This is a genomic window from Salinibacterium sp. 10G20-15 (assembly GCF_057365065.1).
Genome location: NZ_CP195118.1, coordinates 1 through 230686 on the forward strand (window position 1 = coordinate 1; position 230686 = coordinate 230686).

A 230686-nucleotide genomic window follows, 5' to 3' on the forward strand; every position below is an offset into this window, starting at 1 on the left:
TTTAAGTCCGGCGGTGTCCTACTCTCCCACAAGGTCCCCCTTGCAGTACCATCGGCGCAGAGAGTCTTAGCTTCCGGGTTCGGAATGTAACCGGGCGTTTCCCTCTCGCTATGGCCGCCGAAACACTATTGATTTATGTATCAGTCTGGGCCAGTTCACATCACAGAGCATTCCACCGAAGTGGGTGCTCAGCAGTGTGTGCTGGGCGCAGTTCCCGACCGTAAATCGGGAACCACAAAGTGGACGCGAGAATTCTTCTCAGTCACCATTCACATCCGAAGATGTCAGTGAGGTGGGGTGTTATCAATTTGTCGACATATTAGTACTGGTCAGCTCCACAGGTCGTTAGTCCCTGCTTCCACATCCAGCCTATCAACGCAGTAGTCTAGCTGCGAGTCTCTCAGCCTAAAAGGCCATGGAAATCTCATCTTGAAGCTGGCTTCCCGCTTAGATGCTTTCAGCGGTTATCCATTCCGAACGTAGCTAATCAGCGGTGCTCCTGGCGGAACAACTGACACACCAGAGGTTCGTCCATCCCGGTCCTCTCGTACTAGGGATAGATCTTCTCAAATTTCCTGCGCGCGCAGAGGATAGGGACCGAACTGTCTCACGACGTTCTAAACCCAGCTCGCGTACCGCTTTAATGGGCGAACAGCCCAACCCTTGGGACCTACTCCAGCCCCAGGATGCGACGAGCCGACATCGAGGTGCCAAACCATGCCGTCGATATGGACTCTTGGGCAAGATCAGCCTGTTATCCCCGAGGTACCTTTTATCCGTTGAGCGACAGCGCTTCCACAAGCCACTGCCGGATCACTAGTCCCGACTTTCGTCCCTGCTCGACTTGTCAGTCTCACAGTCAAGCTCCCTTGTGCACTTACACTCGACACCTGATTACCAACCAGGTTGAGGGAACCTTTGGGCGCCTCCGTTACTTTTTGGGAGGCAACCGCCCCAGTTAAACTACCCACCATGCACTGTCCCTGAACCGGATCACGGTCCGAAGTTAGATATCCAATATGACCAGAGTGGTATTTCAACAATGACTCCACCTGAACTAGCGTCCAAGCTTCACAGTCTCCCACCTATCCTACACAGGCCACACCGAACACCAATACAAAGCTATAGTAAAGGTCACGGGGTCTTTCCGTCCTTCTGCGCGTAACGAGCATCTTTACTCGTAGTGCAATTTCGCCGAGTTCGCGGTTGAGACAGCTGGGAAGTCGTTACGCCATTCGTGCAGGTCGGAACTTACCCGACAAGGAATTTCGCTACCTTAGGATGGTTATAGTTACCACCGCCGTTTACTGGGGCTTAAATTCACAGCTTCGCCTTACGGCTAACCGTTCCTCTTAACCTTCCAGCACCGGGCAGGCGTCAGTCCGTATACATCGTCTTGCGACTTAGCACGGACCTGTGTTTTTAGTAAACAGTCGCTTCCCACTGGTCTCTGCGGCCCTGCAGCGCTCCCGGAGCAAGTCCGTTCACGCCTTAGGCCCCCCTTATCCCGAAGTTACGGGGGCATTTTGCCGAGTTCCTTAACCACGATTCTCTCGATCTCCTTAGTATTCTCTACCTGATCACCTGAGTCGGTTTGGGGTACGGGTAACTTGAACCTCGCGTCGATGCTTTTCTTGGCAGCATAGGATCACTGATTTCGTCCGTGAGGACTACCCATCGAGTCTCAGCCGTCATGAGAGACGGATTTGCCTATCTCTCGGCCTACATTCTTAGACCGGGACAACCATCGCCCGGCTCAGCTACCTTCCTGCGTCACACCTGTTAATACGCTAACCGCACCAGCATAGGGTCGTACGCTAGGCCTTGACTCTCACCCCGAAGGGATCGATATCAAGGATTCAGATACTTAGCATTACTGGATTAGTTGGGGCGGTTCTTCGTCAGTACGGGAATATCAACCCGTTGTCCATCGACTACGCCTGTCGGCCTCGCCTTAGGTCCCGACTTACCCAGGGCGGATTAGCCTGGCCCTGGAACCCTTGATCATTCGGAGGACGGGTTTCTCGCCCGTCTTTCGCTACTCATGCCTGCATTCTCACTCGTGTAGGCTCCACGGCTGGTTTACACCGCCGCTTCACTGCCCACACGACGCTCTCCTACCACTCCGTACGGCTGAACCACGAAGGCTTACCTAAAATACGAAATCTACAACTTCGGTGGTGTGCTTGAGCCCCGTTACATTGTCGGCGCGGAATCACTTGACCAGTGAGCTATTACGCACTCTTTCAAGGGTGGCTGCTTCTAAGCCAACCTCCTGGTTGTCTATGCAACTCCACATCCTTTCCCACTTAGCACACGCTTGGGGACCTTAGTTGGTAGTCTGGGTTGTTTCCCTCTCGACGATGAAGCTTATCCCCCACCGTCTCACTGCTGCGCTCTGACTTACCGGCATTCGGAGTTTGGCTAACGTCAGTAACCTTTTGGGGCCCATCAGCTATCCAGTAGCTCTACCTCCGGCAAGAAACACGCAACGCTGCACCTAAATGCATTTCGGAGAGAACCAGCTATCACGAAGTTTGATTGGCCTTTCACCCCTATCCACAGCTCATCCCCTCAGTTTTCAACCTAAGTGGGTTCGGTCCTCCACGCGCTCTTACACGCGCTTCAACCTGGCCATGGATAGATCACTTCGCTTCGGGTCTAGAACCAGCGACTATTTCGCCCTATTAAGACTCGCTTTCGCTACGGCTGCCCCACACGGGTTAACCTCGCCACTGATCACTAACTCGCAGGCTCATTCTTCAAAAGGCACGCTGTCACAGCTACTAAGGCTGCTCCAACGGTTTGTAAGCAAACGGTTTCAGGTACTATTTCACTCCCCTCCCGGGGTACTTTTCACCTTTCCCTCACGGTACTTGTCCGCTATCGGTCATCTGGAAGTATTTAGGCTTATCAGGTGGTCCTGACAGATTCACACGGGATTTCTCGGGCCCCGTGCTACTTGGGATACTCTTCGGACCATTGACACATTTCGACTACCGGGCTGGCACCGTCTATGGCTGGGCTTTCAATCCCATTCGTCTATATATCGTTGTAATCCTTGCTGTACGGCAGTAACAGCTGAAAAGTCCCACTACCCCGACCATGCAACGCCTGCCGGCTATCACACATGATCGGTTTGGCCTGATCCGGTTTCGCTCGCCACTACTAACGGAATCACGGTTGTTTTCTCTTCCTGTGGGTACTGAGATGTTTCACTTCCCCACGTTCCCTCTACCCGCCCTATATATTCAGGCGGGAGTCACTGAGTCGTCTTGCAACGCCCAGCGGGGTTTCCCCATTCGGAAATCCTCGGATCACAGCTCTATTATCAGCTCCCCGAGGCTTATCGCAGATTTATACGTCCTTCTTCGGCTCCAGATGCCAAGGCATCCACCGTTTGCTCTTAGAAAATTGATATCACATGAGTATAAGAATCGATCGCAACACCTTTCGATGTTGAGATTGACCAATGAGTGACCCAACAACTAAAAGTTGTTGGATGTCATCGTTTTGTTCTTGTGACTCGACCTTTCGGTCGAATCTAAGATGCTCGCGTCCACTGTGTAGTTCTCAAAATACGGGCGGTATCCTCCACCATCCCCAACCAAAGTCAGAAACAGCACCAGGATCCATCAGACCCAAACACTCTTACGAGTGCCCCGGCCCTAAGGTACGAACACGAATCCAAAAGATCCGTAGCCCGGTCCCTCAGGACCCAACAACGTGCACAGACCAGCACCCCTGAAACCTCCCGTTCCAACCAGCAAGCTGGCGTACTAAAGAAACAACAGTTCCTCTGATCACAATGTCAATGTTCCACCCATGAGCGCCGTCCAACCCGAACAGGCTGGTACGACTCATGCAACATAAATTCGGTCATCCTTGACTCTGTGTATACCGCAGAGACGACAACCGAGTTGCACATGCTCCTTAGAAAGGAGGTGATCCAGCCGCACCTTCCGGTACGGCTACCTTGTTACGACTTAGTCCTAATCACCAATCCCACCTTCGACAGCTCCCTCCTTGCGGTTGGGCCACTGGCTTCGGGTGTTACCGACTTTCATGACTTGACGGGCGGTGTGTACAAGGCCCGGGAACGTATTCACCGCAGCGTTGCTGATCTGCGATTACTAGCGACTCCGACTTCATGAGGTCGAGTTGCAGACCTCAATCCGAACTGAGACCGACTTTTTGGGATTCGCTCCACCTCGCGGTATTGCAGCCCTTTGTATCGGCCATTGTAGCATGCGTGAAGCCCAAGACATAAGGGGCATGATGATTTGACGTCATCCCCACCTTCCTCCGAGTTGACCCCGGCAGTCTCCTTTGAGTTCCCACCATTACGTGCTGGCAACAAAGAACGAGGGTTGCGCTCGTTGCGGGACTTAACCCAACATCTCACGACACGAGCTGACGACAACCATGCACCACCTGTTTACGAGTGTCCAAAGAGTGAACTATTTCTAGCCCGTTCTCGTATATGTCAAGTCTTGGTAAGGTTCTTCGCGTTGCATCGAATTAATCCGCATGCTCCGCCGCTTGTGCGGGCCCCCGTCAATTCCTTTGAGTTTTAGCCTTGCGGCCGTACTCCCCAGGCGGGGAACTTAATGCGTTAGCTGCGACACAGAAACCGTGGAATGGCCCCTACATCTAGTTCCCAACGTTTACGGCATGGACTACCAGGGTATCTAATCCTGTTCGCTCCCCATGCTTTCGCTCCTCAGCGTCAGTTACGGCCCAGAGATCTGCCTTCGCCATCGGTGTTCCTCCTGATATCTGCGCATTCCACCGCTACACCAGGAATTCCAATCTCCCCTACCGCACTCTAGTCTGCCCGTACCCACTGCAGGCTGGGGGTTGAGCCCCCAGTTTTCACAGCAGACGCGACAAACCGCCTACGAGCTCTTTACGCCCAATAATTCCGGATAACGCTTGCACCCTACGTATTACCGCGGCTGCTGGCACGTAGTTAGCCGGTGCTTTTTCTGCAGGTACCGTCATGATGTGACAAGCACATCGCTTCTTCCCTACTAAAAGAGGTTTACAACCCGAAGGCCGTCATCCCTCACGCGGCGTTGCTGCATCAGGCTTGCGCCCATTGTGCAATATTCCCCACTGCTGCCTCCCGTAGGAGTCTGGACCGTGTCTCAGTTCCAGTGTGGCCGGTCACCCTCTCAGGCCGGCTACCCGTCGTAGGCTTGGTGAGCCATTACCTCACCAACTACCTGATAGGCCGCGAGTCCATCCTTGACCGAAATTCTTTCCAGCTCCTCACCATGCGGCGGAAGCTCGTATCCGGTATTAGACGTCGTTTCCAACGCTTATTCCAGAGTCAAGGGCAGGTTACTCACGTGTTACTCACCCGTTCGCCACTAATCCACCAGAGCAAGCTCCGGCTTCATCGTTCGACTTGCATGTGTTAAGCACGCCGCCAGCGTTCATCCTGAGCCAGGATCAAACTCTCCATAAATGTTTGATTGAACGGCTACAAGTAACCGAACACATCTTGCGTCACCCGCATCCGGAATAGGATGTCGAGGCGACAAGTTTGAAACTGACAGAACAAATCAATACTGACTTGCTTTGTTGTTTATATCTTTTCCAAAGGAATCCGCTGCACTCACAATCACGACCCGAATGGGACGATCCTGATAAGCACAGTCGGGTTTTTGGCATTTGACATTGTGCACGCTGTTGAGTTCTCAAGGATCGGACGCTCCTGACCTCCACCGAAAACGGCTTCACCCCAGGGCTTACAAACCTGTGTTGGTAACCTTCACATAACTGCGAAAGGCAACCTGTCTAACTTACCAGCTTCAGCCTGCATGTCAAACCAGCAATCCCGGACTGAAACAGCCCGAAACAACCAACCGACACACGCATAAAGCGGGTACTCATCCTAAGATCTGATACCGCCACCCACAAGGGGTAAACCAGCATTTGACTCGACCAAAACCATAAAAGAATCTGGAGGATGTTCGCCCCCACTTGAGGCCGGAAACTCAGCAGCGAAAGCTGACTTCGTTTTCCGCACCTTTGGGGTGACTAGAAAGAACAATACGTGCATTTTCAGCACCCCACCAACACGGTGTGTATCCCGGGCGTGTCGCGCTCAGATGGGCCAATTGGTGAAGGCTGGTCACGACCCGCGCGCGTCAGTGGGTGCGGATTCTGCAGCACTCGCAGGCGGGCATCCGCCCGAACTCCGTACTCGGCGCTCGGCGCTCGGCGCTCGGCGCTCGGCGCTCGGCGCTCGGCGCTCGGCGCTCGGCACAGGATCATGCTGCGGGGCTTGCGGGCAACACGTCGTAGACAAGATGAGCGAACTGGTCTGCTGCTTTTGCTGAAACCAGGCGAAGACGCTCGGACCCCAAGGCGCGAGGGAATACAGGTGATCCCCCGACGACCGCGGCTGGAGCGAAAGAGATCGAGATCTGGTCGAGGGCGCCGGCGTCGAGGAATTGCGCGGCGAGTTCTCCCCCACCCACAATCCAGATGTCGCCATCGCCGGCCGCATCCCGAATCGCGGGCGGAGCATCCGCAACACTTCCCTGCAGAAAGCGCACATCGGCACCGTCAGGAACGGGGAGATCGCGGCTGGTGAAGACGAAAGTGGGCTTGTCGCCGAAATACTCGGCCCACTTGTGTGGCTGAGCGATCAAGTCCTCGTGTCTCAGCACCCACTCGTAAGTCGTTGAGCCTTCAACCATCACGGTCGCTGTCGGAGCAACGGCGGGGGCCTCGTCGGACTCGACGGCGAATAGCCACTCGAGCGAGTTGCTCTCATCCGCAATGAATCCATTGAACGTGGATGCGGTTTCGTAAAGGATGCGCGACATAGTGTCAGGCTACGCGCGGCGGACGACATCACCATCGCAGCCGTCAACACTCCGTAGCGCGAGGGCGCTCAATGCGAGCAGCAAGCACAGAGGCGAGTACACCAGAAGATCCCAACGATGGAAGGCGGCATCCGCGGGATTAGTACCCCACAGCCCTGAGCTGATGAGGAACCCGAGGGCGCTACGCACTGCGAAAAGAACCGCCAAGGCGTAGCTCGCCGAATACGACCTGCCCATGGCACTCCCCGCACCAAGCGACTAACTCCCAAGCGTTGGGCCGAAGAAGCCCTCGCGCTCGAGCTGCGAAAGAAGTGTGCGACTCAGGATCTGCTCGATCAACCCAGCGATCTGGAATCACCACACGAATGACGTGCTGCCCTTCTGGGCCCCTCGATCGGTCGCAATCAGCGCGACGAGTTTGAATACGACATCCTCACCTCGAGAGCCCCGGTCGCAACGCTCCTCAGCAACGAAATGGTGCAGCAACTCACGCCACCCGAAGCCAGCAGCGCCTCGGCGCAGTAGCACGCCAGGCACCTAAGCCGCTCGTGCGCTAAGACATGACGAAGATTCCCGCAAGCGTCTTCTTGCCGCGACGGAGAACCGCTACGTTTCCGGGGAGAAGATCGCTGCCAACGGTGGCCTGGTCATCCGCTACCGCAACGTTGTTGAGGTACACGCCGCCCTGCGAAATAGCGCGACGCGCTTCACTCGCGCTCGACACCAGCTTGGTGTCGACGAGCAGTTGAACGATCGTAGCCTCCGCTGACGTCGCGACGTGAGCAAGCTCGTGCAGCGCCGCAGCGAGAGTATCGGCATCCAGAGATGCCAACTCACCCTGACCAAAGAGAGCAGCGGAAGCAGCGATCGCCGCCTCCGTAGCCGCGCGACCGTGCACGAGAGACGTCACCTCGTAGGCGAGTGTCTTCTGCGCCTCGCGCCGAAACGGCGCCTCGGCCACAGCAGTTTCGAGAGCGGTGATCTGCTCGCGCGACAAAAACGTGAAGATACGCAGTCGCTGAATGACATCTGCATCATCGGTGTTGAGCCAGAACTGGTAGAACGCGTAGGGGCTCGTCATGTTCGAGTCGAGCCAGATGGCGTTGCCCTCGCTCTTGCCGAACTTGGTGCCGTCGGAGTTGGTGATGAGCGGGGTGCCGATGGCGTGAACGCTCGCACCCTCAGCCTTGTGGATGAGGTCGCTCCCGCTCGTGAGATTGCCCCACTGATCGCTGCCACCGGTCTGCAATACGCAGTCGTAGTTGCGGTAGAGCTCCAAGAAGTCCATGCCCTGCATGACCTGGTAGCTGAACTCGGTGTAGCTGATGCCGGCGTCGCTGTTGAGGCGCGCGCTCACGGCATCCTTCTTGATCATGGTGCCGACGCGGAAGTACTTTCCGACATCGCGCAAGAAGTCGATCGCGCTCATGGGCGCTGTCCAGTCGAGGTTGTTGACCATGCGCACCGCATTGTCACCCTCGGTGCTCAAGAACTTCGAAACCTGACCCTGCAAGTAACTGACCCACTCAGCCACGGTTTCGCTGTCGTTCAGAGTGCGCTCGGCAGTGGGGCGGGGATCACCAATAAGACCGGTCGCTCCCCCCACGAGTCCGAGAGGCTTGTGGCCGGCCAGCTGAAGGCGGCGCAACAACAGCAGCTGTACAAGGTTTCCCAAGTGAAGACTGGGAGCCGTGGGATCGAATCCGCAATAGTAGGTGATCGGGTCACCATCGAGAAGCTTCTCGAGGGCATCCGCATCGGTGGAGACATGCACGAGGCCACGCCACGTGAGTTCTTGCCACAGGCTCTCGAAAGAGTCGTCGTTGCTTTGAGTGCTGAGGGATTCTGATGCTGTCGCTGACACGTCATTAACCGTAGTGCCTTTCGGAGGGGTGCTGAGAGCAACGACGGCCGCGCGAGCCTCAGTGCTGGGGCGCTGATTTGGGGGAATCAGGCTTGTGGGCCTGATGTTGGTGAATCAATGCTGTAGCCTTTAGGGATGTTCGTGATTACCGCAGACCAACGCAATAGCCGCAGCAGCGCGGATGCCGTAGCCGAGACCCTGAAGCGCATCAACCGGGAGCGCGCAGACGACCTCGCCCTCCCCGCAGAGCGCACGGCCGGAGACGAAGCCCAAATGCTGCTGACCTCTGCTCACGCCGCCCTCGACATCACCCTCGAACTGACGCGCACCGAACAGTGGAGCGTGGGAATCGGCATTGGCACCGTGCCCCTGCCCTACGGGTCCACCGTGCGCGCCACGAGCGGCCCGGCATTTCTCGCGGCCCGCGATGCCATCGACCGCGCCAAGAAAAGCCCGGCCAAATGCGCTGTGCAGTCTGACCCCGACAGTGAACTAGCGCGAGACCTCGAACCATTGCTCGAACTATTGATTGTGCTGCGCGGCCGGCGCACCGCCAACGGCTGGGAACTCTACGACCTCCTCAGCACCGGCATCACTCAGGCCGATGCCGCCGAACGCCTCGGCATCTCGCCGCAGTCGGCAAGCCAACGTGCACTCGTGGCCGGATTGCGCACCGAAGAAGAGGCCGTTCGCGCTCTTGCGAACCTGCTCGACAGAGCACACAGTGGAGTAGTAACCGACAACGCGCTCAGCGCAGAGGAAGGCACGTCATGATCGGCTGGTGGATCGCGGTACTCGTTTTCACAATCGGAGCGATTGGCGCATCCATGGTTGCAGCCCGCACCGACAAGTACTGGCTCGCCACCGTTTCGCTGCTGCCCGTCGGCCTTGCCCTCATTCTGGGATCCACCGGAAACCCTCTACCGGGTGATGTCTCGGGCCTCGTCATCGTGCTCAGCGCAGCCTTCATCGCACTCGCCACAATCGCGGGGAGCCCCCTTGTTGCACTCGTGCTCTCGCTCGCCTCGTACCCAGCACCTCGCGGTGAACACGGCGGTATCCTCGTCATCGACGCAGACTCTCCGCTGCCCGAGCGCGAGATTTTGCGCGGCGGAACGACCATCGGCTACCTCGAGCGCTTCGCCTTCATCGCCTCATTTATGGTGTGGCAGCCCGGCGCCATCGCCATCATCGTGGCCATCAAAGGACTCGGCCGCTTCTCTGAACTGGAGAACGCAGCGGCGCGCGAGCGGTTCATCATTGGCACCCTCGTGAGCCTCGTCTGGGCTGGACTCTGCACCGCAGCGCTGCTCGTCGGGCGCTAGACAGCCCCCGACGCCCTTGCGTTGCCGGCGCTGCGTTACCGGCGCTGCGTCACGGATGCTCTGTTACGACCTAAGCGCTTCGCTCTCGCTAAGCGACTCGGGAGGCCGCGGTTTCTCGACCCACGTGACGAGCACCACCGACACGATTATCAGCAGCAGCCACGAACCGAGCTTCGCGATCGAGACCAGCTCCCAGCCGTCCGACTGATTCGGGTAAACCCACGCATTCGACCAGGTCGCTACGTTTTCAGCGATCCAGATGAAAATCGACACGAGCACGAAGGCGACGAGCACGGGCATCCGGAACCGCGCCCGGGACACCCTGACGTGCATGACCGTGCGCCACCAGACCACCGCGATGGCCGCGAAGAGGAACCACCGAACGTCGACGATGAAATGGTGGCTGAAGAAGTTGATGTAGATCAACGAGGCCACGATCGCGGTGATCCAGCGCCGCGGATAGTGATCAAAACGCAGTTCGAAAAGGCGGAAGACGCGCACCATGTACGAGCCGACCGCCGCGTACATGAAGCCGCTATAGAGCGGGACGCCGAAGATGTGCAGCACACCGTCGCCCTCGTACGCCCAGGATCCCGCATCCGTTTTGAAAATTTCCATCACGGTACCCACGATGTGGAAAAGGATGATCACACGCAGCTCGCGCAGAGTCTCTAGCTTGAAGACAACCATAAGAACTTGGATGGCGAGAGCCGCGAGCACCAAAAAGTCATTGCGGGCGAGGGATGCCGACTCGGGATACCAGAGGCGCGTGAGTACGAGAACGGCGAGTAGCGCTCCCCCAAACACGCAGGCCCACGCCTGCTTGAGCACGAACACCGTGAACTCGATGGTCCACGTGCGGATTCGTTGCGACGCGGAGCTGTTGTTTAGGGCAGGGCTCGACTTCGCGGACGTGCCGGCGGATTGCGGGTTCGCGGACGTGCCGCGCACCCGGTCGAGACGCCGATGGGCCCACTCGTCAATCCGCTGCTCGAGCGGAGTAAAGCGGGCCATCAGGGGCGCTTTCGTTTCACTGCGGCACGATACGGGGAGACGCTCGGCTCCCCCGGAATCCAAAAGCGCCACGGATACTCATCAGTGCCACCCTCGCCGGCGACGCCCGTGCGCGGCCCCGCGCTGAACGACGACGGCGACTCGGGCAGTTTTAGGCGAACGCGGCCGGTCTGTAGGTTGGTGCCAGCGTCATCCAAACGAATTCCGAGCGCCACCGCGAGACGAGCGGGGCCCATCGCGAGATCCGCTGGCTTCTTAGATGTCGCGCGACGTTCGGCCGCGATATCCACGCCTTCGATTACTTCGCCCGCCCGCAGCAAGATTCCGGAGGCAACACCCTCGGGCATGCACACCACGTTCGCGCACGTGTGCATGCCGTAGGTGAAGTACGTATAGAGGTGACCGGGCGGGCCATACATGACGGCGTTGCGTTTGCCCGGCCCACGGAAAGCATGCGAACCGGGATCGGCCTCGCCCATATAGGCCTCGACCTCGGTAAGCCGCACGGCGACCTCGCCAACGCGCACGACAGCCCCCAGCAACAGCGGAGCAACCTCAGTTGCCGGCCTGCTGAGCAGATCGAACACGTCTAGCTAAGAACCTGCGGGTCAAGAGCGGCGGCGAGAACGCGAACACGCTCAGTCAGTTCGGCACGCTGCTCGGCAACGCGCACGGGAGCCGTTCCGCCCACGCCGGCACGGCTCGAAACCGAGCCCTCCACCGTGAGGACCGCACGAACATCACCCGTGAGGTGCGGTGAAATCGCGGCGTAGTCGGCATCCGTCGGTTCGTGAAGTTCAAGCGAGTTCTCCTCGCAGAAACGAACCAACGAACCACTGATCTCGTGAGCCTCACGGAACGGAACATGCTGGCGCACCAGCCAATCCGCGACATCGGTAGCCAGAGAGAAGCCTTGCGGCGCGAGCTCCGCCATGCGCTCGGTCTTGAACCGGAGCGTGGCAATCATGCCGGTGAAGGCGGGAAGCAAAACTTCAAGCGTCTCGACCGAATCGAAAACGGGCTCTTTATCTTCCTGCAGGTCGCGATTGTAGGCGAGCGGCAACGCCTTCAACGTGGCGAGCAGACCCGTGAGGTTACCGATCAGGCGCCCGGACTTGCCGCGAGCAAGCTCAGCGATGTCAGGGTTCTTCTTCTGCGGCATGATCGATGACCCCGTGGAATACGCGTCATCGAGCTGCACGAAGTCGAACTCGCGAGTGTTCCACAGAATGATCTCTTCGCTGAGTCGCGAAATGTCGATACCGAGCTGCGCGGTGATGAAGGCAAACTCCGCGACAAAATCACGGCTCGCGGTGGCATCGATTGAGTTTTCGGTGGGCCGAGAAAGGCCAAGCTCCCGCGCAACCAGCGCCGGGTCGAGCCCGAGGGTGCTGCCGGCAAGAGCACCAGAGCCATACGGCGAAGTGGATGCCCGAGCCTTCCAGTCACGGAAGCGCTCAAGCGTGCGCACAAGAGGCCACGCGTGGGCGAGCAAGTGATGGGCAAGCAGCACCGGCTGCGCATGCTGGAGGTGCGTGCGGCCCGGCATGATCGCCGTCTCGTGCTTCTCAGCCTGCGCCACGATCGCGTCGATCAGGTCAACGACCATCGCGGAAATAGCACCAGCGTGGTCGAGGAGGTACAGGCGCACGAGAGTGGCGATCTGGTCATTACGGCTGCGACCGGCGCGGAGTTTGCCTCCGACGTCGGCGCCAGCGCGTTCTATCAGTCCGCGCTCGAGAGCGGCGTGAACGTCTTCTTCCGATTCCAAGGCCGTGAAGCTGCCATCGGCAACCGCTGCGCTCAACGAGCGCAGCGCATCCTGCATGGTCTCCAGCTCGGAATCATCGAGGTAGCCCGCGGCCGCGAGCGCAACGGCGTGCGCCCGCGAACCGGCGAGGTCATACTGCGCAAGCTGCCAATCGAAGTGAGTCGATTTGCTCAACCGGGCAAGCTCGGGTGAGGGTCCGCTTGCGAAGCGGGCTCCCCAGAGTTGTCCCTCACCAGTTTCGGCAGACTGCGCCATGATTAGCCCTGCTTTGCGTCGCGACGAGCCGAGATCTTGCTCGGCAATGACCAGAGATCGATGAAGCCCTTAGCCAAGGACTGGTCGAAGGTGTCACCGGTGTCATAGGTGGCGAGGCTGAAGTCGTAGAGGCTCTGCTCTGACTTGCGGCCGGTGGGCACTGCGCGACCGGCGTGCAACGTCATGCGGATCTCTCCGCTGACGTAGCGCTGAGTGTCTTCAACGAAGGCATCGAGCGAACGCTTGAGACCGGAGAACCAGAGTCCGTCGTACACGAGGTTCGACCATTCGGCTTCAACTCCGCGCTTGTAGCGACCGAGGTCCCGCTCGATTGTGAGCGACTCAAGCTCTTCGTGCGCGGCGATCAAAGCCATCGCGCCGGGGGCTTCGTAAACCTCACGGCTCTTGATGCCGACGAGACGGTCTTCAACCATGTCGATGCGGCCAACGCCGTGCTTGCCGGCGAGCGCGTTCATGTGCTCAACGATGGCGAGAGCCGACATTGCGACTCCGTCGATCGCAACCGGAACACCCGCTTCGAAGGTGATGGTGACTTCGTCAGCGGGAAGCCCTGCTTCGGGATCAGAGGTGTACTCGTAGAGTTCCTCGATCGGAGCGTTCCACGGGTCCTCGAGGAAACCGGTTTCGACCGCACGGCCCCACACGTTCTTATCGATCGAGTAGGGGCTTGCTGCCGACTGGCGAATGGGGAGGTTGTGCTCTTCGGCGTACACGATGGCCTTGTCGCGAGTAAGCGCGAGGTCACGGACTGGCGCGATACTTGTAAGGTCAGGAGCGAGAGCAGCAACCGCGGCTTCGAAGCGCACCTGGTCGTTTCCCTTGCCAGTGCAGCCGTGGGCAACGCTGTCTGCGCCAAGGGCCTTCGCCGTGAGAGCAAGGTGACGAGAGATCAGTGGGCGACTCAGTGCCGATACGAGCGGGTAACGCTTCTGGTAGAGCGCGTTGGTCTTGAGCGCGGGCATGAGGAAGTCATCCGCAAACTCCTCCTTCGCGTCGACTACGACCGACTCAACAGCTCCACAGTCAAGAGCGCGCTGGCGGATGTCCTCCATGTCTTCGCCGCCCTGGCCGACGTCGATCGCGAGCGCGACCACCTCTTTGCCGGTGGCGTCCTTGAGCCAGCCAATACCTACGGATGTGTCGAGTCCGCCCGAGTAGGCGAGAACTACGCGTTCTGACATGTGTTTATCTCCTTGACGTCGTGAATCAGTTTAGGGAACTACGGCGGCGCTTAACCGCCCAAGAAACTAGGCGGCTTGGTCGAGCAGCCAAATCATGAGGGCTTTTTGGGCGTGGAGGCGGTTCTCTGCCTCATCCCAGATGACACTCTGCGGGCCATCAATGACCTCGGCTTCTACCTCGTAGCCGCGGTCGGCGGGGAGGCAGTGTAAGAAAATGGCGTCGGGCTTAGCGAGGGCCATCATGGCGGCATCCACTTTGTACGCACCGAGAGCCGCGACGCGTGCGGCCTTCTCGTCTTCCTTGCCCATTGAGACCCACGTGTCGGTCACGACGACATCAGCACCGGTGACGGCTTCAGCCGGGTCGGTGATGATGGAGATCGAACCACCGGTGGATGCTGCGATCGTCTCGGCGTCGGCTACGACGTCCGCCAGCGGCAGGTAGTCCTGGGGGCAGGCAATGCGCACGTGCATACCGGCGGTCGCGCCGGCGAGTAGGTACGAGTGCACCATGTTGTCGGCGCCGTCACCGAGGAACGCAACCGTCAGTCCCTTGAGTTCACCCTTGTGTTCGCGGATCGTGAGCAGGTCGGCGAGCAACTGGCACGGGTGGAACTCATCGCTCAGTGCATTGATGACGGGAACCTGCGTGCCGTGAGCCATCTCGATCAGGCCCTCTTGCCCGTAGGTGCGCCAAATAATGGCAGCAACTTGACGCTCGAGAACACGAGCCGTGTCGGATGCCGTCTCCTTGCCACCCAATTGGCTGTTGGCCGTGGAGATGATGAGTGGCGAACCGCCGAGATCGGCGATACCCACCGCAAAAGATACGCGAGTGCGCGTCGAGGACTTGTCGAAGATCACCGCGACCGTCTGAGGACCTTCGAGGGGCTTGCGACCCCACCGGTCAGCCTTGACCTTCTCGGCGAGATCGAGAATCTCGAGTTGTTCCGCTGGGCTGAGGTCATCATCGCGAAGAAAATGCCTGGTCATGATGCCTCCGTAGGTGCGTCGTTGAGTACGGCGTTCAGCACTGCGCTGAACGTGTCGATGAATTCGGTGATCTCGGCATCGCCAACGATCAGGGGCGGTGCAAGTCGAACAGTCGATTCGTTGGGGGCGTTGACGATGAGCCCGTGATCGAGCGCCACAGCCACCACCTGCTGAGCGACGGGCTGCGAAAGACCGATACCGATGAGGAGCCCGCGACCACGCAATTCACTCACCAGCGGTGATCCGATTGCGTCGATTGCCGTGCGCAGCTGGGCGCCCCGCGCAGCGGAATTCGCCACAAGGTCGTCGCTTTCGATCTGCGTGAGCACGGCATTGCTGACGGCACACACGAGTGGGTTTCCGCCGAACGTGGTGCCGTGCTGCCCCGGCTGCAAGAGAGCGGATGCCGCACCAAAGGTCACGAGGGCGCCAATCGGCACTCCCCCGCCAATTCCCTTCGCGAGGGTGATCGCGTCGGGAACAATGCCACTCTCGTGGAAGCCAAACCAGCGCCCGGTGCGTCCGGCCCCGGTCTGGATCTCGTCGACGATGAGCAGCACACCGTGTTGCGTCGTGAGTTCTCGTGCTGCCTCGAGGTAACCCTCGGGTAGCGGCTGCACGCCGGCCTCACCCTTGATGGGCTCGACGAAGAGTGCTGCGACATCCGGTCCGATCGCGGCGTTGAGCGCCTCGATGGTGGTGTCGATGATGTCGACGTTCGGCATCAACGGCTCGAACGGCTCGCGGAGCGCTGCCTTGCCCGTGAGCGACAGGGCACCGATCGAACGACCGTGAAAGGAATCTTTCAACGAGAGGATGCGCGGCCGACCAGTGCGGCGTGCCAGTTTCACGGCTGCCTCGTTTGCTTCGGTGCCCGAGTTCGCGAAGAACACGCGCCCCTCTTCGCCTGCTCCCGAGATACGTAGGAGGCGTTCGGCGAGCGCGAGTTGCGGTTCGGTCGCGAAGAAGTTCGAGACATGGAGCAGGTTCGCTTGGCTCGTGAGCGCTCCGACGACGGCCGGGTGGTTGTGGCCGAGCGAGTTCACGGCGATTCCGCCGAGGAAGTCAAGGTAGCGCTTGCCGTCGGAATCAAAGACAGTGCAGCCCTCACCGCGTACGAGTTCAACCTTCGGCGTACCGAAGGTATTCATCATGCGGTGGTTGTAGTCGTCTTGCCAGCTCATGCAGGGACCACCTCGGTGCCAATTCCATCTTGCGTGAACACTTCGAGGAGGATCGAGTGCGGGGCACGCCCATCGATAATGGCGGCCTTGGGTACACCGGCATCCACGGCTTCAAGGCACGCGGTCATCTTGGGGATCATGCCCGACTCAAGACTCGGCAGCAGTTCGCGGAGTTCATCGGTGTTGATGATCGAAACGAGCGACTCACGGTTGGGCCAGTCGCTATAGAGACCAGCAACATCGGTGAGGATGACGAGCTTGGCTGCATCCAGGGCGATCGCGAGCGCCGCCGCGGCAGAGTCAGCGTTCACATTGAGCAAGCCCGAAGCGTCATCCGCGATTTCGCCAGCTTCTTGAGCCAGTGTGGAGACCACGGGAATGTTGTCACTCGCGAGCACATCGAGTACCCGCTGAGGGTCAACCTCGGTGACGTTGCCGACAAGCCCAAGATCGACACGCTTTCCTTCGATCTCCTTGATCATGCGCTCACCGATAAACAGCGAATGTTCGTGTCCGGCAATGCCATTGGCAAGGTCGCCGTGCTCGTTGATCAGGTCGACAAGCTCAGCGCCCACCTGGTCGGTGAGAACATCGCGCACAACGTCAATCGACTCTTCGGTCGTCACCCGGTAGCCCGCACGGAACTCCGACTCGATACCGCGAATCTTGAGCTCCTTGGTGATCTGGGGCCCACCGCCGTGAACGATAACGGGACGAACGCCAGCAAGACGCAGATACACCATGTCCTGCACAAAGGCACGCTTGAGTTCGTCGTTGATCATGGCGTTGCCGCCAAACTTCACCACAATGATGCGGTTGCGAAAACGCTTCAACCACGGAAGTGCCTCAATAAGCACTCCCGCCTTAGTCATGGCCTGCTCGTGGTCAGCGCCGTGTGTGAATGCCGGCATCAGCTGGAGTACGCGCTGTTCTCATGCACGTAATCGTGCGTGAGGTCATTGGTCAGAATAGTTGCTTCGGCATCGCCCGTAGCGAGATCGATCAGCACGTGCACAGCACGGCCCGTGAGATCCACTTCGTCGCGCGAACGGTCGGGGGCACCCGCGTGGCAGACCCGCACACCGTTCATCGAAACGTCGACCGCGTAGGGGTCGAAAGCGGCATCCGTGGTTCCGATTGCCGCCAATACGCGGCCCCAGTTGGGGTCGTTGCCGAAGATGGCTGCCTTGAAGAGATTGTTGCGGGCAACCGAGCGGCCGACGATAACAGCGTCGTCTTCGCTCGCAGCACCCACAACTTCGATGCGGATGTCGTGGCTTGCGCCCTCAGCATCGCCCTGCAGCTGTTCAGCCAGGTCGTTGCACACGCGCGTGACGAGCGCGGCGAACTCTGCAGCGTCGGGAGTCACGCCCGAGGCACCGGAGGCCATGAGCGTTACTTGGTCGTTGGTCGACATGCAGCCGTCGGAGTCGAGACGGTCGAAGGTGAGGCGAGTCGCCTCGCGCAGCGCCGCGTCGAGGTCGGCGGAGGCGACAGCGGCGTCAGTGGTGATGACCACGAGCATTGTCGCGAGGCCTGGTGCGAGCATCCCGGCGCCCTTCGCCATGCCACCGACGGTGTAGCCGGTTCCCGCAGCGACGGCAGTTTTGGGCTTGCTGTCGGTCGTCATGATGGCGAGCGACGCATTAGTGCCGCCCTCGGGGCTGAGTGCGGTGGCCGCGGCAGACATTCCGGCGAGAACCTTGTCTTGCGGAAGCTGTTCGCCGATGAGGCCGGTCGAACAGACGAGGATGTCCCCGGCCGATGCGCCCAAGGTCTCAGCGACGTGCTCGGCAGTGGCGTGCGTCACCTGGAAACCCTGCGGCCCGGTAAAGCAGTTAGCCCCGCCGGAGTTGAGAGCAATCGCCGTGACCACTCCATCGTCGATGACCTGCTTCGACCAGATAATCGGATGCGCTTGGGCCCGGTTGCTCGTGAACACCGCGGCCGCATCGAAGCGGGGCCCGCGGTTGACGACGAGGGCGACATCGAGGCCGCCACTCGCTTTGAGGCCGGCTTCGACACCGGCGGCTTCGAATCCTGCGGCTGCTGTGACACTCATGGTGCTACTCCGTCCAGCGCCAGACCGAGGGTTTCCTCGAGGCCCAACGCAATATTTGTCGATTGAATGGCGGCGCCTGCGGTTCCCTTAACGAGATTGTCGATCGCACTCACAACGACGACGCGACGAGCGGCCTCGTCGATAGCAAGACCGATGAGGGCAGTGTTGGCGCCGAGGGTGTCTGCCGTGCGCGGGAACTGTCCCTCCGGCAACACGTGAACGAAGGGTTCGTCGGCGTACGCGGTCTCCCACGCTTCGCGCACCTGAGCGGCAGTGACGCCCTCAGCAAGCTTGGCCGTTGTCGTAGCGAGGATTCCCCGCGACATCGGCACCAGCATCGGCGTGAACGAGACCGTGACACTCGCGGCGCCCGCGACCTTCAAGTTCTGAGCGATCTCGGGAGTGTGACGATGCGTACCGCCCACGGCATACGCCGAGGCGGAGCCCATCATTTCACTCGCCAAGAGGTTCACCTTGAGACTCTTGCCCGCACCGGATGGCCCGACAGCAAGCACCGCCACGATATCCTCTGCCTCGATAAGAGACGAACGGATGCCGGGGGCGAGAGCCAGCGTGATTGCCGTGACGTTACAGCCGGGCACCGCAATACGCTTCGACCCGGCGAGCACTTGCCGTTGCGTGCCACCAGCGGCATGCAGCAGTTCGGGCATCCCGTAGTCCCAGGCGCCGAAGTACTCGCCGCCGTAAAACGCGGCCCAGTCATCGGGGCTCGTGAGGCGGTGGTCAGCACCGCAGTCAACGACGAGAGTGTCGGGGCTGAGCTCAGCCGTCAACTCCCCCGACTTGCCGTGGGGCAGAGCAAAGAAAACAACATCGTGGCCGGCGAGCACTGACGGCTCAGTCGGCTGGAGTTCAAGGTGGGCCAGCGAGCGCAAATGCGGCTGGACATCGATCAACCGTTGGCCAGCGTTACTAAACGCCGTCACGGTTCGAACATCGAACTCAGGGTGGGTGGACAACAGGCGAAGAAGCTCGCCACCGGCATAACCGCTGGCACCGGCCACAGCGACCGAAATTGACATGGAATTACCTTCAGTGGGGTTCGGAAACGAGAACACTTGCGGCGGCGTTTCACACAACCTCGTGGGTCGTGGCGAAACTCCGCCTATCGTCGCTCGTCAGCCCCGCGCAGTACCGGCGAAGACGGCGCAACAAAGCGCAGCGAGAGTCGCTGGCAGCAGGCGCGGAGGTCGGTCACATTTCTAGAATAGTCCCCTCACTGCGCGGCAGGCTAATCGACAAGCATAAAAGCCGGTCGTCACCGCAATGGTGACGACCGGCTTTCGTTGTTGCGAGGTTCTGTTCTACTCGCGCAGCTCGGCGCCGACACGCTCGCCGGCGAGGGCGACAGCGGCGTTCTTCGCGTCAGTGGCTTCAGCCTGCGTGAGCGTGCGGTCGACGGCGCGGAAGCGCAGCGCGAACGTCAGCGACTTGTGCGTCTCGGGAATACCCGTTCCGCGGTAATCGTCGACAAGACGCACGTGCTCTAAGAGCTCACCGGCACCCTCGCGGATGAGAGCCGAGAGCTCACCCGCCCGGACCTCGGCCGGCACTACCAGAGACAGATCCTGAGTTGCCGCTGGGTAGGAGACGATCGGCGTTGCCGCGACGTCTGCTGCCGCACTCTGAATCAGCACGCTGAGGTCAAGTTCGAGCACCGCAACGACGCGCGGCAGGTCAAGCTCCTGGGCGAGTGCAGGAAGCAGTTCTCCGGCGTAGCCCACGGTGGTGTCGCCAACGCGAAGCTCCGCGGTGCGGCCGGGGTGCATCGAGTGATGGCTGCCGGTGACAATGTCGATCTCGACCGAGAGCGTCGCCGCCACGTGCTGAACAGTGGCTAGAGCATCCGCGAGTCCACGGGAGACGGGCTGCTGGCCCGGCTGACGCGTCACGGCATCGCCGAGGAACAGTGCGGCGACGTGCCACGGTTGCTGCGGGATGCTCGAGCGCAAGTCGGCGAGAACCGCGTCACTCGGCAATTCGTAGCCGAGCGGCAGCGACGTGCTTCCATAGCTGCGTCCAGCTTCGGGCAGGAAGACTGTTCCGACCTCGAAGAGCGCAAGATCGGTCAGCCCGCGAGAAACGTTGCGGTGAGCGATGGCTGCGAGGCCAGGGATCAACGAACGACGCATCGTGGCGGCATCCGGGTCCAGAGCGTTCGCAAGCTTAATCGTGGTCGCTCCCCCTGCCTCGGACGCCCCAAAGAGGTCGTTCGAGTGCTGCGAGATGAACGGGTAGGCCAAGACCTCGGTGAGGCCGGATGCCGCGAGGCTGTTCGACACCGTACGTCGCAGTCGCTGGGCGCGAGTGAGCCCGCGGCCCGGAGGCGCAATGGGAAGCACCGCGGGAATGCGGTCGTAGCCCACAATGCGAGCGACTTCTTCGACGAGCGTTGTCTTGTCGCCAAGGTCGGGGCGCCAGCTCGGAGGAGTAACGCTCCAGCCGGTGTCGGTCGACTCGACCGTTGCCCCAATCGCCTGCAGCGAATCGGTGATCTCATCAGCAGAGTAGTTCACCCCGATGAGGCCCTGAGGGTAGCCCTCGGGCAGGTCGACGGTATCCGCGACGTGGTCGGCCAGCAGGTCGCTGCCGAGCTCGTCGACAGTTCCGCCCCCCAGTTCAACCAGCAACTCAACGACGCGCGCTGCAGCGGCCGGAGCCACCAGCGGGTCGACGCCGCGCTCGAAGCGACGCGACGCTTCACTGCCGAGCTTGTGGCGACGAGCGGTGCGCGCGATTGAAACGGGCTCGAAGTTGGCGGCTTCGATTAAGACGTTGGTGGAGGCATCCGTAATTTCGGTGCTCGCTCCACCCATAACGCCAGCAAGACCGATCGGGCCCGACTCATCAGTGATCAGCAGGTCTTCGGGGTCGAGCTTGCGCGACTTATCGTCGAGCGTTGTGAGGGTCTCCCCTGCCTGAGCCCGACGGACCGTGAGGCCGCCTGCTACACGGTCAAGGTCGTACGCGTGAATCGGCTGCCCGAGCTCGAGCATCACGTAGTTCGTTACGTCGACCGTGAGGGAGATCGAGCGGATGCCGGCCAGCGCCAGACGCGTGATCATCCACGTGGGCGTTGGCTTGGTGACATCCACGTTCCGTACGACGCGGGTGACGAAGGCTCGCACCCCGGCGCGACCGCGAATGGGCGCGTCGTCAGCGATGACCACGGGGAAACCGCTGGCGTCGGTGATCGTGGGCGCGTCGGCGGGGTCAGTGAACGTAGCGCCCGTCGAGAGCGCGTATTCGCGAGCAACGCCGCGCAGCGACATCGCGTAGCCGCGGTCAGGCGTGACGTTGATCTCTACCGCAAAGTCATCGAGACCGAGCAGCTCGATCGCGCTCGTTCCGACCTCGGGATCAAGACCCAGCGTGGACAGTACGAGGATGCCGTCGTGCTCATCGCCGAGGCCGAGCTCGCGAGTAGACGCGATCATTCCATCGGAGACATGACCGTAGGTCTTACGCGCAGCAATCGGGAACGGGCCAGGAAGGACTGAACCGGGCAGCGTGACGACGACCTTGTCGCCGACAACGAAGTTGTGGGCTCCACAGACGATGCCGCGAGGCTCGGCTTCGCCGACATCGACCTGGCACCAGTTGATGGTCTTGCCATTGGACTGGGGTTCGCCAACGAATTCGAGCACCTGGCCGACAACAACGGGGCCAGAGATGTCGAAGCCGTGAACGTCTTCTTCTTCAAAGCCGACCTTGACGAGGGCAGCATGAACTTGCTCGTGGGTGATATCTGCGGGGATCTCGACGAATTCCCGCAACCAACTCATGGGAACTTTCATCAGACCACCATTCCGAACTGCTGGGAGAAGCGAATATCGCCCTCGACCATGTCTCGCATGTCATTCATTTCGTTGCGGAACTGGAGCGTGCGCTCAATTCCCATACCGAAGGCGAAGCCCTGGTATTCGTCGGGGTCAATGCCGGCGGCGCGAAGAACGTTGGGGTTGACCATTCCGCAGCCACCCCACTCAACCCAGCGTGCGCCACCCTTGGCGTTGGGCTGCCAGACATCCATCTCGGCGCTGGGTTCAGTGAAGGGGAAGTAGTTGGGACGCAGGCGAATCTGAGCGCCCTCGCCGAACATCGCGCGAGCAAGGTGCTCGAGCGTTCCACGCAGGTGCGCCATGGTGAGGCCCTTGTCGATCGCGATGCCCTCCAGCTGGTGGAACACCGGCGTGTGGGTCGCATCAAGTTCATCGGTGCGGAACACGCGTCCGGGCGCCACAACGTACACCGGCAGCGGGCGCTCGAGCAGGGAGCGGATCTGAACCGGGCTCGTGTGCGTGCGCAGCAGCAAGTGCGAGTCGACGGGGTCGATGAAGAAGGTGTCTTGCATGGCGCGTGCCGGGTGGTCTTCGTCGAAGTTGAGCGCGTCGAAGTTGAACCACTCGTTCTCGAGTTCGGGGCCTTCCGCGACTTCCCAGCCCATGCCGACGAAGATGTCGCTCATGTGCTCCATGAGCAGGCTCAGCGGATGCCGGGCGCCCTTCACGTAGCGAGTGGCGACGGCCGTGACATCCACGGCTTCTGCCGCAAGCTTGGCTTGCTCTTCGGCGACGGCCAACTCGGCTTCGCGGGCACTATACGCCCCGTTGACGCGACCCCGGGCGGCACCGATGAGCTTGCCGGTGGCAGCTCGGTCGGCGGGCGCCACGTTCTTCATCTGGGCGTTGAGCGCTGCCAGTGGCGAGCCCTCTGCAAGATGGGCGCCGCGCACCGTTTTGAGGTCGGCCATTGTCGCTGCGGACTCGATGGCAGCAAGAGCTGCTTCGACCGCTGCGGTTACCGCTGGTTCTGTGATCGGGGTGGGTTCAGACACAAGAACCGAGTTTAGCGGACACCGCTCTCGCGGGCCGCCCCTCAAGCAGCTCTACAACCCTTGATTGCCCGCTTCGCCATACTGCCGACTTCCGCGCGGCGGCATCGTGATGGCACGCGTACCATCTACACCCGGCTGCTTAGGAGCATCCGGAGTGGTCGCACCATCCTTCGGTCCGCTCTTCTTTGCCACGTAGCGTGCGATGTAGGAGAGGCTCACGTTCATGACGAGGTAAATCACCAGACCGATAGCGAACAGCGTGAAGACGTAGCGGCTGCCGTAGAAGTTCTGGAGTTCCTTGATCGTGCGGGAGAGCTCCGGGTAGGCAACCACATAGGCGAGCGAGGTGTCCTTCAAGAGCACGACGAGCTGCGCCAAAATGATCGGCAACATCTGGCGAAAGGCCTGCGGGAACTCGACGATGAAACGGGTCTGGAGCGAAGTGAGGCCGATCGATAGGCCACCCTCGCGTTGCCCCTTCGGCAGCGAACTAATGCCCGCTCGCAATGCTTCACCGATGATCGCGCCGTTATAGATCGCGAGACCAAGCACACCGGCCCAGTAACTACCGACCGAAAAAAGGAGAAAAACAAAGAAAATCAGAAGGAGAAGCGGCATGCCGCGGAAGATCTCAAGCAAAACCGAAACCGGAATTCGCACCCATTTGGATGTTGCAGTGCGGCCGAATGAGAAAAGGATACCGACAACGATCGCAAGCACTGCAGCCACAGCAGCCATGCGCAAGGTGTTGAGGACTCCGCGCCCGAACGCTCCCCAGATCTCGGGGTCTGCCAGAATGTCCGTGCGAGACGGATCGAATAAGCCCGGTTGCACCGCGCCATTAGCGCTCACCCTTGGCGCAGCAAGAACGAAGTAAGCCCATACAAGTACTGCCAAGATGGCAATCGCGCCAATCACCGAGGCGATCGTCGAATTTCTCCGAGTCTTAGGACCCGGCGCGTCATACAGCACGCTCGCGCTCATCTCAGCACCATAACCTTCTTCTCGATCGTTCCAGCCAACAGCCCAAGCGGGATTGTGATTGCGAGGTAAAGCGCCACCGCGTACAGCAGGGTGAGAAGCACGACATCACCGTGATCTCGGGCCGCGGACCCGGTTGCCTTGAAAAGTTCATTGACAAAAAAAGCGCCCGCTACAGAAGTGTTCTTCGTAAGCGCGATGAAGACGTTGATGAGCGGTGGAACCACCATGCGGCTGGCCTGCGGCAGAATCACGAGACCAACTGTCTGGGTGAATCCCATCCCAACGCTTCGTGCCGCTTCTGCCTGACCGACCGGAACACCGTTGAAACCGGATCGCACTGCTTCCGCGATGAATGGAGAGGTGTACAGCGTCAAGCCAAGAGCAGCCAAAAGAAAGAAGTCGAGGTCTACGCCCAAGATGGGAAGCACGGTCGCGCAAAAAAAGAGAACGAGAAGCAGCGGTATGTTCCGTAGTAGCTCCGTGTAAACCGTCGCAAAGAGACGCAGCGAAGGAACCGGCGAGATACGCATCGCCGCGATAAGAACCCCAAGAATAAACGCCCCGACACCGGCAATGCCCAACAGGGCCAACGTCAGAAGAAAGCCCTCCATGTAGAGCGGCGTTATGTCGACAAGGGCGTCGATCGCGTTAGTGATGACGTCCATCCGGGCCTCCTGGAAAGTAAATGAATAGGGCGTGGAAGGTGCCCGCCCGCGTTAGCCGCGGACGGGCACCGAGCACACTAGTTGCTGTAGCGGTCTACAGCGGGCGGGGTCGGAAGCTTCAGGACGGTGCCTGCAGTCTCGTTCCAAGCCGCATCCCACGAACCGTCAGAGTAGGAGGTCTCGAGAACGTCGTTGATGTAGTCGCGGAATGCGTCGTCATCGCGCTCAAGACCGATACCGTAAGGCTCTTCGGTGAACGGGTTGCTGAGAACTTCGAACTCGCCAGCGTTCTGGTCGGCGAGGCCAGCCAGAATCACGTTGTCGGTGGTAACAGCGACAACCTTGCCGCTACGGAGCGGCTCCAAGCAGGCAGTGTAGGTGTCGGTAGTGATGAGGTTGACGTCGTACTCCGCAATGTTCTTCTCGGACGTCGAGCCAGACACGCTGCAGACGTCCTTGCCCTCGAGGTCCTCGGGGCCCGTGATGCCCTCGGGGTTGCCCGCGAGAACCAAGATGTCCTGGCCCGCGTTGTAGTAAGGACCAGCAAAGGAGATAACTTCCTTACGCTTGTCGTTAATAGTGTAGGTCGCGATCACAATGTCAACGGTGCCGTTCTCGATGAACGACTCACGGTTGGCCGAGATTGTCTCTTTCCACTCGATGTTGTCTTCACTAATCCCCAGCGAAGCAGCAATGATCTTGCCAATTTCGACGTCGAAGCCGACGGGGTCGCCCGACGGTCCCTTGAGACCGAACAGCGGCTGGTCGAACTTGGTACCGATCGTGATCTTGCCGGCATCGGCAAGCTCAGCCATCGTGGTGCCTGCTTCGAACTCCGGAACGACTACGTCAGGATCAGTTGTTCCTGAGTCTGCTGCACATGCGCTGAGGCCAAGAAGACCTACGACGGCGATGGCAGAAATCATCAGACCTTTTTTGAGTCTCATGTGTTTCTCCTTGCTGCTGTGGGGATTACCCGCTGAGTTAGTGGGTAAGGATTTTCGAGAGGAAGTCTTGCGCTCTCGGAGATTGAGGGTTGGTGAAGAACTGCTCAGGCTCGGCCTCTTCAACAATTTCGCCATCCGCCATGAAAATCACGCGGTCAGCGGCCTTACGAGCGAAGCCCATTTCGTGCGTAACCACGAGCATGGTCATGCCGTCTTTGGCGAGCTGCACCATGACATCGAGAACTTCGTTGATCATCTCGGGGTCGAGAGCCGACGTGGGCTCATCGAGAAGAATGATCTTGGGGTCCATGGCCAGTGAACGAGCGATGGCAACACGCTGTTGCTGTCCACCAGAAAGCTGAGCCGGCATCTTGGATGCCTGGTTGCCGATACCAACGCGGTCGAGCAGTTCCATCGCGTGCTTGTCAGCTTCGACCTTGGAGACCTTGCGCACGCGGCGCGGGCCGAGCGTGACGTTCTCCAGAATCGTCTTGTGAGCGAAGAGGTTGAACGACTGGAATACCATGCCGACGTCTGCACGCAGCTTGGCGAGACCAGCGCCCTCTTCGGGCAACAACTTGCCATCGATAGTGATGGTGCCATCGTCGATGGTCTCGAGGCGGTTAATCGCACGACAGAGCGTGGACTTTCCCGAACCACTCGGCCCAATCACGACAACTACCTCACCACGTTTAATCGTGGTGGAGATGTCTTTGAGCACGTGAAGCTCACCGTAATGTTTGTTGACATGGTCGATTACGACCAGAGGTTCACCGCTCTGCGCTGCCATTCTCCAAGATAAACACACGCCGATAACGGGGGTCAATCAACGCGCCTAGTCGTAACACGCTCGTGACACTAAATCACGATTGGCGGTACGCGCTAGTTGCTGCGCTGAGCGAATGCACTTTCGTACAAACAGACTGAAGCCGCGGTGGCCAAATTCATGGATTCTGCGTGCCCGTAAATCGGTACCGAAATGACCCAGTCAGCCAGTTTGTAGTGCTCGTCAGTAAGGCCCCGAGCCTCATTGCCGAACAACCACGCGGAGGGCTGATTCAAGGCGCCCTCGTTGCGTGCGGCCAGCAAGTCGCCGCCCTTGATATCGGCAGCAAGAACGCGCAGCCCAGCACCCTTGACCCGTTCCAGCACAGCTTCGAGCTCCGCCCCCACTGCGACTGGAACGTGAAAGAGCGATCCCGTGGTGGCCCGAACAACCTTGGGGTTGTACAGATCGACGCTGCGACCGGTCAGTATGACTGCATCGGCACCAGCGGCATCCGCGGCACGGATGATCGTGCCCGCGTTACCGGGGTCCCGAACTTCTTCAAGGATCGCGATGAGCGTGGGGGCATCCGCAAGAATGTCCTTCAACGATGTGGGAAATTGACGGCACACCGCGAGCACGCCCTGAGGGGTAACGGTGTCGGCCATGGTCTCAAGAACCTGCTCCGAAACGAACTCGACATCGATGCCCGCATCTTCCGCCGCGCGGGCAATAGCGCTGTGGCGCTCGAGCGCCGTTGGAGTTGCGTAGAGCTCAACGAGTAGATCTGGCCGAAACTGAAGCGCCTCAGAGACAGACTGTGGACCTTCGAGGAGAAAGAGCCCCGTCTCAGAGCGGGCGCTCTTCTTAGCGAGCTTGGCCACTGCACGTACGCGTGGAGAACGCGGGTTATCGATCACGACTTCAACCCTAAGCTCGCGCCGGAGTTAACCGAGAATCGGCACGCTGCGGCGACCAGATTGGTCACTACAGCGTGCCGATTGCACGAATCGTTGTGCGGCTCGTTATGCAGCCGAACGGGGTGCCGACGTGTCAGCGGGCAGCGCAGCCTTAGCGGTTGCAACCAGCGACGCGAACGTGGCGGGCTCGGTGACAGCGAGGTCAGCGAGGATGCGACGGTCAACCTGTACTCCAGCCAGGTTCAAGCCCTGGATGAGACGGTTGTAGGTGAGGCCGTTGGCACGCGATGCAGCGTTGATGCGCTGGATCCACAGGCGACGGAATTCACCCTTGCGGGCACGACGGTCGCGGTACGCGTAGACGAGCGAGTGGGTAACCTGCTCCTTGGCCTTACGGTACAGACGCGAACGCTGTCCGCGGTAACCCTTTGCGCGCTCGAGAATAACCCGACGCTTCTTGTGAGCGTTTACGGCTCTTTTTACTCTTGCCATTTGTGTGTCCTAAACCCTTACTTACCGAGAAGCTTCTTGATGACCTTGGCGTCCTGCGATGCAAGAACCTGGTCCTGGTTGAGCGAGCGCTTGCGCTTTCCGCTCTTGACCTCGAGGTTGTGTCGCATACCAGCCTGCTGCTTCATGACCTTGCCGCTGCCGGTGACCTTGAAACGCTTCTTGGTGCCTGAGTGCGTCTTCTGCTTAGGCATCTTTCTCCTCTTTCTCTGGAACTTCTGCCACACGAGGTGCTTTGTTAGCTACCTTGCGGGCCTCGGCTTCAGCTTTCGCTGCGGCCTTGGTCTTGTGGGGGCCAATGATCATGACCATGTTGCGACCGTCGATAGTCGGGGTCGATTCCACCGAACCGAACTCCGACACATCTTCGGCGAATTTTTGAAGCAAGCGCACGCCCTGGTCGGGACGAGACTGCTCACGACCACGGAACAAGATCATTGCTTTGACTTTGTCGCCGCCCGAAAGGAATCCTTCGGCACGCTTGCGCTTGGTTTCGTAGTCGTGCTTGTCGATCTTCAGGCGAAAACGAACCTCTTTTAGGATCGTGTTTGCCTGATTGCGACGAGCTTCTTTAGCCTTCTGCGCCTCTTCGTACTTGAACTTGCCGTGATCCATGATCTTGGCAACGGGAGGCTTGGAATTGGGAGCAACCTCGACCAAATCTAGATCTGCCTCTTGGGCGAGTCGGAGGGCGACGTCAATAGAGACGACACCGACTTGTTCACCGCCGGGTCCGACAAGTCGGACCTCAGGAACTCGGATTCGGTCGTTGGTACGGGGATCGCTGATGCGTGTTCTCCTCACAGTTCGTGATGCGCAGAGAAACGGATGTAAACACTGCGCAGTGTGGCGGATGCCATGGCACGAAAGAGGATCAAACGCAGCGATGCTGCATCACCCTTTAAAGCTGCGCAGCCAGCATCCGGAACAATTCGCACGATCGCGTAGATCATGCGTACTGCACCGCCAGCGGACTGTGCGGGGTGTAACTACCCGGTAACCTTGTATGCGGTTGACAGGTGGGAGAATCTCCACTTTCGTAACCGGGGCGAGCCCCGGGCCTGCATAAGGATAGCAGAGCGAACCCCAATTAGCGAAGGACATCATGAGCGAGCCCACCAATGAGGATTACAACGAACTTCGCGACATCTCTGAAGTGCCCGCGGTCGAGGTAATTAACACCGTCGCCGTACACATGCTCAGTGCCGCCGCCGTCAAACTGGGACTTTCCGACGGCCCCAATGCCGAGGCCGAAAAGGACCTTGACGAAGCGCGAAAACTGATCAACGCCCTCGCCGGCTTTGTGACCGCTGCCGCCCCAGAAATCGGAAACCACCACGCTCGCCCGCTGCGCGACGGCCTGCGTTCGGTGCAGCTCGCGTTCCGCGAAGCATCGACATTCCCGGATGCGCCCGGCCAGGGTCCCGGCGAGAAGTACACCGGCCCGGTCAACTAGTCACGTTCTCCAGCGGTCCTTGGGTCCCTGAGCACGAGGGCTCGGTTACCGCCACGTGTGCTGCGCTAGTCGGCAGCGGGAGCCCGCACGACTTGAATTGCGAGAGAATCGACCGACTCTGCGATGAGCTCTGAAGCACTCCAACTCGTGCGGAGGCGATCCATGATGGCGTCGAGAGTCTCGCGATCAAGCCCCTCGCGCATTGCGATCTGCACAACCAATTCAGGACCCTGCAGGCGGGCTCCGGGGTCGCCGGCGAGAAGCTGAACGTCAACGACGTTCGATTCGTCAGCAGCGGATGCCGCGAACTCATCTCGCACGTCAGCACGCAAGAAGCTCGGGGTCCAGTCAACGGACTGAGCAATCGCCCACACCGCGGGACGGCGGATGATGAACTCGCTGTCACTCAGCGGGTCAATAATGACAAGGTCAGTATTTTCGCTCGCGGCCGCCAGCGCGACACGGGTGCCTGCTGCAGGCACCGGCCGAGCATCCGGGTTCCACGTCTTCATCGCGTCAACAGAGCTGAACACCGGCAGCACTGCGCGGCCATCGGGCCCGGTAACGGTCACGATCGACAGCTCTTGAGTCTTATCGACTGTGAGCCCCTCGGCGGTGGTGCCGGTCTCCCCTGCCTTCGCGAGAAGCGGGATCAGCAGGCGCGAAGTGCGTACTTGATCGACAACTTCGGACTCGGAAGCATCACCGGCGTGAAAGCGGGTGATTGCCGCCATGAGCTCTTCTGGGGCGCGACCATCGTCATCCGGAGCAGGATTCGGCTCGAACGAGCGCCCGGCCCAGGGCACCCCGGCCGAGTCTGCTGCGTTCGATTCCGCGGCCATGATTAGTGCGAGGAGACGTCGAGCGCTTCAGCGAGTGTGAAGGCCTTGGCGTACAGCGCCTTACCGACGATTGCGCCCTCGAGCCCCTGAGGAACGAGTTCGCGCAGTTCGATGAGGTCGTCCAAGCTCGATACTCCGCCCGAGGCGATGACCGGACGGTGGGTGCGGTCCATGACCTGGCGAAGAAGTTCGATGTTCGGGCCCTGCAGCGTGCCGTCTTTCGTGACGTCAGTCACCACGTAGCGGCAGCAACCGGCGGACTCGAGGCGGTCGAGGACGGTCCAGATGTCGCCGCCCTCTTGAGTCCAACCGCGGGCAGCGAGCGTCGTGCCACGGACGTCGAGACCGACAGCGATTGCCTCACCGTACTCGGCGATAACGTGGGCAGCCCACTCGGGGTTCTCCAACGCGGCCGTGCCGAGGTTGATGCGCTTGGCGCCGGTGGCGAGAGCAGCTTCGAGCGACTCGTCATCGCGGATGCCGCCCGAGAGTTCGATGTTCACGCGCTTTGGCGTGGACTTGATGACCTTCTTGATCATCGCGTGGTTGTTGCCCCGGCCGAAAGCCGCGTCGAGGTCAACGAGGTGAATCCACTCGGCGCCCTGGTCAACCCAGTCATGCGCAGCAGCGCATGGATCGCCGTAGCTCTTCTCGGTGCCGGCTTCGCCCTGCGTGAGACGCACAGCCTTACCGTCTGCTACATCCACCGCGGGAAGCAGTGTAAGACCGGGGGTTTTGTTGAACTCGCTCATAGATACGCTCTCTAAAGACCTGACCGCGGAACGCCGCGCACAAGCATCCGATACTAGTGCACGACGAACAGGCGCAAAATCAGAGTGTCTTCAACCAGTTGCTTAGAAGTTTGATTCCGGCTTCGCCCGACTTCTCCGGGTGAAATTGAGTGGCAGTTAAGGGTCCGTTTTCGACCGCTGCCAAGAAACGCCCGCCATGGTCGGCCCAGGTGAGCTTCGGCTGCGGGAAAGGGGGCTGAACGTCAAGCGTCCACTGCTGTGCAGCGTACGAGTGAACGAAGTAGAAACGCTCGTCGCGGATGGAATCGAACAGTGTCGTGTCGTCAGGAGTCTCGACAGTATTCCAGCCCATGTGCGGCAAAACCGGCGCGGGTAACTTTTCTACAACACCCGGCCACTCGTCGAGCCCGTCGGTCTGAATACCGTGTTCGTCGCCAGAGGCGAAGAGCACTTGCATGCCGACGCAGATACCCATAACCGGACGACTACCGGTGAGGCGTTTTTCGATGATTGCGCCACCGCGAACCGACTCGAGAGCCGACATGACGGCCGCAAAGGCACCGACGCCGGGCACGAGGAGACCGTCTGCTGCCTCAGCAACCGACCGATCCGCGCTCAACCGAACGTTCGCACCCGCGGCCTCGAGAGCTTTCGCCGCCGAGTGGATGTTGCCGGAACCGTAGTCAAGGATGACAACTGAAGGAGCAGCCACTCTAGAGCGCGCCCTTCGTAGACGGGATACCCGAGACACGGGCATCCGGCTCGACCGCAGCACGCATCGCGCGAGCGAAAGCTTTGAACTCGGCCTCCGCGATGTGGTGCGGGTCGCGGCCACCCAATACCGTCACGTGCACCGTGATTCCCGCGTTGTAACTGATTGCCTCGAAGACGTGACGCACCATCGAGCCCGTGAAGTGCCCACCGATGAGGTGCATTTCGAAGCCCGCAGGCTCCCCCGTGTGCACGAGGTAGGGACGCCCAGAGACATCAACAACCGCCCGCACGAGAGCTTCATCGAGAGGTACGAGAGCATCACCGTAGCGCGAGATACCCGCCTTGGTTCCCAGAGCCTGCTTGATGGCGAGTCCCAGAGCAATACCGATGTCTTCCACCGTGTGGTGCACGTCGATGTGGGTGTCACCGCTCGCTTTGACCGTGAGGTCGATGAGCGAGTGCTTAGAGAATGCCGTCAGCATGTGGTCGTAGAAAGGAACCGAGGTCTCAATGGATGAGGTGCCGGTGCCGTCGAGGTTGATCGAAAGTTCGATGCTCGACTCGCTAGTTTCGCGCTTAATCGTCGCGGTGCGATCTGAAGTCATTACTCAACCCTACCGAGCGCTTGAAGGTCTGCCATCGCATCCAAGAACGCCGTCGTCTCTTCCGCCGTACCGGCGGTGACCCGCAAGTGGTGCGGGATGCCCACGTCGCGGATCAAAATGTCTTGAATGAGGAGCTTGTGGAACAGCGCCTGCGGGTCGTCCACTCCCCCGAACAGCACGAAGTTTGCCTCGCTGGGCACTGGCGTGAAGCCCAGAGCCGACAGCCCGGCGCTCATTCGGTCACGCTGAGTCTTGATCTCGTCGACCATCGCAAGCATTTCCGGTGCGTGGGCAAGCGCCGCAACAGCCGCCGCTTGAGTGAGCGCGGACAAGTGATAGGGCAAGCGAACGAGTCGAAGCGCATCAGCGATGGCGGGATCAGCCGCGAGGTAGCCCACGCGGGCTCCCGCGAAAGCGAATGCCTTGCTCATGGTGCGAGAAACGATGAGGCGAGGGCGACCGTCGAGCAATGCCAGAGCTGATTCGCGGTCGGAGAACTCGGCGTAGGCCTCATCGACGAGAACGATTCCGTCAGTCGCGTCGTACGCGGCGGCGATGGTGTCGTTACTCACGGGAGTGCCGGTCGGGTTATTAGGTGAGCACAGGAACACGACGTCTGGGGTGTGCTCGGCGATCGCCGCCACCACACTCTCGGGAGTGATGTCATAAGCAGGATCCCGAGGTGCGGTTACCCACTCAGTTCCTGTGCCAGAAGCGATGATCGAGTGCATCGAGTACGTGGGAGGGAAACCGAGGACACGACGCCCGGGGCCTCCAAACGCTTGCAGCGTCTGCTGGAGAACTTCGTTCGAACCATTGGCGGCCCAGATGTGGTCGGCCGTCAGACCGTGCCCCAAGTAGGCCGCGAGTGACTCGCGAAGCTCGGTGAACTCGCGGTCCGGGTACCGATTGGCATTCATGACCGCGCCTGCGAGGGCCATCACGATGTCGGTAGCGACTGCTTCCGGAATCGGATGCGTGTTCTCGTTGACATTGAGTTGAATGCGTACGGGGTCAGTCGGCGCACCGTAGGGAGTGAGACCGCGAAGGTCATCACGAATGGGGAGATCAGAAAGCGAAGTCACTCATCAATGCTAGAGGAACGCGGCTGGACTCTGCGCCTCATGACGCTTGCCTAGGACCGCGCGGTGGAAGCTCAGCGTGGCTTGCTTTAGCGCGAGAAGCTTGCGGGAATCGCGAGCTCTTGGCCAGCGAAGATATCTGCTGACGGAAGCTGGTTGAGCTGCACGAGCTGAGCGACTACCTCACGCGGGTCTTGGCCAGGAGCGTGCTGCTCAGCGATGTTCCAGAGAGACTGGCCCGCCGCAACATCCACATAGACGAAAGCGTTCTCATCGGCGTCGAGCGTTGCGACTGCTCCACCGCTGTTAAGCGAGAACACGAGCGCGGCGATAACCAACGGCGCGGCCGCGAGCGTCGTGAAGACGACACGGCCACGCGTGGTGAGGCGAAGACGTGGTGCGGACTGCCGAGCACGGACAGCCGCGTTAGGTGCAATCACTGCAGTGGACATCATTCACTCCTCTAGGGGTTATCGCACCCGACTCTCGGCCGGGAGAGCCGGGTGCGAAGCTGTGTTCCGAACATACATTCGAATAGTTCGAATATCAAGTACATATTCGAAGAAGCCACTGACATTTGTTTCAGACACTCGAACAAATGTTTGGTTTTGGCCTCTCCTGCGGATACAGTTTCGAATGAGCCACTGACATTGGAATCGTCACTGGCAGAAATAGAGGACTCGTGACTGACTCAACAGCCCGCCCCGATGACGCTTCTGAGCAGGGAACGCGGCGGCGAACCAACCTGAGCGCCAAACAGCAGGCGATCCTCGAAATGATCCAGCGTTCTGTAGCTACTCAGGGCTACCCGCCGAGCATGCGTGAGATTGGCGACGCCGTCGGACTCTCTTCGCTGTCGAGCGTGACGCACCAGCTCAATCAGCTTGAGCTGAGTGGCTACGTGCGCCGAGACCCCAATCGCCCACGTGCGATCGAAGTACTCATTGACGTTCCGAGCGCGGTCGATGAATCCAGCACCATCAGCCCATCTATGGGCGATGCAGCGATGGTTCCTCTCGTCGGACGAATCGCTGCCGGTATCCCCATCACCGCCGAACAGCACGTCGAAGAAGTATTCCCCCTCCCCCGCCAACTTGTAGGAAAGGGCGAGCTCTTCATGCTCAAGGTCGTCGGAGATTCCATGATCGACGCAGCGATTTGCGACGGCGACTGGGTAGTGGTTCGCCAGCAACAAACTGCGGAAAATGGCGACATCGTGGCAGCAATGCTCGATGACGAAGCCACCGTCAAGGTCTTCCGTCAGCGGGACGGCCACACGTGGCTACTCCCCCGCAACTCCAACTTCGAGCCGATCCTGGGCGACTACGCGCAAGTGCTCGGCAAAGTCGTTACGGTACTGCGCGCGCTCTAATCGCAAACCGAGTCGGCGTAGCCCCGTTTAGTCGGGGCTACGCCGCGGCAAGCTACTTCACCTGAGCGGTGACGAACTCTTCGATCTCCGGCACACGCGCAGGGTGCACAAGCGCCGTCACAAGCGTGCCCTCTTCGCGATAGTCCGTTGACATGACGCGGCCCTGCACATGCAAGCGCGAGATCACCTCACCACGGTCGTAGGGCACGAGCAGGGTGACTTCGACCTCGGGCTTGGGCAGCAGCTCCGCGATGCGGGCGTTGAGTTCATCAATGCCCTCGCCAGAGCGCGCCGACACAAAGATGCCCGTCGGTTCAAGGCCTCGGATTACCAAACGCTGGTCGTCATCCGCAAGATCACTCTTGTTGAAGACGACGATCTCTGGGATGCCGCGGGCACCCAACTCGCCGATCACGTCGCGAACGGTAGCGAGTTGCGCTCCCGGGTCGGGATGCGAAGCGTCAACAACGTGCACGATGACGTCGGCCTGCCCCACCTCCTCTAGCGTCGAACGAAACGCCTCCACGAGCTGGTGAGGCAGGTTTCGAACGAATCCGACGGTGTCGCTCAGAGTGAACAGGCGCCCGTCTGCCGTCGTCGACTTGCGAACAGTGGCATCAAGCGTCGCGAACAGAGCGTTCTCGACGAGCACGCCGGCCTTAGTCATGCGGTTGAGCAAACTCGACTTACCGGCGTTCGTATAGCCCGCGATGGCGACACTCGGTACTTCGAACCGGTCGCGGTTAGCCCGCTTCGCTTCGCGAGCCGGTGCGAAACTCTTGATCTGCTTACGCAGGCGAGCCATGCGAGTGTGGATGTGACGACGATCAAGTTCGATCTTCGTCTCACCCGGTCCGCGGCTACCCATACCGGCGCCGGCGCCACCGACCTGACCACCGGCCTGGCGAGACATCGATTCACCCCAACCACGCAGTCGGGGCAACAGGTACTCGAGCTGAGCAAGCTCAACTTGCGCCTTGCCCTCACGACTTGTGGCGTGCTGGCTGAAAATGTCGAGGATGACGGCCGTGCGGTCGATGACCTTGACGCCGACAACGTCTTCCAGCGCACGTCGCTGGCTCGGTGCGAGCTCGGTATCGGCAATGACGGTATCGGCACCGGTTGCGGCCACGACATCCTTCAGCTCGCGAGCTTTACCCTTCCCCAGATACGTACTCGGGTCGGGGTGACTGCGGCGCTGCAGGAGGCCGTCGAGCACCACAGCACCCGCGGTCTCAGCAAGAGCCGAGAGTTCGCGAATGGAGTTCTCGGCGTCGCGCAGGTTGCCCTGCCCGTAGATACCAATGAGAACAACGTTCTCGATGCGCAGCTGGCGGTATTCAACCTCGGTGACGTCATCGAGCTCGGTCGAGAGACCCACGACACGTTTGAGCGCATGTCGATCGTCGCGATCGAACTGGTCGCCGTCGCGATCCGCTTCGTAGTGAGCATCCGACTGCAACGCTTGCGCGCCTGAATTGCCGAGCCCCGCCGCCCCGAACCGCTTCACCGCGGCATGATCGGAGCCTTCGCTCGCTAGAACACGGTCGACGGAACGCTCGGCGTCGTCGCCGTTAGTGGCCTCGATACTGGTTTCTGTCGTGTTTCGCGTCATTTGGGTTAACCCTACTTGTCTAGTTTTCGGTAAGTTCTGTGCATGGCCAACGAGCATTACTTCTCGTCATCACCCGAGAGTGATCTCAAGTTGCGGACGATTCACGCGACCATTGCCGGTGTTGAACGCGAACTTGTCACGTCAAATGGGATCTTTAGCCCCGAACGCATCGATGCCGGAACGAAAGTTCTGCTGTCGAACGTGCCGGCGCCTCCCCCGGGAGGAAACCTGCTTGACCTCGGTTGCGGCTGGGGACCTATGGCGCTCACCCTTGCCCTCGAGTCACCTCATGCAACGGTGTGGGCGGTGGACGTCAACGAGCGCGCACTGGATCTTGTGCGGGCTAACGCCGAAAAATTGTCCATACCCAATATTAACGCGGTTCTGCCCGCAGATGTTCCCGAAGACATAACATTTATGTCTATTTGGTCGAACCCGCCCATTCGCGTGGGCAAGAACGAACTCCACAACATTCTGCAGACCTGGCTGCCCCGCCTTGAGCTCGATGCCGACGCGTGGCTCGTCGTGCAAAAGAATCTGGGATCAGATTCCCTCCAGCGGTGGATGGAAGCAACCTTCCCCGACAACTTCAGCTTCACGCGCGCCGCCACCAACAAGGGCTACCGAGTGTTGCGGGCACGCCACCACGCCACTAGCGAGTAGCTGGCGCAGGCTGCAAGTCGGCTCTGGGGCCGCAGGGGGCTCGCTAAGCGAGTTCTAGCGTGCCTGAGAACACGAGCTCGGCTGGCCCGCTCAACGAGACGTGCTCGCCATCCTCGGTCGGAAACATGCGCACGACGACAGTGCCACCGGGTACCGTGACGCGCCACTGGTGGGGCGCGCTGCGTCCGGCATAGTGACGAATAGCAAGCGCCGCCGCGACTGCACCCGTGCCACACGACAACGTTTCGCCACTGCCGCGCTCGTGCACCCGCATCCGGATTGAACCAACGCCGTCTTTCACGAGCGGCTCGGCAGGCACAACGAATTCAACGTTGGCCCCGTGTTCGGGCAGCGGGTCGATGACGGGAATGTAGTTGAGGTCTACGCGATCGAGTTCGGCCTCTTCGGCCAACGCCACAACCACATGGGGGTTGCCGACGTTGATACCGAGGCCCGGTCGGGCCACTTCGAGTTCCTTCGCACGCACGAGCGGCTCGCCACCGTCGAGCATCCAACGGCCCATGTCGACCTGGTAGCCAGCCATATTGCGCTGAACGTCACGCACACCGCTGCGGGTACCGATCGGCAAAGTGTCTCCCGGCTCGAAATCGACGAGCCCTTCCGAGGCGAGGTATTCGGCGTACACACGGATGCCGTTGCCGCACATTTCCGAGATGCTGCCGTCGGCGTTGTGGTAATCCATGAACCACTCGGCATCGGCGTCTTCTCCTAGCGCCGCAGCGCCGGCATCGAGACTGCGAGATCGCACGGCACGGATGACGCCGTCGGCGCCCACTCCGAAACGACGGTCGCAGATTGCGGCGACCTGCTGGGGAGTGAGATTGATCTCGCCATCAGGGTCAGTGAAGAGAACGAAGTCGTTGCCAGTTCCCTGACCTTTGGTGAAGTTAAGCGTCGCCATGCGATCCATTCTCTCCCATCACGACCGCCAGAGCACGTTGCACGCGGTCGGGATCGTCGTAGGCCAGCCAGTGGCACTGTTCGTACCGTTTGAACCACCCCACCTGGCGGCGGGCATAGCGGCGCGTGAGGGCCGCGGTTTGCTCGATAGCTTCGGCTTCGCTGAGCGTGCCATCGAGCTGCTCGATCGCTTGCGCATAGCCGATCGCGCGCGCGGCCGTAACGCCAAGCCCCCGGCCGCGAAGACCGCGCACCTCATCAAGAAGCCCGGTATCCCACATGTGCTGCACCCGACGGTTAAGACGCGGTACGAGCTCGTCTCGCGGAGCGGTGAGGCCGACGATGTGCGCTGGCGTCCAGAGCGTGGTCTCTTCGGGCAGGCCCGCACCGAAGGGCTCCCCCGTGATCTCGATCACTTCAAGCGCGCGCACGATGCGGCGCCCGTTGCTGGCGCCAATCGATGGTGCAGCCGCCGGATCCACCGCGTGGAGCCTCTGAAAAAGGAGGCCGACGCCATCGCGTTCAAGCTCAGCTTCTAGCCGTGCCCGCACCTCCGGGTCGCGGGCGGGAAACTGAAAGTCGTGGATGACGCTCGACACGTAGAGCCCTGATCCCCCGACCATGATGGGCACGCGCCCTACACCCTGAATATGCGCAATCAGTTGCCGAGCATCCTGTTGATACTGCGCCACACTGGCGTCATCGGTGGGATCGAGAACGTCAAGCATGTGGTGCGGGATGCCTCGGCGCTCGTCAACAGGAAGCTTGGCGGTACCGATATCCATGCCGCGGTACAACTGCATCGCGTCGGCGTTGATGATCTCGCTCGCAGTGCCCTGGCGCGCTAGGCCCTCAGCGATGTCGAGAGAGAGCTCGGACTTGCCGGTGCCGGTTGCCCCGACGACAACAACGAGGGGTGGCGTGCTGGCGATAGCCATCTCAGGGTTAGCGCAGCGAGTCGCTGGGGTCGTAGATGGGCGTCGTAGCGACGCGGAGCGTCGGCAGCCCCAACGAGACTTTGGGGGCAGCGTCGCCGGCAGAGCCAGTTGACGGCACTCCACACGATGCGGCTTGGGCCCGATCCCACGCATCGCCCGCGCGGGTGCGGCGGATGTCGAGCTGGCCCCCCGCAGGGGTATCCGCCACGAGGTGGAACGCTGCAGCCTCGGTCACCGTCAACGTGACAACATCACCGGGACGTGGAGTTGCGCTGCCCTCGGGAACGTTGAAGTGCACGAGGCGGGAATCTTCGGCCCGGCCCGACAGTCGTGCGGTCTCGGCCTGTTTGCGACCCTCACTCGCCGTGACCATCACCTGCAGTGTGCGGCCGATTTGCTTGTCGTTTTCTTCACGCGAGATGCGATCTTGCAGAGCGGCGAGGCGCTCGTAACGCTCTTGCACGACCTCTTTGGGAATCTGATCATCCATGGTGGCCGCGGGGGTTCCCGGGCGAATCGAGTACTGGAAGGTGAAGGCCGACGCGAAGCGAGACTCTTCGACGACGCGAAGTGTCTCTTGGAAGTCTTCCTCGGTCTCGCCCGGGAAACCCACGATGATGTCGGTCGTAATGGCGGCATCCGGCATTTGCGCACGAACGCGTTCGAGGATGCCCAAGAACTTGGTCGAGCGGTAGCTGCGACGCATGGCCTTGAGGATGCGGTCGGAGCCGGACTGAAGCGGCATGTGCAGTTGCGGCATGACATTGGGAGTTTCGGCCATCGCGTCAATCACGTCGTCGGTGAACGCAGCCGGATGCGGGCTTGTAAACCGCACGCGCTCGAGACCTTCGATCGACCCGGTGGCGCGAAGAAGTTTGCTGAATGCTTGACGGTCACCGAACTCAACGCCGTAGGAATTCACGTTTTGCCCGAGGAGAGTTACTTCGGTGGCACCGTCATCGACGACTGCTTGCACTTCAGCGAGAATTTCGCCGGGGCGGCGGTCCTTCTCCTTGCCGCGCAGCGTGGGAACGATGCAGAACGTGCACGTGTTGTTGCAGCCGACCGAGATCGAGACCCACGCGCTGTGGGTCGATTCTCGACGGGTGGGAAGCGTCGAGGGAAAGATGTCGAGGGACTCGAGAATCTCTAGCTGAGCTTCTTCGTTGTGCCGGGCGCGCTCGAGCAGCGCGGGAAGCGAGCCCATGTTGTGGGTGCCGAACACCACGTCGACCCACGGGGCCTTTTCGAGGATGACGCCCTGATCCTTTTGCGCAAGGCAACCGCCGACGGCAATTTGCATGCCGTCGTGTTCTTTTTTGACGCTCGCAAGCATGCCGAGGTTGCCGTAGAGCTTGTTGTCGGCGTTCTCGCGAACGGCACAGGTATTGATGACGACAACGTCAGCTTGGCCCTCGGTGGCGCGGATATAGCCGGCGGCTTCAAGGGAACCGCTGAGACGTTCGGAGTCGTGCACATTCATCTGGCATCCGTAGGTGCGCACTTCATAGCTGCGCGGGCTCGCCAGTTTTTCGTCGATCATGTGTTCCACCTTAAGCCTCAAGCGGCGCAGGTCTTGACGGGTGCTATCGAAATCTGGGGCCGTTGGAAGATTCGCCACCGGCAGCGAGGGCCGCATTAACCGCTGTTGAGACCACGGAGCCCGAATAACCTTTGCGCATGAGGAAACCACTCAAGCGGCGTTTGGCCGTAACGGTGTCGAGCGAGCGCAACTGCGGGGCTCGCTTGAAAGCGAGTTCGTTTGCCCGCTCTTGTTCTTCGTCTCGCTCAAAGTCGACAACAGCATCGATGTGCTCTTGATCGATGTTGCGACGGCGAAGTTCAGCCGTAATTGCGGCAGCGCCGAGCCCTTTGCGCTCCCGCAGTGTTCGAGTGAGCGTTTCAGCGAGGGCAGCGTCATCGAGAAGCGCCGAGCTTTCGAGACGTTCGATCTCAGCATCGATTTGCTCAATCTCGAACTCTCTTGTCGTCAAAAACTGAGTCATCTCATGCGTGGACATACCGCGACGAGCCAGCGCACGCATGCTCACTCGACTGATCTCCGAGAACCCATCGCGTGCTTCCCGCCGCGCTGCCCTCGTTGCCGCTTCGCCCTGCACGTTGGATTGCTCAGTCCCTTTCGCCGCGACTTTCTCGCCCCGTTCTAATGGCGCGGGATCGTGTTCGCTGTGTGTCTGAAGGCGCACAGCGTCACGATCGCTCATCATCGGCACCGCGGCCTTGGGACTGATCGACACAACGGGCGCGAGGGTCGTTTCCGACTCCCCCGCCGCGTGGGGCACCGTAACGCCGACCGCTAAGTCGGGCGCGTCGTAGGGCGCCGGTTCGTTGGGGGCCTCGTCAGCCCAACCCTGCTCGTTCTCTTCCTCGTAAGGCTCGGCATCGAGTTGGGAGACACTCTCCGACGACGACCCCGCCACAGTAGGGTCGGTACGCGCCGTTGTGCAGTCACCAAACAGGTTGATGACAGGTGCGATGTGGTCGCCGTCGGAGATTGCCATAGCGTTCTTTACTGTCCGGATGCTTTCTTGAGCGGCACCGTAGAGGTTTTGTTGGCGACGGGCAACGTGGGTCCATCAGTCTGGGGCGACGTCTGTGCCGCCTTCTCAGCGGCGGCAGCCTCTTCTGCGACAGCCTTCGCCTCTAATGCATTGGCTGCCTTAGCCTCGGCGCCGATTCCGAGCTTGCGCATGATTTTTTGCTCGATCTCCAGGGCGATCTCGGGGTTCTGCAGGAGAAATGCACGAGACTTCTCTTTACCCTGCCCGAGCTGATCTCCATCGTAGGTGTACCACGCACCTGACTTACGAACGATCCCATGGTCGACGCCGAAGTCGATAAGGCTACCTTCGCGAGAAATTCCAACACCATAAAGAATGTCGAACTCTGCCTGCTTGAAGGGCGGAGCCATCTTGTTTTTAACGACCTTGACACGCGTGCGGTTACCCACTGCATCCGTGCCATCCTTGAGCGTTTCGATGCGACGAATGTCGAGGCGAACGGATGCATAGAACTTGAGCGCCTTACCGCCGGCGGTTGTCTCGGGGCTGCCGAAGAAGACACCGATCTTTTCGCGCAGCTGGTTGATGAAGATCATGGTCGTGTTGGTCTGGCTAAGCCCACCCGTGAGCTTGCGCAGCGCCTGCGACATAAGGCGAGCTTGAAGGCCGACGTGGGAGTCGCCCATTTCACCCTCGATCTCAGCACGAGGAACCAGTGCAGCGACAGAGTCGATGACAATAAGATCAATCGAACCGCTTCGCACAAGCATGTCGGCGATCTCAAGCGCCTGCTCTCCGGTGTCGGGCTGCGAGACGAGAAGTGCGTCGATATCGACACCCAGCTTGGCGGCGTACTCCGGGTCGAGTGCGTGCTCAGCGTCGATGAAGGCCGCAATGCCTCCGTTGCGTTGTGCATTAGCAATGGCGTGGAGCGTGAGCGTGGTCTTACCGGACGACTCAGGACCGTAAATCTCCACAATTCGACCACGCGGAAGACCGCCCGTACCGAGTGCGACGTCGAGCGCGATCGAGCCAGTAGGGATTACCTCGACCGGAGCGCGTTCATCGCTACCGAGGCGCATGACTGAGCCCTTGCCGAATTGACGGTCAATCTGAGCGAGAGCGGTCTCGAGAGACTTCTCGCGGTCTGCTGCTGATGGCATTACTTTTCTCCAGTGGTCGTAGGTTGCTGCCCATAGGCTGTCGCGATTGATGTGGACCGATGCTGCAAGGTCCGCAACCTCCCGACAAAGGCTGTGTTGCTCATGCCACGCTACGTGCAGGCTCTGACATTTCAGGACTACGACGGGCGCAACGCATCCATAAAGCAATATTCGAATGGATGTTAGGGAGAAGACTAACAATATCGAACAGATGTTCGAACGCGCCACGCGGGCCGAAAGAAACTACTTCTTCGGTTCGCGCTGACCTACGCCATAACGGCGATCGGCGGGGACATCCATCGCATCACACAAGGCCGACCAGACTTGCTTAGTCGGGATTCCTCGGGCTAGCGCTTGCGACGCGGTGATACCGCCAACAGCACCCAACACTTGGTCATTAACGAGCACGCGACCGTAGGCCTCGCCGAACTCATCGGAAACCGCTAACCAAAACTCACTCCGTCGCATTCCACCAGCCTAAACGCGCACAACTCCGCACACAGCACGAATGCCCCGCTCCACACCGGAACGGGGCATTCGACGTACTGGGCTAGCGCGTAACCAAGTTGGAATCGAACTCTGCGACGAGCTCGTCGGGCAGAGTATCGGGAATTGTGGTGGCGCCTTCGATGACAGCGAGTCGGTCTCCGACTTCGCGCATGATCACCGAGATAGGTGTATCGAGAGCTTCGGCAACCGACGCGAGAATCTCAGAACTGGCCTCTTTCTGACCACGCTCTACCTCGCTGAGGTAGCCGAGCGCGACGCTCGCCTTGCTTGCGACCTGTCGAAGGGTGCGTCCCTTTTGCAAGCGGAAGTCACGGAGAACGTCACCGATTTCTTGACGAACTAGAACCATTGGACACTCCCTTTCTGGCTGAATCGTGCGACCAGATAACTCTGGATAGTTAAGACTACAGCCACTTGTATGTTGAGAACTCTAGCTGCTCCACTCTGGAGAAGCCTTGTGAGTTCGCTTACTGTAACCGCACCGAAACGTAGGATATTCCCGCCACTAGGGCGAATCTGTCACCTCTTTTGGGGCGGTCGCGACACTGCTTCGCCAGGCGGTATCCCGAAGCCCCTCCGGAAATGCGCCCGCGTTAGTCCTCTGACGTGAGGTAGTCGTAGAGGCACTGCAGCGCTGCCGTAACCGCCTGCTCGCGAATCTCGTGCCTATCCCCCGTGAAGTGGAAGTCACGCGTCTCGACGAAGCCTGTAGCCGCGAAACCAATAAACACGGTTCCCGGCTCCTTGCCCTCGTGCGGACCTGGCCCAGCAACACCTGTTGTCGCCAGTCCGAAGTATGCCTGTTGGTCGCCCACGCCGAGGATCTCGCGTGCTCCCATCGCCATGTGGGCTGCGACATCCGGATACACCGTGCCGTGGATGGCTAGGAGACTCGCGTCGACCCCGAGAACCTGATGCTTGATGGCCGTGTTGTACGCCACAACGGATCCGTTGAGCACGGCCGAAGCACCGGGAACGGCGACGAGAGAAGCGCACAACATGCCACCCGTAAGGGATTCTGCCAGCGCAAGCGTGAGACGTTGTTCGGTGAGAATCGCCACGATCTTTGTGGCGAGTTCTTCAGTAGTCACGAGAGAAGGGTCACACTCCTGGGGTTGTAGTTACTGGCTTGGATGCACGCGTGTGGCGCCAGGCGAGCCACAAGTACTCGATGCCGGTGTAGACCGTGAGTACGACAGCGATGGCCATGACCGACCAGTTGAGCCACAGAACCCACGAGCCGAGCACGGTAAACAAGGGAACGAGGAACAGCGCGATCGCGACAGCTTGAAGAACCGTTTTGAGCTTGCCACCGCGCGACGCGGGAACGACGACCTTAGAGAGGACGGCGAAGCGATAAATCGTGATGCCAAACTCGCGCACGAGAATCAGAATAGTGATCCACCATGGCAACTCACCCAGAATGGAGAGCGCCACAAGGGCCCCGCCGGTGAGAACCTTGTCGGCAATCGGATCGAGGATGATGCCGACATTGGTAATCAGATTCCGGCCTCGAGCCAAATGACCGTCGACCGCATCCGTGACAATCGCAATAATGAAGAACGCCGCCGCGATGTAGCGAATCGGCCCCATCTCACCACCATCAAGCAAGAGCAGCCAGATAAAGACCGGCGCCATGAAGATGCGTACCACCGTGATGATGTTGGCGATATTGCCGTTAGATGCTGGCGTGTCGCCGCGACGGAGCACTCGTCCACGCATCGAGAAGCCAGAATCTACGGGTGGAGTGGACTCCGAAACAGGTTGTTCACCCACGCGATCACTCCCGATCGGTCAAATTCCAAGCGTCCTCATCTGAGGAGCTTTCTACTTCATCGTATCCGCTGAGAGACTCTTCAACCGCGTCAACCGGACCAGGCTCGTCTTCCCCCCGCAATCGAGCAAGCACCGCCGGTAGTTGTTCGGGTGTCACGAGAACGTCGCGGGCCTTCGACCCTTCGGAGGGGCCAACGATCTCGCGAGACTCCAGCAGGTCCATCAGACGGCCGGCCTTAGCGAAGCCGACCCGGAGTTTACGCTGCAGCATCGACGTAGATCCGAACTGCGTGCTCACGATGAGTTCAGTCGCGGCGAGAAGGACATCAAGGTCATCGCCAATGTCAGCATCAATCTGCTTCTTTTCCGCGACGGCGGTGACATCGTTGCGGTACTCAGGCTGAGCTTGAGCGATCACGTGCTGCACGATCTCAGCAACTTCACTCTCAGGCACCCATGCACCTTGAACACGAATGGCCTTGGATGCGCCCATGGGCAGGAACAGCGCGTCACCTTGGCCGATGAGCTTGTCGGCACCCGGCTGATCGAGAATCACGCGAGAGTCGGTCATACTCGACACCGCAAAGGCAAGGCGCGACGGCACGTTGGCCTTGATCAGACCGGTTACGACATCCACGCTGGGTCGCTGGGTTGCCAGCACGAGGTGAATCCCTGACGCACGCGCCAGCTGGGTGATGCGCACGATCGAGTCTTCAACGTCGCGCGGCGCCACCATCATGAGGTCGGCGAGCTCGTCGACCACGATGAGGAGGTACGGGTATGGCTTGAGCTTGCGTTGGCTGCCCTCAGGAAGCTTGATCTCATCAGCGATGACGGCCCGGTTGAAGTCGTCAATGTGGCGGTAGCCGAAGCTTGCGAGGTCGTCGTACCGCATATCCATCTCCTTCACGACCCACGCGAGGGCTTCGGCAGCCTTCTTCGGGTTCGTAATGATGGGCGTGATGAGGTGAGGGACCCCGGCATAGATCGAGAGCTCAACGCGCTTCGGGTCGATAAGCACCATGCGCACTTCGGCGGGCTTGGCGCGCATCAGCACCGAGGTGATCATGGAGTTGACGAAACTCGACTTACCAGATCCGGTCGAACCGGCCACAAGCAAGTGAGGCATCTTGGCTAGATTCGCCACGACAAAGCCGCCCTCAACGTCTTTACCCAGACCGATCGTTAACGGATGTTCGCTCTTGGTGCTCGCGCTAGAGCGCAGGACGTCCCCGAGCGACACAATCTCGCGATCCTTATTGGGGATCTCCACACCGATGGCGCTCTTACCGGGGATCGGAGACAAGATGTTGACCTCGTTGCTCGCCACTGCGTAGCTGATGTTGCGGGCGAGGGCCGTGACGCGCTCGACCTTGACCCCCGGACCGAGCTCCAGTTCGTAGCGAGTGACCGAGGGGCCGCGACTGAAGCCAGTCACGGTGGCATCCACGCCGAACTGCTTGAGCACCTCGGTAATGGCGGCGACGACTTCATCATTGGCAGCCGAGCGCGACTTTGGCGGCGTGCCGGCCGAAAGCATGGATGCTTGCGGCAGTCGGTACGTCACGGCCGATTGTTGCGGAGTGGTTTCATGCGGGCCATCGAACTCGCCGGCCTGCCCCTTTTCACTTGCCTTGGTGGTGAAACCGGGGAGGATGCCAGGGCCGTCGTCACGAACGCCGGTGGCGGGCGCATCCACTTCTCCTGTTGAGTACTTTTTGACGGCGTCTTCGGCCTTGAGGAGATCTTCGAGAAGCTCGACCCCGAAATCTTCTTCTTTCTTCGTGAGATCTTTCGCAGCGGGAGGCGGAGTGGGGAGCGCTTTCGGCGCGGAGTCAACGACCTCGGTGGAATTGTCGCGCCCAATAACCGGGCTATCGAATGCCTTATCTTCGACCGGATGCGACTTATTGCGACGCCACCAGGGTAACGAACTAGTGTCGTTGTCGCCCAGCCCGATGTCGGTTAGAGAACCGAATTGAACCGAATCATTTTTGCTTGAGTTAGCCTGCAGCTTGGCCGCAGCGCGCTCCTCGTCTGTCTGCAGCTGAGCGCCAAAGAGGTAAGCGTAAAGCTCACGAAGTCGCGACCCCAGACGGTTCGGTGGCGTCTTAGTAATGATGAAGAGCGAGAGCACCAGAAGGAACACGATGATGGGCACCGCGAGCCACTCTCCCCCGAGCCAGAGCAAGGGGTTTGCGAGAAGCCAACCAAAGACTCCCCCGGCACGAGCAATGATCTCTGCGCCCTCTGAGGGGTGTGGCTGACCGGTGTACACGTGGCACAGCGCCGCAACCGTGACGATAAGAATGCTGAGGCCGATGCCGATGCGGCCGTTGTCATGCACGCTCGACGGATGCCGGAACATCCAAACCGCGAGCAGCAACAGGATGACAGGGAGCGCGAAGGCCACGCGGCCAACGAGCCCACCGAACGTGTAGGCATCGAGCGCGATCGCAACGGAGTCTGTCGGATTAAACCATTCCACGACGGCCCCGACAATAGCCAGCAAGAAGAACAAGAACGGAACCCCGTCACGGCGCTCATCTTTGGTGAGTTCTTCACGGCCGAAGACGCGGAAAGCGCCTCCCACCATGTGCGCAAGAGCGAGCCACAGCTTGGTCAAAGGCCCTTCGGGCTCGACCGGCGCTTGCTTGCTCCGCGGGAGCCTCTTGGTTGCTTGAGTCTTGTTTGTTGTGTTCTTGGCGCGCGGTTTCGACGCACCCGAGCGCGAGTTCGACGTTGTACGCGTAGCCATGATTCCAAGCTACCTGTGGCCTCTGTCAGAGCACCGCAGCGACACTCAATGAGCAGCTCTGAGCGCGACGATGACCATGCTGGGTCCACTATTCCGTGCACTATTTGGGCGCACAACAATGGCGCGGAGACCGAAGCCTCCGCGCCATTAGTACTTCGTTACGCCTCGATAACGACCGGGACGATCATCGGTCGACGACGGTGCTGCGTGTTAACCCAGCGGCCGACGGTGCGACGAACAACTTGAGCGAACGCGTGAGTGTCGCGCGTTCCATTTTCGGCGGCATCCGTCAAAGCCTTGACCACCTGCGGGAGTACGGCATCGAAGACGTTCTCGTCTTCCGCGAAGCCACGCGACTGAATCTCGGGGCCAACGATGACCTTGCCGGTCTGCGCATCCACGGCAACGAAGATGGAGATGAAGCCCTCTTCGGCGAGGATGCGGCGATCCTTGAGGTCAGCATCCGTGATCTCGCCGACGCTTGAACCGTCAACGTAGACGAGGCCGACATCGAGCTGACCTACGACGGCAGCGTGGCCGTCCTTGAGGTCGATGACGGTGCCGTCTTCGGCGATGATCGTGTTTTCAGCCGGCACGCCGGACTGAATCGCGAGGTTCGCGTTAGCGACCAAGTGACGGTACTCACCGTGAACCGGCAGCACGTTCTTGGGACGAAGGATGTTGTAGCAGTAGAGCAACTCCCCGGCTGCAGCGTGGCCCGAGACATGAACTTTGGCGTTGGCTTTGTGAACGACGTTGGCACCCAGCTTGGTGAGGCCATTGATGACGCGGTATACCGCGTTCTCGTTACCCGGGATGAGGCTGGAGGCGAGGATGACAGTATCGCCCTCGCCCACCTCAATCTGGTGCTCCATGTTGGCCATACGCGCGAGCACAGCCATTGGCTCGCCCTGGCTTCCCGTGGACATGTACACGAGCTGATTGTCGGGGTAGTTGACGGCCTTCTTGGCGTCCAACAGCACTCCGTCGGGAACCTTGAGGAACCCGAGATCGGCAGCGATACCCATGTTGCGCACCATGGAGCGCCCCATGAGAACAACTTTGCGGTTGTTCGCGATCGCGGCGTCCAACACTTGCTGTACCCGGTGCACGTGGCTGGAGAAGCTGGCGACGATCACTCGGCGCGGAGCCTTCGCTATAACAGCTTCGAGAACCGGGCCGATGTCGCGTTCGTTCGGCGTGAAGCCGGGAACATCGGCGTTCGTCGAGTCCGAAAGGAACAGGTCGATACCGGCTTCACCGAGGCGGGCAAAAGCACGCAGGTCAGTAATGCGGTTGTCGAGCGGCAACTGATCCATCTTGAAGTCGCCAGTGTGTAACACAGTGCCGGCAACGGTCGTGATGGCGACAGCAAGAGCATCCGGAATGGAATGGTTGACCGCGACGAACTCGAGATCGAACGGCCCCATCTTCTCCTTCTGACCCTCGGTAACGTTGAGGGTGTAGGGCTTGATGCGGTGCTCTTTGAGCTTGGCTTCGATCAGGGCCAGAGTGAGTGTTGAGCCGATCAGCGGAATATCTTCACGCAGGCGCAACAGGTAGGGCACGGCCCCGATGTGGTCTTCATGCCCGTGCGTGAGCACAATTCCCAGAACGTCGTCAAGACGATCGCGGATAGAGCTGAAGTCAGGCAGGATCAAGTCGACCCCCGGCTGATGCTCTTCGGGAAACAATACGCCGCAATCGACGATGAGGATCTTGCCGTCAATCTCGAACGTGGTCATGTTGCGACCAATTTCGCCAAGACCACCAATCGGGGTCACACGGAGCGTGCCCTTCTCGAGAGCGGGCGGGTCAAAAACAGAAACGGGCATTCAGTACCTTGCATTTAGTGGGGTGGGGCCGTCAGCCCCCGTGCTAAAAATGTGGCTCTGGCGCACACCAGACCCTACCCTCGCGGGGAAACTATCGGGTCGCTCCCGCGACTTTGGGTAGCGCTCCGCCGGCAGCGGCATTGCGGTCGGGACGAAAGTTCGACAGATCAAGGCCCTTGATCTCGCCAACCAGCGCCAACTCATCCTCAATCATCGCGGCTTCGGCATCTTCTGGCCCCACCAGCGGCAAACGCACACGCGCACTCGAGATGCGGCCGAGGCCCTGAAGGATGTACTTGGCGGCAACAGTTCCCGGAACGTGAGTCATGGCAGCACGGACGAGCGGCTCAAGCGCTTGGTGCGCCGCGGTAGCAGTGGCGAGGTCGCCAGCATTAACCGCATCCACGATCACACGGTACGGAGCGGGAGCGATATTCGCCGTAACTCCGATGAGCCCCGAAGCGCCGATCGCGAGGTGTGGCAGCACGTTCGAGTCGTCGCCCGAGAAGTACATGAGGTCGGTCTGGTTGAGCACGCGACTCACCTCGCTGAAGTCACCCTTGGCGTCTTTGACGGCAAGGATGTTGGGATGCTTGGCGGCACGCAGAATCGTCTCGTACGTGATCGGGATGCCGGTGCGACCAGGGATGTCGTACAGGATCACCGGAAGATCGGTCGCATCCGCGATCATACGGAAGTGTGTGAGCACTCCAGCCTGAGTCGGCTTGTTGTAATACGGGGTGACGATCATGACGCCGTCGGCGCCGGCCTTCTCGCTGGCTTTGTACAGCTCAATGGCGTGCGCGGTCTCGTTCGAGCCACCGCCCGTGATGATCTTGGCGCGGCCGGCCGAAACGGACTTCGCAACCTCAACTAGCTTGATCTTCTCGGGGTCGGTGAGCGTGCTCGTCTCTCCCGTGGTGCCGGTGACGACGATGCCGTCGGCGCCAGAACTGATCACATCATCGATGTGCTTTTCTACGTCGGGCCAGCTCACTTCACCGTCTGCGGTGAAGGGCGTGATAAGCGCAACAAGGACTTGGCCGAAGGGATTTTCAATAGTCACCCCTCTAGGCTACCGCTGCTGAGCCCGCTGATTCTCGTAACTCAGGAATCGGTAGCGAAGGGCGGTAGCTGAGGTGTGCCACTCATCGCTCGGATCGCTCGCGACAAGCATCCACTCGTCAGCTAGTTCGGGCGCCACTGTGTCGCCCTCAAACGTCTCGCAAATCTCGGTAACCTCGAGGCGATCGGCGCTGTCGAGCACCGACGCAAAGATCTCGGCGCCACCGATAACCCACACGGTGTCGACCGGCTTGCCGTGCCCACGATCGGTCAGGTTGGCATCCACTGCCGACGCGGATGCCGCAGCTAGGGCAATGGCAGACTCCACGGTGTGAGCAACCTCAGCTCCCGGCGCGTTCCACTCTTCTTGGCGCGTGACAACGATGTTGCGGCGACCGGGCAGCGGGCGGAATCGTGGAGGCAAAGAGTCCCACGTTTTGCGCCCCATGATGACGGGGCTGCCGAGCGTGAGTTCTTTGAAGTGAGCCAGGTCTTCGGGAAGATGCCACGGCATCGAACCGTTGTGGCCAATGATTCCGCCAGCGGACTGCGCCCAAATAAGCGCGACCGCGACAGGACGAGTCGCGTCACTCACACCGCGACCGGGGCTGTGATGGCGGGGTGGTGTTCGTAGCCGACGATCTCAAAGTCTTCGTAGACGTAGTCAAAGATACTCTTGGGTGCGCTCGTAATCTTCAGTTGTGGTGCAGCGTACGGCTCGCGAGTCAGCTGCTCGGTCACTTGCTCGACGTGGTTGTCGTAGATGTGACAATCGCCACCGGTCCAAACGAAGTCTCCCACCTCGAGCCCGGTCTGCTCCGCCACCATATGGGTGAGCAGCGCGTAGCTGGCAATGTTGAACGGAACGCCCAAGAAAAGGTCGGCGCTGCGCTGGTACAACTGGCACGACAACTTGCCATCGGCCACATAGAACTGGAAGAACGCGTGGCACGGCGCCAATGCCATGGTGGGAATGTCAGCGGGGTTCCACGCAGAGACGATCAACCGCCGAGAATCAGGGTTGGTCGTGATCTGCTCGATGACCTCAGAAATCTGGTCAATCTGTTCACCCGAGGGTGTTGGCCAGGAACGCCACTGCACCCCATAGACCGGGCCGAGCTCGCCCGCAGCATCCGCCCACTCGTTCCAGATCGTCACGCCGTTATCGCGCAACCACGACACGTTGCTCTCGCCGCGCAAGAACCACAACAACTCGTAGGCAATCGACTTGAAGTGAACACGCTTGGTCGTGATAAGCGGAAAACCCTCCGCGAGATTGAACCGCAATTGGCGACCGAACACACTGCGGGTGCCGGTGCCCGTGCGATCACCTTTCGTCACGCCGTGAGCGAGAGTGTCGCGCAGCAAGTCTTCATAGGGTGTTGCGATCGTGGTTGCCATCGCATCAATAGTACTGATGCGCGTCGCACTTCACACCGCTTTCTCACCACTCCCGTCACGCCAGCGCCTAGGGTTGGAAAACGACGAAAGGAACGGCAATGCCTGTAACGAGCGAAGCAACAACACTCTGGTTCGGAGACCTGTTTAGCGGCAAAGGAACAACGTCACTCGATTCCTCAGATGCTGCGGAATTCCCCGTGACGTGGGCTGCACGATCTGAGGGGCAAGAAGCAACGACCAACCCCGAGGAACTCCTCGGAGCCGCTCACGCCTCGTGTTTTGCCATGGCGTTCTCCAACGGACTAGCCGAGAACGGCACTCCCCCCGAGAGCCTGCAGGTCACTGCGGCTGTTACTTTTGATCCAGCGGCCGGCATCACCGGAAGCCACCTGCTGGTGAGCGCCAAAGTGGCGAATCTCAGCGACGACGACTTTCAGCGACTGGCGGCCGAAGCCAAAGATGGGTGCCCCGTATCGCGCGCCCTCACCGGCATCCCCATCACTCTCGAAGCGAGTTTGGCGTAGTCATGACTGACTCTGCGGCTGCACCCACCGTTTCTCGCGTCCTCGTTGCAGGCGCTTCCGGCTACATCGGCACTGAACTGGTGTCCCAGTTGGAGGCCGCGGGCTTCGACGTGTTGCGTCTTGTGCGCCGCGAACCGGAGGGTGCAGACGAATTCCGCTGGGACCCGAGCGCCGGCACGATTGATGATCGTTCGATTGAGCTGGCGGATGCCGTAATCAACCTCGCGGGAGCTTCCACGGGAAAGATCCCCTGGACCCCCGGCTACAAGCGCGAGATTCTGCGATCGCGCGTCGATGGAACCCGCGTGTTGGCCGAAGCGATTCGCCGAGCCATGACGCCACCGTCGGTGTTCTTGAGCGGTTCAGCAGTCGGCTTCTTCGGTAGCCGCCCCGGCGAAGTGCTCACCGACGAATCGAGCAAGGGCACTGGCTTCTTGAGCGATGTTGTCTACGCGTGGGAGCAGGCTGCTCGCCTCACTCCCCCGACAACACGACTCGTGATGTTCCGCACCGGAATTGTTGTGGGCAAGGGCGGAGCCTTCACTCCCCTGAACCTGCTGACCCGGTTCGGAGTGGGAAGTCGCCTGGGCAGTGGCGCTCAATACTGGCCGTGGATCAGCCTCCACGACGAAGCCGCCGCAATCGTTCACTTGCTGCGTACTGAATTCTCCGGAGTAGTCTCCCTGGTGGGCCCTACCCCGGCTACTGCCGAGACCGTCACTAAGACGCTCGCTCGCGCAATGGGAAAGCCGCACTGGTTCGCTGTGCCAAGCTTCGCCTTTCGGATGCTGGGCGACGCCGGCAAGGATCTCATTTTGGTCGACGAGAACGTTCAATCGCCCACTCTCGCGAGCACGGGCTTCACGTTCACCCACACCACCATCGAGCAGGCCATCGGCGCGTTCGTCGACTAGCGCGCGGCGCAACAGCTTTCTTCGTCTGCGGCGCCTTCATCGTCGATCAAGTGGTCAGCGCGGAGTTAAGCCGCGTGACAACGCAATAGCGCGACGGGTAGCCCAGCGCGCTCGACCCCGGTCACCAGCAGCGTCGTAGGCGAGGGCGAGGCGGAGCCAGGTGCGCCACGAGGTGGGCTCTGCCTCCGCCTCGGCGCGGTAGCGATCGAACGCACGATCGGTCGCGGCGGGGTCAGGACGACCACTCGGCAGAAGCTCAACAACCTCATCCGGCAACGCTCCCTCTTCCGTGAGAGTGGTGAGGAGACGTTCGGCTCGCACGATGAAGATGAGTTCCGCGGCAAGCGCCCAGAACCCGATGATGGGCAGCACGAGCAGTGCCCAGCCCATTACGTTCACGATGGGCTCGTCAGCACGGATCAGGATCGTTGAATAATTGATGACGAAGATCAGGTAGATGGTGAGCAGCGCCACCATCACGAGAGCGGCAATGCGAGTTTTCACTCGGAGGCCGCCCCTGCTGGGGAGAGATCGATGAGTTGGTCAAGGCCAACCGTGACTCCCTGAGCGGTGGGCACAGCGCGCAGTCCGAGCATGATGCCGGCTTCGTAGGAGTCTTGTGACATGGTGCGGTGGTCGACAGTGAGTACTTCACCGGGCCCGCCGAAGATGACCTGCTGGTGTGCAATCACTCCCGTCATGCGCAGGCTGTGCACGGGAATTCCGGCCACTTGCTCGCCGCGTGCCCGCTGGTCGACATGCGGGGCGAGCGCAGGACCACGTTCGCTGCGGGCGTCGGCCATAAGCTCTGCGGTGCGAACGGCGGTACCGGAGGGTGAGTCGACCTTGGCAGCGTGGTGGCCCTCGATGATCTCGATCGAGTCGAAGTAGCGAGCAGCCGATGCGGCAAACGACGTGGCAAGCGCCGAGCCAAGCGAGAAGTTGGGGATGATGACAACGCCGATCTCCGGGGTCTCGGTAAGCAGCGAGCGCAGCCCCTGAACGCGGTCCTCGCTCCAGCCGGAGGTGCCCACAAGAACGCTCTTGCCGTGGCGTACGGCGAAGTCGACAACGGAGGGCGAGACACTAGGTTCCGTGACATCCACCACGATGTCGGCAACGAGCATCTCGCTGAGCTCCGAACGCGAGTTGAGGGAGGCCACGAGCGAGAAGTCAGCGGATGCCTCTACGACGCCACTAATGTACTTGCCCATGCGACCGGTTGCGCCGACTACCGCTACTTTCGTTGTCATTGTTCAAATCTACCAATGCCGAGCGGCGTCGCAGACTCCCCTACGGCCGGCAAGGAAACACTCGAAGCGGCACGGCTACTGGGCAGCCGTTGCGCAACGCCGAGAGTACTGTGGTTGTGTGCCTCAGTTTCGTTCGCTTCCGGTCACGGATGCTCTCGCTTTCGAACTTCTCACCGAATACTTCAGCTATCGCGCTGAGACGTTCCCGACGCCCTCGGGATATGTCACGACGTTCCCGAGCGAGGAGCAGTTCACCGAACCTCAGGGTGTCTTTGTTGTGATCGAGCCTGACCGCGCCAACACCAACGGCAACGAAAGCAACGCCGACGGCGACGCTGCCGGCGGTGCTCTTGGCTGTGGCGGCATCCGCCAGCTCGAGCCCGGGCGCTTTGAGGTCAAGCACCTCTGGGTGCGGCCCGAAGGCCGTGGTGCAGGGCTCGGGCGTCAGCTGCTTAGTGAGCTGGAACGGCGTGCGCGCGCGTGGGGCGCCAAAGAACTCGTGCTCGACACCAACGAGAGTCTTGCCACTGCAGGCGGGCTGTACCGCTCAAGCGGCTTCGAGCCGTGCGCGCCCTACAACGACAATCCCAACGCCACCACCTGGTACCTCAAGCCGCTGGCCTAAGGCCCCTCCACCTCGGCAAGCGCACGCGCAGCCGCGTGCGCTCGCGCTTGCCGAGCAGCTAGTAAGGCTGCTCTGCCGGCATTCCCGTGCGCAACTCGACTGGCAAGTGACCGAGATCATTGTGATTGACAAGCACCGGTGGCTTTGTACTACGCACTCGGATGATCGTGAGCCCGCAATTGGCCTGGTTGAGACCGAGCCAGCGCCACTGATCGCCTCCCAGCACTTCGCGCACGAACCACGAGATTACGAAGTTGTGGGTAATGAGCAAGTCGTGTCGATCTTCGCGCGCCGGGGTGAGGAACTCTGCCACGGCATCCTCCATTTGTGCCTGACCGGCATCGATCTCTTCCGCCGTGACAGACCCGAAGAACGGCTCGAATGCGGCAGGCATATCGGGGGTTGGACCGCTGGGGATGCAGTCCATCAGTAGCGTCGTCGGCTGTGACTCGAGGGCGGGCATCCGCTCAGTCATGATCGCGGCAGTCTCAGCGGCGCGCTGAAGCGGAGAGTGAAACGCTCGAGTGAACGGTACGCCACTCAATCGCTCCGAAATCGCTTGTGCTTGGCGCACCCCTTTGCCCGAAAGCGGGCCGTCGGGCAAACCGTGCTCTGCATCTTGCTGCTCGCCGTGACGCACGAGGTACAAGTAATGGGCCATCATCATTCCTTCGTCGATCTAACTCTCGGCTACACTGCCGAGATCGATTCCCGAGAACATCTCTTCGTTCACTGCGCCCACCGCTGCGATGGAAAGGGGACGTGTCGAGAGTTCGTGAGCAAGTTCCTGGATGTCATCTGCCGTGACCGCTGTTATCCGCGCAATCGAAGCATCCAAGTCTACGAACTCGCCGAGGGTGAGCTCGCTGCGGCCGAGTCGCGACATTCGCGAGTCGGAGTCTTCGAGGGCGAGCGCGGATGCTCCGCGCAATTGACCGACTGCGCGACTAATTTCTTCGTCCGTGACGGGGGCGGTGCCGAGCTTGTGGAATTCCTGGAGCATCAGTTCCGTTACCTGGCTCACCTTGGCAGGAAAACAACCTGCATAGATGCCGAACGCCCCGGCGTCGGAGTAGCTCGGCGAAAAGGAGTAGACAGAATAAGCGAGGCCGCGCTTTTCGCGAACCTCTTGGAAAAGCCTCGACGACATGCCACTGCCCAGAATGGAGTTCAACACCGTCATTGTGGCTCGCCGACTATCAGTGGCAGAGATCCCCTCAACGCCAGCCATGATGTTGGCCTGCTCGATGGGGCGCTTTGTAACGTGCAATTGCTGGCCGGGAGTCAGTACCGTGGAGCGCGTGTCCGAGGAGAACTCGCGGCGTGCCACGGGAGTCGCCTCGGTGGCGAGGTCCCAACCAGCAGCGACCAGACACGAAGAAATGGCCGCAACTAGGTCGTCGTGATCGACCGCACCTGCGACTGTGATGACGAGGTCTTGGGGACGATAGTTGGCCTGGTAGTGATCCCACACGGCGTCGCGCGAAATGGCATTAATGGTCTCGGGATTTCCCCCAATGGGCCGACCGAGTGGATGCGCACCAAAGACAGCTTCGAAGTAACGCTCGCTCGCGACATCGGTCGGGTCGTCATCCGCCATCGCCAGTTCTTCAAGAATCACCCCGCGCTCGTTGGCGAACTCAGTCGGATCGATGAGGCTTGACGTGAGCATGTCACCGATTACCTCGATTGCCATAGGCAAGTCGATATCTTGCACTTTGGCGTAGTAGCAGGTGTATTCCTTAGCCGTCATGGCGTTGTGTTCGCCGCCGACAGCATCGAAACTCACCGCGATATCGAGAGCCGTGCGTGTAGCGGTGCCTTTGAAGAGTAGGTGTTCAAGGAAGTGCGTTGCGCCGTATGTCTCGGGATGTTCGTCTCGCGAACCCGCCGCCACCCAGTAGCCGACTGTCGCGCTGCGCGCCCCCGGCACTTGCTCGCTCAAGATGCGCACACCGCTCGGCAAAACAGTTCTACGAACGAGACTGTCGCCGGTTGCAGTGAACGACAGTTCGGGAAGGTCAAGAGGAAGAATCACAGCGTCGCTCATCACCTATGAGCCTACGTCATTACTCCTGCTCAGGCAGAGTCCGCGAAGAACCTCCCCTCAGCAGTCCCCCAAACTGGGGTATAAAAATGAGGACAGACAGACTTGTCTGTATGTCCTCATGTGCTAGTGTTCTTTGTAGGCACCCGAAGCCGACAACCCATCACCGGGACCCGAACCCGGTGATGTAAACCTGCGAACTGGACCCGAACCAGTTCGTGAAAATAAACCGCATCGCTTGAACCCGAAATCTTGCGATGCACACAGTGGGGAAAGTTCCTGATCCGAACCTCCACGGAAGGAGTGCGCTGCGATGGTATTTGAGACACCAGAGACCGCGCAGCGCGCTCCGGCCAAAGGCCGCATCCTCGAGACGGCCAACACACTCTTCTATCAAGACGGCATTCTGAACGTCGGCGTAGACCGCATCATCGCTCAGTCGAGCGTGACCAAGGCCACGTTCTACAAGCACTACCGCTCAAAAGACAACCTCATCCTCGAGTACGTCAAGAGCCGTCGCGCTGCCGTAGAAGCCGAGACGCAGTCGATCATCGACAACGCCGCCTCGCCCCACGACGCCGTTCTCGGCCTGCTCGAGTCAGTCGCCGCCGAACTCACTAAATCAGACTTCCGCGGCTGCCCATTTTTGAACGTGGTCGCAGAGTTCCCCGATCCGACGCACCCCGTCCGCGTGCTCATCGCTGATCACCGCGACTGGTACAACGAATCGCTCTACGAACTCATGCGTGCCGCTGAGCACCCCTTTGCCGGTGACGCCGCTGATGAACTTATGCTCGCAAAAGATGGCGCCCTCGCGGGCGGCTACGCCGGGGACACCATCGCTGCCGGCGCCGCCATGGCGCGCGTTGTCAAACGAGTACTCGCCGAAGCTGTCACGGTCTAACGCAGCAGCGGTAACGCGTCACGCTGCTCGATACGAGGTCAGTGAAGCGCGCTCTTTCTAGTAGCTAGAAACCCGATCGAGCTCGGCGGACTGGTGTCGAGTCAACTGAACTCGAGCTGCCGCGATCAAATCAGGCACGTGCTCCGCGCGACTAGCGCTCACTACGGGCGCCACCACACCAGGCTTATTCAACAACCACGCGAGCGCGATCGTCGCTACACGCTCATCGTGCTCTTCAGCAACTTCATCGAGAGCGTTCAAAACCTTAATTCCGCGACGACGCAAGTACTGCGCAGCGTCGTGACCGCGAGAGCTGCGAACAAGGTCTGCACGCTGACGGTACTTGCCGCTCAAGAAACCGCTGGCCAATGCAAAACGCGGCATAACGCCTAGGCCTTGAATCGCCGCTACATGAGCGATCCCCGTTTCATACTCTTGACGGTGCAGAAGGTTGTAACGGGCTTGCACAGCGACCATGGGGGCAACACCCATCTGGCCGCAGGCGATGCGCGCTTGAATAAGCCGATTGCCGGTGTGATCTGAGCCGCCAAAGTAGCGCACTTTTCCCTGACCGATCAATTCATCAACGGCGAGCAAGGTCTCTTCGAAATCAACCGATTCATCGTCAACGTGTAGGTACAGCAGGTCGATGTGTGTGGTATCCAAGCGCGCGAGCGAGGCATCCACAGAACGCTTGATCGCTGCGGCATCCATACCGGGATTGTCCCGGCTCTTACCCACTTTGGTAGCAACCACGATCTGATCGCGATTACGCCGGGTGCGCATCCACTTGCCGATCATGAGTTCGCTGCGACCCGAGGCGTACGAGTCGGCCGTGTCAATGAAATTTCCTCCCCCGTCGGCGAAGGTATTCAAGATGGCGGTGGTCGCCGCGTCATCTGCCGTCCATCCAAAGATGTTCCCGCTGAGGGCGAGTGGCAAAACGCGAAGGTCAGAAGAACCGATGACTCGGGTTGAAAAGTGCTGCCCAGTAACTGGGCGCACGCGAGTGGAACCGGGCAGTGATCGCGTCGGGTGCACTTGCGTCATAACGGCCTCCCACAAGGCTTTTGCCCAGAATATGCCGACATTCGGAACAATACGGGGAGGACAGACAGATCGTTACTAGTCCGTGTCGAAATGACTCATCTTTTCCTCTGGTGCAGCCCGGCACGGTGTCGGCGTCACGTCATTCTCGCCATAATGGCCACAGTTCCATTTCAGCAAGCGAGAGGATCGACGCCGTGAATGACCCCAACTGGAAACTGCCCGAAGTACCGTCGTTCACCCTAGAGAGCCCTGACTTTCAACCCGGCGGTGAACTGCCAACCTTCGCGCGCTCCGGCATCGCAAATGCGGGAGGCGAAGATCGCTCCCCCACTCTCCACTGGCACGGCTTTCCCTCGGGAACGAAGAGCTTCGTGCTCACCGTTTTCGATCCGGATGCGCCCACCGGTAGCGGTTGGTGGCACTGGGCTGTCTACAACATTCCCGCGTCGGTGGAATCGCTCCCCCAGGATGCTGGAAACCCGAAGTCGCAACTCCTGCCGCATGGTGCAATTACCGTGGCCAACGAACTTCGTCTGGAAGCATTTCAGGGCGCTGCGCCGCCGGCCGGCCACGGCCCCCATCGCTACATCTTTACGGTGAGCGCGCTCAACATTGAACGCCTCGACCTCCCCGAGGGAAGCACTCCCGCCATGCTGGGATTTGTTCTCCGCGACCACGTCGTCGCCCGAGCGCAGCTCACCGGGTATTCAAGCACCGAAGCCGAGTAACGGCTCAGAGTTTTGCGGGCACGATAAGCACCCGCATCGGGTATGCGGGTGATCAGAAGAACGCAGCGGGTTCTGCCTAGGTATTACGGCGATAGTAGTGGGGAACGCGTTCGTAGCCTCGGTTGCGCATCTTCGCGATAACCACGCTGACGATCACGACCACAACGACAATTCCGAGGGCTACCCAGAGGTACCATGCGGTCTCGAGCCACAGGAGCATATCGCTCATGAAGGCATCAAAAGGTGTAGTGATTCGGGTCACTCGCTCAGGATAGCGCCAAGAGCCTCGGGTAGCGGGACCCCAACGAAGGGCAGACTGAGGTGACTACCCCCGAATTTGCTGTGTTAGCGGAAAGAAATTTTCACGCCCGACACAGAAGCGGAACGTTAACGAATTAGCGCCCATCCTCACCGAGGATGGGCGCTAATTACGACCAGCGTTTAGCGGGACTTAGCTTTCGTCGGCGGGAACTGCTGCGTCAGCGTCAGCCTCGTCGATAACGGGGGCGAGCGAAAGCTTGCCACGGTCATCAATCTTGGTGATCTCCACCTGAATCTTCTGGCCGACTCCGAGTACGTCTTCGACGTTCTCGACACGCTTGCCACCGGCAAGCTTGCGAACCTCAGAGATGTGCAGCAGTCCGTCTTTGCCCGGCGTGAGCGATATGAAGGCACCGAAGGTAGCGATCTTGACGACCGTACCCAAGAAGCGTTCGCCAACCTCAGGGTTGAGCGGGTTAGCGATGGCGTTGACCGCCGCGCGTGCTGCCTCGGCAGAAGGACCATCGACAGCGCCGATGTAGACCGTTCCGTCATCCTCAATCGAGATGTCGGCTCCGGTGTCATCCTGAATCTGGTTGATGTTCTTGCCCTTGGGCCCGATGAGCTCACCGATCTTGTCGATCGGAATCTGAACCGAAATCACGCGAGGAGCCGTGGGGGCCATCTCGTCGGGAGCGTCGATTGCAGCGTTGATCACCGAAAGAATCGCGGTACGCGCTTCCTTTGCCTGCTTGAGTGCACCGTCGAGAACTGACGACGGCAGCCCAGCGAGCTTGGTGTCGAGCTGGATAGCGGTGATGAACTCACTCGTACCGGCAACCTTGAAGTCCATGTCACCGAGTGCGTCTTCAGCGCCGAGGATGTCGGTAAGGGCCGCGTAACGCGTCTCGCCGTTGACCTCGTCGGAGATGAGCCCCATGGCGATACCGGCGACGGGTGCACGCAGCGGCACACCAGCGTTCAGCAGCGACAGAGTCGAAGCACAGACGGAACCCATCGACGTCGAACCGTTGGAACCGAGAGCCTCGGATACCTGGCGGATGGCGTAAGGGAAGTCTTCACGAGCAGGAAGCACCGGTGCGATAGCGCGCTCGGCGAGGAAGCCGTGCCCGATCTCGCGACGCTTCGGGCTGCCAACGCGACCGGTCTCACCAGTCGAGTAGGGCGGGAAGTTGTAGTGGTGCATGTAGCGCTTCTTGGTCACTGGTGCCAGTGAGTCAATCTGCTGCTCCATCTTGAGCATGTTCAGCGTGGTAACACCCAAGATCTGAGTCTCGCCGCGCTGGAAGATAGCCGAACCGTGAACGCGAGGGATAACCTCGACCTCAGCGTCGAGCGCACGAATGTCGCTCAAGCCACGGCCGTCGATACGGACGCCCTCGGTGAGTACACGGGTACGCATGACCTTCTTGCTGACGGCCTTGTACGCTCCGCCAACCATGCCGAGCACGTCTTCGCTGAGTTCTTCTGCGTCAACCTTGGACTGAACCTCAGCCTTGACTCGAGCCTTAAGCTCGTCGTCAGCGGTCTGGCGCTCGATCTTGTCAGCAATCTTGTAGACGTCGCGAAGCTCAGCTTCAGCGATTTCACTGATCACGTTGTACGCCTGGTCGGAGTACGGCGGGAAGAGCTTGAACTCGGCAACAGGCTTAGCGGCCTTGTTAGCGACCTCAAGCTGAGCCTTGATGAGCTGCTTGAGGAACGGCTTCGATGCTTCGAGGCCCTGAGCCACAACGGCCTCGTCGGGCTTCGTGGCGCCTGCCTTGATGAGCTCCCAGCTGTTTTCGGTAGCTTCTGCTTCCACCATCATGATGGCAATGTCTTCTTCACCCTGGTCGTTGGTGACCATGCGGCCAGCAACGGTGAGGTCGAAAACAGCGTCAGCGAGCTGGCTGTGCTTCGGGAAGGCAACCCACTGGTTGTCGATCAGAGCCAAGCGGATGCCGGCAACCGGACCATAGAACGGAAGTCCCGAGATCTGGGTGCTAAGCGATGCGGCGTTAATCGAGAGTGCGTCGTAGAACTCGTCCGGAGCGATGCTCAGAACGGTGATGACGATCTGAACTTCGTTGCGGAGGCCCTCAACGAAGGTCGGACGCATCGGACGGTCAATGAGACGGCAAACGAGAATCGCTTCCGTCGAGGGACGACCCTCGCGGCGAAAGAAGCTTCCGGGGATTTTACCGGCAGCGTATGAACGCTCTTCGACATCCACCGTGAGCGGGAAGAAGTCGAAGCCCTCACGCGGGTGCTTACCCGCGCTCGTGGCGCTCAAGATCATGGTTTCTTCGTCGAGGTACGCGGCAACGGCACCCTGTGCCTGCTGAGCGAGTCGACCGGTTTCGAAGCGCACGGTGCGCTTGCCGAACTTGCCGTTATCGAGAACGGTTTCGGCGAATGTAATTTCTGGACCCTCCATGCGGGGGTTTCTCCTTTGTTTTACGTCGCGCACCCGTGTGGTGTGCGACTCGTCAAGGAGCAGGAGCGGGCAGAAGGACGCTTGGTTCACGCGCATGCCTAGAGTGGCGGCGCGTGTCTGGCCAACAGTAGAAAGCCTCCGAACGACTCGGAAAATTACCACCGGTGACCAGCTTCTTGCCAGCCTGCTCCGATTGTTGCCCCACTACTACGTGGACAACTGCTCTCAATCGTAGCACCGGGGGTATGGGAAGCCCTAGAGATTGGCGCGCGACACGGCTTCGGCGCCAAACACCGCGCAGGTGGCCTACGCTGACGAGTATGGAACCCACAGAAGAAGCACGCTCTGCGAGCGAAGAGAACAAGCGCAGGTTCCGCGAGGCGCTTGATCGCAAGCACGGCAAAGAAACATCACGCCCAGGACATTTGGATGCCGAATCGGCTATCCACGGCACTCAGGACCGCGCCGATCACAAGCGCGACTTCCGCCGCAAGACGGGGTAAAGCAAACGATGCGACCGCTGCCGCCCGGCGGGACCGGCGGGGATGCACCCCGCGGAGTTCGCCGAGCAGCGCGGCTAGCTCTTAGTGCGCTCCGAAGCTGCCGACGGGGCTAAAGCCCTCCGGCAGCGCAAAGGGATCGACAACTCGACTTGAACGATCGGAGACCGCGGCGAGCGCCGCGAGTTCTCCCGCTGCCCGCGCGATTCGAGCCGGAAGAGTGCTGGACGCAGTACCTGAACCGCTTCCCCAGTCCGCGGATGCCGCATAGACGCCGGTTGGCACAGCCACGGCATGCAGGTAGCTGAAGAGCGGTCGCATCGCGTAGTCGATCGCGAGGGTATGACGATCTGTTCCACCGGTCGCTCCGAGCAGCACCGGCAGATCCGTCAAAGCTTGCGGGTCAAGCACGTCGATGAATGACTTGAACAGCCCGCTGTAGCTCGTCGTGAAGATGGGCGTGACGGCAATAAGCCCGTCGGCGCCGGTGACAGCGGCGATCGCTTCGTCGAGCTTGGTGCTCGGGAAGCCCGTGAGCAGGTTGTTCGTCACGTCGTGCGCGAGGTCGCGCAGCTCAATGACGGTCACTTCGGCTTCGATACCGCGGTCACGCAGGTCGGTGACGGTTGCTTCGGTGAGTCGGTCGGCGAGTAGTCGGGTGGACGATGGCTGGCTGAGGCCAGCGGCGATGACGGCAATCTTCTTGACGTCGGACATGATGGGCTTCTTTCTGGGGAGCTAGTGGAGTGGAGCGAGACGGTAGCGAAGCTAGACGGTTGCGGGGGCGTCGGCCGCGGCGGTGGCGAGAGCCGCATCGCGCTTGGCGACGAGCGAAGCGTGAGTGGGGGCATCCGGAACCTCAGCGGGACGATTGGTGGCGAACTCCTTGCGCAGGACGGGAACGACCTCTTCCCCGAGAATGTCGAGCTGCTCGAGAACGGTCTTGAGCGGCAGTCCAGCGTGGTCCATGAGGAAGAGCTGGCGCTGGTAGTCGCCGAAGTGCTCGCGCATGCCGGCGTACTTGTCGATGACCTCTTGTGGGCTGCCCACGGCGAGCGGCGTCTGGTCGGTGAAGTCCTCCATCGAGGGTCCGTGGCCATACACGGGAGCATTGTCGAAGTACGGGCGGAACTCTGCCTTGGCCGCCTGTGAGTTGCTGCGCATGAAGGCTTGACCGCCGAGACCCACAATGGCCTGCGCCGCGGTGCCGTGGCCGTAGTGCTCGAAGCGCTGACGGTAGTAGCTCACGAGACGCATGTAGTGCTCTTTGGGCCAGAAGATGTTGTTGGCAAAGAAGCCGTCGCCGTAATACGCGGCCTGCTCAGCGATCTCGGGACTGCGGATCGAACCGTGCCAGACAAAGGGAGGCACGTCATCCAAGGGTCGCGGCGTCGATTGGAAGCCCTGCAGCGGAGTGCGGTACTTGCCCTCCCAATTCACGAACTCTTCACGCCACAGCTTGTGCAGCAGCGAGTAGTTTTCGATGGCGAGCGGGATGCCTTCGCGAATGTCTTTGCCAAACCACGGGTACACCGGCCCCGTGTTGCCGCGGCCCATCATAAGGTCGGCGCGACCAGCGGAGAGGTGCTGAAGCATCGCGTAATCTTCGGCGATCTTTACGGGGTCGTTGGTTGTGATGAGCGTTGTGCTGGTCGAGAGGATGAGTTTCTCGGTCTGAGCTGCGATATACGCGAGTGTCGTGGTGGGGCTTGAGGAGAAGAACGGAGGGTTGTGGTGCTCCCCCAGGGCGAAGACATCGAGCCCGACTTCTTCCGCTTTCTTGGCGATGGTCACGGTGGCCTTGATGCGCTCCGCCTCGGTGGGCGTTGTGCCAGTGGTCGGGTCAGTCGTGATGTCGCTGACGGTGAAAATTCCGAACTGCATGGTGTGCTCCGGTCTCCCAAAATCTGTCTGGATGAATCAGTTATTCCGTTCAACCACCCTGTTTCCCGATAATTCCGGAGCCGTACCGCCACATGGCGGTTAACGTGCAGGCATCGTGGAATGGGTGGCGGTACTCGCGCAGTGCCGCAACGCTCTAGCGTAGAGGCAGGCCGTCACACCGCTGTGGCGCAAACCGATGGAGACCCCATGAGTGCATCTGAGTTTCATCCCGCTCCCCCGTTCGATGTGGAGCTAGCTGCGGCGCTCGCGATCATCAACGAGCAAGAGCCTTCGACCATTACCCCCGACATGATCCAGCCACGGCGGGCCGCGCCCACCCTGTCGCTCGAGGAGATTCTCGCTGGTCGAAAGATAACTCATCGCGAGGAAACCTTCGCGGGCCCCGGTGGGGATTTGCTCGTCTCACTCTTCCAACGCAACGATCACAGCGCTGCCGGAGTCGGCGTTGTGCATACCCACGGCGGTGGAATGATCTTCGGCGACCGCTTCAGCGGTATCGAGACAATGCTCGACTGGGTCGAAGAGTTGGATGCCGTGGTGGTATCCGTCGAATACCGGCTGGCTCCCGAGCATCCGGACCCCGCTCCCGTCGAGGACTGCTACGCCGCTCTCGTGTGGACGGCGGAAAACGCAGCACGGCTCGGCATCGACGCGAAAAAGCTCGTCATCGCGGGCGGTAGCGCGGGCGGTGGGCTTGCCGCCGGAACGGCACTACTGGCGCGCGACCGTCAAGGCCCTCCTCTCGCCGCCCAAATGCTGATCTATCCGATGCTCGACGACCGCAATAACACCGTGTCGAGCTATCAGATCGACGGCAAGGGCATTTGGGATCGCGGCAGCAATGACACCGGCTGGGATGCCCTGCTTGGCGACCGCCGCAAGACAGACGACGTCTCGATCTATGCGGCTCCCTCGCGAGCGACAGACCTCAGCAATCTCCCTCCGGCGTTCATCGATGTGGGCACTGCAGAAGTGTTCCGCGACGAAGACGTTGCGTATGCCTCCACGATTTGGGCGTCAGGTGGAGACTGCGAACTGCACGTCTGGCCCGGCGGCTTTCATGCCTACGACGTACTGGCTCCGTTCGCGGCGCTATCGGTCGCCACGCAAGACGCACGACTCAGCTGGTTGCGCCGCACGCTCGGCCTCTAATCATCTGCCGGCAGACCCCGCTTCACTGTGGTTCGAGCCCTACCGCGACTGTCTGTTCTCGCAGGGCCGCAATAGAGTAGGGCTCGAACCACAGAGGGCGGAACGAGAATGCAAGAACTAGCTGGACGTTTGAAGGCGCTCGACCCCGAGGCCAGCGAAACCTTGCGGGTGATCTCATACTTCGACGCGTTGACCGCCGGTCATGCCAACGCCGAGGTTCTTGTTCGCGGCGCGAGCATGCTAGCCGGATGCCCCGCCGGGGTGGCCTCGCCGTCTCTCAGCCTGCGAGTCGACGAACGTGGACGCCGCAGTGCCGATCCTGGCTCCCCCGCTTCGTGGCCGGCCCGAAGCCTTACCGGTGGAGGGACGGTCTGGATCGAACGCGACGGGGGCGCTCACGCGAACGACGACATGATTCTCGAGCGTGTCGCGCTCGCCCTCAGCATCCTCTTCGAACGTACCGGCCCTGCCGAAGCACTACGCAGCCCCGTCGAGACCCTTCTCGACCCCGCCGAAACCGTTGAACACCGCCAAGCCGCAGCCCACACTGTGCACTTGGTGGGCACTACGCGCTACCGCGTGATCACTCAGCCAGCAAACACCACGACAGCAGCTGCGGGCCCTGCTGCCGTAATGACAACGGTCGCTGGCGCCGTTCGCGCCGAAATCGTGCTCAGTACGGATGCCGTGGCAGCAGAGCGCGCCGGCATCGGCATCGCGGCCTCCCCCGCCGATTTGGTGCGCTCGTGGCTTTCGGCGCTCACCGCGCTACGCCTGACCTCCGATCATGAGCCCGTGTTGTACGGGGATGATCTTGGTTCGTTGTTGTTGCTCGCCGAGATCAGCCCAGCGGGAGCTCCCGAGAATTGCGACCTCCAGTCCCTCGGCGTCGTGATTCGTGAGACCCCACGCATCGTGCCCATGCTCGACACTCTGGCCGCGAGCGAGAGCCTTCGCGCAGCAGCGGCGACCCTCCGTTTTCACCACTCGACGGTGCAGTCGCGGGCAGAAGAGTTAAGCGCGAAACTCGGCTTTGATGTGCGCACGTCGCGCGGTCGCACCCGGCTCTCCGTAGCTCTGGCGCTTCACCGGCTCGAGACCACGCACTTCGACTAATCGGAGTTCGGGCTCACGCCGACAGTGCACAGCAGCCGCGTTCGCTAGGCCTCGGTGGAAAGCTGACCGCGCACGATGGAGTCACCGGAGTGAGCCGGGTTTCCGTCAAACTGTTCCTCAGAGATGTCCACGAGGTCATAACTTGACATATCGAGGCCGTCGGGAACCGTGAACTGGCCTGAGGTGCCTTCGACGATTCCGAGGCTGACGAGAGCCGTGGCATCCGTCGTGATCAACCAGACTTCACGGTAGCCACCGTCGGTCGCGGGAGCATCAAAGGTGACGTCGATCACGCGGGTACCGTCAGGCAGCTGCTCGAGCTTGGCTTCACCCGTGGAATCTGGCCAGGCAGGGAAGGCGTCGAGCGTTGCGCTTGCGAGGACGGTCGGTTGTTCAGCAGGACTGAAAGTGGCCCACAGCGCGGTACCGGCGCTCGCGACCAGGGCGACGGCGGCCGCTGCAGCAACGAAACCGATCCACGGACGGCGACGGCGCTCGGCAAGAGAGTGCACAGTGCCACTTTCCGCGACGCTCGTTGCGGTTGACTCCTCTACCGCAATATCGTCGCGTTCGTCGCGTTCGACGCGCTTCTGGGCCAGTTCGTCGCTGGGCACCGCGTCGTCAGCATCGCCAACGGCGGGGGCGGATGTCGCCTTTGCGTCATCTGCCGTCAGCGCCAGCTCGTCGCTGATGCGATCCCAGACGCGCGAGGGAGCTTCGAGCAGCTCACCGGCATCGAAAGTGGAACGACCAATCATTGCAGCACGCGCAAGGATCTCGATCTCGCGGCGGCACTGGTCACATTCGCTCACGTGCACACTGTCTTCGGGGAGGGCAACTTGCTCGCCCAGGGCGAGCAGCGCAAGGACCTCAGGATCAACGTGTCGCATAGGTCGCCTCCAATCGTGTTCGCATCCGTTGCAGACTGCGCCGGATATGGCTCTTGACCGTGCCTAAAGGTAGTTCGAGACGGTCGGCTATTTGGTTGTGGGTGAGATCGTCGAAAAACGCTAATCGCATGATCGCTTGAGCATCCGGCTCAAGGCGAGAGATCTCGTCGGCAACCATCAGGGTGTCGGCCAAGTCGAAGTCTTCCACGACAGCCTCCCCCCGCGAAGTTGTTGACGCCAGTTCTTCTTGAAGGCGGCGAATTCGCGCTCGAGCTTCGTGAGTGTCGGCGATCTTGTTCTTGGTGATTCCGACGAGCCACGCCGACAGGCTCGATCGTTCAGGCTTGAAACTCGAGCGCCCGGTCCAGGCTGAGACGAAGACTTTTTGAGTGACGTCTTCTGCATCGCCGCGATCGCCGAGCGAACGAACTGCCAGTGTGAAGACGAGCGATGACCATCGCTTATATACCTCCGCGAGCGCCGCTTCGTCGCCCGCGATGAACGCCTGCGTCATGCGGGCTTCGTCTGCGGCTTCCTCGTTCGTCATAGCTCTCCGGTTGAGGGTGTTCATAGCGGGTTAGCAATCGCTATGACGTTGTCAGAATAGTTCAAGACGTTCTCGTCGAATTGTCCCCCACACGTGATGAGCACAATTCGTGGTGCTCCGTCGCGGTCGAAGACCTGGTCAAGAGGCAGTTGTTTCTTCTCGATGTTCTGCACGGATTCGAGAACGTAGCGGTGATCGACGCCGTCATCTGTTGTCACGATGATTTCGGCATCCGCTGGCATCTCTGTGAGATAGGCGAAGGGGCCAAGGCCCTGCTCGAAGTCGTCGACATGGGCGGTGATTACGGTCGAACCGGTGTCACTGGCGGGTGAGGGACCGTAGCGGTACCAGCCGGCGACGCGAATGTCTTCGGGGATCTGCATGAGACCGTCATCCTCGACTCCGACCGGTGTGATCGGGATGTCGATGGAGACGGAAGGAACTTGGATGCGAACCGGGGCAGCAAGCTGCTCTACCGGCGCAAGTTCGCTCGACTGGCGGGGCACATCGATCGCCGCGGTCGGCGGCGGGGACGGCACGGGTGTCGGGGCGATGGATTCTGCGGGGGCTGCAGCACAGCCAGCAAGGAGAAGCGCCATGACCGAAAGGGCTAGGGTTCTCGGGGCCATGACGTTCTCCTTGCTGGGGTGTGTGCGTGCTGGTCGTGCGGGTCGTGCTGTGGAGGTTGTGCTGTGACTACTTCGCTGCGCGGGCGGCGGAGAGTCGGGTTGCGGCGAATCCTGCGAGAGCAAGGAGTGCTGCGAGGCCACCGAGACCGGCGACGAGGATGCCGTTGTCGTTGTCGGCGGCGAGTCCTGCAGTTCCGGCGTCTACTCCGCCGGGGTTCGAGTGGAGACCGTCAATGGTCTGCACGGCGAGGGTGAGGTTATCGTTGTCGGCACTACCCCAGGCGTACACGATCGTGTTGACACCTTCGGCGATTTCAACGTCGGCCGGGCCAATGACGGGGTCAGTGGTTCCGGTGAGAGCAACGGCGGCGGAGATCGTTCCGACTGCAAGGTCAGCCTTCACTTCGTCGGGGTTGCTCAAGTTTTCGAAGGCAACTGCGTCGTTGGCGAGTACATCAACAGCAGGGGCTGCCGCGGTGTGGCGCACCGTCAAACGGCCCTCACCGGCAGCGACCGTAGAGAGGTCGTTGGTGAAGAGGCTGGCCGTGGGGTCACCCGACTCGTCGAGGTGGGCGACTGCGGTGTAGCTCGTGTTCGCTTCGAGGGTGAGGTCGATCGGGCCGATTGCGGGCTCCGAGTCGTCTTCTGCGTCCGCGGCGGTAATTGCCACGGTGTAAGTGTCGGCCGGAAGGTCGAGCGGGCCAGCGAGGTCGCCGGACTCGAAGTCATCGAGAGTAAGTTCACCGTTCACGTAGACGTCAACGGTGAGGTCCGGCACAGCGTGCAGAACGTACAGGTCGGCGGTGGTGTCTGAAATGGCGTTGGCGGGGATAGCGACTCCGACGGCGGCAATCGCTCCGGCGGCTACACCGGCAAAAATTTTGTTTCGCACTGTTCTTGTCCTCTCATGGTCGGGCGTAAATCGCCTTACATGGAGTACTTCCGGCCGAACCCCCAATTTGGATGCAGCAATTTCAAAAAACTTTAAAGTGTGTTTTCTGGGGCGGCCGGTCCGGCACCCTCTGGAGCAGCCGGTCCGGCACCCTCTGGAGCAGCCGGTCCGACACTCTCAGGGGCGGCCGACGCGGCTTCCTCGGGCGCGGCGTCCGGGCCCGCTGGCGTAGCCGTGACGCCAGTCTTTCGACGCCAACCGACCCACGCCATGATGATCGCTCCGACGATGAGCGCCCAGAACGCGGAGCCAATTCCGATCACGGTGATGCCCGACGCGGCAACGAGGAACGTGGCGATGGCCGCGATGCGGTGCTCGGGAGCATCCAGAGCAGTACGCACCGAAGTGATGAGCGCACCGATCACCGCAAGCCCCGCGATCGCCACCACCACGATCGGAGGCGCCACCGAAACGAGGGCGGTGGCGAGACCGGCACCCAGACCGATCACGACGTAGGTAGAGCCCGCCGCTACAGAGGCGATCCAGCGACGCTTGGGATCACTGTGCGCTTCGTCACTCGCCGTGAGCGCTGCTGTGATAGCGGCGAGGTTGAGCGCGTGACCGCCGAAGAACGCACTCGCGGCAGAGGCGGCACCGGTCACGGTGAGGGCGGGGCCGGTGGGAACCGCATAGCCATAGGTGCGCATGACGGTAAAGCCCGGCACGTTCTGCCCGGCCATCGTCACGATAAAGAGTGGGAGACCGACGCTGACGATCAGAATCGGGTCGAAGGTGGGAACCACGAAAGCGAGCTGTGGCACAACGGCGGCATCGCCAAAGAGCCTGCCATCGGTCGTCAGCGCAATGGCGACGATCGCCGCAACGAGCGCTGCCGGCACCGCCCACCGCGGGGCAACCTTCAACAGAACTAGCCACACCACGACCATCGGTAGGCCCAGCCAGGGGTACTCCACCGATGCGGTAATCGGCGCAAGGCAAATAGGAAACAGGATGCCCGCAAGCATCGCACTTGCGATCGGTTGCGGAATTCGCGTGATGAGCCGCCCCAGCGCGGGAACCAAACCGCACACCATAATGAGCACGCCGCACACGATGAAGGCGCCGACTGCAGCCCGGAACTCGACATCGCCCTGCGCCGCAACGATCAGTAAGGCGGCACCGGGAGTCGACCAGGCGACCGTGATCGGCATCCGGTAGCCCCACGCGAGGCCGATCGTGACGAGCCCCATCATCACGGTCAGAACTAACAGGCCAGATGCTGCCTGATCGTCACTCGCCCCGACCGCGTGCAGGCCAGCGACCACGAGGGTGAACGACGAGGCAAAACCCGCGATGCCGGCGACGATGCCAGTCGAAAAGAGCTGAAAAATATGCGTTCCCTCTATGAATGATTTGCGTCGGACTTGCTGGTCAGTCGTTCCTGAAAGGCCACGACAACACTGAGCGGATTAGTAAGCCACCGCGTCAGCTTCATCGTTGTAGACGTGCTGAGAATGAGCGCCAACGCGACGGCCGCGATCACCATTGCCATCACGGTCACCAACGACCACCCCGACCAAGAATCAATCAACGGTAGAAGCGGATAGAGAATGATCGTGTGTAACAAATAAATCTCTAGAGTTCGTTCGCCGACTGCCGTCACGCGCATGCGGCGCCGCGGAACGATCGCGAAGAAAGCGAAGACCATCACAGTCGCAACGAGCAAAACTGAAGCGCGCACTACGAGGTTCTCGACTTCACTCAGTCCGAAGGTTTCGACCTGACCGTACATGTACAGCCATCGTCGCTGAATCGACTCTCGGAACAGGTACACGACGGGCACGACCGCGAGCAGCAGCGCGGCGATGAGTCCTCGCAGCCACAGTGACGATGTCCAACGCTTGAAGTCGTCAATGCGTTCGGGCGTTGCAAGCAGGCCGAGGGTAAAGAACGGCATGAACGACAGGATGCGAGCACCGGAAAGTTCTTGGGAAATGCCGCCAGCAAGCACGGACAATATCGAGACTGAGAAGGAAAAAAGCAGCGGGTGCCGCATGGCACGCAAGAGTGGGGTGAGCAATCGCCACGCGAGTAGCGCGAAGAGGTACCAGAGGGTGAAGGTCGGCACGAAGAGCTGCAGTTCGAAATCGTTGCCCCGCAACGACCAGTTTTCGATTGCGAGCACAGACTGGAAGACCACATAGGGAGCGAGGAGCACCCCGATGATCGCGCCCATTTGTTGAGGCGTGCCCTGAAAAGAGCGGGAAAAATAGCCGGAGACGAACACAAATGCGGGCATATGGAACAGGTAGATCCACTTATAGAGAGCATCAGCAGAGCCTCGATCGATCCATTCGATCGCGTGCCCGACAACCACCAGAATGATGAGAATCGCCTTGGCGTTGTCGAGATACGGGTCCCGCGCTCGAGCCCTCGGCGCCCGACCGTCGCGCTCGCGGAGAAATCGGGCTTGGGGTTCTTGACTCACGAGCTGATCATTCCCTCTGCCTCAATGGATCGTCCAACGCCCCATGCAGTAGCACTCAGTCCGAGCTTCTAGAGGGTGAGCACAATCTTGCCACGAGTGTGGCCCTCAAGAAGCTTGGCATAGGCCTCCGAAACCTGCTCGAGCGGGAATACCGAATCGATCGGCACCTCAACGGTTCCGGCGGCGACGAGGGCCGCGAGCGACGCGAGGTCGGCCGGGGTCGCCCCCGCGGCACCGACACCCGAAGCACCATACTCCGAGACCGCCGCGTAGTCAGCGATCGTGTTAATGCGGTCAGCCGGTGCACCCAGCGCTAGCGCAGCATCCACTGTTTCACGACCGTGGTTGTCGAGCGCAGCGGTCACGCCTTCGGGGCTGATCTCGAGGATGCGCTCGACCATGCCCTCGCCGTAGGCGACGGGGTGGATGCCAAGCGAACGCAAGAACTCATGGTTCGATGCGCTGGCGGAGCCAATCACTTTCGCACCCTTGAGCGTGGCGAGTTGCGCGGCGATGACGCCGACGCCTCCCGCGGCAGCGCTCACGAGAACGGTGTCGGCCTCGGTGAGAGCGACAGCGTCGACGCTCGCCCAGGCCGTACGACCGGCGATATCGAGGCCGCCCGCCTGTTCCCAACTCACATCAGCCGGCTTGCGAACGATCTTGGCGGCAGAAACAACAACGAAATCCGCTTGACCGCTGAACCCCTTGCCGCCGAGCACTTCGTCGCCTACGACCCACTGGTCCACTCCTGCACCGACTTCGTCGACAACGCCAGCAAAGTCGTTGCCGTTACCACTTGGAAACTCCACACTCTGCGGATTAGCGGTGGGAGCTCCTCTGAAGACCTTCGCATCGAAGGGATTAATTCCGGCACACTTCACGCGCACCCGCACCTCGCCCTCACCAGCGTGAGGTTCGGCAACTTCGGAAATCGTGAGCACTTCAGGCCCACCGAGCTGAGAGAAAGTAACACGACGCGACATGCTTCGAGCCTAACCGGTGCGTCGCAGTTGCACACTGAGGCAACCCAACTGGGAGAATAGGCAACGTAAGGCACGCATTGACAACTCTGGTTAGGACCGTAATGAGCTCGTCTGACAGCACCACTCCCCGCCCCGTCTCGGCCGAAGATCTTCCGCCCGGACTCTTGCGCGTTCACCGCGGTCAGCTCATGGCGGTCGCCGTCATCGGGCTTGTGCTCGGAGTCATCGGGCTGCTGTTCCCCGGCGCAACCTTGCTCACCATCGCAGTGCTCTTCGGCATTTACCTCATCGCCTCGGGAATGTACCGCGTGACTGCCGCTTTCGTCGCGAACAACCTTGACTCCCCGATGCGCTGGACCACTGGCCTTCTCGGCCTCCTCATCGTGGTTGCCGGCATCCTGTGCCTCGCTAACCCGTTCCAGACGCTCATCGCGCTCGCCCTCGTGATCGGAATCGGCTGGATTCTCGAAGGAGTCGTCGACCTCGTCGGCGGAGTACGCGGCACCATTCACCCGCGCTGGTTCGGCTGGGTGAGCGGCATCGTTTCGATGGCGGCCGGTGTAGCGATGTTCGTGCTCCCCGCCGCCGGCGTCTTCTCGCTCGTGGCTATCGGCGCCGTGCTCATGATCGCCGTGAGCCTCACCACCTTGCTCACGCTGCCGCGCAAACCCAAGATCGCCGCGCCCAGCGCCCCAGCTACCGCCGAATAGGCAACACGCTCACAGCAACAACAAAGGCCGCCATCGCAATGCGATGACGGCCTTTGGCACGTGTGACGAGTCGACTAGCGGCGCAGTCCCAGCTTCTCAATCAGCGTACGGTAACGCGTGATGTCAACGTTCTGCAGGTAACCCAGCAGACGACGACGCTGACCAACAAGAAGAAGCAGTCCACGGCGTGAGTGGTGGTCGTGCTTGTGCATCTTGAGGTGCTCCGTGAGGTCAAGGATGCGACGAGTCATCATCGCGATCTGGACCTCGGGGGATCCCGTGTCACCTGGGTGGGTTGCGTACTCTTCGATGATCGCCTTCTTGATGCTTGCTTCTAGAGCCATAAGGTGATCCCCTTTCTAGTCGTTGCGCGGTGCCCATAGCTGAAATGCTTGAGCTCTCTTTATCCGCGGCCGTTAGACGGCAACCTTGAAAGTTTAGCAGAGGCGGGGCTCCCGCAGTGCTACCCGCCGAAGAGAGCAACAATCGCGGGAATCGCGAACGCCACCATCGTGACGGTGGCCGCGAGCGCAACCGCTGCCCCGATGGCGATCCACAGCCGGTAGCGGCGGCGGGCGGCATCCACTTCGGTTCGCAGTCGTTCGAAGCGAGCGGTGAGCCGAATGCTCGGGCCCGTGACCGCAGGGCGCGCAGTCCAGCCGCTGAGGCGACCGGCGACCGGAACCAGAGCGGCAATTTCCGCCCGCGAATAGAGAGCTTCGTGACGAATGAGCCAAGCCGCAAGATCCTGGAGAGGCAACACCGGAACCGGCGCCTTCATGCGGCCACGAACCAGCTCGGAGGTTCCCGTGAGGGTGACGAGCGGGCGAACCTGCACGGAGGCGGCACCGAGGGCGGCGAACGAATCGGTGAGGCGCTCGGCCAAGATTGTGGCATCGCGAACGTGGGCGGTGCGACGACCATTGACGAGGATCATACGCCCGGCAGTGACCACTCTCGCCCCGGGATGCCGCCGGCTACACACAGCGAAGACTCCCGCCGGGCCGAGAACGACGTGATCGGAGCCAACGCTCGGCTCACTGTCATCAGAGGAGCCGGAGATAAACCAGTCGGCGCCCAGCGCAGCAAGCGCGACAGCAGATTCGAGCTCCCCCACGCCGTCGGCATACAGCGTGCTGGCCTCGGCCGTCAGCGGACTAGCGCCGCGCAATCGCTGGAACCAGGTGCGTGGCTCCTGGTCGCGCTGGGCGCGCAGGCATGCCGCCATCGCACGCCCGAAGCCGACATCCTCGAGAGCGGGTCCCTGAGCGCGGCTTTCGTGTGCCGTGTCGCTCACCCGATCCCCCAACTGTGTACTGAGAGATTATCTCGCGTTCCACGATCGCCCAACTCGGCAAACGAGTCCGCCCATGCACCTTAGGCTGAGACAATGAACGTGGCCCCCCTGCTCGACCTATTGCTCGTAGTTGCTTTGCTGGGCTACGCAATTTATGGCATCAGAATCGGGCTGACTCGAAGCATCTTTGTCATCGCCGGAGTCGCCGTCGGCATTGCCCTCGCGATGTTGTTCGCTCAAAGTATCGCGCAGCTTGCTTCAGTGCCGCAGGTGCGCGTGCTCATAGCGGTGTCCGTAGCGGTCGCCCTCGTCGCGGTAGGGCACGCGGTGGGCTCTGCTATCGGCAACGCGATCCACGTATCAATTGAAACCAAAATTCTTCGCGGTGCTGATCGCGCTGTGGGCGGAATCGCAATTTTCACGGTAGCCGCGCTGGTTGTTTCGACCGTCAGTTTCAGCGCCGCCCAACTGGGGATCCCCATACTCTCTCGCACTATTTCGGCGTCTTCGGTCATCCGCACCATCCAAGACGTCACTCCCGACGTAGTGGAAGCGAACATCGCCCGTTGGCGAACAGCACTCAGCGATCGCGCCCTTCCTCTGCTCGGTTCGCCTCTCGGCGATCCGAATGCGCAAATCCCCACCATTGACGCCGACAGCCCAGCTCTCGCCGCAGCCGCACAATCCGTGGTGCGGATCACCGGAAACGCCTACGCCTGCGGTCAGGGACAGACCGGAAGCGGCTTCGTGATCGCGCCAGAACGCATCATGACCAACGCCCATGTCGTTTCGGGCACGTCGGGGCCCGTCGTGGAAGCCCTCAACGGCCAAGTGCTCGCGAGTTCGATCGTGTACTTCGACTCCACAAACGACCTAGCCGTGCTTGCCGTGCCCGGCCTTACCCCTGATGCGCTCCGGCTCGGCGATACAGTACGCCCCGGAACCAGTACAGCAATTCAGGGCTACCCCTACGGTGGCCCGTTCACGACCACCGCCGCACTCGTGCAGCACGTGAGCACCTTCGAGAGTGCCGACATCTACGGCGAAGGAGCCTCAGCGCGCGAGGTGTACACCCTGGCCGGCCAAGTAAACCCGGGAAACTCGGGAGGCCCGCTTTTGACTCTTGACGGAGCCATTGCTGGCACCATCTTTGGCAGCAGCACCGAACAGAACAACGTGGGTTACGCCCTGACGCTGGATGCCGTGCGCCCCGTCATCGAGAACGCCGCCGACCTCAGCACCACGGTCTCCAGCGGAACCTGTGTCGCCCGCTAACGGAGCAGCTACTCGGCGAGCGCTTCGTGAGTTCTAGCGTTCGAAACGCAAATACTCCGGAGCACTCGGCGCTCCGGGGCACGTATCAATCGTTGAGCCCTCGGCGGCACTAAAAGCGAACCACGACCACTCGTCTCCCAGTTTCTTGCCGATCGACCGAGGCACAAGAAAACGCACGGTGGAGCCGGAGAGTTCGGCGTCGTCGACATCGAGCTCGTCAGCGTCGTCGCGGTCGAATTCGTGCGAAGTGAACTCTTCAATCTCGCCGTCGTCGATCTTGAGCGAGAATTGGTACGCGCGGTCGCCATCGGCGCGCTCGGCGTAGATGCCCAGTTGAGCCGACGAGCTCGCCCACGGTGCTGCCAGAGTGATCTCCACCTCAACCTCATCACGATCACGTTGCGCCACCTGCGCGGATTCGATGTCGAGCGCTGAGACCTCGGCAGTGTAATCAAAACACTGCGTTCCCGTTGACTCTGCACTTGGCGGAATCAGCGTCGACTCGGGCGTCGGAACACTCGTTGCCGCCGGCGACGGTAGCGACGACGCTACCGTTGGCGTCGCAGTGACAGTGGGCGACGAGGATGCCGCAGCCAGCGTGATCACGACGGTCACGATGACGGCAAAAACAACGAGCGCCACGACAGCTACCACAACCGGGCCCACCGCAACACGTCTCTGAACGACGGGGTCGGAGGGGTCAGGAGTCACTCGGACACGCTAGCAGTGTTCCCCCGAGCGTTCCGCGCCCGAATGAACCCGGTGACGATGAGAAGCTGGCCAGCAATGTAGAGAGTCATGATTACGGCATCCGACTGCCACCACACCGGGCTCGGTGCGAACAGAGCCCAGGCGAGCGCTGAATCCGACGCTAGAAAAAGAACGGCTCCCGTGGCGATCAGTCGCGACGTCGCCAACGCCGCTGCTGTGGATGCCGCCAGCACTGCCCCATAGACCGCAAGCGGAACAAAGAAGAAGCCCAGATCATCGCGCAGCAGGAACAGCAAGCCTGCCCACCAGACGACGAGTAGTAGCGCCAGCATGGGCACGCGGCGCGATTTCACCACGCGAAGAAACAGCACGAGGTAAAGCGCATGGGCGGCAAAGAATGAGCCGAGCCCCACGAGGAAGCGTGAGCTCGCGGCATCCGACACAAAAATGTCACCGAGCCACGACAGCGTGAGAGCGGCGAGCAGCAGATAGTCGGGCCACGAGAACGGGCGCCGCCGCACGATAACGACGCCCACCATAAGAGCGGGCATGAGCGAGAACTTGGTGACCACTGCCATGTCATCCCACCCCGCGGCGAGGCTCGCCACATGGAGTACCGCCACAGCAAAATAGGCGAGAAAGCCTCGAAGAATTAGCACGACCACAGCCTAGGGCCGGTTAGCGTGCGGAGGAATAGTTTCCTGCTGGTCGATTACGACGCCGACGACGAGCCCGCTCGCGTGCTGCGGCCACGCTCAGAGTGACCACCACACCAATCGTCGCTCCGACGGAGTTGGAAACGATGTCGCGCGGGTCAGAAACGCGGGAGGGAATGAACTGCTGCACCCATTCGATTCCCGCCGTCAGCAGTACCGCGAGGCCAAGCGCGAGCCACCATTGGCGCTTGCCGACGAGAAGAACAAAGAACAATCCCACCGGCACAAACAACGCGATGTTGGCCATGAACTCGAGGTCATTGAAAGTGAGCCACTGCGTTGCTTGAAACCGGTCGAGAAAAACCGCCAGCTGCCAGAGCGGACCATCACGTTGGTCGGGCGCCTGCGGGCTCAGCGTCAACCATGCCACCACGGCGAGATAACTGAACGTGGCAGCGCTCAGATAGGGATGACGCCGAAACATTCCCCCATCGTGCCCCACCCAGGCTCAGAAACTGCTCGACGCGCTATGAGGCCACAATAAGATTTCCGAAAGCAGAGGCGAGGGACCACACCCACAGAAAGGTCCCGACGAGCGCGACAACGACCCACAAGAAACGTCGAGCGCTCGCGCGGCGCACCTCGTGGTGAATCCGCACGAAATCCCGAGTGAGGGTTCGCGAAGCCGTCGTGGCGTCGTGTGGAGCGGGCCACGTCGCACTCGACTCGGCCACAGCCGACAGCGTTGCAACTTCTTCCCCGGTCATCCGCACGGGCGCGGTACGCAGCCACTGCTCAAGCTGCATCGACGTCAGAATGTGCACATCATCGGGCAGCGCCAGCTTCGAGACCTTGACAGGTTCGACAACGACGAGAACCGGAACAACGCTCACGGTAGTGCCCATTGCCGCGCCGAGAGCGGCGGCAACACGTTCCGCCGCGGCTCGCGCCTTCGTAATGGCCCGGCTGAAGGTCTTGGCTATAACCAGCTCATCACCATCAATCACCACATCGTCACCCTGACAATTCACGACGGAAATCGCGAACACCCCCGCTCGCCCCACTGCGAAGTGATCGAGGGATGTTTCGCCGAGAGGCACTCCATGGAGAATGTCCCAGCTATGACCGAGGTGGTCAAGAAGTGATCCCACGAGGAGCTCGCCGACGGCGCCGCGATAATGCGCGCGGCCGTCAGCGGTGAGTGGCGAAAGGCCGATAGTGCGCGCAAAAAAACCGCGACGCGCGTGATGCGCTTGCGCCGCGATGACGGCGGCCATAGCTGACTGTCCAGCGATCCGGCCGCGAAGATCGTTACTCTGCGGCACGCAGACCCTCCAGCTCTTTCATGCACAGGCATGCATGCAGAAATACGTTGGGCCGGAGGCTCCCCCGCCTCCGGCCCGACTCGTGGCGAAGAATCGCTCCCGAGTGAAGGTTCCTCCCCCGAGGAATAACTTCTAGATCAATAGTGCCCAACCTGAGAATCTGCCGAAACCCCCACTATTGGGCATACCCGAGTGGGGGTCAACTCCTCTGATGACCCTTATTTCGGGGTAGGAATACCCTCAGGGAGTCGTTGAGAGGCGACGACGCTGAGGCGTTGAGTCGAGCGCGTCATCGCAACATACAGAGCCGCAGCACCCCGCGAAGTCTCATCCACAATGCGTTGTGGTTCTACAACAACAACGGAGTCGAACTCGAGGCCCTTTGACTCACGGGGCGTGAGAACCGCGATCGGCTTGTTCAGACCGGCAGCGCCCTCACCCACCTCCCCGGTGTTGGACTGCTGCAGAGCATCCATAATGCTGCGGGTGAGCGAGTCGCTCACGATGACCGCGACAGTGCCCTCAGTCGAAATAGCGCGGTCGGCCGCAACAATATCGGCGACTCGCGCAGCCAACTCGTGGGGGGCGACCACCCTGACGTCGACCGGCCATGGGCTTTTACGAACAGCGCGCGAGGGCGTGATCGATACATCGTGGGCGAGCGCCACCGCTTCGGCCACCGCCACGATCTGAGACGGTGTGCGGTAATTGACGGTGAGCTCCTCGAGTCGCCAGTGATCGCCAATATCTGCCGCGAGCGCAGAACCCCAGCTCGTCGTCGCGGCAGCCGCACTGGCCTGAGCAACATCGCCCACAATCGTGAAGGACTTGAGCGGGTTGCGGCGGGCGAGCAATCGCCACTGCATGGGCGAAAGCTCTTGAGCTTCGTCGACAACAATGTGGCCGTAGGTCCACGAACGATCTGCCGCAGCGAGTTCTGCCGTCGTTGCGCGCTCGGCACTCGCCTCGAACCCCTCCGCCAGCGTTTCGGCATCGATCATGCCTTCCACATCCATATTGCGGATGGCGGCGGCCGCGTTTTCGACATCGCGCTTGCGCTGCTGCTTGCGCTCATGCTCTGCTGCCGACTGAGCCACATCAACGTCGCCGAGAAGCTCGGCGGCTTCATCGAGGAGGGCGACATCACTCGTGGTGAATGGAGCATCACGGTCACGGTGGAGCAGTTCGCGCTGCTGGGGCGTCCACCGCGGCGTGAGGGTACGCAACCAGCTAGGCCGGGCGTAGAGATCTTTCACCAGCTTCTCGGGCGTCAGTGGCATCCAGGCTGTATTGAGCACAACCTTCACGTCGTGAGCCGTACGAATGTCCTCACGCAGCCACTTCTGGTCTGAGTCGTCGATCGTGTTGCCGTGAGCACGCAACTGATCCGCCAGCAAGCGGCTGATCGCTGCGATCGCAGCCTTGTTGAAGACGACGCGCGCACTATTATGCGGCTTGTGGGAATCCCACGCTTTTTGCATCGCTGCCCGGATGACGTCGGCCGGCACATCCAGAATCTCACCATTGATTTCCATGCGTTGAGTTTCCGTCGGCACTACACGGCGCGAACGAACCGCACGCTTGATAAGCGCAGCCATCTCTAGCGACCCCTTGAGTTGTGCGACTGCATCGATGTCTTCGTGGCGAGCATCCACTCCGGGGAACAACTGCCCGAGGCTCGCCAGCACGACACCGGTCTCCCCGAGGGACGGCAAGACCGCTTCGATATAGCGCAAGAATGAACGCGAGGGCCCCACGATGAGTACGCCGGATGCCGAGAGTCGTTCCCGATGCGAGTACAGGAGGAACGCGGCGCGGTGCAGCGCCACCGCCGTCTTGCCCGTGCCGGGACCACCCTGCACGACAAGGGCGCCACGAAGCTCGGAGCGAATGATCGCGTCTTGCTCGGCTTGGATCGTGGCGACGATATCGCCCATACGGCCGGTGCGTTCGGCAGTGAGACTTGCCATGAGAGCCGCTTCACCCTGAAGGGAGGCGGCATCGGTTTCCAGCAGCTCGGAGTCGAAGATCTCATCATCGATTCGAACGATGTCGCGGCCGTTGCTTTGCAAATGCCGGCGAGCGCGCGCGCCCAGCGGCGTCGCGGCGGTCGCCTGGTAGAACGCGCGCGCTTGCGGAACTCGCCAATCCAGCAGAAGCGGACGTTGATCGTCGTCGCGGAGACCGATCCGGCCGATGTACCGCACAGGACGCTCCTCGAGGGCCTCGGAATCAGTCTCGCCTCTGGCATCCGGCTCAAGCTCAAGCCGCCCGAAGGCGAGACGTTCGTCGATTTCTCTCAACTGAGCAATGCGATCCTCGTAGATGCGCGCGAAAGCGTCTCTCTCGGAGCGGTTCTGGTGGGTTCCGCCGGGCGAACTGCGACGCACCGATTCCAGCTGCTGTTGCGCGGCATCGCGCAACGCATCCAGTCGGCGATAGAGGCCGTGAACGTACGTTCGCTCGCGTTCAAGCTCACTCGATGACATCCGGTGTCCTCTCCAAATTGCGACCTTCAATCCTACGGCTTTTTTGACTATAAATTCGCCGAGAAAGCCTTGCGCTCTGCGCTAGTCAGTGGCACGCTGAAACCAGTTAAAGCTCGTCGCCCATCAGAGTCGCAGGCAGTGCCGCACCGGTGGGCGATGAGTTTGTTAACGAGCCGGGTTTGCCCGGAGGCACTCACTGGCGCGGAGAAGCTCGACCGTTCCGGCTACAAGCACCGCCGTTCTGTTCACAAACTCAGTGATCACCCCCGAATTGAGGCTGCTGCCCAGAAGCCGCCGCGCCCTACGATGGTCGGATGCGGCGCTCAATTGACTACTCCGGACTGATTTATCCGGTAAGCCCGCACGATGTCGCGGCGTTCAAGGCCTCGCGCCGGGACCACTTTGGCTACTCCACGCTGCAACGCACCGGCACGATGGTGTTGATTGTGGTGGTTGCAGCATTCTTCGCGCTGTTTCTTGGCGCACCAGTGTGGGGAATTGTAAGCGGCTCGTTTCGCTCGGCGTTTCTGGGCGGCAGTCTTCTTCCTGCCGTCCCCGCGCTCGTCGTCACTCTGGTAGTTGGTGCTCTACTGATCGGCGGCGTTTACGTTGGTCTGAGGTCGTGGCGCAAGCACGGCGGGCCATGGCAGCGCTTTTACCGAATGAACAAGTTCGCTGAGGACAATGACCTGATCTACTCGCCGCTCGACCTCACGGCGCCCTACCCCGGTCTCATCTTCGGGCACGGCGGCGGCCGCTCTCTACACAATCGCTTTCGCAGTGCGGGTGGGCGAACTCTTGACTACGGGAACTACCGATATACCACTGGTTCCGGAAAGAACCGCAGAACACACAATTGGGGGTACCTGGCTCTTGAACTCGATCGAGCCCTTCCCCACATGGTGCTGGATGCCACGGCGAACAACCAGCTCTTTGGGGTGACCAACCTGCCGCAGAGCTTTGCGAAGAATCAGGTACTGCGGCTAGAAGGCGATTTCAACTCTCACTTCACCCTGTACTGCCCCCACGCGTACGAACGTGACGCTCTGTACATCTTTACCCCCGATCTCATGGCGCTTCTGATTGACACCGCTGCCCCATTTGACGTCGAAGTCGTTGATCACTGGTTACTCGTCTACTCCCCCAAGCCTTTCGATCTTGTAGACCCGGCGGTTCACCGTCGCCTATTGGGTATCGCCGACACGGTGGGAACGAAGGCCCTTCGCCAATCCCGGAACTACGCCGACGAAACTATCGGGGATCGCAGCGTAAACCTTGTCGCGCCGCGCGGCCAACGCCTCAAGAGCGGTGTTCCCGCAGCTACTCTCATCACCGCTGGTGTTTTTGTCGCGGTGTGGGGATTCCAGTTCTTCCTCAGAATGGCCGGATAACGCCCCTCCGGCAACGAAGGCGGAACCGGTTTACCAACGCGGTCGTGGTACTCCGGTAAGCACGTGCCGGGCTTCGACGATGGCTCCCAATAAGACAGCCTCGTCAGCGATCGCGCCGATCTGGTCTCGGCCAGTGATTATTCGCTGGCGAGCGAACGCGAGCCGGGTAGCTTCCTGAATGTAAACCTTCATTGCTGCACGCTTGTTGTTGCGCGCTGCCCACGCGAGCGCCTGACGACGACCAGCGGGGGTGGCCAACACGGCGACCTCATCCTGATTGAACCACCCAGCGTTCGCGTACTCGGCCAACCGGTCGAACGTCATTCGCGCTTCCTGACGACGCAGGTAGACCACGATCACGATCGCGACGACGAAGAGGGGAAACTGCACGATCGCGTAGTAGCCGAAGAAGTCATTGACAAAGAACAGCGCACCGTTCCACAGCGCGTGAAGCGCAATAGCGAGGGCGAGCCCCACGGCGAAGACCCCGACAGCGCGACCGTTGCTGCGGGAGCGCACCGCTAAGCCGAGTGCGATTCCCGTGCAGGCAGTGAACATCACGTGAGCAAATGGCGACATCAGGCCACGAACGAGGAACATTTGCAGGATGCCGGTTCCGCCGCCGTCGATGCTCGCAAGCTCCGAGCCGAAGTAGAGAATGTTCTCGGTGAAAGCGAAGCCGCCGGCAATCCACGCGGCGTACACGAGACCATCCACCGGACCGTCGAAGTGGCGTCGAGCCACCCAGAAGATAACGAGGATGCCGAGGGCCTTGCCTGCCTCTTCAACGATCGGCGCCTGAATGGCGGCAGAGAAGAAGTCGTAGGCCGGGCCGGGGCCACCCAGAGCGTTGATGACGTTGTCGATCTCGGCCCCCACGATGAGCGCCAGGAGCACTGCAACGCCGGCACCCCAGAGGAACGCGAAGACCACGGCGAGGCGAGGTTCAGGCTCCCAACGGTCAATCCATCGCACTGCAAAGAAGACCACAGCCAACGGCACGAGAGCCAAGATGCCACCGAGCGCGAACGCATCTGTTCCGATGCCTGAAATCACATAGACGATCACAAAGAGCAGTACGAACGACAGGGCGATGACGCCCAGGATCCCCAAGATAAGAAGGCCGGGGCCGCGCGGTTGCGGCACATGGGGCGGCAACTGATGCTGTTGCGCTTCCTGCGCAATTTCGGCGGATGCCGCGGTGGGGCTGGGGGCGGTGCGCCCCGATGCCGCCGTGTAGTCAGGCGTCACGGAAGAAGGATCGCTCGCGGTCATGACATCGAGACTAGCGTGCGGGCACTGGGCTCCCGTTGCTACTTGGTGCCCTCTTGCTGCTCACGAAGAATGCTAAGCGCACGGGTGACGCGGTCGCCGAGTCCCGCGACGCGCTTCTTTGACGAGCGCTCTGCCTCCACAATCAGGCTCATGAGCTCGCCGCGGTATACGTCTTGAGTCGAGCGCACCGACATCGCGAGCGCCAACGATGCTTGGGCCGCCACAATTCCTACTACGACGCTCGCCACAACCACGAGAACAGCGCCAAGCACTACCCAGGGTGACACCGAATTCTGGCTCACAGCGACGCCAGAAAGCATCACGAGAACGGCAGCCAGCACGGGGGCAATGAGACGATGCGGGGTGCGCACGCTCAGTTGCAGGGCCGCTGAAACTGTGGCGGCATCCGCAGCACGGTGGGCTTTGGTGGCGTTGTCGATGGCGGTGACGCGAGCGCGGAACTCGTCGACCTGGTCTTGGTGGATGCGCAGACCCGCTGATTCGAGCAGTTCGTCGCGCACGAGCCGGTAGCTATCGGCGGGCGGGCGCACGACGACGACCGCAATGATGGCCACGATAATCACGGCGACGACCACCGTGCCGAGCGCAATCAGAATGGCGGCGGGAGCCTGAGCGGGGTCGGCGAAGAAGAGGCGAGTGCTCCAATCAGCCGAGATCGTGAGCGCCACAATGGCGATTCCCGCGAGAGGCACGGTCCAGGCCACCGGATGCAGGCGCAGTCGCGTGCGAACACCGCGAGCCAGTCGCAAGTGATCGAAGCGTGCCGTTGCGTAGTCAGCGACCTGCGCTGAAAAAGCTACGAGCCAGAGTGCGGCCACGACGGTAAGGGCTGTCCACGAAGATTCCACGCTGCGACTGTAGTCGCTTCCCGCAATTTCTGACGAGAACTACCGAGGTTTCCGCACGGAAGCAGGGTGGGGTGATGTCCGATTCCCGCTGGTCACAGCGCTGGGCTAGTGACAGAGTGAGAACATGCTCTCCCCCATGCTCAGCTTCGACGAGCAATACCGTGCGCTGTGTTCGCGGGATGCCCGCTTCGACGGACAGTTCATTGCGGGCGTACACTCCACCGGAATCTACTGCCGTCCCAGCTGCCCCGCCGTGGCTCCGAAACCACGCAATGTGCGTTTCTATCGCACCGCGGCTGCAGCCCACGAAGCTGGACTTCGTGCCTGCAAGCGGTGCCAACCGGATGCCGTTCCCGGTTCCCCGGAATGGAACCTCAACGACGACCTCGCCTCGCGCGCCATGCGCCTCATCGCCGACGGAGTCGTCGAACGCGACGGAGTCGAAGGTCTTTCGACTCGCCTCGGCTACACGAGCCGCCACCTCACCCGAGTGCTCACCGCCGAGCTCGGAGCCAGCCCACTTGCCCTCGCCCGTGCGCACCGCGCTCAAGCCGCCCGAACGCTGCTCGGCGCAACGGAACTGAGTATTTCCGACGTGGCTTTCGCTGCGGGCTTCTCGAGCATCCGCCAGTTCAACGACACCATCCAGGCCGTGTACGAGACCACGCCAAGCCAATTGCGCACGCTCGCTCGGCGCGGAGCAGCAGCGCATCCCCACACCACCCACGAGCGCCCCTCTGCCCTCACCCTACGGTTGCCGACACGGGCGCCCTTCGACGGCGCCGGGCTCATGACGTTCTTCGCGAATCATGCGGTAGCGGGGATCGAGACAGCCAGCGCCACCAGCCTGGAACGCGCCATCCGTCTGCCCGGCGGCATCGCCCACGTGCGCCTGGAACTCGGCGACCAGGGCATCACGTGCACAGCACAGCTCGCCACCATTTCGGATGTCGCCCCGCTCGTCGCCCGCGTGCGTCGCCTCTTCGACCTCGACGCCGACTCGCTCGCGATCGACCGCGCGCTCAGCAGCGACCCCACCCTCGCGGGCTCGGTGGCCCGCGTGCCCGGAATGCGGTTGCCGGGCAGCGTCGATACCGAGGAGACCCTCTTCCGCACTCTCATTGGGCAGCAGATCTCGGTCGCCGCTGCGCGCACTGTGCACGCCCGGATCGTGACCGCGCTGGGCAGTGACGGGCTGTTTCCGAGCGCAGCAGTGTTGGCGGCATCCGGGGCCGAGGTTTTACGTGGCCCCACAACACGCGTTGCCAGCATTCTCGGGGTGGCCGAAGCAATCGCGTCGGGCGAGCTCGAGTTGGATGTCTCCACCCCTGTCGATGAATTCACAGCAAAGCTTGTAGCAATGCCCGGAATCGGCCCGTGGACGGCCGGCTACATGGCAATGCGGGTGCTCGGCAACTCCGACATCATGCTCAGCAGTGACCTCGTTGTGCGCCAAGGTGCTGGCGAGTTGGGGCTTCCCGCGACCGCGACAGCGCTCACCCAGTACTCACGCCAGTGGGCTCCCTGGCGCAGTTACGCGTGCATGCACTTGTGGAGATCGCGGCCACTCTAGGTAGAGCGGAACGCAACCTCACCGTAGGCTAGGCACATGAACGTCAGACTCTTCATGCTCGGTGTCGGTATCGCTATCGGATACGTCGTTGGCGCGCGCGCCGGCCGTGAACGCTATGACCAGATGAAGGGCAAAGCCACCGAAGTGTGGGAGAGCCCACGAGTGACCAAAGCTCGTGCATCCGTCGAGAATTACGCGCGCACTCAGGGCCCGATTCTGCTCGACCGGGCCGAAGCAGTAGCTAAGGCCACTCCCGGCTTTGTCACCGAGAAGGCAAAGGATGTCGCCGAGAACACTCGCGAGTTTGCCGAGACTGCTCGCACCACCGCCACCACGCTTGCCGAGAACGCCAAGGAGTCTGCCAAGGACTTCGCCGAGAACGCGAAAGAGTCCGCTAAAGAGATCGCTGATCGCGCCTCGGCTACCGCTCGCGGTGCTGTCGGCCGCGTTACCGAGACAGCCGAAGACGTGCGCGAGAACGCAAACAGAGAACTCGCTGAACTGCGCGAACGCGGCGAGAACGCCATCGACCGCGCATTCACGACCGCGGGTAAAGCACGCGACGAAGCTCTTGCGCCTCTCGACGACGAGGATGACGACGACGAGCTGCCCGCCACATAGCGGCGCCGCTGCCCTGCTCTGACAACACACAACCCGGGCCCTCTCGTTGAGAGGGCCCGGGTTGTGTGCGTACTGACTACTGAGCTTCTTCTTCCAACCACGGAAGAGAAATCGCTGCCGTCATCGGGGAAACTCCGCTGAGACGCTCCGGGGTAAGTACGCGGGCAACGTCTTCTTCCTTCATAAGCCCCGCAGAGACCACCAATTGCGCGATGGAGGCGTTCGTGGTGAGCGCCGTGTGCGCGAGGTTTGCTGCTGCCGCGTAACCGATGTATGGGGTCAAGGCGGTGACAACGCCCACACTCGACTCGACCTGAGCAGCAAGGCGCTCCTCGTTGGCTGTGATGCCGTCGATGCAGTTCTCGCGCAGAGTGCGGCAGGCGTTGGTCATCCACGCGACCGACTGCAGAATCGAGTGCGCAATTACGGGCTCGAACGCGTTGAGCTGCAACTGGCCGGCCTCCGCTGCGGCGGTAACCGTGGCATCCGCGCCGATCACGCTGAAAGCGACCTGGTTGACGACCTCAGGAATAACCGGGTTGACCTTGCCGGGCATGATCGACGACCCTGCCTGCTTGGCAGGCAAGTTGATTTCGCCAAGGCCAGCCTGCGGTCCGCTCGAGAGCAAACGAAGGTCGTTACAGATCTTGGAGAGCTTCACCGCAGAGCGCTTGAGAACACTGCTGAGAGTCATAAAGATTCCAACGTCACTCGTGGCCTCAATGAGGTCAAACGCCGTCTTCATCTCGATGCCCGTTGCCTCGGTGAGGTGGCGACGCACAGCTTCGGCGTAGCGCGAGTCGGCGGTAATGCCCGTGCCAATCGCGGTAGCGCCCATGTTGATTTCGCTCATGAACGGTAGAACTTCGGTCAGGCGCGCGTGGTCTTCTTCGAGCGTGTGTGAAAAGCCGGTGAACTCTTGACCCAGAGTCATCGGCACCGCATCCTGCATCTGGGTCCGGCCGATCTTGAGGATGTTGACGAATTCACGGCCCTTGGCGCCGAACGATTCGGAGAGCAATTGGTGCTCTACCAACAGGCGCTGAACACCAAAAACCATCGCAAGCTTGATCGCCGTGGGGTATACGTCATTCGTGCTCTGGCTGCGGTTGACGTCGTCAATCGGATGCAAGAACGAGTACTCGCCCTTGCTGTGCCCCAAAATTTCCAGAGCCCGGTTCGCGATTACCTCGTTCGCGTTCATGTTCGTGGAGGTACCGGCACCGCCCTGAATGACGCCGACGCAGAACTCTGCGTGCAAGGAGCCATCGAGAATCTCTTGACAGGCCTGGTCGATCGCGTGAGCCTTGCGGGACTCGAGCACGCCGAGTTCAGCATTGGCGCGAGCCGCAGCCTGCTTGATGTGAGCGAGCGCTCGAACGAGATCGGGATAAACGGAGATAGCACGACGCGTGACGGGAAAGTTCTGCATCGCGCGAAGCGTGTGCACTCCCCAATACGCGTCTGCAGGAACCTCGAGCGAACCGAGTGAATCGGATTCGATACGGGTAGCGGTGTTTTGCACAGGGGCGTTGCTCAACTCTTTTTCTCATCTCCATTGATTTACGGCGCGATACACACGCTGTGATCACCCCTTAAGTGTACGCTCGCGCACCGGGAGACGTGGAGAAATAGCCGTGGCCAGAAAGCCACTTCTTAACGAATGAGTTATTCCTTAATGGCGTCGCGAAGCAGCGATGAGAGCGCCTGCAACTGGATGTTCGCTTCAGCCACGACATCCTCGTCAGAACCGTCGAGCGCACGTGCAGCAAGGCCGGCCTTGCTATCAATGAGTTCGGCGATCCGAGCGTCAATGGTGTGCGCGGCAATAATGCGCCAGGCCGTGACGGGCAGCTCTTGACCGATGCGGTGAACGCGGTCGATCGCTTGAGTCTGCTCGGCGTTAGTCCAGCTCAACTCGGCGAGCACGACGTTGGATGCCGCCTGCAAGTTGAGGCCGACACCAGCAGCAGTGAGCGAAGCAACGACAACCGACACTTCGGGATCGTTGGCGAACGAGTCGATCGCGCTCTGACGAGCCTTAGCGCTCTGGTCGCCTCGGATCGAAACAGCGTTGAGGCCGACCTTAGCGAAGTGCGCTTCGGCGGCATCCATGACGTCGATGTGCTTGGCAAAGAAAACAACCTTGCCTACTGAGCGCGCAAGTTGCGCGGTGTAGTCTGCGGCCAGCGTAGCTTTGGCCTGACCAATACGACGGACCATCGTGAAGACGTTTTCCCCCGTCGTAGCACTCTTGGACTCTTCGAGTTCGGCGTGAGCGACAACGCGAATGAGATCTTCGACGGCCACATCGGGCTTGAGCTTGCGCACGCGAGTGAAGCGGTCGACCAACCGAGCGGTGAGAGCTTGTTCTGCTGCGCGAATCGAACGGCCGAGATCGTTGTCGAGCTCAACGGGGATGTCCGCAACGCGTCGCGCCGGAATGTCAGCGGCGACGTCAACCTTCTTGCGCCGCACAATACCCATGTCGATTACGGCGCGGCGGGCTTCGGAAAAGAAGCCGGGGTCGGCCGGAGTGAGGTCGGTGTCTTCGAGCTTCGACATGAGCGGGGCGAGCGGCTTGGTGCCGTCGATCCAGCCGAGGAACTGCCAGATAGCTCGGAAGTCTTCGATCGAGTTGATCAGCGGGGTTCCCGTGAGCGCCATGAGCAGCGCCTTCGGGTATGTGGCACGAATGTTCTGCGACAGGCTCAAGACGTGCTTGGAGCGTTCAGATTTGAGGTTCTTAATGAAATGAGCTTCGTCGACAACCATGCCCTTGAAGCCGAAACGGCCGAGCCAGCCGACGTGACGGTCGAGAACTTCGTAGTTCACGATGACGACATCGCTGAACGCATCGACGGTGTCGCCGTCGCCGTGAACCACCGTGGCGCTGCGGCCAGGAGTCCATAGTTCGACTTCACGTTCCCAGTTGGTCTTCACGACGTTGGGAACGACAACGAGCAAGGGGTACGAGTTGGAGGCTTCGGCAGCCATAAGTGCCTGAGCGGTTTTACCCAACCCCGGCTCATCGGCGAGCAAGAACGTGCGGTGGCCCTGTTTGACAACCTCGACGAAGCGCGCTTGGTGGCGCATCAGCTCAAGATCACCCCGGGTACGCAACGATTGCGCTTCGGGAAGTTCCATCGATGCTGCTCCTCCACCAGAGCCGTGCTCAAAAGCACGGAAGAGAGGCTCGATGAGCTCCCAATTGGCGAGTCGATTGTTGTGCTCTGGCTTGGGGGCAATCGCACTGAAGTCAGGAGCCAAAAATGGATTTGCCATTTGCATTTGACGAACGGATGCCGGGACGACCTGCTTCTCAACCTGCTTATCCACGGGCTTGGGCTCTTCAGCGATCACGAGCTCGTCTGGGCTAAGTTCAACGCCGGCCGCGAGGAGAAGATCACGACGAAGTGCCTTGGCGGCCGGAGTGATCGGCGCTGACTCCCCCAGCATCGAAAGCAAGCTCGTATCCCGAGCGGCAGTTTTGGCCAGAATGCCCGCCAGACCGTCAAGGCGCTTCTGCTCGTTGGCGCGTTCGGAGTCGGTCAGCGTGGTGTCTGCTTTGACTCGGGCACGTTCTTCGCGCAGCAGCAGCGCCGCAACCTGAAAGCGAGCACGATTGGTCGGCTTGAGAGGGCCTTTCTGCACGGCCGTTTCAACCTCACGCGCGGCACGCGCCAGTACGGGGATTACCCCGGTGTCATCTCCGGGGCGAGCGCGCCGACGCGACGAATTGCTGTGGCGCTGACCTGAGTTTTTGGGTCGTTTATTGCGCTGTGAGGACTCGGTCTGTGACGAGTTAGTCAATTATTCTCCTGGCGCTAGGCAAGCGGCTCAGTGGTGGGTACGACGACTCAGAGACGTAGAACGAGCGGATGCTGCCACGAAGGGAACTTCAATTGAGCGACAACTTCCACTCGAGTGAGCCAGACCCAACTGCGATGCGATTGGTGGTCTCAAGGGATGCGGTACCTAGTGTACGCAGAAATTAGCCCGAGCGCGCTAGTGCAGCGAATTAACCTCGACTTGCAGTGTCCGTGACGCGTGCTCCGACGCCAACGGCAATGAAGACCAGAGCCGCTGTGTAGTGCAAACCCGCGAAAAGTTGGCTGTCGTCGATCTCGATCGGAACCACGGGGTTCCACAGCAGAGCTATCGGAACCAGACCGACCGCCCACCACCACTGCCGCGCCTGCCACACCAACACGACACAAATGAGCGCGAGGATGCTCACGACGTAGCGCACAATCGTGAAGAGCTCGGTGCCGATAATGCCAGCACCTACCAGCAGCACGAGAACGGCCAGGATTGCAGCGGGCAACGCAACGCGTCGGGGACGATTCGGGTACGTTGCGCTCACTCCTTCGAATATACCCGTCTGCTGGTGCTGGGCTTCGCGCGCGCGAACGACGAGGCTATGATCGCTGCGTCGTCGGCCCTGCATTTTTGGCCACGCGGCTTCGACGCTGCGACTTTGGCGCGGCTAGACGCCGCCTCCGCCTCCGCCACCGCCGCCACCGCCGGAGGAACCGCCACCGCCCGAGCCCCCGCTCGAGCTGCTTGACGAACTGCCAGAGTACGAACTGGCCACCGCAGTCGAGAAACTTGAGATGCTCGAGGCGAACAGCACGCCGTTGAAGCCGCTAGAACCGCGATACCAGTCCGGTGAACTCTCGGTGTAGTAGCGGCTGAGCTCTGTCGACCACTCTTTTTCGAGACCGAACAGCACCGCGTACGGCAAGAGCTTCTCGTAGATCTTGAGCACGTCGGTGGCACCCGTTGCCCCGTTTCTCTCCCGCAACGCACCCTCGGGGCTCTGCAACATCTGCAGGCGATCAGCCTCAGCGAGTCTGATGTACAGCTTGAGCCCTTCGAGGTGATCACGCAGTTCGGAGCCCTGAGCCGTCAGTGGAGTACGCGACAGCAGCGACATCGTCAGAACCGCTGCTATGAACGACACCATGATGACCAAGAACGGGACAGCCGAACCGTAGTCGCCATCGATCAGTGCGATACCGAAAACGATCGACACGATCACGGCGACGACCGAAAGGAGCAAGGGAAGATAATTGCGCGCGCTCAGCTTCCGCCGGTAGCCGTTCGGCGCGAGCGCGGAGTTCTCCGCCGTCAGAATCGAGTACATCTTTTTGCTGAGCTTGGAATCCGTGTTCTTCATGTCCCGGATGGCGCCATGCTGCAGCGACTGTCCGAAGAGAGAGCGCAAGATTTCCAGCTCGCGCCCCGTCACGCCGGTGGGGTCCATCAACTCGAGACGGTAGGTGGTTCCCGAGGAGAAGAAGCCTGTCGATTCCTCTTCGAGAATGCGCAACTTGCCTCGCACGGCGAAGTCCAGAATCTGCGCGGCAACCGCTTTGTGACGCTTCTTGATCACCAGTGCGGCGGTGACAACCGAAACATCGCGTGGGGGCGAATACTCCGCAATGATCGTGGGGCGGCCCCCGTCATCCGCGAGCTTGGACCGCCGGACGCGAATAGCCCAGATCACGGCAGCGATCCCACCGATGAAACCGAGCGGCTGGCCGTAGCCTGCCGCCGAGCCGAAGTAGGAGCTGTCGCGAGCAACGAACGTGCCGGGCTCGAACCCGAAGGCAACCGTGACGTTCTGCCCCCGCTGCAGCATCCCCTGCGTTGCTTGGTAGGTATCGTCATCCAGAGCGACGATGTCGCAGCGCTGGGTCGACCGGTCGATTCCCCAGTAACAGTCGGGTTGCACACTCAAGGCGTCGCTGAGACCCTCGCCGAGGTGAACTGTGGCGGTGAGCGACCCGAACGGTTGATTCCATCCCGTGCCGTTGGTATCCCAATAGAACTCATCAGCGCCGGTGTCAGCGGCGAACCGCGTCACGTTCGATCGCATGTAGGTAAAGACATACGTCTGCGTTCCTTCAACAAAGGAGTCGGCCGCACTCGTCACCAAGGTGAAGTCGCCGTCTTCTTCCACCTCGAAGTCGCGGGGTTGCCCTTTCTCATCCGTGACAGAGATCGCACGGATGTCGAGCGGTTCGCCCTTGTAGGTACTCGGGATAGCGCGGCGCATCCCCCGGTTCTGATCGGCTGGAAACACAGCGACGAAGGTCTCGACGGTGAGCAGCGTCGAACGCCCCTCGTCGTCACGGTCGAGGAAGAACTCGCCTTCGTAGCTGTCAAAAACGAAGTCGTCGAGGCCGGCGTGCACGAGCCCGGTCGCTGCGGCTCCGTCGCCTGCAAGGTAGTGCGGATGCCCGGCTGCCGTCGCCGCAAGAGGTGCTGCGCCCAGCGCCACCACCACCGCAATTGCCCCCACCAGCCGCGCGCTTAGTCGCGCACTTAGCCGCGCACTCCACCGGAATCGAGGGCGTCGCTGCGCTCTGACTGTCATCGTGTCTCCGTTTCCTTACCCCTCGGGCGAAAGCGAGCACCGGGTGCTGCTCGCTAGAGTCGAGGTATGAAGAGTGCTTTGGCTGTTGAACACCTGCAGGAACTGGTTCGAATCCCGACAATTTCCCGAGTGGATCCGTCCGCTACAGAGTGGGCCGAGTTTGACCGTTTCGCTCAGACATTGCGCAAGCTGTATCCACTGTGCCACAGCCGGCTCGAGCGCGAGACGGTGCTGGACCATTCGCTTCTTTTCCGGTGGCGCGGCCGAGCATCCACCGAGCCCGCCGTGCTGATGGGGCACTACGACGTCGTCGCGGCGACCGACGAAGGCTGGAAGCGACCGCCTTTCGCGGCAGAACTCAGCGGCAAGGGTGACGAGCAACTGATCTGGGGGCGGGGCACCCTCGACGACAAAGGCTCTGTCGTCGCCATTTTCGAGGCCGTCGAGGCTCAGCTCGAAGCGGGGCTCGTGCCCGCTCAAGACATCTATTTGTGCTTCGGTCACGACGAGGAAACCCACGGCACCGGCGCCTCCGCCATCGTCGATCTCCTCGAGAGCCGGGGCGTAAAGCCCACGCTGGTGCTCGACGAGGGCGGCGCGATTGTTGACGACGTGTTCGATCAGGTCGATGCGCCCATGGCGGTCGTCGGCGTAGCCGAGAAGGGCACTGCGACGCTGCGCTTGACGGTTGACCAGTCGGGTGGCCACGCCTCAACTCCCCCCAAAATCTCCGCCGCAGTTCGCCTCGCGCAGGCCATCGTTCGGTTAAACTCGCGACCGTTTCCCTCGCGCCTAACCTCGACGGGAGCTGACCTCATGCGCCTCCTTGGCGAACATGCGGGCGGTGTCACGGGTTTTCTTCTCCGTAATGTTTCGTGGACTAAGCCATTTCTTCTGCCGATCCTGGTGCGCAAGAGCGACGAGCTCGCCGCAATGATGCGCACCACTCAGGCCGTGACGATGTTGGAAGGCGGCCATGCCGTCAATGCGATGCCCGAACGGGTGAGCGCCATCATCAACGTGCGCATCGCCGTGAACTCGAGCCTCGACGAGACACTTGCCCACGTCACGCGCGCGATTAACGACAAGCGCGTTCGGGTTTCCGTTGATTCCCCTGGTGAACCATCGCCGGTGTCGGCCACCTCGGGACTCGCCTGGGAGCTTCTTCGTTCCACGATCGAAAAGAGCTTCCCAGGAACAATCGTGACGCCCTACGTTCAAAATGGTGCGACCGACAGCCGCCACTTCACGCGCATCAGCAACGGTGTTTACCGCTTCACCCCCTTCGCGATGGCGCGCGAAGTGCGAGACACGCTCCATGCTCGCAACGAACGGATGCTCGTGAGCAGTTACCTCGACGGCATCGAGTTCTATCGCTCGCTCATCGCGTCACTGTAACGGCACACGGTCGCGCTGCTGCCGCTGTGACCGTCGACCCTAGCGAGGCGGTGCGAAGGGCAGCGGGCTCGAGTCGTTGACTTCCTTGGCGATCCAGGTGCCAAGCTCGGCCGGGCGATCCGTGACGATCCCGTCGACACCGAGAGCCACGGCATCCGACCACAGATCGGAGTCATTGAGGGTGTAGATCAAAATGCCCAATCCGGCATCATGTACCTGCTGTACGAGCTCAGGATTGCGTGTGATCGCGCTCTTGCTCGTCACGAGGGCGACGGCTCCCGCCGCGGCGGCCAGCTCGGCCGGGTCGCCCACAATGTCGCGCACGATAAGCATGCCGGGCAGCTCGGGGCTCACCCGCTGCACCGCTTGGAGCGTCATGATGTCGAAGCTGCCCAGAATGACGTAATTGGTCACGCCGTTGCGAGCAATGAGGTCAGCAACAAGCGCGATATGGTCATCGGTCCACGACCCTTTGAGCTCGAGGATGGCGTTCTTGGTCGACCAGCGCAGCACGTTAAGAAACTGCTCAAGGGTTGGCACTGTTGCTCCGGCGAATTCTTCACTAAACCATGAGCCGGCGTCGAGGGCCGAAAGTTCTTCGTAGGTGTACATCCAGACGGGGCCGGTGCCGTTCGTCGTGCGATCGACGGTCCAATCGTGCATGAGCACGGGCACACCATCTGCGGTGAGCTGAACATCGGTTTCGACGTAGTCGGCGGCGCTATCGAGTGCGAGTCGTAGAGCCTCAAGCGTGTTCTCGGGTGCCACCGTCTTATCGCCACGGTGGCCGGCGATGAAAGCCGCTTCGCCCGGTGCTTTCAAAGAACTGAAGGCGCCGACTGCGTGCACCCGAACGACGTCCGCGTTGAGCACGAGCGCTAACGTAATTGCTGCGACGATGGTCGCGGCCAAGGCCGCTCGCGATGCTCGAAAATTGCGTCTCGGGTGGGCCGGGTTCTGCGATGTCGCCATTGACTCGCCATCCTTAGGTCGGGTTACCGCACGTTCGCGGTGACCCCACTATAGCGAGCCTGTTACCAATCCGTTACCTTATTGGCGAATTACTTGAGGCGTGTCTCGATGGCCTCGCGGTGAGGGATCGACGGCACAGCGCCGTGGTTCTCTACCGAAATGGATGCCGCGGCTCCCGCAAAGCGCAGGGCGTCATCCAGCATCATGCCCTCCACCACTCCCGCGGCGAAGGCACCGCAGAACGTATCCCCTGCGCCAGTGGCGTCGACCGCGGTGACGCGATGAGCCGGAACTATGACGGGCTCGGAGCCCACACGGTGAAGCGCGGCACCCTGAGAGCCGAGCGTGACGATGACGGTCGAGACCAGACCGAGTAGGCGTTCGCCGATGCCATCGAGTTCGTCGGAAAGACCGTTGTCCTTGGCGAGCTCGGCAGCTTCGTGTTCGTTCACGATGAGGATGTCGAGGTTCTCGAGAAGTTCTGCGGGCAGCGCCTGAATAGGGGCGGCGTTCAGAATTACCTTCGTACCGACAGCCCGAGCAATCTTCGCCGCGGAAATTACGGTGGCCAACGGGATTTCGAGCTGCATGACCAATGCGGATGCCGCACTGATCGCTGCGGAGTCAGCGGCGGTGAGGTCGGCGACAGCGGTGTTCGCTCCGGCCTCGACGATGATCGTGTTTTCGCCCGTGTTGTCGACCGCGATGAGGGCGGTGCCGGTGGGCTTTCCGGTGGTCTTGAGGTGAGTGACGTCGATCGAGTCTGCGGCGAGCCCCGAGCGCACCATTTCGCCGAAGCCATCGTCACCGACAGCTCCCACGAAGGTCGTCGCGACGCCGGCACGCGCAGCAGCGACGGCTTGGTTCTGGCCCTTGCCGCCCAGAGCGGTGTTCACACTGCGCGACAGCACGGTTTCGCCCGGCGAGGGGATGCGGTCCACTCGAAAGACCTGATCAATGTTTGCGCTACCAACGACGACAATTCCAGACATTAGTCAAAAGTAACGCATTACCGGCACGAGCGGGGTTCACTTCGTGGCAGAATCCGATTCTGCCGCCGCAACGATGCGGTTGACCATTCCGCTGAAAATCACGCCGTGGAATGGCAGGATCGCAGCCCAGTACAGTCGCCCGCCGAGTCCGCTCGGAAAGAACACCGCACGCTGGCGATAGAACGCTCCGTCTTCGCCGCGGTCTTCGACGCTCAGTTCAAGCCATGCTCGGCCCGGCAACTTCATTTCGGCGCGCAGCCGCAAGCTGTGCCCGCGCTCGATGCTTTCCACGCGCCAGAAGTCAAGGGCGTCGCCCGTGTTCAAAGTGGTCGGATGACGGCGGCCACGGCGCAAGCCGACCCCGCCAACCAGCTTGTCGAGCCAGCCGCGCAGAGCCCACGCTAGCGGGAAGGAATACCATCCGTTCTCGCCGCCGATCCCCTCGACCACAGCCCACAGCGCCTCCGCAGAAGCGGGCGTCGCGCGTTCGCGCAGGTCGGTGTAGACAGTGTGACCGGTCCATTCCGGGTCACTCGGGATGGGGTCGCTTGGCGCGCCTACGACGGTGGCGTCTTGCCAGCTGGTTTCGACTTCGCCGTCGCCCATCTTCACGAGAGCCAAGCGAACGGAAGCACGATAGCTCGTGAGCCCGCCCTCAGGCTCAGGAATGAACTCTGAGACGGATTCGTCGCGAACGACACAGTCAAACTGCAGCGACTCGATGATCGGTACCGCCAGCAAGCGCGGGATCGGCGTCACCAGGTTGACCCACTGTGAGGCAAGCCACGGGGTGAGCACGGGAAGAGATGCGATGGGGCGCTGGTGAAGCCCCGCCTCGAGGGCATAACCGTTCATCATCTGGCCGTAACGCAGCACATCCGGTCCGCCGATATCGAAGCTGCGGTTGAGGTCGTCGGGAAGATCGAGCGCCGACACCAAGTAGTAGAGAACGTCGCGCACGGCGATCGGCTGAATGAAGTTGCGCACCCATTTCGGGGCAGGCATGTAGGGCAGCACCTCGGTGAGGTGACGGATCATCTCGAACGATGCCGAACCCGAACCAATCACGACTCCTGCGTTGAACGCGATCGTCGGCACGCCCGATTCAAGGAGGATGTTGCCGACCTCAGCTCGGCTGCGCAAGTGTCGGCTGAGCTCCGAAATGTCGCCCTCGGGGTGCAGGCCGCCCAGATAGACGATGCGGGAGACTCCCGCTTTCTTCGCCGCTGTGGCCACGTTTGTGGCCGAGAGCTTCTCGGTCTTTTCGAAGTCACCGGCGGCGCCCATGGCGTGCACGAGGTAGTAAAGCGCGTCTACTCCGTCGACGGCATCGACGAGGCTGTCAGCGTCGGTGAGATCCCCCACGATGACTTCGACATCGTCGCTCCACGGCACATCGCGCAGCTTGCGCGGATTGCGCACAAGTACCCGCACACTGTGCCCCGCCTCGATGAGTCGAGGCACCAGTCGGCCGCCGAGGTATCCCGTTGCTCCAGTTACAAGAACGCGCATTCCGTAACCCTAGGCACGGCCGCTGGGAGGTAGCGCACAGTTAGCTCGGTATCCGCCGCTGCCGCCCTACGGGCGAGCGCGACGACCGACGGGCCGGCGTGACGAGAGCCGACGCCAGAACAGAAACCAAGCGCCACCACCGAGGGCAAGGATGCTGAAGAAGATCGTCCACGCGATCCAGGTGTAGTCGGGTTTAGCGCCGTACACGCTGGCTTGCAATTCGGCTTGAGTGAGTGTCGGCGCTGCATCAGCATCAACTTGCCCTACAGTGCCTTCGCCAGCCGAGCTGTCGGAGGACCCATCCGAGCCCGAGGACGATTCCGTTGAATCGCTCGCGCTCGGCGTTGCCGTAGGGGTCGGAGTTGCTGTTTCACTCGGATCATCAGCCGGCTCTGACTCTGGCTCCGGCGCTGTAGCGGCGGGAGCGTCCGGACCGGTGTGGCCGGGGTAGGTGGCAAACACCTGCACGCCCCACGTCGTTCCCCCGCTCGAATAGAACGCGATTCCGATGTCGGTGAAGTCCCCCAGAATGTTCTCCCGATGGCCCTGAGACGACATCCAGCCATCGTGCATGGCCTGAGCCGTGCGATACCCCTGCGCCACATTCTCTCCGGCAGAACGCCAGCCCGCTGGAATCTGCGTGGAGTAATCGGGGTTGTGCGACATCGTGCTGCTCGCCGCCATCTTCTTGGCCCAGGCCAGAGCGACGGCGTCCATGTCCGCATTGCGGATGAGTCCCTGCTGACCGTTATCCCACCGGGCCTGATTAACAAGACCGTGGATAGTGTCAGCCTCGGCAGCTGAAGCGGGGGCAGCAGCAGCGACGGGGACTAAGAAAATCGCGAGAAGAAGGGCAAAGAATCCGCTGGCGATACGAGAGGGAGTGTGGCGTGAAAAAATCATTACTCAGCAAGTATCCGTAGATACGCGCGCTGGGCAACCCCCACGCCACACCTCTCGGCTAAATCAGAGACTTCGTGTGCCAGACCGTCTTCGTTTCGGTCCACTGAACGATGCGTTCGATGGATGGTGCGGGAACTCCCACGACCGGGCCTGAGACGCGCTTGAGCGTGTCGGCAGCCGCGATTTGAAGGTCAACCCACTCGAGCTGTTCTGCTCCGGCAAGGTCGAGACCATTGACATCCGCGTGGCTCGCAAGCCACGGCGCGATCTCGGCGGGCGAGCCCGTGAGGATGTTGACGACTCCCCCGGGAACGTCACTCGTAGCGAGAACCTCAGAGAGGCTGATCGCACTGAGCGGAGCGTTCTGGTGGGCGACGACGACAACGGTGTTACCGCTGACGAGAGCCGGAGCGATCACGCTCACGAGGCCCAGCAACGACGACGAGTCCTGCGGGGCAACGATGGCGATGACGCCACTGGGCTCGGGAGTCGAGAGGTTGAAGTACGGGCCAGACACCGGGTTTCCATTTCCGGCAACCTGCACGTACTTGTCAGCCCAACCGGCGTACCACACCCACGCATCGATAGCGGTGTCGACCTGAGTGGTCGCCGCCGACTTCGAGAGTGATTCGGTCGCCATGAGCTCGTCGACGAACTGCTCGCGACGACCCTCCAAGAGCTCCGCAATGCGGTACAGCACCTGGCCGCGGTTGTAGCCCGTGGCGCCCGACCAACCGTTGACGGCCGCACGGGCTGCAACAACTGCATCCCGAGCATCCTTGCGGCTAGCGAGCGAGGCATTCGCGAGAAACGCACCCTTCTTGGTCGTCACTTCATAGGTGCGGCCGCTTTCGCTGCGCGGAAACTTGCCACCAATGTAGAGCTTGTAGGTCTTAGGAACCGTGAGACGGGTCATTTCTTGCCACCTTTCGTGACGGCGGGCGCGGCCCATCCGGCGGATTCTAGGTAAGCGGCCAGTCCGTGACGGCCACCCTCGCGGCCGTAGCCACTCTCCTTGTAGCCACCGAACGGCGACGCAGGATCGAAACGGTTGAACGTGTTGGCCCAGATGACGCCGGCGCGCAGCTTGTCAGCCACAGCGAGGATGCGCGAGCCCTTGTCGCTCCAGATGCCCGCAGACAGCCCGTAGGGGGTGTTGTTGGCCTTGGCGATGGCCTCGGCCGGGGTGCGGAACGTCAGAACGCTCAGAACCGGCCCGAAGACCTCTTCGCGAGCGATACGGCTCGAGGTCGAGACGTTCGTGAAGATGGTCGGAGCGAACCAGAAACCGTTCTCGGGGATCGCGCAGTCGGCGGTCCAGCGCTCGGCGCCTTCTGCTTCGCCGACGTTGCTGAGTTCGCGGATGCGGTCGAGCTGAGCTTTGGAGTTGATCGCACCGATGTCGGTGTTCTTGTCGAGCGGGTCTCCCAGGCGCAACGTCGAGAGTCGCGCCTTGAGGCGATCGACGACCTCGTCGTGGATGTTCTCTTGAACCAGAAGGCGCGAACCTGCACAGCAGACGTGACCCTGGTTGAAGAAGATGCCGTTGACGATTCCTTCGATGGCCTGGTCGATCGGAGCATCATCGAAGACGATGTTCGCGGCCTTGCCACCGAGTTCGAGGGTGACCTTCTTGCCCGTTCCCGCAACCGACTTGGCGATTGCCCGACCAACGCCGGTCGAACCGGTGAAGGCAACCTTGTTGACATCCGGGTGGTTGACGAGGGCCTGGCCCGTGTCTCCCGCGCCGGTAACGATGTTGACGACACCCTTGGGCAGGTCAGCCTGCTGCAGGATCTCGGCAAAGATCATCGCGCTCAGCGGCGTGGTTTCTGCCGGCTTGATCACGACAGTGTTTCCTGCGGCGAGCGCCGGAGCAATCTTCCACGCGAGCATGAGCAACGGGAAGTTCCACGGGATCACCTGAGCGGCAACACCGAGCGACTGCGGGTTCGGTCCGAGACCGGCGTAGTCGAGCTTGTCGGCCCAGCCGGCGTAGTAGAAGAACCACGCAGCAACGAGAGGCACGTCAACGTCACGGCTCTCCTTGATCGGCTTTCCGTTGTCGAGGCTCTCGGCAACGGCAAGCTCGCGAGCTCGCTCTTGCACGAGGCGAGCGATGCGGAAGAGGTACTTACCGCGGTCTGCGCCCGAGAGCTTCGACCAGGTGCGGTCGTAGGCCTTGCGAGCTGCGGCGACAGCGGCATCCACATCGGCGTTGTTGGCGTTGGAGATCGAGGCGATCTCCTTCTCGGTCGCCGGGGAGATCGTGGTGAACGCGTCGCCGCGACCATCCACAAACTCACCATCGATGAAGAGACCGTAGTGCTTCTTCAGGTGCAAAACCGACGTTGATTCGGGGGCGGGAGCGTAGTCGAGAAAGCTCGGGGCCTTCGCGCTCACTGCTTTGTCATTCTCAGTCATGGTGTGCCTTAGTCAATCGTGACGTAGTCGGGGCCGGAGTAGTGGCCGGTGGTGAGCTTCTGACGCTGCAAGAGCACGTCATTGAGGAGACTCGATGCGCCGAAGCGGAAGAGGTGCGGCTGAAGCCATTCCTCGCCCACGGTCTCTGCAACGGTCACGAGGTACTTGATGGCATCTTTGGAGCTTCGGATGCCGCCAGCAGGCTTCACACCGATCTTTTCGCCGGTGAGCAGGTGCCAGTCGCGCACAACCTCAAGCATGAGCAGCGTGACGGGCAGGGTCGCTGCCGGCGACACCTTTCCGGTTGACGTCTTGATGAAGTCTCCGCCGGCCAGGATCGACAGCCACGAGGCTTTGCGCACGTTGTCGTAGGTGTTGAGTTCACCGGTTTCCAAGATCACCTTGAGGTGAGCGTAGGTACCGTTCTCGCGGCGGCAGGCCTCCTTGACGGCCACGATCTGATCGAAGACGACACCGTACTTGCCGGAGAGGAAGGCGCCACGGTCGATGACCATGTCGATTTCGTCCGCGCCATTGGCGACGGCTTCTTTGGTGTCCATGATCTTGATCGGCAGCGATGAGCGTCCGCTCGGGAACGCGGTGGCGACGGCGGCAACGTTGATTCCGTTGTCTGAGCCGTTCGACCAGGCCGAGCCCAGGGCATCTGCCGCGTAGGGAACCATGTCGCCATAGACGCACACTGCTGCAACCTGCGGGGTCGAGGCATCCGTGGGGTCGGGCAGCATGGCTTTCGCGGCGAGCGAGCGAACCTTGCCGGGGGTGTCTGCACCCTCGAGCGTCGTGAGGTCGATGAGCTTGATGATGGTATCGAGAGCCCAGGCCTTTGACGTGGTCTTGATCGATCGCGTGCCCAGCCCCGCAGCACGCTGCTCAAGCCCGACCGCGTCGACGCCCGAGAGCCCCTCGAGGTGCAGCTTGAGTGACTTCTCGGTCAGATCTGAGCCGATGAGGTTGACCGCGCGCTCAGCAGGAGCGAGCGCGATGGCCTTGTCGATTGTCATGTTGTTTCCTCCAGAAGGGCGTGAGCGGTGGCCTCATCGGTGACGATGACGGAACACAACCCACTGGTAACGACGGCGCGCGCGACGTCATGTTTAGCGTCGCCAGCGACGACAAAAATTGCGTGCTCGGCAGCACGAAGCTCGTCAAGACCGAGACCGACAGTGCGCTCATCCAGAGCAGAGTCGACGATCTTGCCTGCACTGTTGATGTAGCGACCAACTACATCGCCCACGGCCCCCTTAGCGACGAGGTCATCGACATCGCTCTCGCTCAGGTAGCCACTATCGACGTGAACCGAACTAGCACCGGCAACACCGGCGCTATACAAGTAGGCGGATGCCGAAGCACCCAGAGCACGAACGCTCGCCACAGCCCGGTCGCGCTCAATCGCACGCTTCGTTTCGACCTGCTCCAGAATCGCGGGGATCGGCAGCAGCGTCGCTTGACCGTGCCCCTTCTGCGCAATCGTGACGGCAGTTTGGGCGGCGGTGCCTTGCTTGCTGTTGAGGCTCACACCACCATTGATCTGCACAACCTGCACGCCCACGGTCCAGCCGGGAGCAAGTAAGCGAGCAACCTCATCGAGTGTGCGACCCCAGCTCACGCCGAGAGTGCGAGGCACGGGACGAACGGCAGCCAAGTAATCGGCAGCCGCTTGGGCCACGCGAGGGTTGACTTCTTCGTCGTCGGCGGGCAGCGGAACAACGACCGCGTCTTTGAGACCGAAGCGGTCTCTCAGCTGGCGTTCGACATCCAGCCGACGGGCGCGGGGGTGAATGATCTCGATCCGGACGATGCCGGCTTCACGGGCGCGGGTAAGAAGGCGGCCCACTTTCCAGCGGGTTATACCGAGAAGAGCGCCGACTTCATCTTGAGTCTTGTTCTCTTCGTAGTAGAGCTCGGCAACGCGCACGGCCAATAGCTCGGTTGATTCATCCACTGCTGCCTCCTCCCTCAACGATAGAGTCCTGCACACCGTGCTGCAACATATGCAGTAGCGCTTGCTCACATGAGCAGACACAGGGAGCAGCGAGTGCGCACATGCGCAGCCAACACCCCGAACCTGAACACCACACGAACGCGGGTCTGTGGGCGCAGCACTCCCCCTGCACCCCATAAGGTGGATGCCGTGACCACCACCACATCGAATCGCTATGCCCTCGCCATTGATATTGGCGGAACCAAAGTCGAGGCTGCCCTCGTCGACCCGAACGGTGTCGTCCTTGCGACAAGCCGCTTCCGCGCGCCCACGGGCCGCGCATCGTCGAGCGAGCAACTCGCCGAGAGTGTGCGCACGGTCGTGCGCCAGTCGACCGCCGCCCTGCCCGAAGGCGCTGAACTCCTCGGCGTCGGCATCGGTAGCGCCGGCCCCATTTCGGTATCGCGCGGCGAAGTATCCCCCCTCAACTTGCCCGCCTGGCGCGACTACGGCGTGCGCGCGCTCGTCGAAGCAGAGCTCCCCGGCACTTCGGTTGCCCTTCGCGGCGACGGCAACTGCATCGCCCTGGCCGAACACTGGATTGGTGCCGCTCAAGGAGTGAAGTACTTCATGGGCATGGTCGTCTCGACCGGCGTTGGCGGCGGTCTCATTCTTGACAACCAGCTCATCGACGGCCCCACCGGCAACGGCGGCCACTTCGGTCACGTCGAAGTCGGCGGAGAAACCGTCGTGTGCGGCTGCGGCGGAACCGGCTGTGTCGAGGCGGTTGCCTCTGGCCCCAAAACTGTCGAATGGGCGCAGGCTCAGGGGTGGACCGGCTCGACCGGTGAAGAACTTGCCGCAGACTACGCCGCCGGGAACGACATCGCGATCAGCGCCGTACGTCGTTCGGCTCGTGCCGTCGGCCACGGAATTGCGTCAGCAACGGCCCTCGTTGATCTTGAACTCGTCGCCATCGGCGGCGGCTTCTCGCACGTGGCCGCCGACTACATCGACCTCGTTGCCGAAGCGATCACCGACCGCGCACCGTTCCCCTTCATCACGAAGGTGCGCGTCGTGGCATCCGGGCTCTCCAGCGATGGCCCGTTAATCGGCGCTGCCGCTCTCGTGCATCACCCGGAGCGACTGAGCACGTCTGCACTCAGCTCGAGCTAGTCCTCGAGCGCCGCTACAGCAATCCCTAGTTCGTCTTCGACGAAGCTCGGGCGCGCCAGCATTACGGCACTGATGAGCGCCAGCAAGCTCGAGACGAGCAAGAACATCAGCGGCCAGAACCAGCCACCACTTACTTCACGCACGAGCGCAACGGCGAAGGGGCCGAGTGCTGCCACGGAGTAGGCGACGCTCTGCACGAAACCACTCAGCGCCGCTGATCCCTGATGGCTGCGGGTGCGCAGGTTAATCAGCACAAGGCACAGAGGAAACAGAATCGTACTCAGACCGACGAGCACGACAGACACCCACGTCAATGTCGTCGGGATCAGGGCGAGACCGAGGTAACCAAGAACGCCGATGAAAACTCCTCCGGCAATAACGGCACCGATGTTTGAGATCTTGCTGGCCAAAATTGGGCTCAGAATACCCAAAGGAATCCCGATGAGCCCGAAGAGTGAGAGCGTTGCCCCCGCATCGACGGGCGAGAATCCTGCAGACTCAATGAGAATTTCCGGTAGCCACGCGAAGAACGAGTAGAACCCGATCGACGAGACGCCAAACGTGATCGTAATTGCCCACGCCGTACGCGACCGGGCCACAGCCCACACCGAGATGCTGGATGCCACGGGCACCACTGTCGCGTCACGCGCGGCGTTTCGTTTAGCTCGTCGCCCGCGCAGTGTGAGCACAAGCCACGGGAAGAAGGCCGTGAGCGCGAGCACTGCCCACACGGCGACGGATGCCCGCCACCCAGCGACCTCCGCCACCGGAGCCGCGAAGAAGGCGGGGATGGCGGCACCCAAGGAGATGAGCATGACGTAACCACCGGTCACCGTCGCGAGACGGTCCGGGAAGTACTTCTTCACCGCCGGAGGCAGCAACACGTTACCGACGCCCATACCTGCAAGCGCGATGAGGCTACCAAGCGCCAAAAGAATGTAGTTGTCACTGACCGCACGAAGCGCAGAGCCAGCAACCATGGAGGCCGCCGCAATCAGCAGACTCGCGTCGAGGCCGCGGGCGCGAGCGAGAGCCGGAGCAGTAAGTCCGGCGATCGCAAAGGCAATCGGAGGCAGCATCCCGAGCACACCAAGCCCGAGGCTAGAGATCGGTATGTCGTTTTCAATGATGCCGATAATCGGCGAGATGGCGGCAACCGCGGTGCGCACGTTGAGGGCAACGAAGAGGATGCCCGCAAGCGCGAGAAGGCGCCCCCTCCAGAGGGTGCGCGTGGGAGTAATCATTCGCACGAGTCTACGGTGCAAAAACACTAAGCCCTACGATGGTGGGTATCGCCGGCAACTCGTGTCGGTTGACATCTCAGGGAGACACACATGGGAAACAGCGGATTCGACCTCGGAGACATCGGCGACGTCGTCGGCGGCCTCGTTCAGGGGAAGGGCCTCGACACCGACGCTCTCGAGCCCATTTGGGAAGGCATCCAGCCGACGCTGCAAGGACTCGACACCGACACCATTCTCGAGACCATCGCCAACTGGGCGAAAGATCTCAACCTACCCCTCATCGGCGATGTGCCCGATGACATCGTTGAGAACCTCAAGAACGGTGTGAAGGTACCGCTCGACAAGCTCATCAAGGGCTAGCCGCTCACCTATTTCTTGGGCGTCTCTTTCTCTGGGACGCCCAAGATTTCTCTCACCGCGACCTCGTCCAAGCACATTTGCTCAATGAGAGCGTCTACCGTCGTGTACTTCACCATCCCGCGCACATACTCGACAAATTCGACCTCAACTCGCTTGCCGTAGATATCGAAATCTTGGTCGAGAGCGTGGGCTTCTACTTGCTTCTCGGGCACCCCGTCAAAAGTCGGGTTGTTGCCAATCGAGACCGCGGCGGCGAATCGAACTCCGTCAACAACGAGCCATGCAGCATAGACGCCGTCGGCGGGAATAAACCCTTCAAGATTGCGATCTAGATTGGCGGTCGGATATCCGAGCTCGCGCCCGCGCTGCTGCCCGAGCACCACCACACCCCGCACGGAGTGAGCTGCCGTGAGCAACTGCGCAGCCTCAGCAACCCGGCCTTCAGACAACAATTCGCGCACAAACGTAGAAGAGACCCGGCGGCCCTCCTCGAGAGCGATGTCCTCGATCACAACCACCTCAAAGTCATACACTCTGCCCAGTTCGCGCAGTAATGCCACGTCGCCAGCGCCGCGAGCGCCGAAGCGGAAGTCCGCACCGACAAGAACAACCTTCGTATCGAGCGCCTCGGCGAGCACCGTCGAAACGAAATCCTCGGCCGAGACCTCGCTCAGCGCCCGGTCAAAGGTCAGCACGAGCGAGCCGTCGACCTCAGTCGTGGCCAGACGCTCAAGCTTTTGTTCCTTACTCAGCAAAGGCTGCGGGCACGCAGCGGGGTTCAGCAAGCTCATCGGGTTGCGGTCGAAAGTAACGACGACCGAACGCAAACCACGCTCAGCCGCCACCTCACGTAAACGATCGAGTACGGCGCGATGACCGCTGTGCACGCCGTCGAATTTGCCGATCGTGATGGCGACCGGGCCGTACGACTCGGGCACGGCATCCAGTGATTCGAAAAGATCCATATCAGCGACGCCCCTCAGCGATACGTACCCGGTACAGCCAGATAAGGCCAAGCACGGGAAGAGCGAGTGGGATGAAAAGGTAACCAGCCCCAAAAGCCGACCAGACGGTGTCTGCCGGGAACAGCACGGCATCCACGAGACTGAGCGTGCCAACGGTGATAACTCCCACAAGTTCAAACACGATCGCAACAACGGCAACTCGATACCACGTGCGCCCCGAACGGATCAGCGCAACAGTAGCAACGATATACACGAGGCCTGCTACGGCCGACAAAAGGTAGGCGAAGGGAGCCTCGTTAAACTTCGTCGCAATTTGAAACAGCGAACGCGCGGTAGCGCCCAACGCCATCACGGCGTAGACGGCAATGAGTACTCGACCAATACCCGAGGCAGTCGAAGAACGTGTGTTTGTCATCCCTGTCAACTTTAGGCGCTCTTGGCTAGGCCACCTGCACAAACCAGATCTGGCTCATGCGGTAGACCATTACAGCGATCGACAAACACGCGACCCCCAGAATCACGGTGCTCCAGCGGTTGCGTTCGATGAGGCCCCACATGACCGCGGCGGGCGGGATCAGGATGGCCGACACCAGGTAAATCCAGAACTCAAGGGCACTACCGGTGGCCACGTTGCCCAAGAACGGCGAGACGATAGCCATGACCAGTTGCACGATCAGCAGCGCCTCAACGAGAAGCGTCGCGCCCAAGGAGTAATCGTTGGGGGCGACCTTGGCAAAGCCTGCGATAACAGCGGCGGTTCCGGCCACAACCGCAACGACTACTTGCACCCACACAAACCACTCAACCATTGTTCGGGGTTCCTTCCTCAGAAACGGGCTCGCCCTCCGCAGCAGCATGCCCGTGAGGTTCGAGAGGTTGCGCATCCGGCGGAAAATTCGACAGAACTCGGGCACGCCCGTCGACGATGTGGATGAGCCCCTGAAGGCGACCATCGGGCGCGAGAGCGGCAATGGGTGATCCCTGCTGCGGTTCAAGAGCGATTCGCTTGCCGTCGGAGAGATCTTTCGACTGCTCAGCATCGAGCTGCACCGTCTCGAAGAGCTGGGCGGCTACCACGGCGGGAGCAACCAGCTGCGTCTCTAGGTCAGAATCGAAGGCGCTCGCGTTCTCCACAGAGAACGGGCCGACTTTGGTGCGGCGCAGCGCCGTCAAGTGCCCGCCGAGGGTAAGTGCCTCGCCAAGATCACGAGCCAGTGCCCGGATGTACGTGCCCGACGAACAATCGACCAGAACCTTCAGATCGATGAACTTTCCGCGCGCGATCTCGAGCACGTCGAAGCGAGAAACAGTGACCGTGCGCTCCGCGAGAACGACGTCTTCACCGGCGCGCGCCAAAGCGTACGCACGCTTGCCATCGACCTTGATGGCGCTGACGGAACTCGGGCGCTGCGAAATAGCTCCGGTGAGGTTGGCGACGGCGTGTGCGATGTCTTCGTCGCTGACAGCGGCGAGAGCCGCGGCATCCACGCGTTCTGAAAGCTCGCCCTCAGCGTCGTCGGTAGTGGACGATGCTCCCAGACGAATCGTCGCGGTGTACTGCTTATCCAGCCCGACGAGGTAGGTGAGTAGTCGCGTGGCATTGTTGGCGCCAAGCACGAGAAGTCCTGTTGCCATCGGATCGAGAGTGCCGGCGTGCCCGATTTTGCGAGTGCCGATCGACTTGCGGGCGCGCGCGACAACGCCGTGGCTCGTGATGCCCTGTGGTTTGTCGACGAACACGATTCCACTGGCAGGATTGCGCGGCGGTTTAGCCATGCGATTCCCTCCACCCTGGCGACCCCGGATGGGTAGCCCATCAACTTTAGCCAATTCTGACGCACGCTTGGCGCGTGTGTCGTTGTGGCTGGCGCCCGAGAAATGTTCATCCACTGCGCCTAGACTGCCGCTATGCGAATCGGCATTATTGGGGCAGGTGCCGTCGGCGGCGCAATTGCAGGATTACTCGCACGTGCCGGTAATGATGTCGAAATCACGGCACGCGGCGCGCACCTCCACACCATTCGAGAGTCAGGCCTCACCCTCACCGGGGCATGGGGCGATAGCCTCTCCCGGGTCCGTGCCTCCGCAACCCTTAGCCGGGTCAACGAACTCGTCATCGTGGCCACGAAAGCGCACGACGCAGAACAAGCGCTTCGCGACAACATTCGTTTTGTGCGCGATATTCCTGTCGTCATCTTTCAGAACGGTCTCGACTCCCTCGAGACCACTGCCCACGCTTCGCCGCGATCAGACATCATTGGCGGCCTCGCCACCTTCGCCTCCTCGTTCCTCTCCCCCGGCACTATCCACGTGACTGCTGCGGGCCCGAGTTACCTTGGCGTGGTCGGCGACAACGACGTACCCGCTCGCTACGCCGCTGACGTGCTCAACACCGTCATGCCCACCTTTGCCGTGCCAAACTTTCGCGGAGCTCAGTGGACCAAACTTGTCATCAATCAGGTCAACGCGCTGCCTGCCATTACCGGACTCAGCGTGCAACAGGTCATCGCCGATGCCCGACTGCGTCGCATCATGACCGCGAGCATGCGCGAGACGGTCAAGGTCGCTCTCGCCCAAGGAATCCGTTTCGAGACCCTTCAAGGGGTCTCCCACCGTCGCCTACGCAAACTTGCGAGTTCACCATTGTGGGTGGGCCAGCTCCTCCCGCGGGCGATGAGCCGGCGCATGGGCCGCACCCCGAACCCTGGCTCCACCCTGCAGAGCATTCGTCGCGGCCAACCGAGCGAAGTGGATGCCCTCAACGGTGCCGTAGTGCGAGCGGCGCACGAAAGTGGTCGCGAGGCTCCTGTGAACGCGCTCATGGTCGAGCTTGTGCACGATGTTGAAGCCACCGGCAACTTTCTAAGCGTCGACGACGCCGTGGCGCGATTCGCCGCTGCGACACAGCAGTGACCGCTACGGCACCCGCGCCGGATCGCGCGGAACTTTCGCGCCACATTCGCGAGTGGTTTGCTGACGCGGGGCGCGACCTACCCTGGCGCCACGACGGTTTTGGCGCGTGGGGCATTCTCGTCAGCGAGATCATGCTGCAGCAGACTCCCGTGGTGAGGGTGATCCCTCGCCTCGAGCAGTGGCTTGAGCGGTGGCCGACGCCCGCAGCGCTTGCTGCTTCTGCTCCCGGCGATGCGGTGCGAGCGTGGGAACGCCTGGGCTATCCCCGACGCGCCCTCAATCTGCATGCCGCGGCCACCGTGATCGCTGAGCAGCACAACAACGTGGTGCCCGACGATGTGCCGACCCTCCTGGCTTTGCCCGGCATCGGCGACTACACCGCACGGGCTGTGGCCGCGTTCGCGTACGGGCACCGGCATCCGGTGGTCGACACCAATGTGCGACGAGTCATCGCTCGAGCTGTGAATGGTGCCGGGGAGGCCGGTCCTCCGTCGACCAAACGCGACCTCGCGGCGATGGAACTGCTGCTTCCCGAGGAGCGTGCTGCCGCTCAAGCAACAAACGCCGCCGTTATGGAGCTCGGCGCTCTTGTTTGCACCGCCAAGAAGCCGCTATGCGAGCAATGCCCCGTGCGCGATCTCTGTGCGTGGCGTACCGCGGGCTACCCCGCCTACGAGGGCAAGAAGCAGATCGTGCAGAAGAAGTTTGAAGGCTCGGATCGCCAGGTGCGCGGGCTCATTCTCGCCGAGCTGCGCGCGAGCGATATCCCCGTGACGGCAGCCGAAATTGATCAGGTCTGGGCGGATGCCGCCCAGCGAGAGCGCGCGCTGGCTGGGCTCCTGAAAGACGGACTCGCGGTCGCCGAAGGCTCGGGCTACGTTCTGCCCTAGGGCGACCACCGAGGAGCGCCCAAACCGCTTAGGCGGCCTAAAGGAGATCGCTTAAGCGTTACCGCTGACGTAGTGACCGTCGTCGTCGTCATCCTCGTCGTCGTCGAAGCCAGCGGCCTCTTCTTCGGCCGCGATGTCGCGCGGCTTCACGTAGGGGTCTTCGTCTCCCGCGTACTGAGCGGTCTTCTTGAGCGCTTCAACAGAAGCGTCCCGCTTGTGCGCTTCGGTGAGGAGCGAGTCAATGAGGGCCGCATTCTCAGGGATGCCATCGGCGATGAACTGAATCGACGGAGTGAGTCGCGCGGTGAGGTTCTTTCCCACTTCGCGGCGCACGAGCCCGGTCGCCGACTGCAGCGCGGCGGCACTTTCGGCACGTTCTTCGTCGCTGCCGTACACCGTATAGAACACGGAGGCGTGCTGGAGGTCGCCGGTCACCCGAACGTCGGTGATGGTCACAAAACCCAAGCGCGGGTCCCTGATACCACGCTCAAGCGTCTTGGCAACGATCACCTTGATGCGGTCTGCCATTTTGGCGGCACGAGCTGCGTCGACCATCTCTACTCCTTCTCTAACTTTCGCTGCCTCGAGACTAGCTGAGGCGTTGACGGCACCCCGGTCAGGAAGCTTGCGGAGCCTGCGTAGCTCCGCTTCCTGACCGGGGTGCCGTCATAAGCCAACGAGATTAGACTCGCGGCTTTTCCTTCATTTCAATCGTCTCGATCTCGTCTCCGACCTGAATGTCGTTGAACTTGCCGAGGCCGATACCGGCTTCGTAGTCAGTACGGACCTCAGTGACGTCATCCTTGAAACGACGCAGCGAGTCGATAGCGAGGTTGTCGCCAACGACGACTCCATCGCGAATGACACGAGCCTTGGCGTTTCGCGTGATCGTTCCCGAGCGCACGATAACACCGGCGATGTTTCCGACCTTGGAAGAACGGAAGATCTCGCGGATCTCTGCGACACCCGACTGCACTTCTTCGTATTCCGGCTTGAGCATGCCCTTGAGCGAGCCCTCGACGTCTTCGAGCGCGGCGTAAATGACCGAGTAGAAACGAACGTCAACGCCTTCGCGAACGGCACGCTCGCGTGCCTTCGGGTCGGGACGAACGTTGAACCCAATGATGATGGCGTTGTCGACCGTTGCGAGGTTGATGTCGCTCTCGGTAACAGCACCGACACCGCGGTGGATGATGCGCAGTTGCACAGAGTCGTCGACCTCGATCTTGAGGAGCGACTCTTCGAGCGCTTCAACAGCACCCGAAACGTCACCCTTGATGATGAGGTTGAGCGACTCGACCTTGCCGTCTTCGAGGGCCTTCGTGAAGTCCTCAAGACTGATGCGCTTGCGGCTACGAGCCAGCAGGGCGTTGCGCTCTGCAGCTTCGCGCTTCTCGGCGATCTGGCGGGCCATACGGTCGTCATCGGTAACCAAGAACACGTCGCCGGCCTTGGGTACGGAGGTCAGACCGAGAACTGCAACGGGGCGCGAAGGCTCCGCATGAGTAACCGATTCGCCGTTTTCGTCGAACATTGCACGAACGCGACCGTAAGCGGTACCCGCAACAATGGGGTCTCCCACTTCAAGCGTTCCCGACTGGATGAGCACGGTAGCAACAGCACCGCGACCCTTGTCGAGCTTGGCTTCAATCGCAACACCACGAGCATCCTTGTTGGGGTTTGCGCGCAGGTCGAGTCCGGCATCCGCCGTCAGGAGCACAGCATCAAGCAGCTCGGTGATACCCACGTTGTTGAGCGCCGAAACGTCCATGAACATCGTGTCTCCACCGTATTCTTCGGCAACGAGGCCGAATTCGGTGAGCTGCTGGCGAACCTTTGCGGGGTTGGCACCTTCTTTATCGATCTTGTTGATCGCGACAACGATCGGAACGTTGGCTGCCTGAGCGTGGTTGAGCGCTTCAACCGTCTGCGGCATGATTCCGTCGTCTGCAGCAACGACGAGGATTGCAACGTCGGTAACCTGAGCACCACGCGCACGCATGGCGGTGAACGCCTCGTGACCCGGGGTGTCAATGAAGGTAATCGGACGTTCGATGCCCTCATGCTCCTTGACGACCTGGTAGGCACCAATGTGCTGCGTGATTCCGCCAGCTTCGCCGGCAACGACATTGGCGCTACGGATGGAGTCAAGCAGCTTCGTCTTACCGTGGTCGACGTGACCCATCACCGTGACGACGGGAGGGCGAACGACTAGCTCGTCATCCGATTCGTCTTCCCGCTCCTGGTCGAGATCCATATCGAAGCCAAGAAGCAGTTCGCGATCTTCTTCTTCCGGCGAGACCATCTCGATTTTGAATCCCAGCTCTTCACCGAGGATGTCAAAAGTTGTTTCATCGAGAGACTCAGTGGCCGTCGCCATCTGACCCAAGTGGAACAGAACGGTAACGAGATTTCCGGGACTCGTGTCGATCTTGTCGGCGAAGTCGGTGATTGAAGCACCGCGACGAAGGCGAATTACTTCCTTACCGTTTCCGCGGGGAACACTGACGCCACCGAGCGATGGCGCCTCTCTCAGCTCGAACTCTGCCCGCTTCGCCCGCTTCGACTTACGGGCCTTGCTCTTGCCACCACCGCGACCGAAGGCACCTGCGGTACCTCCGCCGGGGCCACGACCACGGCCGCCTCCCGGTGCGCGATTAGGACCAAAGTTGTTGGGGGCACCACCGGGACGGAATCCGCCACCAGCCCCACCCGGACGCGCGCCGGCTCCGCCAGCACCACCGGGGCGCTGACCGAATCCACCGGGTCGTTGGCCTTGGCCGGGACCGCCGGGACGCGGAGCGCCAGGACGTGGTGAACCGGGACGAGGAGCGCCAGGACGAGGTGCACCGGGGCGAGGTGCGCCCGGACGAGGAAGGCCGGGGCGAGGTGCGCCCGGACGAGGAATCGACCCTGCACCTCCGGCGGGTGCCGGACGCCCCATTCCCTGATTAGAGGCAAAGGGGTTGTTTCCCGGACGGGGTGTACCCGGACGCGGAACTGAAGACGGGCTCGGAGCGTCTGATGCTCCCTTGGGCTTTGCGCCTGAGCCGGCGGATGCTTTCTCTGCTGCTGCAGCCTTCTCCGCTGCAAGCGCTTGAGCCTGACGCTCGGCGACCGTCAACGGAGCGGGAGCCGCTCCCTCTTCTGGTTCACGGGCTTGTTCAGGCTCGGATGCGGCAGCCGGAGCATCGGCAACGACATCTGCCGGAGTCGGAGCGCTTGGCCTGGGCGTCTTGGGCTTGGGCGCAGCTTTCGCGGCGGCCTTCGGAGCAGCCTTCGGCTTCTCTTCTGTTGCTGGCGCCTTTGCGGCGTCAGCTTCAAGAGCAGCCTTCAACCGTCGGGCGACGGGGGGCTCAATGCTCGAGGATGGGCCCTTGACGAATTCGCCCATTTCTTTGAGCTTTGCGAGGGCGGCCTTGCTATCGACGCCGGCTTCGGCGGCGACTTCGTGTACGCGTGGTTTTGCAGCCACTTTTCTCCTGTCTGGGTCTGCTCCCAGACAGGGGCAGACCACTAATTACGGACGGAACTCATTTCGAGCCGCTCATTAGTTGTCCATAGGTCAATCAGCCTGTTCGTTAGGGGACGCCGGTTGGCATCCCGCCTCATATTCAGCTAACACTGAAAGAAGTTTTCCGGCATCTAGCGGTGGTTCCACTTTCAACGCACGAGCGAAAGCCCTGCGTTTGACCGCAGACTCAAAACACGAAGTTGTGGGATGGAGCCACGCACCGCGACCCGGAAGTGTGGCCGATTGGTCGGCCACAACCGCACCGTGAGATGCGACTACCCTCAGTAACGAGGATCTGCTGGCGCTTGCGCGACAGCCAACACACGTTCTTACTGCATCCATAATACCCCTACTCAGCAATCGTGCACTCCCCCGCGCCCAGCGCGAGCGCAGACCACCGTGGAACCGCCCCAGTCACCCCCGCAACTCACTGTCGCGGGGCAACTACAGGCCAACGACTATTCGTCGTCGAGAATCGAGTCGGGTTGGATGTCAATGCGCGCGCCGGTGAGCTTGGCAGCCAGTCGCGCATTTTGTCCTTCCTTGCCGATCGCCAAGGAAAGCTGGTAGTCGGGAACGAGAGCGCGCACGGCTTTAGTGGCCTCGTCAAGCACATAAGAGCTCGACACCTTCGCGGGCGAGAGCGCATTAGAAACGAACTCAGCCAGGTTCTCTGAGTAGTCGACAATGTCGATTTTCTCGTTGTTGAGCTCTGCCGTAACAGCGCGGACCCGCTGGCCGAGCTCACCGATGCACGAGCCCTTAGCGTTGATGCCGGCTTCCGTGGCGCGAACCGCCATCTTGGTACGGTGGCCAGCTTCGCGCGCAACCGACGTGATTTCGACGAGTCCACTGGCGATTTCAGGAACCTCAAGAGCGAACAGCTTGCGAACGAGCGAGGGGTGCGTACGACTGACCGTAATTTGCGGCCCTTTGTCTCCCTTGTTCACAGCAGTGACATACACGCGGATGCGCGCACCGTGGGTGTATTCCTCGCTGGGAACCTGCTCTTCGGGAGGCATGATTGCCTCTACGGCACCGAGGTCGATGTGAATCATGCGCGGGTTGGGACCCTGCTGAATCACGCCGGCGACGATGTCTCCCTCACGACCTTTGAATTCACCGAGAACCTTGTCGTCGCCGATGTCGCGCAAGCGCTGGTTGATGACCTGTTTTGCTGCAAAAGCGGCAATACGTCCGAAATCGCTGGGGCTGTCCTCAGCTTCGCCAATGACCGCACCCTCGTCGTCATACTCGGGCACCCACACACTGACGTGACCGGTTTTGCGGTCGAGCACAACACGAGCGGTCGGCTGCAGTTCTGCCGCCTTACCTTCGGGAGCCTCAACGTGCTTGAGATAGGCGCTCAAAATCGCCTGCTCAATGATCTGCACCAGTTCTTCGAACGGTATCTCTCGCTCGCGCTCCATCATGCGCAGCACGCTCAAGTCGATATCCATTGAGGACCTCCGATATTCATTTAGGGGTTGTGACTCGGAACCGTCTGCGGCTCCGAACTTGCTAGTTTAGCTGGCTTATGTGGTGAGTGCAGCGACGACGTCGGCAACCGGCGTACTCGTGCGCTCGTTAGTAGCGCGATCCCAGACCTCGACCATTCCGTTGGCCGCATCACGACCGACAATCACGATCATGGGAACGCCCAACAGTTCAGCATCACCGAACTTGACGCCGGGCGAGACCTTGGGGCGGTCATCGAACACAACGTCGAGGCCAGCGCCCTCAAGCGAACCAACCAGGGTCTCTGCGGTCTCGAAGACCACGGCATCCTTGCCCGCTGCGACGATGTGAACGTCGAAGGGGCTGATGTTCTTGGGCCAGAGGAGGCCCTTGCCGTCGTTAGTAGTCTCGGCGATGGCCGCCATTAACCGCGTGACACCAATTCCATAGGAACCCATCGTGACGGTGACGAGCTTGCCGTTCTCATCGAGAACTTTGAGCCCGAGAACCTCGGCGTACTTGCGGCCGAGCTGGAAGACGTGACCGATCTCCATGCCGCGAGCGGTTTCGATGGGGCCGCTACCGTCAGGGGCAGGATCGCCGGCGCGGACATCCGCCACCTCCACGGTGCCGTCCGCGACAAAATCGCGACCGGCCACAAGACCGAGAACGTGTTTCTCATGAACGTTGGCGCCCGTAATCCACTGCGTACCGTCGACGACCCGGGGGTCAAGAACGAAACGCACTCCGGTAACCGACTTCTCGCCCAAGATAGCGCCCTCAGGCGACCACGGACCAATGTAACCCTTGACGAAGCCAGGGTTGCCCTCAAGCTTGGCCAGCTCTGCAAAGTCTTTCTCCGTGGCGGGCTCAACCTCAGCCGGAGCAAACGCCACTTCGGCGCGCTTCATGTCGACATCGCGGTCACCAGGAAGGCCAACCACGACGAGTTCGCGAGAGCCATCGATCGCGGTGAGCGCGAGCACGATGTTCTTGAGGGTATCGGCTGCCGTCCACGGGCGATCGGCGCGGGGCTGCTGCTCGTTCGCGAGAGCAACGAGGGTGTCGATCGTGGGAGTGTTGGGCGAATCGAAAACCAGCGGTGCGGGCAGACCCTCGATCGGCAGCGCCTCGGGCGGAGTCGTGCGGTAGGCCTCGACGTTGGCCGCATAACCACCGGCCGAACGCACGAAGGTGTCTTCTCCGATGGGAGTCGGGTGCAGGAACTCTTCGCTCTTCGAGCCCCCCATTGCGCCGGCATCCGCCGAAACGATGACGTATTCGAGGCCCAAGCGAGTGAAAATGCGCTCGTAGGCATCACGGTGCTGCTGGTACGACAGATCGAGACCGGCATCCGTGTAATCGAAGGAGTAGCTGTCCTTCATCGAAAACTCGCGGCCGCGCAGCAGACCGGCACGGGGACGAGCCTCGTCGCGGTACTTGTCCTGAATCTGATAGATCGAGAGTGGCAAGTCTTTGTAGCTCGAGTACAGGTCTTTCACGAGCAGTGTGAAAACCTCTTCGTGCGTGGGCGCCAACAGGTAGTCGGCATCTTTGCGGTCTTTGAGGCGGAAAATTCCGTCACCATACTCAGTCCAGCGGCCCGTGAGCTCGTAGGGTTCACGCGGCAGCAGCGCCGGGAACAACACTTCTTGTGCGCCAAACGCTTCGAGTTCTTCACGGATGACCGCCTCGATCTTGCGGCGAACTTTAAGACCGAGAGGCAACCATGCAAAAACGCCGGGAGCCTGGCGACGGATGTAGCCGGCGCGCACCAAAAGGCGGTGGCTAGCTACTTCAGCATCGACGGGATCTTCGCGAAGCGTGCGGACAAAGAGTTGAGAGAGACGTGTAGACACGCCTCAATGGTAGTGCTCCTACGGGGTGAGAACTTGCGGACTTCCCGTCTCACCGGCGGGCATCTCAGCTGCAATGCGGTTCGCCTCTTCAATCAGGGTGGCCACGATGTCTGCTTCGGGAACCGTCTTGATAACTTCACCCTTCACGAAGATCTGACCCTTACCGTTACCGCTGGCCACACCGAGATCAGCTTCACGAGCTTCACCCGGTCCGTTGACGACACAGCCCATGACGGCAACGCGCAGCGGAACCGTCATACCTTCGAGGCCCTCGGTGACATCGTTAGCGAGCTTGTAGACGTCCACCTGAGCACGGCCGCACGACGGGCACGAAACGATCTCAAGTTTGCGTTCGCGCAGGTTGAGCGACTGCAGAATTTGCAGTCCGACCTTCACCTCTTGAACCGGTGGTGCCGATAGGGACACACGGATCGTGTCTCCAATGCCTTCCGAGAGCAAGATCCCGAACGCCGTCGCGCTCTTGATCGTGCCCTGAAATTCTGGCCCCGCCTCGGTCACACCGAGGTGCAGCGGCCAGTCACCGCGCTCCGCGAGCATGCGGTACGCCTTAACCATGACGATCGGGTCGTTGTGCTTGACCGAAATTTTGAAGTCGTGAAAATCGTGCTCTTCGAAGAGGCTTGCCTCCCAGACAGCGCTCTCCACGAGCGCCTCTGCCGTGGCTTTTCCGTACTTCTGCAGCAGGCTCGGCTCGAGCGAACCGGCATTGACACCGATGCGAAGGCTCGTGCCCGCATCCTTGGCAGCCTTAGCGATTTCCCCAACCTTGTCGTCAAACTTGCGGATGTTACCCGGGTTGACGCGCACCGCGCCCACTCCGGCATCAATTGCCGAAAAGACGTAGCGCGGCTGAAAGTGGATGTCGGCGATGACCGGGATCTGGCTCTTTTTGGCAATGATGTGCAGCGCGTCTGCATCGTCTTGGTGAGGAACGGCAACTCGCACGATGTCGCACCCCGATGCAGTGAGCTCCGCAATCTGTTGCAGCGTCGAATTAATGTCGGTCGTCTGCGTGGTCGTCATCGATTGCACGCTGATTTGAGACTCACTACCGACGCCTACTGAACCGACCTTGATCTGCCGGGTCTTGCGACGGGGAGCGAGGACTACAGGGACTTTCGGCGTTCCGAGATTGATTGCTGGCACTTAGCCATCCTAAAGCCGACACCTGAACATCGGCGGAACGCTAGCGCGCGCCGAGGTGAGCAGTCAGTGCCATCACAAACTCTTCCGGGCGCTCGAGATGAGCGGAGTGACCACAGTTCTCCCAGGCCAGTTCGGTGTACTCGCCGCCATTGGCCTTGTACTGCTCAAAGACCGCGCGAGTCTGTTCGATCATCGGCTGCGGCGGAGCAACTTCGGCGCCGGGCCAGCCCGGGATGACACCGAGCTGTCCCAAGAAGTTGAGGTCGAAGCCTGAGGCATCCGACACGATCGCGTCTTGCACACCACGCACCCACAGAACACGCGGCTTCGTGGGCAGTTCAGTAATGGCGCTGACGTTGAAGTGATTGGGCGTCATGGTGTTGAGCACGCCACGTCCGCCGGGGCCGAAGCCAGGCCAGGGGTCAACAGCAACCGAGTCACCCGGGTAGTTGTCCTCGCCGGTAGCGGTCGTGAGCATTGATTCGACCCAGAGATCTTCGTGTTCGGTGTGGGCTGCGGCATCCGCCACATACGCCGTGCGGAACACCGTGCGAGCGGATGCCGGCGACTCGTCGGCCGCATCGCCCGCGTTCAGCTGGGCCACGAAGTCGGGGTTCGCTCCCCCGCCGCCCGTGCCGGAGCACTCGGGGTTCAGCAGTTCGCCATTCGCACCCGTGGTTCCGCCGAAGCCGAAGGGCGAGACGGGAGAAACCAACGAAACGGTGTCAACGCGCTCGGCGTAGTCGAGCATGAACTGCATAACCACACCACCGCCCATGCTCCAGCCGACGAAGCTCGCCCGTTCGATGGTGAGCGCGTCGAGAACCGAGGCGATGTCGTCGGAGAAATCACGAACGCCCCGCGTGGCATCCACGGGAAGCGTTTCGCTGTCACCAAAACCACGCAGATCGATGGCCAGTGCGCGCACGCTGCTGTCGAGCGCGAGCATTGTTGGCTGCCAGAACAGCGACGAGGACACATTGCCGTGCACGAACACGACGGTCGACGTGGGGTTATCAGCCGGGCGCTCCAACACCGACGCAACAATGCGCGGTGTCGTGACGCTGTGCTGAACGATGCCGTCGAGAAGGGTAGCCATGGTGTGTCCTTTGGTGAGTTGAACTACGGGAAGTGGCGAAACTGGTTAGGCGGTGAGCTCGACAATGAGCTGGGGTTCGGTCGCGGCGCGCACTGTTTCTTCGTCAACGCCGGGAGCGAGTTCGCGAAGCACGAGACCGCGATCGGTCACATCGATGACCGCGAGGTCGGTAATGATGCGGTGAACAACGCCACGGCCGGTCAGGGGCAGCGAGCACTCATTCACGATCTTGGGGCTGCCATCTTTTGCGACGTGTTCCATCAGCACAATGACGCGCGCTGCACCGTGCACGAGGTCCATGGCACCGCCGGGGCCCTTGACCATCTTGCCGGGGATCATCCAGTTCGCAAGATCGCCAGCAACAGAGACCTGCATGGCACCAAGGATGGCGGCGTCAATCTTGCCGCCCCGGATCATGCCGAAGCTCATCGCGGAGTCAAAGAATGCGGTGCCCGGGAGGGTCGTCACCGTCTCCTTGCCTGCGTTGATCAGGTCGGGGTCAACGTTCTCTTCGCTCGGGTACGGGCCGACACCGAGGATGCCGTTCTCCGATTGCAGCACCACCGTGCGACCTTCCGGCACATAGTTCGGCACGAGCGTCGGAAGACCGATGCCGAGATTCACATACGAGCCATCGGCCAGTTCGAGAGCGGCACGTGCCGCCATCTCTTCGCGAGTCAAAGCCATTATGCGACCACCTTCTGCACTGTGCGACGTTCGATTCGTTTCTCGACATCGGAGCCAACTTCGATCACTCGCGAGACGTACACGCCGGGCAAATGAACGGCATCCGGTTCAATCTCACCGGGCTCGACGAGTTCTTCGACCTGGGCGATACAGATACGCCCGGCCATTGCAGCAAGCGGCGAGAAGTTGCGCGCCGACTTGGCAAAGACAAGGTTGCCGTGGCGGTCGCCCTTGAGCGCGTGGACGAGCGAGAAGTCTGTCGTGATCGACTCTTCGAGCACGAAGTCTTTGGCGGTGCCATTGACGTCGAACGAACGGACCTCTTTTTGCGGCGAGGCAATCGCAATGCCGCCCGAACCGTCGTAGCGGCGCGGCAGGCCGCCCTCGGCTACCTGAGTGCCGACGCCGGTCTGCGTGAAGAACGCGGCTACTCCCGAGCCGCCGGCCCGGAGCTTCTCGGCGAGGGTTCCCTGCGGGGTCAACTCCACTTCGAGCTCCCCCGTCAAGAACTGGCGCTCGAACTCTTTGTTCTCCCCCACATACGACGACGTCATTTTGCGGATGCGGCGGGCGGCCAGCAGCACGCCGAGTCCCCAGTCATCCACACCGCAGTTGTTGCTCACGATGCTGAGGTCGTCGGAGCCCAACTCCAGCAGCGCTTGGATGAGCACCATCGGGTTGCCGCACAGGCCGAAGCCGCCGACTGCCAAGGATGCTCCACTCGGAATATCAGCGACCGCCTCTGCCGCCGACCCCATTGTCTTGTCGATACTCACGCTCGGACCTCCCGCGGTTGGTTCGCCATTAGTTGAGTCATGACGCCCGCGACGATATCTGCGCCTCGTTGCGTCAAAGTAATTGTGTAGTGATTGACGTCTGACGCTTCGTGAAATTCCACATGAGGAAGCTCTGACCGCCAGTGGTCACACTGTTCCGGAGGATACAACGCCGGTACCTGATTGAGAAGACCCCGCGGTGCCCGAATGAAGTGCACGGGCATGCTGAGTCCCTCGAGAGCCGCGCGATACTGCGCGTCCCCGCTCAACTGCAAGGCATCGAAGCTCACCGCGTCGATCGAGCTCGCGGGGTGCAGGTGCGGTGCTGAGCCGACGAGGTCGTAGTCGACGTAGTCGCGCACTGCCGACGTGAAGTTGTCGGCGAAGGCCGGATGCACGCGCCAGAACTCCTGGTAGCTCTCTCGATCAGGGAACGTCATCGAAAGCCGCTCCGCTGCCGGGCCCAAAATCACCTGCGGCAGCTCCTCCATCGAGGTGCCCTCCGGTGCTGGGATCGGCAAGCCGCCATCGATGAGGAGCAGGCTGGAGACACGCTCCGGGTGCTGCGCCGCCAGGGTTGCAGCGACGAATCCGCCCATCGAATGCCCAACGACGAGCGCGGACTCAGTGCCGGTTGCTTCTAACAGAGTGTTCATGTCGGCGGCGTGCTGCGGCATCCCGAACGGAGCGGGAAGGTCGCGGCTCGCACCGCGACCGCGAAGGTCGGGAGCAATAACCCGACAGTTGGGGAACGCTGCGGCGATGAGCGGCCACGACATATGAGAGGCCGTAATGCCATGAATCAGAAGGATCGTGGCGACAGGTTCTGACTCGGGTTCCCAGACCGCCGCGGTCAGTTCGCCGCCGATGACGGGAACGGTGATTGTCGCGTGTGGCTCAGTCATCGTGCGCTCCAGCCGCCATCCATCGTGTACGAAGCGCCCGTGACCATGCCGGCGCTGTCGCCCGCGAGCCACAGCACGAGGTCGGCCACTTCAGCCGGCTCAACGAGGCGCTTGATGGCACTCTCGGTGAGCATGACTTTTTCGACCACCTCGGATTCCGGGATGCCGTGCACCTTGGCCTGGTCAGCGATCTGCTTCTCGACGAGCGGCGTGCGCACGTAGCCGGGGTTGACGCAATTGCTCGTGACGCCATGAGCGCCGCCCTCGAGCGCGGTGACCTTGGAGAAGCCTTCAAGCCCATGCTTGGCGGTGACGTACGCCGACTTGTAGGGCGAAGCGCGCAAGCCGTGAACAGAGCTGAGGTTGATGATGCGCCCGAAGTTGCGTTCGTACATCGTCGGCAGCGCCGCCCGCACGAGCAAGAAGGGTGCCTCGACCATGAGGTCAAGGATGCGGCTAAACATCACGGGGTCGAACGTCTCGATGGGATTGACGTGTTGGATGCCCGCGTTGTTCACGATCACGTCGACGTCGAGTGAGAGGTCGGCGAGCGCCGCCGTATCGGTCAGGTCAACCTGCCAGGCTTCGCCGCCCACGAGTTCGGCCTGAGCCTGAGCGGCATCGCCATTGAGGTCAGCCACGATGACGTGGGCTCCCGCTTTCGCGAGCGCGACAGTACAGGCGGCACCGATACCGCTCGCACCACCGGTGACGAGGGCGCGACGGCCCGTGAGATCGGTCATTTCTCGACTCCTTCGGTGCTCGGCTCTGGCACGGCCAGAGCGCGGCGGATAAACGTGATCATCTGATCGAGAACGTCGTCGGGCACTCGAGAGGTGCCGCTGGCGGTGGGGTCGGCGTCGTTGCCGGCGTCGGCGGAGTCTCCCCACAGCACCCAGCGCATCCCGATCATTTCGCCAATGCCCATGAGGGCCCAGGCGGCAACGGTCGGGTCGATGTCGCCGATCTCGCCCAGCAATTGAGCTTCTTTGAGACCTTCGATGTAGCCGTCGACAATGCGCGAGTAGTGCAGGCGCAGCGACTTGGGCGAGACAAATTCTGCTTCGCGCACCACGCGATAGAGCGCGGGGTGTTCCGCGGTGAACTCGAAGAACGCACGAAAGCCGGCCCGCTCCGATTCGATGCGGTTGGATGCTGCGCCCGAGGCTTCGCTCATGGCACGACGTACGCGGCGGTTGAGGTCTTCCACGAGCTCCTCGAAGATCTCGAGCTTGCTCGCGAAGTACAGGTAGAACGTTCCTTGGCCGACGCCCGCTTCTTCGGTGATGCGCACGACCGAGGCATCCGTGTAGCCGTAGCGCGCAAAGACCGTTTCGGCGGCCTCGATGAGCTTCGCCTTGGTGCGGGTGCCGCGAGCGGTGAGTGGTGTGCTCATGAACTGATCCGTCCTGCTTGTGCGGACTCTTCTGTCCATTGCCCCAGCAGCACCCGGCGACGAACTTTGTCGCTGGATGACCGTGGGATGTGTTCGGTAAAGATCACGCGCCGGGGCACTTTGTACTTCGCCAGGCTGGCACGTGCAAAGTGGAGTACGTCGGTTTCGTCAGTGGACGCTCCGGAGCGCACGACAACCCAGGCCACGGCAACTTCGCCCCACTTCTCATCGGGAACCCCGACGACAGCCACATCGGCGATCGCCGGATGCCCGAAGAGAACGCCCTCAATCTCGGCGGGAGCAACGGACTCTCCCCCGGTGATGAAGATGTCTTTGAGGCGATCGAGAACGCGGTAGTAGCCTTCGGAATCGCGGCTGACAAGATCGCCGGTGGCAAGCCAGCCGTTGCGCAGCGCCAGCGCGGTGGCCTCAGGGGCACGGAAGTAGCCGCTGAATACTCCGGGGCCCTTGACCAGCAACTCGCCCTGGCCAGCACCCTCGATGCGCTCTCCCGTCACGGGGTCGGCAATGTCGACATCCACGTGCGGGTAGGGCTTGCCGGCTGAGCCGATGCGCGTGCGCGCTTCTTCATCGGGTAGGCACAACACGTTGGGCGCTGCCTCGGTCAGGCCATAGCCCTGGGTCAAGGCCACACCGCGGCTGTGCCAGACGCGCAAGAGCGGTTCGGGCATCGGCGCTCCCCCGACGATGGCGTGCGCGAGGCTCGAGAGATCGCTCGAGGCGAATCGCGGATGCTGCGAGAGGATCAGGTAGTTGGCGGGCACGCCCATCATCGTGGTGATGCGGCGGTCAGCGATGAGCTGCAGCACGCGAGCGGGATCGAAGGTGCGCTCGAGCACGACCGTCGCGCCCATCCACCAGGCCAGCAGCGGCTGAATGTTCCAGCCGCCCACGTGGTACTGGGGCATGACGGCCAGCACCGTGTCGGCACTCGTGATCTCGGCAGTGCGCGAAAGCGAGAGGTTGGTCCAGAAGCAATTAGCGTGGCTGAGGATGGCGCCCTTGGCCTGATCGAGCGTTCCCGAGGTGAAGATGATGAGCAGGGCGTCTTCGTCGCGCACGGGGCGATGCACGGGAGTCGTTGCCTTACTGCGCAACGGTGCCACGATGTCCCGCTCAATACCGTGGGTGCCGAGGATGCCGCGAGCGATGGGTGCAACAAGACGATCGGTGGCGAGAGTGCCCAGCGTCGAGAACTCGTCCTCAACGAGGAGCAGTGCAGGATCAGCCTGCTCAAGCTGTTGAGCGATCTCCCGCGGTGACAGGCGCCACGAGAGCGGAACGAGCACGAGCCCGGCCTTGGCACACGCGAAGAACACGACCACGTGGTCCGAACTGTTGCCCGTGATGGTGGCGATCCGATCACCGACACCGTAGCCGCCCGCGAGGAAAGCTTCGGCGAGCGCCGTGGCCCGGTCATCCAGTTGACGGTAGGTCAGCACGACGCCGCGGTCGTCGACGGCCACTCTGTCGGGCGTAGCGAGGGCGCGGTCGGCAGTCCACCGCCCGAGTGTGTGTAGCCCTTCAGACTGGGTCATTCTGCCTCCTCGAGCCGCTGACGCTTCTGCGGCGCGAGACTGGTGCCTGTGGAGAGGCGCTGCACCGCACCGGCGATTCCTCCGGGAAGGAACAACACCACAAGGATAAACAGCGTGCCGAGGATAAAGAGCGGTTCGGAGAGCGGAATCCGCAAGATTGCCGGAAGTCCGTCGATGGCATCCGAGCTGGCCAGTGCCGTCAGGCGCTGATCGAGCAGGGTGTAAATGATGCCGCCGACGATAGCGCCCCAGCGGGAGCCGACACCACCGAGAACCACGATCACGAGGATCGTGAGGGTGAAGTCAGCAGACGTTGCGCGGGGTGTTGTGCCGCTCTGCAGCAGCAAGTGCACCATTCCCACGAGCGACGCCAGCACGGAGGCGATGACAAACGCCATGAGCTTGACGCCGAAGGGGCGGAGTCCAAGAACTCGCACACGCAACTCGTTCTCGCGCGTGGCCGTCACCGCATGACCGGCGCGGGAGTTCTCGAAGCAGGCGACAACCACGAACACGACGACGAGCAGCGCAAGGGCGAGCCAGTACAGGTTTCGCGTATTCACGACGCCAATGAAGAAATCCGGGATGTGCTCGGTGTCGAGTCGCAGACCCTCTTCACCGCCCGTGATGCCGGGGTTGCGGCGCACGAGCACGTTGCCTGCTTGAGCGAAGGCCAGCGTCACCATCGCGAAGGAGATGCCGGTCACCCGCAGACTCAACGAGCCCAGCAAATAGGCCGCCGAAATAACAATCGCGAGCGTAAGCCCCAGGGCCGGCAACAGTGTCAGTTCAGTCTCGTGCAGCACGATGCCAAGGCCATAGGCCCCTAGAGCGAAGTACAGCGCGTGACCGAAGGAGAGCATCCCGGCGGTACCGAACAGCAGATGGTAGCTCAGTGCGAGCGAGGCGAAGAGCAGCGCAAGGGCGAGCAGTTGCAGCGTGCCCGGCGTGTAGGTTGCCCCGGGCAGTACACCTGGGATCGAGATATTCAGCAACGGTAAGAGAGCGGCGACGACAACGAGAACACCGCCGACGATCCACCAGGTGCGCTGGCTCAACTTCGAGAGCGACTTCATGCTTTCTTCCCCAAGATTCCGGTCGGGCGAACCAACAGCACAACGGCGAGCAGCAGGACGACCATCAAGTCGCCGGTTCCGCCCCAAAAGTAGTTAGCGAATTGCTGAAGTACCGCGACAACAACCGAAGCGATAGCGGCACCCGCGAGCGAACCAAGCCCACCAATCACGGTGACGATGAAGGCGAAGATCAGCAGGGATCCGCCGAGCTGGGGCGACACGTAGCCGAAGTAGTGCGAGGCGAGCACTCCGCCCAGACCTGCGGCAGCGCCACCGATCGCGAACACGACCGTAAAGGCCTTGCGCACGTCGATACCGAGAGCGGTCACCATCGAGCGGTTTTCAACGCCGGCCCGGATGATGAGTCCGAAGCGGGTGAACCGCAGGAAGGCGACAATACCGAGCAGCACCAGCACCGCGGCGCCGATCATTAAGAAGCGATCGTTGGGAACGCGGGCGCCCAAGATTTCGGTTGTCTGCGAGAGCCATTCAGGGGCGGTGACATAGATCGCGTCCGTGCCCCAAATACCTTCGAAGAGCGCGACCGAGGCGAGAGCCAGACCGACCGTCACGAGCACTTGCTCGATATGCCGGTTATAGAGCCGCCGAATAAGGAGGGACTCGGTAGCGGCAGCCACAACGGCACCGGCCGCCATTCCGAGCACCAGCGAGGCGATGAGGGTGCCCCAACTGCTGCCGTCCATCCGCCGTGCCAGCTCCCAGCCCGCAAAAGCGCCGAGCGTGAGAAACGAGCCGTGCGCAAAGTTGAGCACACCCATGAGTCCGTAAATCAGCGAGAGGCCGGAGGCGATCAAGAAGTAGAGCGCACCGAGCCCGAGGCCCGTGATGAGCAGAAGAATTATGGTGCTCATGCGACCCCCAACAGTTCTTTCGTGAGCGCTTCATTGCTCAAGAGTTCTTCGGCACTGCCGTCGTAGACCACGCGACCGCCTTCAAGCACAATGGCCTTCTCGGCGAGCATCCGCACGACCTGCAGGTTTTGTTCAACGAGGAGCACCGGCACCGTCTGAGCCGCCCGCTCGAGAGCCTTGGCGACATCCATCACGATGAGTGGAGCGAGACCCTTGGTGGGCTCGTCGACCAGGAGCACGCGATTGTCGTTGACGAGAGCACGAGCGAGCGACACCATCTGCTGCTGACCGCCCGAAAGCGTGCCCGCAAGCTGGCCGGCCCGATCCGTAAGATCAGGAAAAAGTTCGTGAATCAATTGGCGGTTTGGCGACGAATCGCGCTCGGCCAACCGCAAGTTTTCGGCAACGGTAAGCGAGGAAAAGACTTCGCGGTCCTCCGGCACGTAGCCAACGCCGCGCTGCACAATGCGATGCGTGGGTTCGCGATCAACGCGCTGGCCCGCAATCGTCACCTCGCCGGAGCGTTCGATCAAGCCCATGATGGCGCGCAAGGTGCTGGTCTTTCCGACGCCGTTACGGCCCAGAAGTGCCGTCACGCCGACGGGGAGCATCTCGAAACTGACGTCTTCGACAACCTGCTGGCCGGCGATACTCGCGCTCAAGCCAGCAACCGACAGAATCGACTCGGTCACAATCTCGGTCATAGTGGAGCCCCCAAATAAGCTTTCTGCACCGCTTCGTCTGCCATCACGGCATCCGGGGTGTCACAGGCGAGAAGCTGGCCATGGTGCATGACCGCAACGCGGTCGACCAGGCCGAGTACGACATCCATGTGGTGCTCGACCATGAGCACGGTACGACCCGACTGATGCACCTGACGGATCACTTCGGTGAGCCCTGCCACGTCGCCCGAAGCGACACCGGCCATCGGCTCGTCGAGCAGGATCACGCTCGGGTCGGTGGCCAGCAGCATCGCGATCTCGAGCTTGCGCTTGTCGCCGTGAGAAAGAACCCCGGCTTCGGTTTCGCTGTGATGACTGAGCCCGACTTCGTCGAGGCGAGCTCGAGCGATGGTTGTCGCTTTGTCGTGCGCCCGCGGAAACCGGATGACTGACGTCGCACCGCCCAGTTTCACTTGGGCTGCAAGGCGAACATTCTCGAGCGCACTAAGCGCCGGAAAGAGACTGGATGTTTGAAAGGTTCTGCCGAGCCCAGCCCGGGCCCGCGCATCAATGGACTGATTCGTGACATCACGCCCCTCAAGCGTGACGACTCCGCCGGTGGGAGTCATCACCCCAGAAATGAGGTTGAAGAGCGTGGTTTTGCCGGCCCCGTTAGGGCCGATCACGCCGAGCATCTCACCCTGAGCGATCGAGAGCGACACGTCATCGATGATGACGGCACCCCCGATCGTGAGGGCAAGGTGCTCGACCGTGAGCACGGGCTGGTTCGACATAGTTCGTGAGCTACTTACTCTGCGACGGGCGGGGTCACGGCGTCAGCGTCAACGGCCGTGACCAGTTCAGGAATCCACGAGTCACCATCGGCAACAAGGGAAACCTGGAACATCGGCTGGATCATGGCGTGGTCCTCGGCGCGAACCGTGATGGAGCCCTTGACCGAGTCGAACGTCCAGCCCTCGAGAGCGGCGATCATGGCATCCACATCGTCGCCACCTTCACGAACGGCCTGAACGACCATCTGTGCTGCAACGAAACCATCGGGCGAGAACAGGTCAGCCTGCTTGCCCTCTGCTTCGAGGTAGCTGACCATTGCCGCGTTCGCGTCGTTGTCCGTAGCACCACCGAAGTAGTGGTTGAGGAAGCTGATCTGGTCGCTCGCAGCGCCGTAAGCACCGTAGGTCGAGACATCACCGAGACCGGTGGCGACAGGAACGCTATCGAACACGCCCTGCTGGCTGAGTGCCTCCCACATGGCACCGGAGGTTGCTCCGGCCCACGCAACGAACACGAGGTCGGGCTGAGCATCAACGATCTGCTGGGCGAAGGGAGTGAACTCGGTGGCGTCCTCAGGAACGAGAAGGCTCGTGACGTCAGCGCCCTGGCCGCCAAGAACGGCGGTGGCGGCGGCAACGTTGCCCTGACCGAAGGCCGTGTCCTGAGCGAAGACCAGAACCGACTTGCCTGCCGGGTCACCGATGAAGGTACCCGCGGTAGCGACGTCTTGGAAGCTCTGGCGACCCGAGCGGAACGTGTAGTCGTTCACGCCCGTGATGCCGTCTGCTGCGGCCGGGCCGGAGATGTAGAGAACCTTGTTCTGCTCGGCCTGCTCAGCGAGGGCAAGCGCGATTCCCGAAGAAACCGTACCGACGATGATCTTTTGGCCTTGACCAATCACGTCCTTGGCTGCGGTGACTGCCTTATCGGCGTCGCCCGCGTCGTCCGTGATCGTGATGGTGAGTTCGCGACCATCGACGGTGCCTGTGCCGTCGGTGGCGTAGTCGAGACCGGCATCGAAGCCGGCGAGATAGGCCTCACCATAGGCCGCAAGAGGGCCCGTCTGCGAGGTAATGACCGCGACATCGACGGGGGCGAGGTCAACGCCGCCGCTTCCGCTGTCGACGGCGGGAGCACAACCCGCCAGTGTGAGTGCAACCGTCGCAATTAACGCCGGAGCGAGGTACTTTTTACTGACCCGCATGATGGGACCTTTCCTGCTGCCTTAGGAGGATTGTGATCTGAACCTGAGACCCGGTTCAGGTTTCATGTAGCCTATGGTTGCGCAACCACGCTGTCAACAACGGCGACCAAACAAAGGAGTTTGCACAGTGGCCAACACCCCCGCACCCAACGATGTAGTGATCCTTTCCGCAACACGCACCCCACAGGGAAAATTGCGCGGACAACTCGCTTCACTCTCCGCCGTCGAGCTCGGCGCTGTCGCCCTCCGCGCCGCAGTCGAACGCTCCGGTGTTGACGTTGACTCCATCGACCAGGTGATCTTCGGCCAGGTCATTCAGGCCGGTGCCGGGCAAAACCCAGCTCGCCAGACGGCCATTGCCGCCGGACTCGCGTGGAAAACCCCCACCGTCACCATCAACAAGGTCTGCCTCTCCGGGCTCGCTGCGATCGTGGATGCTGCGCGCCTTATCCGTCTCGGAGAAGCCAACGTCGTGGCTGCCGGCGGTCAAGAATCCATGACCAACGCCCCGCACGTGCTCCCCGGATCGCGCATGGGTTGGGCGTACGGAACAGTCTCTGCCCTCGACTCCGCCGCGCACGACGCCCTCACGGATGCCTTCGACGCCGAATCGATGGGCGCCAGCACCGAGCGCCACAACGGCCGCCTCGATATCGGACGCACTGAGCAGGATGAGATTGCCGCCGCCTCGCACCAGCGAGCCGCCGCCGCGATGGAAGCCGGCATCTTCGCCGACGAAATCGCGCCGGTGACGATCCCGCAGCGCAAGGGCGACGACCTCGTTCTCGACACCGATGAGGGCGTCCGCGCCAACACCACCGTTGAGACCCTCGCCGGATTGCGCCCCGCCTTCGACCCCGAAGGCACCATTACCGCCGGCAACTCTTCGCCGCTGAGCGACGGAGCATCCGCCGTGATTCTGGCCAGTCGCGCGTGGGCCGAAGAACACGGCCTCACGTGGCTTGCCGTGCTCGACCGCTCGGGTCACGTCGCCGGCCCCGACAACTCCCTGCACTCGCAGCCCGCTCGCGCTATTGCCGCTGCCCTCGACAACGCCGGCTGGAGTGCTGGAGATCTCGACTTTGCCGAAATCAACGAGGCGTTCGCGGCCGTGAGTCTGCGCTCCACCGCCGAACTCGGTCTCAGCCACGACATCGTGAATATCCACGGTGGCGCTATCGCCATTGGCCACCCCGTCGGGGCATCCGGCGCTCGCCTCGTGGTTCATGCCGCTCACGAGTTGGCGCGCCGTGGCTCGGGCCGCGCGGCCGTAGCACTCTGTGGCGGCGGCGGTCAGGGCGACGCGCTGCTGCTCACCCGCTAAAAACGCGGATCGCTAGACCGACAGCAACGGTGGCCGGAGTCGACAAGACTCCGGCCACCGTTCTGCAGCAACCGCAGCAGCGGTCGCGATAGCGAGCGGTCCTGGGCAGCAGCACGGTAGCGGCAGCGGCCTAGAAGATCGAGATCGGCTTCACGATGTCGGCGTAGATCAGCATGGCGCTCATGGCACCCAACAGAACGACGACAACCAGCGTGAGCGGAATGAACTTCGCGGCATCGAAGGGGCCAGGGTCGGGCTTACCGAAGAGCTTGGCGAAGAAACGGCGAACGCCCTCAAACAGCGCGCCAGCCACGTGTCCACCGTCGAGCGGCATGAGCGGCACGAGGTTGAAGACAAAGAGTGCAACGTTGAGCGAGCCAATGAGGCCGACGAGAGACGCTACTTTGTCGGCCACGGGGGCGTTGTCGAGGCTCGTGATCTCACCAGCGATACGACCAACGCCCACTACGCTGATGGGGCCATTGGGGTCGCGCTCGTCAGGACCGAAGGCCGCGTTGGCGACGTCGACCATGCGCTGGGGCAGGTTGAGGATGACGTTGGCCACCGAAACGATGTTGTCGCCGACCGCAGGCAGCACGGCGGTCACCGGCTGCTGCACGGTCTCGAGAGCGGAACCGATGCCCAAGAAGCCGTATTCTTCCGTTTGGGCGACGCCGTCGGCATCCTCGACGATCTGACCGCGATCGTCGTAGACGTAGCGCTCAGTGAGCAGTGGCTCAGCCACGAGAGAAACCTCCGCACCGTCGCGCTCGACGACAATGTTCAGTTCGTCGCCAGCGGCGGCTCGGATGAATTCGGTCGCTTCGGCCCACGAGGAGACGGCTTGGCCATCCATTGACACGAGTCGGTCTCCGGGCATGATTCCTGCGGCGAAGCCGGGAGCATCGGGGTCGGTGCTCTCGCACGTCTGTCGTTCTGAGGTGGCCGGAAGCACACACTCAGAGACGCTGCCGACGGTTGTAGAGGGCTGCGCGACACCGAATCCCATGAAGAGAATGGCGAACATCACGATCGCGATGAGCAGGTTCATCACCGGACCACCGAGCATGATCACCACGCGCTTCAGCACGGGAAGCTTGTAGAACGCGCGCGCTTCATCCACGTCGACCAGGGTGTCGGCGCTGGCGGTACGAGCGTCTTGAACGAGCGCTTGAAAAACGCCGGTCGTGGCCGTGCGACTTCCACTCTCAGATTTGCCGGGAGGGAACATGCCCGCCATTGAGATATAGCCACCGAGCGGAATCGCCTTCACGCCGTACTCCGTCTCCCCACGCTTGCGCGAGAAAATCGTTGGTCCGAAACCAATCATGTACTGACTAACGCGCACGCCAAAGAGCTTGGCGGGCAGCAAGTGTCCGATTTCATGCAGGCCAATAGACACAGCAAGCCCGACGAGAACGACGAGGATGCCAAGAATGTACAAGAGCACGTTTTCCACCCGCTAAGAATAGCCACGCGCACCGACGGTCACCTGTACCGGTGCTGTGGAAGCGGCAGAACAACCCCACACTGGGGGCGAACTACCCGTTCAGTGCCGCCGCTAGGAGCGAGTGGCGACCACAGCATCAGCGGTGCGTCGCGCCCACGACTCTGCCTCGGCGAGAGCATCCAACGTCAGCTCGGTTGTTTCGTGGGTCTGCACGACCTGCTCAACGACATCCAAGATGTCGAGGTAGCCAATGGCGCCGGCGTGGAAGGCCAGCACTGCCTGCTCGTTCGCGGCATTGAAGACCGCGGGGAAGGTGAGGCCGGCCGCGCCAACAGCTTTCGCCATTTCCACCGCAGGGAATACCTCGTTGTCGAGAGGCTCAAAGTTCCAGGTGCTCGCCGTCGTCCAGTCGAGTGGAGCGCCGACGCCCGCGACGCGGTTCGGCCAGTCCAAACCGAGCGAAATAGGCAACCGCATATCGGGCGGGCTGGCCTGAGCGATGGTGGAGCCGTCCACGAACTCGACCATCGAATGAACGATCGATTGCGGATGCACCGTCACAGCAATACGGTCATAAGGCACGTCGAACAACAAGTGCGCCTCAATCACTTCGAGGCCCTTGTTCACGAGGGTTGAGGAATTCGTCGTCACCACGAGCCCCATATCCCAGGTGGGATGAGCGAGCGCTTCGCGCGGAGTCACATCGCGCAGGGAATCACGCGTGCGACCCCGGAATGGTCCCCCGGATGCCGTCAGCACCAAGCGGCGCACTTCTGAGTGTTTGCCAGAACGCAACGCTTGGGCGATGGCCGAGTGCTCCGAGTCGACAGGAACAATTTGCCCGGGCTTCGCTCGCGATGTCACGAGTTCTCCGCCGACGATGAGGCTCTCTTTGTTGGCGAGAGCGAGTGTCGCGCCGGCTTCGAGGGCCGCGAGCGTGGGCCCGAGGCCTACAGAACCGGTGATTCCGTTGACGACGACGTCGGCAGGGACATCCCGCACCAACTGCGCCGCCTGCTCGGCACCGAACGCAATGTGCTGCACGCCGAAGCGAGCCGCCTGCTCTTCGACGAGCGTTCGGTTGGAGCCAGCTGCGAGACCGACGACCTCGAAACGGTCACGGTTTGCCTCGATTACCTCAAGGGTTTGCGTGCCGATCGAGCCCGTCGATCCGAGCAGAATTATCGTGCGCATCCCGCTACTTTAGTTGGTTCGCACAAATGTGCGTCAACGACGAGCGCGAATTAGCCAATGCCGAGGATGTCGACAACGAAGACGATCGTGTCGGTGCCAGAAATGCCTGCACCTTCGTTACCGGCCTCGCCGTAACCCTCGCTGGGTGGCAAGACGGCAATGATCTGTGAGCCGACCTGCTGGCCTTCCAGAGCGGTCTTGAATCCCTGAACAACCTGGCCCGTGTTGAACGTCGAGGGGGTGCCGCGCGCCCAGCTCTCGTCGAAGATCTCGCCGGTGGTCCAGTTCATGCCCACGTAGTGGACAACAACATCCGAATTCTCTTCCACCGTGGCGCCGTCACCCTGCTTCAGCACAGCAACTTCGAGTTCCGCGGGCGGGTCAGTGTCAGGAATTGTGATGGTGGGGCGACCGTCGTCATCGAGCTCAACCGTCGGGAAACCTTCCTCAGCGGGCTGATCTTCACCGTCGGCGCGCGGAAGCGCAGGCTCGGCAGGCTCGTCAACGGAAACGACGTCAACAACGAAAACGATGTCATCATCAGCGCCGACTCCGAGCTGTTCACGGCTTGCGTCGTCAGCGAAAGATTCCTCGGGAGGAATGACGCCCACAACGCGAGTACCCGCAGTGGAGCACTCGATGGTTTTGACGATGCCCACAAGGAACTGTTCGGCGTCCACGGGGAACGGGGTCAACCCGGTTTCGTCGTAGGTAGTGGAGGAGAGCTCTTCGCCCGTTGCACCGCTGTACAGGCTGAACTGCACGTTAGCGGTGGCTGCTTCAACAGCGACGATGTCGCCGTCACCGGCAATCGCAACCGAGCGCTCCGTTTCAGAGACATCGGTCGGGAAGTCAATGGTGACCTCAGGCTTGTCGCCGAAGTCGCCGCTCACCTGTACAGCTTCAGAGGCCGAACCGGATGCCGTCGGCGTGCAATCGCCGGAATTCTCGGCAGTAGTCGAATCGGCGGGCGAACACGCGGCGAGAGACGCCACAACGCCGATGGTCAACAGAAACGGAATCGCTTTTCGCACAAGAACCCTTCACAGCAAGAACACGGAGCACCAATCCTCCCGCACCCTTGCTGTGTGTAGCGTGTGGAATCGCCGATGCCGTTAGTCTGCCGTCGGCATTATTCAGCGGCGGGCTCGACGATGATGCGCGGTTGGTGCAGCACAGGAAAGTTTACGGATGACGCGATGAAGCACTTGCCGCTCGCTTCGGCGTGGGCATCCATTGCATCCTCTACGCTGCCGGCAGAAATCGTCACAACCGGCCGCAGGGTGACCGACGTGAAGTGGCCTCCCCCGTTGTCGGTCTGCTTCATGGTGCCCGAAACCTCGTCGTGGTACGCGGTGACAACGATCCCGCGACTGACCGCGACATGCAGGTAACTGAGCATGTGGCACTGGCTGAGCGCCGCGATCAGCAGCTCTTCGGGGTTCCACCGATCTGCATTGCCGTGGAATACCCGAGCGCTTGACCCTTCGATCGGATGCTTGCCCACCGCGGTGACCTCGTTGTGGCGAGAGTAGCCACGGTAGTTTGTCGTGCCCTCGCCCAGATTTCCGGACCATTCCAAGCGCACTTCAAAATTGTGGTCGATGTTCATCGAAACCTCCCTCGCGGCCTCGAGGGCCAGCATCACAGACCGCAGCGGGGCGATCACACCCAACGTATCTAACTCTCACCGTAGCGCCGCGCGCTGAGAAGTGTCGCCGCGGTTCCACACCGTTTCGGCAGCCGAACCCTCACTCTGGCCAGACGGCGATAACGTAGGAGGGTGAACTCTGCATCAACGGCTTCCTCCCGCGCCCTCACGGTTAACGACACCACTCAGCTCGCTGTGGTGGAGCGTTCCGGGATGATCGAATCTCGGCATCTTGGCGCCGCCGTCGTGCTCTCCCCCGATGGCACCGAACTGCGTCGGCTGGGCAACCCCGACGCGTTGATTTACCCGCGCTCCACGCTGAAGCCGATGCAGGCAATCACCGTTTTACGAGCCGGCGTCACGCTGAATGACGAACAACTTGTCTTGGCTAGCGCAAGCCACACCGGCAGCCAGCGCCACCAAGACGTTGTCGCTTCGACGCTAGCTGCGTACGGCCTCACCGAAGACGACCTTCGCTGCCCGCCCGATTGGCCCGCCGACTCCACCACGCGTCGCGTTTCAGATGCTCCGCGCCGACTGGCCATGAACTGCTCGGGCAAACACGCGAGCTTCTTGGCGGCGTGCGTCGTCAATGACTGGCCGCTCGAGAGTTACCTCGAGCACGATCATCCACTTCAAGTGCGTATTCGCAACACTGTCGTCGAGTTCACGGGTGAGCCTCTCGCTCATGAGGGAACGGATGGATGCGGGGCTCCCGTATTTGCCATGGGTCTGGTATCGCTCGCCACCGCCATCCAGCGCATTGTGATGGCGGATGCCGCGACCGACGCCCGCGCACACTCCCTCGTGAGCGCCATTCGCGGCAACGCGTGGGGCCTCGACATGCCGCAGGTCGCCGAAGCGATGGACACTCTGGGGATCATCGCCAAGCGCGGTGCCGAAGGGGTCCTCATTGCCGCGGCGCCCGACGGTACAACCGTGACGCTTAAGATTCTCGATGGCTCGATCCGCCCGCTGTTGCCCGTGGGGCTTTCATTGCTCGCCGACGCGGGCGCTCTTGATGCGGATGCTGTGGCGAGCGTGCTGAAATCAACGACTGAGCAAGTGCTCGGCCGCGGTCTGCCTGTTGGCGAGCTGCGCTTCGAACTCGCCTAGGGCAACTCGCGCACTTTCGGCCGTTAACGCACTCGCCCCAGGCGGCTGTGCTTCTGGAGCACGCCGCGCTGGGGAGGAGTGATTGAGTACTTAGCCCTTGCCCGTGATGCGACGGAATTCCGCGTTGAACGACTGGTCGTCGGTCGTGCTGAGCGTGCGGAACGTGCTTGCGCGTGACATCGCCGTGGCGTTGGGGAAGGTGAACTGGTTAGTCGCGAGTTTCGGGAAGTTCTCGATGGCGTACTCGAGAGTTCCGTCAACGGGGCTCACACAGTGGATCCATTCCACAACCTCGGTGGCGATAGCGGGGTCGTAGTAGAAGTTCATGAGCTTTTCGGCATTGGCCTTGTGCTGAGCACCTGCAGGGATCACGAGCGAGTCTGTGAAGAAAGTGCCTCGCGACCCTGGCAGTAGGAACTTGAACTTTTCGTAGCCCGCTTGAGCGTTGAGCACCGCGATATCTCCGGCCCGGGCGAAGCCTGCAAGCGCCTCACCCGACTTGAGCTTGTCGAGGTAATCGCTGCCATACACACCGAGGATGTGCTTCGATGCGAGGTGAGTTTCGAGAACTGCACTGGCCTTCTTGAATTCGTCGATTCCCCAATTGCCGTCTGAAATGTCGACGCCGTTTGCGAGCAGCAGCATGCCCATCGTGTGACGCATTTCGGCGAGCACGACGACTTTTCCTTTGAGGTCGTCGTTCCACAGCTGTTCGACAGAGACGAGCCCCTTGGGGTACTCGTCGGCGTTCCACGCGAGACCGATGAACCCGCTTTGCCACGGCAGAGAGTAATCGCGGTTGGGGTCAAATTCGGGGCTGGCTAGCGTCTTGGTGAGGTTTGACTTGTTCGGGATGTTAGCCGAGTCAAATTTTTGTGCATATCCAAACCGGATGAGGCGGGCGGCCATCCAATCACTGACACAAATAATGTCAGCGCCGGTGGGCTGTCCGAGAGCGAGTTGATCCTTCATTGTCAGATAAAAGCCAACGTTGTCTTTAACAACGGGCTTGTACTCGACTTCGATGCCAGTTTCGTTCTTGAACGCTTTGAGCGTGGCGGAGTGCCCACTGAGGTCTTCATCAATGTAGGACGGCCAACTTGCCCAGACCAGGGAATTGTCGCTGTCTGAGATATCTATCGCGTCCGACCCGTCCGGCCCGGCGCATGCCGCTAGCGCGAGGGCGGACATTCCCACACCTGCTCCTTGCAGCAACCGCCTACGGCTGAGTTGAGATTGCTTCGCCTGCAGCATTAGCTGCTGGATCGCATGATCCTGCGGAAGTGCTCTCGTCACGTTTTCTCCTTCGCCCCCACCAGTTACACCGATGGTAGTGAGCGCAGTCCGGGTTGTTATAGCCCCAGTTAGGAGGGGCTTTTGGCGCTTCATAATAATTTCACGGATCGCTCACAATTTCGCGCTCAAAATGTGCCCAATTCGGGTACCGCGACACTGGCTCGGGCACCGCGACATGGTTTCGGGTTAGGAGCCAGCCGCATCGTCGCGGGAGAACGTGTCGGGCTTCTGGTGCGCGAGCGGAAATCGGACACGCCTGGTACGCCCGGTGTTGCTCAGTTGCCACAGCTCTTTCGCCCCGGTGTTGAGTGGCGGCGGAAGTTCGCGGGTGCGAGCAACTTGGCGGTAGTCACTAAGGCCGCACCCGTCGATAATCACCGTCGCATGGGACTGCAGAGTCTGGAGTGCACCCCAGCGAGATTGCCACTCGTCCACCGAGCCGACCAGTGCTGTCGGCGTTTTCGATCCCGGGGCTGAGACGAGCAAGCTTCGTTCGCTACCGGGCGGCCCTGACAGCGGGAGCACTGCCCATCCCGCTTCTGCGCACGCTGCGGCAGTGAGCGCTGGTCGACCGCTCACGATCGCGAGGTTCGCGCCTGAGTCCACCGTTTCGATCTCAGCAGGGGATGGTACAGGGAGGTACTGATTGCTGAGAGCGATTTGCGCCCGAGTTCCTTTCCAGAGCGCCCCTCCTGCAGGCAGAGTATCTAGGTAGTCTTCGGCGCGTCCGCCGGAAAGCACAAAGTCCTGCCGGGTGGAAAACCTCAAGCGAAGGGTCTGCGGATAGAGCGGCGAAAGCGATTGTAGGGCCGCCGTAATACGTTGAGCGCTTGAGGCGACAGAAATGCCTACTGCCGCACCTTCTCTCAGCACCCGCGAGAGGCGTTCAAGAACCACGGGTCGATATTCGTCGTCAAAGCGCGCGATTGCTGCATCGAGATCGTCGATCAGCACAAGGGTCGCTGAGGAATGATCTGGAGAGGTCTCTGTGTGATCCAGTCGACTATATAGCCGCGTGAGACCGTCCCAGAACGCTGCCGGCTCAGTGCTAATGACCTGAACCGCCAACGATGTCGCAGCAGCGAGCGTTGCTAACGTGACGGTTTTGCCGCTGCCCGAAGCCCCAACGATAAGCAGGTGTCCCTCGCCGGTCGGCGACCACGTTGCGACTCCGTGACGTTGCTCATTGGGAAGGTCAGATTGCCCGAAAATGATGGTCTCGCCGCTACCCTCCGCCGCAGAACTCAGGAGCAGGGACGATTCTGGAAGTGCCAGCACGGCAGTCAGAGCCAGATGCTCACTCAGTGGCTCGCACCACGGCCGACGCGGTCGCTCGCTCGCAGCCCAACGCTCGGCAACGGCGCGAATGTCTTGGGCAGTCACTAAGGCGAACTGGGCGAGCTCAGCAGAACTGGAACCGTGCGCAATCCACGCTCGTCCTTTCTGGTTCGCGGGGAGCGCAGCAGCAAGATCGCTACCGACGACAGCGGAACTGTCGGCTCCGTTGTTGACGCGAAGCGAGATTCGCAGATCGGCATTAGCGAGCACCGAGTCGCGTACAACTCCCGATGGGCGTTGTGTGCACAGGATAAGGTGCACCCCGAGTGAACGACCGCGTGCCGCGATGTCGCTGAATAGCGTGTGCAGTTGTGGAAAGCCCTCCATCATGGCAGCAAATTCGTCGACGACGATGACGAGGCGAGGGATACTGTCGAGATCTGAAATGTCGCGAACTCGTGCGTTAGCCAATGCCCGTTCGCGGTGCCTTAGCTCGGCGCGCAGACTCGCAAACGCCCGGGCTGCAGCCGCCTCGTCGAGATCGGTAATGATGCCAACGGTGTGCGGCAATTGGTTCAGCGAGTCGAAGGCTGAGCCGCCCTTGAAGTCGACGAGCAAGAACGTGACATCATCCGGCGCCGTTTCTGCCGCGATAGCGAGCACCCATGCGATCAAGAGCTCGCTCTTGCCACTGCCTGTCGTACCGCCCACGATGGCGTGGGGACCGTCTGAGACAAGGTCGAGCGCCATCGCCTGACCAGCTGCCATCGCCGGGCGAGCTGATAAGGAACGTCGACGCGCCTCGCGAGAATAGTGCTCGGTAGAGGCAACCGGGGCGACCTCACAAAAACGGACGAGGTCCGGTAGATCATCGGTTCCTGAAGCCAGACCGTCTCGGGTTGCAATCTCCCGTGCAGCCTGCACCCACTGAAAGGCTTGTTCGCGACCAAGAAACGATGGTTCAAAGTCTCGCCGTTGATGACGATCGGGATGTCGCACAACAGCGACGTTGTCTCCGTCAACCTGAATGACGATTCGATGCCCACTCGGCACATGCTCTTCAGCCGTTACAACGGTTACTGAGACGTGCGGCGTGGTGTTGCCGAGCGTTCCCCACTGAATGCTTGCGATTTCAGTCGACGGCTGGGCTCTCTCCATACCCTGATCGGGGCCGGCACTCCCCCGCAACTGCCGGTGCGGGAGCGCTTGGGCCCATGCCTCTGTCGAGAAGTCGCCTCTCAGTCGTACCCAACTAGCAGTCGGAGCCAGCGTGCGGGCGAGTTGAATCGCCAACGCCCGGGCTAAAGAAAGCGTCATGAGCTGGGTGCCGAAAATCGCCACGCCGAGCCGAGAGTTGATCGCTATGGGTGCCCGCTCAAGGTGCTCAGCCTGAGAGGTCAACGAACGGAGTTCGTCTTCGACCTCCGGCGGCTGAGAGTCGTGGGAGCCCGAGCGGTCGATAGCGACGCTGCTTCGTACGAGGCCATAACCCAAGTGGACCGGGAGCACGTCCTCGGGGCCTCGCATCCAGCGGGCTGCGTCGGTATGGACATCGTTGACTAGCGTAATCGCGGAGGGCGTGCGTTCGGCGAGCTCGACGAGCTCCCGACGATGATAGGTCTCAATATCGTTGCGGGTCGTAGCAACGTCAGCGAGGAATCGCCCCCTCTCGGTGCGACGCAGCGCACGCGCCGAAACTCGGGAATCGATATAGCTGCCGGTTGCCGCCAATGGTCCGAGTGCCGCGAAGATTAGGGCGAATGTCGAGCCCGTGATCAACCAAATTGCGACCGAAGCAACGACTGGAACAGTTGCCGCGATCACCGGAAATTTGAACGGCGCAGGGCGCTGCGGAGGAGCGGGAAGAACTATGCGTGGGTCGGGAGCAGGGGTGTCGTTCACACCCCTTACTCCACCAGCCGACGCTGTGCAGAATTCTCGCAAGAGAGTGCTCGTGTAGAGCAGCTTTGGTGGCCGTGGTGTGGAGGGCAGGACGCTCCGCTGCTTTAGCTGACGATAAAGAACTGCTCTCCGATTTCTACCCGGGTACCCCGCACCACGCGGTAGCGCTTGCCAGGCTCGCAGCGTTTCGCATCAGCACCGGGCTCACGCACAATTGTGCCGTTGCCGGAGTATCGATCGCTGACCCAGAACACGCCACTCATCTGGCCGAACTCAAGATGCGTCTTCGAGACGGATTTGCTTGGGTCCGTTATCGGCACCACGATGTCGAACTTTTCCGATGGCTCCGGGATGGGGTTGCGGCCAACGAGCCCACTGCCCGTCACGATCACGCTATCGCCCGTGCTGAACTGCAGCACGAATCGGGTACCCGTGACGCTGCGCTCCACGATTCGTGTGTCTTCGATATCCGCCTCGTCCGTGCCGACAGTAGCGAGAGGAACTGGCGGGGAAATCGGCAGTTCGACTCGCTGATTCGACTTGGGGGGCGGAGCAAGCACAGAGAACGCTGGGCCCCCTGAGGAGTCCCCGGCTACGAGTTCGCTCGGCTCGGGCTCGGCGGAGCCCACGGTCGGCTCCATGGGCGGAGCTGCTTCAAGGTGAGAACGGGAAGCAGACGCCTGCTTCGCTCCCTCGTCAACAGAATCATTCGAGGGATCAGGCGCCACTAGGGACTCGCCTGTTGCCGGTTCCCGAGACTCACTATCTCCGGGTTCGATCAGAGGCATTGGCTCGCTCGTATCACTCGCATCACTCGCATCGCTCGTCAGTTCCTCAGCAGGAACAGCGGGGTCGGTCGACTGTTCTCGACCATCTTCTGCTTCCTTTTGACTGTCGGAAACGTGCACTGTCGCAGCGGTCGCGGTTGCGTGCGGATCGGTGGTCTCGTTACGTGCAACGTCATCCCGTTCCGGCTCTGCCGGAACAGCATCATCCACATCAGAGTTCACACTCTCCGATTCCGCGGCGCCGACTTTGTCGCTTCTCGGTGTACCCCACGGAACGGGATCGAGGGCAGCAGGCCCCATCCGCGAACTCGGGCCTATGCCGTGTTTGACGAATCCGCACGATCCGCAGAAAATGTCAGATTCGGCCAGCGCATCTCCGCATTGCACACAGGTAACGGCCGCGTTGGCGCTCGCCTCCACCGTGCCGTTGTCCCCGGCACCCGAACGTGGCACCTTCGAGAGGCTGACGGCTGCGGCCTCGGCTACGATTGCGCGCGGTTGGGTGCCGTGTTCGCCACTCTCAGTGCTACTGGCTGCCGTCTCGGCGGCCCCAACTGACACCGCAGCGGGCGCCGGTTGCCCATCGACCCGTTCCGAAGCCACGGGTGCGAATGCGGATGCACGCAGCCGATCGGCCGTGGTGAAGACAGTTTCTTCGCCGAGCGGGCGAACGGGATCAACGCGCGGTGGTTCGTTTTCCTCGTGAGGAAGATCTGTTCGTCCCAATCTACTCAGATCGGGCTCAAAGACCGAGCGAGGCAACGGAGCAGGTTCGACGAGCGGCTCCGGAACGACTTTCGCTTGATCTACCTCAACAGCCTGTTCGTTCATGTCCCCCGACACCCCTTCTTCGCTCTCTGGCTTTGGCTCCGGCTCAGGCTCCGGCTCAGCGCCCCCTCTCTCTGGCTCAGACTCGACTTCGCCACCGTCCTCGTCGGTGCCATCGTCGGCAATCTCGTCGACTTCCTCGACCATCGGGGCGTCCGTGCCGCTGCCCGTAGAAGGATCATCCGCGAGGTTGTCGTTTGTTTCTGTGGATGCCTCGCTAGCTGCTTCAGCGACCTCGAGGATCTCGGCGGACTCTGTGCCGTTTACGGTTGGCGCGTCGGCCAGATCGCGGTCGTGGTCCTCTTCGGTCTCGCTTTCCACTCTCGACGCCGGCTCGAGATCGGATTCGGACTCAGACTCCGGCTCCGGCTCCGGCTCAGACTCAGACTCAGACTCAGACTCAGACTCCGGCTCCGGCTCCGGCTCAGACTCCGACTCAGGATGCCCTTCCGAATCCATGTGCTCCTGGAGTTCTTCGCCAGAATCGACGCTCGCTGTGGGCTCGCTGTTACCGTCCGGTGCATCCTGTTGCGTCGACGCAAAGTAGTCAACCTCGGTCATCGGTGTCAGCACAGCATCCGGTTCGGTAGATTCAGCGTCAACATCGTCATCGCGATCTTCGTCGATGATTGTATCTTCGACCGCTTGTGGATCGTCGCGCTGTTCGGCACTACTCGCGTTCTCGAGAGCCTGAGCGTGCGTTTTGTAATCATCACGCTCGTCGCTGCCTACCGAAGTCGACGCATCATCGACGCTGTCGCTGACCGCTTCTGCAACCTCTACAGGCTCTACAGGCTCTACAGGCTCTACAGGCTCTACACCCTGCGTCAGTTGCGCTTCGTAGGCTAGCTCCTCAGAGCCTCCCGAGACCTCATCGAGGAGTTCCGCACCGCGCTCGGGCTGAGTCGGCTCTGTTGGCTCCGGCAACTGCGCGATTTCGGGAGCGGGCAGGTCTCGCCACGCTTGCGTTGACACGGGGTCAGGAAGATCGCTGACCGAGGAGTTCTCGAGGTCACGCTTCAGGTTCAGTGCTCCGGGATTTGGAACCTCGTCGTACGGACCGTCTTCGTCGAACGGCATCGCGTCAGCGAATTCATGATCGTCGTCCGCAGTCTCTTCCTCGCTGTGTGCAACGCGGATGTCGTGAGGCGCAGACAACACGAGAGGCTCACCCAGTTTGAGTGTTGGTGCATTTTCTTCGAGCGCATCCGGCGACGAGACAAGTGCTTCACGGAGCGCTGGGGGCAGCTGGTCAAGAGAGATCTTGAGATCGTTCTCGCTGTTCGCTTCGACATCTGCACTCACGGCTGGAGTTGAAGTCGCGACATCGCTCTCCCTCAGCGCTGCTTCGGTCAACTCGCTCTGCTCAGCAACCGCCTCGCGTTTACGGCGGCGACGTGAGCTCGACGGCGCGTCAGAGCTCTTGCTCGTCGAACGGGCGTTCGCGGAAACCGTTTGGCGAGCCGACTCCGCGCTAGTCGCAGCGCCTCTGCGAGCGCGTCGAGACATCGCCGGCCGACCACACTCAGCGCAGTAGACGGCATCGGCAGGAAGTTGCGTCGCGCAGAAAGAACAATTCACGGGTAGCCCTCTATCGCTTAAACAGACTTGTGACACTATAACCACCGAGCGATCGCAGCGATATTTTTGTCTTGAACCGCGCCCAGCGCGACAGTCCAGTATTGAGTTGAGCTTCGAGCTCCGACACGTTCGTCCAGAACAGGTCGACTTCAGAAGCTATCGGGATGCCTCCGGAGAAAATTGCGCGATCAGCACGCTCGGCAAGTTCGCGGGCATCCGGAGTCGCCATCACAGCAGCAACTTCGCTGCGAGTGCCGGCGATGGGTGGCGAGTAACCATGGTCGATGAGCGAATCCTCGAACTCTTGCCAACCTCCGCTGATCTGCTCTACCGAAGACTCAGCACGCCTGCGCAGTTGCCGTCGACGGAGCTTGGCCACAATGATGACAATGAACGGTGCCGCGAGAACAAGCAATACCAGCGCAACCCATCCCGCCGTACGCAGCGCAGCAAGAACCGCTTGCAAAACGAGATCGACGTCGGGTTGTAAAGCTTGCTCGCTATCAGGGTTGGACTGGCGGTTAGTGGTGTCCGACTCGATCTCTGGCGGTTGAACCACTGTCTGGGGGCGCGCGACTTGGGCGATATCGTCGGGGTCCTCATCCGGAATCTCGCGCAGCGGCGGGTTGGGATCGATGGTCACCCAGCCGTACTCTTGCGTATTCACTTCGATCCAAGCCGAGACGTCGTCGCCCCGAATCTGTGCGTCAGAAGTGACGAATCCGAGAACAACTCGCGCCGGGAATCCGAGTTCGTTGGCCATCATGGATGCCGCAACCGCGTACTGCTCGCCGTCGCCGATCATGCGCGGGGCCGTCATAAGCTCCGCGATGCGATCAGCTGAGTGGCCAGAACGGCTCGCTGGCTCGTCGACGCCCACGCCGTGGCTGACGTAGCCGTCAGAAGCCAACCCGCTCAGCATCGCGCTCAGCCTCTCGCCAGAGGATGTCATCCCGCGAACGTACTGATCAAGTTTCTCGGTGAGCTCTTCGGGCGTGTTCCGAATCGAGGGCACCTCGGCGAGTCCCGGAGTGAGCGAACTAATGTCATCAGCGCTTGGTTGGAGTGGCGCGATTCCCTCGAAGGTGTAGCTGTCGCCTGACTCCAGCCCATCGACGACCGCCGCTGTGCCCGAAACTTTGTTGTAGTAGAAGGTGTCACGTAGGTCAGCCGCGCGGTCTCCCGAAAACTCGACTTCTTCGAACAGACCAACGGTGGGAAGCCAGACTCCCGAGTAGCCCGCAACGGTGAGCGTCATGGCTACGTGCTCGCCTTCAATTGCGGACTGGTCAAAACGACCGGGCACGCGGGAGAACGATCCAGATTCGCTCGACACTCGGTCACTACCAACGGCGTAAACGACGCCGTTGTAGCTGTCGAGCGTCGCGAGCCGCACGTGGGTGCCCAATGGCACCCCTGAGATCTCAAAGAGAACTGTATTGGCCGTACTGGGTTGCCAGTAGCGTCGAAATCCCGAGAGAGGACTCACGTAGTCACGCGGATCAAAAGGTTCAACGATCGCTGTTCGCAGAACTGATCGGTTGTTTGTGGGCGGTACTGCATTCGCGGCGACTAACGCTATGGCAGATGCGATGGAGAGGATCACGACAGCACTGATAACTGTGCGAACCCCAGCGAACCCAAACTCGCGCCTGCGTCGTGCAACTCCGGCCTCATCCATCGCTGCTTCCAGGGCAGTTACTGTGTCGCGGCGACGTCGCCAGCGGAACCACACCAGCGCAAGAGCGATCACGACGAGGAGGATAAGCGAGAGAGCCAGGGGTTGATCGGGGTAGGTCGGCCCTAACGCAATCGCGATCACAAAAATCAGGATGGCTGGCACAACAGAAAGCTCTGCAATTCGTGTGCGCAAAGCGACGTTCAACGACACAACTGTGCCGAAGTACACGAGCACGAGCGCTGGAACGAGAAGAGCTTGATAGTCGCCAACGGGAAGAGAAATAGTGAGCAGTTGTTTCCAGCCGAGCGCGACGCCCGTGATGAGATCGCTGAACCCTTCGAGAGTTGGCGCTACGCCGAACTGGGTTTCCGAGGGCACGGCCACCGGAACTCCGATGAGCAGAAACACCGCAAGTGCTAGGAGAGATGTGGGCAAAAACGACCACGATCGCCACAACGAGACGAGGACAACCACAGAGCCGGCAACGATCGCAACGATAATCAACGTGGTCAGTGCTGGCGTACGGTAAACCGGCCAGAACGCGGCTGACGCGATTGCGATCGCACCCCAGAGCAGCACTGCGGAGACGATGACGAATGAGCGAGAAGCGGGGCGTATCATGCACCCGCCGATCGTGAGAGTGCCCGTTTGAGCTCTTCGAGATAACCGATCGTGAGCACGCTGAGTCCCGCGACCCGGCGAAGACCGGGGACCGCTTCTGGATCACACACAATAGCCACGACCTCGACGTTCGCTGCGAACTTCGTTGAAGCCGCACGCAACTGCTGCGAGGTCACCGTAGACCCGCAAATAAGAAAGGCCACGGAAACCCCACTTGTTTGCTCTGAAGTGACCCGAGCGACGTCGATGAGCCGGAGCGCGGTGTCTGCGCTCTTTACTTTCGTGAGGTCATCCAACAACCTAGTGCCGGTCAGCGTGGAGAGAGCCCGAACCGCGAAAACCTTACGCTTAGCGAATTGAGGTGTCTGTTCACTCGCAACAACGGTCACCGTTCGAGCATCCCGGATAGCCTGTGCTCCGAGCGAGCCTGCGACGCTCACGGCCATCTCGAATTCGTACTCGTTGTCATAGTCAGCTGTCGCCAGGCTCAGCGCTATCACTAGGTGACTTCGCCGGGTTTCCTCAAACTGACGCACCATATAGCGACCGGTTCGCGCCGTGGACTTCCAATGGATGTTGCGGCGCTCGTCACCGCGCACGTACTCACGCAAGGCATGAAACGAGATGTCATTGTTGGCCAGGTCCCGAGTCGGGTTGCCTTCGAGGTCGCGAATCAGTCCGGTGCTCACGCTGGGGATGCTGATCGTTCGCGGGTGAACAAAGATTTCAGCGGCGTCAGTCCAGACAAGTTCGCGGCGCACAAGACCGATGGGATCCGCGCGAACGGTACGTACCGGCCCCACCGAAATGACACCCCGACGATTGGTCGGAATAGAAAACTCGTGTGCAGCTGTTCCCCCGGGCCGCAAGCTGGGCAGCACTGCCTCAGCGAGCGTGGCTGCAACGGGGATCTCGGCGACTACTCCTAGGCTGCGACGTTTTCCCTCGTTGACTCCGTGCACTTCGCCGCTTGCAGCTTCGCCAACGACGACGCGCTGATGTTCAACGCGAAGGCTGATGGCGAGATGGCTGCGCCCCAGAAGGTAAATGGCTGCCATCAGAGCGATTGCGATGAGCGCGAAACCGACAACGACCAGTTCGTTCCATGAGATTGAGTACCCGACCACCAGCGTTAGCGGAATCAGAAGGAGCACCACCCAACCCACCGCAGTGATAACGGATGTCACCCGCCGCACATAACCGGCGATCGTGGCACGCACCACGACGGCTAACCGCACTAACGAAACAATGAGGTCCGCAAGAAAACCCGTTCGATAGCCGACAATTCGGGTACGGGCGTTGTCAAGGCCACGAATCGCCGTGGGGAAGTCCAAATCCGAGCGCGCTCGATCTCCGCTCGGATGTGACTCTTCCGCCGCGGTGCCGTTCGAATGCCCCTTTGCCGAGCGGTTCAAAAGAGAACTCACACGGCTTGCCGTTCAGTGGGCGGCGGGTTCTCAATGAGGATCTGGGCGATAACGCTCGACGCCGTCACGCCCTCGAACTCCGCTTCTGCGTCAATCACCAGTCGATGTGCGAGCACTGACTCCGCAAGTGCCTTCACATCGTCAGGAACCACATAGTGACGACCGTTGGATGCCGCGAGGGTCTTTGCTGCACGCATGAGTGCGAGTGCGCCACGCACACTCACGCCGAGACGGACTTCGGTGGCGCTGCGCGTCGCTTCAACCAAGCGGCTCACGTAGTCGTTGATTGTGGGGTCGACATGCACGGTTCGGGCCAGTTGAGCCATCTCAACAACGAGCTCTGCGCTTACCACGGGTTCAATGGTGGTGGAATGCGCAGCGGTACCTGCACCATCGAGGATGCGGAGTGTGGAGGCACGATCGGGGTACCCGATCGACGCCTTCATGAGAAAGCGATCAAGTTGGGCCTCAGGAAGACGGTAGGTTCCCGCCTGCTCGATGGGGTTCTGCGTAGCGATCACCATAAAGGGCGAACCCACGGGATGTGTCACACCGTCGACGGTGACCTGGCCTTCTTCCATCACTTCAAGAAGCGCCGCCTGAGTTTTCGGGCTCGCCCGGTTGATCTCGTCTGCCAGAACGATGTTGGAGAAAATCGGGCCGGGGTGGAATTCAAACTCATTCTCACGCTGATCGAAAATACTGACGCCAGTAATGTCACCGGGAAGCAAGTCTGGAGTGAATTGAATACGGTTAGTCGTTCCCGACACGCTCTGAGCGATCGCTCGTGCGAAAGATGTCTTTCCGGTGCCGGGATAGTCCTCAAGCAAAAGATGTCCTTCGCTGAGTAAAGCGGTGAAGCCGAGGCGCACAACAAATGTCTTGCCGAGCAGCACTTGTTCGACATTGGTGACGAGTCGGTTGAAGCTCTCTGCGAACCATGCGGCTTCGTCAGGAGTCATGGTCATATCGCACCTCTAGTCATAGTCATATCCGTTATACGTTCTCTCATAGATCTGGCCGCCGTTGGCTACTACTCGGATCACCAAAGTCGGTGTGGCAAGCAGGACAACGTCAGCGTGGCACGTAGCACCGGGGGTGCTGGTGTCGGCTGTTTGCCAGGGACCAAGGGTGATTCCGCCACAGCGGTATCTCACGCTCTCGTAATCCCCTGTTGGCCAATTGAGCCACGCAAAAGTTCCGCTTTCATTGAGCAAATCATCGTCTGAAGTGAAAGTCAGGCTTGATACCGAGGGGTTAACCGGAACACCAAGCGGGAATGGTGCCGACCACTCTGGTTGACAGATCGGTCCGGAACCGTAGCTCCGACAGGCGCGAACCTCAACCGCAACGTTCTGTCCATAGTGCTGTCCGCCGTCTGCGGTCAGGAAGGAACCAAGCGCCACCGGGCCGTAAATCGTGCCGGGCACGGTGCCGCCACTCAGACGGTAATAGACCGTGTAGTTGCTATCGAGTGGGTCCGCTCCCATCATGCCGCCATTGACGGTGAAGTCGAAACGATTGCCATTCGGCACGGGGCCTGCAGTGGAAAGCGCGGTAACAATGGCGGGCGGGGTGTGCGCGATCACCGTCGGAGTGGCGGTGCAACCCTGACCATTGTGAGCAAAGACGAGCATCGTATACGTACGGTTCGGTGCTAGCCCAGAAAGGGTCGCCGAGGTACCGGTCCCTACCGCGGCCAGCTTCGCGCCGTTACTGGTGATCGAGCCATTAGCAGCACACGTTGGCGACGTCCCGGTGTAGGCAGCTGCTGTGTACGTCGTCACAGGGCGACCATTCTCGTTGAAGGCTCCGCCCCAACTCAGATTAACCGTTGTATCGTTGACGACCGACGCGACAGGTGCGGAGAGAGCGATAGGCGGCCCGGCCGGAGTGGCGCTTCTGGGCTCGCTAGTGTTCCATACGGACAACGCCGTGTATGCCGAGTTTCTCGCGCTCACGGTATAGGAAACCGCAACGCCGTTATCGAGAACCCAGCTCGATGGAGTCTCCCACGTGCACGTACCGCTATCACACTGCGAGAGGCCGAGGGTCGTTTCGAATCCGCCAACCACGACACGGTAGCGGTCAACGGGCGAACCACCGGCAGGCGTGGGAACGGCGTTCCACGTGAGTCGCAGACCGTGGTCTAGCGGTGCTGCGCTCAGCGTGCTGGGCGCGACGGGGATGATGTCGGACCACACTGAGTCCGCCAAGGTTACCGGTTCGGACTCGCCAATCGCGTTGATGGCAACAACCGTAACTTTGACTGAGTTGCTAGGTCCGTTACCCGTTGTCGGTATTGCGCAGGTTGTTCCCGTGCACTCCGTTGTATTCACGAGAACGCCAGCCGCGCGAGTGGTCACACGGTACGAGGAGATCGGCGAATTGTTTGCCGGGCCCGCGTTCCAGCGCATCATGATCGTCTTGTCGCCGAAGCCGCTGGGGCCTACGTTCGATACGGGATCGGGCTTATCCTGAACCGACACCACAACAGTGCCCCAGACATAGCGCGATTCATCGTTCGTCGCGTCTGCTACTCGGTATTGAAGATTGACATCGCCGGGTACAGCCGATTCCGACACTGTGACAGTAAGGGTGCGGTTGTCACTACTCGGCAGAATTGTGAGCCCGGCCGGGATGGAGCTTCCTCCGAGGCCACGAATATCGACGACGCGCAGCGGAGCTCCAGGGAAGGGATTCGTCGACGCATCATTCGCGAGTACATCGACGATCGTTGTTTCACCACGTTGCGCGATCGCAACATCAGACGCCGGACTCGCGAGCGGCCGAGTGGACGGCACGACATTCAGCTCGATTCGACCAGACTTTCCTTCAGAAAGATCATCGCGCACCCCGAGCGAAATTGAGGTTCGGGTGCCCTTAAAGGCACTGTCATTGGCTCGCAGAGTCAGTAACGTACCGTTCAGCGAATAGCTGAAGGCTTCGGGTAAGGGGCTGAGTACCGTGTAGGCGAGCTCATCAAGGTCGTCGGGATATGGGTAGTTCGTTAGTTTGAGAAGATCGATCTCTTTTTCTTGACCCGGTTCGAAATCGATGACGGCGCCACCGAAGACGGGGGGTTGGTTATCACGCGGAAGTACGTCGATCGGCAGCACTAGAATTGCCGTCCGCCCCTCGGGGTCCGTTGCCGAGGTGCCATCAGTGACTTCGAAAGAGATGGATGCGGGACCAAAATATTTTTCGGCGGAGGTGAACACCAACGTGTCTTCATCACGGACGAGGTCGGATCCATCGCTGTGGGTGGCAAGAACCGTACTGGAATCGGTCAGTCGTACGGGATTCTCACCCACGGCGATAATGTAATCATTGAGGTCAATGACGAGGGTGCTTTCGCTATTGACGCTAAGTTTTGGCGCGCGACGGTCTAGCTGTGGAAGAGCGTCGTCGTACCCCGGCACCTTAATGAAGGCGTAGCTGAAGATCGTCGGGTCGGCCGGGTTCGTTACCCGGAACGGGATGATCTGCCCGGTGTCACCGACAGAGACCTCGATCTGCTTGTCCGACGTGACTGTGGCAGAGTCTCCGAACCCCGGGTAAATCCCCAAGGACAGTGTTCGCGGGTCGCCATCAGCGAAGAACACTCCGGCAAGTACATCGACAGTTACTCGATTTCGGTCGAGAACGTCGGAGAGAGTAAGCACGCTATCGGTAGCGATCGGATACGCCGGCTTAGCGTCGGGGTCCACCGTAACGCGAATAAAGTTTTGACTTGATCCGCCCGTTTCGTTTTCAATGACGTAGATGATGCCGTAATCGCCCGGAGTTTCCGGAGGGGTCACCTTCACTACGTCCCCGTCGATCTCAGCAACTGTGTCGCCATCATTCGGTTCGACAGACACCACGGACAAGGGGCTACCGTCAGGATCGGAATCGTTAGCCAATACTTGAACCGATACCGTAATCCCGGGTTTGACCGTCACTTCGTCGATGATGGCGACGGGATTACGGGCACCATCGAGGCGCGGACTGATCCCGATATTGATCTCTCCATTCGCGCGGGCACCGAGCGAATCAATCAGCGTGTAGCTGAAGGTATCCGTGCCGGCCGAGTACTCCCCCGCCTGGTACACAAAGGTGTTCGAATCGACCTCGATTACCGCACCCTTATCAGGATTCGTCGCCTGGCCGAGCAAGAGAACCGAGTCACCATCGGGGTCGGCGGAGGTGAGCGGGATCGTGACACGTACCGTGTCACCAGCTAGAACTCGAGCAGTGACGGTCGGAGGAACGGGTGGATTATTGCTTGAGGCATCGAGTTCGCGTACGGCGATTCGCACGATCGCTGTCGCAGACTGCCCGTCAGGTCCGGCAACTTGATACGCCGCCGTGAAGTTTCCGGTGCGATCAGGCGCAAGGTAGCGCAGAACATCTCCGGACACGAACAGGAGCCCCGAATCGTCAGGAAGATCCTGAGCCAGTTTGGGCAAGAGCGACAGTTCTAGCCCATCGGGATGCTCATCGTTGAGAAGCACTCTGATATCTACGGCTTGCCCGACTCGAACAGTTATGGAGTCATCGTTGGCAATCGGCGCCTGCAAACGAGACGGCGCGGGAATCTCCACAACCGTGATCACGCCGATAGCATCCGCAAGCCCGTTGCTGATGCGGTAATTGAAGCTCACCGGGCCGTCATCGAGCGGAGCTTCGAGGCTGACACGAACGAGACGTTGTTCCAGGATCTCCGCGCGCACGCCAGAGCCCACCGGCAGGTTCATCGTTTCAGTCACGAGAAGGACCCCACCGGCCGGATCGACGTCGGTGCCAGCGACGTCGATTCGCTCATTCTGAAGCGTCTGAACGAAAACAGTCTTAGGCACCGTGATCGGAGAGGTGTTGGCGTCTGGCGGCGCCACCACGTCTATTCGCACGATAGCCGTCAACGTGAGGTTTCCATCTGTGACGACATATTCGAGGTTATGACTGCGAATCTCGTCGCTTTCGAAGCGGAAGGTGCCTGTCTCATAACTGGGCAGCACTTGTGCCCCCGTTTTAGCAGGAACGCTATTGAGGCGTATGTTGCCATTGCCGCCGCGCACGTGACTCAGCGGCGAAACGGTGACTTCCTTTCCCGCGTAGGCCAACACGACGAACGGATCTGCCTCGATCGGCACTTCGCCGGCGGGCTTCACCGAGAGCGAAACGCTTCCTGACGCTTCAGCGGTGCCATCGGACACCACAAGGGTGACAACCTTGAGTTCGCCGCCGGCACCGGAATCGGAAAACACTAGGTCTCCGCCGGGCTTATAACTGACGGCGTCAGGTGCCGCGACGGAGGCGTTCGTGAGATAAAAAGGATCGCCATCGGGGTCGACCCAGTCTCCGAGAATCTGATTCGATACCCGTCCGCCGGCCTGCACCGTGAACTTGGTCGCACGCATCTGCTGTGGCGGGGAGTTTTCTGAGTCGTCTCGAACTTCTACAGTGACACTGGCAGTAGCGGTGCCTCCGCGGCCATCGCTGATGGTGTAGTTGAAGGACACCTGACCGCTTGCGCCCGGCTCCAGAGTGATCTGGATCTGCTGACGTTCGTTAATCCGGTCAATTCGACCGATCCCCGCGTTAATGACCGGGAGATCCTCGATGACCAGAACATCACCGTTCGGGTCATAGTCGTTCAACAGCACGGGCAACACAGTCGCCCGGCCGGGACGGGCACCAAAAGTGTCGTCAACGGCAACAGGAGGCTGCTGCACCTTGTCAACCTCGGGCTCGAGATCGACGAGGTTCTGCTCGACCTCAGGTTCCTCCTCATCGGTCGTGATGAGCTGGTTCCAGTTGTCGATCAGTTCGCCTGTGCCCTGAATCGCCCACGTACGACCCGAAAGTCGGTCGTTCAGTACCGCGCGAGTTCCGTTGACCGAGTAAGAAAGCTGGGCATTAGCCTGCATCTCGTCGAGCTGGAGCATGACACCTTCACCAGCGTCGGTCGGGCACCGTCTCCAGTTCTCACCGCTGGACCACGCGGCAAATTCGCACTCGCCCAATCGCATCGGAGCGGCCGGAATGCCGGACTGCCCCGTCGCAAGGCCCACCGCAGCGGCGCCGCTGAGCGGAACACTCAGCACTCCGTTGCTATAGCCGATGAGCACGCGCTCTCCGCCCGCCGAGGGGATCTGGAGCACGGTGCCGGTGCCGCCATCTACGAGTCCCGTGAGATCAACATCACGGCCATCCATGTGGAGCAGCTCAGCATCGGAATCAAGAATGGCCCATTGGCCAGCAACAGACGTGATGCTTAATTCGGCATTCGGATCAAGTTCGATGTTCTCGCTAGATTCGGCAGTGTCGGAGATAGCGGCGTTCACGCGGAAGAGTTGTCCCGCCGACGGTGAGTACGCGAAGAGCAGCCCGTCTTCGTCGACGCTGACAATCGCGTCGGCGCCCAAGCTCAGCGATGCGGGAGCTTCGGCATCAAAATTCAGAAAGTCTTCGTAGGAGCGAATCCACAGTTCGCCTGTGCCGTGCTCCAGCACGACCACGTTATCGCCGGCGAAATACACTTCAGGCTGGTTTGGCGGAAGCGCGACGCTGTCATCGATTTCAGAGAGCGCCGGGTCGACGATATCGATGGAACTTTCGGAGCGATCGAAAAGCAGCACGCTTTCGCCATGCTGAACCACTTCCAGATCCGCACTTTGCGCGTTCACGACAGAGTTGATTTCGAGCACTTCGGTATTCGCGCGTCCGATTGCCTGCTCTTGGTTGTTCGCAACCCACACGGCGCCGTCGGCCAAATCGACTCGCTGAGACGTATATCCCGTCGACACAATTGCGACCGTAGCTATCAGCGCTACGATCGCAGAAACACTCACCACACCGATCACCGTGGAGCGGCGCGCTTTACCCCAGCGCTTAATCATCGGCCTCCGTCATCACGGCAACACCGCACATTTCTGGGCACTCGCGGGGCCAGACTTGCCCTCGCGAGTGACGGTGACAGAGATGCAGACGTTCTCGCCCGATTCGGCGTCGACAACGAAGTTTGGTTCACGCTGCTGCACCGAAGGTTGCCCATCAGTAGTCTTGATCTGATAGAAATCTCCGGCCTCAAGACCGGGATCCAGCCAAGAGAATTCGACAACGTCAGTGGAAACCGAGGCTGAAATATCACTCACGACCGGGATGTCGCTCGACCCCGATTGCAGCTGAATGAAGGTAGCTGTTGCCCCCAGGACCACAACGAAAGCGGCGAGCGCTACGCCAATCCACGCCACAGTTTGCATGCCGCGTGTTTTCGGGATCGGGCTAATGCCAGTCTTGCGACGCGACATCTTCCCCTCAGCTGCGTCACTCTCGAATGAGCCAAAGCTCTCTTCGACATTCGCTGGGCGGCGACGTTTGCGACGCTGTGACGATGTCATCGGTGAGGCTTGACCTGGGCGCACTCGCGTACGGTCTTCGAGCTCGGCCACGGTAGCCAAAGCCCAATCATCCATCGCTACTTCAATAGCCGTTTGTGAAAGCCCAAGCTCTGACTCGACCGCTTGCAACTCGTGCACGAGCTCGAGAACACTGCCTTGCCGTGATTCCGCCTTGCGCGACATCGCCCGACTCAGAGCACGTTCCAAACTCTCAGGGACATCACTGCGCCCGGTCGTGCGTGGCTTAGCCCGGTTGATGCGGGAGATGAGGTCGGTCGACTTGTTTGATTCCCCCGGCACTTCGAATGGCGAGCGCCCGGCAAGTAGCGAGTAGACGGTGGCGGCGTACGACCACAGTTCGGACTCGATCGTGCCAGCTGTCTCGTCCATGAGGACCTCCGGTGCCGACCAGGGAATCGACATTCCCACAGCTTCGAGGTTCTCGGACTCACTGAGCGTCGCAGCAATACCAAAGTCGGAAAGAACCGGATGCCCGTACGCGGTGGTCAAAATGTTCGACGGTTTAATGTCACGGTGCAATACCCCTGCACGATGGGCCGTCTCAATAGCGCTGCCGATCTTAATTGCGATCCGAAGCACTTCGGGCACGGGGAGTCGCTCGACTCGATAACGCTGGCTGAGCGTCGAGGAACACAATTCCATGACGAGATAAGGACGTCCGTCTGAGGAAACGCTTGCTTGATAAACCGTCAGGATAGACGGATGCGAACTGAGTTGAGCCATAAGGTTGGCCTCGGCTTGAAACATCAGTCGAACTTGATCGTTGACGACCTCGCTGAGCATAACTTTGACGGCAACCTGGCGCCGCGGCATATTTTGCTCGTACAGGAAGACATCGGCGAAGCCTCCGGAACCCAAAACGTGAACGTGCGAGAATCCGGGCAGCGCAGGAGGAGCGGAGGGCAATCTTCTAGCCACAGAACACCCCTTACCTGTCGTCGAGTTCGACCATTCTAAGTGAGTAATGCACTCAAAAATCGGATTCTGCCCCTTGTCTGGGGTCAGTTTGCTTGTCCCCAGTATGGAGGACTTAGGGGCTATGCCGCTGTAGGCACTTCTAACACATCGATGACAATCGCTGTGATGTTGTCTCGTCCGCCGCCGTCGAGAGCGAAATCGATGAGTTGCGATACCGTCTCATCGGGCGAGAGCCGCCGCTTCAGCACGCTCTCGATCTCGTGGTCTGACACTTCGCGCGTGAGGCCATCCGAGCAGACAAGTAGCCGCTGGCCGACGTGGATCGGCAGTATCCAAAAATCTGGCGCGGGGGCGGCGTTGAAGCCGATCGCCCGCGTGATGATGTTGGCGTCAGGATGATCATCGGCCTCGTCTCGCGAGATCAGACCCGCTTCGACAAGATCTTGAACGACGGAGTGGTCTCGTGTGACCTGGACCAATTGCTCGGCGTCGAAATTGTAAACCCGGCTATCTCCGACGTTGAATACGGCGAAACTTGCAGTGTCATGGTGTTCGGTTAGCACTACCCCTGTGACGGTGGTGCCCACCCCCAATTCGCTGTCTTGAGCGATGAGGCCGATATAGTCGGTGGCCCGCTCGAGGGCACGTTCCACAGCGCGCGCCGGAAGAAAATCCCCCGTAATCGCATCGTCGAGCCGCTCGACGACTGCAGCACTTGCCAGATCCCCCGCCGAGTGCCCGCCCATGCCATCAGCGACCGCAAACAGAGGAGAGCGCGCCACATAGCTGTCTTCGTTTGCGGCGCGACGATGTCCTGTGTGAGTGCCCGCAGCCCACGCAAACGTTAAAGTCTGTTCTGCTCGCCCCGGTAGGGCGATGGTATGCCCCGGGTTGTTGCCGCCGATTTCGGTCACGGCTACCTTCCTGCCCGTTTACTCCAGACGCCGCCGAGGCAGAATCCGAATAGTGTTTCCGTCTCCAATATCCACTAGCGTGCCGGTGGAAACCACGACCGACTCACCCTGACGAAGTTTTCGTGCCGCATTTCCGGGCACTTGAACGATTGAACCGTTGGTCGAGCGCAGGTCAGTCACGATCACTGACGCGCCCAATTGCCGCACTTCAACGTGCGTTTCGGAGACTTCGCGCTGCGGCGACTGAATAGCAATGAGCCGCGGGCCCACACCTTTTACAATGCGCGGCGGTCGAGGGTCGCGCCCAAATACGCACGCATGCTCGAGCGAATATGTGTGCCCCGTGCCATCGACTTGAACGCGGTAGTACAGCGCTATGGATGCCGCCGCCGGTTCAGCAGAAGCACGTTGCGGTTTCACTTGCGCCGAGGCCCGTGCTCGCAAGCGCGCTGCCTCATGAGCCGCCTCGTGCGCGGTGCTCGGCGAACTTTGCTGAGCGGGCGTCTCGACAGGTGGCTCGTACGGCGTCACAACCGCCGCGGTTCTTCGCGCACTGATCAGCACGGTGTCATCGAGATCAGGCGTGGTCGACTGAGGCTGCGGCCGCTGGCTCGCCGTTATCGTGTCATCGAAGTCCTGCTTCACGCGGCAATCTTAGGCATGCTTGATGATTTCTCGCGGGAGCACGTCACGCTTGTCCGATAAAACTCATCACATGTTTGATGCGGGTGTAATCCTCGAAGCCATAACTCGATAAGTCTTTGCCGTAGCCCGAGTGCTTGAAGCCCCCATGCGGCATCTCCGCCACGATCGGAATGTGGGTGTTGATCCAGACGCAGCCGAAGTCAAGGTGCTTAGCGAAGCGCATTGCACGGCCGTGATCGCGAGTCCACACACTCGAAGCCAGCCCGTAGTTGACGTCATTGGCCCACTCAAGCGCTTGAGTCTCATCCGCGAACTTCTGAACCGTGATAACCGGCCCGAAGATCTCGTTCTGAACCGCTGAATCGTTCTGCTGGAGACCCGAAACGATCGTCGCTTCGTAAAAATAGCCTCGGTTTCCCTGGCGCGCACCGCCGAGTTCGATCTGCGCGTGCGTCGGCAGTTCGTCGATTACGCGAGACACCTGTGCGAGCTGGTTGGCGTTGTTCACGGCACCAAAGTAGACATCTTCGCTCGGCGCGCCCGTGGTGGCGTTTTCACGCGTCCACTTCACGAGTTCAGCGACGAACTCATCGTGGATGCGTGCGTGCACTATTACCCGCGTCGCCGCGGTGCAGTCTTGACCAGCATTGAAGTACCCCGCCGCGCCGATACCGGCAACAGCAGAGGGAATGTCGGCGTCGTCGAAGACCACCACGGGAGCTTTACCGCCCAACTCCAAGTGCACTCGTTTGAGATCGACGGAGGCTGCCTTCGCGACTTCCATACCTGCGCGAACGGAGCCGGTAATCGATACCATCTGCGGCGTCTTGTGATCGATCATGAGGCCGCCGGTGGTACGGTCTCCCGTCAGCACGTTGAATACGCCGGCGGGAAGGAACTCTGCAGCAACCTCAGCAAACAGCAGGGTTGCTGAGGGAGTCGTGTCGCTGGGTTTGAGCACCGTTGTGTTTCCTGCGGCGATCGCGGGGGCAACTTTCCACACCGCCATGTTGAGCGGGTAGTTCCACGGCGCCACTTGGCCAATAACGCCGATCGGCTCGCGGCGGATCGACGACGTGTGGTCTTTCATGTATTCACCGGTGGCCATTCCCGAAAGGTGACGGGCTTCTCCGGCGAAGAATCGAATCTGATCCACTGAAAGCATGATCTCGTCGTCGACCAGACTGGCGCGTGGCTTTCCGGTGTCTTTTGATTCGAGATCGGCGAACTCATCGGCGCGAGCTTCCATTGCGTCAGCAATGCGGAAGAGTGCGAGTTGGCGCTCAGCGGGCGTGGTCTCGCCCCAGGTTTCGAACGCGGTTGCCGCCGCAGTATAGGCAGCATCGACGTCGGCTTTCGATGACACCGGGGACTGCGCGTAGCTGTCTTCGGTAGCGGGGTCAATCACGTCGAAGCCACTCTCAGTACGCGCCGCTACGTACTCACCATCGATAAAGTTGTGGATGTCTGGAGCACTCATGCCTCAACGATAGCGACCTCCAGAGCACTAATCCAAGCCTTGAGCAACGATTTCAGCAGCTATAACCGATCTTTGGTGCGGAATCGCTTGCTACCCACCTCCCGAACTGACAAAATCGACGCATGAGCTCCTCTTCGCGCGGTCTCGGCACTAAGCCGGCGCATCTCGATGATGTTTCCAAGTCGATCATCGAACAGCTGCAAAATGATGGCCGCCGGTCTTACGCAGAGATTGGAAAAGCCGTTGGCCTGAGCGAAGCGGCCGTGCGTCAACGCGTGCAGAAACTCACTGAGTCTGGCGTCATGCAGATCGTTGCCGTCACCGATCCGATGCAGCTGGGCTTCTTTCGCCAAGCAATGATCGGCATCCAGATCTCGGGAGACACCACTTCGGTGGCCGAAAAAATAGGCAAGCTCCCCTCCGTCGACTATGTCGTCCTTACCGCCGGCAGCTTCGACCTTCTCGTTGAAGTCGTGTGCGAGAACGATGACGACCTCATCGAGCTCCTCAACCACGACATCCGCGGTATCGAAGGCGTGCGATCGACGGAGACTTTCGTCTACCTGCGTCTGCACAAGCAGTTTTACAACTGGGGAACGCGCTGAGCGAGCCTCCCCCGTCACCACGTCGCCGTGAGTCACCCCCAACGCACCATAGAAAGTGTTTGAGATGTCAGAATTCAACGAAGTCAATCTTCAGCAAAAAGCGAAAGACCACCTGTGGATGCACTTCTCGCGCCAGTCGGTGATGGAAGATGGACACGGCGTGCCGATTATTGTTCGCGGTGAAGGTCACCACATTTATGACACCAAGGGCAACAAGTACTTCGACGGACTCAGCGGACTCTTCGTGGTCAACGCCGGTCACGGGCGCAAGCGCTTGGCCGAAGTCGCTGCGAAGCAAGCCGAAGAACTCGCGTTCTTCCCGCTCTGGTCGTACGCGCACCCCAAAGCCATCGAGCTGGCTGACCGCCTAGCGGGCTACGCCCCGGGCGACCTTAACCGCGTTTTCTTCTCCACGGGCGGCGGTGAAGCGGTCGAGACCGCCTTCAAGCTGGCCAAGCAGTACTGGAAGCTTCAGGGCCGCCACACGAAGCACAAGGTCATTTCGCGTGCGGTCGCTTACCACGGCACCCCGCAGGGCGCGCTTGCCATCACCGGCATCCCCGGCATGAAGGAGATGTTTGAGCCTCTCGTTCCAGGCGCATTCCGCGTGCCCAACACGAACTACTATCGCGCAGAAGAGATGGGCTTCCATGGCACCGAAGAAGAATTCGGACTGTGGGCGGCCAACCGTATTGAGGAAATGATCCTCTTCGAGGGCCCCGAGACTGTCGCCGCGGTTTTCTTGGAGCCCGTGCAGAACTCGGGTGGCTGCTTCCCGCCTCCCGCTGGCTACTTCCAGCGTGTTCGTGAAATCTGCGACGAGTACGACGTACTGCTTGTCAGCGACGAAGTCATTTGCGCCTTCGGTCGTCTCGGTCACATGTTCGCGTGTGACGCCTACGACTACGTGCCCGACATGATCACGTGCGCCAAGGGAATGACCAGCGGCTACTCGCCGATCGGCGCCACGATCGTGTCTGATCGCATCTACGAGCCCTTCAAGCATGGTGCTACGACCTTCTACCACGGCTACACCTTTGGAGGACATCCGGTTTCCGCTGCGGTTGCCCTAGAGAACCTCGACATTTTCGAGGAAGAGAAGATCAACGAGCACGTTCGCGAAAACTCGCCCAAGTTCCGCGCTGCGCTTGAGCGCTTGCTCGACTTGCCGATCGTGGGCGATGTGCGCGGAGATGGTTACTTCTTCGGCATCGAACTGGTCAAAGACAAGGCAACGAAGGAGACCTTCAACGATGACGAATCCGAGCGCCTACTCCGTGGCTTCCTTTCTAAGGCGCTCTACGATGCTGGCCTCTACTGCCGTGCCGATGACCGTGGAGATCCCGTGATTCAGCTGGCACCGCCATTAACGATCGGCCCGGCCGAGTTTGACGAGATAGAATCGATCTTGCGCTCGGTTTTGACCGAAGCATGGAGCCGTCTCTAGAACCCACCGCGTTCGCCCTCCCTCTTACCCCACGGCTCGGATAGAGTTCTTTCCGTGAACACTGAGGAAAATTCACCAACACAACGTCCGCGTGACAATCGCGACCGGATGACGGTAGCGCGCGCAATCGCGATTGTGCTCGCGGTGTTGTTAAACGTGGTCGTGATTAGTGCCGGAGTGTGGGCTCTCACTAACCAGCAGCGCATCTCTGATCAGTTCACGGTGTGGCAGTTCGAGCCATCCTCCACGGTTCGTGCCTATGTCACTTCGGCAGCCATGTCTGAGGAGGGCGAGTTTCTCTTCTACGCGAGCCAGCCTGTGATTCAAGAAAACCCGGAGTTCAACACCACGTGCTCGAACGTTGAAGAGAACTTTGGTGTGCTGGGGTGCTACTTCCCCAGCAGCAAAGCGATTTATCTCTTTGATGTGACGGATGAACGGCTCGCCGGCATCGAAGAGGTCGTCGCCGCACACGAGATGCTCCACGCTGCGTGGGATCGACTCTCGGATGACGAGCGCGCCCGACTGACGCCATTGCTTGAAGCTGAAGCCGACCGCATGAAGGATGACCCGGAGTTCGCAACGACTCTCGAGTTCTACGCCAAGACGGAGCCTGGTGAGCGTTCTAACGAGCTCCATTCAATCATCGGTACGGAATTTGCCGATCTGAACCCGGAGCTTGAAGAGCACTACGCCGCCTACTTCACAGATCGCGCGACCGTTGTGGCACTGCACGAGAAGTCGAACGCGGTCTTTACCGAACAGTTGAATGCCAGCAAGAAGCTAGTAGAACAGCTTGACGCTTTGCGGACCTCGATCGACGAAGATTATGCCGAGTACAACTCTGGCTACGACGTGCTCAATGCGGATATCGAAGTCTACAATGCACGCGGCGAGCGGGGAATCTACGATCCTCAGGGATACGACGAACTGATTGATAGGCAGCAACGGCTGAACGCGCTGTACGACTCGATTGAAGACGACATAGATACTTATGATGACCTTGTCGCCCAGCTGGAAGATCTCAACGCGACGATCAGCGAGCTCAACGAGAGCATCAACATCGAACCCCGCAACCAAGACGGCATCTAGGTCCGCTCCTCCACGGCACGCTTTTTCGCAGCGAATTGCAATGTCCGAAAATGGCCAGCCGCCGTCTCGCTAGGCGGCGTACGCTCGAAGCATGGACACGCTCACCCTCCCGCAAACCGAGGTCACCTATCTTCGCCGGCTATCGTCGCCAATAGGCCGGATCGAGCTCACGGGCGATGGCGCTCACGTCACCGGCCTCGCCATCGAGAACGACGGCGTTCTCCCCCACGACGAACAGCCGGAGCGTTCTTGCGAGGTTCTCGACACCGCGGCAGCTCAACTCGCCGAGTACTTTGCTGGAGACCGCCGCTCCTTCGACCTGCCGCTCTCTGCGGCCGGCACGGAATTCCAGAAATCCGTGTGGCTACAGCTCAACCAGCTTCCGTACGGCGCCGCGGTCTCCTACGCCGACATCGGCCGTGCCACAGGCCGCCCGACCGCCGGCCGCGCTGTCGGCGGTGCTGTCGGTGCCAACCCGATTCCCATCATCATTCCCTGTCATCGTGTGCTTGCTTCCAACCAGAGGATCACCGGCTACAGCGGTGGCGACGGCATTCCCACCAAAGTCTGGCTTCTCAAGCACGAGGGGATCAGCCACAAGTGAGCGATCGCGAACCCCTCCTTGTCGGGCCGGACGGCCGGGCTCGGTGCAGTTGGGTCGGAGACGACGAACAGTACCGCAAATATCACGACACCGAATGGGGCAATCCGCTCCGCGGCGACCACAAACTCTTCGAGAAGATCATGCTCGAAGCGTTTCAAGCGGGCCTGTCGTGGATCACGATCTTGCGTCGCCGAGAGGGCATCCGCGAAGCCTTCGATCACTTCGATGCCGCCACGATCGCAGGCTACGGTGACGACGACATCGCTCGGCTGCTGAACGACCCGCGTATCATCCGCAATCGGCTCAAGGTATCTGCGGCGATCACCAACGCTCAAGCAACTCTTGAGCTCACGCGGAACGATCCCGGCGCGCTAGACACGCTGCTGTGGAGTTTCGCACCGCCGCCGCGAACCACTCGTCTCGCAGCGTTCGGCGACGTTCCTGCGACCACCGCGGAATCGACGGCCATGAGTAAGGCGCTCAAGGCGCGAGGGTTCCGCTTTGTGGGCCCGACAACGATGTACGCGCTCATGCAGTCCGCGGGCATGGTCGACGACCATCTGGAAGGCTGCTGGAGAGCCGTTTAACGTTTCGTCCGGGTCGCAGCTGTGTTTCTCTTCGGTCGTGCGGGCCAGCAATCGCGACCGTGCAAGCCAGCAGCCGCGGTCTGTGGGACGGCAGCGGCGCCTCAGCAGCGCCGGGTCCGGCAGCGTAGGCTCTGCGGGCCGACAGCGTCAACTCTTCGGCGGCAGGGTCGACACTGTGGCGTTGCAACGAGCGGGCCCCCAGCACGGGCTCTGGGGGCTAGGCGTTCTCGACGACCAGGTCGAGTTCGCCCGGCGCTCCTCGTTCCAGCTGGAAGCCGGCACCGTTTGCCCACTCGAGAAGCGAGTCGACCGTTGGATGGCGGATCCCTGCCCGCACAAGGGCTCGAGTGAAGAGTCCCTTGGATTTCTTGTTGAAGTGACTCAACGCCACACGCTTACCATCTGCACCCGCCGTCACCACTCGCAAGTAGGCACTGTTCTCCCCTGCCGCGCCCAGCTGTGCGTACGCTTCGGAGCGAAGGTCGAGCTGGAGCCCTCCGAGACCGGCAAGAGCCTCGGATGCCGGAGCTCGCCAATGCTTCTTCAATGGAAGCCCGGGGACTTTGGAGTTATGAGAGAGACGGTACGCGGGAATGGGATCGCTGGCGCCGATCGGGCCGAACAGAGCAGAATGCACGACCACAGTCTCGTGGGCGAACGACCGCTCGTCAGCGGTCATGGTTGCGGCATCCAAACCGTCGAAGAGCACGCCGGTATAGCGTTCGAGGGCTGGTAATACCGGCGCCGTGGCCAGCGTGCGGTTGCGCTCCACTTCGAAAAGCTGTTTCGCACTGATGCCGAGGGCGCGCTGGGCGGATTCAGTGTCCTCAGCGAGCTCTGAGACCGCAGCGACTACGGCTCGGCGTGGCTGAGTGAGCTCGGGAAACGAGAGGCGATCCCAGTCGAGCACGGCACTCTGATCTCCCCCGTCACGCTTAGTTTCGGAGGGAGGAAGGAGAACGATCACGCGTCGAGGAACGCGGATGCCCGTTCGACGTTGACGCCGATGGGTCCGGCAGAGTCGAGGGTGATGCGGGCTACTGCGCCGCTCACTCCGCTCCACGGGGAATACTCTTCAACGCTCTGCTCGACGGCGTCGCGATCGGGTGCTCCCGCAAGTTCGCGCTTAGCGGTGCGCTCCACGAGACGCTCTTTGTGCAGCTCCTCGTCGGAGCACACGACTTCGATGAAGCGGATGCCCGAGCCGGTACGCTCAGCGAGGCTGACCCATTGCTCGCGAGCTGGGTCGACGGCATTGACAGCATCGATGATGATGTCGTTGTCGTTCATCAGCACCGACTCGGCGAGCGTTTCTGCGACCAGATAGGCAGCGAGCCCTGTGGGTTGTCCGGCGCTAATGCCGGCCTTAAGGATCGCTGTCTCTATCTGGTCGACAGACAACACGGTGGTCTTGCGCCGGGCGCCAACGACCTCTGCGAGAGTCGACTTTCCTGCACCCGGCAACCCGGCCATCGCTATAAGCATGAGTAGAAAGCTAGACCAGTTCTGCGGTGCTAGCAACCACGGTTACGGTGTTGTTTTCAACCGAGAGGAAGCCGTTGTCCGCGATCGCGGTCACGGTCTGCCCGTCTGCCGTTGACACACGGACTTCACCCTTAGCCAAAATCGCGAGAAGCGGTTCGTGGCCGGGGAGAATTCCGATCTCACCTTCGGTGGTGCGAGCGATGAGCTGGGTCGCCTCCCCCGACCAGAGTTCCTGGTCGGCGGAGACAACGCTCACTGCGAGAACTGCCATTGTTAGGAGTTCTCTTTCTGAATCTTGGCCCACTGTTCTTCGACATCGCTGATGCTACCGACGTTGAAGAACGCCTGCTCAGCAACGTGGTCGAATTCGCCCTTGACGATCGCGTCAAACGATTCGATGGTGTCCTTGAGCGGAACAGTCGATCCCTCAACACCGGTGAACTTCTTCGCCATGTAGGTGTTCTGTGAGAGGAACTGCTGGATACGACGTGCGCGCGATACCGTGATCTTGTCTTCTTCAGAGAGCTCGTCGACACCGAGGATCGCGATGATCTCCTGGAGTTCCTTGTTCTTCTGCAGAATCTGCTTCACGTCGGTAGCAACGCGGTAGTGGTCGGCACCTAGGTAACGGGGGTCGAGGATACGACTCGTTGAGGTGAGAGGGTCAACGGCCGGGTACAAACCCTTCGATGCGATTTCACGGCTGAGCTCAGTCGTGGCGTCGAGGTGGGCGAAGGTCGTTGCCGGCGCGGGGTCGGTGTAGTCATCGGCAGGAACGTAAATGGCCTGGAGTGACGTAATCGAGTGTCCACGTGTCGAGGTGATGCGCTCCTGAAGGAGACCCATCTCGTCGGCGAGGTTTGGCTGGTATCCCACGGCGGAAGGCATACGACCCAGCAGGGTCGAAACCTCAGAACCGGCCTGCGTGAAGCGGAAGATGTTGTCGATGAAGAGCAACACGTCTTGCTTCTGCACATCGCGGAAGTACTCAGCCATGGTCAGCGCCGAGAGGGCGACGCGGAGACGTGTTCCTGGCGGCTCATCCATCTGGCCGAAGACTAGGGCCGTCTTGTCGAAGACTCCTGCTTCGTCCATCTCGGCGATGAGGTCGTTACCTTCACGGGTACGCTCACCAACACCGGCAAATACGGAAACTCCACCGTGGTCCTGAGCCACACGCTGAATCATTTCCTGGATCAGAACGGTCTTACCAACACCGGCACCACCGAACAGTCCGATCTTTCCACCCTGTACGTACGGGGTGAGAAGGTCGATGACCTTGATTCCGGTTTCGAAGAGTTCGGTCTTCGACTCGAGCTGGTCGAAGGCTGGGGGCTTGCGGTGAATAGGCCAACGCTCGGTGATCTCGATCGTTTCGCCGTTGACCTTGCCATCGGCATCCGCGTTCAGGATCTCTCCGGTAACGCTGAAGACCTTGCCCTTGGTGATGTCACCAACGGGAACCGTGATTTGCTCACCTGTGTCGCGAACTTCCTGCCCACGCACAAGGCCGTCAGTCGGCTTGAGCGCGATAGCACGAACAACGTCGTCGCCGAGGTGCTGAGCAACTTCGAGCGTGATCTCAGCGGTCTCGCCACCGATTGAAACGTTGGTCTTGAGAGCGTTGTAGATACCGGGGATCGAGTCGTGCGGGAACTCGACGTCCACAACGGGACCGGTTACGCGTGCGATGCGACCTACGCCGGCGACAGCAACAGCGGCGGCGGCTGCCTTCTTCGTGGGCGCCTTCTTCGCGGGCGTCTTCTTTGCTGGGGCCTTTTTGGCCGGGGCTTTTTCAGTCATGGCTTCCCTATCTATGGTTCTTACTTAGCCGAGCTCAGGGCGTCCGCGCCGCCCACGATCTCGGAAATCTGCTGGGTGATCTCGGACTGACGCGCGTTGTTTGCGAGACGTGTGTAGTCGTTGATGAGCTTGTCTGCGTTATCGCTTGCAGACTTCATTGCCTTCTGCGTTGCGGCGTGCTTTGCAGCAGCAGACTGAAGCATGGCGTTGAAGATACGACTCTCGATGTAAACCGGGAGCAGGGCGTCTAGTACTTTGTCGACCTCAGGCTCAAACTCGTAGAGAGGGAGAACGTCATTCTCGTCTGGGGCTTCTACGCCTTCGACGATCTCCAACGGGAGAAGTCGCACCACTTCAGGAACCTGCAGCAGCATACTCACCATGCGGTTATAAACGATGTGGATCTCGTCTACACCACCCTCGCTTGCGGGCTGCAGGAACTTGCCGACGACTGCGTCGCCAATCTCCTTGGCGATCTCAAACTCGGGAGCATCCGTACCGCCGGTCCAGATCTGCTCCGCGTCGCGCTTTCGGAAAGCGAAGTACCCAGCAGCCTTGCGACCGACGAGGTAGTAGATGACTTCCTTGCCTTCACCCTCAAGTCGGGCTGCAAGCTCCCCGGCTTCGCGGAGTACGTTCGCGTTGAACGCTCCCGCTAGGCCACGGTCACTGGAGAAGATGACGACCGCAGCGCGTTCGACGTTCTCTGGTTCTGTTGTGAGCACGTGATCGACGTTCGAGAAAGTCGCCACCGCCGAAACAGCGCGCGTGACCGCACGCGAATACGGGCCCGATGCAGCAACCCGCTGTTTCGCCTTTTGAATGCGCGACGCGGAGATCAGCTCCATCGCGCGTGTGATCTTCTTGGTCGTCTTGGCAGAACTGATTTTCTGCCGGTAGACCCGAAGTTGCGCTCCCATGGCTTTCTAACTTTCTATGTCGTGTTGGTCGATGATCACTGGTGCGAAGCTCAGCGCTTCTGCTTGACGATCTGCTCTTGGGCGATGTCTTCTTCAGCGATCTCGTCGAACTCTTCGGTTCCCACAGAGTTGAGGGATTTGCCCTCACCGGTTTGGAAGCCGAGCTTGAAGGCTTCGACTGCGGCGTCCATGTCAGCGATCAGCTGGTCGTCGAGTGCGTTCTTCTCGCGGAGCGTGTCGAGCACCTTAGTGTTGCGTGCGAGGTAGTCGTGGAGTTCGCTTTCGAAACGAAGCACGTCTTCGACGGGAACTTCATCGAGCTTGCCGTTGGTGCCCGCCCAGATCGAAACGACCTGGTTCTCGACGGGGAACGGCGAGTACTGCGGCTGGCGCAGCAGCTCGGTGAGACGTGCGCCGCGAGCGAGCTGGCGACGGCTCGTTGCGTCGAGGTCGGATGCGAACATCGCGAATGCCTCGAGCGAACGGTACTGAGCCAGTTCCAGCTTCAGGGTTCCCGAAACCTTCTTGATCGACTTGACCTGAGCGTCACCACCGACTCGCGAGACCGAGATTCCAACGTCAACAGCGGGGCGCTGGTTGGCGTTGAAGAGGTCGGACTGCAAGAAGATTTGGCCGTCGGTGATCGAGATCACGTTGGTCGGGATGTAGGCAGCAACGTCGTTGGCCTTGGTCTCGATGATCGGAAGACCGGTCATCGAACCAGCACCTAGCTCGTCCGAGAGCTTTGCACAACGCTCGAGCAGACGGGAGTGCAGGTAGAACACGTCACCGGGGTATGCCTCACGTCCTGGCGGACGGCGCAGCAGCAGCGAAACGGCACGGTAGGCCTCAGCCTGCTTGGAGAGGTCATCAAAGATGATCAGTACGTGCTTGCCGCCGTACATCCAGTGCTGGCCAATGGCCGAACCGGTGTAGGGAGCGAGGTACTTGAAACCTGCGGGGTCGGATGCGGGAGCAGCCACGATGGTGGTGTACTCCATGGCGCCGGCGTCCTCGAGCGCGCCCTTGACGGCAGCGATCGTGGAACCCTTTTGACCGATAGCAACGTAGATGCAGCGAACCTGCTTGTTCTCGTCGCCCGACTCCCAGTTGTCCTTCTGGTTGATGATGGTGTCGATCGCAATGGCGGTTTTACCCGTCTGGCGGTCACCAATGATCAGCTGGCGCTGGCCACGGCCGATCGGGATCATGGCGTCGATTGCCTTGATTCCGGTCTGCATGGGCTCGTGCACGCTCTTACGGGCCATGACGCCGGGAGCCTGAAGCTCAAGGGCGCGGCGGCCTTCTGCCTTGATGTCGCCGAGACCATCGATGGGGTTACCCAGCGGGTCGACTACACGGCCGAGGAATCCGTCTCCGACGGGCGAGGAAAGAACCTCGCCAGTGCGAGTAACTTCCATACCTTCGACGATGCCGGTGAACTCACCGAGAACAACAACACCGATCTCGTCTTCGTCGAGGTTCTGAGCGAGGCCCAGAGTTCCATCGGCGAAGCGGATGAGCTCGTTGGCCATAACGCCGGGGAGTCCCTCGACGTGGGCGATGCCGTCGGATGCGTCAATGACCGTTCCGGTTTCGGTGTTCGCGGCCTTGCCGGGCTCGTAAGCCTTGACGAAGTCCTTGAGCGCGTCGCGGATCTCGTCCGGACTGATGCTGAGTTCTGCCATTGTGTTTTCCTATTCCGTGGAAAGTTCTGCTAACTCGCTAACCTGCGAGTTGGATCCTGAGGTCGTTGAGCTTGGTGGAAACGCTGCCGTCGATGACTTCGTCACCGATCTGCACGCGAACCCCACCGATAATCGAGGGGTCGAGACGAACGTTGAGCTTGAGCTCGCGTCCGTAGTTGCTGGCAAGTCCTGCCCGTAGGCGCTCAAGCTGTGCTGCCTTAAGCGGTGCGGCGGTCGTAATGGTTGCGACGGCCTTGCCTGCCTGATCCGCAACGATGTCAGCGGCCGTGGAAACGAGTTCCCCGATGCGACGCCCACGGGGCTGCTGAACGAGGTGATCCACGATCAGTGCCGTTTGCTCCGACGCCTTGCCTGTGAGCAAGGAACCGACGAGCTTCGATTTTGCTGCTGCCGAACCAAGCTTGCTGCCAACAGCAAGTTCGAGCTGTGCGTCAGACGCGACGGTCGCACCGAATGCGAAGAGTTCGTCTTCGATGGCGAGCTTTGCCGGAGCCGACTTAGCGATCGCACGAATGCCGACCTCTTCGATTCCTGCGAGTAGGTCGTCGGCGCTCGACCAGCGAGCGCTCACGATGGCTGAGAGTACGGTGCGCGTTGAGGCGCTCAGCGACGAGAAAACCGAGCCGACTGTTGCGGCCTTGTCTTTCGCGTCGACGGCAGGGTCAGCCAAAACAGCACGAAGCTGAGCGGAGTCGCCCACTACGCGTCCTGCTTTGAACAGCTCTGCGCCCGTGGCCAGAGAGTTCTTGGCAGTGACGGATGCGAGTGCATCCTTCGCTGCAACAAGCGCTTCTCTCGTAGCTGATCCCATTACTTCTTCGCCTTTGCCTTCTCTGATGCCTCGAGGTCAGCCAAGAACTGGTCGACGAGAGCCGACGACTTCTTGTCATCCGTCAGGCTCTGCCCGATAACACCCGAAGCGAGGTCGATGGCCATTGAGCCAACTTCACTGCGGAGCGAGACGAGTGCCGCCTGGCGTTCTGCTTCGATCGTTGCTTGAGCGTTCGCAGTAATGCGAGCGGCTTCGACCGTCGCCTGCTCCTTGAGCTCGTTGACGATTGTGGTTCCCTCAAGACGAGCCTGTTCGCGAATCTTCGCGGCTTCGGCACGACCTTCAGCGAGCTGCGTCTTGTACTGCTCGAGAGCAGTAGCCGCTTCAGCCTGAGCGATCTCAGCCTTCTTGATGCCACCTTCGATGGCCTCAGCGCGAGCATCTAGCGTCTTCGTCAGTGCTGGAAGGAACTTCTTCCAGAAGAAGAACAAGATGATAGCGAAGCAAACCAACGACCAAACAATGTCGTAGATCTCCGGGATCAACGGGTTAGGCGATTCGCCCTCCGTTGCTGCAGCCAGTATTGCGGTTAGCATCCCAGCCTCCTCAATCAGTTATTAGTAATTAGCCGGGGAATGGGATGAATGCAACTGCGATCGCAACGAATGCGAGCGCCTCGGTGAATGCAATACCGAGGAACATGAGGCCCGTGAGGCGACCCTGAAGTTCGGGCTGGCGTGCAACCGACTCAACGGTCTTTCCTACGACGATGCCCACACCGATGGCGGGTCCGATGGTTGCAACACCGAATGCGAGGGGTGCAATGCTTCCAGTCAACTCTGCGACGTTCATTTGTGTTTCCTTCCGTGGTTTTCTAATCCAGGCGAGTGCCGGGATCGGTCTAGTGCTCTTCGACCAGCGCGAGCTGGATGTATACGGCGGTCAGGAATGTGAAGACATAAGCCTGAAGTACCGCAACAAGTAGTTCGAAGATTGTGAAGATGAAGCCAAAGGCGAGGGTGCCAATGCTGAACAGACCGAAAAAGCCGCCAGCAGTGAACAGGAAGAAGTGCGTCGCCGAGAAGCAGAGCACCAGAAGCATGTGACCGGCAACCATGTTCATCAGAAGTCGCAGCGCAAGTGTCACTGGGCGAAGAATGAACGTGGAGAGAAACTCAATCGGCGTGACAACGATGTAGAGGTACCACGGGACACCGGCGGGGAAGAGCGAAGCCTTGAAGAAGTTTGCGCCTTGTTTCTTGATGCCTGCATAAATGAAGGCCACATAGGCCACTATTGCGAGCACAAGTGGGACACCGATAACGGATGTTCCCGCGAGGTTGAGGCCGGGGACAATACCCGTGAGGTTCATGGCGAGCACCATGAAGAACATGCTCGCGAGGATCGGCATGAATCGCTTGCCGTCTTCCTTGCCGAGCGCGCCCTCAGCAATGTTTCCCTGAACGAAGCCAACGGCCATTTCGAGAAGGCTTTGGCCGCGACCGGGAATCATCCGCATGCGGCGCGTTCCGAGCCAGAACAGGATGATAACGAGCGCTATCGCAAGGAATCGGATAAGCATGAGGCGGTTGATCTCGAACGGCGTGCCATCAAAGAAGATGGCAGGCGGGTAGAAATCGAACAACGTAGGACCGTGAAAGCCCCCGTCGCCTGATCCGTCATCGGTGGCAAAGGGCGCAATGAGCGCGAGAGCGTTATATAACAGCGCTGTCTCCAGAATCGGGGCGTGTAACTACGCGGCGATGAAAGATGGGGGTTGTAGCAGGGTCAACTCTATCAAGAGAATTACGCTCACGACGAATCTGAAAGCGAATCCGACCGATTAGTTTGACGTCGAGGTATCTTCACCTGGCAACTGCACTCCAGGCACATAACTCTCGCGGGCACGAACAAAAGCAAGCACGTCAACAACGAGGCTTCCCAGCACTGCGGCGAGCATCGCGAAGAAGAAGACGACGGGCTCAAGGAATGGTTGGCTACGTAGAACCACGAGGATCACGATGAAGACAACGAACTTCATGAGCCACGCGCCGAGCACGACTGCAAAGAAGATCGTGCTCGAGGAATCTCCGCCACTCGCTCGAGACGCGATGACGATGCTGCCGGCGGTGAGACCCATGAAAAGTGCGGTGAGACCAGCACCAATGAGGGCGCTGATCATTCCCGAGGTTCCCGCTACGAAATAGCCAATGATGGAACCGACGACAGCGATGCTGACGGTCAGGACCGCTCCGTAAGCGATCGCACGGCCGAGGATTGCTGAAGATTTCATTCTGTAGGTTCCTTCGTGTGGGGAGATCGGGGCGTACGTGGTGCGCCAGGGGCAGCTGAGTCGCTGTAGGTGCTGAGCAAAGTAGTGGCGATCGGTGCAGTGGATGCAGCATCCAGCCCGTCGAATCGTGCCACGTCATCCGCCTCTTGCTCCGCCGCCAGTCGCTGCGCGGCGGCCTCTCGTGACTTGCGACGGCTCAAGGGCGCGAGAGTAATTGCTGCGCACACGGCTAGACCGGCGATGAACATCAGCGCGCCCCAGCGCCAAGGAACAAAGGTGAACGCAAGAACGCCCACGGATGCCACAAAGGTCCAGCTATAAAGGATCAGCACGGCGTGCAAGTGCGAATGCCCCATATCGAGCAGACGGTGGTGCAAGTGCTTGCGGTCGGCGGTGAAGGGCGACTTGCCTGCACGGAGACGACGAATGATCGCGAGCCCGAAGTCAAGCAAAGGGATAACAAGCACGGCAATCGGGAGGAGAATCGGAATAAATGCCGGCAGAAAGCCGAGCGTGAATTTATCTGGTTGGGCAAGGTAGCTATCGTCAACCTGACCTGTCACTGAGATCGCGGATGCTGCCATGAGCAGCCCCACGAGCAACGCCCCCGCGTCGCCCATGAACATTCGTGCCGGGTAGAAGTTCACCGGCAGCAGCCCCACGCATGCCCCAATGAGGATTGCCGTGGTGAGCGATGCAAGGTTGAAGTATTCGGTTTGCGCCTGCCCTTGCAGGAGATAGGCGTAGACGAAGAAGACGCTGCTTGCAATGATCGCAACACCAGCCACGAGTCCGTCAAGGCCATCGATGAAATTGACCGCATTCATGACGAGAACGATTGCGAAGATAGTGATGATGATCGACACGTGTGGCGACACGATCGTCTTGCCGCCAATCGGCAGGGTAGACAGTTGAACCCCCGGCCACGCCACCACGAAAGCAGCGATTATTTGACCGGCGAGTTTGGTGAGCCAGTCCAGATCCCAGATGTCGTCAGCGACGCCGATCGCGACAATAATGAGCGCCGCCCCGAGAAGCCCAAATACTTTCGCCGGATCGTTGAAGATGATGGAAAAGTTGCTAAACGAGGATGCCACCGCAAACGCGACCACCACGCCGAAGAACATTGCCACGCCGCCTAAGCGAGGCGTAGGGGTGGAGTGAACGTCTCGTTGACGAACTTGGGGGTAGAGCTTGTACTTGCGCGCGAGTTTCAACACCACCAACGACAGCGCATACGTCACCACGGAGGCAATGCCCGCGATGAAGAAGTAAAAAATTATTCGCACAGATCGGCCCCGATCAGATCGCGAATAGCGTCGGCCGAAATGACGCCTTCGCGCACGATGCGCAGCTTGCCACCCTCAACAAGCAGACCCGTGGCATCCACGATGGTCGACGCGAGCTCGCCGCCCTCACCGTCGCTCAGGTACACCGACACGGAGTCGCCGAGCATCTCGTGAGCCGCCTCAGCCGTACGAGCGGCCGGCAGACCAGTGCTGTTAGCGCTGGAGACCGCGAGCGGTCCTGTCTCTGACAAGAGTTCGAGGGCGATACGGTTCGACGGCATCCGCAAAGCAACCGTGCCCTGGGTCTCCCCCAGGTCCCAACTCAGCGAGGGCTGAGCAGGAAGAATGATGGTGAGACCACCGGGCCAAAACTCGGCCACGAGCGCGCGCACTTCATCGGGCACCGTCGCCGCGAGAGCATCAAGCGTGGGGATGCCGGGGATGAGCACCGGAGGAGGCGACTGCCGAGTACGTCCCTTGGCGTCAATAAGTTTCTGCACCGCATCCGGTTGAAAAGCGTCTGCCGCGACGCCATAAACGGTATCGGTGGGAATGACGACGAGGTCGCCACGGCCAATCGCCACCCGCGCCATTCTCATACCGGTGAGGAGTTGGGCTTCGTCGGCGCAATCGTAGAGGTCATCCATGTCCCCAACATGGTACCGGGAGAAACAGTGAAAGACTGGTCACGACTAACAGATAGCGATGGCAAACAATGACGCTGCTTTTCATCTTTGACATGGATGACGTGCTCTACGACTACGACTGGCGTGGGCGGATGACCGCGATGAGCGAGCTCACGGGCCTCAGCTTTCTCGAACTCCGCCGCCGCTGGTGGCACGATGATGGCGAATTTGGCGCCGAGGCAGGGCTCTACTCCACGGGCGAAGAATACCTTGCCGCCTTCGAAGAAGCCATCGGCCAGCGTGTGGATCTCGCCAGCTGGCTAGAGATTCGAGCGGCAGCAATGACGCCGTGGCCCGATTCGCTCGCGGCCGCCCGCCGCGCCACAGAACTCGGCCAAGCGACCCTGTTGACCAACAACGGAGCGCTCCTCGGTGACCACCTCGCCACCGTCGCCCCCGAACTTGTCGAGATCTTCGGCGATCACCTGCGGACTTCAAGCCACTACCGCGCCCGTAAGCCCAACCCGGTCGTGTTTGAACGAGCGCTAGAGGCGTACGGCGTCGCACCCGAGAACGCGTTCTTTGCCGATGACATGCCCGAAAACGTTGCCGCAGCCGAGAGTCTCGGCATTACCGGGCACGAGTTTCGCACGTGCGCCGGCATGCATGCCGCGATCGAAGAGTTTGCAGCCGCTCGCGCTTAGACCGGTGGGAGTTCTGCGGATGGTTCGAGCGTCGCGAACATCGCGAGCGTCGACTTAGAGGAGCGCCGTCGTCGCGCGGTCGCGACCGAGAAGGTCTTTGTGGTGAGCTACGGCTCTCCACCCGTCCGCCGTGAGCAGCGCGGCAAGGGCCGGAGCTTGTTCTTCGCCGTGCTCGAGTACGAGAGTGCCACCGTCGTGGAGCAAACGGCGCGCGGTCGTCGACACGCGGCGTACGACATCCATGCCGTCTTCTCCCCCGTAGAGCGCCAGCGCGGGATCATGAAGCTGAACTTCGATATCGCGTGGAATCGCAGCGGCCGGAATATACGGCGGATTCGAAATCACGACGTCAACGGTGCCGTTGAGTTCGGGGAAAGCATCGCCCAGGTCAGCGTTGATCAATGTTGCGTTCGGCTCGCCATAGCGGCGAAAGTTTTCACTCGTGTAGGGCATGGCGTCGGGCGAGAGCTCGACCGCAAAGATGCGAGCGCGCGTGACCTCGGTGGCCATGGCGAGAGCGATAGCGCCACTACCCGTGCCCAGGTCAACGCCGATAGGTTCGGGCGTCGCGCTGGCATTGAGGGCGTCGATCGCGAACTGCACGACCGTTTCGGTCTCGGGGCGAGGAACGAAAACACCCGGCCCCACGCTGAGCTCAAGATTGCGGAACGGCGCCATACCTGTGATGTGCTGCAGGGGTTCGCGGGCAGCGCGGCGTGCAAAAAGCTCACGAGCGTGCGCCGCTTTGTCTGCGGGCACGGTGGCGCCGGTGACGATGCGAACACGAAGCTCACCACGCCCCAACTCAAGAACGTGAGCCAGAAGCAGCTCGGCATCAACCTCGGGAGTGGGCACTCCCCCGCCGTTCAACAACTCAGTGCCGCTGGCCAGAAGGTCAGCGACACTGGAGCCATTGTCAGCAGGCGTTACCCCGCTCAGGAGTCGGTTCCCACTTCAGCCAAGCGTGCCTCTTCGTCGGCCATGATGCACGACTGAATAACGGGCTCAAGCGCGCCGTTGATCGCCTGATCAAGGTTGTAAGCCTTGTATCCCGTGCGGTGATCAGCAATGCGGTTTTCGGGGAAGTTGTACGTGCGAATGCGCTCGGAGCGATCCATTGTGCGGATCTGACTCTTGCGGTACTCGCTCGCTTCGGCATCCGCTTCTTCTTGGTAACGAGCCAAGATGCGCGCACGAAGCACTCGCATACCGGCTTCGCGGTTCTGCAGTTGCGATTTCTCGTTCTGCATAGCCACGACGATGCCGGTCGGAAGGTGAGTAATACGAACAGCGGAATCCGTCGTGTTCACGGACTGGCCGCCAGGACCCGAGGAGCGATACACATCGATTTTGAGATCGTTCTGGCTGATCTCGACCTCTTCAGGCTCGTCGACCTCGGGAAACACCAATACACCAGCAGCGGAAGTGTGGATGCGCCCCTGAGACTCCGTAGCGGGCACGCGCTGAACACGGTGCACTCCACCCTCGTACTTCAAGTGCGCCCAGACGCCCTCAGCGGGATCGCTCGAATTGCCCTTAATAGCGAGCTGGACATCCTTGATGCCGCCGAGGTCACTCGAGGTCTGCTCGATAATCTCGGTTTTCCACTTCTTCGACTCTGCGTAGTGGAGGTACATGCGCAACAAGTCACCCGCAAAGAGGGCCGATTCAGCTCCGCCTTCTCCCATTTTGATTTCCATGATCACGTCACGGGAATCGTTGGGGTCTCGTGGAATCAAAATGCGGCGCAGTTTCTCTTGCGCAACCTCGAGAGTCTCGGTGAGGCCGGGGATCTCTGCGGCGAACGACTCATCTTCATCAGCCATTTCGGTGGCTGCCGCAAGGTCATCGGTCAGTTGACGCCACTCGTTGTATGCCGCAACAATGCGCGACAACTCGGCGTAGCGACGGTTGACCTTCTTGGAGCGGACCGGGTCTGAGTGGAGCTCGGGGTCAGCAAGCTGGCCCTCAAGATCCGCATGCTCGGTCAGCAGCGACTGTACTGACTCGAACATTGTTAGTCCTCTTTTTTGGTGCCGGCGACGGAAGGAAGCGACTTCTGGATCTGCATGAGGAACTCAACGTTCGACTGCGTGTCCTTCAGCTTATTCAACACGATCTCGAGCGCGGCCTGCTGGTCGAGACCAGCAAGGGCACGACGAAGGTTCCACGTGACCTTGACCTCGTCGGCACCCAACAGCATTTCTTCGCGACGCGTTCCTGATGCGTTGACATCAACCGCGGGGAAGATGCGCTTGTCGGCGAGCTGGCGCGAAAGACGAAGCTCCATGTTGCCGGTGCCCTTGAACTCTTCGAAGATAACCTCGTCCATCTTCGAGCCCGTCTCCACGAGAGCGGTAGCGATGATGGTGAGCGAGCCACCCTCTTCAACGTTGCGAGCCGCACCGAAGAAACGCTTCGGCGGGTACAGCGCTGCAGAGTCGACGCCACCCGACAGTACGCGACCCGACGGTGGCGCGGTCACGTTGTAGGCACGGCCAAGGCGCGTGATCGAGTCGAGCAGAACCACGACGTCGTGGCCGAGCTCAACGAGACGCTTGGCGCGCTCGATAGCGAGTTCAGCGACGGTGGTGTGGTCTTCAGCGGGGCGGTCGAAGGTCGAAGCAATAACTTCGCCCTTGACGGTGCGCTGCATGTCAGTGACCTCTTCGGGACGCTCGTCGACGAGAACAACCATGAGGTGAACCTCGGGGTTGTTCTTGGAGATCGCGTTCGCGATGGCCTGCAGAACCTGAGTCTTGCCAGCCTTCGGAGGCGAAACGATCAGGCCGCGCTGGCCCTTACCGATCGGAGCAGCGAGGTCGATGATGCGAGTCGACAGCATGGTCGGTTCGGTCTCGAGACGCAGGCGCTCCTGCGGGTACAGCGGGGTGAGCTTGCCGAATTCAACGCGGTTTGCTGCCTCTTCAACGGGAAGACCGTTGATCGAGTCGATGCGCACGATGGCGTTGTACTTCTGGCGGCCCTGGTTGTTGTCGCCCTCGCGCGGTTGGCGGATAGCGCCGACAACGGCGTCACCCTTGCGGAGGTTGTACTTCTTCACCTGACCGAGCGAGACGTAGACATCGCTGTTACCGGGAAGGTAACCGGTGGTGCGCACGAAAGCGTAGTTGTCGAGAACGTCGAGGATGCCGGCAACCGGAATCAGAATGTCGTCTTCGGTGATTTCGGGCTCAAAGTCGTCGCCCATGTTTCCACGGCCGCGCTTGCGGTCACGGTAGCGTCCGCGTCCACCGCGCTCGGAATCGGAATCTCCGCCGCGCGAGTCATCATTGTTACGGCCACCGCGGTTACCGCCATTGTTGTTACCGTCGTTGTTGCCGTCACCGTTGTTGTTCTGACGGCGGTTGTTGTTCTGCCGGCCCGAACCGTCTCCGTTGCGGTTACGGTTTCGGTTACGTCCGCGGCCCGAACCCGACTCGTTGTCGGCGCTTTCGCCGTCGTTGTCGTTCTCGTTCTTGTCGCTGCTCTTGTCAGCGCTGCTCTTGTCAGCACTGGTCTGCTTGTCGCCGTTGCTGTTGCTGTTCTTCTCAGAATTGTTGTCGGCGTTCTTCGCGCCGTTACGGCTCTTGGTGTTCTTGTTGCCTCCCTTGGCAACCTTGTTCTCGGCGTCGGACTCTTGAGAGTCGCTTGCCCCGGCGCCAGCCTCGTTCGACGCGGCAGAATCATTGCTCGGCGCCTCCGCCGCGGCGGTGCGGCTGGAGCTGCGACGGCTGCGTTTGGGCGCGGCGTCGGCGGCGGGAGCATCAGTGGATGCTGCGACGTCGGTCGACGCTGCGGAGCCGGCTGTGGCATCCGACTCGGCAGTCGGCGCAGAGTCAGTCTTCTTCTTGCGGCTAGCCGTCTTAGGCTTCTCTGCCGCCGCCGCGTTCTCGTCTACCTGCGGGGCGCCTACGGGAGCTTCAGAGCCCGCGATAGCGGCACCATCGGTGCTCGAAACACGACGAGACGCCCGTTTGCGTGCCGGAGCAGCAGTCGCATCCGTGGCGGGGGCAGAGTCAGTATTGCTGTTGTTCTTCTCGTTGATTGCGTCCACGAGATCTCCTTTGCGAAGTTTGGAAGTGCCGGTGATGCCGCGTTCGGCTGCCATAGCTTGAAGCTCGGGCAGTCGTAACGCGCTCAGCGCGGCACGGGAATCCACGCTCGATGCGTGGTTGTTGACGTCAGTCACTACTAGGGGTTCCTTTCCCCAACCAAGAATGAATAGCTTGGCGGAGAGCTAGTCGCTCACCGATGTCTACGCGGATGCGCAGGAATCAAAATTCGGGGATACGACGGGTGAAATACGACCGGGAGGCTGCGGCTACGCCGTAGCTTCTACCTGGTGCTCATTCACTGTAGCACCTTTGAAGTCCACAGCTAAGAGTAAACATTCCCACGGCGTTGCGGCGTGCTCCTGCACGAGATCAACTGCTTCGAGGCGCTTCGCCGGGTCATCCGCAAGCACGAGCACCGAGGGGCCAGCACCGGAAACTACAGCCGCATGCCCGTGGGAACGCAGCATACGGATCAGTTCTGTGGTCTGTGGCATCGCCGCAGCACGGTAATCCTGATGCAGGCGATCCCCCGTGGCTTCAAGCAACACTTCGGGGCTCTGGGTGAGGGCCGCAATCAAGAGGGCTGCTCGCGAAACGTTGTAGACAGCATCGGCGTAGGGCACAGCATCCGGCTGCAAACTGCGCGCGTGCGCCGTCGAAACCTGAAAATCAGGAACGCAGACGAGCGGTGACACTCCGCGGTGCACCATCAGCTTTTTGGCTAGCGGCCCCGACTCGGTGCTCCAGGCAATCGTGAGACCACCCAAAAGCGCTGGTGCCACGTTGTCGGGGTGTCCCTCGAGCTCGGTAGCGAGCACAAGCAGAGTTGCAGCATCCATCTCGACGATGCCGTCGAGCAAGCCCTTTGCAGCCATCACGCCCGAAACGATCGCTGCCGCTGACGAACCCAAGCCACCACCGTGCGGGATGACGTTGGTCGCCGACACCCGAAGTGCCGGCATCGACTGCCCAAAGTGCGTGAAGCAATGCTGGATCGACTGGATGACGAGGTTCGACTCATCGGTCGCGACAATTCCTGCACCAACACCCGTGACGTCGATCTCGACGCCCGAGCCCTCGACTGCGGTAACGATGAGTTCGTCGTAGTGCGAAAGGGCAAGCCCGAGCGTGTCAAAGCCGGGACCGAGGTTGGCGGAGGTCGCCGGCACGCGCACGACGACGCTGCGACCGACCAGCGAGGTCATGCCTTAGCCAACCCCAGCACGCTCGCAACTTCAGCGGTGTCGACTGGAACGATCGTGGGAGTGACGTCGTCGCCGCTGGCCGTCTTGAGCGCCCATTGAGGGTCTTTGAGCCCGTGACCGGTAACGGTCAGCACGACGGTAGAACCGCGAGGAATCTGGCCTGCTTCGGCACGCTCCAAAAGTCCGGCAACGCTAATGGCAGAAGCGGGCTCTACGAAGATGCCGACTTCAGCCGACAGGATGCGCTGGGCTTCGAGAATCTTGGCGTCGCTGATGGCCCCAAAGTAGCCGTCTGACACCGCGTGGGCCTCGGTGGCGAGGTGCCACGATGCTGGGTTTCCGATGCGGATAGCGCTAGCAATCGTGTCGGGGTTCTTGACAACTTCGCCGCGAACGATCGGAGCGCTGCCCTCGGCTTGGAAGCCAAACATGCGCGGGAGCTTCGTGGTGGCGGAGCGCTCAAGCTCTTCGCTGTAGCCACGGAAGTAGGCCGTGTAGTTTCCGGCGTTACCGACAGGAACGATGTGGAAGTCAGGAGCATCACCCAGAACCTCAACGACCTCGAAGGCAGCAGTCTTCTGGCCCTCGATGCGGTCGGGGTTCACCGAGTTGACGAGGTGCACGGGGTAGTTCTCGGCGAGGTCGCGAGCGATGTCGAGGCAGTCGTCGAAGTTTCCCTGAACCTGAATGAGTTCACCGTTGTGAGCGATGGCCTGGCTGAGCTTGCCCATCGCGATCTTGCCCTCGGGAACGAGAACAGCGGCGGTGATACCGGCGTGAGCCGCATAGGCCGCAGCCGACGCCGAGGTGTTACCGGTCGAGGCGCAAATAACAGCCTTGGCACCGTGCTCGACAGCCTTGGAAATAGCCATCGTCATGCCGCGGTCTTTGAACGAGCCCGTGGGGTTCATTCCTTCAAACTTGACCCAGACCTTGGCGCCGGTGCGAGCTGACAGCGCGAGAGCGGGAAGCAAGGGAGTTCCACCCTCGCCCAGCGTAATGATGGGGGTCGCGTCAGAAATGTTGAGACGGTCGGCGTACTCGTGAAGCAGGCCGCGCCACTGGCGGTTCCGGATTTCGCTATTCATTATTTACAGCCCCTCAACTCTCAAAACGGACACAACTTCACGCACAACCGAGTTCTCGGCTAGCGCTGCCACCGTGGCGGCAAGCGACTCATCCGTCGCCTCGTGCGTCACAGTAATAAGAGTAGCGCTCGGCACGCCCTCGACTACTGCACCGACGGTCTGGTTGACCGCTTCTACGGAGACGTGGTGGTCACTAAATACTGCGGCGATCGTGGCGAGCACACCGGGCTCGTCAACAACCGTCAGGGTGATTTGGTAGCGCGTCATTACGCGGGCGATCGGCAAGATCGGCAAGTTGGCGTGGGTTGACTCGGCAACGCCGGGGCCACCAATGACGTGGCGGCGAGCAGCCGAAACAACGTCGCCCAGAACGGCGGATGCGGTTTCAATTCCGCCAGCGCCCGCACCGTAGAACATGAGGCTGCCTGCAGCCTCGGCCTCGACAAACACCGCATTGTTGCCACCGTGCACGGCGGCCAACGGGTGTGTCAGAGGAACGAGGGCGGGGTGAACGCGAGCACTGACCCCCTCGGTCGAACCCTCAGCGGCAAGCACGCGCTCACAGATCGCGAGCAGCTTGACGACATAGCCAGCCTTGCGCGCGGCAACGACCTGCTCGGCGGTAACGCTTGTAATTCCTTCACGGTGCACGGCATCCAGCGGCACACGGGTGTGGAACGCAAGACTCGACAGCAGCGCGGCCTTTTGCGCGGCGTCATACCCCTCGATGTCAGCGGTGGGGTCGGCCTCGGCGAAGCCCAAGCGCGTGGCCTCCGCAAGAGCGGTGTCGAAACTGTCGCCCGTGGCATCCATGCGGTCAAGAATGTAGTTCGTGGTGCCGTTGACGATGCCCAATATACGCTCGACGCGGTCACCGGCGAGGCTGTCGCGCAGGGGACGGATGATCGGAATCGCTCCCGCCACGGCTGCCTCGTAATACAACTGAGCACCGACCTGCGCGGCCTCTTCGAAAAGCTCAGCGCCGTGGTGGGCCAGCAGAGCCTTGTTGGCAGTGATGACGTCGGCGCCGGAGTGCAGCGCTTTCAGAATCCAGGTGTGTGCAGGCTCAAGGCCACCGATCAGTTCGATGACGATATCGGCGCCAACAATGAGCGACTCTGCATCAGTCGTCAGCAACTCTTTCGGGATGACGGTGTCGCGAGGAGCATCGATGTCACGAACGGCGACGCCCACGACTTCGAGCCCGGCTCCCGCCCGGGCAGCGAGCTCGTCGGCGTGCTCGAGCAGTAGAGCGGTGACTTGTGATCCGACACTTCCTCCACCCAGAACTGCGACGCGAAGGTTGCGGTATTCGATCATTCAGAGTCTCCCGATGGTGTGATTCCCGCGTCGCGGCTGAGCAAGTCGTCTTCGGTTTCGCCCCGCACAATAATGCGAGCCCTGCCGTCGCGCACCGCAACAACCGGCGGGCGCGCAAGATAGTTGTAGTTGTTGGACATTGCCCAGCCATAAGCGCCGGTGGCGGGAACGGCCACAATGTCTCCGGGCTCAACGTCTGCAGGCAAGTACTCGGCGCGCACCACGATATCGCCGGCCTCGCAGTGCTTGCCGGCGATGCGCACCAGCTCGGGGGCAGCATCCGAAACACGATTCGCGAGGCGAGCGGAATAGTCCGCCGCGTAAAGGGCGGTGCGCAGGTTGTCGCTCATACCGCCATCGACGCTGACGTACTTGCGAACAGCTTCGCCTTCGACGAGCACATCCTTAATCGTGCCCACGGTGTACAGGGTGACTGTCGATGGGCCGATGATGGCACGGCCCGGTTCGATAGCGATGACAGGAACAGGAATCTCGAGGCGAGCGCACTCAGCCTCGACAATATTCGCGAGCGACGCCGCGAGCTCAGCAACCGGCAAAGCCTGATCCACCGCGGTGTACGCAATGCCGAAACCGCCGCCCAAGTTCAACTCGGGCACCGGAGCCGCCACCGACAAACGGGCATGCAATTCAAGCAAGCGACGAGCCGCCTCAGCAAAGCCCGCAGTGTCAAAGATCTGCGACCCAATATGCGAATGGATGCCCACAAACTCCAGTGAGGAATGCGAACGAATCTGCGCCACAATCGCCTCAGCCTCGGTCAGCGGAACACCAAACTTCTGGTCTTCCCTGGCCGTTGCCAAGTACTCATGAGTGGACGCGTGAACCCCGCTATTGATGCGCAAGCGCACCCGCTGGGTTCGACCGTGCCGTGCAGCGGCTTCAGCAACCCGACCGATTTCGACGACGCTGTCGATAACGATGGGGCCGATGCCCGCGCGCACAGCACGGTCGATCTCGGAAAGGCTCTTGTTGTTGCCGTGGAATCCCAGTCGCGACGCATCAACGCCAGCCGCGAGGGCAACAGCCATCTCGCCAGCGCTTGCAACGTCGATGTTGAGGCCTACGGCCGTCATCCAGCGAGCGACCTCGGTGCAGAGGAACGCCTTGCCCGCGTAGTACACCTTGACGCTCGAACCGATGCGAGCGAATTCGGTGTCGAACGCGCCCTTGATCTCGGTGGCGCGCGCCACAGCATCCGCCTCGTCGACGACGTAGACCGGCGTACCGAAGTTAGCGACGAGCTCGCTCGTGGGAACGCCTGCGATGGTCAATTCGCCGTTCTCGGAGCGCGCAGCATTGCGCGACCAGACGGTCGATGCCAAAGAATTAGCTTCGGCGGGAGCTTCGAGCCACTCGGGCGCCAGCGGGTTCGCGAACACAGTCGCACCTCACAGAGATGTAGACGGAAAACGGCGGATTGTGTCCGCACAGGCGTTGGGGATGCTGACCACTCTAACGGCTGGCGCGGCTAGCGCTGAATCGAGTTACGGCGTCGGGCACGTGCCGTATTGCTTCCAGGCAGCATCATCGAGGGCAATCCCGTCAGCGCTGAGTTGGATGACCAGGTTGTCGTTGGCGACGGCAACCGAATCAATCGTCAACGCTGTCGGTAGTGACGAGGCGACGCAGAACTCTTGCGAGCTCAGCAAGCCTCCCGCAAGGCCAGCGACGAGGGGGTTATCGAGCAGGTCAGCAACCGAGATCTGTTCCTCATTCAGGATGACCGACTCCGGCTCAAAGGCGATCGAATCGCCCGTCGCCACGGGCACCAGTTCGAGAGCGACCGGGATCTCAAAGAACAGCAGCTCGAACACTGTCGAGACACGAATGGCGGTGCCTTCCAACTCGATGGAGTCGAGCCCGGTACCGCTCAGGGTCGTTGCCAGTTTCGACACTTCGTCGCCGGCGACCACGACCTCCATCGAGACGGTGTCAATGGGTTGCGACGTCACTACGGGCACGCCCGTCGCAATGACCTGCACGGATGACTCGAGGCCGTTGACCTCGAAGCGGTCGATGTCGATCGTTACGACGTCGAGCCCGCCCGTGAGCGCCTGCACGATCAGTGAGCCCGAGCCCAGATCGACAGCCACACCGTCGCTGGATTCCAGGCCGAGCGACGACGCGATCTCGTTCTGGGCGATGCGAACCGCGGCTGTTCGTCCGACCGTTTCGACAAGAACAACGCCGACAATCAGGATGACGAGAACGGCCCCGGCGATAACCCACCCCATCCAGCTGCGCCGCTTGCGTTTCGCAGTCTCGTAGCCAGTGGCCGTGGTGGCAGCGGGCTCCCCCGCACCGTCGAGTCGTAACTCGATGGTGGGCTGATCGTCAGAAGCCACGGAAGCTACATCCGCTCCGGGGCGCTAACCCCGAGCATCCAGAGGCTGTTTCGCAGAACCTGACCGACAGCGTCGTTGACCCACAGCCGCGTGCGATGGACGTCGGTCACTTCTTCGTCGTTCATCGGAGTAACGCGGCACTGGTCGTACCAGCGGTGGTAGCTGCCGGCGAGCTCTTCGGCAAAACGCGCGATGCGGTGGGGCTCACGCAACTCTGCGGCCTGAGCCACAATGCGCGGGAACTCCGCAAGAACACCGAGCAGGATGCTTTCGGTCTCGTTGGTGAGCAGCGAGGCATCGAAGACGCTGCGATCCACTCCCGCCTCCCCCGCATTGCGAGCAACGCTGTGCGTGCGGGCGTGAGCGTACTGAACATAGAAGACGGGGTTGTCGTTGGTTCGCTTCTGCAGAATTTCGGGATCGAGGTTGAGCGGTGAATCGGAGGGGTAGCGGCCGAGCGAGTAGCGCAGGGCATCCGTTCCGAGCCATTCCCGCAGGTCGTCGAGCTCAATGATGTTGCCGGCGCGTTTGGAAAGGCGGGCACCGTTGATGCTCACGAGCTGCCCGATCAGCACCTCGATGTCCTTGTTGGGGTCGTCACCGGCAGCACCCGCGAGCGCCTTAAGGCGGTGAACGTAGCCGTGGTGATCGGCTCCAAGCAAGTAGATCTTGTGGGCGTAGCCACGGTCACCCTTGTTCAAGTAGTAGGCCGCATCAGCAGCAAAGTAGGTATAGATGCCATTGCCGCGCTTGATCACACGATCTTTGTCATCGCCAAAGTCGGTGGTCTTGACCCACACGGCGTCGTCGATGTCGGCGACGTGGCCTTGGGCCCGCAAACGCTCGACAGCGGTGTCAATGGCGCTCTTGCCGTCATCCTGCACGGCGTGAAGCTCACGCTCGCTGAACCACACGTCGAAGTGAACGTTGAAGGCGGCGAGCGACTTCTTGATTTCCCCCAACTGCAGTTCATAACCACGTTCGCGAGCGACCGAGATTGCATCATCATGATCGAGTTCGAGAATTTCGGGGTTCGAGGCGAGCACGCGCTGAGCGAGCTCGGCAACATAGGCACCCGGGTAACCGTTCTCGGGAGTCGGTTCACCTTTAGCCGAGGCCAGGATTGACGCCCCAAAATTATCCATCTGATTACCGGCGTCGTTGATGTAAAACTCACTCACGAGTTCTGCGCCGGCAGCCTTGAGGATGCGCGCGAGCGAGTCGCCGAGCGCAGCCCACCGAGTGTGGCCGATATGCAGCGGACCGGTCGGGTTGGCCGATACGAACTCCAAGTTGATGGTCTGACCCGCGAGGGACTCATTGCGACCGTACGCCTCGCCCTGCTCGACGATGGTCTTCGCGAGCGCGCCCGCGGCAGCGGCATCCAGCGTGATGTTGATAAAGCCGGGACCCGCAACATCCACCGAGGCGATGCCGTCAATAGTGCGAGCCTGCTCAGCAATCTCGGTCGCCAGTTCGCGAGGGTTGGCCCCCAACGGCTTCGCGAGCTTCATGGCGATGTTGGATGCCCAATCACCGTGATCGCGGTTGCGTGGTCGCTCTAGCACCAGGTCGCTGACGGTCAGGCCCAGATCGGGCGTGCCGCGGTCCGCCGCTATGCGGGCGACAACGGAGAGCAGGGTGGCAGAAAGATCAGCAGGATTCACCCCTTAAGAGTACTGGGTGGTTGCAGGCGTTCGATGCGAGATTGATGCGGTCTTAAGGTCACAGATCGGTTGGCACTTCACGACACTGCCGGGTCACTGCGCTGCGATGCCGGTGCAAGTCGGGAGAATGGGGGTATGGCTTTTCGACTTCGCGTAATTCCGACAGTGATCGCACTGAGCGCCTCGGCTCTTCTCCTGAGCGCTTGTGTACCCACCGAGCCAACATCGAACACGACGAGCCCTACAGCCTCGAGCGCTCCAGCGAGCGCAGCCCCCACCAACACCGCCGCTCCGTCATCATCGGAAGCCACCTCGTCGCCGACCCCGACTGCCACCCCCACACAGTTGCCCACAGACACTGCGGTGAATTTCAACTGCAACGATCTTGTTTCCCCCAGCGCCATGTACGACTTCAACCCCAACTATCTTCTACTCGGCAATTTCACCCCAGAATCAGGAACCACCGCAGCGACTGCCGTTGCGGCGAAGGGCATGGTGTGTCGCTGGCAGAACACAACGAGCGGCACATCTATCGACGTGTCGGTCGCCCAGCCGAGCGCGTCGAAGCTCGCAACATTTAAATCGAATGCGGGAGCGAGCGCGGATGCCTTCAACGGATATTTCTCCAGCGCCAGCCGAATCGGCACCGCTCAGATCTTCGTCGGCGATTATTGGGCAACGCTGAGCTCGCGTGAATTCACCTCTGCTGCTCAAGCCAGCGGTCTTGTTGCTGAAGTTCGAGCGGCCCTTAAGTAACCAATCCATTCCTGATCAAGGAAGCTCAACCCGCTCGGTTAGCCGAGCTGCACCGGCGAACTGTGATCGTCAACGGGGAGGTCGTCGGCGGTTGCCGTGATCTCCAGCTTCTGCAGAAACAGGTCTGCCCAGTGGTTCGTGAGAAACGCGACATCCGCTGCGTCGCGGCCTGTCGCGATGCGCACGAGTGATTGACGCGGTGCGAGTCCCGTGGAATCAACGACCCACCACCGACCATCGATAAACGCTTCGGCCACGGCGTGAAAATCCATCGGGCTGAGGCCCGGGGCGTACACCGATGTATAACGGGCAGGTACATCTTTTGCCCGCAGCATCGCGATCGTCAGGTGCGCGAAGTCTCGGCACACGCCACGACGCGAAAGCAACGAATGAGCGGCACCGTCTGTGGGCGCCGACATTCCCGGACTGTACCGAAGGTTGCTTGACACCCAGGTACGAATCGCCTGCCCAAGTTCATGGCCGGACTGCGTGGGAAAGAGGGAGCGCGCAGTTGGCGTGAGCACGTCAGACTCGCAATAACGACTGGGGCGCAAGTACTCGACACGATCGAGGGCGTTGAGCGGCGCGGGCTCGGGAGTGGCCTCGACGGTGGCGGCGTAATCCACGACAAGCTGCCCCGGCCCAGCAATGAGCGAGTGCAAGCGGGTTCCGCGGGCATCAACCAATTCTGTGGGGTGCTGGGGTACGCCATCCAACACAAAATCTATCGACTCGGATGCCAGCGGCCAGGGCGCTGCGACAGCAATGCTGAAGACCATTTCGGTGCGACCACGAAGGTCAAGTTCTTGGTGGGATGACACAGTGCGCAGCATGCGTCGATACTGTCATGCGAATCTGAAGCGAGGATGTCAACAGGGTGCTCATCATCCGAAGAATTGCTTGCTAAGCTAGCCTCCTTGCCTTCGTAGCTCAGGGGATAGAGCGCCGGTTTCCGGTACCGTAGGTCGGGGGTTCGATTCCCTCCGGGGGCACTGTTATTAGCTCAACGCCGCACTTCTTGTGCGGCTGTTTTGCTTTCTAACGCGTGAGCTAGTTCGAGACGACGCAGCAGGCTTCTGCCCCGGCATCCGTGCTGGTCGCGACAGACGCGAGCATCTTCACGGGCTCCGCGAATGCTTCGCAACACAGTTCGTAAACGTTGGCGCGGCCGCGCGGGGTCACGGTGACAAGGCCGTTTTCGCGCAATGGCGCCAAGTGATGGCTGACGAGCGTTTGGCTGAGGCCGGTGGCGTCGGTGAGTTCGCGCACCGTGTGGGCGCGCTCGGTGAGCAGCAGAACGAGCTGTAGCCGGTTGGGGTCCCCAAGGGCGCGTAACAAGGGCGCCAGACTCTGAGCCCGCTCGGCCGTTGCCGACCACGTGGGCTTCTGAATCATCAGAAGATCTACCGGTGTACTCATGCTCGCAATCCTACATCAACTCTTTGTTATCAACAGTAGTTACTGTTATCGTGAGCAAACACTGAAGTTGATTACGAGGAGCGCCATGACCACCGAACACTCTGCACCCAGCGCACTGCCCGTCGTCGTTGTCGGGGCTGGCCCCATCGGGCTTGCGGCCGCTGCCAACCTCGTGAGCCGCGGCATCCGCACCGTCGTGCTCGAGGCTGGTGCCCACGCCGGTGCCGCCATCAGCGACTGGGGCCACGTCTCCCTCTTCTCGCCGTGGCGCTACAGCATCGATCCCGTCGGCCGCGAGCTGCTTGAACGCACCGAGTGGGTCTCCCCCGACGCCGAGATCCTTCCCACCGGCGCCGACCTCGTGCGCGACTACCTGCAGCCGCTCGCTGCGACCGCCGAGCTAGCACCCGTCATCCGCTACAACAGCCGAGTGATCGGGATGTCGCGCCAAGGCATCGACTCCACCAAGACCATCGGCCGCGAGCGCCGACCGCTGCTCGTTCGCGTCGACTCCCCCGATGGCGTGTATGACATCCTTGCCTCGGCAATCATCGACGCGTCAGGAACCTGGGGTCACAACAATCCCATCGGCGCATCAGGGCTCCCGGCCACGGGCGAGACCGAAGCCAGCGCGTGGCTCACGGGACCGCTGCCCGATGTTCTCGGCCGCGACCGCGCTCGCTTCGCCGGCAAGCACACGCTCGTGATCGGCATGGGGCACTCGGCCGCCAATACGCTTCTTGCCCTCGCGGAACTAGGCGAAAGCGACCCCGCCACCGAAATCACCTGGGCAATTCGAGGTCGCTCGGCTCGCCGCCTCTACGGTGGCGGAGCTGCCGATGAACTGCCCGGTCGTGGCGCGCTCGGCACTCGCCTCAAGGCTGCCGTCGAATCTGGGGCAATCACGCTCCTGACCGACTTCACCGTCACCGAACTCACCCCGCAGCCCGATGGCCGCCTTACGGTCACCAGCAGCAATCCCGACGGCGACCAATCAGTGACCGTGGATGCTCTCGCCGCCGCCACCGGGTTCCGCCCCGACATCGGCATCCTGCGTGAACTGCACCTCAGCCTCGACCCGGTGCTCGAGGCTCCCGTTGGACTCGCACCGCTCATCGACCCCAATGTGCACAGTTGCGGCACCGTTGAACCTCACGGGGCCAGCGTGCTCGCGCATCCCGAAAAGAACGTCTACATCGTCGGCATGAAAAGCTACGGGCGCGCGCCGACCTTCTTGATGGCCACGGGGTACGAACAGGTTCGCTCGGTTGTTGCGGCCATCGCCGGAGACGCAGAAAGCGCTGGCCGCGTGAACCTCATGCTGCCCGAGTCGGGCGTGTGCTGCTCGACGGGTGGTGGATGCTAATGCCAACGCCCTCGCAGCGGCGAGCACACCTCGCTAGTCGTCGATAACGATGCCCAAATTGCGGGCGAAGCGCGGAGCGAGCTCCAGCGCGTGTCATAAAACTCAGCAGAGCCAAGACGCGATCCTTCGAAGCTCACGTCGCGCAGGCTAGTGCGCGACGCGGTAAAAATGGGCGCGTTTAGCTTCTCCAAGCGAGTGTCCACGAAGTCCGCTGAACGGAACACCACCTCATTGGCTTCGAGGTCAACGAACTCCGTTTCAGACAGCGAGATTCCCGACAGGTCACGCTCGCTGAGATCGACTCTCTCAAAGCGCTCTCCGCTGTAGCTTTCGTGCGCCTGCAGAGCGTCCGGGTCACCAATCGACAGATTCGTCAGCGCGAGTTGGTCGAAACGAGGGGCGGCGGTGAGAGATTTCTTAGCCATGACTGGTGCTCTTTCTCATACTCTTCGCCAGAGAGAGGATGCGGACGCACCCTCGTAACATCGGCGAACAATTCACGGTACCCGACAGCACTGACCGCTTACGCCACTACCCTGTTGCCATGACTTCTCCCGCCACGGCCGCCGACCGCATCGAACACTTTTCGCGCAAGCTCGAATTTGAGACCGACCCCTCCGACGTGCACGCTGCCATCCACGCAGGCGAATCTTTCGTGCTCGTGGATACTCGTGGCGACGTCGCCTGGAGTCAGGGTCGCGCCGTCGGCGCGCGTCACCTGCCGACGCGTGAAATCGCGGCGCGGGCCGCAGCAGAAATCCCTGCCGGCACGCCAGTAGTCGTGTATTGCTGGAGCCCCGGCTGCAACGGCGCCACGAAAGGCGCCCTCGAATTTGCCAAGCTCGGCTATGAAGTGCGCGAAATGATTGGCGGCTTCGAGTACTGGGCCAAAGAGGGTTTCCCCGTCGAAAGCGACGAGGGCCGCATCGTGCGCGAGCCCGATGTGCTCACCGCCCCAGCCGCCGGCCCCGACTGCGACTGCTAGCGGGCGCGCCCACTCCGGCCATTCCTTGCCTCGTGTCGCTTAACTCGCGTCGCTCGCGTGAGACTCCAAGAACTCGTAGAGTTCGCGATCATCGACACCGGGGAACGTTCCCGACGGAAGCGGCGAGAGGATGTGAGCGTGCAGCTTGGCGCTCGACCACGCGTTGCCCGCCCAGCGATCGCGCAATTCGCCTTCCGGCTTGCGGCAGCAGGACTCATCAGGGCACGTGGAAGAACGACGCACGTCGGTAGCGCGGCCGCGGAACCATTTGGAGTGCGAAAACGGTACACCGATCGTGATGGAGAACTCTTCGGCATCCGTGGTTCCCGTTTGGGTTGACTCGAAGAAGCTACCCTCCGGAGTATCGGTGTACTGGTAGAACTCTGTCGTGCGGTTGGTGCGAGTGAACGCCGTGCGAGCGCTCCAGTTGCGGCACACAAACTGCCCCTCGGCCGACCCCGTGACATCCACCGGCAGTCGAAGGCCATCGTTCTCGTAGGCTTTGTACACCGCTCCGTCGTCGCCAACCCTCAAGAAATGGCATTCTAAGTCGAGGTGCGACGTCGCGAGGTTGGTGAATCTCAGGGCTGCGGCTTCGTGCGTCACGCCGAAAGCATCTCGAAAGTCTTCGACGGCAATGTTGCGGTCAGCTTTTGCCTCGCTCAAGAAGTCAACCGACTGCTTGAGCGGCATGAGCACCGCCGCAGCGAAGTAGTTGATTTCGAGACGTTGATGCAAGAACTCGGCGTAGCTTGTCGGCTCCGTGTGGCCGAGAACGCGGTGCGCCATCGCTTGCAGCGCCATCGAGCGAAGGCCGTGCCCACCCGGAATAGATGCCGGTGGTAGGTAAATACGCCCGTGTTTGAGGTCGGTGACTGAACGCGCCGAGTGCGGCAGGTCATGAACGTGAACGAGTTCAAAACCGAGAGATTCCGCCATCAGACTCACGGCGCGGTGAGTGAGCGCCCCCGTCGTGTGGTTGCCCGCAATCGTGAGCTTCTCGGCCTCTTTCTCCAAGTCGGGCAGGTAGTTATCGAGGGTGCGCATGCGCTGACGCAACTCGGTATTGGCTCGACGCGCCTCTTCCGGCGTGGCAATAGCCTGGCGCGAACGCGTCGCTAGTTCGTGATGGAGTCCGACAATGGCCTCCAGCGTCTCATCCGGAATGCCTTTGGCTGGACGAATCTTCGGCAGCCCCAACGACGCATAAATCGTGCTGCGTTGCACCCGTTCAAGTTCGATTTCGAGCGCGGCTCGCTTCGTAGGCGGGGTCTCTTCAAGCAGATCGGCAAGTTGGATGTCGATGGCTGACGCGATCGCAGACAGCAAAGTCAGTCGAGGCTCGCGTCGCCCGTTCTCCATGAGCGAGAGCTGACTACCGGCGACTCCCACTTTGTCGCCGAGTTGGTCAAGGGTCAGTCCGGCCGTGGTACGGAAATGTCGGATGCGTTGCCCGAGAGTCACAAGATCATTCACACGTTCACTCTAACTAAAAAAAGACGATTCTTTCCACTCGATTCGTCAGCCAAGCGCGCAAAAGTGGGTCATCATCGAATAACAACAGTTTTTTCACTACAACAACACTTCAGCGGAAGGTAGAAATGAGCATCGCCGAGATGACAAGGACCCACTTCTCCGCACCCGACGGAACAAATCAGAGCGTTATTGCCTGGGTGGAAGAGATCGCCACCCTCACGCAGCCCGACGAAGTTGTCTGGTGCAATGGCAGCCCCGAAGAGGCTGACGAGCTCGCCGAACTCATGATTGAGGCCGGCACGCTGACCCGCCTCAACGATGAGTACCGTCCCCACAGCTTCCTCGCCCGCAGCGACCCCAGTGATGTCGCTCGGGTCGAATCGCGCACCTTTATCTGTTCGGTCAACGAGAGCGATGCTGGCCCCTCCAACAACTGGGCCGCTCCGGCAGAAATGCGTACGACGCTTGACGGCCTCTTTGAGGGCGCGATGCGTGGCCGCCGCCTCTACGTTGTTCCGTTCTCCATGGGTCCGCTCAGTTCTCCCCTCGCCAAGATCGGCGTGCAGGTCACCGACTCCCCCTACGTCGTCATGAGCATGGGCATCATGACGCGAATGGGAACCGCTGTTCTTCAGTCGATTGATGACTCCACCGAGTGGGTGCGCGCCATCCACAGTGTTGGAGCCCCGCTCGCTGCCGGCGACACGGATGTGCCGTGGCCCTGCAATCAGACCAAGTACATCAGCCACTTCCCCGAGACTCGCGAAATCTGGTCGTTCGGTTCCGCTTACGGCGGCAACGCAATTCTCGCGAAGAAGTCCTTCGCCCTGCGCATCGCTTCAGTGATCGCTCGCGACGAAGGATGGCTCGCCGAGCACATGCTGCTCCTCAAGCTCACGAACCCTCGTGGTCGCGTCTTCCACATCGCTGCGGCATTTCCCAGTGCATGCGGCAAGACAAACCTCGCGATGCTCAAGCCCACGATTCCCGGCTGGAAAGCCGAGACGATCGGTGACGACATCGCATGGCTCGGCAAGGGAGCTGACGGCCGCCTTCGCGCCATCAACCCCGAAGCTGGCTTCTTTGGTGTGGCTCCGGGAACGGGAATCGCCACCAACGAGACCGCGATGGACACCATCTGGGGCAACACCGTCTTCACCAACGTGGCGCTGAAAGACAACGGCGACGTGTGGTGGGAAGGCATGACCGATGAGGTGCCTGAGCACTTGATCGATTGGCAGGGGAACGACTGGACGCCCGAATCGGGCACCCCGTCGTCACACCCGAACTCACGTTTTACTGTGGCAGCAGCACAATGCCCCACCATCGCAGATGAGTGGGAATCGCCACAGGGCGTCGTTATTGACGCCATAATCTTCGGCGGTCGCCGCGCGACCAACGTGCCGCTAGTGGTGGAGGCACGAGATTGGGAGCATGGCGTCTACCTGGGCGCCACTATCTCATCTGAGCGGACGGCGGCCGCCGAAGGCACCATTGGCGAACTACGGCGAGACCCGTTTGCCATGATGCCGTTCTGTGGATACAACATGGCAGACCACTGGGCCCACTGGCTCTCGGTCGGTCAGAACCTCCGCAGTTCAGGCACGGTGCCGCGCATTTTCCAAGTCAACTGGTTCCGTAAGGGTGCGGATGGCTCGTTCCTCTGGCCAGGCTTCGGCGAGAACTCTCGCGTGCTCGAGTGGATTCTCGAACGCGTCGACGGTCAAGTTGCTGCACAGGAGAGTGCCCTCGGGCTGCTCCCCCGCGAAGGCGACCTCAATATCGACGGCCTCGACCTTGACGACAACGTCATGGAACAGCTTTTTGCTATCGATACGGAGTCATGGCTCGCCGAAGCGGCATCCACCAAAGAATTTTTTGCAACCTTCGATGGTCGCGTTCCCGCTGCCGTTACACGCCAGCTTGAGCAGTTGAAAGCACGCCTCACAAGCTAACCAACGAAACCCCCTCGCCGTTCGTCTTTATTAGTGTGACCACAATTGCGCTAACTATTGGCCATTCCTCGGCCACAATAGAGACGACGGCGAGGAGGGGCTCAGTGACTGAGACCAAAAACACCCCTGCCCGCTGGGAAGACGTAGCCGCACAACTCGTCGCCGAGCGCGGTGAGGCATTGACGCGGTACGCGTACCTGATTTCGGGAAACCGCGACGACGCCTCCGACCTTGTGCACGATGCCCTCGTGAAAACCTTCGGTCGTCTGCGCAACGGCTTCGGCATCGCCAGCGCCGAGGCTTACGTGCGTCGAGCGATTCTGAACACGTACCTTGACCGCGGTCGAAAGATCAGCCGCTGGCGCAAGATCGCCCACCTGACGGCGGAGCCCGACATCCATGAATCGGCGGATGCTGACACCGAGGCTCGCTTAGACCTTCAGTCCCAGCTGATGAAGCTTCGCCCGCGCGAACGCGCTTGCGTGGTGCTGCGGTATTACGAAGACCTCAAAGTGGATGACATTGCCGCGACCCTAGATATCAGCTCGGGCGCCGTGAAACGCTACTTGAGTGACGGACTCGCCCGCATGGCCGTGAGCCTAGATCGCGCCGACGCACACGAGCTGGGAGGCCACCGTGGTTGATGAGAACGAACTGCGCACCCAGTTCTCTGGCACAGAGTTGCCCGCGATAGGTATCGACACCGCCGCCGTAATTTCGCGAAGCAAGCGCCGTCGTCGCCCCCGCCAGTTCGCGGTAGGAACGGTGGGTCTGCTCGCGGCAACGTCGCTCGTCTTCGCCGGCATCAGCACGTTTCGGCAGGCGGACCCCATCAGCACGACGGCAGGGGTCGTCGCTGACGAGTCATTCGACACCGGCAGCGAGAGCGACGCCGCCGCGTCGGACGAAGCACAGGTGGCTCCCGACACGAGCCCGATCACCGCGGCGTGTGGCACGAGCATCCGCACCGATGAAACAACGCCGTTCGGGCTCTCGCTCGAACTAGAGTTGCCCGCCGAAGTGGTGGCTTCCGGCAGCGCCTATGGCACAGCGCGCCTGACCAATACGTCTGATGAGCCGGTGACCGGCTCGACGGCGAACGTGCCCGATCTAAACCTGCTGCGCGACTCAATCGTGATTTCGCACAGCCCGGATGTGCAGATTCTCTCGGTCATGCCCGTCAATCTGCAGCCTGGCCAGAGCATCGCTTTTGATGTCGCCATCGATGTTTTCGACTGCACCATGATTGACACCGGTGGGATGGTGGAGCCCGGCACCTACGCCGTGAATGCGACGCTCGCCTTTGTGCCCGAGGACCCCGCCGACGGCGCCGCTGCCGAAGTTCGCAGCGCAAAATCAGCAATCACACTGCAATAGCCGCAGTCGCCTTCGCTAGACTCCCCGTGTCACTGTCGTCGACGAAGGAGCACCCGTGAAAGCTCGACTGGGCACCACTCTGGCGCTTGCCGCTCTACTCAGCCTGCTCACCGCGGGGCCGGCTCTCGCCAATGATCCCGTGAGCCTCGACGGCGGCTACGTTGTCGACTCGGTGGGCGTGCTCGACGGCGATTCGAGTGCGATCGATGGTGCTCTGGATTCGCTCTACGAGAGCCAGGGCATCCAACTCTTCGTTGTTTACGTTGACGAGTTCACCAACCCCAGCGACCCGGTTGACTGGGCAGACACCACCGCCGACAACAACGGGCTGGGCGACAACGATCTGCTGCTTGCCGTTGCCGTTTCGCAGCGCCAGTACGCCCTCTCGGTTGCGCTCGATGCCCCCGTGACCTCCGACCAACTGGATGCGGCCGAGAGTGCGATCGAGGCAGAGCTCCGCAACGACAACTGGGAGCAAGCTGCCATCGCAGGTGCCAACTCGCTCGCGGGTGAGGGTTCGACCGCCGTGACGTCCGAAGCATCGAACGGCGGCATCCCGATTCTACCGATTGTGGGCGGTGTCGCGGTGGTTGGCGCCGGCGCCTACGTGATTTACCGTGTGCGTCGTGGCGGCAAAGGTGACCGCAGCGCTGCTCCCACCGCTGAGGTTTCGCAAGAAGAGCTCGATCGCCGGGCCGGTAGCGCTCTGGTTGATCTGGACGATGCGGTCAAGACCAGCGAGCAAGAGCTTGGGTTTGCCGAAGCACAGTTCGGTTCGGCCGCGACAGCCGAGTTCCAGAAGTCGCTCGACGAAGCGAATGCCGCGGTGGCGAAGGCGTTCCGCATCCGCCAGCAACTCGATGACAGCGAGCCTGAAACGGCCGAACAGAAGCGTGCCATGACGATCGAGAGCATCGAGCTGTGCGAGCACGCCGACGACCTTCTCGATGAGCAGGCTGAGGCGTTTGAGGAGCTTCGCCAGCTTGAGACAAACGCCCCCGCGGTACTCGCTGAGACCTCCACCGCGATCGCGGCCGCGGCGCAGCGACTCCCCGCCACCGAGGCAGCCCTCGCAGCGCTCACCGCGCACTACGCGCCCGCGGCGATTGAGGCCGTGGCCGACAATGGCACGCGCGCTCAGGCATTGCTGAACTCGGCAGTGAGCACCTCAACCGCGGCGCAAGCCTCCATCGAAGCGCAGAAACCGAGTGAAGCTGCTGTCGCTGTGCGCGCCGCTCAAGCGGAACTCGGCCAGGCCATCCAGCTGATGGATGCCGTCGATTCGTTGACCGCAGAGCTGCAGGCGGCAGAGCAGAAGCTTGCCGCCGCCATCACGGACACCACGAACGACATCGCTGCGGCCCGCGCGCTTCCCGCGGACAACACGGCAGCAGCCCTGCAACCCTCGATCGCGAGTGCGGAAGCCGCGTTGGCTGCCGCCCAGTCGGCGACCGCCGATCCTGTCGCGAGATTGAGCGCACTCGGTGATGCCAACGCTGCTCTCGAAACGGTCTTTGTGGGCGTGCGCGATCAGCAGGCAGCAATTGCTCAGGCAGCGACCCAGTTGTCGGCGGCGCTGGCGGCAGCGCAGTCGCGCATCACCACGACGGCGCAGTTCATCACGACACGTCGCGGTGGCGTTGGCTCTTCGGCGCGAACCAAGATCGCCGAAGCGGATCGTCAGTTCAAGCAGGCGCTCGCGCTGCAGGCATCCGACCCCGTGACCGCTTTGACGCACGCCCGCACGGCTGACCAATTGGCGGCAAGTGCGTACGACATCGCTCAGCGCGAGGTCTCCCAATTCTCCGGCGGCTCAACTGCTGGCGTTGGCGGATTGCTCGGTGGCTCGAATTCGGGTGGTGGAGATGTGCTCGGCGGCATCATCGGTGGGCTCATCGGTGGCAGTCTCGGCTCCCGCTCGTCGCGCCCCTCGTCGGGCTACTCCTGGGGCGGCGGTTCGCGCTCGGGCAGTTCAGGATCGCGCGGCGGTTCACGTTCAGGCGGCCGCAGCTCGGGCGGATCGTCTCGCCGCAGTGGTGGTGGCCGCAGCCGCGGCGGTAGATTCTAATTACGGTTTCCTTCAGAAAACTCACGAAAGGCACGTCGCATGGCAAAGCAGTCAATTCTCGGACGAATCTCACAACTACTGAAGGCGAACATCAACTCGCTCCTCGACTCGGCCGAGGACCCTCAGTTGATGCTCGACCAGCTCGTGCGCGACTACACCAACTCCATTGCGGATGCGGAGAGCGCTGTAGCTCAGACCATCGGCAACCTGCGCCTCATGGAGCAGGACCACGCTGAAGACATGAACGCTGCTGCTGACTGGGGCCGTAAGGCTCTCGCGGCCAGCGCTAAGGCTGACGAACTGCGTGCCGGTGGCAACAGTGTGGATGCCGACAAGTTCGACAACCTCGCCAAGATCGCCATAGGTCGCCAAGTTTCTTCCGAAAACGAAGCTCGCACCGCTGAGCCGACCATTGCGTCGCAGACTCAGGTTGTTGACCAGCTCAAGAGCGGCCTCGACGGCATGCGCGCCAAGCTGAGCGAACTCACCGCCAAGCGTGACGAGCTTGTTGCTCGCTCCAAGACGGTTGAAGCTCAGTCGCAGGTTCACGACGCGCTCAAGTCGATCGATCTTCTTGACCCGACGAGCGACCTCGGCCGCTTCGAAGACAAGATTCGCCGTGAAGAGGCCAAGGTTCTGGGGCAGCAGGAGCTCGCAGCATCCAGCCTCGACGCTCAGTTCGAAGGCCTCGAAGACCTCGGCAAGCAGACCGAAGTTGAGGCCCGTCTCGCGGCTCTCAAAGCCGGCGGCGCTCAGGCCCTCACCGCAGGCGAGTAGTTCGACGACTCGAAAGTTCAACGGATGACAATTAACTACGTTGTCGTTCCGCAGTGGCAGGGTTCGGGTTCGTCCCGCGCCATGCAACTTGTGGAGGGTGCCGAGTCGATTCGGGGAGATCTTCCCTCAGCATCGACTCGCACCGTCGACATTCCCCTCGAAGCGGGCGATCACCAGGGCACGGGCGTGCACCGCTACAGTTCGCTGTTGCTCGTGCGCGACCGGCTACGCCACACTCTCGCCGAGGGCACCGAAGCTGGTGTCGACACGCATGTCACCATCGGTGGCGATTGCGGCGTCGAGCTCGCGGCGATCGAGCATGTAAGTGCGAGCGAGCCCGCCGTGGTGTGGCTCGATGCGCATCCCGATCTGCATACGGCCACGACGAGTCCCTCGGGCGCGTTCACCGGAATGGTGCTGCGCACGCTCCTGGGCGATGGGCCTTCTGAGCTTGTGCCCGCGCATCCGGTTCGCGCCGATCGGGTGATCCTCGCGGGCGTGCGCTCGATCGATACCGCTGAAGATGACTACATCGGGCAGTCCGACATCCGGATGCTCGGCCCCACCGATTTTTCGGCGGAGACGCTGCTCGATGCCATCGCGGCGACGGGCGCCGACTCCGTGTATCTTCACATCGATCTCGACGTGCTCGATCCCGCTGATTTTGCGGGGCTCGGCTCCCCCGTGCCCTTCGGCATCGAAGCCGCCGTGCTCGTCGAAGCGATTCGTGCCGTGGTCGGCAAGTATGCACTTGCGGGCGCTGGCATCACCGAATTTGCTCCCGCCTCGATGACGAGCGCAGTGGATGACTCCCCCACGATTCTGAGATTGCTGGGCGCTCTGAACAGCGCCGGTCGCTATTCGCGCGGTTCTTCAGCGACGTCGACCGAAACCGAGTAGCTCGCCCCGTCGACATCCGTGATCGTCACTTCGCTGTCGAACTCTTCGTTGAGGGTCGTGTCGGTAAGAACGCAGTCGAGCGTGGTGTTGTTCTTGAGCTCCACGGTCTCGTCGCCGCAGTCCATTTCGGGTGATTCTCCCGTGGCTTGTTCGAGCGCCGAGGCGGCCGTCGCGGCGATGGAGCTCGCGGAAACCTCAACAGGCGGTTCGCTGCTGCAGCCGCCGAGAAGGGCCGCCGTCGCAACAGCACAAACGAGAATTGCGGATCGCAACACAGGAGCCTCCGAAAAGTTGGTGTGGGTATGAGCTTATCGCCAGCATCCCGACCGATGGCCGCCGCGCAGTCGTAGTCTGGGGCTATGACTGACTCCAACTCGAGCACCCCCAAGATCACTGTGGAGCGAGACGGCCACGTCTTGCTCATCGGCCTCAACCGCACCGATAAGCGCAACGCCGCCGACATGGACATGTTGCAGCAGCTTGCACTTGCGTATGGCGAGCTTGAGCGCGATCCCGAGCTGCGTGCCGGCTTCGTTTTTGCCCACGGCGACCACTTCACGGGTGGCCTCGACCTCGCTGACATCGGCCCCCGTATCGGCGCGGACGGGCTCGACATGGTTCCCGAGGGCGGCATCAACCCCTGGCAAGTTTCGGGCGAAAAGCTCTCGAAGCCCGTCGTGATTGCGGTGCAGGGCACCTGCCTCACGCTCGGCATCGAGCTGCTGCTCGCAAGCGACATCGCTGTCGCTGCGGACTCGACCGTCTTCGGTCAGGTTGAGGTATCGCGCGGCATCCTGCCCTTCGGCGGGGCCACCATTCGCTTCCCCCGCCAGGTGGGCTGGTCGAACGCGATGCGCTGGATTCTCACCGGCGACAGCTTCGATGCCGCCGAAGCTCACCGCATCGGGATGGTGCAAGAAGTTGTGCCCCACGGCGAGCAATATGCGCGTGGCCTTGAGCTGGCTCACCGCGTTGCGGCCCAGGCTCCCCTAGCAGTGCAGGCAGCGCTCGCTAACGCCAACCTCGCGACTCGCGAGGGCGATGCCGCCGCCGAGGCTGGCCTTCAGCCCGCCCTCGTAGCCGTTGCTCAGAGCAAAGATGCCAGAATTGGCATGGAAGCGTTTATGACGCGCACCACCGCTGAGTTCATCGGCAGGTAGCAGAAGCAGCATCCGCACCACCAACGCGAAGGAGTTCACTCATGACCGAGAACAACTGGGACGTCATTGTCATCGGAGCCGGAGCGGTCGGTGAGAACGTGGCAGATCGCGCTGTTCAGGGCGGGCTGAGCGTGGTGCTTGTCGAGAGCGAACTCGTGGGTGGTGAGTGCTCGTACTGGGCGTGCATGCCGTCGAAGGCTCTTATCCGCAGCGGTCTCGCTCTTCGTGCTGTCGAGAAGCTACCGGGCGCCGCCGAAGCCGTCACCGGTGGCATCAACGTTGAAGCGCTCCTCGCCCGCCGCAACAGCTTCACCAGCAATTGGGATGACGCTGGTCAGGTGAAGTGGGTGAAGAAAGCGGGAATCGGGCTCGAGCGTGGTCACGCTCGCCTCGACGGAGAGAAGAAGGTCACCGTTACAGCTGACGACGGAACTGTCACGACCCTCACGGCGAATCATGCCGTCGTCGTCGCGACCGGCTCCGATCCGAAGCTCCCCAACATTCCCGGCTTGATCGACGCGAAGCCGTGGACCCCGCGTGAAGCGACCTCGGTGAAAGTTGTTCCCGAATCATTCGCCATCATCGGCGGCGGCGTTGTGGGCGTCGAGATGGCCACGGCCTACCGCGACCTCGGCTCCGAAGTCACTCTGTTTGCCCGCAGCGGACTCCTCCACGGGCAAGAAGACTTCGCCGGCGAGATGGTGGAGAAGGCGCTCAAGGAGCGCGGCGTCACCATCGTCGCGGCCTCCCCTACGAACGTGGAACGCACCGCTGACGGCGTCGTAATTGAGACTCCGGAAGGCAGCTTCACGGCATCCGAAATTTTGATTGCTACCGGTCGCGCCGCTCGCACGAACGACATTGGGCTCGAGACCGTGGGTCTCACTCCGGGCGACTGGATCCGGGTGGATGACACCATGCTCGTGCCCGACACCGACTGGCTCTACGCCGTGGGCGATGTCAACCACCGCGCGCTGCTCACTCATCAGGGCAAGTACCAAGCCCGTGCTGCCGGTGACGTGATTGCCGCGCGCGCCAACGGCAAACCTGTGGATGACGCCCCGTGGGGTGCGCATGTTGCGACAGCCGACCACGGCGCTGTTCCGCAAGTTACGTTTAGCGACCCCGAAGTCGCTTCGGTGGGTGTCATGTCTCACGACGCCGAGAAGCAGGGCATTGACGCTCAGGTCGTCGACTACAACATTGGCTGGGTTGCTGGCGCGAGCCTGCAGGCTGACGGCTACGAAGGCCAGGCGCGACTCGTGATCGATCGCGAACGTCAGGTCATTATCGGCGCGACCTTTGTGGGTCAGGATGTTGCGGAGCTGCTGCACTCGGCCACCATCGCCATCGTGGGCGAGGTTCCCATCGCGCGCCTGTGGCACGCGGTTCCCTCGTACCCCACGATCAGTGAGGTCTGGCTGCGACTGCTCGAAACGATCGGGCGTCCGTGAGCCGAGCACTAACGCTGGGCACGCGGTTCGGGCACGCTCTGGCGCGCGCCGAACACAGTCCGCGTGCTCAGCGAGTGCTGCTGCACCCCGTCGTTACGCGACCCGGTTACTGGATTGCTTCGGCATCCGGCCTGCTGTGGGGTGGCGTGTTGAGCGGACTGCGGGTGCGTTCTCGGGGCGGCGTTATCGTTGCCGAGCACGTGCCTCGCTGGGCCTTTGGTCGTGGCGGCACCACGATTGGCGCCGTGTATCTGACCTGCGACAACGCGAGCGATAACGTGTTGGCGCATGAGGCAGTGCACCGCGAGCAGTGGCGCAAGTACGGGCTGTGGTTTATCCCGCTGTATCTGCTGGCGGGGCAGAACCCGCTGACGAACCGCTTTGAGGTGGAGGCGGGGCTGGAGTTGGGTGGCTATGTGCGCGCGAAATCAACGCGTACGGCGAAAGGCAGCCCGAAGAATTAGCAGGCGGATGCTGGGCGCGAGCTAGTTGGAGCCGAGCAGGCGCGCCGGGCCCTGATGCGCAACCCACGCGTAAACGGTGCTCTCGCCGAATGCGCTCACCGGCAGCATTTCGCTGAGCCATGCGTCGACCGAACGGGCAACGTTTTGGCCGCGTTCGCGCAGTAACCAGCACACGCTGAATCGACCGGGAGCCGATAGCGGCTGGATGTCGTCAGCCGAGTCAACCTCGATGAACACTTGGCCGCGTGAGCGGGCCGGCAATGTCGCAAGAATCATCGAGATTGCGTCGATCGAGGTCTCGTCTCCCGCGAGCAGCACGCGATCAGCCGACTGGGGATTCCAGGCGATCTGCGGGGTGAAGAGTTCGGGAAACATTGATCCCAGTATAGGCATGCCTTACCTAAATAACGAAGCGCTCTCGGCGGACTCCAAGCAGCGAATTCGAGGCCGCTCATGGAGCGCGGCTGTCAAACAATCGGCCGGCAACGGTCATCGTTAAAGCATCCCGGAGGTATCGACCGCTCTCTCTGCTGCAGCAGTGCGCATCGAAACATCGCGCTGCCTCTTGTCCTTCATTCGGGCAGCTCTAGATCGTGAGCGACCGAGATTGACCAAGGTGCGTTGAACTCATATAGACAGGCAAAACCTATCTACTTAGATACACCCTAAACAGACGCATAGGCCTGCCACCACTCCCCGCAACCACGAGTACCGCCTTATCTTTGGTTCCTAATCGTCATTTGCCTCGATCACTCCTCACTTCGTAGAGTGCATGTGTCATCGTGCATTCTGCACGTCCTTTTCTCTTCTGCTCCCACGTCGTTTCTTCGTCGGAGCAGAAGAGGCTTTAGTCAGCTAGGCGCTATCGCGCCCGCTGACAGCGACCACTAACCAACGCAGCGGACATCCACGAGCAAGCTCACCGAATAACAGCAGAGCAGCAATGAGGGGAAGTCGGGCACACCTGCCCGCGCTAACGAAAGTGGCTTTGCCGACGCAATTTTGGCAAAGCCACGAACGAAGTGCACAGGGCGGCAGTTACCAGCCGACCTCGTGGGTCGATGCTGCGGTGGGCTGTTGAGCCCGCTTACCCGGAACCTCAGGGCCCGGCCCGGAACGCCGAACAGTCGGGGCAGGCTCGGCGCGCTTCTCCGCATCCTTCTCCGCCTGCTGAGCGGAGAGCGCATCATTTCACCGAACACTGCCGCTGGCGAGCTTCAGCCAACGCTTCCAAGTGCGCGAAAGGCGACCTGAGGTGAAAGTCAGCTTCGAGAATCTCAGATTTGAGAGTGACGTCTTCTTGCTCGATTTTCGAGCTGACCGACGAGCCCTAAACCACCTCCCAAAAGCTCACTTCGAGACACCTTCAAACTCGACCGCGGAACACCATCAAGACGCACCGCGAGGTACGGCACTTGCCCCACTCCAGGGTCACTCTCGCCCTTCACCTCGAAGCCTCCGACTGACCCGAGCGTTCCAAAATTGGTTCTCGAATTTCGGGACAAGTAGTTCATGTTGTCATCAGCAGCTAAGCGCGCGATCGCTGACACAGAGAGCAAAGTGGATCGACCCCTCCTTTGCCGATCAGCTCAGCCGCTTGAGGTCGGGTAGAAGTGCGATCATCAGGGGTTCCACAAACGATGCGCTGTTCTTCTCGGCTTTGTGGCGAGCTGATCAGATACTGCCCAACAGAGGCATGACAACAGATGCCAAAAACCCAACAACGACAAACAGAGTCAACAAAACGGTTAAGAAAATGCTCAAGAAGTAACCCAAATCTGCGGGCCAAGACCGCGCGCCGGTTGCGCGCGCACGGAGTCGAGCTTCGACTGCCACAAAGATCGCAAGCGGTGGCAAGAAGAGAGACAGAGCTATTGCGATATAACCCAAAAAATCTGGACTCAAACTCGAGTGAATTGACTTCAACTGATTGTTCGACATGATCTCTCCTTCTAGAAGTTATGGAGGCGATGCCTGCCAAGATATTCCACGGTAAAGACACTTTACTTGAAAAAATCCTCAAATAGTGATTTGCTCCCAAGGAATGAAAGTTAAGCAATCTTCATCGATTGCAACAATTGTCTACAAACCAAAGAGGAGTAGTTCAATGAATAAGTATTTGAAAACCATATTGGCAACGGGGGCGGTCGGAATTCTCGCCGTCATTGGCGTCGCGCCCGCGCAAGCGAGCAGTGCGTCTCTCGCTCAGCGGACAACAGAATGCTCAGACACTCAGGTTTCCACAGTCAAACAGGCGAGCTCAATCAAAGAAATGGCAATGATCGGAACGGCTGTTCGTGCTACCTCCGCCAGCAATGACTGTGCTTTGGACCAGAGCGTGCTCGTGCTTGGCCCAGAGGAGGTCGCGACGACTGCGATGATCAAAGCTGATCCGAGTCTCACCTCGTCCCAGAAGGCTGAACTATTAGCAGCTGCGGCCGCGGGCAGCGTCCAATCCAAGAAATACAATCAATTTACTACGGGCGGCCTCTATACAGTCACGCAGAATGGTCGCTTTTACTACAACGGGTCGAAAGTTTGGGTAAAAACAACATACTTGGGGTACACCGGATCACAAGATTGCTTTATTAATTACTCCACTGTCTCTCTGACGAATTTTGCCTGTACAGAATCCGGAAGCACTGCCGTCCGGTACATGCGATTCGGATGGACCGTTGGCGTTGGCACCGGCTCTTATGGAGTGTCAATGACCGCGAACCTCTACAAGAACGGCACCGCGACAGGATTCGCCGTCACCACCGGGTAGGTCCTGCGAGAGGAAGCAGCTGGGCAACTCCTCGCCTGTGTCTACCAAACGGACAGACGCCAGCTAATCGCTACACAGGTCGAGCAGTACCCAGCGACTCGGACAAATTTGCGGACGGGGACGTGAGGGGCACAACCCCTCACGTCCCTATCTATAGCTCATATCCTTCTCCGCATCCCGCCCAGCCGCTAGGGATCTCGACCAGCACGATGTAGATATGAGGTACACCCTAAACAGACGTCAAGGTGAGCCGCCACTCCCCCAGCAACTACGTGTCAACTTGAGGTATCCAACGCCTTTTCTTGACACACTGCCAACATGGTCTTAGAGTTCCCTTGACACCATCGAGGCGGGGAAAAGTGACTCAAACATTCGGATATATCAGAGTCAGCACCTTGGACCAGAACTCCACCCGGCAACTAGACGGCGAGATTCTCGACCGCGTCTTCACGGACAAAGCATCCGGCAAAGATCAGAACCGCCCGGAGCTGGCAAAGCTCATCGACTTTGCTCGAGACGGTGACACTGTATTGGTCCACTCGATGGATCGTTTGGCGCGCAACCTCGACGACCTCCGAGCGATCGTTCGGCAGCTGACCGACAAGAAGGTGCAGGTTCGGTTCGTGAAAGAAAACCTGACCTTCACCGGAGACGACACCGCGATGGCGACCTTTCTGCTCTCCGTGATGGGGGCGTTCGCTGAATTCGAGCGGGCTCTCATTCGTGAACGGCAGCGCGAAGGGATTGCCCTGGCCAAAAAGGCCGGCGTCTACAAAGGCCGCGGCAAAGCACTCAATGACGAACAGGCAGCGGAAGTCGCGAGGCGTGCGGCCGCCGGCGAAGCGAAAGCAGCACTCGCCCGCGAGTTCGGCGTTAGCCGTCAAACGATTTACGAATACCTTTAGCCAGGTCCCGTTTAGGGAACCCTTGCGAGATTTCGTTCCGGACACGCCTTACGGGATTCCTAAAGGACTAAGGAACGCTAGGACCCTAGGTCTGATCTCGGGCAGGAATGATCCCGTCTACGGAACGTCTAACGGGACACGGCAAGAGCTGCCGTAAGCGCCGGATTCTCTATCTGTGAGGATGCCATCGAAGACATCGCATACTCACTCGCCGGATCGCATTCGCGGTGCCGTTCAAGGATCGCTTACGGCACACGAGATGCCGAAGCAGCCTCACCACGAGGTTACTTAGAGTGTCTCGCAACCGACCTATAGCACTCAGATTCAAGCGTCAGGTTTCGCTACATAGTTGCGAGACTCGCCGTGTGCCGCAGCGCCGAAGAAGTGCGCTATCCGCCAATCCCCGTTTCCGCCGCGGGATGAGACGCTCCGCATCCATAGAGATACGAGACGAGTGTCGGGTGGTGGGTTATGGCTCGAAGATCAATCCTCGGTTGCGACGTTTGGATCGCGTCTCCCAGCCAAGAAAGTCCATTCCAACCGTTGCGCGCTGAGCGCTGAGTTCCGCAACGTCGAGAAGCCAAACGTTGAAGCGTCTCGAGCCTTGATCCGGAATCGTTTCGCTCTCGACTAATATGTGGGCGAATCGGAGGTGCTGAAGCTTGTCGACTTGTCTAGATAGCACAAGATCGTCCGCTGCGACTAGGAAGTACGCGCTCTTCTTTGCCCGACAGAATTCCGTGATTTTCTGCACCAGATTACCGAGCTCGTCGGCTTCGGCGGGTTCGTCTCGCTGCAAATCTTTGCGTTTGGAGGGCGCAAGGGTGCCAGCTCCCTTATTTACGTCTTCGACGCTCACTCGATGCGAACCAGTCTTTTCTGAGACACCGCGGTTCCGCGCTTCGAGGATCGCAGCTGAAGCGATTCGCAGATAATCTCGGGCGACTCCTCCCGCTGCGAGGACTAAACGTTTGCGTGCGTCCGGCGTGAAAAGCTCTGTCAGATTCACGTCGCTCGACTCGCATAAATTCTGGAGGATCTTCTCTAGGAACTTACTGGTCGATTCAAAATGTCGCATCCCACGATCCAGAGCAATCTCGTGGGCGTCGTGGCCTGACTGCATTCCGCGAGGGGGATCCCCGTCAACGAAAGGCTCCGTTGAATAGCGAATGCTTCCAATCTTGAGCCAGATGTTCGTGTCCTTCACCAAGCGATGCATGTACCCGATGACGAGGGCCTGATCCGCTCTGCGGATTTGATACAAGTCATCGATGAATATGATGCCTCCACCGAGGAGCTCGGACACTTCGAGCAACGTGCGGCGCAAGTCGACTAGCGCGCGTTCGAGATATTGATCTTTTGTCCCTTCCACCACCTCCTTGGATTGCTGCCCTGTAGTTTTGGAGGATTCGGCAGAGGCACTCAGGTCTAAATGCGGAAGGCTTGCTGCCACTCGACCTCCACGCTGCTTTGTTTTCGAATCAGTCTGCGTCCACTCGATCTTGCGATCAATCGGCGCAAACTTCAAGCGTTGCAGTTCTGCTGTCATTTCAGCCAGGTGGTGACGCAGCTGTCCAGTCGTCCCATCGCGTCTTAGAAGTTTCTGGAACAATGACCTGCTCGAAGAGTATGCGTTGTGCTTCTCAGTCACAGTGGCCAACGCCGCTTCGAGAACGAGCACAACGGCGCTTACTAGAACGTCTGGATACTGGAGATTAGAGAAGATCTCTTGATCAACCCAAACGCATAAGCGGCCTTGAGCCAGCGCGTCCTGCTCAAGGTGTCTCAGAAGGCTGGATTTACCCGCACCGCGCTGACCAAAAACAAAATGGTGATAGTCGGCTGACGCAACCTCGGCGCCCGCAACGGCGACATAAGTATCGCTATCCTTTGCGGGGCGCGCCCTTGTGCTTTCTTGCAGCCTAATAATGAGAGAAGTGACCTCGTCACTATCGAACAGCGCTGTCTTCAGTTCTGACACTTCGTCCGCCTCTCAGGTTACTGAAGTGTGACACAAAGCTTTGTTCGAGGGAAACTCGCGTCGGCGCTGAGCGGTGGATCAGCCACATCGTTGTGTCAGGTCTTTGGCCAAGACCTGGTGGAGCTGTCGGAGATGTCCCCGAGAGAGCGAACACCCTTCGAGTAAATAATCCGACCCTTGCTGCGGAGGCTGATGAAGGTTGTCTCCCAACTCGCTTGTCTAGAACGAAAATGGAAACCGACCTGGCGCAATAATTTGCTAGAGCGCGCTACAAATCGTCATACGAGGGTCCTGAGCCCGAGCCGATGAGACGCCTCGCAACCCATCCGACACAAGACGCTGACTACTCGCCGGTAGTTGCCGCAACCACCAGGTCGATGTGCAAACAGCGATCACAGAACGCCGTCACGAAGCGTCGGAAGTCACAGCGGAAGCCAGATGATCCCTGAGGAAAGTAGCCCGTCGCACGAGTCCCGTTCACGGATCGGCTTACGGCACGCGGTTCTATCTTTCATCAACGGTCACACGACCACTATCGGAAGTCCTGCGAATAACGTTCCCGTGCGGGCTTCCCCTTTAAGAAGATGCTGGCGAACCAGATGAATAGATAGAAAGGCAAAATTACGAGATTTATCAATGCGGAGAATAGATGCATCAGAATGACTTCAAACCCATGGTCAACAATGAACTTAATTGCAAGGCCGAGGGCAATGACCAGCGTAATCCAGAAGAGTGCCCAGTGGAGCCCGACGATTTGCACCAAGACGAGGGCAATGGCCAGCGTCGGCGTCACCGGTCGCTCCAAAACCACATCCAACTGTTGCGGGCCAAAAACCAGCACGAGGGCTGCGACGCACACTACGACCGTAACGATGAAAGATAGAAAGTCCTCCCTCTGTACCAACCAGTTTTTAGCGTCGACGAGAGCGTCATTCGCCCAACCGGGCAAGCCCAGCCACGTCACAAGCCGCAAGAAAACTTCATATGCGGTGCTGTCGGAGAACAAGCCGCAAAAATACAAAAACGCGAAGAAACTACCTATCGCTGTCCACGCTTCGCTGGCCAAATTCCCCCGAAACATCGAGCGTAAATCAATAGAAAACACTGGCTAAATTCCTCTCATTTTCGGGGTGGGTGTGCCCATTCTCGTCCATAGCTACTGACATCGGACTACCTTTCTAGATCCTTTAGTTCCTGGTCATCATGCGGAATACCTCGAGTGCTGCCGCGTGGATGTCGCCGTGGTGTGCGTGGATCTCGCGCTCGAACGTGTCGATCGCTTTTTGCAGGTTCTCTTGCTCGGGGCTGACGGGCTCGGGTCCGAATTTTTCTAACGTGTCCATTGGGTTCCTTTCGGCAGTTACTTAGCGGGCGATGTGGCTGATCGCGGGCGAGTCAGCGCGTCGTGCTTGCTCGGTGATCCAGCGCGCGACTTCTACGGATCGAGCGTCGAGGTGAAGTCCTGACGCGATTGTGGTGGTACCACCGGCGATGTCGAAGCACTACTGGAGGTCGTCGTCTTCGGGGTCGATGGAGACGGTGTCGCGGGGGGGGCTACGTTTCCGCGGGTGCCGAGGTCGATTTGGAGGGCGAATCTTCCGCCCATCTCTGCCTCGAGCGTCGCGGCGAATGGCAGGTACGCCTCGACTGCTCGCACTGCGTTGTCCACGGCCACGATCCGACGTTCGCTGCTGTCCATCTGTAGGGTTCCCATCTCTGACTCTTCTCTCTCTGCCACCATTTGTTTTGCCTGTCTGGCGAGTGAATCAAGTAGCGGGTGCCGGGAAGAGCGCAATGGAAGGTGGAATACCGGACTGAGCGCAGTGAAGAAGAATATGCCGCGAAAGCCATTCCGCTCGGAGGAAACAGACGCGCACGATTCTCGCCCCAGACAGGCATCACAATGCCGAAAGAAAAGAACGAAGAGTTAGCGGCTCATGGAGTGAGTGATTGAAGTGTCAAAAACATGACTCGAGGGACGGCTTCCGCCACCCCAATCACGAAGCCCTATCGGCGGACTCCAAACCGCAACTTCACGGCCGCCGCGACAGCACGACGCGCGGCTCTGAGAAACCTAAGTATTTATTTCGTTCTGCAATGATCGAGTATGACCAACAGTCGTGAAACCCCACTCGATCAGCGATCACGAGTGCTGAAATCGGCGGCGATTTCGTTGGCAATATTGGGAATCATGTGGCTGGTCGCGCTCGTCATTTACGCAAGCCTGTCGGATAGAAACAGCTACTCCGCGTGCGCAGACTACGTTCCGTCGAGCATGTCTTCGTCGGATTACGTGGTTCAGACCACGTCGCGGGTAACGGTTGTGCCGCTCGTGCTCGAGTGCTCGTTCTACGCCGAGGCACCATCCGACGAGCCTGACTACGTCGTGGTCGAAAAGGATCTCGGTACGGCCTGGTGGTTGGGAGCGTCGGCAAGTTTCTTGGCCGCATCTGCGCTGGCGTGGATGGCTAGTCGCCGCAAGCCCGCAGACTCAAGCGATGGACCCGGAGAGTAAGACCGAAAACGCGCGCGTGAGCGACTAAGCCCCAAACGCCGCCGGATGCCGCGAGCCCCACTGAAAGCGGCGCTCGAGTTGCGCACCAATCGCGAGCAACACATCCTCGCGACCGGGGCGGCCAATCAGCTGCACGCCCATCGGCAGTCCTTCCGCAGTTTCGTGCACGGGGAGGCTGATCGCGGGCAGGCCTGAGACGTTGACGAAGCTTGTCCACGGCGTGTACTGCACTTGCTTCGCAAAGTTCTCGAAGGCATCCTCGGCGTGAAACCAGCCGAGCGGGCGTGGGGTCATCGCCATCGCCGGCGTCAGCACGGCATCGTAGGTCGAGAATTGGCGGATGACGCTGCGCTCGAACCGAGACAGGGTCGCGATGGCGACGCCCACGTCGCGCGCGCTCATCCGACGTCCGCTTTCGATGAGCCATTTCGTGAGGGGTTCCACGAGCTCCAGTTGATCGCCATCGAGCGGGATTCCGGCGGCTCCTGCTTGCCACAGCACCGTGAAGGCTTCGGCGTATTCGGGTGAGGGTTCGAGCGCGAAGTCTTCACTGCCGTGGCCGAGCTGGTCGAGCGCGGTGCGAGCGAGAGTGAGAGCATCCTGCGCTTCGGGCGAGACGCTGATCTCGTAGGTGTCATCCCACGGCGAGGTTGTCATGACGCCGATGCTGAAGGTGCCCTCGCCGCGGATCGCGGCGTTGAGGAAGGCGCCGCCGTCCCACGAGGGTGGGCCGACCGAGAACGGCGAAGGGCCGGCGATGCCATCAAGAAGCAAGGCAGCATCCGCCACCGTGCGAGCGAGCGGCCCGGTCACCGGAAGCTGGCCGAGGCTGCCGAAGCCGCTGCCCGCGGGCACGCGACCGCGCGAGGGCTTGAGGCCGACAAGTCCGGTCGCGGCGGCGGGGATGCGAATCGAGCCACCGCCGTCCGAGCCGGGCGCGAACGGCAAGAGCCCCGCAGAAACGGCGACTGCCGCCCCCCCGCTGCTGCCGCCGGAGCCCAGCGAGGTGTCCCAGGGGTTCACGGCCGGGGCATCCGAAAGCGGTTCGGTGTAGGCGGGGAGGCCGAATTCAGGGGTCGCCGTTTTGCCGAGGCTGATCGCGCCGGCAGCATCGAGAACGTCGGCGATTTCATCCGACACCTCGGGCACGAAGTCAGCAAAGGCGCGCGATCCGTAGGCGGTGCGCACTCCGGCGCGGGCCCACAAGTCTTTTTCGCCCGAGGGTAGGCCCCAGAGGGCGGCGGCACGGGAGCCAGAGGCCTCGAGCTCCGCAGCACGCTGGCGCGCAGCATCCGGAGTCACGACCGTAAAGGCGCCCAACTCAGGGTTCAGCCGTTCGATGCGATCGAGGTAGCACTCCACGAGTTCGCTGGGCTTCAGCTCGCCCGATCGCAAGAGATGGAGCTGCTCAAGGGCAGTGAGGCGATGAAGTTCTGACACGGATTCAGCCTAAGGGGGTTGACAACGACCCGCCATGCTGGTTGGTTAGTTACATCACCAACTAACCAACTAGCCGCCGCAGCAGCGCAGCACCGCTAGATCACCACCCGCACTCAGAAAGGAGGCTCAGATGGATGACTCTCGCCCCATCTTCGCGCAGGTCGCCGAGAACATTGAGAACGACATCATCTCCGGCGCACTGCCCGAAGAAGGCCAGGCTCCCTCGATCAATGAGTTCGCAGCCTTCTACCGCATCAACCCCGCGACCGCCCTCAAGGGCGTGAACGTGCTCGTCGATGCCGGAATTCTCTACAAGAAACGAGGAATCGGAATGTTCGTCGCCACCGGCGCTCAAGAACAACTCAAAGGTGCCCGCCGCGACAGCTTCAGCAGCGAGTACGTTCGCCCCCTCTTGGCCGAAGCAGAAAAGCTCGGCATCGACTCCGCCCAACTCACCCAGATGATCGCCAAGGAGGCGAATAACTCATGACCTCCACCATCGAGGTAACAAACCTCAGCAAGCACTTCGGCAAAGTGAACGCCGTCAACGACGTGAGCTTCACGGTCGCCGAGAACAAAATCTACGGCCTGCTCGGGCGCAACGGCGCCGGCAAGACGACGCTCATGCAACTGCTCACCGGCCAAGAATTCGCCTCGAGCGGCACCATCTCGCTGTTCGGACAAACTCCGGTCGAGAACGCCAAGGTTCTGCAGAACACCTGCTTCATCAAAGAGAGCCAGCGCTACCCCGAAGACTTCCGCCCCAAAGACGTCTTCAAGACCGCGCCGTGGTTCTTCGCCAACTGGGACCAAGAGTTCGCCGATCGCCTCATCGCCGACTTCCGCCTCCCCCTCGATCGCCGCATCAAGAAGCTTTCGCGCGGCCAGCTTTCCTCCATCGGCGTCATCGTCGGCCTCGCCTCTCGCGCACCGCTCACCTTCTTCGATGAGCCCTACCTGGGGTTGGATGCCGTGGCTCGCCAAATCTTCTATGACCGCCTTCTGGAGGACTACGCCGCCCACCCGCGCACCGTGATCCTCTCCACTCACCTCATTGACGAGGTCAGCAACCTGCTCGAACACGTTCTCGTGATCGACGAGGGCAAGCTCCTCATCAACGAGGATGCCGAAACTCTCCGCAATCGTGCCACCAACGTTGTCGGCATGAAGACCGCCGTCGAGGCGTTCATCGGCAACCGGGAAGTTTTGCACCGCGACGGCATCGGCGGGCTCAGCTCCGTGACCGTTGCCGGGCTCAGCGAAAGCGAGCGCCGCGACGCGCACGCTGCCGGGCTGGAACTGTCACCGGTGTCGTTGCAGCAGCTCATCATCCAACTCACCCGCACCGAGACCAAGGAATTCGAGGCCAGCGCATGACCACCACAACAACGGCTCTCGCCCATCCGGCAAGCCCCCTGAAGCGCATCACGAGTGTGGCCAAGCTGCACTTCGCCAACCCGTGGACGACCCTCGGCTTGCCGTGGATCATTCTCGGCGTGATCTTTGTGGGCATGCTCACCATCTGGTGGCTGATCTACTCGGCGATCGATCCTGCCGACCGCGCTGGCGCACTAGAAGGTACCCAGTTCTCCGGATCGAGCTTCTTCATCTACATCTACATGATGGTCGTGGCGATCCAGGCGATCAGCATTACGTTCCCGTTTGCTCTCGGCTACGGCGTCACGCGGCGCGACTACTACCTCGGAAGCGCGCTTACATTCGTGGTGCTCGCCGTGATCTACACCGCCGGGCTCACGATTATTTCGGCCGCCGAAACGATGACTGGCGGCTGGGGAATGGGCGTCACCATTTTTGCGCCCGTCTACTTCGGGGCGGGCATCGCGGAACGCATCTTCGTGCAGTTCGTGGCGTTCCTGTTCTTCCTCTTCTTCGGATCAGCGATTGCCGCTGTCTGGGTGCGGTGGAAGGCTACCGGCGTGACGATGTTCTTCATTGTCGTTGCGGCGCTGCTCGTGGGCTTGATTGCGCTGGCGACTTTCACCGATTCCTGGTCGGCAGTGGGCGCCACGTTGGTCGACCTCGGCGTGCTCGGCGTCGCCGCCTGGAGCCTCCTACTCACCGCGATCAGCGCCGTGGCCGGGTTCACGCTGCTACGGCGCGCAACTCCGCGCAACGCGGCCTAGTCAAGAACAAACGACACATTCACAATCGAATACTTCTTTCAGACCGGATGCCCGGCTCTCCGTCGCGGAGGATCGGGCATCCGGCGTTAATGACCTCGCAAGCAGCCACGAGGGTGCCACGCTGGTCAGGCGTGCCTGAAAGAGAAAACCACCCAAACCTGGGATGGCCTCTCGGCTGTGCAACAAACCTCCGATAGTTCCGGCACCGCCACCCTGCCTAGGGATGCTGGCGGGCCGGTCGCACTGCAAACCACTTCTGCCGGTGACCTCGACAGTGCTTCTACTGACCGCCGACTCATTGATGGCTATGCGGAGTATCGCCATGTTCACGAGCTAGGAGCCTCAGCCAGCAGCGAATGCAGCGCCTGATCATTCAGAACCTTGTACGAAGATTGGGTCGAGGATAGCAGCGACTTGTGCAATCTGATCGTCCAATTTTTCCGCGCAGACGTCTTCTAAACGTTCCTTCTTGCGCCATGCTGCCCACTTTGGTTGGCTCAATGCACCATATCCTTGGAGAATCGGGGCGATCGGTGACAAACTCACTCCCCGGTAGGCGGCCACTGCGCGCACTGCTTCTAGGAGCTTTGCAGCGTCGAGACCGGCGCCGCTGAGCGTAGCGATGTCAACGTAATCCCGCCAGCGAGTGCTCGTAATGCCCCTCTCTAGAATCGTGACGCCTTTCTCGGCGACAGTCGACTCCGGCGCGTATCCGACCAGCGTGATGGGGTCTCCGAGAATTCGCTCCAACGTGACCTCACGCGGAGCCGGGACGATGGGATCGCCAGCGGATACGTCCCATGCCACAACTCCCCGCCAGCTACTCACTTCTACCTGTACACGAACGCGCACGCCGGGATACTCAGCATCGTCTCGAATTTCTGCAATGCTGAGCGTATCGAGCAGAAACTCAACCCCGTCACCTGCATCAACGGCTGCTACGTCGCGCACTATCTGGTTGAGATTTTCTGGAGTGACATCCGCCGCTATAGCGTTTGAGTCTGCATCTTTGGTCGGGCGGCGAACCCCATACGCCCCGAGCAGCAATCCCCCTTTGAGCACGAAGTCGCGTGCGTGCACGGTGCGGTTGAGCCGGTCGAGGAACGACTCCAGCGAGTGACGAATTAGGTACTCCTGTGTGGGCGCAGGAGAACCGTCCACAGCAGCGCTCGCGCGCGCAGCTGCTTGGACCCGTCGAAAGACTTCATCGCCATTCACGAGAGAGCTTCCAAAGCGGCTAGGACTGGGGTCTTGGTGCGCGGCAGCTGCGCGGCAGCCTGCACAAGCTTGGCTGGCTTACCGCCGCGGCGAAGCCACTCCTTGAGCGCCTCCCGAGGAATTTCATAGCCAGTCATTGCTCGCAGACGGAAACAATCTGCAATGGTGCGCTCAGGTGTGTAGATACCAATGGTGTGGGAGCTTCCCGTGATTGGAATTTCGTCGCGTTCGATGCTGAAGCTCGCTTTGTCGAACCGGTGCCAACGGATGGCCCCGTCGGCGACCGGCGCGCGCGCGCCCCGGGGAATGGCGACATCAAGCTCAGTGGGGATGGCGTCAGTAAGGTCATAGTATGCGAGGGCGGAGACGAGACAAATTGTAGCTTCAGGACGCCGCACTGAAGCTTCAATCTGGTCCCAGTCTGCCGCGGGCGAACCGCCGGGGAGGTAGAGACCCCGGGCGATCCGCTCCCACTTCCCCGCGTGTGCATCGCGGTAGAGACCGCTCCGGTTTGTCGCAGCGCTCTCAGCAGATTTCGGCCTGACTACTTTCATCGCCTCTCCTCTACGAAATGAAACGTACACAGCTAACCTTAACTGGCTACGTTTCGTTTCGCCACAAAGGGCCAAACCTGTGTCAGAGCTACGCGTCGAGCGACTTCTGCAGCAGGTACGTGCCGACCCAGCGGTCGAACTTGAAACCGACGCGCGTGAGGTGCCCGATGGATTCGAAGCCCAGCTTCTGGTGAAGGTGCACGGAAGCCTCGGTGCCCTCATCCGAGATCACGGCAATGACTTCGCGGATGCCTATCTGCCGTCCACGCTCAAGCAGTTCGGTGAGCAGAGCGCCACCCACGCCCTGACCGGTGGCAGCGGGAGACAGATAGATCGAGCCTTCGACGGTGTGCTTGTAGGCGGCCTTGGGGCGCCACGGGAACATGGCGGCGTAACCGAGCACGCGCTCTTTTTCGTCGACCGCAACGATGAACGGTAGCCCTGACTCTTCCACGGCGACTCGCTTGGCCGTCATGATCTCGGGCGTGACTTCAACGATGTCGAAGGTCACGACGGTCGTGCTCACGTAGTGGCCGTAGATTTCGGCGAGCGCCACATCATCCGCTGCGATGGCGTCTCTGAAGTGGTGTGCCATGGCTGCTCCCGAGGTGTTGTGACAAAGAAGGTAAGTGGTGAAAACTGTCTCGCCCCGAGGGTGACGAGGCTCTTATTTTAGGGGGCAGGTGACGGGTCGATTTGCCAGTCGATGGGCTCAGCGCCCTGCGCCTGGAGCGCCGCGTTCACTCGACTGAATGGCTTCGAACCGAAGAACCCGCGGCGGGCAGAGAGCGGGCTCGGGTGAGCACTCACGATCACCGGCGTATCCCCCAGCAACGGGGCGACGGATGCCGCATCCTTGCCCCACAACACGGCAACGAGTGGCTGCGGCCTCGCCGCGAGCGCCCGAATCGCGTGGGCGGTAATCTCTTCCCAGCCGTGACGACGATGGGAGCCTGTATCCCCCGCCTGTACCGTCAAAACCCTGTTGAGCAACAGCACGCCTTGGCTCTGCCACGCACTCAAATCGGGGTGCGCCGCGGGCGGGATGCCGAGGTCGTCATTCAGTTCCGTGTAAATGTTGGCGAGGCTCCGAGGTAGCGGTCGCACCGCCCGGTCGGCCGAGAACGCGAGCCCCACGGCGTGCCCCGGCGTCGGATACGGGTCTTGGCCGACGATGAGTACTCGCACGTCATCAAGGGGCGCTTCGAACGCCCGCAGCACGGCATCCGGCTTGGGGAGCCAGTCGCGGCCGGCGACGGTCTCGGCGTCAAGAAATGCCTGAACAGCATCCAGTTGTGCCCCTAACGGGTGTAGTGCGCGAGACCACCCGGGGTCGACACTGCTCAAGTCCATGTCACTACGCTAATGCGCGCCCTGTCTACCGATAGCATCCGTTCATGTCATTCCTGCGCGGCAAGTCCGGTGCTATCACCGTGGGCCTCATCGGCTACCTCTTCTTTGTCGAGCTAGTGAGCGGAATCTTGCAGGGGTATTACATCCCCCTCATCCCCGACCTAGTGCAGCATCTGGGCATCCGCGATGCTGACTTCAACTGGTTCGAGGCCGCCCAGCTACTACTGAGTGCCATCGTGGTGCCGATTTTGGCGAAGCTCGGCGACATGCACGGCCACAAGCGCATCCTGCTGATTTCGACCGTGCTGACCGCGGGCGCCACCTGGTGGCTTGCTTTCACGGGTGACTTCACGAGCTTTCTCATTGCGTGGGCCCTGCAGGGCTTCTACGTTGTCTGGCTCCCGCTGGAGGTCGCGCTGATCTTTGACCGCGGACGCACAACGGGCATGGGCGCGTCCCAAACCCGCCGCGCTGCGGGATTCCTCGTCGTCGCTCTCGAAGCCGGCGCCATCATGGGTGCCCTCGGTGGCGGCCGCATTTTCAAAGCCTTCGGCGAGAACGTTCAACAAACTCTGATGATCCCCGCGATTGCCGTGACAATCGTCTTCTTCGTCATCCTGTTCGGTGTCCCCGAATCGAAACCGCTGCCCGGCCGCACCCTCGACTTCTGGGGCTTCGTGCTCCTCACGATCGGCCTGCTGCTGATCACCTCGGGCCTGACGTTCTTGCGCATCAACGGGCCCGGCGCCTGGTGGGTCTACCTCGTCATGCTCGCTGGTGTTGCGACCTTCATCCCGTGGGGTCGTTACGAGTTGCGCCAAAAAGACCCCGCGATCGATCTTCGGATGCTGCGCGACCCGAGCATGTGGCCCATCCAACTCACCGCGGGCCTCGTCGGTATCAGCCTGCTTGGCGCCCAGGCACCGCTCGCGACCTTCGCCGGCACCGACCCGATCAACGGCTACGGGCTCGGCATGGAATCCGATGAGATTTCATACATCATCGGTGCCTACCTCGTATCGATGATCGTCGGCGCGCTTCTCTTCCCGATTCTGTCGAAGTGGAAGAGTCCCCGCGTGGCACTCATCGTGGCCACCTTCTTCGTCGCCGCCGGCTACCTGATGTTCTTACCGTTCCACTCCACGGTGTTGAGCGTCTTCCTCAACATGAGCATCGCGGGCCTCGGCTCGGGTGCCCTCGTTGGCGCGCTGCCCGCCGCAGCCGCTGCGGCTGCCCCGCGCGGCCAGACCGGAATCGCCACGGCGCTGACCAACACCACAAAGACGATCGGTGGCTCGTTCGCCTCGGCAATCTTCGCCATCGTGCTGCTCGCCGGAGCTGCCTCCGCGGTCACCGAAACCGCATCGAGCTTGTTCGGCTACCTGACGGTGTTCACGATCTGCGGTGCTGGCGCTCTTCTCGCAGCCGCGCTCTTGTTCTTGGTACCGAAGCTCGCGTTCGCGGATGTCGTAGACGACTTCGAGGAACTCGAACCGACCGAACCGAGCAACGAAGTTAGCAGCGAAGCGAGCGACGAAGCTACCGTCGCCGACTAGCGCGGCTTAAGTTCGCCTCTGATCATCTTGTGCGGTGCGGCCTGGGCAACAGGCTTCACCGTCACGAGGTCAAGGTTCACGAAGGGCGGCAGCTCAATCGCGTGCACAATCGTCTCCGCGATGTCCTCGGCAACGAGCGGGTCAGGCACGTTTTCATAAACGGTGTCAGCCTTGGCCGCATCACCGCCAAATCGAACGAGAGAGAATTCTTCGGTCTTCACCATGCCGGGCGCAACCTCGATTACACGGATCGGCTCCCCGGCAAGCTCAAGGCGAAGCACAGCCGTGAGTGCGTGCTGAGCAAACTTGGCGGCGTTGTAGCCGCTGCCGCCCTCATACGGCACGGAAGCCGCAATGGAGGTGACCATGAGGATGCTCGCTGTGTCCCCCTCCACGATCGCTTCGCGCAGCAGCGGCAGCAGGGCGCTCGAGACGCGCTTGGTGCCAACGACGTTCACGTCGAACATCCGCAGCCAGTCATCCGCATCGCTCTCTTCTACGCTAGCGACGCCGAGCGCACCACCCGCGTTGTTGATGAGAGCGTGGATGGGGCCGAGCTCACGCAAGAAAGCGGCGAGCGCTTCGACGTCATCCTGTTTCGTCACATCGGCAACGAAGATTTCGATGCCGGTGTCGGCGGCGAGAGCGGCAAGTCGATCAGCGCGACGCGCTACAGCCACCACCTGCCAGCCATGTTTCGCGAACCGTCGCGCGGTCGCTTCGCCAATGCCCGAACTTGCTCCTGTAACTACTACTCGCCGATTCACCATTCTTCCAAAGTAGCGGTATTACACTTCGACGAATGACCGGAGCTTCTCTCACTACGCCCCCGCCTGCTCGCACCGCCAAGGTGCGCCTGCCGCACTGGGATAACGCGCGCTTTCTTGCGGTCACTCTGGTCGTGATCGGCCACGGCATTCAGCGGATGACCTACGACTCGAATCACGCTCTCGCGCTCTATCTCTTCATTTACGCATTTCACATGCCCGCGTTCGCGATCATCAGCGGCTATTTCTCGAAGCCCGGGGCCCCGACGGCACTTCAGATGCGCCGGGTGATCACCGACATCATCCTGCCGTACTTCATCATGGAGACCATCTGGACTCTCGTGAAATTTTTGGTCGAAGGAAAGACCGACCTCAATCCCTCGAAACCCAGCTGGACGCTGTGGTTCTTACTCGCGCTGGGAATCTTCCGTCTCATCCTCCCCTACTTGGCTCAGGTTCGGTGGCCACTGCTCTGGGCAGTGATCGCCTCGATCGGTGTCGGGTATCTCGACAACGTCGACAGCACGTTCTCACTCTCTCGCGCCATCGGCATCCTCCCGTTCTTTGTCCTCGGCTGGAAGCTACGCGAGTGGGGTCTGATGGATCGCTGGAACGTCGCGGAACGTCTCGTCGTGCTCCTACGCGCGCTCGCCGCCACGATCTTCGCAGCTTTCATGGCGGTCATTCTCGGCAACATCGAGCTCTGGCGCACCATCGATCTGCGCTTTTGGTTCTTCTACGATGCCTCGTATCACGGGCTCGGCGAAGACCAATGGTGGGCGGGTGGAGTGCGATTGGGACTCATCGTGCTCGCCGTCATCCTCAGCGCCTCCTTCTTCGCTCTGGTTCCCCGTCGTCACACCTGGGTAACGGATGCCGGCCAAGCCACCATGTACGTCTACCTGCTGCACAGCTTCGTTCTGTACCCGCTGCGCGAAAGCGGACTGTTGCTGGATGAGCGGGCCTCGGCCATGTGGCTCGTGAGCATGATCCTCGGTTCCATTGGAATCGCGCTCGTACTCTCCATGCCGATCGTGAAGAGGATCTTCCGCCCCCTGATCGAGCCAAAACCAAATTGGGTCTTCGTTCCCTTGCCCAAAGAGAACGATCTGTCTACCCAAAAACGTTGAGTTACGACATATTTCACGAGTGATTGACCGCCCCACGGGGGCTCCTTAGGCTCACAGTGTGGCGGATGTCCCGACCCACCCAGAGATACAAGGAGGCCGCCGTGAGCGACTGGAACTTCGAAACCAAGCAGATCCACTCGGGCGCGCAGCCTGACCCCACGACTAACTCGCGGGCCACTCCGATCTACAAGACGACCGCGTACGTGTTCAACGACGCGGATCACGCAAAGAACCTCTTCGCACTCGCCGAGTTCGGCAACATCTACACCCGCATCCAGAACCCCACTCAGGATGTCGTCGAGCAGCGCGTTGCCGCCCTCGAAGGCGGCACCGCAGCGCTGTTGCTCGCTTCGGGCCAGTCGGCCACCACGTTCGCGATTCTCAACATTGCTCAGGCAGGCGACCACATCGTGTCGTCATCGTCGGTGTATGGCGGAACCTACAACCTCTTCAAGTACACGCTCGCGAAGCTCGGCATCGAAACCACCTTCGTCGAGAACCAGGATGACGCTGCAGAGTGGGCCGCCGCCGTACGCCCCAACACCAAACTCCTGTTTGCCGAGACCATCGGTAACCCACGCATCAACGTTCTCGACATCGAGCTCGTAGCCAACGTTGCTCACGCCAGCGGAGTTCCGCTGATCGTCGACAACACCATCGCCACCCCGTACCTCATTCGCCCGCTCGAGCACGGCGCCGACATCGTGGTGCACTCGGCCACGAAGTTCCTCGGCGGTCACGGCACCGTTCTGGGCGGCGTCATTGTGGATGGCGGCAAATTCGAGTGGTCAAAGAACGTCGACAAGTTCCCCGGCCTCACCGAGCCCGACCCCTCGTACCACGGTGCGAGCTACACGGGAGTACTCGGCGACGGAATTGCGTACATCATCAAGGCGCGCGTGCAGCTGCTGCGTGACCTCGGTGCCGCTATCTCCCCCGACAGCGCGTTCTCGCTCATTCAGGGCATCGAAACCCTCAGCCTGCGCATTGAACGTCACGTTCAGAACGCTCAAGCAATCGCTGAGTGGCTCGACGCTCACGAGGATGTCGACACCGTCTACTACGCCGGTCTCCCCTCGAGCCCCTGGTACTCCAGCGCCAACAAGTACGCGCCCAAGGGTGTCGGTGGAGTTCTCTCCTTCGAGCTCAAGGGCGGCGTCGACGCTGGTCGCTCTTTTGTGAACGGTGTCTCGCTGTTCAGTCACGTTGCCAACATTGGTGACGTGCGCAGCCTCATCATTCACCCGGCATCCACCACTCACTCGCAGCTCTCCCCCGAGCAGCAGTTGACCGCGGGCGTCACTCCTGGGCTTGTTCGCCTTTCGGTGGGCCTCGAGAACATCGAGGACATCAAGGCTGACCTCCAGGCTGGCTTCGCTGCCGCCCGCGCGAAGACCGAAGAGCTCCGCGCGAGCGCCTAGGTCGCAACCGACCTCGGCAACTGCTCACGATGGCGGTGATTCCTCACGGGGGTCGCCGCCATCGCTGCGTTAAGGCGTTGGCCGGCAGCCAGCATTCAGCATCCGGCATCCGGCATCCGCGCTCATCCTTCATCGGGATGGCTCGTCGTTCACCGGAATCACTTTCCCGCCCCGGCGTAATAATTTCGTGCCGTACAGGTTCGTTCGCGATACTGGGAGAGACATGGACTGGCAGACACCTGAAGACACTGTTCCTTCGGCATTCATCACTGACGCAAACGTGCGTTCGCTCCTCGGCAAGCCCCCGGCGACGGGTGCCTGGCGAGAGGGAGATCCCACGGGCGAGCGCCAGTTCATTACGGTCACCGACCTCTCGCTCGAGTTCAGCGGAAAGCTGCCCTCGGCTCGCATTGCATACGAAACGCACGGCACGCTCAACGACGATGCCTCGAACGCGATCCTCGTCGCTCACGCGCTGACCGGCGACAGCCACATCATCGGAGCTCCCGGTGCTGGTCATGCCACGGGCGGATGGTGGAACGATCTCGTCGGACCGGGCAAGGCCATCGACACCGATCGCTGGTTCGTCGTCGCCCCCAATATCTTGGGAGGCTGCCAAGGCAGCACCGGTCCGGCATCCCATGCCCCCGACGGTGCTGAATTTGGCGCCCGCTTCCCGTTTATTACTATTCGCGACCAAGTCGCGGCGCAGGTTGCACTCAGCGACGCGCTCGGCATCGACCGTTGGGCAGCCGTGATCGGTGGCTCGATGGGCGGCATGCATGCCCTCGAATGGGCGGTCGGGCATCCGGAGCGTGTCGCCAAGGTCGCCATTCTGGCCGCACCCCCCGTATCAACCGCCGACCAGATTGCTCACAACTCAGTGCAGATCGAGTCGATTCGCACCGACCCCGCCTTCGCAGACGGTGCCTACTACGATGCGGCAGATGGCGATGGTCCCCACCGCGGTTTAGCCCTCGCCCGCCGATTAGCTCTCATCAACTACCGTTCCTCCGACGAGCTCAATGAGCGTTTTGAGCGCACCTGGCAGAGCGAAGTAAGCCCCTGGGGCAAGGGCGGCCGTTACGCCGTCGAGAGTTACCTCGACTTTCACGGCAACAAGTTTGCCCGTCGTTTCGACGCGAACAGCTACATCACGCTCGTTGAGGCAATGAGTTCGCACGACGTGGCACGCGGTCGCGGAACCGTGCAGCAGGCACTTGCCCGCGCGACCATGCCCGCCCTCGTACTCGGCATCGACAGCGACCGCCTCTTCCCGGTCTCCGGTCAAGAGATTATTGCCGAGCACCTCCCCGGCAACCTTGATGGCAACCTTCCACACGTCATCCACTCACCGTTCGGCCACGATGGCTTCCTCATTGAATCCGAGCTCATGCGTGCGCCACTGACGCGGCTGCTTGCCGTGTGATCTCTACTGAGAATCATCCGAAGATACGCGTGTTGGTCGAAAATTGGCGTTTCCTCATGCCAAAGGCGGTGCGTCACCCCCGATAGAGGGACGAAATGTGCAAACATAGCCCCAAATGGACCTCATTGCTAAAGAACGGGATCGCCTACTGCAGCGCACTGCGCGCGTAGCGAGCCTCAGTTTTTTGACCGTATCGGTCATCTGCTTGAGTATCCCCGGTGCTGTGGCGACTCTCACGCTCTTTCTGTGCCTTCCGCTGTATGCAGTAATGGCGGTGCTCCAGTTTCAGATGGGCAGCAGTCGGTCTCTCGGCTGGGTGATTCCCTCCTTCGTAGCGGGCTGCGTAGTGATTTTGCTTGTCGCAGGAACGCCCGGCGGCCCCACTCAGGCCGGTCTCTCGGCGGTTGCCCAACTTTCGTCGGCTTCGCTTGCGTGTCTGGCGATCGTTCTCACGACGACGCTCCTGCGCCGCATCGTGTTGCTGGTTAGCTTCATCGTCGTTTCGGGCGTCACGGTCATCTCTATGGAGCCCTTTCAGCCCCCGGTGCGCACATTGGCGCTTCTGGTGTTTGGCTGGATTCTCGCGGCTCTCATCGGATACTGGATCAGCTCAGGCGTTCCGCAAGCTGTACGACGCATCGCGAGCATCGGTCGCGCACACCGCGCTGAGCGACAAGCCAGCGAAACCGAAGCTCAGCGCCGCCAAGGCGCTCGGCTACTGCACGACACTGTCTTGGCTACCCTCACGCTTCTCGCCCACTCGGGGGTGGGCGTGTCGGCGGAAGCGATGCGGCAACAAGCCGGCGATGATGCTCGCTTGCTACGCCAACTACGGCTCGGTGCAACTCCAACGCCCCAAACCTCTGGTGATTACAACTTGAGCGCTCCCGTGAGTGAAACCGTGCTAGGCACCACGCTCGAGTCTGTGAAACAGCGCTTTGGTCGCATGGGACTTGAAGTGAGCTGGCACGGCACCGGGCAAGTGCTCTTGCCTAGCGATGTTCTCGACGCTTTTCTGCTCGCTCTCGCCGAGTGCTTGGAGAACGTTCGTCGCCATTCTGGCGTTACCGAGGCCCATGTCACGATCACCGAAGATGACACCACGGTCCGCGCGATGATCACCGACTCCGGTGTTGGCTTTGTACTCGACGACGTTGATTCCGCGAGTCTCGGTTTCAAAGAGTCGGTTGTTGCTCGTTTGAAAGAAGTTGGCGGTCAAGCCCGCCTGTTCTCGACCCCTGGCTCAGGCACGACCGTGGTGCTGGAGGTTCCCCGATGACCTACGCTCCCCCTGAGGAAAACACTCTCGGCGTTATCGTCGGCGAAAAAGGTCGTCACTCCAAGAGTGCGACGATTCGCCGTCTCGCGCGGGATGACAGCCCGCGCCTCACAAGCCTCGGCACCGGTTTCGTCGGCGTCGGCGCCGCTATTCTCGTCAGCCTCCGTGCCATCTATGGACTCGTCTGGCTTGTCATCCAATGGGACATCTATCCCAACCCGATCATCGCAGCGGTGTCGTGGGGGCTCCTAGTTCTGCTGATCGCGGCCACGATCACTATCGTTCAGCTCACGAGCGGACAGCTCCCCCAGTGGATTTTCTTTCTGTTCGTCATCGGTCTCGCCGCCGTAATGGCGCTCGACATTTACGCGATCTGGGACCTTCATGACATCGGCGGTTACTCTACTGCGGCTGTCGCTGCCGGAATGGCACTCTTACTGGTACTTACGGTGCGGCCCACCACCGAGCTCATTATCGCGGTCGCCGCAGTAGCTGTCGGTCTTATCACCGTCATCCTCATTAACGTGCCTCTGACAACCGACAACCTTGCACCCCAGGTAACGACCGTCGCCTTTGCCGTCCTACCGACCGTGATTGGCCTGTCGCTCATCACAAACTTCCGACGCCTCGTACAGGTGGAACTTGATCGTGTGCTCGTCCAGAGCACTCTCACCGCGCCGCGCTTCGCCGTCGGCATGATGGCGTCCGAAGAACTGGCTCGTCTCGACCTCGCCGCAGAAAAGCTGCTCGATTCCGTAGCGAATGGCACCACCAAGCTGCCGCTCGAACCCAAAATCGCATCCACAGCGGCGTCGCTTGCGACAGAACTGCGACTGCACCTCATCGAGGGACGTCGCGAAACCTGGCTCTACCACGCCATCACCGAGTCCGACCTGCTCGGCAAATCAGTCACGCTCACCGACAAAGGCAGCCTCGCTGGGCTCCTCGATCCAGTGCAGCGGGACGGCCTCCTCTCCACCGCGTGGCTGTTTGTTACCGACACCACCAAGCGGGGAGCCAAAAACTCCGTTCACATCACAATCGCGCCGTCCACTACCGTTTTGGCGCCCGGCTTCGAAGACAAGGTGGCGGTCGGCATTTCGATCACCTCGAGCGGAGTCGCACGAAACCGAGTGGATGCTTCAACGTGGGAGGCAGTCGCAAAGGTCGGCACCTACACCGACTCCATCGAGAACTCGAGCGTGCGTCTCGACATCGAATGCCTTGTCGATAACCCCGCAGACCAATAAATTCGTAAGATAAGACGATCGACCAGAGGAATTTACCGTGACTGAACCAACAAAGCGCATCCGGCTCGCACTCGTAGACGACCACCGAATGCTGCTCGGTGCACTCACCGAGTGGATCCGCAAGGCCGCGGAAGACATCGACATGGTCGTTGCGGTTCCCACCTGGCCAGAACTCACTATTCACCCCGAGTTCCCCGTCGATGTTGTCTTGCTCGACCTCGACCTCAAAGACAACATCCCCGTCTCGCTCAAGATCAACACTCTCAAGTCGATGAACGTTCGCGTCGTTCTCATGAGCACCTACTCTGAGCCGAACGTGGTGCGCGAAGCCCTAGCTGCTGGCGCGCTCGGGTACCTCGTCAAGAGCGAAGACGCGGACATGATCGTTGAAGCGATCCGCGCAGCGTCGAAGGGCGAGTCGTTCATCTCCGCTGAGCTCGACTTGGCCATCAACGCCGATGAGATCGGTGGCGCTCCCAAGCTCAGCGCTCAAGAGCGTCGCGTTATGGCGCTCTACGGCGGCGGCGAGCCCGTCAAGTCGGTGGCATACCAGCTCAGTATCTCTGAAGAGACCGCCAAGAGCTACCTCAAGCGCATCCGCGAGAAGTACCGCGTTGCGGGCTTCGATGTCGGCACCAAGGTTGCACTGCGTAAGCGCGCTCTTGAAGACGGCATCCTGATCGAGACCGACACGATGCACCACCTCTAAGCCACACCCTTTGTAGGCTGCACCTTTTGCGGGCTGCATCGTGCGGCACCACGCCTCATACCAATCGCCCTGGCCCCACTCGTGTGGGTCAGGGCGATTGTGTTGTACGGCAGCAGTGCGCTGGCTGGTTAGCTCTCGGCGCGAATGATCGCTTGCTCGAGGCGTTCGACCTTTCCGGTCATCTCGCCTGTGCGACCGGGCCGGATGTCGGCCTTCAGCACGAGCGAAACGCGCGACCCAAACTGGCCGACTGCTTCGGTCGCGGCTTTGACGACCGCGAACACTTCATCCCAGTCTCCCTCGATGGTCGTGAACATCGAATCAGTCTGATTGGGCAGCCCCGAGTCGCGGACGACTTTGACGGCTGCGGCGACCGCATCGTGAACCGAATCTGTTCCATCCGAACCACCACTGGGTGCGATTGAGAATGCGACGATCATGCTGACTCCTTTACTACGGGGCTTTCAGTGGATGGGGTGGCGTGAGGCAGCCTGGAAACCGGGCGGCCAAGCCTCATGAGCTCGACGATCGCCCACACCATCAGGGTCACCACGAGCAGATTGCGTGCGCTCACGATCGCCACCAGCAACGGATCGGCGACGAGTAAGCGGTCGTAGAAGAACGGATACACGAGCTGCGTGAGCACGGCGATGGCGATGCTCAGCGTCGCCGGCATCCGGAAGCTCGCACGGACACCAATGCCGCCGCCCGCAGGGGTGCTGGGGCCAGAGCGGGTTGCGGAGCTGAGAAGTCCAAGCACAACGGGCACCGCCAACCACGACACGAACTGCGGTGAGCCGACCTTGTTGACGACGATGAGGGCAAGAACGAGCGCGAGGCTCAGGGGCGCGAGCACCAGCAGCGCGCCTCCTCCGTGGCGCGCTGTGGTGCGGGCGGCGCGGATTCCGAGCGCGGCAATCGCGAGCACCACCAGAGCCAGCAACGGCGTCATGATTGCAGCCACGGCATCCACTCCCGGGCCGGCGACTTGGAAGGTCAGAATGCTCGAGTCGTAGTACACAAACGAATCTGGCACTTTAGCTACGATCTGCCAGAGCCAGATGCCCGCGACCGGGGATTCAATTTGGATGCCTCGGCCCGTTTGCTCAGTGACGAAGCTGAATACGTTGCCGCCCGACCCGGCCAGCAGGGCGAAGACGACGACGGTCGCCGTGGTTCCCGCTGCTGCGATTGCGACCGCCCCACGCTCACGCAGGGCAATGAACGCAGCCAGAATCAGCGCTGCGGGCCACACTTTCACCCACGTGGCACAGGCAAGAACTACTCCGGCAACGCGAGGGTGAGTCGTCACGAGGCGTACTCCGACCATGGCGATCGCGACGGTGACGGCATCGATGCGGCCGAGCGCGATCGGGCCGAGAGCCACGAGGAACGCCAGCCACCACCATCCGATGATCACACCCGAACGCGAGCGGCCCCAGCGGGTGAGAAAGCCGAGCGCCACGAGATTGAGCAGCATGACGAGCGTCAGCCAGGTCGCGCCGATGAGTTCGATGCCAAAGCTCACTGATGCCAAGATCGGCACAATGGCCAGCAGCGGATATACCCACGGGATGTCCACGCCCACAACAATGCCCGCGGCGTACGCCTGCTGCGCCCACCCCGCGTAAACGATGGTGACGTCACCGAACGGATTACCGGGGCCGTGGA

At 60.9% G+C, this 230686-nt stretch carries 215 protein-coding genes, 1 tRNA gene and 3 rRNA genes (1 of these 219 cut by a window edge); 57 read left to right on the top strand and 162 right to left on the bottom strand.

Annotated features, from left to right (window positions below; all coding sequences use genetic code 11):
• Positions 1-5: 5 nt before the first annotated feature.
• From rrf to tyrS, 6 genes are all read right to left on the bottom strand, one after another.
• Positions 6-122: ribosomal RNA gene (rrf, locus tag ACR3YK_RS00005) — 5S ribosomal RNA — on the bottom strand.
• Positions 123-299: 177 nt separating this feature from the next.
• Positions 300-3420: ribosomal RNA gene (locus tag ACR3YK_RS00010) — 23S ribosomal RNA — on the bottom strand.
• A gap of 517 nt (positions 3421-3937) precedes the next feature.
• Positions 3938-5473: ribosomal RNA gene (locus ACR3YK_RS00015) — 16S ribosomal RNA — on the bottom strand.
• The 16S, 23S and 5S rRNA genes sit together here, the layout of an rRNA operon.
• An 808-nt stretch (positions 5474-6281) precedes the next feature.
• Complete coding sequence (locus tag ACR3YK_RS00020) at positions 6282-6842, bottom strand: dihydrofolate reductase family protein (protein ID WP_486175235.1); 561 nt, start codon at positions 6840-6842, stop codon at positions 6282-6284.
• 9 nt (positions 6843-6851) lie between these two features.
• The gene (locus tag ACR3YK_RS00025; protein ID WP_486175236.1) at positions 6852-7049 is read right to left on the bottom strand and encodes a hypothetical protein; all 198 of its coding nucleotides are present in this window, start codon (positions 7047-7049) and stop codon (positions 6852-6854) included.
• 346 nt (positions 7050-7395) lie between these two features.
• Complete coding sequence (tyrS, locus tag ACR3YK_RS00030; RefSeq protein ID WP_486175237.1) at positions 7396-8706, bottom strand: tyrosine--tRNA ligase; 1311 nt, start codon at positions 8704-8706, stop codon at positions 7396-7398.
• A 135-nt stretch (positions 8707-8841) separates the two neighbouring features.
• Here tyrS and ACR3YK_RS00035 point away from each other — a divergent pair, with 135 nt between their 5' ends.
• Together ACR3YK_RS00035 and ACR3YK_RS00040 are read left to right on the top strand one after the other, a co-directional pair.
• Entirely contained in the window at positions 8842-9480 is a 639-nt protein-coding gene (locus tag ACR3YK_RS00035; protein WP_486175238.1) for a DNA-binding protein, read from the top strand.
• Positions 9477-10031 carry a hypothetical protein gene (locus tag ACR3YK_RS00040; RefSeq protein ID WP_486175239.1) on the top strand — a complete coding sequence of 185 codons (555 nt, stop codon included), beginning with the start codon at positions 9477-9479 and terminating at the stop codon, positions 10029-10031. Before ACR3YK_RS00035 ends, ACR3YK_RS00040 begins: the two co-directional genes overlap by 4 nt.
• Positions 10032-10094: 63 nt before the next feature.
• Here ACR3YK_RS00040 and ACR3YK_RS00045 read toward each other — a convergent pair whose 3' ends face one another.
• From ACR3YK_RS00045 to ACR3YK_RS00140, 20 genes are all read right to left on the bottom strand, one after another.
• Positions 10095-11045 carry a DUF817 domain-containing protein gene (locus ACR3YK_RS00045; RefSeq protein WP_486175240.1) on the bottom strand — a complete coding sequence of 317 codons (951 nt, stop codon included), beginning with the start codon at positions 11043-11045 and terminating at the stop codon, positions 10095-10097.
• Positions 11045-11632: a DNA-3-methyladenine glycosylase gene (locus ACR3YK_RS00050; protein WP_486175241.1), complete on the bottom strand. Its 588-nt coding sequence runs from the start codon at positions 11630-11632 to the stop codon at positions 11045-11047. Before ACR3YK_RS00050 ends, ACR3YK_RS00045 begins: the two co-directional genes overlap by 1 nt.
• Positions 11633-11634: 2 nt before the next feature.
• Positions 11635-13071, bottom strand: coding sequence for an argininosuccinate lyase (gene argH / locus ACR3YK_RS00055; protein WP_486175242.1), 1437 nt, complete (start codon positions 13069-13071; stop codon positions 11635-11637).
• Between the two features lie 2 nt (positions 13072-13073).
• Complete coding sequence (locus ACR3YK_RS00060; protein ID WP_486175243.1) at positions 13074-14273, bottom strand: argininosuccinate synthase; 1200 nt, start codon at positions 14271-14273, stop codon at positions 13074-13076.
• A gap of 66 nt (positions 14274-14339) precedes the next feature.
• Positions 14340-15266 (bottom strand): ornithine carbamoyltransferase, encoded by a 927-nt coding sequence (gene argF, locus ACR3YK_RS00065; protein ID WP_486175244.1) that lies wholly within the window; start codon positions 15264-15266, stop codon positions 14340-14342.
• Positions 15263-16450 (bottom strand): acetylornithine transaminase, encoded by a 1188-nt coding sequence (locus ACR3YK_RS00070; RefSeq protein WP_486175245.1) that lies wholly within the window; start codon positions 16448-16450, stop codon positions 15263-15265. The genes argF and ACR3YK_RS00070 overlap by 4 nt, the downstream gene beginning before the upstream one ends.
• Positions 16447-17361, bottom strand: a complete 915-nt coding sequence (gene argB, locus ACR3YK_RS00075; RefSeq protein WP_486175246.1) for an acetylglutamate kinase — start codon at positions 17359-17361, stop codon at positions 16447-16449. The genes ACR3YK_RS00070 and argB overlap by 4 nt, the downstream gene beginning before the upstream one ends.
• The gene (argJ, locus tag ACR3YK_RS00080; RefSeq protein ID WP_486175247.1) at positions 17361-18512 is read right to left on the bottom strand and encodes a bifunctional glutamate N-acetyltransferase/amino-acid acetyltransferase ArgJ; all 1152 of its coding nucleotides are present in this window, start codon (positions 18510-18512) and stop codon (positions 17361-17363) included. The genes argB and argJ overlap by 1 nt, the downstream gene beginning before the upstream one ends.
• Entirely contained in the window at positions 18509-19555 is a 1047-nt protein-coding gene (gene argC / locus ACR3YK_RS00085; protein WP_486175248.1) for an N-acetyl-gamma-glutamyl-phosphate reductase, read from the bottom strand. The genes argJ and argC overlap by 4 nt, the downstream gene beginning before the upstream one ends.
• Positions 19556-19837: 282 nt before the next feature.
• Positions 19838-22330, bottom strand: coding sequence for a phenylalanine--tRNA ligase subunit beta (gene pheT / locus ACR3YK_RS00090; RefSeq protein WP_486175249.1), 2493 nt, complete (start codon positions 22328-22330; stop codon positions 19838-19840).
• On the bottom strand, positions 22330-23370 hold the full coding sequence (gene pheS, locus ACR3YK_RS00095) for a phenylalanine--tRNA ligase subunit alpha (RefSeq protein ID WP_486175250.1): 1041 nt from the start codon (positions 23368-23370) through the stop codon (positions 22330-22332). The genes pheT and pheS overlap by 1 nt, the downstream gene beginning before the upstream one ends.
• A 51-nt stretch (positions 23371-23421) precedes the next feature.
• On the bottom strand, positions 23422-24354 hold the full coding sequence (locus ACR3YK_RS00100) for an amino acid ABC transporter permease (protein WP_486175251.1): 933 nt from the start codon (positions 24352-24354) through the stop codon (positions 23422-23424).
• Positions 24351-25019, bottom strand: coding sequence for an amino acid ABC transporter permease (locus ACR3YK_RS00105; RefSeq protein ID WP_486175252.1), 669 nt, complete (start codon positions 25017-25019; stop codon positions 24351-24353). The genes ACR3YK_RS00100 and ACR3YK_RS00105 overlap by 4 nt, the downstream gene beginning before the upstream one ends.
• A gap of 77 nt (positions 25020-25096) precedes the next feature.
• Positions 25097-25966: a glutamate ABC transporter substrate-binding protein gene (locus ACR3YK_RS00110; protein ID WP_486175253.1), complete on the bottom strand. Its 870-nt coding sequence runs from the start codon at positions 25964-25966 to the stop codon at positions 25097-25099.
• A 37-nt stretch (positions 25967-26003) separates the two neighbouring features.
• Positions 26004-26756 (bottom strand): amino acid ABC transporter ATP-binding protein, encoded by a 753-nt coding sequence (locus ACR3YK_RS00115; RefSeq protein ID WP_100390098.1) that lies wholly within the window; start codon positions 26754-26756, stop codon positions 26004-26006.
• 92 nt (positions 26757-26848) lie between these two features.
• Positions 26849-27652 (bottom strand): TrmH family RNA methyltransferase, encoded by an 804-nt coding sequence (locus tag ACR3YK_RS00120; RefSeq protein ID WP_486175254.1) that lies wholly within the window; start codon positions 27650-27652, stop codon positions 26849-26851.
• Positions 27653-27757: 105 nt separating this feature from the next.
• Entirely contained in the window at positions 27758-28144 is a 387-nt protein-coding gene (rplT, locus tag ACR3YK_RS00125) for a 50S ribosomal protein L20 (protein ID WP_009771944.1), read from the bottom strand.
• A 17-nt stretch (positions 28145-28161) separates the two neighbouring features.
• Positions 28162-28356 (bottom strand): 50S ribosomal protein L35, encoded by a 195-nt coding sequence (gene rpmI / locus ACR3YK_RS00130; protein WP_100390096.1) that lies wholly within the window; start codon positions 28354-28356, stop codon positions 28162-28164.
• Entirely contained in the window at positions 28349-28966 is a 618-nt protein-coding gene (gene infC, locus ACR3YK_RS00135; protein WP_486175255.1) for a translation initiation factor IF-3, read from the bottom strand. Before infC ends, rpmI begins: the two co-directional genes overlap by 8 nt.
• Entirely contained in the window at positions 28963-29115 is a 153-nt protein-coding gene (locus ACR3YK_RS00140; protein WP_486175256.1) for a hypothetical protein, read from the bottom strand. The genes infC and ACR3YK_RS00140 overlap by 4 nt, the downstream gene beginning before the upstream one ends.
• A gap of 152 nt (positions 29116-29267) precedes the next feature.
• Between ACR3YK_RS00140 and ACR3YK_RS00145 the strand changes: the two genes are divergently transcribed.
• Positions 29268-29618: a DUF1844 domain-containing protein gene (locus ACR3YK_RS00145; RefSeq protein WP_100390094.1), complete on the top strand. Its 351-nt coding sequence runs from the start codon at positions 29268-29270 to the stop codon at positions 29616-29618.
• Positions 29619-29683: 65 nt separating this feature from the next.
• Here the strand turns inward: ACR3YK_RS00145 and ACR3YK_RS00150 are convergent, their stop codons facing one another.
• The 6 genes from ACR3YK_RS00150 to ACR3YK_RS00175 form a co-directional block, all read right to left on the bottom strand.
• A complete protein-coding gene (locus ACR3YK_RS00150; RefSeq protein WP_100390093.1) occupies positions 29684-30460 on the bottom strand; it encodes an SseB family protein in 777 nt (258 codons plus the stop codon).
• A gap of 2 nt (positions 30461-30462) precedes the next feature.
• Positions 30463-31212: a bifunctional 1-(5-phosphoribosyl)-5-((5-phosphoribosylamino)methylideneamino)imidazole-4-carboxamide isomerase/phosphoribosylanthranilate isomerase PriA gene (priA, locus tag ACR3YK_RS00155; protein ID WP_100390092.1), complete on the bottom strand. Its 750-nt coding sequence runs from the start codon at positions 31210-31212 to the stop codon at positions 30463-30465.
• Positions 31213-31291: 79 nt separating this feature from the next.
• Positions 31292-31969 (bottom strand): imidazole glycerol phosphate synthase subunit HisH, encoded by a 678-nt coding sequence (gene hisH / locus ACR3YK_RS00160; protein WP_169925825.1) that lies wholly within the window; start codon positions 31967-31969, stop codon positions 31292-31294.
• Entirely contained in the window at positions 31926-32531 is a 606-nt protein-coding gene (gene hisB, locus ACR3YK_RS00165) for an imidazoleglycerol-phosphate dehydratase HisB (protein WP_100390090.1), read from the bottom strand. The genes hisH and hisB overlap by 44 nt, the downstream gene beginning before the upstream one ends.
• On the bottom strand, positions 32531-33616 hold the full coding sequence (locus tag ACR3YK_RS00170) for a histidinol-phosphate transaminase (RefSeq protein WP_341620876.1): 1086 nt from the start codon (positions 33614-33616) through the stop codon (positions 32531-32533). Before ACR3YK_RS00170 ends, hisB begins: the two co-directional genes overlap by 1 nt.
• A gap of 86 nt (positions 33617-33702) precedes the next feature.
• Positions 33703-34068 (bottom strand): LysM peptidoglycan-binding domain-containing protein, encoded by a 366-nt coding sequence (locus ACR3YK_RS00175; RefSeq protein WP_240033570.1) that lies wholly within the window; start codon positions 34066-34068, stop codon positions 33703-33705.
• 227 nt (positions 34069-34295) lie between these two features.
• Here ACR3YK_RS00175 and lexA point away from each other — a divergent pair, with 227 nt between their 5' ends.
• Positions 34296-34985 carry a transcriptional repressor LexA gene (gene lexA / locus ACR3YK_RS00180; RefSeq protein WP_486175257.1) on the top strand — a complete coding sequence of 230 codons (690 nt, stop codon included), beginning with the start codon at positions 34296-34298 and terminating at the stop codon, positions 34983-34985.
• Positions 34986-35037: 52 nt separating this feature from the next.
• On the opposite strand, the gene hflX is transcribed toward lexA, so the two are convergent.
• Positions 35038-36600 (bottom strand): GTPase HflX, encoded by a 1563-nt coding sequence (gene hflX, locus ACR3YK_RS00185; protein WP_486175258.1) that lies wholly within the window; start codon positions 36598-36600, stop codon positions 35038-35040.
• Between the two features lie 42 nt (positions 36601-36642).
• On the opposite strand from hflX, the gene ACR3YK_RS00190 reads away from it, so the two are divergent.
• The gene (locus ACR3YK_RS00190) at positions 36643-37263 is read left to right on the top strand and encodes a class I SAM-dependent methyltransferase (RefSeq protein ID WP_486175259.1); all 621 of its coding nucleotides are present in this window, start codon (positions 36643-36645) and stop codon (positions 37261-37263) included.
• 43 nt (positions 37264-37306) lie between these two features.
• On the opposite strand, the gene dapF is transcribed toward ACR3YK_RS00190, so the two are convergent.
• The 14 genes from dapF to ACR3YK_RS00260 all read right to left on the bottom strand — a co-directional run bounded on the left by dapF (position 37307) and on the right by ACR3YK_RS00260 (position 52152).
• The gene (dapF, locus tag ACR3YK_RS00195) at positions 37307-38185 is read right to left on the bottom strand and encodes a diaminopimelate epimerase (RefSeq protein ID WP_486175260.1); all 879 of its coding nucleotides are present in this window, start codon (positions 38183-38185) and stop codon (positions 37307-37309) included.
• Positions 38172-39122 (bottom strand): tRNA (adenosine(37)-N6)-dimethylallyltransferase MiaA, encoded by a 951-nt coding sequence (miaA, locus tag ACR3YK_RS00200; protein ID WP_486175261.1) that lies wholly within the window; start codon positions 39120-39122, stop codon positions 38172-38174. Before miaA ends, dapF begins: the two co-directional genes overlap by 14 nt.
• Before the next feature lie 7 nt (positions 39123-39129).
• Positions 39130-40665 (bottom strand): tRNA (N6-isopentenyl adenosine(37)-C2)-methylthiotransferase MiaB, encoded by a 1536-nt coding sequence (gene miaB / locus ACR3YK_RS00205; RefSeq protein ID WP_486175262.1) that lies wholly within the window; start codon positions 40663-40665, stop codon positions 39130-39132.
• A gap of 43 nt (positions 40666-40708) precedes the next feature.
• Positions 40709-41644, bottom strand: coding sequence for a regulatory protein RecX (locus tag ACR3YK_RS00210; protein ID WP_486175263.1), 936 nt, complete (start codon positions 41642-41644; stop codon positions 40709-40711).
• An 8-nt stretch (positions 41645-41652) separates the two neighbouring features.
• Positions 41653-42807: a recombinase RecA gene (gene recA, locus ACR3YK_RS00215; RefSeq protein WP_486175264.1), complete on the bottom strand. Its 1155-nt coding sequence runs from the start codon at positions 42805-42807 to the stop codon at positions 41653-41655.
• A gap of 243 nt (positions 42808-43050) precedes the next feature.
• Complete coding sequence (locus ACR3YK_RS00220; protein ID WP_486175265.1) at positions 43051-43275, bottom strand: DUF3046 domain-containing protein; 225 nt, start codon at positions 43273-43275, stop codon at positions 43051-43053.
• A gap of 82 nt (positions 43276-43357) precedes the next feature.
• The gene (locus ACR3YK_RS00225) at positions 43358-43666 is read right to left on the bottom strand and encodes a helix-turn-helix domain-containing protein (protein ID WP_100390079.1); all 309 of its coding nucleotides are present in this window, start codon (positions 43664-43666) and stop codon (positions 43358-43360) included.
• 244 nt (positions 43667-43910) lie between these two features.
• Positions 43911-44408: a CinA family protein gene (locus ACR3YK_RS00230; protein ID WP_486175266.1), complete on the bottom strand. Its 498-nt coding sequence runs from the start codon at positions 44406-44408 to the stop codon at positions 43911-43913.
• Positions 44409-44418: 10 nt separating this feature from the next.
• The gene (pgsA, locus tag ACR3YK_RS00235) at positions 44419-45093 is read right to left on the bottom strand and encodes a CDP-diacylglycerol--glycerol-3-phosphate 3-phosphatidyltransferase (protein WP_486175267.1); all 675 of its coding nucleotides are present in this window, start codon (positions 45091-45093) and stop codon (positions 44419-44421) included.
• Between the two features lie 4 nt (positions 45094-45097).
• The gene (locus tag ACR3YK_RS00240) at positions 45098-47851 is read right to left on the bottom strand and encodes an FtsK/SpoIIIE family DNA translocase (protein ID WP_486175268.1); all 2754 of its coding nucleotides are present in this window, start codon (positions 47849-47851) and stop codon (positions 45098-45100) included.
• A 158-nt stretch (positions 47852-48009) separates the two neighbouring features.
• Positions 48010-49686, bottom strand: a complete 1677-nt coding sequence (locus ACR3YK_RS00245) for a ribonuclease J (protein ID WP_486175269.1) — start codon at positions 49684-49686, stop codon at positions 48010-48012.
• Between the two features lie 91 nt (positions 49687-49777).
• Positions 49778-50752, bottom strand: a complete 975-nt coding sequence (gene dapA / locus ACR3YK_RS00250; RefSeq protein WP_486175270.1) for a 4-hydroxy-tetrahydrodipicolinate synthase — start codon at positions 50750-50752, stop codon at positions 49778-49780.
• Positions 50753-50761: 9 nt separating this feature from the next.
• The gene (locus tag ACR3YK_RS00255; RefSeq protein ID WP_486175271.1) at positions 50762-51346 is read right to left on the bottom strand and encodes a dihydrofolate reductase; all 585 of its coding nucleotides are present in this window, start codon (positions 51344-51346) and stop codon (positions 50762-50764) included.
• Positions 51343-52152 carry a thymidylate synthase gene (locus ACR3YK_RS00260; protein WP_486175272.1) on the bottom strand — a complete coding sequence of 270 codons (810 nt, stop codon included), beginning with the start codon at positions 52150-52152 and terminating at the stop codon, positions 51343-51345. The genes ACR3YK_RS00255 and ACR3YK_RS00260 overlap by 4 nt, the downstream gene beginning before the upstream one ends.
• Before the next feature lie 98 nt (positions 52153-52250).
• Here ACR3YK_RS00260 and ACR3YK_RS00265 point away from each other — a divergent pair, with 98 nt between their 5' ends.
• Positions 52251-52676: an OsmC family peroxiredoxin gene (locus ACR3YK_RS00265; protein WP_486175273.1), complete on the top strand. Its 426-nt coding sequence runs from the start codon at positions 52251-52253 to the stop codon at positions 52674-52676.
• Positions 52677-52678: 2 nt separating this feature from the next.
• Positions 52679-53590 carry a TIGR01777 family oxidoreductase gene (locus tag ACR3YK_RS00270; protein ID WP_486175274.1) on the top strand — a complete coding sequence of 304 codons (912 nt, stop codon included), beginning with the start codon at positions 52679-52681 and terminating at the stop codon, positions 53588-53590.
• A 54-nt stretch (positions 53591-53644) separates the two neighbouring features.
• Here ACR3YK_RS00270 and ACR3YK_RS00275 read toward each other — a convergent pair whose 3' ends face one another.
• Both ACR3YK_RS00275 and dapB read right to left on the bottom strand, forming a co-directional pair.
• Positions 53645-54094: a hypothetical protein gene (locus tag ACR3YK_RS00275; protein WP_486175275.1), complete on the bottom strand. Its 450-nt coding sequence runs from the start codon at positions 54092-54094 to the stop codon at positions 53645-53647.
• Entirely contained in the window at positions 54091-54843 is a 753-nt protein-coding gene (gene dapB / locus ACR3YK_RS00280; RefSeq protein ID WP_486175276.1) for a 4-hydroxy-tetrahydrodipicolinate reductase, read from the bottom strand. The genes ACR3YK_RS00275 and dapB overlap by 4 nt, the downstream gene beginning before the upstream one ends.
• 118 nt (positions 54844-54961) lie before the next feature.
• On the opposite strand from dapB, the gene ACR3YK_RS00285 reads away from it, so the two are divergent.
• Positions 54962-55468, top strand: coding sequence for a GNAT family N-acetyltransferase (locus tag ACR3YK_RS00285; RefSeq protein WP_486175277.1), 507 nt, complete (start codon positions 54962-54964; stop codon positions 55466-55468).
• Between the two features lie 58 nt (positions 55469-55526).
• Here the strand turns inward: ACR3YK_RS00285 and ACR3YK_RS00290 are convergent, their stop codons facing one another.
• Both ACR3YK_RS00290 and ACR3YK_RS00295 read right to left on the bottom strand, forming a co-directional pair.
• Positions 55527-56129, bottom strand: coding sequence for a histidine phosphatase family protein (locus tag ACR3YK_RS00290; protein ID WP_486175278.1), 603 nt, complete (start codon positions 56127-56129; stop codon positions 55527-55529).
• An 18-nt stretch (positions 56130-56147) separates the two neighbouring features.
• The gene (locus tag ACR3YK_RS00295) at positions 56148-57518 is read right to left on the bottom strand and encodes a M16 family metallopeptidase (RefSeq protein WP_486175279.1); all 1371 of its coding nucleotides are present in this window, start codon (positions 57516-57518) and stop codon (positions 56148-56150) included.
• Positions 57519-57828: 310 nt separating this feature from the next.
• On the opposite strand from ACR3YK_RS00295, the gene ACR3YK_RS00300 reads away from it, so the two are divergent.
• Complete coding sequence (locus ACR3YK_RS00300; RefSeq protein ID WP_486175280.1) at positions 57829-58419, top strand: TetR/AcrR family transcriptional regulator; 591 nt, start codon at positions 57829-57831, stop codon at positions 58417-58419.
• Positions 58420-58476: 57 nt separating this feature from the next.
• Here ACR3YK_RS00300 and ACR3YK_RS00305 read toward each other — a convergent pair whose 3' ends face one another.
• Positions 58477-59469 carry an aldo/keto reductase gene (locus ACR3YK_RS00305; protein ID WP_486175281.1) on the bottom strand — a complete coding sequence of 331 codons (993 nt, stop codon included), beginning with the start codon at positions 59467-59469 and terminating at the stop codon, positions 58477-58479.
• A 194-nt stretch (positions 59470-59663) separates the two neighbouring features.
• Between ACR3YK_RS00305 and ACR3YK_RS00310 the strand changes: the two genes are divergently transcribed.
• Complete coding sequence (locus ACR3YK_RS00310) at positions 59664-60197, top strand: YbhB/YbcL family Raf kinase inhibitor-like protein (RefSeq protein ID WP_486175282.1); 534 nt, start codon at positions 59664-59666, stop codon at positions 60195-60197.
• Positions 60198-60273: 76 nt separating this feature from the next.
• Here the strand turns inward: ACR3YK_RS00310 and ACR3YK_RS00315 are convergent, their stop codons facing one another.
• Complete coding sequence (locus tag ACR3YK_RS00315) at positions 60274-60459, bottom strand: hypothetical protein (protein ID WP_486175283.1); 186 nt, start codon at positions 60457-60459, stop codon at positions 60274-60276.
• Positions 60460-60648: 189 nt separating this feature from the next.
• A complete protein-coding gene (locus ACR3YK_RS00320) occupies positions 60649-62898 on the bottom strand; it encodes a polyribonucleotide nucleotidyltransferase (protein ID WP_486175284.1) in 2250 nt (749 codons plus the stop codon).
• A 320-nt stretch (positions 62899-63218) separates the two neighbouring features.
• Here ACR3YK_RS00320 and ACR3YK_RS00325 point away from each other — a divergent pair, with 320 nt between their 5' ends.
• Positions 63219-63401 carry a DUF5302 domain-containing protein gene (locus ACR3YK_RS00325; protein ID WP_486175285.1) on the top strand — a complete coding sequence of 61 codons (183 nt, stop codon included), beginning with the start codon at positions 63219-63221 and terminating at the stop codon, positions 63399-63401.
• An 81-nt stretch (positions 63402-63482) separates the two neighbouring features.
• Here the strand turns inward: ACR3YK_RS00325 and ACR3YK_RS00330 are convergent, their stop codons facing one another.
• Both ACR3YK_RS00330 and ACR3YK_RS00335 read right to left on the bottom strand, forming a co-directional pair.
• Entirely contained in the window at positions 63483-64115 is a 633-nt protein-coding gene (locus ACR3YK_RS00330; RefSeq protein ID WP_486175286.1) for an FMN reductase, read from the bottom strand.
• 51 nt (positions 64116-64166) lie between these two features.
• Positions 64167-65282, bottom strand: a complete 1116-nt coding sequence (locus ACR3YK_RS00335) for an LLM class flavin-dependent oxidoreductase (RefSeq protein ID WP_486175287.1) — start codon at positions 65280-65282, stop codon at positions 64167-64169.
• Between the two features lie 207 nt (positions 65283-65489).
• Between ACR3YK_RS00335 and ACR3YK_RS00340 the strand changes: the two genes are divergently transcribed.
• Together ACR3YK_RS00340 and ACR3YK_RS00345 are read left to right on the top strand one after the other, a co-directional pair.
• Positions 65490-66455 (top strand): alpha/beta hydrolase, encoded by a 966-nt coding sequence (locus ACR3YK_RS00340; RefSeq protein WP_486175288.1) that lies wholly within the window; start codon positions 65490-65492, stop codon positions 66453-66455.
• Positions 66456-66563: 108 nt separating this feature from the next.
• Positions 66564-67571: a helix-turn-helix domain-containing protein gene (locus ACR3YK_RS00345; RefSeq protein WP_486175289.1), complete on the top strand. Its 1008-nt coding sequence runs from the start codon at positions 66564-66566 to the stop codon at positions 67569-67571.
• Positions 67572-67615: 44 nt separating this feature from the next.
• Here the strand turns inward: ACR3YK_RS00345 and ACR3YK_RS00350 are convergent, their stop codons facing one another.
• From ACR3YK_RS00350 to ACR3YK_RS00380, 7 genes are all read right to left on the bottom strand, one after another.
• Positions 67616-68461, bottom strand: a complete 846-nt coding sequence (locus tag ACR3YK_RS00350) for an anti-sigma factor (RefSeq protein WP_486175290.1) — start codon at positions 68459-68461, stop codon at positions 67616-67618.
• On the bottom strand, positions 68448-69008 hold the full coding sequence (locus ACR3YK_RS00355; RefSeq protein ID WP_486175291.1) for an RNA polymerase sigma factor: 561 nt from the start codon (positions 69006-69008) through the stop codon (positions 68448-68450). Before ACR3YK_RS00355 ends, ACR3YK_RS00350 begins: the two co-directional genes overlap by 14 nt.
• 20 nt (positions 69009-69028) lie before the next feature.
• Entirely contained in the window at positions 69029-69637 is a 609-nt protein-coding gene (locus tag ACR3YK_RS00360; RefSeq protein ID WP_486175292.1) for a class F sortase, read from the bottom strand.
• A gap of 67 nt (positions 69638-69704) precedes the next feature.
• Complete coding sequence (locus ACR3YK_RS00365; RefSeq protein WP_486175293.1) at positions 69705-70529, bottom strand: DUF4397 domain-containing protein; 825 nt, start codon at positions 70527-70529, stop codon at positions 69705-69707.
• Between the two features lie 92 nt (positions 70530-70621).
• A complete protein-coding gene (locus ACR3YK_RS00370) occupies positions 70622-71935 on the bottom strand; it encodes a benzoate/H(+) symporter BenE family transporter (RefSeq protein WP_486176354.1) in 1314 nt (437 codons plus the stop codon).
• Complete coding sequence (locus ACR3YK_RS00375; protein WP_486175294.1) at positions 71932-73017, bottom strand: acyltransferase family protein; 1086 nt, start codon at positions 73015-73017, stop codon at positions 71932-71934. Before ACR3YK_RS00375 ends, ACR3YK_RS00370 begins: the two co-directional genes overlap by 4 nt.
• Positions 73018-73085: 68 nt before the next feature.
• Positions 73086-74003, bottom strand: coding sequence for an NADP-dependent oxidoreductase (locus ACR3YK_RS00380; RefSeq protein ID WP_486175295.1), 918 nt, complete (start codon positions 74001-74003; stop codon positions 73086-73088).
• A 101-nt stretch (positions 74004-74104) separates the two neighbouring features.
• Here ACR3YK_RS00380 and ACR3YK_RS00385 point away from each other — a divergent pair, with 101 nt between their 5' ends.
• A complete protein-coding gene (locus tag ACR3YK_RS00385) occupies positions 74105-74713 on the top strand; it encodes an HdeD family acid-resistance protein (RefSeq protein ID WP_486175296.1) in 609 nt (202 codons plus the stop codon).
• Between the two features lie 74 nt (positions 74714-74787).
• Here ACR3YK_RS00385 and rpsO read toward each other — a convergent pair whose 3' ends face one another.
• Together rpsO and ACR3YK_RS00395 are read right to left on the bottom strand one after the other, a co-directional pair.
• Complete coding sequence (gene rpsO / locus ACR3YK_RS00390; protein ID WP_009771894.1) at positions 74788-75057, bottom strand: 30S ribosomal protein S15; 270 nt, start codon at positions 75055-75057, stop codon at positions 74788-74790.
• 119 nt (positions 75058-75176) lie between these two features.
• The gene (locus ACR3YK_RS00395) at positions 75177-76010 is read right to left on the bottom strand and encodes a hypothetical protein (protein WP_486175297.1); all 834 of its coding nucleotides are present in this window, start codon (positions 76008-76010) and stop codon (positions 75177-75179) included.
• A gap of 93 nt (positions 76011-76103) precedes the next feature.
• Between ACR3YK_RS00395 and ACR3YK_RS00400 the strand changes: the two genes are divergently transcribed.
• On the top strand, positions 76104-77285 hold the full coding sequence (locus tag ACR3YK_RS00400) for a MarP family serine protease (RefSeq protein ID WP_486175298.1): 1182 nt from the start codon (positions 76104-76106) through the stop codon (positions 77283-77285).
• A gap of 33 nt (positions 77286-77318) precedes the next feature.
• Here the strand turns inward: ACR3YK_RS00400 and ACR3YK_RS00405 are convergent, their stop codons facing one another.
• From ACR3YK_RS00405 to ACR3YK_RS00425, 5 genes are all read right to left on the bottom strand, one after another.
• On the bottom strand, positions 77319-77996 hold the full coding sequence (locus ACR3YK_RS00405) for a hypothetical protein (RefSeq protein WP_486175299.1): 678 nt from the start codon (positions 77994-77996) through the stop codon (positions 77319-77321).
• Complete coding sequence (locus ACR3YK_RS00410) at positions 77993-78655, bottom strand: lysoplasmalogenase (RefSeq protein WP_486175300.1); 663 nt, start codon at positions 78653-78655, stop codon at positions 77993-77995. The genes ACR3YK_RS00405 and ACR3YK_RS00410 overlap by 4 nt, the downstream gene beginning before the upstream one ends.
• 19 nt (positions 78656-78674) lie before the next feature.
• Positions 78675-79136, bottom strand: coding sequence for a VanZ family protein (locus tag ACR3YK_RS00415; protein ID WP_100390043.1), 462 nt, complete (start codon positions 79134-79136; stop codon positions 78675-78677).
• 43 nt (positions 79137-79179) lie between these two features.
• Positions 79180-79977, bottom strand: a complete 798-nt coding sequence (locus tag ACR3YK_RS00420) for a nuclease-related domain-containing protein (protein WP_486175301.1) — start codon at positions 79975-79977, stop codon at positions 79180-79182.
• A 218-nt stretch (positions 79978-80195) separates the two neighbouring features.
• Positions 80196-82466 carry a HelD family protein gene (locus tag ACR3YK_RS00425; RefSeq protein WP_486175302.1) on the bottom strand — a complete coding sequence of 757 codons (2271 nt, stop codon included), beginning with the start codon at positions 82464-82466 and terminating at the stop codon, positions 80196-80198.
• 314 nt (positions 82467-82780) lie between these two features.
• Between ACR3YK_RS00425 and ACR3YK_RS00430 the strand changes: the two genes are divergently transcribed.
• Positions 82781-83857 (top strand): hypothetical protein, encoded by a 1077-nt coding sequence (locus ACR3YK_RS00430; RefSeq protein WP_486175303.1) that lies wholly within the window; start codon positions 82781-82783, stop codon positions 83855-83857.
• Between the two features lie 30 nt (positions 83858-83887).
• Here ACR3YK_RS00430 and ACR3YK_RS00435 read toward each other — a convergent pair whose 3' ends face one another.
• Together ACR3YK_RS00435 and ACR3YK_RS00440 are read right to left on the bottom strand one after the other, a co-directional pair.
• On the bottom strand, positions 83888-85132 hold the full coding sequence (locus ACR3YK_RS00435) for a PrsW family intramembrane metalloprotease (RefSeq protein WP_486175304.1): 1245 nt from the start codon (positions 85130-85132) through the stop codon (positions 83888-83890).
• A 38-nt stretch (positions 85133-85170) separates the two neighbouring features.
• A complete protein-coding gene (locus ACR3YK_RS00440) occupies positions 85171-86001 on the bottom strand; it encodes a hypothetical protein (protein WP_486175305.1) in 831 nt (276 codons plus the stop codon).
• A gap of 124 nt (positions 86002-86125) precedes the next feature.
• Between ACR3YK_RS00440 and ACR3YK_RS00445 the strand changes: the two genes are divergently transcribed.
• Positions 86126-87574 (top strand): DNA-3-methyladenine glycosylase 2 family protein, encoded by a 1449-nt coding sequence (locus ACR3YK_RS00445; protein ID WP_486175306.1) that lies wholly within the window; start codon positions 86126-86128, stop codon positions 87572-87574.
• A gap of 36 nt (positions 87575-87610) precedes the next feature.
• Entirely contained in the window at positions 87611-88195 is a 585-nt protein-coding gene (locus ACR3YK_RS00450) for a protoporphyrinogen oxidase (protein WP_486175307.1), read from the top strand.
• Between the two features lie 76 nt (positions 88196-88271).
• On the opposite strand, the gene ACR3YK_RS00455 is transcribed toward ACR3YK_RS00450, so the two are convergent.
• The 4 genes from ACR3YK_RS00455 to ACR3YK_RS00470 all read right to left on the bottom strand — a co-directional run bounded on the left by ACR3YK_RS00455 (position 88272) and on the right by ACR3YK_RS00470 (position 94505).
• Complete coding sequence (locus ACR3YK_RS00455) at positions 88272-89735, bottom strand: aspartate ammonia-lyase (protein ID WP_486175308.1); 1464 nt, start codon at positions 89733-89735, stop codon at positions 88272-88274.
• Between the two features lie 128 nt (positions 89736-89863).
• Entirely contained in the window at positions 89864-92008 is a 2145-nt protein-coding gene (locus tag ACR3YK_RS00460) for a DEAD/DEAH box helicase (protein WP_486175309.1), read from the bottom strand.
• Positions 92009-92216: 208 nt separating this feature from the next.
• A complete protein-coding gene (locus tag ACR3YK_RS00465) occupies positions 92217-92561 on the bottom strand; it encodes a DUF6804 family protein (protein WP_486175310.1) in 345 nt (114 codons plus the stop codon).
• 123 nt (positions 92562-92684) lie between these two features.
• On the bottom strand, positions 92685-94505 hold the full coding sequence (locus tag ACR3YK_RS00470; RefSeq protein WP_486175311.1) for a DUF2207 domain-containing protein: 1821 nt from the start codon (positions 94503-94505) through the stop codon (positions 92685-92687).
• Between the two features lie 141 nt (positions 94506-94646).
• Here ACR3YK_RS00470 and ACR3YK_RS00475 point away from each other — a divergent pair, with 141 nt between their 5' ends.
• A complete protein-coding gene (locus ACR3YK_RS00475) occupies positions 94647-95978 on the top strand; it encodes a M20/M25/M40 family metallo-hydrolase (RefSeq protein WP_486175312.1) in 1332 nt (443 codons plus the stop codon).
• 39 nt (positions 95979-96017) lie between these two features.
• Here the strand turns inward: ACR3YK_RS00475 and ACR3YK_RS00480 are convergent, their stop codons facing one another.
• From ACR3YK_RS00480 to ACR3YK_RS00515, 8 genes are all read right to left on the bottom strand, one after another.
• A complete protein-coding gene (locus ACR3YK_RS00480) occupies positions 96018-96950 on the bottom strand; it encodes a glycerophosphodiester phosphodiesterase (RefSeq protein WP_486175313.1) in 933 nt (310 codons plus the stop codon).
• A gap of 89 nt (positions 96951-97039) precedes the next feature.
• Complete coding sequence (locus ACR3YK_RS00485) at positions 97040-97942, bottom strand: ribokinase (protein ID WP_486175314.1); 903 nt, start codon at positions 97940-97942, stop codon at positions 97040-97042.
• 36 nt (positions 97943-97978) lie between these two features.
• Positions 97979-99454, bottom strand: coding sequence for an SDR family oxidoreductase (locus ACR3YK_RS00490; RefSeq protein WP_486175315.1), 1476 nt, complete (start codon positions 99452-99454; stop codon positions 97979-97981).
• A gap of 66 nt (positions 99455-99520) precedes the next feature.
• Complete coding sequence (locus tag ACR3YK_RS00495; protein ID WP_486175316.1) at positions 99521-100357, bottom strand: CAP domain-containing protein; 837 nt, start codon at positions 100355-100357, stop codon at positions 99521-99523.
• A gap of 58 nt (positions 100358-100415) precedes the next feature.
• On the bottom strand, positions 100416-101273 hold the full coding sequence (locus ACR3YK_RS00500; RefSeq protein WP_341620823.1) for an aldehyde dehydrogenase family protein: 858 nt from the start codon (positions 101271-101273) through the stop codon (positions 100416-100418).
• Positions 101270-102781, bottom strand: a complete 1512-nt coding sequence (locus ACR3YK_RS00505; RefSeq protein WP_486175317.1) for an aldehyde dehydrogenase family protein — start codon at positions 102779-102781, stop codon at positions 101270-101272. The genes ACR3YK_RS00500 and ACR3YK_RS00505 overlap by 4 nt, the downstream gene beginning before the upstream one ends.
• Before the next feature lie 8 nt (positions 102782-102789).
• Positions 102790-103803 (bottom strand): deoxyribose-phosphate aldolase, encoded by a 1014-nt coding sequence (gene deoC, locus ACR3YK_RS00510; protein ID WP_486175318.1) that lies wholly within the window; start codon positions 103801-103803, stop codon positions 102790-102792.
• The gene (locus tag ACR3YK_RS00515; protein ID WP_341620820.1) at positions 103800-104744 is read right to left on the bottom strand and encodes a sugar-binding transcriptional regulator; all 945 of its coding nucleotides are present in this window, start codon (positions 104742-104744) and stop codon (positions 103800-103802) included. Before ACR3YK_RS00515 ends, deoC begins: the two co-directional genes overlap by 4 nt.
• 189 nt (positions 104745-104933) lie before the next feature.
• Between ACR3YK_RS00515 and ACR3YK_RS00520 the strand changes: the two genes are divergently transcribed.
• Positions 104934-105899, top strand: a complete 966-nt coding sequence (locus tag ACR3YK_RS00520; RefSeq protein ID WP_486175319.1) for an ROK family protein — start codon at positions 104934-104936, stop codon at positions 105897-105899.
• On the opposite strand, the gene ACR3YK_RS00525 is transcribed toward ACR3YK_RS00520, so the two are convergent.
• Positions 105896-107143 carry an MFS transporter gene (locus ACR3YK_RS00525; RefSeq protein ID WP_486175320.1) on the bottom strand — a complete coding sequence of 416 codons (1248 nt, stop codon included), beginning with the start codon at positions 107141-107143 and terminating at the stop codon, positions 105896-105898. The two genes, ACR3YK_RS00520 and ACR3YK_RS00525, sit on opposite strands and share 4 nt — an antisense overlap.
• Positions 107144-107233: 90 nt before the next feature.
• Here ACR3YK_RS00525 and ACR3YK_RS00530 point away from each other — a divergent pair, with 90 nt between their 5' ends.
• A complete protein-coding gene (locus ACR3YK_RS00530; protein ID WP_341620817.1) occupies positions 107234-107503 on the top strand; it encodes a hypothetical protein in 270 nt (89 codons plus the stop codon).
• A gap of 8 nt (positions 107504-107511) precedes the next feature.
• Here the strand turns inward: ACR3YK_RS00530 and ACR3YK_RS00535 are convergent, their stop codons facing one another.
• Genes ACR3YK_RS00535 through truB form a run of 4 tightly spaced genes read right to left on the bottom strand, consistent with a single transcriptional unit; the run spans position 107512 to position 110244 of the window.
• Positions 107512-108468 carry a bifunctional riboflavin kinase/FAD synthetase gene (locus tag ACR3YK_RS00535; RefSeq protein ID WP_486175321.1) on the bottom strand — a complete coding sequence of 319 codons (957 nt, stop codon included), beginning with the start codon at positions 108466-108468 and terminating at the stop codon, positions 107512-107514.
• Position 108469: 1 nt separating this feature from the next.
• Positions 108470-108883 carry a hypothetical protein gene (locus tag ACR3YK_RS00540; RefSeq protein WP_486175322.1) on the bottom strand — a complete coding sequence of 138 codons (414 nt, stop codon included), beginning with the start codon at positions 108881-108883 and terminating at the stop codon, positions 108470-108472.
• A 25-nt stretch (positions 108884-108908) separates the two neighbouring features.
• On the bottom strand, positions 108909-109277 hold the full coding sequence (locus ACR3YK_RS00545) for a hypothetical protein (protein WP_486175323.1): 369 nt from the start codon (positions 109275-109277) through the stop codon (positions 108909-108911).
• Positions 109270-110244 (bottom strand): tRNA pseudouridine(55) synthase TruB, encoded by a 975-nt coding sequence (gene truB / locus ACR3YK_RS00550; RefSeq protein ID WP_486175324.1) that lies wholly within the window; start codon positions 110242-110244, stop codon positions 109270-109272. Before truB ends, ACR3YK_RS00545 begins: the two co-directional genes overlap by 8 nt.
• Positions 110245-110376: 132 nt before the next feature.
• Here truB and ACR3YK_RS00555 point away from each other — a divergent pair, with 132 nt between their 5' ends.
• Positions 110377-111381, top strand: a complete 1005-nt coding sequence (locus tag ACR3YK_RS00555; RefSeq protein WP_486175325.1) for a ketopantoate reductase family protein — start codon at positions 110377-110379, stop codon at positions 111379-111381.
• Entirely contained in the window at positions 111378-112271 is an 894-nt protein-coding gene (locus ACR3YK_RS00560; protein ID WP_486175326.1) for an HhH-GPD family protein, read from the top strand. The genes ACR3YK_RS00555 and ACR3YK_RS00560 overlap by 4 nt, the downstream gene beginning before the upstream one ends.
• Positions 112272-112322: 51 nt before the next feature.
• On the opposite strand, the gene rbfA is transcribed toward ACR3YK_RS00560, so the two are convergent.
• The 18 genes from rbfA to ACR3YK_RS00650 form a co-directional block, all read right to left on the bottom strand.
• Positions 112323-112826 carry a 30S ribosome-binding factor RbfA gene (gene rbfA, locus ACR3YK_RS00565; RefSeq protein WP_486175327.1) on the bottom strand — a complete coding sequence of 168 codons (504 nt, stop codon included), beginning with the start codon at positions 112824-112826 and terminating at the stop codon, positions 112323-112325.
• A gap of 127 nt (positions 112827-112953) precedes the next feature.
• Entirely contained in the window at positions 112954-115746 is a 2793-nt protein-coding gene (infB, locus tag ACR3YK_RS00570; protein ID WP_486175328.1) for a translation initiation factor IF-2, read from the bottom strand.
• A 90-nt stretch (positions 115747-115836) separates the two neighbouring features.
• A complete protein-coding gene (locus tag ACR3YK_RS00575; protein ID WP_486175329.1) occupies positions 115837-116127 on the bottom strand; it encodes a YlxR family protein in 291 nt (96 codons plus the stop codon).
• A gap of 116 nt (positions 116128-116243) precedes the next feature.
• Positions 116244-117245 (bottom strand): transcription termination factor NusA, encoded by a 1002-nt coding sequence (nusA, locus tag ACR3YK_RS00580; RefSeq protein ID WP_486175330.1) that lies wholly within the window; start codon positions 117243-117245, stop codon positions 116244-116246.
• 75 nt (positions 117246-117320) lie between these two features.
• Positions 117321-119102 (bottom strand): proline--tRNA ligase, encoded by a 1782-nt coding sequence (locus ACR3YK_RS00585; RefSeq protein ID WP_486175331.1) that lies wholly within the window; start codon positions 119100-119102, stop codon positions 117321-117323.
• Between the two features lie 18 nt (positions 119103-119120).
• A complete protein-coding gene (gene ispG, locus ACR3YK_RS00590; protein WP_486175332.1) occupies positions 119121-120269 on the bottom strand; it encodes a flavodoxin-dependent (E)-4-hydroxy-3-methylbut-2-enyl-diphosphate synthase in 1149 nt (382 codons plus the stop codon).
• Positions 120270-120309: 40 nt separating this feature from the next.
• Positions 120310-121368: an alpha/beta fold hydrolase gene (locus tag ACR3YK_RS00595; RefSeq protein ID WP_486175333.1), complete on the bottom strand. Its 1059-nt coding sequence runs from the start codon at positions 121366-121368 to the stop codon at positions 120310-120312.
• Between the two features lie 45 nt (positions 121369-121413).
• Positions 121414-122055, bottom strand: a complete 642-nt coding sequence (locus tag ACR3YK_RS00600; protein ID WP_486175334.1) for a CoA transferase subunit B — start codon at positions 122053-122055, stop codon at positions 121414-121416.
• The gene (locus tag ACR3YK_RS00605; protein WP_486176355.1) at positions 122055-122813 is read right to left on the bottom strand and encodes a CoA transferase subunit A; all 759 of its coding nucleotides are present in this window, start codon (positions 122811-122813) and stop codon (positions 122055-122057) included. The genes ACR3YK_RS00600 and ACR3YK_RS00605 overlap by 1 nt, the downstream gene beginning before the upstream one ends.
• 14 nt (positions 122814-122827) lie before the next feature.
• Positions 122828-123736, bottom strand: coding sequence for an alpha/beta fold hydrolase (locus ACR3YK_RS00610; RefSeq protein WP_486175335.1), 909 nt, complete (start codon positions 123734-123736; stop codon positions 122828-122830).
• Entirely contained in the window at positions 123733-124479 is a 747-nt protein-coding gene (locus ACR3YK_RS00615) for a 3-hydroxybutyrate dehydrogenase (protein WP_486175336.1), read from the bottom strand. Before ACR3YK_RS00615 ends, ACR3YK_RS00610 begins: the two co-directional genes overlap by 4 nt.
• On the bottom strand, positions 124476-125132 hold the full coding sequence (locus ACR3YK_RS00620) for a TetR/AcrR family transcriptional regulator (protein WP_100390007.1): 657 nt from the start codon (positions 125130-125132) through the stop codon (positions 124476-124478). The genes ACR3YK_RS00615 and ACR3YK_RS00620 overlap by 4 nt, the downstream gene beginning before the upstream one ends.
• On the bottom strand, positions 125129-126691 hold the full coding sequence (locus ACR3YK_RS00625; protein WP_486175337.1) for a class I adenylate-forming enzyme family protein: 1563 nt from the start codon (positions 126689-126691) through the stop codon (positions 125129-125131). The genes ACR3YK_RS00620 and ACR3YK_RS00625 overlap by 4 nt, the downstream gene beginning before the upstream one ends.
• Positions 126688-127767 carry a branched-chain amino acid ABC transporter permease gene (locus ACR3YK_RS00630; RefSeq protein WP_486175338.1) on the bottom strand — a complete coding sequence of 360 codons (1080 nt, stop codon included), beginning with the start codon at positions 127765-127767 and terminating at the stop codon, positions 126688-126690. The genes ACR3YK_RS00625 and ACR3YK_RS00630 overlap by 4 nt, the downstream gene beginning before the upstream one ends.
• Positions 127764-128639 (bottom strand): branched-chain amino acid ABC transporter permease, encoded by an 876-nt coding sequence (locus tag ACR3YK_RS00635; RefSeq protein WP_486175339.1) that lies wholly within the window; start codon positions 128637-128639, stop codon positions 127764-127766. Before ACR3YK_RS00635 ends, ACR3YK_RS00630 begins: the two co-directional genes overlap by 4 nt.
• Positions 128636-129343: an ABC transporter ATP-binding protein gene (locus ACR3YK_RS00640; protein ID WP_189621858.1), complete on the bottom strand. Its 708-nt coding sequence runs from the start codon at positions 129341-129343 to the stop codon at positions 128636-128638. Before ACR3YK_RS00640 ends, ACR3YK_RS00635 begins: the two co-directional genes overlap by 4 nt.
• Positions 129340-130095 (bottom strand): ABC transporter ATP-binding protein, encoded by a 756-nt coding sequence (locus ACR3YK_RS00645; RefSeq protein WP_341620802.1) that lies wholly within the window; start codon positions 130093-130095, stop codon positions 129340-129342. Before ACR3YK_RS00645 ends, ACR3YK_RS00640 begins: the two co-directional genes overlap by 4 nt.
• A 14-nt stretch (positions 130096-130109) precedes the next feature.
• On the bottom strand, positions 130110-131300 hold the full coding sequence (locus ACR3YK_RS00650; RefSeq protein WP_486175340.1) for a substrate-binding domain-containing protein: 1191 nt from the start codon (positions 131298-131300) through the stop codon (positions 130110-130112).
• 127 nt (positions 131301-131427) lie between these two features.
• Here ACR3YK_RS00650 and ACR3YK_RS00655 point away from each other — a divergent pair, with 127 nt between their 5' ends.
• A complete protein-coding gene (locus ACR3YK_RS00655) occupies positions 131428-132624 on the top strand; it encodes an acetyl-CoA C-acetyltransferase (RefSeq protein ID WP_486175341.1) in 1197 nt (398 codons plus the stop codon).
• Between the two features lie 130 nt (positions 132625-132754).
• Here ACR3YK_RS00655 and ACR3YK_RS00660 read toward each other — a convergent pair whose 3' ends face one another.
• From ACR3YK_RS00660 to ACR3YK_RS00675, 4 genes are all read right to left on the bottom strand, one after another.
• Positions 132755-134083 carry a M50 family metallopeptidase gene (locus ACR3YK_RS00660; RefSeq protein ID WP_486175342.1) on the bottom strand — a complete coding sequence of 443 codons (1329 nt, stop codon included), beginning with the start codon at positions 134081-134083 and terminating at the stop codon, positions 132755-132757.
• 102 nt (positions 134084-134185) lie between these two features.
• Positions 134186-135268 carry a 1-deoxy-D-xylulose-5-phosphate reductoisomerase gene (locus ACR3YK_RS00665; protein WP_486175343.1) on the bottom strand — a complete coding sequence of 361 codons (1083 nt, stop codon included), beginning with the start codon at positions 135266-135268 and terminating at the stop codon, positions 134186-134188.
• Between the two features lie 50 nt (positions 135269-135318).
• Positions 135319-136302: an FKBP-type peptidyl-prolyl cis-trans isomerase gene (locus tag ACR3YK_RS00670; RefSeq protein ID WP_486175344.1), complete on the bottom strand. Its 984-nt coding sequence runs from the start codon at positions 136300-136302 to the stop codon at positions 135319-135321.
• Positions 136303-136400: 98 nt separating this feature from the next.
• Complete coding sequence (locus ACR3YK_RS00675; protein ID WP_100389997.1) at positions 136401-136880, bottom strand: OsmC family protein; 480 nt, start codon at positions 136878-136880, stop codon at positions 136401-136403.
• 171 nt (positions 136881-137051) lie between these two features.
• Between ACR3YK_RS00675 and ACR3YK_RS00680 the strand changes: the two genes are divergently transcribed.
• On the top strand, positions 137052-138035 hold the full coding sequence (locus ACR3YK_RS00680) for an asparaginase (RefSeq protein ID WP_486175345.1): 984 nt from the start codon (positions 137052-137054) through the stop codon (positions 138033-138035).
• A gap of 90 nt (positions 138036-138125) precedes the next feature.
• On the opposite strand, the gene ACR3YK_RS00685 is transcribed toward ACR3YK_RS00680, so the two are convergent.
• The 11 genes from ACR3YK_RS00685 to ACR3YK_RS00735 form a co-directional block, all read right to left on the bottom strand.
• Positions 138126-139226, bottom strand: coding sequence for an ABC transporter substrate-binding protein (locus ACR3YK_RS00685; protein ID WP_486175346.1), 1101 nt, complete (start codon positions 139224-139226; stop codon positions 138126-138128).
• 291 nt (positions 139227-139517) lie between these two features.
• Positions 139518-142511 (bottom strand): FtsK/SpoIIIE domain-containing protein, encoded by a 2994-nt coding sequence (locus ACR3YK_RS00690; protein WP_486175347.1) that lies wholly within the window; start codon positions 142509-142511, stop codon positions 139518-139520.
• A 104-nt stretch (positions 142512-142615) separates the two neighbouring features.
• A complete protein-coding gene (locus ACR3YK_RS00695) occupies positions 142616-145432 on the bottom strand; it encodes an FHA domain-containing protein (RefSeq protein ID WP_486175348.1) in 2817 nt (938 codons plus the stop codon).
• Positions 145433-145718: 286 nt separating this feature from the next.
• Positions 145719-148010, bottom strand: a complete 2292-nt coding sequence (locus ACR3YK_RS00700; protein ID WP_486175349.1) for a transglutaminase TgpA family protein — start codon at positions 148008-148010, stop codon at positions 145719-145721.
• The gene (locus tag ACR3YK_RS00705) at positions 148007-149437 is read right to left on the bottom strand and encodes a DUF58 domain-containing protein (protein WP_486175350.1); all 1431 of its coding nucleotides are present in this window, start codon (positions 149435-149437) and stop codon (positions 148007-148009) included. The genes ACR3YK_RS00700 and ACR3YK_RS00705 overlap by 4 nt, the downstream gene beginning before the upstream one ends.
• Positions 149434-150405 carry an AAA family ATPase gene (locus tag ACR3YK_RS00710; RefSeq protein ID WP_486175351.1) on the bottom strand — a complete coding sequence of 324 codons (972 nt, stop codon included), beginning with the start codon at positions 150403-150405 and terminating at the stop codon, positions 149434-149436. The genes ACR3YK_RS00705 and ACR3YK_RS00710 overlap by 4 nt, the downstream gene beginning before the upstream one ends.
• A 9-nt stretch (positions 150406-150414) precedes the next feature.
• On the bottom strand, positions 150415-156321 hold the full coding sequence (locus ACR3YK_RS00715) for an Ig-like domain-containing protein (RefSeq protein ID WP_486175352.1): 5907 nt from the start codon (positions 156319-156321) through the stop codon (positions 150415-150417).
• A gap of 12 nt (positions 156322-156333) precedes the next feature.
• Positions 156334-157761: a serine/threonine-protein kinase gene (locus ACR3YK_RS00720; RefSeq protein ID WP_486175353.1), complete on the bottom strand. Its 1428-nt coding sequence runs from the start codon at positions 157759-157761 to the stop codon at positions 156334-156336.
• 119 nt (positions 157762-157880) lie between these two features.
• A complete protein-coding gene (locus ACR3YK_RS00725) occupies positions 157881-158675 on the bottom strand; it encodes a PP2C family protein-serine/threonine phosphatase (RefSeq protein WP_486175354.1) in 795 nt (264 codons plus the stop codon).
• Between the two features lie 18 nt (positions 158676-158693).
• Positions 158694-159320, bottom strand: coding sequence for an FHA domain-containing protein (locus ACR3YK_RS00730; RefSeq protein WP_486175355.1), 627 nt, complete (start codon positions 159318-159320; stop codon positions 158694-158696).
• A gap of 43 nt (positions 159321-159363) precedes the next feature.
• Positions 159364-160800, bottom strand: a complete 1437-nt coding sequence (locus ACR3YK_RS00735) for a gamma-aminobutyraldehyde dehydrogenase (RefSeq protein ID WP_486175356.1) — start codon at positions 160798-160800, stop codon at positions 159364-159366.
• A 122-nt stretch (positions 160801-160922) separates the two neighbouring features.
• Here ACR3YK_RS00735 and ACR3YK_RS00740 point away from each other — a divergent pair, with 122 nt between their 5' ends.
• The 5 genes from ACR3YK_RS00740 to ACR3YK_RS00760 all read left to right on the top strand — a co-directional run bounded on the left by ACR3YK_RS00740 (position 160923) and on the right by ACR3YK_RS00760 (position 165135).
• Positions 160923-161405: an Lrp/AsnC family transcriptional regulator gene (locus ACR3YK_RS00740; protein WP_486175357.1), complete on the top strand. Its 483-nt coding sequence runs from the start codon at positions 160923-160925 to the stop codon at positions 161403-161405.
• Positions 161406-161469: 64 nt separating this feature from the next.
• Positions 161470-162852, top strand: a complete 1383-nt coding sequence (locus ACR3YK_RS00745) for an aspartate aminotransferase family protein (RefSeq protein WP_486175358.1) — start codon at positions 161470-161472, stop codon at positions 162850-162852.
• A 54-nt stretch (positions 162853-162906) separates the two neighbouring features.
• The gene (locus ACR3YK_RS00750) at positions 162907-163944 is read left to right on the top strand and encodes a hypothetical protein (RefSeq protein ID WP_486175359.1); all 1038 of its coding nucleotides are present in this window, start codon (positions 162907-162909) and stop codon (positions 163942-163944) included.
• A 91-nt stretch (positions 163945-164035) separates the two neighbouring features.
• On the top strand, positions 164036-164548 hold the full coding sequence (locus ACR3YK_RS00755) for a methylated-DNA--[protein]-cysteine S-methyltransferase (protein ID WP_486175360.1): 513 nt from the start codon (positions 164036-164038) through the stop codon (positions 164546-164548).
• On the top strand, positions 164545-165135 hold the full coding sequence (locus tag ACR3YK_RS00760) for a DNA-3-methyladenine glycosylase I (RefSeq protein WP_486175361.1): 591 nt from the start codon (positions 164545-164547) through the stop codon (positions 165133-165135). The genes ACR3YK_RS00755 and ACR3YK_RS00760 overlap by 4 nt, the downstream gene beginning before the upstream one ends.
• 217 nt (positions 165136-165352) lie before the next feature.
• On the opposite strand, the gene ACR3YK_RS00765 is transcribed toward ACR3YK_RS00760, so the two are convergent.
• The 13 genes from ACR3YK_RS00765 to ACR3YK_RS00825 all read right to left on the bottom strand — a co-directional run bounded on the left by ACR3YK_RS00765 (position 165353) and on the right by ACR3YK_RS00825 (position 176053).
• Positions 165353-166102, bottom strand: coding sequence for a YaaA family protein (locus tag ACR3YK_RS00765; RefSeq protein ID WP_486175362.1), 750 nt, complete (start codon positions 166100-166102; stop codon positions 165353-165355).
• Positions 166099-166620: a P-loop nucleotide/nucleoside kinase family protein gene (locus ACR3YK_RS00770; protein ID WP_486175363.1), complete on the bottom strand. Its 522-nt coding sequence runs from the start codon at positions 166618-166620 to the stop codon at positions 166099-166101. The genes ACR3YK_RS00765 and ACR3YK_RS00770 overlap by 4 nt, the downstream gene beginning before the upstream one ends.
• Positions 166621-166630: 10 nt before the next feature.
• Entirely contained in the window at positions 166631-166891 is a 261-nt protein-coding gene (locus ACR3YK_RS00775; RefSeq protein WP_100389979.1) for a F0F1 ATP synthase subunit epsilon, read from the bottom strand.
• Positions 166892-166893: 2 nt separating this feature from the next.
• Positions 166894-168423, bottom strand: coding sequence for a F0F1 ATP synthase subunit beta (atpD, locus tag ACR3YK_RS00780; protein ID WP_486175364.1), 1530 nt, complete (start codon positions 168421-168423; stop codon positions 166894-166896).
• A gap of 20 nt (positions 168424-168443) precedes the next feature.
• A complete protein-coding gene (locus ACR3YK_RS00785) occupies positions 168444-169343 on the bottom strand; it encodes a F0F1 ATP synthase subunit gamma (RefSeq protein WP_486175365.1) in 900 nt (299 codons plus the stop codon).
• 50 nt (positions 169344-169393) lie between these two features.
• Entirely contained in the window at positions 169394-171031 is a 1638-nt protein-coding gene (gene atpA / locus ACR3YK_RS00790) for a F0F1 ATP synthase subunit alpha (RefSeq protein ID WP_486175366.1), read from the bottom strand.
• Between the two features lie 37 nt (positions 171032-171068).
• Positions 171069-171863, bottom strand: a complete 795-nt coding sequence (locus ACR3YK_RS00795) for a F0F1 ATP synthase subunit delta (protein WP_486175367.1) — start codon at positions 171861-171863, stop codon at positions 171069-171071.
• Complete coding sequence (locus ACR3YK_RS00800; protein WP_486175368.1) at positions 171863-172420, bottom strand: F0F1 ATP synthase subunit B; 558 nt, start codon at positions 172418-172420, stop codon at positions 171863-171865. The genes ACR3YK_RS00795 and ACR3YK_RS00800 overlap by 1 nt, the downstream gene beginning before the upstream one ends.
• A gap of 28 nt (positions 172421-172448) precedes the next feature.
• Entirely contained in the window at positions 172449-172676 is a 228-nt protein-coding gene (gene atpE, locus ACR3YK_RS00805; protein WP_486175369.1) for an ATP synthase F0 subunit C, read from the bottom strand.
• A gap of 49 nt (positions 172677-172725) precedes the next feature.
• Positions 172726-173526: a F0F1 ATP synthase subunit A gene (atpB, locus tag ACR3YK_RS00810; protein WP_486176356.1), complete on the bottom strand. Its 801-nt coding sequence runs from the start codon at positions 173524-173526 to the stop codon at positions 172726-172728.
• 141 nt (positions 173527-173667) lie between these two features.
• Positions 173668-174117, bottom strand: coding sequence for a Cg1360 family ATP-synthase-associated protein (locus ACR3YK_RS00815; RefSeq protein WP_486175370.1), 450 nt, complete (start codon positions 174115-174117; stop codon positions 173668-173670).
• Positions 174114-175400 carry an MraY family glycosyltransferase gene (locus ACR3YK_RS00820; RefSeq protein ID WP_486176357.1) on the bottom strand — a complete coding sequence of 429 codons (1287 nt, stop codon included), beginning with the start codon at positions 175398-175400 and terminating at the stop codon, positions 174114-174116. The genes ACR3YK_RS00815 and ACR3YK_RS00820 overlap by 4 nt, the downstream gene beginning before the upstream one ends.
• Positions 175397-176053: an L-threonylcarbamoyladenylate synthase gene (locus ACR3YK_RS00825; protein ID WP_486175371.1), complete on the bottom strand. Its 657-nt coding sequence runs from the start codon at positions 176051-176053 to the stop codon at positions 175397-175399. Before ACR3YK_RS00825 ends, ACR3YK_RS00820 begins: the two co-directional genes overlap by 4 nt.
• A gap of 68 nt (positions 176054-176121) precedes the next feature.
• On the opposite strand from ACR3YK_RS00825, the gene ACR3YK_RS00830 reads away from it, so the two are divergent.
• Positions 176122-176736, top strand: coding sequence for an HAD-IA family hydrolase (locus ACR3YK_RS00830; protein ID WP_486175372.1), 615 nt, complete (start codon positions 176122-176124; stop codon positions 176734-176736).
• Between the two features lie 54 nt (positions 176737-176790).
• Here ACR3YK_RS00830 and prmC read toward each other — a convergent pair whose 3' ends face one another.
• The 9 genes from prmC to argS form a co-directional block, all read right to left on the bottom strand.
• On the bottom strand, positions 176791-177627 hold the full coding sequence (gene prmC / locus ACR3YK_RS00835) for a peptide chain release factor N(5)-glutamine methyltransferase (RefSeq protein ID WP_486176358.1): 837 nt from the start codon (positions 177625-177627) through the stop codon (positions 176791-176793).
• Positions 177628-177671: 44 nt separating this feature from the next.
• On the bottom strand, positions 177672-178751 hold the full coding sequence (gene prfA / locus ACR3YK_RS00840; RefSeq protein ID WP_486175373.1) for a peptide chain release factor 1: 1080 nt from the start codon (positions 178749-178751) through the stop codon (positions 177672-177674).
• Positions 178752-178753: 2 nt separating this feature from the next.
• The gene (rho, locus tag ACR3YK_RS00845; RefSeq protein ID WP_486175374.1) at positions 178754-180928 is read right to left on the bottom strand and encodes a transcription termination factor Rho; all 2175 of its coding nucleotides are present in this window, start codon (positions 180926-180928) and stop codon (positions 178754-178756) included.
• 132 nt (positions 180929-181060) lie between these two features.
• On the bottom strand, positions 181061-181999 hold the full coding sequence (thrB, locus tag ACR3YK_RS00850; RefSeq protein ID WP_486175375.1) for a homoserine kinase: 939 nt from the start codon (positions 181997-181999) through the stop codon (positions 181061-181063).
• Positions 181996-183087 (bottom strand): threonine synthase, encoded by a 1092-nt coding sequence (gene thrC, locus ACR3YK_RS00855; RefSeq protein ID WP_486175376.1) that lies wholly within the window; start codon positions 183085-183087, stop codon positions 181996-181998. The genes thrB and thrC overlap by 4 nt, the downstream gene beginning before the upstream one ends.
• A 3-nt stretch (positions 183088-183090) precedes the next feature.
• Entirely contained in the window at positions 183091-184407 is a 1317-nt protein-coding gene (locus ACR3YK_RS00860; RefSeq protein WP_486175377.1) for a homoserine dehydrogenase, read from the bottom strand.
• Entirely contained in the window at positions 184404-185807 is a 1404-nt protein-coding gene (lysA, locus tag ACR3YK_RS00865) for a diaminopimelate decarboxylase (RefSeq protein ID WP_486175378.1), read from the bottom strand. The genes ACR3YK_RS00860 and lysA overlap by 4 nt, the downstream gene beginning before the upstream one ends.
• A 105-nt stretch (positions 185808-185912) precedes the next feature.
• Positions 185913-186773 carry an LmeA family phospholipid-binding protein gene (locus tag ACR3YK_RS00870; RefSeq protein WP_486175379.1) on the bottom strand — a complete coding sequence of 287 codons (861 nt, stop codon included), beginning with the start codon at positions 186771-186773 and terminating at the stop codon, positions 185913-185915.
• 5 nt (positions 186774-186778) lie between these two features.
• On the bottom strand, positions 186779-188440 hold the full coding sequence (argS, locus tag ACR3YK_RS00875) for an arginine--tRNA ligase (RefSeq protein ID WP_486175380.1): 1662 nt from the start codon (positions 188438-188440) through the stop codon (positions 186779-186781).
• A 135-nt stretch (positions 188441-188575) separates the two neighbouring features.
• On the opposite strand from argS, the gene ACR3YK_RS00880 reads away from it, so the two are divergent.
• Positions 188576-189196 carry an arginyl-tRNA synthetase gene (locus ACR3YK_RS00880; RefSeq protein WP_486175381.1) on the top strand — a complete coding sequence of 207 codons (621 nt, stop codon included), beginning with the start codon at positions 188576-188578 and terminating at the stop codon, positions 189194-189196.
• Between the two features lie 38 nt (positions 189197-189234).
• On the opposite strand, the gene ACR3YK_RS00885 is transcribed toward ACR3YK_RS00880, so the two are convergent.
• Positions 189235-190029: a transglutaminase-like domain-containing protein gene (locus ACR3YK_RS00885; protein ID WP_486175382.1), complete on the bottom strand. Its 795-nt coding sequence runs from the start codon at positions 190027-190029 to the stop codon at positions 189235-189237.
• Between the two features lie 86 nt (positions 190030-190115).
• Between ACR3YK_RS00885 and ACR3YK_RS00890 the strand changes: the two genes are divergently transcribed.
• Positions 190116-190188 (top strand) — tRNA-Arg (locus ACR3YK_RS00890).
• Between the two features lie 58 nt (positions 190189-190246).
• Here the strand turns inward: ACR3YK_RS00890 and ACR3YK_RS00895 are convergent.
• Positions 190247-190615 (bottom strand): ArsR/SmtB family transcription factor, encoded by a 369-nt coding sequence (locus ACR3YK_RS00895; protein WP_486175383.1) that lies wholly within the window; start codon positions 190613-190615, stop codon positions 190247-190249.
• A gap of 85 nt (positions 190616-190700) precedes the next feature.
• Here ACR3YK_RS00895 and ACR3YK_RS00900 point away from each other — a divergent pair, with 85 nt between their 5' ends.
• Entirely contained in the window at positions 190701-191981 is a 1281-nt protein-coding gene (locus tag ACR3YK_RS00900) for an NAD(P)-binding protein (protein WP_486175384.1), read from the top strand.
• On the opposite strand, the gene ACR3YK_RS00905 is transcribed toward ACR3YK_RS00900, so the two are convergent.
• Positions 191978-192406 (bottom strand): pentapeptide repeat-containing protein, encoded by a 429-nt coding sequence (locus tag ACR3YK_RS00905; RefSeq protein ID WP_486175385.1) that lies wholly within the window; start codon positions 192404-192406, stop codon positions 191978-191980. The two genes, ACR3YK_RS00900 and ACR3YK_RS00905, sit on opposite strands and share 4 nt — an antisense overlap.
• Before the next feature lie 119 nt (positions 192407-192525).
• Between ACR3YK_RS00905 and ACR3YK_RS00910 the strand changes: the two genes are divergently transcribed.
• Positions 192526-192966, top strand: coding sequence for a rhodanese-like domain-containing protein (locus ACR3YK_RS00910; protein WP_486175386.1), 441 nt, complete (start codon positions 192526-192528; stop codon positions 192964-192966).
• A gap of 39 nt (positions 192967-193005) precedes the next feature.
• On the opposite strand, the gene ACR3YK_RS00915 is transcribed toward ACR3YK_RS00910, so the two are convergent.
• The gene (locus tag ACR3YK_RS00915) at positions 193006-194442 is read right to left on the bottom strand and encodes a helix-turn-helix domain-containing protein (RefSeq protein WP_486175387.1); all 1437 of its coding nucleotides are present in this window, start codon (positions 194440-194442) and stop codon (positions 193006-193008) included.
• A gap of 125 nt (positions 194443-194567) precedes the next feature.
• On the opposite strand from ACR3YK_RS00915, the gene ACR3YK_RS00920 reads away from it, so the two are divergent.
• From ACR3YK_RS00920 to ACR3YK_RS00945, 6 genes are all read left to right on the top strand, one after another.
• Positions 194568-196397: a phosphoenolpyruvate carboxykinase (GTP) gene (locus tag ACR3YK_RS00920; protein ID WP_486175388.1), complete on the top strand. Its 1830-nt coding sequence runs from the start codon at positions 194568-194570 to the stop codon at positions 196395-196397.
• A 104-nt stretch (positions 196398-196501) separates the two neighbouring features.
• Positions 196502-197041, top strand: a complete 540-nt coding sequence (locus ACR3YK_RS00925; RefSeq protein ID WP_486175389.1) for a sigma-70 family RNA polymerase sigma factor — start codon at positions 196502-196504, stop codon at positions 197039-197041.
• Positions 197034-197774 (top strand): hypothetical protein, encoded by a 741-nt coding sequence (locus ACR3YK_RS00930; RefSeq protein WP_486175390.1) that lies wholly within the window; start codon positions 197034-197036, stop codon positions 197772-197774. Before ACR3YK_RS00925 ends, ACR3YK_RS00930 begins: the two co-directional genes overlap by 8 nt.
• A 55-nt stretch (positions 197775-197829) precedes the next feature.
• Positions 197830-199842, top strand: a complete 2013-nt coding sequence (locus tag ACR3YK_RS00935; RefSeq protein ID WP_486175391.1) for a TPM domain-containing protein — start codon at positions 197830-197832, stop codon at positions 199840-199842.
• 39 nt (positions 199843-199881) lie between these two features.
• Positions 199882-200619 carry a PspA/IM30 family protein gene (locus tag ACR3YK_RS00940; RefSeq protein WP_100389947.1) on the top strand — a complete coding sequence of 246 codons (738 nt, stop codon included), beginning with the start codon at positions 199882-199884 and terminating at the stop codon, positions 200617-200619.
• A 24-nt stretch (positions 200620-200643) separates the two neighbouring features.
• On the top strand, positions 200644-201519 hold the full coding sequence (locus ACR3YK_RS00945) for an arginase family protein (RefSeq protein WP_486175392.1): 876 nt from the start codon (positions 200644-200646) through the stop codon (positions 201517-201519).
• On the opposite strand, the gene ACR3YK_RS00950 is transcribed toward ACR3YK_RS00945, so the two are convergent.
• Positions 201477-201794 (bottom strand): DUF4333 domain-containing protein, encoded by a 318-nt coding sequence (locus ACR3YK_RS00950; protein WP_486175393.1) that lies wholly within the window; start codon positions 201792-201794, stop codon positions 201477-201479. The two genes, ACR3YK_RS00945 and ACR3YK_RS00950, sit on opposite strands and share 43 nt — an antisense overlap.
• 84 nt (positions 201795-201878) lie before the next feature.
• On the opposite strand from ACR3YK_RS00950, the gene ACR3YK_RS00955 reads away from it, so the two are divergent.
• From ACR3YK_RS00955 to ACR3YK_RS00965, 3 genes are read left to right on the top strand one after another with little or no spacing between them, the layout of a single operon-like run.
• A complete protein-coding gene (locus ACR3YK_RS00955; protein WP_486175394.1) occupies positions 201879-202679 on the top strand; it encodes a crotonase/enoyl-CoA hydratase family protein in 801 nt (266 codons plus the stop codon).
• A gap of 41 nt (positions 202680-202720) precedes the next feature.
• Positions 202721-204133 (top strand): dihydrolipoyl dehydrogenase family protein, encoded by a 1413-nt coding sequence (locus ACR3YK_RS00960; RefSeq protein ID WP_486175395.1) that lies wholly within the window; start codon positions 202721-202723, stop codon positions 204131-204133.
• Positions 204130-204597 (top strand): hypothetical protein, encoded by a 468-nt coding sequence (locus ACR3YK_RS00965; RefSeq protein WP_486175396.1) that lies wholly within the window; start codon positions 204130-204132, stop codon positions 204595-204597. Before ACR3YK_RS00960 ends, ACR3YK_RS00965 begins: the two co-directional genes overlap by 4 nt.
• Positions 204598-204618: 21 nt before the next feature.
• On the opposite strand, the gene ACR3YK_RS00970 is transcribed toward ACR3YK_RS00965, so the two are convergent.
• On the bottom strand, positions 204619-204972 hold the full coding sequence (locus ACR3YK_RS00970; protein ID WP_486175397.1) for a siderophore-interacting protein: 354 nt from the start codon (positions 204970-204972) through the stop codon (positions 204619-204621).
• Between the two features lie 1732 nt (positions 204973-206704).
• Between ACR3YK_RS00970 and ACR3YK_RS00975 the strand changes: the two genes are divergently transcribed.
• Positions 206705-207364, top strand: a complete 660-nt coding sequence (locus ACR3YK_RS00975; protein WP_486175398.1) for a hypothetical protein — start codon at positions 206705-206707, stop codon at positions 207362-207364.
• Positions 207365-207723: 359 nt separating this feature from the next.
• Entirely contained in the window at positions 207724-208269 is a 546-nt protein-coding gene (locus ACR3YK_RS00980) for a recombinase family protein (RefSeq protein WP_486175399.1), read from the top strand.
• Between the two features lie 469 nt (positions 208270-208738).
• On the opposite strand, the gene ACR3YK_RS00985 is transcribed toward ACR3YK_RS00980, so the two are convergent.
• From ACR3YK_RS00985 to ACR3YK_RS01000, 4 genes are all read right to left on the bottom strand, one after another.
• Positions 208739-210250: a hypothetical protein gene (locus ACR3YK_RS00985; protein ID WP_486175400.1), complete on the bottom strand. Its 1512-nt coding sequence runs from the start codon at positions 210248-210250 to the stop codon at positions 208739-208741.
• A gap of 532 nt (positions 210251-210782) precedes the next feature.
• Positions 210783-211355 (bottom strand): hypothetical protein, encoded by a 573-nt coding sequence (locus ACR3YK_RS00990; protein ID WP_486175401.1) that lies wholly within the window; start codon positions 211353-211355, stop codon positions 210783-210785.
• Between the two features lie 82 nt (positions 211356-211437).
• On the bottom strand, positions 211438-211593 hold the full coding sequence (locus tag ACR3YK_RS00995) for a hypothetical protein (protein WP_486175402.1): 156 nt from the start codon (positions 211591-211593) through the stop codon (positions 211438-211440).
• Positions 211594-211685: 92 nt separating this feature from the next.
• A complete protein-coding gene (locus ACR3YK_RS01000) occupies positions 211686-211991 on the bottom strand; it encodes a hypothetical protein (RefSeq protein ID WP_486175403.1) in 306 nt (101 codons plus the stop codon).
• Positions 211992-212357: 366 nt separating this feature from the next.
• Here ACR3YK_RS01000 and ACR3YK_RS01005 point away from each other — a divergent pair, with 366 nt between their 5' ends.
• On the top strand, positions 212358-212765 hold the full coding sequence (locus ACR3YK_RS01005) for a hypothetical protein (protein WP_486175404.1): 408 nt from the start codon (positions 212358-212360) through the stop codon (positions 212763-212765).
• A gap of 24 nt (positions 212766-212789) precedes the next feature.
• Here the strand turns inward: ACR3YK_RS01005 and ACR3YK_RS01010 are convergent, their stop codons facing one another.
• On the bottom strand, positions 212790-214205 hold the full coding sequence (locus ACR3YK_RS01010) for an amidase (RefSeq protein WP_486175405.1): 1416 nt from the start codon (positions 214203-214205) through the stop codon (positions 212790-212792).
• Between the two features lie 130 nt (positions 214206-214335).
• On the opposite strand from ACR3YK_RS01010, the gene ACR3YK_RS01015 reads away from it, so the two are divergent.
• From ACR3YK_RS01015 to ACR3YK_RS01025, 3 genes are read left to right on the top strand one after another with little or no spacing between them, the layout of a single operon-like run.
• On the top strand, positions 214336-214695 hold the full coding sequence (locus ACR3YK_RS01015) for a GntR family transcriptional regulator (protein ID WP_197126406.1): 360 nt from the start codon (positions 214336-214338) through the stop codon (positions 214693-214695).
• A complete protein-coding gene (locus ACR3YK_RS01020; protein WP_486175406.1) occupies positions 214692-215582 on the top strand; it encodes an ABC transporter ATP-binding protein in 891 nt (296 codons plus the stop codon). Before ACR3YK_RS01015 ends, ACR3YK_RS01020 begins: the two co-directional genes overlap by 4 nt.
• Complete coding sequence (locus ACR3YK_RS01025; RefSeq protein ID WP_486175407.1) at positions 215579-216349, top strand: ABC transporter permease; 771 nt, start codon at positions 215579-215581, stop codon at positions 216347-216349. Before ACR3YK_RS01020 ends, ACR3YK_RS01025 begins: the two co-directional genes overlap by 4 nt.
• 369 nt (positions 216350-216718) lie before the next feature.
• Here the strand turns inward: ACR3YK_RS01025 and ACR3YK_RS01030 are convergent, their stop codons facing one another.
• The 4 genes from ACR3YK_RS01030 to ACR3YK_RS01045 form a co-directional block, all read right to left on the bottom strand.
• Positions 216719-217567, bottom strand: a complete 849-nt coding sequence (locus ACR3YK_RS01030; protein ID WP_486175408.1) for a nucleotidyl transferase AbiEii/AbiGii toxin family protein — start codon at positions 217565-217567, stop codon at positions 216719-216721.
• Complete coding sequence (locus ACR3YK_RS01035; RefSeq protein WP_486175409.1) at positions 217564-218121, bottom strand: type IV toxin-antitoxin system AbiEi family antitoxin domain-containing protein; 558 nt, start codon at positions 218119-218121, stop codon at positions 217564-217566. The genes ACR3YK_RS01030 and ACR3YK_RS01035 overlap by 4 nt, the downstream gene beginning before the upstream one ends.
• Before the next feature lie 88 nt (positions 218122-218209).
• The gene (locus tag ACR3YK_RS01040; RefSeq protein WP_486175410.1) at positions 218210-218716 is read right to left on the bottom strand and encodes a GNAT family N-acetyltransferase; all 507 of its coding nucleotides are present in this window, start codon (positions 218714-218716) and stop codon (positions 218210-218212) included.
• 77 nt (positions 218717-218793) lie between these two features.
• Positions 218794-219474 carry a uracil-DNA glycosylase gene (locus tag ACR3YK_RS01045; protein ID WP_486175411.1) on the bottom strand — a complete coding sequence of 227 codons (681 nt, stop codon included), beginning with the start codon at positions 219472-219474 and terminating at the stop codon, positions 218794-218796.
• A gap of 44 nt (positions 219475-219518) precedes the next feature.
• On the opposite strand from ACR3YK_RS01045, the gene ACR3YK_RS01050 reads away from it, so the two are divergent.
• Complete coding sequence (locus ACR3YK_RS01050; protein ID WP_486175412.1) at positions 219519-221030, top strand: MFS transporter; 1512 nt, start codon at positions 219519-219521, stop codon at positions 221028-221030.
• Here ACR3YK_RS01050 and ACR3YK_RS01055 read toward each other — a convergent pair.
• Complete coding sequence (locus ACR3YK_RS01055; RefSeq protein ID WP_486175413.1) at positions 221027-221800, bottom strand: SDR family oxidoreductase; 774 nt, start codon at positions 221798-221800, stop codon at positions 221027-221029. The genes ACR3YK_RS01050 and ACR3YK_RS01055 overlap by 4 nt on opposite strands.
• A gap of 32 nt (positions 221801-221832) precedes the next feature.
• Between ACR3YK_RS01055 and ACR3YK_RS01060 the strand changes: the two genes are divergently transcribed.
• The 6 genes from ACR3YK_RS01060 to ACR3YK_RS01085 all read left to right on the top strand — a co-directional run bounded on the left by ACR3YK_RS01060 (position 221833) and on the right by ACR3YK_RS01085 (position 229015).
• Complete coding sequence (locus ACR3YK_RS01060; RefSeq protein WP_486175414.1) at positions 221833-222927, top strand: acyltransferase family protein; 1095 nt, start codon at positions 221833-221835, stop codon at positions 222925-222927.
• 65 nt (positions 222928-222992) lie between these two features.
• Positions 222993-224348, top strand: a complete 1356-nt coding sequence (locus ACR3YK_RS01065; RefSeq protein ID WP_486175415.1) for a bifunctional o-acetylhomoserine/o-acetylserine sulfhydrylase — start codon at positions 222993-222995, stop codon at positions 224346-224348.
• Positions 224349-224571: 223 nt separating this feature from the next.
• A complete protein-coding gene (gene metX / locus ACR3YK_RS01070) occupies positions 224572-225777 on the top strand; it encodes a homoserine O-acetyltransferase MetX (RefSeq protein ID WP_486175416.1) in 1206 nt (401 codons plus the stop codon).
• 115 nt (positions 225778-225892) lie between these two features.
• Positions 225893-227056, top strand: coding sequence for a sensor histidine kinase (locus ACR3YK_RS01075; protein WP_486175417.1), 1164 nt, complete (start codon positions 225893-225895; stop codon positions 227054-227056).
• Positions 227053-228306: a hypothetical protein gene (locus ACR3YK_RS01080; RefSeq protein ID WP_486175418.1), complete on the top strand. Its 1254-nt coding sequence runs from the start codon at positions 227053-227055 to the stop codon at positions 228304-228306. The genes ACR3YK_RS01075 and ACR3YK_RS01080 overlap by 4 nt, the downstream gene beginning before the upstream one ends.
• A gap of 37 nt (positions 228307-228343) precedes the next feature.
• Positions 228344-229015 (top strand): response regulator transcription factor, encoded by a 672-nt coding sequence (locus ACR3YK_RS01085; RefSeq protein ID WP_100389926.1) that lies wholly within the window; start codon positions 228344-228346, stop codon positions 229013-229015.
• A gap of 128 nt (positions 229016-229143) precedes the next feature.
• Here ACR3YK_RS01085 and ACR3YK_RS01090 read toward each other — a convergent pair whose 3' ends face one another.
• Both ACR3YK_RS01090 and ACR3YK_RS01095 read right to left on the bottom strand, forming a co-directional pair.
• Positions 229144-229455 carry a thiamine-binding protein gene (locus ACR3YK_RS01090; RefSeq protein WP_100389925.1) on the bottom strand — a complete coding sequence of 104 codons (312 nt, stop codon included), beginning with the start codon at positions 229453-229455 and terminating at the stop codon, positions 229144-229146.
• Positions 229452-230686, bottom strand: the 3' portion of a protein-coding gene (locus ACR3YK_RS01095) for a glycosyltransferase 87 family protein (protein ID WP_486175419.1). 82 nt of this gene lie beyond the right edge of the window; 1235 of the gene's 1317 nt are visible here — the last part of the coding sequence; its start codon lies beyond the right edge, outside the window; it ends in the stop codon at positions 229452-229454. The genes ACR3YK_RS01090 and ACR3YK_RS01095 overlap by 4 nt, the downstream gene beginning before the upstream one ends.

Excerpts from the sequence above, each read along its gene's own strand:
- rpsO (WP_009771894.1), bottom strand. The coding sequence starts at position 75,057 with ATGGCTCTAGAAGCAAGCATCAAGAAGGCGATCATCGAAGAGTACGCA.
- ACR3YK_RS00825 (WP_486175371.1), bottom strand. The coding sequence starts at position 176,053 with ATGGATGACCTCTACGATTGCGCCGACGAAGCCCAACTCCTCACCGGT.
- ACR3YK_RS00045 (WP_486175240.1), bottom strand. The coding sequence starts at position 11,045 with ATGGCCCGCTTTACTCCGCTCGAGCAGCGGATTGACGAGTGGGCCCAT.
- dapB (WP_486175276.1), bottom strand. The coding sequence starts at position 54,843 with ATGACAACGAAAGTAGCGGTAGTCGGCGCAACCGGTCGCATGGGCAAG.
- ACR3YK_RS00485 (WP_486175314.1), bottom strand. The coding sequence starts at position 97,942 with ATGTCTGGAATTGTCGTCGTTGGTAGCGCAAACATTGATCAGGTCTTT.
- ACR3YK_RS00345 (WP_486175289.1), top strand. The coding sequence starts at position 66,564 with ATGCAAGAACTAGCTGGACGTTTGAAGGCGCTCGACCCCGAGGCCAGC.
- ACR3YK_RS00860 (WP_486175377.1), bottom strand. The coding sequence starts at position 184,407 with ATGATCGAATACCGCAACCTTCGCGTCGCAGTTCTGGGTGGAGGAAGT.
- ACR3YK_RS00700 (WP_486175349.1), bottom strand. The coding sequence starts at position 148,010 with ATGATACGCCCCGCTTCTCGCTCATTCGTCATCGTCTCCGCAGTGCTG.
- ACR3YK_RS00040 (WP_486175239.1), top strand. The coding sequence starts at position 9,477 with ATGATCGGCTGGTGGATCGCGGTACTCGTTTTCACAATCGGAGCGATT.
- miaA (WP_486175261.1), bottom strand. The coding sequence starts at position 39,122 with ATGGCTATCGCCAGCACGCCACCCCTCGTTGTTGTCGTCGGGGCAACC.
- ACR3YK_RS00635 (WP_486175339.1), bottom strand. The coding sequence starts at position 128,639 with ATGAGCACCATAATTCTTCTGCTCATCACGGGCCTCGGGCTCGGTGCG.
- ACR3YK_RS00150 (WP_100390093.1), bottom strand. The coding sequence starts at position 30,460 with ATGGCCGCGGAATCGAACGCAGCAGACTCGGCCGGGGTGCCCTGGGCC.
- ACR3YK_RS00710 (WP_486175351.1), bottom strand. The coding sequence starts at position 150,405 with ATGACCATGACTCCTGACGAAGCCGCATGGTTCGCAGAGAGCTTCAAC.
- ACR3YK_RS00175 (WP_240033570.1), bottom strand. The coding sequence starts at position 34,068 with ATGATGTCCACTGCAGTGATTGCACCTAACGCGGCTGTCCGTGCTCGG.
- hisB (WP_100390090.1), bottom strand. The coding sequence starts at position 32,531 with ATGACTTCAGATCGCACCGCGACGATTAAGCGCGAAACTAGCGAGTCG.
- ACR3YK_RS00495 (WP_486175316.1), bottom strand. The coding sequence starts at position 100,357 with ATGATTTTTTCACGCCACACTCCCTCTCGTATCGCCAGCGGATTCTTT.
- ACR3YK_RS00305 (WP_486175281.1), bottom strand. The coding sequence starts at position 59,469 with ATGACGCAAGTGCACCCGACGCGATCACTGCCCGGTTCCACTCGCGTG.
- ACR3YK_RS00615 (WP_486175336.1), bottom strand. The coding sequence starts at position 124,479 with ATGACCGATCTCACGGGCCGTCGCGCCCTCGTCACCGGTGGTGCGAGC.
- ACR3YK_RS00885 (WP_486175382.1), bottom strand. The coding sequence starts at position 190,029 with ATGCTGCGCACTGTGTCATCCCACCAAGAACTTGACCTTCGTGGTCGC.
- ACR3YK_RS00060 (WP_486175243.1), bottom strand. The coding sequence starts at position 14,273 with ATGTCAGAACGCGTAGTTCTCGCCTACTCGGGCGGACTCGACACATCC.
- ACR3YK_RS00450 (WP_486175307.1), top strand. The coding sequence starts at position 87,611 with ATGAACGTCAGACTCTTCATGCTCGGTGTCGGTATCGCTATCGGATAC.
- ACR3YK_RS00490 (WP_486175315.1), bottom strand. The coding sequence starts at position 99,454 with ATGCGCGTTCTTGTAACTGGAGCAACGGGATACCTCGGCGGCCGACTG.
- ACR3YK_RS00640 (WP_189621858.1), bottom strand. The coding sequence starts at position 129,343 with ATGACCGAGATTGTGACCGAGTCGATTCTGTCGGTTGCTGGCTTGAGC.
- ACR3YK_RS00105 (WP_486175252.1), bottom strand. The coding sequence starts at position 25,019 with ATGGACGTCATCACTAACGCGATCGACGCCCTTGTCGACATAACGCCG.
- ACR3YK_RS00600 (WP_486175334.1), bottom strand. The coding sequence starts at position 122,055 with ATGGCTTTGACTCGCGAAGAGATGGCGGCACGTGCCGCTCTCGAACTG.
- rbfA (WP_486175327.1), bottom strand. The coding sequence starts at position 112,826 with ATGGTCGACGCAGCTCGTGCCGCCAAAATGGCAGACCGCATCAAGGTG.
- ACR3YK_RS00650 (WP_486175340.1), bottom strand. The coding sequence starts at position 131,300 with ATGCGGGTCAGTAAAAAGTACCTCGCTCCGGCGTTAATTGCGACGGTT.
- ACR3YK_RS01040 (WP_486175410.1), bottom strand. The coding sequence starts at position 218,716 with ATGGCACACCACTTCAGAGACGCCATCGCAGCGGATGATGTGGCGCTC.
- ACR3YK_RS00595 (WP_486175333.1), bottom strand. The coding sequence starts at position 121,368 with ATGGCTACCCTTCTCGACGGCATCGTTCAGCACAGCGTCACGACACCG.
- ACR3YK_RS00960 (WP_486175395.1), top strand. The coding sequence starts at position 202,721 with ATGACCGAGAACAACTGGGACGTCATTGTCATCGGAGCCGGAGCGGTC.
- truB (WP_486175324.1), bottom strand. The coding sequence starts at position 110,244 with ATGGCTAAACCGCCGCGCAATCCTGCCAGTGGAATCGTGTTCGTCGAC.
- ACR3YK_RS00435 (WP_486175304.1), bottom strand. The coding sequence starts at position 85,132 with ATGACCGCGAGCGATCCTTCTTCCGTGACGCCTGACTACACGGCGGCA.
- deoC (WP_486175318.1), bottom strand. The coding sequence starts at position 103,803 with ATGACAATCGACAAGGCCATCGCGCTCGCTCCTGCTGAGCGCGCGGTC.
- ACR3YK_RS00830 (WP_486175372.1), top strand. The coding sequence starts at position 176,122 with ATGACGCTGCTTTTCATCTTTGACATGGATGACGTGCTCTACGACTAC.
- ACR3YK_RS00625 (WP_486175337.1), bottom strand. The coding sequence starts at position 126,691 with ATGACCCAGTCTGAAGGGCTACACACACTCGGGCGGTGGACTGCCGAC.
- ACR3YK_RS00525 (WP_486175320.1), bottom strand. The coding sequence starts at position 107,143 with ATGATTACTCCCACGCGCACCCTCTGGAGGGGGCGCCTTCTCGCGCTT.
- pheT (WP_486175249.1), bottom strand. The coding sequence starts at position 22,330 with ATGAAAGTTCCCATGAGTTGGTTGCGGGAATTCGTCGAGATCCCCGCA.
- ACR3YK_RS00740 (WP_486175357.1), top strand. The coding sequence starts at position 160,923 with ATGAGCTCCTCTTCGCGCGGTCTCGGCACTAAGCCGGCGCATCTCGAT.
- ACR3YK_RS01075 (WP_486175417.1), top strand. The coding sequence starts at position 225,893 with ATGGACCTCATTGCTAAAGAACGGGATCGCCTACTGCAGCGCACTGCG.
- ACR3YK_RS00260 (WP_486175272.1), bottom strand. The coding sequence starts at position 52,152 with ATGGCAACCACGATCGCAACACCCTATGAAGACTTGCTGCGCGACACT.
- ACR3YK_RS00415 (WP_100390043.1), bottom strand. The coding sequence starts at position 79,136 with ATGTTTCGGCGTCATCCCTATCTGAGCGCTGCCACGTTCAGTTATCTC.
- prfA (WP_486175373.1), bottom strand. The coding sequence starts at position 178,751 with ATGTTCGAGTCAGTACAGTCGCTGCTGACCGAGCATGCGGATCTTGAG.
- ACR3YK_RS00245 (WP_486175269.1), bottom strand. The coding sequence starts at position 49,686 with ATGCCCGTTTCTGTTTTTGACCCGCCCGCTCTCGAGAAGGGCACGCTC.
- rplT (WP_009771944.1), bottom strand. The coding sequence starts at position 28,144 with ATGGCAAGAGTAAAAAGAGCCGTAAACGCTCACAAGAAGCGTCGGGTT.
- argC (WP_486175248.1), bottom strand. The coding sequence starts at position 19,555 with ATGTCAATTTCGGTCGCTGTGGCCGGTGCCAGCGGTTATGCCGGTGGC.
- ACR3YK_RS00400 (WP_486175298.1), top strand. The coding sequence starts at position 76,104 with ATGAACGTGGCCCCCCTGCTCGACCTATTGCTCGTAGTTGCTTTGCTG.
- ACR3YK_RS00270 (WP_486175274.1), top strand. The coding sequence starts at position 52,679 with ATGACTGACTCTGCGGCTGCACCCACCGTTTCTCGCGTCCTCGTTGCA.
- ACR3YK_RS00940 (WP_100389947.1), top strand. The coding sequence starts at position 199,882 with ATGGCAAAGCAGTCAATTCTCGGACGAATCTCACAACTACTGAAGGCG.
- ACR3YK_RS00775 (WP_100389979.1), bottom strand. The coding sequence starts at position 166,891 with ATGGCAGTTCTCGCAGTGAGCGTTGTCTCCGCCGACCAGGAACTCTGG.
- ACR3YK_RS00475 (WP_486175312.1), top strand. The coding sequence starts at position 94,647 with ATGAAGAGTGCTTTGGCTGTTGAACACCTGCAGGAACTGGTTCGAATC.
- ACR3YK_RS01045 (WP_486175411.1), bottom strand. The coding sequence starts at position 219,474 with ATGGACTTGAGCAGTGTCGACCCCGGGTGGTCTCGCGCACTACACCCG.
- ACR3YK_RS00675 (WP_100389997.1), bottom strand. The coding sequence starts at position 136,880 with ATGAACATCGACCACAATTTTGAAGTGCGCTTGGAATGGTCCGGAAAT.
- ACR3YK_RS00430 (WP_486175303.1), top strand. The coding sequence starts at position 82,781 with ATGCGGCGCTCAATTGACTACTCCGGACTGATTTATCCGGTAAGCCCG.
- ACR3YK_RS00910 (WP_486175386.1), top strand. The coding sequence starts at position 192,526 with ATGACTTCTCCCGCCACGGCCGCCGACCGCATCGAACACTTTTCGCGC.
- ACR3YK_RS00145 (WP_100390094.1), top strand. The coding sequence starts at position 29,268 with ATGAGCGAGCCCACCAATGAGGATTACAACGAACTTCGCGACATCTCT.
- ACR3YK_RS00900 (WP_486175384.1), top strand. The coding sequence starts at position 190,701 with ATGACCACCGAACACTCTGCACCCAGCGCACTGCCCGTCGTCGTTGTC.
- ACR3YK_RS01025 (WP_486175407.1), top strand. The coding sequence starts at position 215,579 with ATGACCACCACAACAACGGCTCTCGCCCATCCGGCAAGCCCCCTGAAG.
- ACR3YK_RS00530 (WP_341620817.1), top strand. The coding sequence starts at position 107,234 with ATGGGAAACAGCGGATTCGACCTCGGAGACATCGGCGACGTCGTCGGC.
- dapF (WP_486175260.1), bottom strand. The coding sequence starts at position 38,185 with ATGGCGACGCTTAACTTCACCAAAGGTCAGGGAACTGGCAACGACTTC.
- rpmI (WP_100390096.1), bottom strand. The coding sequence starts at position 28,356 with ATGCCTAAGCAGAAGACGCACTCAGGCACCAAGAAGCGTTTCAAGGTC.
- ACR3YK_RS00620 (WP_100390007.1), bottom strand. The coding sequence starts at position 125,132 with ATGAGCACACCACTCACCGCTCGCGGCACCCGCACCAAGGCGAAGCTC.
- ACR3YK_RS00715 (WP_486175352.1), bottom strand. The coding sequence starts at position 156,321 with ATGATTAAGCGCTGGGGTAAAGCGCGCCGCTCCACGGTGATCGGTGTG.
- ACR3YK_RS00295 (WP_486175279.1), bottom strand. The coding sequence starts at position 57,518 with ATGAGCGACGCTGTGATTCTTCCTCTTGACCTTCCCGAACTGTCGTTC.
- ACR3YK_RS00225 (WP_100390079.1), bottom strand. The coding sequence starts at position 43,666 with ATGGTTCTAGTTCGTCAAGAAATCGGTGACGTTCTCCGTGACTTCCGC.
- ACR3YK_RS00645 (WP_341620802.1), bottom strand. The coding sequence starts at position 130,095 with ATGTCGAACCAGCCCGTGCTCACGGTCGAGCACCTTGCCCTCACGATC.
- priA (WP_100390092.1), bottom strand. The coding sequence starts at position 31,212 with ATGAGCGAGTTCAACAAAACCCCCGGTCTTACACTGCTTCCCGCGGTG.
- ACR3YK_RS00070 (WP_486175245.1), bottom strand. The coding sequence starts at position 16,450 with ATGAGCTGGCAAGACGACTACAACCACCGCATGATGAATACCTTCGGT.
- ACR3YK_RS00920 (WP_486175388.1), top strand. The coding sequence starts at position 194,568 with ATGAGCATCGCCGAGATGACAAGGACCCACTTCTCCGCACCCGACGGA.
- ACR3YK_RS00685 (WP_486175346.1), bottom strand. The coding sequence starts at position 139,226 with ATGTCCGCCCTCGCGCTAGCGGCATGCGCCGGGCCGGACGGGTCGGAC.
- ACR3YK_RS00380 (WP_486175295.1), bottom strand. The coding sequence starts at position 74,003 with ATGTCGCGTCGTGTTACTTTCTCTCAGCTCGGTGGGCCTGAAGTGCTC.
- ACR3YK_RS00115 (WP_100390098.1), bottom strand. The coding sequence starts at position 26,756 with ATGGCAGCGCAGAGCGGTGAACCTCTGGTCGTAATCGACCATGTCAAC.
- ACR3YK_RS00210 (WP_486175263.1), bottom strand. The coding sequence starts at position 41,644 with ATGGCAATCTCCGACGGCGACCACATCGCACCTGTCATCAACCTGTTT.
- ACR3YK_RS00630 (WP_486175338.1), bottom strand. The coding sequence starts at position 127,767 with ATGAAGTCGCTCTCGAAGTTGAGCCAGCGCACCTGGTGGATCGTCGGC.
- ACR3YK_RS01060 (WP_486175414.1), top strand. The coding sequence starts at position 221,833 with ATGACCGGAGCTTCTCTCACTACGCCCCCGCCTGCTCGCACCGCCAAG.
- ACR3YK_RS01020 (WP_486175406.1), top strand. The coding sequence starts at position 214,692 with ATGACCTCCACCATCGAGGTAACAAACCTCAGCAAGCACTTCGGCAAA.
- ACR3YK_RS00970 (WP_486175397.1), bottom strand. The coding sequence starts at position 204,972 with ATGTTTCCCGAACTCTTCACCCCGCAGATCGCCTGGAATCCCCAGTCG.
- ACR3YK_RS01035 (WP_486175409.1), bottom strand. The coding sequence starts at position 218,121 with ATGAAAGTAGTCAGGCCGAAATCTGCTGAGAGCGCTGCGACAAACCGG.
- atpA (WP_486175366.1), bottom strand. The coding sequence starts at position 171,031 with ATGGCAGAACTCAGCATCAGTCCGGACGAGATCCGCGACGCGCTCAAG.
- ACR3YK_RS00340 (WP_486175288.1), top strand. The coding sequence starts at position 65,490 with ATGAGTGCATCTGAGTTTCATCCCGCTCCCCCGTTCGATGTGGAGCTA.
- hflX (WP_486175258.1), bottom strand. The coding sequence starts at position 36,600 with ATGACGCGAAACACGACAGAAACCAGTATCGAGGCCACTAACGGCGAC.
- ACR3YK_RS00905 (WP_486175385.1), bottom strand. The coding sequence starts at position 192,406 with ATGGCTAAGAAATCTCTCACCGCCGCCCCTCGTTTCGACCAACTCGCG.
- ACR3YK_RS01090 (WP_100389925.1), bottom strand. The coding sequence starts at position 229,455 with ATGATCGTCGCATTCTCAATCGCACCCAGTGGTGGTTCGGATGGAACA.
- argJ (WP_486175247.1), bottom strand. The coding sequence starts at position 18,512 with ATGAGTGTCACAGCAGCCGCAGGATTCGAAGCCGCCGGTGTCGAAGCC.
- ACR3YK_RS00265 (WP_486175273.1), top strand. The coding sequence starts at position 52,251 with ATGCCTGTAACGAGCGAAGCAACAACACTCTGGTTCGGAGACCTGTTT.
- thrB (WP_486175375.1), bottom strand. The coding sequence starts at position 181,999 with ATGACCTCGCTGGTCGGTCGCAGCGTCGTCGTGCGCGTGCCGGCGACC.
- ACR3YK_RS00300 (WP_486175280.1), top strand. The coding sequence starts at position 57,829 with ATGGTATTTGAGACACCAGAGACCGCGCAGCGCGCTCCGGCCAAAGGC.
- ACR3YK_RS01055 (WP_486175413.1), bottom strand. The coding sequence starts at position 221,800 with ATGGTGAATCGGCGAGTAGTAGTTACAGGAGCAAGTTCGGGCATTGGC.
- ACR3YK_RS00755 (WP_486175360.1), top strand. The coding sequence starts at position 164,036 with ATGGACACGCTCACCCTCCCGCAAACCGAGGTCACCTATCTTCGCCGG.
- ACR3YK_RS00330 (WP_486175286.1), bottom strand. The coding sequence starts at position 64,115 with ATGTCCGACGTCAAGAAGATTGCCGTCATCGCCGCTGGCCTCAGCCAG.
- ACR3YK_RS00290 (WP_486175278.1), bottom strand. The coding sequence starts at position 56,129 with ATGGCCCATTACTTGTACCTCGTGCGTCACGGCGAGCAGCAAGATGCA.
- ACR3YK_RS00335 (WP_486175287.1), bottom strand. The coding sequence starts at position 65,282 with ATGCAGTTCGGAATTTTCACCGTCAGCGACATCACGACTGACCCGACC.
- ACR3YK_RS00610 (WP_486175335.1), bottom strand. The coding sequence starts at position 123,736 with ATGACTGAGCCACACGCGACAATCACCGTTCCCGTCATCGGCGGCGAA.
- ACR3YK_RS00945 (WP_486175392.1), top strand. The coding sequence starts at position 200,644 with ATGACAATTAACTACGTTGTCGTTCCGCAGTGGCAGGGTTCGGGTTCG.
- ACR3YK_RS00795 (WP_486175367.1), bottom strand. The coding sequence starts at position 171,863 with ATGGGATCAGCTACGAGAGAAGCGCTTGTTGCAGCGAAGGATGCACTC.
- ACR3YK_RS00545 (WP_486175323.1), bottom strand. The coding sequence starts at position 109,277 with ATGGTTGAGTGGTTTGTGTGGGTGCAAGTAGTCGTTGCGGTTGTGGCC.
- ACR3YK_RS00140 (WP_486175256.1), bottom strand. The coding sequence starts at position 29,115 with ATGATCTACGCGATCGTGCGAATTGTTCCGGATGCTGGCTGCGCAGCT.
- ACR3YK_RS00100 (WP_486175251.1), bottom strand. The coding sequence starts at position 24,354 with ATGAGCGCGAGCGTGCTGTATGACGCGCCGGGTCCTAAGACTCGGAGA.
- ACR3YK_RS00350 (WP_486175290.1), bottom strand. The coding sequence starts at position 68,461 with ATGCGACACGTTGATCCTGAGGTCCTTGCGCTGCTCGCCCTGGGCGAG.
- ACR3YK_RS00020 (WP_486175235.1), bottom strand. The coding sequence starts at position 6,842 with ATGTCGCGCATCCTTTACGAAACCGCATCCACGTTCAATGGATTCATT.
- ACR3YK_RS00190 (WP_486175259.1), top strand. The coding sequence starts at position 36,643 with ATGGCCAACGAGCATTACTTCTCGTCATCACCCGAGAGTGATCTCAAG.
- thrC (WP_486175376.1), bottom strand. The coding sequence starts at position 183,087 with ATGAATAGCGAAATCCGGAACCGCCAGTGGCGCGGCCTGCTTCACGAG.
- ACR3YK_RS00895 (WP_486175383.1), bottom strand. The coding sequence starts at position 190,615 with ATGAGTACACCGGTAGATCTTCTGATGATTCAGAAGCCCACGTGGTCG.
- ACR3YK_RS00555 (WP_486175325.1), top strand. The coding sequence starts at position 110,377 with ATGCGAATCGGCATTATTGGGGCAGGTGCCGTCGGCGGCGCAATTGCA.
- hisH (WP_169925825.1), bottom strand. The coding sequence starts at position 31,969 with ATGCCCGTGTCTCGGGTATCCCGTCTACGAAGGGCGCGCTCTAGAGTG.
- ACR3YK_RS00735 (WP_486175356.1), bottom strand. The coding sequence starts at position 160,800 with ATGAGTGCTCCAGACATCCACAACTTTATCGATGGTGAGTACGTAGCG.
- ACR3YK_RS00785 (WP_486175365.1), bottom strand. The coding sequence starts at position 169,343 with ATGGGAGCGCAACTTCGGGTCTACCGGCAGAAAATCAGTTCTGCCAAG.
- ACR3YK_RS00385 (WP_486175296.1), top strand. The coding sequence starts at position 74,105 with ATGAGCTCGTCTGACAGCACCACTCCCCGCCCCGTCTCGGCCGAAGAT.
- metX (WP_486175416.1), top strand. The coding sequence starts at position 224,572 with ATGGACTGGCAGACACCTGAAGACACTGTTCCTTCGGCATTCATCACT.
- ACR3YK_RS00425 (WP_486175302.1), bottom strand. The coding sequence starts at position 82,466 with ATGTCATCGAGTGAGCTTGAACGCGAGCGAACGTACGTTCACGGCCTC.
- ACR3YK_RS00110 (WP_486175253.1), bottom strand. The coding sequence starts at position 25,966 with ATGAGACTCAAAAAAGGTCTGATGATTTCTGCCATCGCCGTCGTAGGT.
- ACR3YK_RS00220 (WP_486175265.1), bottom strand. The coding sequence starts at position 43,275 with ATGCGACGGAGTGAGTTTTGGTTAGCGGTTTCCGATGAGTTCGGCGAG.
- argH (WP_486175242.1), bottom strand. The coding sequence starts at position 13,071 with ATGGCGCAGTCTGCCGAAACTGGTGAGGGACAACTCTGGGGAGCCCGC.
- ACR3YK_RS00535 (WP_486175321.1), bottom strand. The coding sequence starts at position 108,468 with ATGGATCTTTTCGAATCACTGGATGCCGTGCCCGAGTCGTACGGCCCG.
- ACR3YK_RS01015 (WP_197126406.1), top strand. The coding sequence starts at position 214,336 with ATGGATGACTCTCGCCCCATCTTCGCGCAGGTCGCCGAGAACATTGAG.
- ACR3YK_RS00325 (WP_486175285.1), top strand. The coding sequence starts at position 63,219 with ATGGAACCCACAGAAGAAGCACGCTCTGCGAGCGAAGAGAACAAGCGC.
- ACR3YK_RS01005 (WP_486175404.1), top strand. The coding sequence starts at position 212,358 with ATGACCAACAGTCGTGAAACCCCACTCGATCAGCGATCACGAGTGCTG.
- ACR3YK_RS00665 (WP_486175343.1), bottom strand. The coding sequence starts at position 135,268 with ATGCGCACGATAATTCTGCTCGGATCGACGGGCTCGATCGGCACGCAA.
- ACR3YK_RS00995 (WP_486175402.1), bottom strand. The coding sequence starts at position 211,593 with ATGGACACGTTAGAAAAATTCGGACCCGAGCCCGTCAGCCCCGAGCAA.
- ACR3YK_RS01080 (WP_486175418.1), top strand. The coding sequence starts at position 227,053 with ATGACCTACGCTCCCCCTGAGGAAAACACTCTCGGCGTTATCGTCGGC.
- ACR3YK_RS00770 (WP_486175363.1), bottom strand. The coding sequence starts at position 166,620 with ATGCTTATAGCGATGGCCGGGTTGCCGGGTGCAGGAAAGTCGACTCTC.
- miaB (WP_486175262.1), bottom strand. The coding sequence starts at position 40,665 with ATGATCGACGAAAAACTGGCGAGCCCGCGCAGCTATGAAGTGCGCACC.
- ACR3YK_RS00445 (WP_486175306.1), top strand. The coding sequence starts at position 86,126 with ATGCTCTCCCCCATGCTCAGCTTCGACGAGCAATACCGTGCGCTGTGT.
- ACR3YK_RS00575 (WP_486175329.1), bottom strand. The coding sequence starts at position 116,127 with ATGGATGCAGTAAGAACGTGTGTTGGCTGTCGCGCAAGCGCCAGCAGA.
- argF (WP_486175244.1), bottom strand. The coding sequence starts at position 15,266 with ATGACCAGGCATTTTCTTCGCGATGATGACCTCAGCCCAGCGGAACAA.
- ACR3YK_RS00505 (WP_486175317.1), bottom strand. The coding sequence starts at position 102,781 with ATGACTGAGAATGACAAAGCAGTGAGCGCGAAGGCCCCGAGCTTTCTC.
- ACR3YK_RS01000 (WP_486175403.1), bottom strand. The coding sequence starts at position 211,991 with ATGGTGGCAGAGAGAGAAGAGTCAGAGATGGGAACCCTACAGATGGAC.
- ACR3YK_RS00605 (WP_486176355.1), bottom strand. The coding sequence starts at position 122,813 with ATGGGGTCGGCGGCAGAGGCGGTCGCTGATATTCCGAGTGGAGCATCC.
- ACR3YK_RS00035 (WP_486175238.1), top strand. The coding sequence starts at position 8,842 with ATGTTCGTGATTACCGCAGACCAACGCAATAGCCGCAGCAGCGCGGAT.
- atpD (WP_486175364.1), bottom strand. The coding sequence starts at position 168,423 with ATGACTGAAAAAGCCCCGGCCAAAAAGGCCCCAGCAAAGAAGACGCCC.
- ACR3YK_RS00500 (WP_341620823.1), bottom strand. The coding sequence starts at position 101,273 with ATGACCCGTCTCACGGTTCCTAAGACCTACAAGCTCTACATTGGTGGC.
- ACR3YK_RS00240 (WP_486175268.1), bottom strand. The coding sequence starts at position 47,851 with ATGGCTACGCGTACAACGTCGAACTCGCGCTCGGGTGCGTCGAAACCG.
- ACR3YK_RS00955 (WP_486175394.1), top strand. The coding sequence starts at position 201,879 with ATGACTGACTCCAACTCGAGCACCCCCAAGATCACTGTGGAGCGAGAC.
- ACR3YK_RS00745 (WP_486175358.1), top strand. The coding sequence starts at position 161,470 with ATGTCAGAATTCAACGAAGTCAATCTTCAGCAAAAAGCGAAAGACCAC.
- ACR3YK_RS00355 (WP_486175291.1), bottom strand. The coding sequence starts at position 69,008 with ATGACGAACGAGGAAGCCGCAGACGAAGCCCGCATGACGCAGGCGTTC.
- ACR3YK_RS00540 (WP_486175322.1), bottom strand. The coding sequence starts at position 108,883 with ATGACAAACACACGTTCTTCGACTGCCTCGGGTATTGGTCGAGTACTC.
- ACR3YK_RS00975 (WP_486175398.1), top strand. The coding sequence starts at position 206,705 with ATGAATAAGTATTTGAAAACCATATTGGCAACGGGGGCGGTCGGAATT.
- ACR3YK_RS00880 (WP_486175381.1), top strand. The coding sequence starts at position 188,576 with ATGGCTTTTCGACTTCGCGTAATTCCGACAGTGATCGCACTGAGCGCC.
- ACR3YK_RS00480 (WP_486175313.1), bottom strand. The coding sequence starts at position 96,950 with ATGGCGACATCGCAGAACCCGGCCCACCCGAGACGCAATTTTCGAGCA.
- ACR3YK_RS01065 (WP_486175415.1), top strand. The coding sequence starts at position 222,993 with ATGTCCCGACCCACCCAGAGATACAAGGAGGCCGCCGTGAGCGACTGG.
- atpE (WP_486175369.1), bottom strand. The coding sequence starts at position 172,676 with ATGAACGTCGCAGAGTTGACTGGAAGCATTGCACCCCTCGCATTCGGT.
- nusA (WP_486175330.1), bottom strand. The coding sequence starts at position 117,245 with ATGGATATCGACTTGAGCGTGCTGCGCATGATGGAGCGCGAGCGAGAG.
- recA (WP_486175264.1), bottom strand. The coding sequence starts at position 42,807 with ATGCCATCAGCAGCAGACCGCGAGAAGTCTCTCGAGACCGCTCTCGCT.
- ACR3YK_RS00800 (WP_486175368.1), bottom strand. The coding sequence starts at position 172,420 with ATGCTAACCGCAATACTGGCTGCAGCAACGGAGGGCGAATCGCCTAAC.
- ACR3YK_RS00320 (WP_486175284.1), bottom strand. The coding sequence starts at position 62,898 with ATGGAGGGTCCAGAAATTACATTCGCCGAAACCGTTCTCGATAACGGC.
- ACR3YK_RS00815 (WP_486175370.1), bottom strand. The coding sequence starts at position 174,117 with ATGAAATCTTCAGCAATCCTCGGCCGTGCGATCGCTTACGGAGCGGTC.
- ACR3YK_RS00360 (WP_486175292.1), bottom strand. The coding sequence starts at position 69,637 with ATGGCCCCGAGAACCCTAGCCCTTTCGGTCATGGCGCTTCTCCTTGCT.
- ACR3YK_RS01050 (WP_486175412.1), top strand. The coding sequence starts at position 219,519 with ATGTCATTCCTGCGCGGCAAGTCCGGTGCTATCACCGTGGGCCTCATC.
- argB (WP_486175246.1), bottom strand. The coding sequence starts at position 17,361 with ATGCCGGCATTCACACACGGCGCTGACCACGAGCAGGCCATGACTAAG.